This is a genomic window from Pseudomonas rosaeacicularis, assembly GCF_057128745.1.
In genome coordinates this window covers 97,874-328,559 of record NZ_JBSKHT010000003.1, presented here as the reverse complement: position 1 = coordinate 328,559, position 230,686 = coordinate 97,874, and the positions used below count along the sequence as shown (strand labels likewise).

Below are 230,686 nucleotides of genomic sequence, written 5' to 3'. Positions count from 1 at the left end.
TGTTTTATCTAGATTCTAGAACCTCGCTTTGGTTGTCAATAGGCGGTCGAGATTTGCGGTCGAGCGGTTGAAAAGGTCAGAATGGGGGCCCGTTAAACGGTATAACCTCAAGATGGCTCTACTCGACCCAGCAGATAACGCTCCTCAGAGTGTCTTGCAGACCTCAAGCCATACCCGGCTAATCGAGGTGCTAGACGCACTTGTCAGGAGGGTCGATGGAGAGCCTTGGGGAGTACGGGAGCTTGCGGCAGAGCTGTCTGAAAGTCGCTCCACCGTTAATCGCATCCTCGTCGCATTGGTTGAAAGAGGGCTGGCCTTAGAGATAGGCACTGGGAAGTACACTCTCGGGCCGAGGCTGACGGTTCTCGCCAATTCGTCCAGAGCCATGAATGAACTTGATGAGGGAACTCGGTCGCTTCAACAACTCGCTGAGTTAGCGAACGCTACTGCTTTGATCTCCATCTGTTGTCCGTTGAGTGGTGGATACTTTGTCGCGGCATGTGGCCAGGCTATGTCTTCACTCATGTTCAGGCCAGAACTGGGAGTCCTTTACCCGCTCTCGTTCGGTGATATTGGTCGCTGCTTCAGGGAGGTTCTCCCGAAGCAAGATGTTGCTTGCGATCAAGGGGATGTTAACGGCGCAGCGCTTCGAGGCGAGTCCGGTACTTTGTCTGAGTCAGAATTCCCTGCGCCGCTCGCGATTTCTACCAAGAGCCTGGGGAATGGTCTCGTGGTGGCAGTGTCAGTGCATTCGGTAAACGGGCAAGTTTCGGTCAAGAGTGACCAAATCGATAAGGCCGTTTCACGATTCGTTGATGAGATGGCGATAGAAGTCGGTTCGCGCTTGAAGCGAGTCAAGCAGATACGGTCTATCAGCGCTGAGGATGCTAAGTCGACAGTAGTGCGGCTGGAGCGACTCCTGCTCTTGGCATACGCCTCGCCAGAAGGTTGGGATAACACAGCCGCTCTCAACAGTCTTTTGCTGTGCAATGCTGTTACTTGCAAGCGGCTCATCCAGTCTGGAATACAAACCGAAGTTTTGAGTCGGGTAGGCAACAGGCTTTTCCCTGGCCCTCGGCTCTTTCAATGGGCTTCAAAAATTGGGCAGCAGACAAATATTGCAGATTTGAGTCGTCCTACTGTCCAGAGCCTTGTGCAGGAGACTGGTGAAACGATAGCGATCCTGTCCTACGATGAGACCACTCAGCGTGCAACGTTTCTGGACGTCATACAGGGTTGGAGGCCTATTCAATATCAACTGGCAATCAACACCGATGTACCCCTGTATGCGGGGGCTGCGGGAAAGGCAGTTTTGGCCTTTTGTAGTAAGGAAGTAGCTAACTCAATTGAACTGATCCGGATAACCGAAGCCACTATCACCTCCAGGCCAGAACTCGAAACCGAACTGAAGATTATTCAAGACCGTGGATGGGCTACGGGTACTGGCGAACGTGTCCTTGGAGCGTTCGGCTTGGCAGTTCCTTTCTTTGCCGACGGAAAAATTCGCGGTTCGATATCTGCGACCATCCCCCAATATCGAAAGGATGATCGTGATCTACCTAGGTTGACGCAATTGATGCTAGAGGCCAGCGCAAAGATAGGCCGACTACTTTCACTTGGCATTTCACGCTAGGCATTTGAGAACGTTGCCAGAGTGTTCTCCGGCACGGAATAGTCGTTCACACTTTTAGCGCATCACTTTGGCTGAACGTCTGACGGCTGCGGCATAGCTTCGATCAACTGCGGCCCCTGATTGCGCACGTTCCCAACCTCTTTGCCAACCTCGTACCAATGGAATTCTTCGACTGGTCGGCAACACGCCAGGGCCAGGTCTCGCGCGCGCTCAGGTGAAGTCTCCGGATCTATCCACTCCCTAGCATGTTCGGGCGCTAGCACCACTGGCCGACGGTCATGGATATCGACCATGCCCTGATCGCTATCTGCAGTGATGATGACGAAGCCGTCACGCTCGTCGGGTTCAAGTCCAAGGTGTACTTCAGCCAAGCCAGCGAAGAACATTGGCTTTTGATCTTTTGAAGTAATGAAATAGGGTTGCTTCTTTTTGGGCTCAACCGGATCTTTCACCCACTCGTACCAGCCATTTGCAGGCACAACAGCTCGGCCATTCGGCCAGAGCTGCTTGAAGAATTTCCCCATCATAACGGTTTCAACCCTGGCGTTAATTGGGTCGATCTTTTTCCCTTTCGCCCAAAACGGCGACCATCCCCATCTCACCTTGTCGATGCTTAAGCCGCCTTGTACTGGTCGGATGATTTCGACACGAGTCGTCGGTGCGACGTTGTAGCGCTCTATAGGCCAGAGGTCGTAGCCATTGATCACCAACTGCTTTGGCGCAAGCTCCTTGAGGTAGTGATCCATCGATTCGTAGATCGAGTAGCGTCCGCACATAATTCCACCCGTCGAAATTTCCTGGATATGAGATTGACCGCAGCCGCCTGAGAACGTTAACTGTATATACATACAGCTACCCTAGGCAAGGCTTCATCATGAGCGTCACCATCCTTGGCCCGTTGTCGGCCGGCGGCCAAAAGCTGCCGCTTTATTCGTTCCTCGTACCTGCTGGCTTTCCCTCGCCAGCAGCGGATCACATCGAAAAACACATCTCGCTAGATGAGCTTTTTGACATCCGGGCGCCGCATGTGTACCTCGTGAAGATTGAAGGCGACAGCATGCAAGGCGCGGGGATTTATTGCGGGGATCTGGTGATTGTTGATCGCAGCCTGGATGCTGTTCATGGAGATATCGTCATCGCGGCACTCAACACAGAGCCAGTTTGCAAACGCCTTTGCTTGCAGGGCAAGGACGTCATTCTCAAGTCGGAAAATTCTAGATATCCTTCCCGCCACGTGATGGAAGGTGATGAGCTCACGATCTGGGGTGTAGTCAAATATAGCGTTCGCGACCATGACAAAGCCTGAGCCGGTCTTCGCCTTGATCGACTGCAACAGCTTCTATGCGAGCTGTGAAAGGGTGTTCCGGCCTGACCTAGCCAAGACGCCAATCGTGGTGCTTTCAAACAACGATGGTTGCGTGATCGCGCGCAGCTACGACGCCAAAGAGTTCGTGAAGATGGGCGCACCGTACTTCCAGATCAAAGATCACCTGCGCCGCAATGGTGTCGTCGCGTTCAGCAGTAACTACGCGCTCTACGGCGACATGAGCGAACGTGTGATGACGATCATCGAATCCATGGTGCCTGCACTCGAGGTCTATAGCATCGATGAAGCCTTTGCTGATTTGTCGGGCATTCCTGGTGACCTGACAGCATTCGGACGCACCATCCGCGCCGCCATTCACAAGCGCACTGGCATCCCGGTAGGGGTTGGAATCGCCCCTACGAAAACCTTGGCAAAACTGGCAAACCATACGGCCAAACGTTTTATCGACGAGACGGGTGGAGTGGTCGATCTCCGTGATCAGTTCAACCGCAACTGGACGCTTCGCAACACGGATGTTGGTGAAGTCTGGGGTGTCGGTAAGCGCATGAGAGCGCACTTGGAAGTGATGGGGATTAGGAGCGCAATGGACTTAGCCCAAGCTGACGCCAGGATGCTCAGGGACAAGTTTAGCGTGGTGATTGAAAAGACGGCCCGCGAACTCGCTGGCACACCTTGCCTCGAACTGGGCGAGGCCGAGCCGCCGAAGCAGGAAATTTGCTGCAGCCGTATGTTTGGGAATCGACTGACGGATATTGAGCCAATCAAAGAGGCGGTGGCCACATATGTGCAGCGCGCTGCAGAGAAGCTTCGGGCACAAAACTCACTGTGCAAAAAAATCCGAGTAAGCATCCGAACCGGGATGTTCAACCCCGAAGAAGCGAAGTACGCCAACGGTGCATTGGTCGAACTGCCATATCCAACCAACGACGTCCGGCTGATGACTAAGGCGGCGACGGAGGCAGTAAATCGGTTATTCAGGCCAGGGTTCAAATATAGCAAGGCAGAAGTGCTGCTCATGGATCTCCGCCAGCCTGGTGAGTTTACGGATGACTTATTCGCGCATTCGCAGCCTGCGGCTGCTGACAAAGTCATGAGTGTGCTAGACGAAATCAACGGACGATGGGGACGGGGAACGCTTCGTGCGGCCAGCGTCCCAACAGCACCAGCATGGGGGATGCGACGAGATCTTATGAGTAGCAGTTTCACCACGAAGATCGATCAGCTTTGGACGGTCAAAGCGAAATGAGCCAGCCCATACAGGCTACGTTCAATATGAAAATACTCAGACCGCTCGAAGGATTCAGCAGCCCGTTCCACACCGCGCTTTAGGCCATCTAATGCCGCTTGGTCATTAGCTGGCAGCCCGGCATGCACTTTGGCTTTCTACTTCAGAGACTACCTAAAACATGGCACCTGATATGAACACTCAAATCCGTCGTCAGCTGTACGGCATTAGCTCAGACCTGAAGTGGTCGTGCGTGGAACTGCTACGTATAGCGGAACGGCTTGAGGCAGCTGGGAACTCACCTGATTCGCAAGCTATACATCGAATGATCCAGAATTTTCAGCAGGGCGAGTTGCGCCTCAGTGAAATAGCCGACGCGACCAGAGACGATGCCGTTCCTGCCTAAGCATTTGCGGTCATTGGGACATGGATTTCTATGGTTAGAGGAATCGGATCGAACGTATGTGGGTAATTCAGTGGCTGCTCAGCCGGACAATCTTGCCATCGGTTGCTTCCTGCACAATACCTCGAAGAACATCTTCGGCTCCGTTCAGCTCTTGAGCCAAGGCAATAATTTTTAATGCCTCTTCATTGTTTCCGCTTGCGGCCAGTCGAACGGCAATGCTTAAAAGGCTTGTCGAGCAGGAGCTCAATGTTGATGCACTTCCCTTAAGCATCTTGCTGAACTCTTGTGTAGGAAGGTTCGGTTTCATTGGACTCCCATAAGCCGTCTCAGTCTAAAGCCAGGCGTTGACGCCGGATTTAACTACCCATAAATCCATAGCAGAGGAGCTGCAAATTACGCCCGACGGCTAGTCTAAATTTGCTCCGATCTCCGCCGATAGCCTCTATATAACCGAAGAGGCCGCTGTCCATGTTTAGCACCAAACTTAAGAACCAGCTTGCTTCCCAAGCGGCCGAGCTCTTGGAGCTTCGTCAGATACGCGATGGCCTGAGCCGTGAAATGTTAACGCTCAGCATTGATTCGACATTCAAAATCATTGGATGCAACGATAATTTTGCAGAGGCTTTGGGCTACAGCCAGGAGCAGCTGCGTGGTCGTGCCATGGATGAAATCGTACCCCTGTACGTATCCAAATTACCGTGCTTTCGGAATTTCCGGGTAGCAGTAGCCGCAGGAAAATCCATTACCGATGAGTACCGTTATTTACACGCAGATGGCTCCCTAGTGTGGCTGCATGCGCATTGGCAACCTATCGCCGATGCTTCCGGCAATTTAAGCCATGTGACTTGCTACGCAACCAACATCACCTCCCGTTTGGAACAGGCTTCGGAAAACAGCTCCTTCATTGATGCCTTACTCCGTTCGACTGCGGTAATCGAGTTCGACCTCTCCGGTCATGTGCTCAAAGCAAACGATCAGTTCTTGCAAGCTATGGGCTACAACTTGGGCCAAGCGAAAGGCAGTCATCACCGTATCTTCTGCAAGCCGGAAGAAACGTCTGCTCAGAAATACAAAGACTTCTGGTCGACCCTGAACAGGGGAGAATTTGTCGCCGGCCGGTTTGAGCGCGTAGATAGTCGCGGCCACACCGTCTGGCTGGAAGCGACATACAACCCGGTCTATGACACCGAGGGAACCCTTTGCAAAGTCGTCAAATTTGCAACGGTGGTCACAGATCAGGTGGCACGTGAACTGGAGGTCAGCGAAGCAGCACAGACTGCATTTGAGATTTCTCAACAAACTGATGTCACTGCTCAACGCGGAGCAGTCGTAGTCAACGACACAATGCATACCATGCGCAAAATCGCGGTGGATATGCAGGCTGCATCCGGGGGGGTAGAGGCGCTCGGGAAGCAGTCAGTGCTTATCAGCTCTATCATTCAGACAATCAGCAGTATCGCTCAGCAAACAAACTTGTTGGCATTGAATGCGGCAATTGAGGCCGCCCGAGCAGGTGAACAAGGTCGGGGGTTTGCGGTGGTTGCAGATGAGGTTCGACAGTTGGCGGGACGTACCAGCACGGCCACGGAGCAGATTGCCTCTGTCGTCTTGCAGAACCAAAAGCTGGTCGACGAAACCGTGGGTGAGATGGCCAACAGCAAGTACCAAGCGGAGCAGGGGCTGGAACTTGCGACTCAGGCAGGGCACGTTATCGTCGAAATTCAGGATGGTGCCAAGAGGGTGGTCGATGCGGTGGGTAGGTTTGCTACCCAGATGGTTTAACGATTGGTCAGGCGGCTAGGGCCTTGGCGACGTCATGGTGTCTACTATGAAGGCTAAGTGCTCCCTTCAATGTAAGCCCGGGATCGCTAGCTCTACTTAGGTTGGAGTTAGTGCACTGATGTAGGCGTTTCAAGGTCGATGACTCAGTTGTGACAATTCCCAACGGCTGACCTAGTAGGTGTCTTTAGGAGGTCGCTATCCGGGAAAGCACGTCTATCAAGTACCGATCTCGACGGGGAACGCTCCTAGCAACTCGCCCAGCGCAAACCATCCTTGGGTACAAATATCCAGCCTTCTACAGGGTCAATTTCGGGTAGGGGCTGCGCTAATGACTCAGGCTTATACTCGAACAACCAACCTAGCAAGGCACAGGTAAGTGCGTCTTGTAGATCCACGTGCTCCAGGCCGGAAGCAAATTTCCTAGCGACTTGATCATCCACCAACAGTTCTTCATAAAACGGTGTTCTTAGCTCGTCAACGCAATGCGACTGTTTGCAGGCTGATGGATAGGCTTCAATTGCCTGAAGCAGTTTTCCGTCAGTCCATACACCGCAAGTTTTTTGAGTTGGTGCGAACCGTCTTAGGACGTGCATTCCTTTGGTTGCCTGACTCCCGATCATATCTTTAATCGGGGAGAGGGGAGAAAGGCCCATCTTAAAAAGGAAGTGTTCAGTCTGCCGATGCAGGTATGGATTCTCAGACGCCAGCCCGATATTGGGCGCAGTTTTGTCTGAGGTGAGCAAATCAATGAGCGGCTTGGAAAACCCCAATGGGGTGTCAATCGCCAAGGTGGTTTTCAAGGTTTCAGGTTCGAGGTCGTTGACGCGACATAACACTAATAGGTTGCGCACGAATTCTTCGGTATTTGCTGATTCGTTGATCGTCGACCGAAGATTTCCACGCCAAGGTTGGCCGAGAATTTCGCGCCCGGAATCCAGAATCACCAGCGCGTCACGGCTTTTCGGGTTGTAATCGCAATTCCAGCCACCAACGTCCCAACCAATGAATATTTTGCTCTGTAAGGCCATCGGGACGTTCCTCTGGAATTAGAGATGGCTCACCATCGGGGACGTTAAAGCGGCGTATTTACTGCAGACTGATCAGGAGGCCGATTGAGCATCTCGGCGCGAAAGCAGCGCGATCAAGCACTGCATCCTCTAGCCATGCGGCACCTTATCTGCAATTACCCGCTTTTCGATAGCCCGCCGCCGTCGCCTCAGATTCTGACGCAAATGAAATCTGGTTTTTGGACGACACTTTGTCGTAGCTCGGGCAGCCTGTTGGTAGGTGATAAACGTGGCTGTTTTTGTTCCCGATGATGGCTCCAGCGGAAGCTGAGCTGATCACCTGAGGCTCGGCGGGCACAGGCTTCACAGCGCGTAGGGGAAGGGTGCTTACAATACCGTCGCCAGATGGCTTATAACCCGAAGCCCAAGAACGCTCGCCTGTCACGAAGAGGTTGGGGTGGCCCATGATTGCCGTGATGCGCTTGTTCCGTTCCAGCTCCCAGGCCGTCACCGGGAACTGCTTGTCCCATGCCATCAGCAACTGTTGCTGCTGACGCGACATGTTCAAGTTGTATCGATCAAACATGTAGAACGTCGTCCTCGCTACCAAACCCTTCACTTCGTCGCGCGGCTCGGCGGCACGCTGATCGAAATCGACTTTGGTCTTGCATTGGCCGTATTGCGGAGCGATACCAGAGGCCATTCCATAGTTGAAGTTGCTGCGATCGCCATTAACCTCACCTACTGAGGGGTACAGGTTGAAGAGGTCAGCTTCCATCGCACGGAATACCGGATCGTCATCCACGCAATGCTCGCGACCGCCGTTCTGCCAGCATTGGCGCTGATGCCCAAATGTCCAGGCCGGAACGATGTGTTCCCACTCCGTGCGCTCAGATCGATTTTCTTGTTTCCTGGCCTGAAGACCGCAAGATCCAGCGTCGATGCGACCTCCTGATTTTCCTACCCACGTCCACTTGCAGCCGCAGTAAAGCTCACCCATTGAGCTGCTAGCTTGATCCAGATAGACCTTTTGTTTGGCGACGATTTTAGCTTCGGTAAACGTGGCGGGCGGGTTGGCGAAGGCGGGGAGGACTGAAGATAAAGACAACGCTAAAGCAAGCAGTATTTTTTTCATGGTGACGGCAGTGGCAAATTAAGCGGCGCAGTATAAAGGCATCTTCGGCTAAGCGAGTGCATCCGGCAGACGCATAATCGCTGCTCAACTATCGTTGAGTCCTCTTCCAGCAGAAGACGAGACCCAGCCCGCAATGTACATCACCAAACAATTCACTCCGCAGGAGATGTTCCGCCTCGTCTGGGAAACTCCCGTACTCCTCTTGGCACGCCAGATTGGGGTATCTGATGTGGGACTGGCCAAAGCCTGTCGTCGGGCAGGCATAACCCTACCGACCCGGGGCCACTGGGCCAAACCCGAATCCAAGCGGCCAAAGAAACCCAAGCCTCCTGTGTCCACGGACGTCATCGAATTTCGGGTCGTTGATCCAGAGACGTTTTCAAAACTGCCTGCCAAGATGACAGCTATACCGAGTCGTCAAATCGCGATGCCATCTTCGCTTGTTGACCCGCACCCGCTCGTAAAGCGCTGGATCAATGCCGCCCGCAAAGCCAAGGTCGTCAGCGGTTACTCCTCCCTGGAGTCGGGCGACTTCCTTGATGGAAGAGTATCCAAAGCACAGATTGACCGTTGCGCTCTTCTGTACGACACGCTAATAAAGGAGTCCAAGTTGCTAGGTTATGATTGGAGCGTGCAAACGGCGGGAACGCAGATAATCGTTGATGGTGAGAAGCTCCTCATAAATATCCAGGAGCGGATCACTCGGATGGAAATACCCAGACCCCCGCCGCGAGTCTCGAAACCCGGCCAGCCGTGGGCGCCTGACTTTTCAGACGTTGACCCTCGATATTCATGGCATCCGACAGGCGAGTTAAGCCTGCACATCATCGCTAGTACGGAGCTGAGAGAACGCAAAAACTGGAGCGACACTAAGACCGGGCGACTGGAAGAAAAACTGGGCCAGATAATCGATACGCTACCGAGAGTCGCGGCCTCCGTGAAAGTTTACCGAGAGAAACGGGAGGCCCAAGAGCGTGAATGGGCGAAACAGGCGCGCGAAAATGAGGAGGAGGATGAGTTAACGTGCCGGGCCAAAAAGCTCAGGTCGAATTTGGTTGAAAATGCTCTCGACTGGGAAAGAGCAGAGCGGCTTCAGACGTTCATTAGTGCGGTGATCGAGTCTGCGCCTAAAGATGAACAATCACAGCAAGCGTTGGGGCTTTGGGTTACATGGGCGCAGCACCAGGTTGGCATGTTGAATCCGCTCAGTCGAGAGGGACAACCGGTATTCACCATGACGGTTGCTAGTGATTTGAACAGTTACTCAAAGCCATTAACTGGGGTGTCGGATGATTCTAATAACTGGTTGGGAGATGCTTAGTGCGCGGATGGATATCATGACGGCAGACCCTCGCTGTCTGACGGGCCGATCTCCCCGGATGACCTCTGCAACCTCATCTTCTTGGCTTATCCGACTCTCGACGCTGCTGCCGTACCGGCTGGCTCAAACGGCTTAGGCAAGCGAAGCCACACGATATCGCGCGGGCGTCACGATTTGCCGCGCAATTTGTGCCCCGGCAGCTACACCGAGCTTAGTCCTTTAATGCAATGCGCAATCGGTGGTTATTTTCTGGAGTTTGTCACAAGCTCAAGTCGTGGGGCTTCTGGTTCATCCAACCCCCACGGTAGCTCTGTGAGCTCGGCAATTAATTGAAATTCTTTCAGATACTCAGGCTGGTGTCTTGCCAACCACCTCACAACGGAAGCGTTTGCCAAAAGCTTGGCCAAATAGCCCTTTATTACGGTGAGGTGGAGTACGTCGGGGCCGTAGTCATCCTCGACTGTTTTAATCTGCATTTGTAAGGCAGCCAACTCTCGCTCCAAGCGGGCAATCGATTCTGCGGAAACGTTCTGATCGTTGATTTTTTTCGCTTGTGCCGATAATTGATCAGGATGGGTAGCAGCCAGAAGGGCTCGGGCGAACATGACCGACAGATTTCTGTTCCCAAGCATCAGCTCAGCCGCTTCCATTTGTCTTAGGGGCTTCATTTGCCGTAGAAGAATAAAAACAGCGGCTGGGCAATTTGTATCACCGAGAAGTCCTATGACCTCACTACAGATGCCATTCAGAAGCCGGAATCTATGCTTGATCGTTTCTGGTGATAACCCGAGGGCTTTACCCAGTCGCTCAGCAGATACACCGCGCTCCATTGCCCGAACAATCATCCTGTTGCTTTGGACGGCTGAGAGCCTGTTGATACGTTTGTTATAGGAGTAAGTGTCATCCTCGGTCGCCACCAAGCAATCGACCTCCAACTCTCCTAATTCTTTCAGTGCCTCAACGCGTAAATGCCCGTCTAGCAAAAAGTAATGTCCACCTCTACCTGGCGCGAGCGTCACGACTGGAGGCTCAACTAATCCAACATCTTGGATCGACGCTACAATTTGCTGATATTTTTGGCTTTCTTTGACACCTGGTCGCAAGGCTTTCAGGGGCAGAACATCGGCTACCTTGACGCGAATGCATGCATCTAAAAACGCACTTTTAGGCACAGTCGCGGGGCTTGGTTTGCTAGGTGTGAGTGCTTGGTCAGCCATTACTATCCCCTCACTTTGTCAGCCTGAGCTGAATCAATTTCGGCAAAGAATTCAACTGCTCGGAGTAGAGGAGGCTCTCGAAATCCCGCACCGAAAGCAGCTCCTTAAGGGCCTCCATAGCAAAGACAACCCTGTCGTGGGTATAGGATGCTTTTTTGACCATGAGGCGCTGCCGCTCAGCCTCTTTTTCAAAGAGACGTCTCAGTTCCGATGGGGTCATTTTTTTTCGTTTGCTTTGGATGCTGCTTGATGAGTTTCCTCGTACCAGTTTGTCTTTTCTGGCTCGCATTTCCAGGAGATGGCGCAGCTGGGTATTTCGCCTCCCCTTGATACCCCGTTCGTAAGCTTCGGTGAGTATATTTTGAATATTGCTTTCAGAACTCCGTGCAATGTCCGTTGCTATGCTGAGAGGAATTAGCCCTGTCTCTACTGCTGTCAGTAGTTTCTCTTCGCCGCGTTCAAGCAAGCCAACAATCATGCTGACCCATGATGCTGTGGTGCCGATTATCTTTGCGATATCACTGTCAGTTTTACCGCGAGCTTTCAGACTTCCGATCTCGTTCATCAAATCTATAGGGCGATGCTGCCGCCTAGCCACGTTTTCCACCAAGCTCATGACCAGACAGTCTTCTTCAACCGCATCAATGACAAACGCCGGAATTTCCGAAGCTTCCAGAGCGAGGAAAGCCTCCAGACGACCTTGTCCGCAAACAAGGTCGTACTTTAGGTTTCCCTGAGCATCGGGTTTCTTGCTTACAGTGATCGGGCGCTTGAGGCCAACCGTTTTGATATTGTCGATAAGGTCGGCGTGGACTTTCTTGTTCCTCGAACGGGGATTGAGGATTTGGATTTCGTCTATGGAAATGAGCGTCACACGCTCTCGTGCCACCGAGGGGATGTTCATTTACATACCTCCTTCAACAAACAACGAGCTGCTAGCCCGTCAAGTACGTCCAGAGTTTTGAAGCGGTAACTGTCAATCAGTGGACTGTTTTCTTCAGCCATTCTTTGCGGCCATGTGCCCATGTCTATCCAGGGAATTAGGTAGAAGTCCCGTACTTCTGAATTACCTTCCTCCATGCGCACTGCGATGGTGATGTCAGGCTTTAGGCTGACATCGAATCTAAGTTTCCACCGAAGGCTGCCAGCACGGGTAGGATCACACCGGGCAATAACTACCGATGCCGTCCATTCACCATTGACGGTCAGCAGATCATTACCATTGTTCGGCTCTACGTCCGCGCCTACCTGCTCGAAGTGCTCGACTACGTCCTCAAGGACTTTAGGATGCATGGCTCTTAGGGAGCGATTGATCTCTAAGAATTGATAGTCTCGGTCTGGCGTGTAGCCGATTAGCGTGTAGGCACGTAGAAGGCCACCGAAGCGGCTTATGTAGGCAGTGCTAGACGGCATGTCGCACTGCTCATTGATCAGGATGCCGGAGAGCGAGCCCGCGCGTTTCAATAGACTACGGAGCATTTCTAAAAGCTGCGCGTCGTCCAGCCTCCGAGAGCGCTCTAGGATTATTTCTCGTACATCTGCAAAGACCACTAGCGACACGATGCCTTGGAATGCACCGTCGCAACGAACCCATTTGTCCGGCGCGTTACGGACAATACCCTTTCGTAATTTGGAGGAGGTTCGGTTGTAAACGTTGTTGCCAATGTATTTTTCGTTGGTCAAAACCTGATGGACACTTCCTCGGCTCCAGGGGCGATCGAAGTCGGTCATCACGCCGTCAGCGTTTAACGCGTCAGCAATCTGAAGCTCGCTCATGCGCTCATTGCGGAATTGATGATAGATACGTTGCACAACCTCGATTTCAGCTTCTGGGCCTGGAATCAGGATGACTCTGTCAGTCTGGATGCTTTTGTACTCACCCCGTGCAAGCACCCCCTTGAACGCGCTTTGGTCATCTATCAATGCACGCCTCAGTCCATAGCCTGCAGGCCCTCCTTGGTGGAAGCCTTTTTCGACCAGGCGGCATTGCCCGGCGAAGACCTTTTGGGACAATTCGCGGCTGTATTCGCCCGCCATCGACCGTTTGATGCCTTTATAAATAGTTGCGAGTGGTGAACCGTCGTTGTCGAAGGGCTCCGCGCAGTACACAACCTGAACACCGGTTTTGGTGCAAAGGTATTCGTAATGAGCACTTTCATCTGTGTTCTGAAATCGTCCCCAGCGACTTACGTCATAGACAAGGATGACTTGGAATTGGATAGCCCCAGCCTGGACGTCATTGATCAACCTACTCAGCGCGTCCCGACCACCGATATCTAAGCCGCTTTTGCCTTCATCGCGATACGTAGCAACAATCTCCATCCCATGGCTGACTGCGTATGCATGAATGGCCGCTGACTGGTTTTCGGTTGAGTATCGCTGGTGGTCAGTTGACATGCGCACATACTCCGCAGCCGGGACGGGGCTGCCAGAGCAGATTTGAGAATCAGTGGGCGTGATTGGAGAGGGCAAGACGGAATCCTCTAGACTAGAAAAAACTGTCCCAATCCCCCCAGTCTAATGACGTTTTGTGACGTAGCGATGACGTGACACCGCGACGATAAGATCGAATCGGAGCTTATCGTCGCAGTAAAGTTAAGGAAGCACGGCGGGTAGCAGAGGAGAAACAAAGGGCCGATGAGAATGCACGCGTCTCAGATCGGCGTGACTGAAACAACGGGGTTGAGGGCCGCTATGCGTGCACATAGCATCGATACTGAGGAAGATCATCGCGATGACTGCATCAAGATTCGATCACGCGTTAGAACTGATCTCAGTCGGCCATTTTCAATGGCAACTGATGCAGTCGGTTGAGTGATTGACGAAGCGAGCGAGGACTAGCTCGCGCACGATTTGGGAGTGTAGATGTAGCGCGCAGTGCGCGTACGGCTTCGGTGGATGCGTTTTGGCGCCTGAATAATGACCACGCTCTGCGCAGTCGAAGCCGAGCTTAAACCAATGATTGCGTCCGCATGTCTGCGCTCAGAATCTACCCGAGCGTATGAATATCAGTTGTTCGCAGTTAGCGCGGTGTTCACTGACTCAAAGCTTCAACGATTTTGAGGCGCTTAGCGGCGGAATATGGGTGAGGAGGTCAGCTAGCTCATGCCAAGGGTGTTGATTGTCCCTCATCGCCCTGCAACCTGGTTGATGTAGAAAGGGCTCGGTTGCGTCTTTTACCTGTTGCATCGCCAAACATTGGGAGCAAACGACGAAGCTTCCAAGGATTGACCATCGGCCCGTCCAACCTATCACTTGATCGCTGAGTACAGTGCTGCGGCTGAGCGTTTCGCAGTATCTATGGGGATCGAAATTCAGGGGCATGACACATCTCCTTATGGGTCAGGGGTGGAAGACTTTCCATCCGTTGCTGAAGAGTAGGCCACCCCAGCCAAAGCGCTTGGCCGTTCAGCGGACGCAGGTTAGCTGACAGACTAGGACAGGTGAGCTTAGCCGTGCTTTGAGGGTATGCGTCCGGCCAAGTCATCTACTCAGCCCTGCAAAGCCAAGACATGGTGTGCACTTAAATTTAAGTGGGCACCAGTTCTAGCCTTTAAGCGGGGATTTCATGCAGCCATCACGCCGTTCCTATTCCAAGTCCTTCAAAGCCCAGGTCATTCAAGAGTGTGCCCAGCCCGGCGCTTCGATTGCCAGCGTCGCACTCAGCCATAGCCTCAACGCAAATCTCGTCCACAAATGGATTCGGCTGAAAGCGCAGAAAAGCACAGCGCTGCAACCTGCATTTATTCCGTTACCCGTGCCGCTGGCCGGGACAAAGTCCCACTCATCATCATCGAATATCTGCGTTGAAATACTGCACCCGCGTGGCACCGTCACAGTGAACTGGCCCACTGAAAGTGCTGCTGCCTGCGCGACCTTTCTTCGAGACCTTCTGCGTTGATTCGCATCGACTCCATCTGGCTCGCCACTGAGCCGATGGACATGCGGGCAGGCACCGATACGGCGTTAGCCAAGGTGATTGCGGTGTTCGATGCGGCGCAGCCGCACTGTGCTTATCTGTTCGCCAACCGCCGCGCCAATCGCAAGAAAGTGCTGGTGCATGACGGCTTCGGAATATGGCTGGAGGCGCGTCGGCTGAACCAAGGCAAGTTTCACTGGCCTGGCGTTCGCCATGGCTCAGAAATGGAACTGGATACCGAGCAACTTCAGGCATTGGGGCAATCATGAATTTGATCCAGTCGGCGCGGCCCAACAATTATGATCCGTATGTATATCTGAAAGATGTTCTCACGCGCCTGCCGACACAGCGGGCGAGTGATATTGCGGAGCTGCTGCCGCATAAGTGGCAACCGCTTTAGTTACGCAAAAGGGGGATGTCCTGAACCTATACAAAGCTAATCGACAATGAATAACTTCGCACCAGTGCTGGTGAATGATCGGTGTCCTTCAGCATGATTGCCCACCTGATAGCTCATCCCGGCCGTGAGAGTGAACTGGCGACCGTCCTCTAGTTCCGTCTGAAGCTGACCTTCCAGGCATAGCAGGATATGACCTCTCCAGCACCAATGATCGGCGAGGTAGCCTGGGCTGTATTCGACCATCCGTACACGTGTAGAACCAAACTGGAGGGTTCGCCAATGAGCCGTTCCGCTCTCTCCTGAATGCGGAATCGGTTCTATGGCCGACCAGTCGGTGGTGCAAAAGGGTAATGCGGCGAGATCCATTATTGCCTCATCAAATTGCAGTGGATGCCCAACAGTATCAGTCTGGCAGTCGCATCGACAGACACAGATGAGCGACTATTACGGCATACAGTGCTCATCCCTTGATGGGTAATTGAAAAGTTATATTCGGGATGAAAGCATGTCCGTCTTCCGAAATCGCCAGAATAGCCAACGGCCTACACTCAATCCCCAAACCAGCAACGCGATTAAACCAATGCTTAACAGCATCCCATGTATTCCGGTGGAACTGATCAGCTTGCCAGCGATGAATGGGAATCCGAACACACCGATGAAGTACGACAGGCTGAAGAGTAAAAGCGCCTGAGCAGTCAGCCCGGTGGGCGCCTCATTGGCCGCTAGACCATTGATCACTGAGTAGTTCAGCCCGTACCCCACGCCGAGGAGTGCGGCGGTCATTAGATAGCTGGCGCTATCGTGAACCCATTCACTACCCGATCTGCCGTTTTGGCTAGATGAAGATACCTGCGATTATGCTCAGGGCTACCTCTATGGACGCCCCCAATCGGCCGCGAATGCGACTCGCGTACCAAGCTTTTCTATTCCTGCAGGCTGGATAATAGCCTGTATCGATATAGTCTTACTGGGCAGTTCAAGGGTGATGTCGTCTAGTACGAAGGGGCGCAAGAGGGGTTTTTCAAATATGTACATAGACCTGATCAGTTTACTGAGGTGTATCAGTGAAAAATACAGCTTATGTCTTGTATCCACCGTTGAGTGAAAGCTGGTTCAGCTTACGTCTACTGTCAGGATTCCATTCGGTCTTAACCAGGTTTGTACGAATCGGTGGTTTGCTACCACTCCTCTGACAGTATATCGCAAGTAGGCTTCAAGCATTCTTTGGCGATTTCCATTTTGTAGGGAAACATCTAGATCAAACCGCCCAATGCCTTCCGATTCAAAATAGCGTATTGCAGGGGAAGACAGAGTCTTCAAGCACTGCTCGGCCTCTTCGTCCAATCTAGATCTCCTATAAATTATTCTTTCGCAGTCGGAAAATTAAAGCGGTTAAACTTCTTGACACAAGAATTAGCGGGCACTAGCAGATTTGTGCTGTGCCAGTTTTCAAGCGCTGAGATTTTGACGATAGTTAGTGAGGCGACGCTCGTTTTTTTGAGGATGACTGACCTACTGTTTCGCATCAAAGAGGGAAAGTGCAGACCGTCCCTAGAAGTTTGGCGCTGGATAAATGGCGCGCTTATTCTATTCGCCAGTGCGGTGTGTGTATTGACCTTTATCGGTTTTTTTTGACAAAATCCGCCAAGGCATTACTAAAGACGGATTTATTGATTGAACAATGTAGACGTATATGTTTCGGGAACAATGTCTGGCCTCCTTCTCCAGTACCTAGATAAGCGCTCGCTCCAAGCATCTAACCTGCGTCTCGAGCTGGCACAGTTAGCTACTCTTGAATACCTTGCAATCGAGACGTGGTGGCGTCTCCTGGATAAAGTACATGAAGAGGATCCACGCTCTGCACTCGGAATAGAAATCGGCTTTTTGATTCGGCCGCATAACGTCGGCGTGCTGGGATATCTGTCAATGTCATGCCAATCCGTTATGCAAGCACTGATTAGATTTCAACGTTATCAGGTGCTGCTCCATAACCAGACGCCGATGCTGATTGACCAGGAAAAAGGCGGGATTCGTATCAGATGGGATTCTACGTATGGCCTATCAACGCTGACCTCGGACGAGGTCTTGGTAGCCAGTCTTCTGACGCTGACCCGTTCATTGACAGGTCAAGCTGAAGCAACATTCGCCGCCGTCCGATTCACCCATTCGGCCACTCGTTCCTATGCTGAGAATTGCCGGCAGCTATTGGGATGCCCGGTGACTTTCCAAGAGGAGTCGTTGACCGTCGTAATCCCGTTGGCACTCCTCAGTTTGCCCATTAACACGCATGACCCCTATTTGATGAGATTAATGGAGCAGCGGGCTGAAAGCTTGGCACAAGTGCTTCCCCAGCCTGATACGCTTTTGGCAGAGCTCAAGAGAGCGATCGTACTGGCATTGCAAGACGGCGAAGCTGGATTTGAAAGCGTCTGCACGCTAATGGGTGTTACCTCACGATCTCTATATCGACGCTTGCAAGAAAGAGGTGTGACGTTCAAGTCTATACTCACTGAGATCCGTCTGAAGCTGGCAATTAATTATCTCGGCGATACGTCCTTACAGTTCGGCGAGATCGCTCAGCTTCTAGGATATTCAGACTCTAGCGCATTCTCCCGAGCATTCAAAAGCTGGTACAAAGTAACACCTTTACGCTACCGGCAACATGCCGCAAAACATGGACTCAATTAAACATCGAGAACGGGCTGGACGAGCTGAGTCCGTCGGACTATCGTCCGCTCTTTGGCGCAGCAAAGGCCAACGAATGTTTTGCAGTATCTCTGCTTCTGAACCTCTGAGTACCCATCGGGATACGTCATACTTACGATAGGGGGGGTTAGGCTATGAATGGGGATGAAAGCTTCCGCAGCGTGGAAGATTATGTGCAATTGCCTGCTACTCTGGTTGGACTAATCGAGGCTTACCTTGACCGACGTTTAATCGAGGCACTTAAGTTAAGGGCGGATTTAGCCGCTTTTTCCCACCTAGAACGCTTGTCCATGAATACTTGGTGGCGCATCCTTCAATCAACCTACGAACTCGATCCGGTGCCTGCGCTTGGCGTAAAAATTGGTTTGTCAGCCGAGCCCCATCATGCAGGTGTGCTGGGTTATTTGACGATGTCGTGTTCAACGCTGGGGGAGGTGATGGATTACTTCCAACGCTTTCAACCTTTACTTCAGAATTTAACACCACTGACTATCCATCAGAACGCAGAGGGTGTTCTGCTGAGCTGGGACAAGTCCTACGGACGCTCCACGCATTTCTCGACGGGCGTTTTGATAGGTATAACAGTGGCTTTTTCCCGGCTCTATACAGGCCATTCGTCGCTGAACTTCACCTCGATAACCTTCCCTGAAATAGTGCCTGAAGATGTGCATCACGAATACACTGTGCTATTAGGTTGCCCTGTGACCTTTGGCGCAGATTGCTTGAGCGTCAGAATTTCGGCTGAAACCCTTGGTCTGGCAGTCAACTCCCATGATGACTACATGAAAAAACTCATGGAGCTCCAGGCCGAAACTTTGCTCAAGGTCTTGCCGCATCCCGACGCGTTCATGTCCCAAGTCAAACGCGCTATCAGAGATGCATTGCCATGCGGTAATCCCAAAATGGATGATATCTGCGAGCGACTGGGACTTTCGTCAGCTCTAGTGTTCCGCTTCCTTCGGCGACGGAAACTCACATTCAAGACCGTACTGAGCGAGGTTCGTCGTCAGCAGTCATTGGTCTATCTGGCTGATCTCGGATTGCAGCTTTCGGACATCACACAACTGCTGGGATATTCAGAGCAAAGCGCCTTCACGCGGGCGTTCCGGATCTGGTTCAAGATCACGCCATTGCATTATCGTCGAACCGTTCTAGAGTCAGTGTCTCCCCATTTCCAAGGCCACATTGAACATACCTTGTTCACGAGTTCAGAGACTTCTCGCAGTAGTTGAGCATCCGATAACAGTTGACCTGGAATGCTCTCCAAAGGATATCTGCTGGCAGTTTGAGCCCTTGAAACTAGGGCACTAGGTTATTGAGCTAGGTAATCTGCTAACACGATCTCAATTCCAGACTTAGTCAGCCCCATGACGTAATAGGCGCTTCTAGCGCCGGCCTGCCTCCGTGCTAGGTGATCCCATGGGCATGCCGGGGGCTGAAGCACCGGTCAGATCAGGTCGCTTGGTGATCTCGTCGCCTACCGTATTGATGCACTTGATCTATGCTTTGCAGACCTGCTCCCCGAGCTTTGGTCAGGTGGGAAGTCATCCTCTCCATGATCATCAAGCAGGGCGCTGATATGCAACGGAAATTAGCGGCAGAGTTCTTAGGGACGTTCTGGCTCACCTTCGGCGGATGTGGTAGCGCGATTTTCGCAGCTGCATTTCCTGAGCTTGGTATCGGATTTGCCGGAGTATCACTGGCCTTCGGCCTCACCGTCTTAACTATGGCCTACGCTGTCGGCCCTATTTCAGGCGGTCATTTCAACCCGGCCGTGACATTCGGTTTATGGATAGGCAATCGCATCGGTAGCCGCGAGGTTTTACCTTACATCGTGGCGCAAGTGCTTGGCGCGGTTCTGGCAGCATCGGCTTTGTATGCAATAGCTTCAGGGTCACCGGGTTTTGAGGTAGGGAGGTTCGCAGCAAATGGGTACGCAGATTTAAGTCCAGGAAAGTACAGTCTCTCTGCTTGTTTGCTTACAGAAGCACTTCTCACGTTTTTCTTTCTCTTAATCATCATGAAGGTGACCAGCACAAACGCGCCCGCAGGCTTTGCACCTCTCGCGATAGGGCTCGCCCTGACTTTGATTCATCTGATATCTATCCCAATCACGAATACCTCCGTCAATCCTGCGCGTAGCACCGGCCCGGCGCTTTTTGCGGGAGCAGCCTACCTGTCGCAGCTCTGGATGTTCTGGCTCGCGCCGTTGGTGGGCGGTGCGATTGGCGGGCTTGTTGGAAAGGCTTTGGGAGAGAAGAATGACCTGAAAATCCCCGCACATGTCTAGCTCAAGAATTTCAGTTTCAAGGATGTTCGCCTGGTATGGGACGTTTGCCTTGGAGTCAATCAGCTTGAACTTTTCCTTCTCAGATAGAGGGGGCTCAAAGTCTCAAGGGGCTTTGAGTGGGGGCCTAAGCGTCGTTAGAAGGCCAGCCTTTCATCCTGTAAAATTCACTTTAGTTCGTTCCGTCGCACCCATTTATTTCCATTCGGTCTTTCGCATTCGTGGCGTCGGGCTATGGTGAGGTAAACAGGGAGAAAATGGTAATCATGGACATGCAAGCCAGGGAAGCCAGGGAAGCACTCATCGCAGTTCTAAGTACGGCAGCGGCTATGGGCGTTGACATAGATCTTTTGTGTCATCGCTCAGTCGAGCTATTCGGCCAGGACGTTTCGGGCCGGATGCAGCCCTACGCAGCGGGGGCTGTCTATCAGATAGCGGTGTGCATGAATTACGTTGTGGATGCTCCATTGTTTTCCTTGCCCATACGAAGTCACCCAGATGAGGCGAAAGTTATTTTAAAGACACGTTTGAGCGATCAATAAGATGACTAACCTATAGCGATCACATAGCATAATGATTGACCAAATCGTATATTGATCGTAAGGAAGTCCTATGTCCCGCCTAGCTGAATATCGCAAGCTTGAACAACAATTGGCATCACAGCTTGCCGAGCTTGATGCAATGAAAAACGACTCGGGCCTCAAAGTCGAGATGGAATTTGAGACCAAATTACGGGCGCTGCTGGGTGAGTATGGCTATAGCTTGCGCGATGTAATCAGTGTTCTGGATCCGCAGGCTGCCGGACGCAAATCAGCACCAGCTGTTGCGCCAGTTAAAGGCAACCGTAAGCCACGTGATCTGAAAGTTTTTAAAAATCCTCACACGGGTGAAATCGTTGAAACCAAAGGTGGTAACCACAAGCTGCTCAAGGCTTGGAAAGCTGAGCACGGTGCTGCTGAAGTCGACTCGTGGTTGGCAAAGTGATCGAGCGATCGCTGATGATAGATGAGGCCGCCTGAGGGCGGCTTTTTTTGTACCCCGGTTTGATGCAGGCAACGGACGGCGACATATCGCAACTGCTACTCGACGATGACTGAAGAAACCTCAGCTTGAGATCATCTCGGTGCCATGGGGGCTCTCGCGAAGCAATCAGCAGCGGCAGGGTTTCCAGGATGGGCCGTGACTCTGGCGAAAGCGTTTCCCGGCGGAGAATATAGGGTTAGCTCATAGTCGTTACGGGCTTGAATTTCGATCCGTGATCCGTCCTCAAGATAGAATGCTTGCTGAGAATATTTACCAGACATTTGTTGATAGTACGGAGGTGCACTCAAGCAGCTGCGCAGCGCTCCGTCCCCGAGAACCTCTAAAAACAATGTACCGCCTGGCATAGGGCCTCCCCAAGTCGTGACTAAACCTTGCGGTGGCCGTGCAGCCTCGACTGACTGGTAATCTACCAATGACAATCCGGGCTTACTCACGCAACTGGATATGAACAGCCCTGTACCGACTAATCCGATGAGGATTGCAGCTTTGATTACGCAATTGAGCTCTGCCATAAACGTTTTCGTTTCCATGCACCATAAAACGACTGTAGACGACATTCAAACAATGCACCGCGTTGAAAGCTAAAGACAAAAGCAATAGGAGCTACAGCGAAAGATTTAGAGAGTGCTGAGTTACCAGCGGTTACGTTACGGATAAATCGAAGAGAAGACTGCTGTGTATAGCGAAAAGCTTACACACAGTTGGGCATAGTGTGTGTTTACTACCACCAGTCTACCGCTCAAGCTGATGCCATCAACTGTAGTGAAAGGAAGCACATCGGAGGTCACGGATGGTCACCATTGCCTTGGAGGCTGTCGACAGGTATTGGGATGGTTTGATAGCAAAGAGACCCGCCTAGGCGGGTCTTTTAATGCGCGCCTTTTAGCACTGCGTTGGATTTCAAAGGAGTTCGACGTTGAGACTGACTTAGCTTTACGGCGCAGGCGATCTGCGCCGACAACTGCTCAGCCTGTCACATGATAAATGGCGAAGGCGTTGTGAAGCTTTTCCACACGCTGAAGAACTCAGGGTCAGTACTGGCCGAAGACCCGACAACAGTTTTGCGGGTCGTATTGCAGGGTGCACAAGCTGTAGCGACCGATGCAGCTCCGACAGGCCCTTCAATGCCAGCGTTTGGACGGCGACTCGATGACTCTCAGGTTGCGGCCCTGGCAACCTATCTGAGAAACAGTTGGGGCAACGCTGCAAGTGGAGTGACGACAGGACAAGTGAGAAGTCAGCGAGCTGATTTGGCTTCACAACCTTAGTCGCAGAAAATGGTGCGGCTGCGCAGAGGCCATGTGCAGCCGATATTAAGTAGCTTAAATATCCATCCAGAGCAGCGCTATCTTCTCGTCCTCCATTTCATATTTGCGAACAAATTCGAGCTTTCCATCTTCCCTGATTCTGAAAATGGCCAGGTTGGAACGGCTCTTTTGCAATGATTGTCCTTCCTTGACCCAGACCGTTTTTTGGTTTGCTACCACCAGCAGTTTGCCTGATGGATCGACCTTCATGGTTCGTCCTTCGATCCCGTGTCCGTCAATGATTTGGATTAGCTTAGGCTCGCCAGTGCCAGGGTCGATCGAGAAGACTGCAACGTTATTCTCGCCGCCGGCGCTAACTTGTTTCCCGTCCTGTTCAACCGTTGCGTCTGCCCGGTTTGTCACGTAGAGATATTTGCCGTTCGGATTAACCTGGATGACGCCACCTCGCTGACGAGGCGTCTCCAGATCAACCATGTCTTTTAGAGTGTCCTTGCGGAAAGCAGGCTGTGCGGACAATTCGCCATTGCTTTCTAGCGGATACATATAGAGCTTGCTTCCGCGTTCCATCGCGATATATGCCCAAGGCTGGGATGGATGATAGGCAAGGTGTCGAGGGCCGACTCCAGGGTCAATCGATGATGTTTTGAGTTTCGCCAGAACACCCTGCGCGTTGATGCTGAATGTATTGATGCTCCCTGGCTGATCGGGAACGTTGCCGACAGCATCGTTGCCTCGCGCCATCGCCAAAAGCGTGTGGTCACCCGGTGTGAACGTGACTTGGTGAGTAAAGATTCCAGCTTCTGGAACTTGATCCTGAGCGACGGCTGGGCTCACGCTGTCATCTTCCTTGATCGGATGGACACTTAAGGTCGCCGACTGGTTGTAAGCAACTACTGCAAAACGGTTTTGATGATCAAGGCCAAGATTGATTGGCCTTTCTGGCAGAGCAATGGCATCGCCGAATTGTTTGAGCTCGCCCGTCGTCGAATTGATCCTATAGCTGTTCAAGACGTGCGTATCACCCTTGGCCCCAAGAGTGCCATTTCCAGCATTGCTAGAGACGACATATAGAATCGTGCCCGCATTGTTTTTGACAGCAAACTGCACGTTAGCCGGGGCCAGAGTTTCGCTCAGATAAGTAAGTGAAGCGTTGTCAGGGTCTATGCGATAGCCAAGCAGTTTTTCGCCCACGCTGGCGAAAAGCAGCTCGGTGTTTTGCGGGGGCGCAGAGGTTTCTGCTGCCCAGGCGGTGACGGGTAAAACTGCGGCAAGAAACAGAACGCTGAACGTCGTCTTCATGAGGGCTTCTGCGAATGATGAGTATCAGGGGGGGGAGGCTGTCGGCAGGAAGCCAACAGTCCCAAGATTTGACCAATTGTATCTAGTTGTTACGAAATACAATAATGAAACCAGCGGTTACATTGCCAGATATCAAAATTGATAGAGGCGCGCTGGGTTGTCGACGAGAATCTGCTGAATTTCGTACTCGCTGCGAGTCCATACGCTGAGAAGATCCATCATGCCTGCATCATCGGGCATCGGCTGATGTTTGGTCTGCAGGCTAGGGTGGGGCCAGTCTGTTCCCCAAATCACTCGGTTTGGAGCCAGCTCAATCATCGTTTGAGCGAGCGACTTCACGTCTTCGTATGCAGGCCCGCCCAATACCGAATCCTGATAGGCGCCCGATATTTTGACCCACGCGCGGTCATGGCTTACCAGGTCTGCAATCAGCTTGTAGGCCGGATGATCAATACCTGCGGGGTGGGGGATCCGGCCGAAGTGATCAAATACGACTTGTACCGGAAGGTCGGCCAAAGTGTCTTTCATCCCCAGCAGCTCATCTGCCCGCATGTGGATTTCAACATGCCAACCAAGGTCGGCTATACGATGCGCCAGTGGTTTGATCATTTCCGATGTGGTTACGCTGCCGGCGCCCAGATTAAACCGAAGCCCACGAACGCCTGCTGCGTCTAGCCGCTTTAGTTCAGCAACGTCGACCCGGTCATCAACGACGGCGATTGCGCGTGATGTCGATCCCAGCAGGGAAAGCGCGGCAAGCAGGCAACTGTTGTCCGTTCCGTATGAGGAGGGTTGAATCGCGACACTTCGCGTCAGTCCCAAGCGAGAGCGCAACTCCAAGTAGTCAGCGACGCTGGCGGTTGGGAGGTTTCGATCATCCACGTAGGGGAATGCCCTGTCGTAAATGTGATGATGGCAGTCACATGAAAGCGCAGGTACTTTCAGTGATGGAAAGCGACTGCCTGTACTAAATGGATAGCTTGTCTCTGCGTTGGCCATGGCGTCTTGAGCCCCCACGAGACTGACTCCTGCAACGACGGTCATCGCTTTAACAAAGCTGCGCCGGCTCATTTCCATACTGTTCATTTTTTTGTCCTTCTTATCAGTACGTCTACTTCAGGGTCAAAGCGAGCCCATTGCGCCAGGCTCGCTAGCGACCGGTTAACTCTCTGCTTTTTTCCTTTGGCTAATGGTGCGCAGTCGAATGTTCAGCGCTTCCACACCCAGCGAGAACGCCATGGCGAAATAGACGTAGCCCTTAGGGATATGGAAATCCAAAGACTCGCCGATGAGCACCACGCCCACGACAATCAGGAAGGCCAATGCCAGCATTTTCAGGCTAGGGTGCTTGTCGATGAAATCGCTGATAGTGCCCGCCGCGAGCATCATTATCAGAACGGCCACGACAATGGCGGCGACCATGATAGGAACATGAGCGACCATACCCACTGCGGTAATCACCGAGTCCAGCGAGAACACGATATCGATGATTGCGATCTGAATGATCGTACTCAGAAATCCCGCGCCTTTCTTGGTTGGCGCCTCAGGATCATCCTCGGCATCTTCCTCGCTTTGGTAAATTTCCGTACTGCTTTTCCAGATCAGAAAGAGCCCGCCAAAAAACAGGATCAGATCGCGCCCTGAAATGCCTTCACCCATCACGTTGAACAGATCAGCTGTGAGTTTCATGATCCAAGTGATCGACAGCAACAACAGGATCCTGGTGACCATTGCCAAAGCCAGGCCAAAAAATCGGGTTTTGGGCTGCATCGCTTTCGGCATGCGGCTAACCAAAATCGAGATCATGATGATGTTGTCGATACCAAGGACGATCTCAAGGACAGTCAGGGTAAAGAACGCAATCCAGATTTCTGGATTTGTAAGCCATTCCATATACGTACGTCTCTTTGCTGATGCGTTAGAAAAACGAGGGAAAGTCTCGCCGGGTTGTAAGAAAAAAAGGGGCAACTGCATGCGCAGATGCCCAACGCTCTGAGGAGCAAACGACCGTGAAATCAACATCGAAGACAGGGATAAAGACCAATAATATCGCCTGCCTGGCAATGTCCTGATGACGCCAACAGGTCAATCAGTCGATAAGCAGAGATTGGCCCTCCATCTCTGCAGGAACAGGTATGTTCATGAGGTGCAACAGTGTCGGCGCGATGTCGCACAGGCTTCCGTCACGCAGCTGACAGTCTTGCGCGCGATCACTGACATAGATGAGCGGAACGGGGTTGAGCGTGTGTGCGGTATGCGCTTGGCCGGATTCAGGATCGAGCATTTGCTCGACGTTTCCGTGGTCTGCGGTGATTAAACATTCGCCGCCACTTTCAAGGGTTGCCTGCACAATCCGTTGCAAGCATCCGTCCAGCGTCTGCACTGCCAAGACAGCAGCATTGAAGTCGCCGGTGTGACCCACCATGTCGCCGTTCGCGTAATTACAAACGATCAGGTCGAACATGCCGCCTTTAATCGCATCAACCAAGCGATCGGTGAGTTCAACGGCGCTCATTTCTGGTTGTTCGTCATAGGACGCGACATTGGGAGATGGGATCAGAATTCGTTCTTCGCCGGGGAAAGGTTGTTCACGGCCACCGTTAAAGAAGAAGGTGACGTGCGCATATTTTTCGGTTTCAGCTATGCGCAACTGGGTCTTCCCAAGCTTGCCGAGATACTCACCAATGCTGTTGTCGATGGACTCCGGAGCAAACGCACATAGGCTTCCAAGATCTTGGGAGTATCGCGTCAACGTTAGAAACTGATCTTTGGGAACCGTTACAGCGCGAGGGAAATGATCAAAGGAGGTACTGATGAGTGCCTGGCTTAACTCCCTCGCCCTGTCAGGGCGAAAGTTCAGGAACAGCACGCCGTCGGCCGGTTCCATTTGCACTGAATCGCCAATGACAGTCGCTTTGACGAACTCGTCGGACTCGTCACGTTCGTAGGCGGCTTCTAGAGCATGGGCAGCTGAAGGGCTGTAATAATCCGCGACCCCACCGCTGACAAGATTGTAGGCGGTCTCGACTCGCTGCCAACGGTTGTCTCTGTCCATCGCATAGTAGCGGCCAACCAGCGTCGCGATTCTGCCAGCACCCAGCGCTGCTAACTCCCGTTCAAGCGCCTGAATGGATTCCGATGCACTTCGAGGAGGAGTGTCTCGTCCATCCAGAAAGGCGTGGATGAAGAATCGCTCTACGCCTTTTTCGACCAGAATCTTGCACGTTGCGATGATCTGATCGACATGGCTGTGCACACCCCCTGGTGACAGCAGACCCATCAGGTGAACGGCGCCCTGTCGAGCTTGAACGCCCTCCAGCAATACATTGAGCGCTTCGTTGTTCGCGAAGTCGCCGTCAGCTATCGCTTTGTTGATCCTCGTGAAGCTTTGGTACACCACCCGGCCTGCGCCTAGGTTCATGTGCCCGACTTCAGAGTTTCCCATTTGACCCTCGGGCAGGCCTACAGCCATACCGGATGTTGAAATCTTTGCGTTCGGGTACAGCATGAGCAGAGCGTCAAATACAGGAGTCTTGGCTGCCGCGAAAGCGTTGGAGTCCGTCGCGTCACGCAACCCCACCCCATCCAGAATAATCAGTGTGCGAGCACTCATCGGTCAGCCACTCAGAAAATGTAATCGGTGGTCAGAAAGCTCGATTCCCGGTTGCGGATAATCTCGCTGATGAGCGCCTTGTTGCCCTCCTGAAACTTGGTGGCAACCAAGGTGCGAATCGAAAATACGCGCAGTGCGTCGTCGACCGATAGGGTGCCTTCGGCTGAGTTTTTGCGGCCATTGAAGGGGAAGGAGTCTGGCCCGCGTTGGCACTGAGCGTTCAGGTTGATGCGGCCAACCTGATTGGCGAAGGCATCGATCAAACGACCCACTTGGGCGGAGTCAGTGCCGAAAATGCTCAGCTGTTGGCCGAAGTCAGAGTCGAGCACGTAGTCAATCACGGTCTCCAAATCGCGATACGGAACGATAGGTACGACTGGCCCGAATTGCTCCTCTTGGTAAACGCGCATATCTGAAGAGACGGGGTAGAGCACAGCCGGATAGAAGAAGGACTCACGTGTGGTTCCGCCACCTTCATTGACGACCTTGGCGCCTTTAGCAACAGCGTCTGCGACAAGGCCGCTCAGAAAGTCTGTTTTGCCGGGCTCTGGCAGAGGAGTCAGGGATACGCCTGCTTCCCATGGCATTCCTGGCTTGAGCGCAGCCACTTTGCTGTTGAATTTTTCAACGAATGCGTCAACGACATCTTCATGGACGAACAGGATTTTCAGTGCGGTACAACGCTGGCCGTTGAATGACAGGGATCCCGTCACAGCTTCGCTAACTGCGTTATCCAGATCCACCTCCGGCAGCACAATGCCAGGGTTCTTTGCATCCAGGCCCAGTACTGCGCGCAAGCGATGAGGCTTAGGGTGCAGTTTCTTGAGTGCACTGGCGCCTTTGTTGGTGCCAATGAACGCGAAGATATCGACCTTGCCGCTTGCCATTAGCGCGCTGACAGTTTCGCGTCCGCTGCCATAAATGACGTTGATTACACCGGCAGGAAAGCTGTCGCGAAATGCTTCCAGCAGCGGGCGAATGAGCAATACGCCAAACTTGGCAGGCTTGAAGACGACAGTGTTGCCCATGATCAACGCTGGAATCAGCGTAGTGAACGTTTCGTTGAGCGGATAGTTATACGGCCCCATGCAGAGCGTCACGCCCATTGGCACACGACGGATTTGACCGAGTGTGTCCTGCTCAAGCTCGAATCGACTCGAACGTCGATCCAGTTGCTTCAAGGCATTGATGGTGTCGACGATGTAGTCACAGGTGCGGTCGAATTCCTTTTCGGAATCCTTGAGGTTTTTACCGATCTCCCACATCAACAGCTTCACCACTGCCTCGCGCTGAAGACGCATCCGCTGCAGGAAAGCCTCGACGTGTTGAATACGCTCGGCAACGCGCATCAGTGGCCATGCACCGTGCCCGTTGTCGTACGCTTTCACAGCAGCATCTAGGGCAACGAGCGCCGTCTCGGCATCGAGTTGTGGCGTGCTGCCAAGTTCAACAGGCTCGTCGCCGGTAGATGTACTCATGAACACTGGGCTGCGAACGCTGGCCAGCGGCCCATCCCATGTCTGCAGGACGCCATTGACCAAATATTCACGCTGCTCGATTTTTTCGCCGAGCCGGTATTGTTCTGGGATATCGGCGGCAGCCGGGAATAAATTGTCGAGAAGACCTGCGGTGTTCATGCTGTACCTCTTGGAGTTGTTCTAGCTGCATCACAGATGGAGAGGAATGCCGACGCGTCCAGTGACGCGCCTCCTATCAGTCCACCGTCAATGTCTGGCTGTGAGAAAAGGACTTGTGCGTTGTCTGCCTTCACACTGCCGCCGTATAGAATCTGAACGTCGCCCGCCGTCTGCTCGTTGAAAGCGCTGAACACGCCCCGGATATGGCGATGTACGTCCTGGGCTTGTTCCGGCGTAGCAGTTTCTCCGGTGCCGATCGCCCAAACAGGCTCATAGGCAATCACGCCGCGTGTCAGTTTCAAGATGCCCGCATGCTTGATGACAGCGGTTAGTTGGGTGGTCACGACGCTGTTGGTAATTCCCGCACGGCGTTCAGCCAGTGTTTCACCCACGCACAGAACTGGGATCAATCCCTGGTCGATCGCCGCCGCAAACTTCTGAGCAACCACCTCGTCGGTTTCGCCAAACAGGGCTCGACGCTCAGAGTGGCCGACAAGGATATAGCGACAACCGATGTCGCTGAGCATGGAAGCGCTGACCTCTCCCGTGAAGGCGCCGTGAGTAGCCGTGCTGAGGTTCTGAGCGCCAATTGCGATGTTGCTTCCCCGAAGTTGCGCTGCGACTGACGCGAGGTATGGATACGGCGGGCAGATCGCAACCTCAAGGTTTTCATCGGGGTTAACGCCGGCGATGACGTCATTGAGGAGCGCCTCGTTGGCACGCTGGTCGCCATTCATCTTCCAGTTGCCAATAACAAGGTTCGGCTTCATGGGGCTTCCTCTTAGACGTTGCGCTTAAGCAATGGCGCGGCGTTGTAGGGAGCAGCACCTTGAAGGGCTGTTTCAATGCGAAGCAGGCGGTTGTACTTGCCGACTCGGTCAGAGCGGCACAGAGAACCAGTCTTGATTTGGCCCGCGCAGGTTGCAACCGCTAGATCGGCGATGGTTGTGTCTTCAGTTTCACCCGAGCGGTGGGAGATAACTGCGGTATAACCGGCATCCTGCGCCATGCGAATAGCATCCAGGGTTTCACTGAGGCTGCCGATCTGGTTGAACTTGATCAGGATCGAGTTGGCAATCTTGTTATCGATGCCTTCTTTCAAAATTTTGGTGTTGGTGACAAACAGATCGTCACCAACGAGCTGTACCCGTGAACCGAGTTTTTTGGTGAGCGCAGCCCAACCGGCCCAGTCGCCCTCGTCCATACCATCTTCAATCGAGATGATCGGGTATTTGTCACACAGCGATGCGAGGTAATCAGCGAAGCCTAACGAGTCGAAAGACTTGCCCTCGCCGGAGAGCACGTACTTGCCGTCTTTGTAGAACTCAGAGGCTGCGCAATCCAGGGCCATGGTGATGTCTTTGCCCAGTTCGTAACCCGCGCGTTCCACTGCTTCCTTGATGACGACCAGCGCCTCTTCGTTCGAACTCAGTGACGGAGCAAAGCCACCTTCATCACCTACGGCGGTGCTGAGTCCGCGCTCAGTCAATACTTGCTTAAGCGTGTGAAAGACCTCAGCTCCGATCCGCAGAGCCTCTTTAAAGGAGGGCGCGCCTACCGGCTGGATCATGAACTCCTGGATGTCGACATTGTTATCAGCGTGCTCGCCACCGTTGATGATGTTCATCATCGGCACCGGCATGCTGAAACGTCCCGCTTGGCCATACAGTGCTGCGAGGTGCTGGTAGAGAGGAATGGATTTGTAGGCAGCAGCGGCTTTGGCTGTCGCGAGCGATACAGCAAGAACAGCATTTGCACCCAAGTGACTTTTGCTTTCGGTACCGTCGAGTTCGATCATTGCGGCGTCGACTGCGCGCTGATTGAGCGCATCCATGCCGACGACTTCGTCACGTATGGCGGTGTTCACGTTGGCGACTGCTTTAAGAACGCCCTTACCCTTGTAGCGGGATCCACCGTCGCGCAACTCCAACGCCTCGCGCGAACCCGTGGATGCTCCGGAAGGCACACTTGCCGTGGCCTCTATGCCGCCTGCCAAAGTCACTACTGCCTCGACGGTCGGGTTGCCGCGAGAGTCCAGAATTTCATGTGCAACAATATTTACGATCAGGCTTTTGTTAGTCATTTTGGTGATTACCTTGCAATGGGATATCCAGCTTTGCGGCGATATCAACCGTTGGGGAGGAGTCATTGGCCAGCAGCTCTTGTTGCTCGGCATATTGAGCCCGGAAGTCAAAGTCTCGCGGCCAGGCATGCGCTGTGTCTGCGTCACCGTTTCTTTGACTCTGCATTGTCATTCCTCTTAGCGAATCGCTTCGCCGACACGTACAACTCGCAATGAGTTGGTACCGCCTTGAGCGTTGGCGTAATCACCTTTAGTGATCAAGACGTGGTCGCCGTCGGACACGACCCCCCGACGAACCAGCTCATCGACGGCGCGATGATTCACTTCCTCATTGGGATAGTCATCGGAGTCGAAAGGAATCGTGGTTACGCCACGAAACATGGTCACGCGGTTCTGGGTACGGGGATTTCTTGAAAACGCGAAGATCGGGAGGTGCGAGCGAATGCGCGACATTAGTCGAGGTGTGTCGCCGCTCTCAGTCATGCAGATAATCGCCTTGACGCCGTGCAGGTGATTCGCCGCATACATCGCTGACATCGCAACTGACTCGTCGATCTTATGAAAAACTTCATCGACTCGATGCTTGGATCGGTGCGCCAAGGGGTGTTTTTCTGCGCCCATGATGACTCGGTGCATCGCGTCGACAGTCTCGATGGGATAGGCGCCGGCTGCAGTCTCGGCAGACAACATGACCGCGTCAGTGCCGTCGAGCACAGCGTTCGCGACGTCGAAAACTTCGGCGCGAGTCGGCATCGATTGGGTGATCATCGTTTCCATCATCTGGGTCGCGGTGATAACGACACGATTCAACGCGCGGGCACGATCAATAATCAGTTTCTGAACAGCTACGAGCTCGGCATCCCCGATCTCTACGCCCAGGTCGCCACGAGCGACCATCACCGCTTCGGAGGCTTCAATGATGGCGTCCAGAATGCTGACGTCATTTACTGTCTCTGCGCGCTCAATCTTGGCCACCAAACCTGCTTCGCCGCCCGCTTCGTGGAGCAATTGGCGTGCGAGATGAATATCCGCAGCGTCACGAGGGAAAGAAACGGCTAGGTAGTCGACCTTCATCGTGGCGGCAGTCTTGATGTCGACACGATCTTTATCCGTCAGCGCAGATGCGGACAGGCCGCCACCTTTGCGGTTGATGCCTTTGTTGTTGGAAAGAGGGCCGCCCACCATGACTTCGCAGAGGAGCTGAGTCTTGTCGACCGTCAGCACTTTGAGTTCGATCCGGCCATCGTCCAGCAACAGAATGTCGTCGGGACGGCTGTCAGTGATCAGCGCTTCATAGTCGATACCCACTCGATGGTGGTCACCTGCATTTTTGTCCAAGGATGCATCGAGGGTGAAGTGATGACCTTTTTGAATGACCACCTTGCCTTCAGCAAAGCGTGCGATACGAATCTTGGGCCCTTGCAGGTCAGCCAGGACAGCTACGAACCGACCATTTTTTGCAGCCAATTCCCGCACCAGATTAGCTCGAGCGATGTGATCCTCGGCACTCCCGTGAGAAAAGTTCAGACGTACTACGTCAACACCGGCCTTGATCAGCCCTTCGATGGCCTCTCTGGTCTCAGTCGCAGGGCCGAGGGTGGCAACGATCTTGGTTCTTCTCTGCATTACGGGTTCCTTGAGGAATTTTTTTGGTAATGATGGGGAATCAACTTTAACGCACGAATAGCCAAATTAGGCGGATTCGGTAGGCGGTTCAAAATGCACTGTTCGATGCAACAATATTAGGTTGGAGAGGGCTTTTGGCTCAGCATTCAGAAGACTTAATGAGCTAAAGTAACTCGGCTTCTGGCCGAACCAAGGTTGTATCGATTGAAAAAGACTCGCACATTGACGTACCAAAGTGCAATATTATTTTGGTCGGGTGGCGGCGGGTTGTGCTCATAACGGGCTAGAGGGCTGGCAGCTAAGGTTTGAGCCCGAGTAGTCAGAGCCGGAATGGCTGCTGATTAAGCGTGATGTCGGAAGGTTATGGATTCAAAACAAAAAAGCGCGGCGTTTATCGCCATAAGCACCTATCTCCAAACTTGGTAAGTGAACAATGAAAGCTGATCAAAACTGTCTTGGAAAGCGACCAGGCTCAGGGCTTCGGGTGCCGCGCGCTCCCGTCATTTGGTTTTTTTCTTCCCGATCAGATGCGAGATTTTTCTCATGCTAATGCGCCAGATTGGAATTGCACCGCGCGCTTTCATCGGGTTTGCGGCCATCGCTTTGCTGAGTGTGTTTTTAGGTTTGTTCGCACTGAAACAGATCCGAGACGTACAGGCACAGGCGGCGGATATTCAAGATAACTGGATGCAGCGAGTGCGAGCGCTTGGGGCCTCAAACGCGTCGCTCAATCGCTATCGAATGGGATCGATGCAACACATCTTGTCCACGACCGATGATGAGATGCAGTCCTATGAAGACAAGACTGCCGGACGTTTGAAAAGCGTTCGGGAGCAGATGTCGATCTACGCAGGCTTGCTCAATACCGACGATGATAAGCGCCGACTGGAGGCTTTCAATCTCAGCCTTGAGGCTTACGCCAGAAACCATCTGGAGCTGCTCAGGCTTTCACGGCAAGGTGACAAAGCAAGCGCCCGTGCATTTCTCATGACCATTCGCGAATCCTACGATCAGATGACCAAGAATTTTGATGACTTGATCGACCGGGCCAACTCCGGAGCTGAGACTGCCGGCAGTCACTCAGAGAGCGCCTACGCAGAGGCGGTTGAAGGCATTAGCTTAGTGATCCTGCTGGTCGGGGTAGGAACAATTCTGGTGGCATGGCTGCTGACTCGAAGCATAACGTTGCCGATCATGGAGTCCGTCCGGGTAGCTGAGACCATCGCTAAAGGCGATCTCACCCAACCGATCAAGCCTCGAGGTAACGATGAGGCGAGCCGACTGCTGACTGCTCTAGCCGCCATGCAGCAAAGCTTACTCACCACGTTGAAGCAGATCACCGGATCCTCTACACAGCTGGCATCTGCGGCTGAAGAGCTAAATGCCGTTACAGCTGAAGGAAGTCGAGATCTGCAACAACAGCATGGTGAGATCGAGCAAGCCGCCACTGCCGTAACAGAGATGACTACGGCGATTGAGGAGGTGGCTCGGAACGCCTCTTCGACCTCTGACCTGTCTCAAGAGTCCCGAGCAACTGCTATGCGTGGTCAACAGCGAATGATGGAAGCGGTTTCCGCTATCCAGGCGCTCACACGCGGAGTTGAAGTCAGCTCGAAGCAAGTGGGCGGTTTGGCCGATCAGGCTCAAGGAATTGGCAAGGTGCTTGATGTGATCCGTACGATCGCGGAGCAGACCAATCTTTTGGCTCTCAATGCCGCGATTGAGGCTGCACGAGCTGGCGAGGCAGGCAGGGGGTTTGCAGTGGTTGCTGACGAAGTTCGAGCATTGGCCCATCGTACCGCTCAATCCACTCGCGAAATTGAAGAGATGATCGGCAGTATCCAGACGGGTACGGCCGATGCCGTCAGCACTATGCAGAATAGCAGTGACATGACTCATCAGACGCTGGAGCTTGCTGAGCTGGCAAAAACTGCGCTGGCTGAAATCGTAGCGGCCAATGACGAAATCAATGATCGAAATCTGGTGATCACTACTGCAGCCGAGGAACAAGCGCATGTCGCTCGCTCCGTGGATCGGAACCTTCTTAACATTCGTGAGCTATCAATCCAGTCTTCTGAGGGCTCACACCAAACGACTGCTGCATCACAATCATTGGCAAATCTGGCATCAGAGCTCAATACGATGGTCAGGCATTTCCAGATTTGAAAAGGCTCCGGGAATCGTTCGCTGGCCGTATACTTCGGCTGCATTGGCCGAGCTGGCGAACGCTCCCCAATCCAGGTATTTAACAAGTTAGTGAGTCAAGAATGGCTTCAAGCACATTAGTCCAAAGAATCGTTGCAGAGATCCGTCAGAAAATTCAGGTTCGAGAACTTGAAGTGGGCGCGCACATGAGCGCTCAAAAAGTGGCAGATGAATTCAAGGTTTCTCGGTCGCCCGCACGGGAAGCTTTGCTGAGTCTCGCGAATGATGGGTATCTGGAACAGTTCGCTAACCGGGGTTTTTTTGTCCTGGAAAGGGCTCATGAGACCGAAGCACCTAATGACGAAGTGCGGTCACTGGAAGAACCGGAGGAGTATTACCGGCTCTCTGAAGACTGGCTGAACAACCAGATCCCACAAGAAGTCACTGAGCAATTCTTGCGTAACCGCTACAACCTCACCAAAGTCCAGGTGATCGACGTTCTCAACCGTGCTGCCAAGGTCGGTTGGGTCGAACCCAAGCCTGGCTACGGCTGGCGCTTTCTAGATGTCGCGAAGACACCTGAAACGCTGGAGCAGATTTACAAGGTGAGGTCTCTGATTGAGCCTGCTGCGCTTCTTGAACCCACCTATCAGCATGATATGGAGATCCTGCGCCGCTTGAAGAAAGAGCAGCAGGACATGCTGGATGGCGGTATTGAGACATTGCCCGCAGACGTGTTGCTCCGGAACGGCATTCGATTCCATGAGGAGTTTATAAAGCTCTCCGGCAACCCTCTGTATCTGATGATCCTCAAGCAGATGAACAATATGCGACGCCTGCTTGAGTACCGGTCAATGATCGACCGCAAGCGGCTCTTCAAACAGTGCGCCGAGCATATTCAGATGATCGAGCTGGTGGAGCAGGGCAATAACCTTGAGGCAGCGCATTTGATGAAGCGCCACCTGAGCGGTTCGTTTGCTCACAAGTCGCCGATTCTTCGGTTACGTGTCGAAGGTCAGGTTTCGACTGAGAACGCTTAAATGTCCTAAGCTTGGCGACTGCGCCTTAAAGTAGAAAGCTTCACTCTATCTTCGCTTTTTGGCGAGCTGTCTGTCGTTTCACCCAACGATTGTGAATGGGCTCCGCACACAGCATCACCACAACCAACCTCATGATCTGCATCGCGGTGACAAGCCCAACGGCCAGGTGCAGCGCATCTGCCGTGAGGTACATCTCCGTACTGCTGCCGGGCATCATTCCCAGCGCTAAGGTGTAAGTCGGTAGATCAATGACGTGGCTCAACGGCCATGCCACGAGGACTGTGGTGCCAATCATTGATAGCGTAAACGCAGCTACCTTCAGCAGATAGGTCGGGGCTGACCTGAAGAATTGGCGATCAAAGTGCACGCCCAGGGCGCAGCCAATCATCAATTGCCCGTAATGGCTCAGCTCTACCGGCAGTGCCATCTGAAGGTCGAAAAACGCTGTGCAAAACGCACAAAGAGCCATCGGCCCGAACATCCATGGATTCGGCCATCCCACTCGTTTCCATCCCATTGCAACCAACGCGCCTGCGAGCAGCATGGGTGCTAGCCAGCGCCAATCGGCAGGGAGTCTCGCGAACGTGGCATTTGGTGCTACATGGGCCAGGTAGAACATGGTCGGCGGGACGCACAGCACGATGAGCACTAGCCTGACGCTGTGAGCTGCAGCAATCTTGCTCACGTCAGCTTTATGACGAATGCCCAGTTGGATCATTTCTGAAAAGTTGGCCGGCATGAAAGCGAAGTATGCGGTGGTTAGATCCATGCCTCGCCGATGCATAAAGCCAATACCGATTAGCGCGATGCCTAACGTAAGGAACGCCACAAACAACATCATCGGGAATCGCTGGAGGATCTCGTGCAGCACCATCGGGGTGAAATGCAGCCCAATTGATGTGGCGATCATCCATTGGCCGGATATTCGTCCCTTGGGGATCTCGCTGATGCGCCAACCAATGCACCGCACCAGAATGACCCCGAGCATTGAGCCAATAATCCATGGCAAAGGCCAATGCAGCCAAGTGGCTGCCATAGCGCCGGCTATGCCAACGAGGGGAGTGCCCCACCAAGAACGAAGTCCTTGAAAAAAGGCCTTCATACCCGGAATTCGTGTCGGTCAGCGAAAACCATGCACACCGGGCTGCCCACCCTCAAGATTTGATCGGTCTGCGTCAGTCGACCTGTCTGCGAATCAACTATGAAAGTGATCAGCGTGTCGGTGTCTTCATTGGCCGCGTACAAAAACGCACCCGAGGGGCTAAGAGCGAAAAAGCGAGGTGTCCTGCCGCCTGATGGAAACGCCTCGATAAACGTAAGCAGCCCGCTTTGTTGATTAATGGTGAACAGCGCGATGCTGTCGTAGCCGCGATTGGACGCGTAGAGAAACCGTCCTGTTTTGTCCACCTCGATTTCGGCCGCTCGACTGGTACCCACGAAGCACTCGGGCAACGAAGAAACTACCTGCAAAGCACTCAGCTCTCCCGTCATCGTGTTGAAGTCGTAGGTGGTTGCAGTCGAGTCCAGCTCATTGATCGCATACATACGTGATAGCGAAGTGTGGAACGCAACATGCCGGGGGCCGGCGCCCTCTCGCGTGACAACGTGAGGTACGGCAGATGGCTTGAAACCGCCAGTGAACTTATCGAATTCAAAGCTGAAGATCCTGTCCAGCCCCTTGTCAGGAACAATGACGAAGCGGCCGCTCGGATCAAACGGATTGAAGTGCGGTTTCGGCCCATTCTGCTCTACGCGGTGAGGGCCGATTGGGCCTTCCATCATTGAGCATTGCAGCAGATCGCCAAGCGTTCCATCGGACAGGATTTCAACGACTGCAAGCGAGCCGCCTGAATGATTGCTGATGACCAAAAAACGATTGTTGGGGGCAATCGCAAGATGCACTGGATTAAGCCCGCCGGTGGCGACAGTATTCAAGAGGGTCAGCGTACCGTCTTGGTTAACCTCGAATGAGCTGGCCTCCTGACGATCGCCATGGACGCAATAAAGCCTGTCCTGATCCTTATTCAAGGCGAGGAAGGATGGATTGGTGAGGCCTTCCACAAGTTGCACATGAGCCAGTGTGCCTGAAACCGGATCAAGCTTATAAACGGTGATACCGTCACCGCGAGCATTTCTCTCTCGCGTGGTGCGAGACCCTACGTATGCATACATGGCCAGTCCTTAGCTTGCGTTGTAGTTCATGGTTGCGGACTTGTTGCAGTTGCTTTTGTACTGGCGACGACCTTTCTCACGACGTAAGGAAGGATGCCGCCTTGGCGCAGGTAGAGGATTTCCTGTCTGGAATCGATTTTCAGAACCAGCTCGAAAGATCGTTGCTCGCCGTTCCGAGTGATAATCAAGCGGATGATATTGACCCCGACCGTCAACGCGTCCAGCCCTTGAAGATCAAAGTGTTCCGTTCCGTCGAGCTTCAGATCAGAGGCGGTTTGGCCGGTGTGAAATTCGATGGGAAACACGCCCATACCGATCAGGTTGCTACGGTGGATACGCTCGAAGCTGCGGGCGACGACCGCTTTGACACCGAGCGTCGCCTGGGCTTTGGCAGCCCAATCGCGGCTTGAGCCTGCGCCGTAGTTAAAACCGGCGAAGATCAGAAGCGGTATTTTCTTCGCGACGTAGGTGAGCGCTGCATCGTAGACACGCTTAACTTCGCCAGAGGCGCTGGTAGCCCATCCGCCTTCGGCAGGTTGCTCTGAGAGCAGCCGATTTTTCACGGCCCGATTTACGAATGCCCCGCGCATCATCACTTCGTGGTTGCTGCGTCGGGTCGAATACTGGTTCAGGTCATCAATGGCTTCGCCGCGCTCCAGCAGCCACTGGCCGGCCTGGCTTTCGCTGGGGATCGCACTGGCCGGGGAGATATGGTCAGTGGTCACATTATCGCCCAGCACCATCAAGGGCCGAGCACCCTGGATCGACAGGGAGTCAGAGGGGAGGGGAGTGACCCCTTGCAGGTAAACCGGCCTCCGCAAATACGTCGATGCCGGATCCCAAGGAAATTGCACGCTCCCCACCGCCGATAGTTGTTGCCAGTGATGGGTGCCGTCCCACAGCGTTGCGTTGCGTTTGCGAAAGAGTTCCGGCAGTACAGTGCGTGCGACCAAGGCACTGACTTCATCTTCGTGGGGCATTAGCTCGTGCAGGAATACATCGTTGCCTTGCGCGTCCTGCCCCAGCGGCTCGCCCTGGATGTCGGTGTCGATAGTGCCAGCTAGGGCGTAGGCCACGACCAAAGCAGGCGAGGCAAGGTAGCCGATCTGTACCTTCGGATTGACCCGGCCTTCGAAGTTGCGATTGCCGGACAACACGACCACGGTCTTGAGGCCGTTATCGGCGAATGCCTCCATGTGCGGCTCGAGCTTGCCGGAGTTACCGATGCAGGTCATGCAGCCGAAGCCGGCGAGATCGAACCCCAATGCGGAGAAGTCCTCCATCAGGTCTGCTTTCGCCAGGTAATCGGCGACTACCTGCGATCCCGGTGACAGGGAGGTTTTCACCCATGGCTTGCGCTGCAGTCCGCGCGCCCGTGCATTGCGCGCGAACAGCCCCGCCTGAATCATCTGGCTTGGGTTGGCGGTGTTGGTGCAACTCGTGATGGCGGCGATCGAGATCATCCCATGGGTTACCGGCTCCCCGAACGAGGGCTCAAAATAAACGGTGTCATTTTGGGCCGTTGTCGCAATGAGGTTGGCACCTTCGCCCATGATGTCGTGACGAAACGACTGAGCGGCATCGGCCAGCTTGCGCCACTGGTGGGGCTGATGGGGGCCGGCAACGCTCAGCTCGATGGCGTCCAGATCCAGGTCGATCACTTCCGTGAACCGAGGCTCCGGGTCACCGTCATGCCGCCACAACGATTGCACGCCGAGATAGACATCAATTTTTGCCAAAGTGTCATCGTCTCGTCCAGTCAACCGCATGTACTGCATGGTCGTGTCATCGAACGGGAAGAACACCACTGTGGCTCCGTATTCGGGGGCCATGTTCGAAAGCGTACCGCGAGCTGCCCAGCTCAACCCCGAGAGCCCCGGGCCACAGAACTCAATGAATTTACCGACAACGCCACGGGCGCGCAGTATTTGAGTAATACGCAATGCCAAGTCTGTTGCGGTAATTCCAGGCCGCAGCTTGTTCGTTAAGCGGATCCCTATGACTTCCGGAAAACTGATCGGTACCGGTTCGCCGAGCATGGCGGCCTGGCCTTCCAAGCCGCCGACACCCCAACCCAGGATCCCGATGGCATTGATCATCGGCGTATGGCTGTCAGTTGCAACCATGTCGTCGGGGTGCAGCAAGGGTTCGCCATCAGCGGTGCGGCTTTCCCACACCACTTTGCCCAAAGACTCCATGTTGACCTGGTGAATAATGCCGGTACCCGGTGGCACTACTTTGAAATTATCCAGGCTTTCCTGCGCCCACTTGATGAAGCGATAGCGCTCGGAGTTGCGGCGGTAATCAATGTCCAGATTGCGCTCTACCGAGTCTGATTCCGCGTAGCTTTCCACGATGACGGAATGGTCGATAGTCAACACGGCAGGGATCATCGGATTCATCGTCGCCGAATCGCCCCCCATCTCGGTCACCATGTCACGCATTCCGGCGAAGTCAGCAAGTGCCGGCAGGCACGTGGTGTCATGAAACATCAGTCGATTCGGAAAGAACGGCACCTCACAGTCGGCGCGTTGGGTTCCCAGGCATTCCAGAAAGTCCGGCAGCGATTCAGGTGAGCACCGCGCCACATTCTCCAGCAATATCCGCAGGGAGTAGGGCAGGGTTATGAGCGTTTCTGGAGACACAACGCGTTTGAGGTCAACAAAGGCGTATTGGCTCTCACCTACGTTCAGATGGTTGAGAAACCGAGGTTCGATGGCTGAAATCATAGGGCCTGCTGATCCGTTCGTGAGTCAAGGTGGTGTCGGCACCGTTTGATAAGTTGATCGTAACCAACGCATGTCACTGCGAAAATTGATCCTTAACGAAGGTAGCGTTCTTCACTCACGAACATTAAGCCGTCAGATGGCCTACGAAGGCTTTGGCCGTTGGGGCAAGAGCCTCAAAGCTTCGAGAGACTATGTTCAGTTGCCGGTGAGCCCAAGGCTCTTCGAGGGCAATAGCCTGTAGGTGTAACGGCTTCAGATAACGCTTTAGCACTTCACGTGGCAGGATGCAGATCCCGAGGTTGGCTGAAGCCATCTGGCACATACATTCAAAGCTGGTCACGCGAATTCTCTGGCGAACGGACGCGCCGAGTTTCTTGGCTTGCTCGGTCAGAAGATTGTGAACCGAGCTTTCCTGGTGAGGCCCGATGAATTCGTAGGTTAATGCCTGCTCGAAGCGAACGCCCGATGCGGCCGCTAGTGGATGGTGTTCAGAGACCGCGACCACCAACTCATCGGTACGGTAAGGGATCAGCTCCAGGCCCATGGCAGGCGTCTGCTCTGCAATAATGCCTAAATCAGCGCGTCCGTCGGCCACGGCTCTGACGATGGCCGCACCGACTCGCTCTTCGATATCGAATTTGATTTCTGGATAGCTGACCAGAAACCGCCCGACATCTACGGTTAACTGCTGGGCAAGTGCCGAAGTAATCGCATGCAAACGAATATGGCCCTTGGTGCCTGAGCCGTATTCGCCAAGTTCCGAATCCATCCGCTCCAGCGTTTCCATGAGCTGAACGGTGTAATGCCTCAGCGACTGACCTGCCGGTGTCAGCTCCATACCGCGTGGGTATCTAATAAACAAACTTGCGCCCACTTTGACTTCCAGCTCACTGATGCGTTTGCTCACGGCAGAGGTCGCCAAGTGGCAGCGCTGGGCGGCCTTGGTCAGATTCCTCTGCTCGGCGACGGCCATGAAGATTTCAAGGCTCAGCAGGTCGTGGCGCATGTCTTGGCTCGCTTAGCGCTGTGGATACCGCCGGTGCAGATCAGCAATCTGTTCGGGCGTCAGCGTCTTAAATTTGTGTTGAAAAATCAGCAGGAACAGCTGCGCTGTCGCTTCGAGTTCTTCAGTGGCATCCACTGCCGCACTTAAGTCAGAGCCAGCGACGACAGGGCCATGGTGCGCCAACAGCATTGCGTGGTGCTTGCCCGAGAACGAACGTACCGCTTCAGCCAATGCCGGGTCGCCTGGAGCGTAGTACGGAACGAGCGGGAGTTTGCCGACGCGCATCGCATAGTAGGCAGTGATTGCAGGAAGCAAATCATCCGGGTCAAGGCCATCCAGCACAGACACTGCTACCGAATGGGTCGAATGTAGATGCACCACGGCACCACTGGAAGGGCGCTCTTCGTACATCGCCAAGTGCAATAGTGCTTCCTTGGACGGTTTGTCGCCGCTGATGTGACGACCACTCCAGTCCAGCTTTGACAGTCGGGCAGGGTCGAGCCTGCCCAATGAAGATCCTGTCGGTGTCAGAAGCCAGCCATCGTCTACTCGAGCGCTGATGTTTCCGGTACCACCGTGAGTAAGCCCACGGTCGTACATAGACTTGCCGAGCAGCACAATCTCTTCGCGCAGCTTGGTTTCGCTCATTGCACAAGCTCCAGAGCTTTCTCGAAGAAATCGACTGTCCCGAAATTTCCTGACTTTAATGCCAAGGCGATCGGCACATCTCTAAGACCTACAGTCCAAGGGACACCGGGATCGATTGGCGACCCAATACGCAGCGCCTCGACGTCGAGGGCCTTCACGACCGCGCCAGACGTTTCACCGCCTGCGACCACCAGCTTTCTTACCCCAAGGTCTACCAGACCAACTGCAATGCGAGAAAGCGCATCTTCGACAATCTGTCCTGCTGCCTCTACGCCTAGGAGTTCTTGCGCAGCCCTCACTATTTCGGGTTTTGCACTGCCGTAAATCAGAACAGGTTCATTTCCGATGAGCGTCTTCGCCCACGCCAATGCCTGCGTCACTTGATCCTCACCCTTGGATAGCGCGAGCGGATCTAATTGGAAGCTTGGGCGAGTGGACTGCCAGTGCTCGACCTGAGCATTAGTGGCAATCGAGCAACTGCCGGAAAGCACAGCACTCAGACCGCCTACCGGAGGCAATTCGGATGCCGCATCGCTGCCCACAAGCAGGCCTTTGCGACCGAAGTTCTCAGGCAAGCCTAGCGCTATTCCTGAACCACCCGTTACTAGCAGGTGATCCTGGATAACTATAGAAATTGCCCGTAGATCATCGTCAGTCACCGCATCGACGATTGCATATGAGCATCCCGACTCTTGGATTTGAGCCATGGTCTTCTTGAGAAAACCATTGCCTTTGGTCACTGCGCGATGAGGTACCAAGCCAACTTTCTTGGGGGTTTGCTGTTGGAGCACTCGCACTAGATTTGAATCGGTCATTGGGGTGAGCGGATGATTCCGCATGCCCGATTCGCTGAGCAGTATGTCGCCAACGAAGAGATGTCCTTGGTAAACGGTGCGCTTGTTCTCGGGGAAGGCAGGGCAGGCGATAGCGAAATCGACTCCCAGGGACGCCATCATGGCATCGGCTACAGGGCCAATGTTGCCTTTGGGGGTGGAGTCGAACGTCGAGCAGTACTTGAAAAAGTACTGACGGCAGCCGATTTCCTTCAGCCACTCCAGCGCGTTTAGGGATTCCTGAACCGCTTTGTCAGCGGGCAGTGTTCTTGTCTTAAGCGCGACCACGACGGCATCGATGTCATCCGGTATGGGTTCTTTGGGTATCCCGATAACCTGCAGTGTGCGCATTCCACCCTTCACCAATGTGCTGGCGAGATCGGTGCCTCCAGTAAAATCGTCGGCGATGCAGCCCAGTAACAATTGAGTCACTGCTAATCCTCCCCGCTCTAACCATTGCATTCAGTGCTGGCGATGGTTGAACGTTGAATTCTTGTTGGTATGAAAAACTTGATGCAGCAGAAAGGGGCTACGCAGGACGCGTAACCCCTCTAATACTTAGCCCAGGATGACCTTGGCCACTTCTTCACCAAAGGCTTTGGTGCCCAGCTTGCCCCCCAGGTCTGGCGTGCGTTTTTCTGGACTTTCCAATACGACGTCAATCGCGCGATCCATTTCTACAGCAGCGGCTTGCAGATCAGCATTGTTGCGTTGCTCGCCCATCCACTGCAGCAGCATGGCTACGGAAAGGATCATCGACACAGGGTTGGCAATGTCTTTACCCGCGATGTCTGGGGCAGAACCGTGTTGAGCCTGAGCGCAGCAGTGAACGTCGCTGGCCATCATCGAGCCCGCCAGGCCGAGGCTGCCGGACAATTCGCTTGCCAAGTCACTGATGATGTCGCCGTAGAAGTTAGTAGCTACCAGTACGTCGAAGCGTTCTGGGCTGCGTACCAAGTGCGCGGTGGAAGCATCGACCAGCAGATCGTCGAGCTTAACTTCCGGGAAGTCTTTGGCGACATGTCGCACTGCTTCCAAGAACAGGCCGTCGGTCATATGGAAGCTATTGGCTTTGTGGATAGCGGTAACTTTCTTGCCGCGTTTCATTGCCAGCTCGAAGGCGCGACGCGCGATACGTTCGCTGCAATGGCGGGTGATTTTGCGAGTCGACAACGCCATGTCCGGAGTAGGCATGACTTCGCCCCAACCACGGCTCATGTTGCGGTCTGGGTAAAAGCCTTCAGTGGCCTCACGCATGATCACCAGATCCATGGTCTTGCCTTCCTTCATGTTCGAAGTCAGGAAAGGGCGAGTGCGTGCCGGGCGCACGTTTGCATACAGGTCAAGACCGATACGGAAACCTGCAGAGACGTTGCGGCCGCCTTTCTCAGGAACCGGGTAATCAGCGTGAGATTGGGTGCCCAGAATAATGCCGTCGTATGTCTTGGCCTTGTCGAGGATCTCGTCGCGCAGGGTCGTGCCGTACTTTTCGAGGCTCTTGAAGCCGACGTCGTCGTAGTCAAACGTCAGGCCCAGGCTGAACTTTTTGTTTACTGCGTGAAGGACTGACATCGAAGATCCAACGATTTCAGGGCCGATACCGTCGCAGGGAAGAACAAGAATACGCATCACACTCTCCTAACTTTTTTATTCGAAGCTGAGGCAGGCCGTAGGGGTTGCCAGAGAATTTATGTACCTCGTTTGCACGAAATACAATATCGTCAAGACGCTTACCTGGCCATGACCGTCTGGCGACTCGATCGCTTTCTCGGTACCTAGTCGCCAAATTGCCGCCCTGACAGATTGCATTTTATTGCATCAATAGCCAGTTTGTGCAACCTTTGTTTTCATAAATTGCTTTCTACCGGCCCCGGAGTGTTTATGTCCCTTAAAACGACAGACCTGTGTGATGACTACGAAGAGAGGGCGCGAGTGCTTGCGCCGATATTTCAGGATTTTGGCGGGAGGAAGGATTTCACTGGAGAAGCTGTGACCGTCAAATGCTTTGAAGACAACTCTCGCATCAAGGAGCTCAGCGCTGAGCCTGGGCAAGGGAAAATTCTGGTGGTCGACGGTGGCGGTAGCGATCGCTGCGCTTTGTTCGGTGACGTGATCGCGCAGGATCTGGTGAGAAACGGTTGGGCAGGGGTGCTGATTTACGGGTATGTGAGGGATCGTGCGGTGCTTGAAAAATTACCCATCGCGATTAAGGCCCTTGGAGCGTCGCCCCGCAAATCGGTCAAGCGCTCAGAAGGGCAGGTTGGCGAACCACTTATGTTCGCAGGGCAGACCATCGTCCATGGCGATCGGCTTTACGGGGACGACGACGGCGTGGTGATTCTCAACGAACCTTTGTCAGCCGCCTAATCAGCTACCGAGGCCTCTATGATTTTCTGCCGTTCCAACTCATCTTTCGCTTCCTTGTCCGTTTTAAGACGGCCAACGATGTCCAGGTGGTTGCGCAGAAAATCAGCGGCCTCATCGCGGCGCCCAGATTCAATGAGATCGAGCAGATGAATGTGCTCTTTGCACTGATTGATCAGCCGAGGTCTGTCGACGTTGGCTTTGTAAGCCATAAAGCGTCGCAACTGATTCTGACGTTTGATGGCCTCAAGAAAAAAAGCGTTGCCCGAGCAGCGCACGATCAACTCGTGCAACTGAGCGCCGATCTGGAAAAGCTGAGATCGGGAAAGCTTGAAAATATCGCCATCAAGCATCTCTTGTTGGGTTTGGCGTGCTTTAGCAAACGCAGCCTTATCGACTTGGTATCCAGGCTCAAGAATGGCAGCTGGTTCGATTGCCATCCGAAACCGATAGCTCTGGATATGGGCTTTAGAGTCGTGGAGGAAGTTATTGATCTCCCAGCCTTGCCCAGGTTTGCGTTCGATCATGGCTTCATTTGCCAGTCGGTTCAGAACCTTGATGAGCTGACCACGAGGCACCTCGTAACGGCGGATGAGCTCAGCTTCGAAAAAAGTTGTTGGCACGTCGCCGCGCAGCACATCGTCCACCACCCGAAGATAAAAGTCTTCGAAAGGATCAACTTCAAGAGGCAGATTGCCGGTGTCGATTGCCCGAGCATCGCGGGTAAGGAAATAGCCCCGGTTCGGCTCCTTCGTGGCAAGACCCAGCTCTTCAAGCAGAGCAAAGCCGCGACGTACTGGCGATCGGGAGACTCCGAGTTCCTTGGCAAAAGCCTCCTCGCGCAGTGGGTCACCTGCACGCATGGATCGAGCGCGCGCCATATCAATAATCTTGGGCGCCAGTTGCTCGGCAAGATCCTTTTTTATCATAGGCTTCATTTGAGTCATTGCGCCTGAACAGTACGTTTCTGGGTGCAATAGAGATTGCATTCCGTATTACCAAAATACCATACCCATGCTTCTCCGCCTAAGACACCTCATTGCGATGAAGTTGCCCTCACAAGAACGATTAGAGAAATTTACCAATGACCGCCAAACGGATTTTCCTGATCCACGCGACTCCAGTTTCCATCGAGCCCATCAGCCAAGCTTTTGCTCGACTGTGGCCGGAAGCGATATTGGCAAATCTTCTGGAGGATTCATTGTCCAGAGATTTGGCCGCCGCAGGAGCCCTGACGGAAGCTTTGAAACAGAGGTTTCTTGCGTTAGCCCGATATGCCGTCGAGGCGGGGGCAGATGGCATTCTGTTCACCTGTTCGGCCTTTGGCGAGGCAATTGACTTATGCAAGGCAGAGCTTTCAATCCCGGTGCTCAAGCCCAACGAAGCCATGATTGACGAGGCCATCTCCCAAGCCTCACGAATCGCCATTGTGGCTACTTTCCCTCCAGCTATTGACTCGATGGCTGACGAGTTTGAGCAAGCAGCCAGCGAAGCCAATCGTCCACTGCAGCTGACAAGCTTCACATGTCCGAAAGCTTTTGACGTCCTACGGTCAGGTCAGCCAGATCTCCACGACTCAATGATTTGCAACCTTGTGAGCGAAATAACAGATCAGGATCTGGTCTGCTTTGCACAGTTCTCAATGGTCAGCGCCGCTGCCGGGTCGAGGAATGTCACGACATTGAACGTTCTGACTACGCCTGATAGCGCAGTCTTGAAGCTTCGGGCAGCTCTCGACTCCTAAACCTACCGTCAGCCAATTAGAGAATAAGCAGATGCTTAAATTTAACGCCCACCTAGGTTTTCAGTTTACGGAAAAGCCCTTTTTGCAGCGATTTGCAGCTGCTGCCTCTGCTGGGTTTCAGGGTGTTGAGTTCCCCACCCCGTATGACCACAACCCATGGGTCATTTCAGACCTACTGCAGGAGCATCAGCTGGAAATGGTTCAGTTTGCTGCGCCAGTAGGCTTAACCAAAGGGCTGGCCGCCGCGACCTCACGTGACGAAGATTTCCGGGCAGGTCTTGCCACAGCAGTTGAGTACGCGACGCATCTTCGGTGCAAAAGCATTCATCTCATGGCAGGCACAGAAATATCAGGTGGCATGCGAACAGACAATCAAACCTATCTGGGGAACATTCGATACGCCATTGATTACCTGGCAGACAACGGTCTCGTCAGTCTGATCGAGGTCATCAGCCGTGCTGAGGTGGCTGGGTATCACATGTCTGATTTCAGCCTGGCCGAGGCGGTTCTGGATGCCAACCCTCAGCTGGGCCTCATCCTGGATGTCTACCATGCGCAACTGATATCGGGGAACGGATTGGCGACACTTCAGCACTGGGTTGACCGTGTGCGCCATGTGCAGGTCGCGGATTGGCCGGGAAGACATGAGCCAGGAACTGGAGTTATCAGATACAACGACGTGTTCAAGCTCCTAGAAGACTCTGGGTACGATGGGTGGGTTGGCTGTGAGTATCGTCCCCTTATCGCGACCAATGAGGGCTTGGCTTGGTTAGGTAAATGGGGAGTTGCGCCTAAAAGCGGGGTGCGTTCTCCGATAGATAACAGCTTTTAGATGCGCTTAAATGCAAACATGCTGAATTTCGTCGTTTAGAAGCTGTGGAATGCTTAGGTAATGGTTGTTCCATGGATTTGGTTATATCAGTCGCTCATGTCGCTTCATTAGCGTGACTCTCGTCAGAAAAAACGTTGCTGGTTGAAGAATTGTACTGCGTTGCCTTGCAAAACAATTTTGAGTGGCGTTTAGTAGAGCCAGTAGCCCATGGGCTCGCTTGTCGTACTCCCACAAAAATACAATACAGGAGTGTCTTTATGCCTAAGCGCATCGCTTATGTCACAGCTGGTATGGGTGGTCTCGGAACTGCCGTATGTCAGCGTCTCGCCAAAGATGGCTTCACCGTCGTCGTGGGCTGTGGGCCCAACTCTCCTCGCAAAACAGCCTGGCTGGCCGAGCAGAAGAAGCTCGGTTTCAACTTCATTGCATCCGAAGGCAATGTTGCTGACTGGGAGTCTTCCAAGCTCGCTTTTGAAAAGATCACCAAAGACGTAGGCCCGGTCGATGTGCTCGTCAATAACGCCGGTACTGCAGTCAATGTCGTCTTCCGGGACATGCAGCCGGACGATTGGAAAACGGTCATTGATACCAACCTCAATTCGCTTTTCAACGTGACCAAGCAAGTCATCGACGGCATGGTGTCGCGCGGTTGGGGGCGAGTCATCAACATCTCGTCGGTCAACGCTCAGCTTGGGCAAGTCGGGCAGGTGAACTACTCTACGGCTAAATCAGCGATTCGAGGGTTTACCCGCGCGCTGGCCAAGGAAGTTGGATCTCGTGGGGTGACCGTGAACACAGTCTCTCCAGGTTACGTAGGTACATCAAAGCTCAAGTCAATCACGACTGTCGACGCGATGGATCGAATCATCAACGAGATTCCCTCCCGCCGTTTGGGCACTCCCGAGGAAATCGCTTCCATCTGCGCTTGGTTGGCATCTGATGAGTCTGGATACGCCAATGGCGCTGACTTCTCGATCAATGGCGGCTTGCACATGAGCTGACAGCCGTCGTGTCGGTACGAACTACTGAACACTGCTGTAGCCAATGTAATTCTCGAAGGCGCTTAGGCGCTAAATCATAAAAACAATTGTACTTCTAGTCGAGGAGATACAAATGCTGTCTTTACTTGGTTACGGCATGATCGTGACTTTCATGGTTTTGATTATGACCAAACGGCTCTCGCCGCTGGTCGCACTCACAATCACGCCCATAGTATTCGCATTGCTCGGTGGCTTCGGCCCTGAGATGGGCACCATGATGGTCGATGGCCTGAAGAAGGTCGCGCCAACGGCAATCATGGTGATGTTCGCCATCCTCTACTTCGGGATGATGTTCGACACCGGACTTTTTGACCCGGTCATTCGGTCGTTTTTGAAAATCATCAAAGGCGACCCTGTCAAAGCAGTTATTTTTTCTACGTTGCTGGCAGGAATGGTGTCGCTGGACGGTGATGGTTCGACCACTTACATGATCACCATCACAGCAATGTTGCCTCTGTTCAAGCGGCTGCGGCTCAATCCATTGGCGCTGACATGTGTGGTGATTCTAGCCGCTAGTGTGACGAATTTGCTGCCTTGGGGTGGGCCGCTCGCTCGGGCTGCCGCTTCACTCCAAGTTGAAACGTCAGACCTGTTCCAGCCCATAATTCCTTCGCTGGTTATCGGCTTCTTGGGCGTGATGGCGCTCGCTTACTACATTGGCCTTCGCGAACGCAGCCGTTTGGGCAAGCTGGTTCTGCCGCATGACGCTGAAGTAGCTTCGTACGATGACGAAGTGACCGGTTTGCCATCAATGTCTCAAGAAGACGCTGATCTGCGTCGGCCAAAACTGTTCTGGTTGAACGCGCTGCTGACCATCTCGCTGATGGTGGGCCTTGTGATGGAGTGGCTACCGCTGGCCATCCTGTTCATGGTCGCGTTCTCTGTGGGCTTGGTAATCAACTATCCCCATATGGCAGATCAACGTCGTCGCATTGCGGCCCACGCCCCAACTGCACTTAACCAGATTGCTATCTTCCTGGCCGCAGGCATTTTAGCCGGCATCTTGTCTGGTACTGGCATGGTTAACGCGATGTCTGCCAGCTTTCTAGCAATGCTTCCAGAAACCTGGGGGCCTTACATGGCTCCAATCACCGCGCTTGCCAGTATTCCCGGCACCTTCTTTATGTCGAACGATGCGTTTTATTATGGCGTTCTTCCGGTGTTGGCCAAAGCAGCTGAGGTCTACGGAATCAGTCATGCAGAAATTGGACGGGCTTCGCTGATTGGTTCCCCCGTTCACCTCCTTAGCCCGCTGGTGGCTTCCACTTACTTGCTGTGCGGGTTGGCTGGGGTAGAGTTCAGCGACCATCAGAAGTACACGATGAAATGGGCGTTTGCTCTAGCCTTTCTAATCATGGGTGCAATGATTGTGACTGGCGCGTTTTCACTCGTTCCCGGGAAGTAATCTACCTGCCGTATACCAAACCCGCTTCGGCGGGTTTTCTACTGTTATCAGCTTCTGTAGGAGTTAATGATGAGTGATATCTCTCCACTGATTTTGAGTGAGCTCGCCCCAGATGGCCTATTGCGGGCAGCAATTAATTACGGAAACCCGGTACTCGCCCAGCAAGCCGCAGACGGTTCACCCCAAGGGGTGTCCGTGGCATTGGCCAAAGCTTTGGCAGAGGAGCTCGGAGTTGAGCTGGAGATAATTACTTTTGACGCTGCGGGAAAGGTATTCGCAGCTCTTGAGCAAGGGGTTTGGAACATCGCGTTCTTGGCTATTGAGCCGGTGAGGGCAGAGCAAATTGCCTTCAGCGAACCCTATGTGATTATCGAGGGGACTTACCTCGTCGCAACCGACTCGGCCTATACCCATGTCGATGACCTTGATCAGCCTGGGTTGAGATTGGCTGTTGGCAAGGGCGCGGCGTACGATCTGTTCTTAAGGCGAACCCTCAAGCACGCAACGTTGGAGAGAGCAGAAACATCGTCGGGCGCCGTAGATATCTACGTCGCGCAATCACTAGACGCAGCTGCCGGAGTCAGGCAGCCGTTGCAGAAGGTGGCCGACAGCAACCCAAAATATCGAGTGCTGGAAAGTACATTTACTGCTATCCGCCAGGCGATGGCGGTACCTAAACCGCACGAGGCCGGTGCAGCTTATGTAATGGGGTTTGTAGAACGTAAAAAGGCTGAAGGATTTGTAAGTGCAGCATTGGCTGCCAGCGGGCAAAGTGACGTGACAGTGGCTCCTTAGAAAGCCGTTATCACCTAGGAAGAAAGCTATCGCGCGGTCAGAGGTAAAGACCGATGTTATAGGACTCGACTTGATAAGACGCACCGATATCAGCTGCGTCAAACGCAGCGGTACTGGGATGAGTGAAAAAGATAGTTCCGACCTGCAGGACAAACAAAGCTTGAGACCAAACTCCGAGCGCTTTTAGGCGAGTATGGCTACAGCCTTCGTGACGTTATCAGCCTCTTGGATCCACAGGCTGCTGGCCGCAAATCAGCACCTGCTGCAGTTCAAGAGAAAAGCACTCGTAAGCCGCGTCACTTGAAGGGTTTCAAAAACCCTCACACAGGTGAAATTGTTGAGACGAAGGGTGGGAATCACAAATTGCTCAAGGCATGGAAGGCTGAGCATGGTGCCGCTGAGGTTGAGAGCTGGCTGGCTAAGTAATTGGGTGGTGGCTTGTAAATGAGGCCGCCTAAGGGCGGCTTTTTTTATTCGATTTTCTCTCTCTACGCTGCTAACGATTAACGGACACCAGTCCAGACTGCACTGCCATCTGTAGCCCAGCATCAAAAAAGCGTTTTTTCTCTTCGTGTCCCCGAACTGATTCCGGATTAGGAAGCTTAGGAAATAATCTGTAAAGGACGTAATCGGCCGTGAAATCACCCATTTCTGGGACAGTCGAACTCAGGATGTATATCGCGTGGCGCGCTGCTTTTGGCACATCCTCCAAACTGTAGAATTCGTCCTCCCCTTCGGACGAAAAAACTGTGCCGCCCTGGTACTGGATAGAGATGTTGTCGTCCGGTTCATCTTCTTCGACTGTTGAAATTTCGTACCACTCGACCCACTGTTTTCCCGGCTTGAATACGAATCCAATGTAGGCATTTTCCTGACTTATTCGTGCTGCTGTAACTGCATCGTCGAAGGACATCATTCGTACCGTTCCTTGGGTGAGGTAAAACCTGGTTCTGCCTACCGAAATAGGCTTGTGCTGCTTTCTCTTCTGCCGCTCGATGGTAATCAAGGCTTGAGCGAGGCGCCTCGCGTGGGCACCGGTTTCAGAACGACTACGTCATCAACTTTTTCGATAGCGAGCTCGCTGCCAATGCCCAACCCTAGTTGCGTGACGAGCTCAAGCGGCAAGTCGACAATTACGTCTCCGCTACCATCCGCAGTGTCTTGGCATTTTACAATCCACCGTTGAGATTCGGTCATGCGTGGCTCCAATGAATAGTCGGCTGGATGCTTCATTTTAGGCGCAACGCGATAGAGCTGTGGCGTTGTTCAGCGAGTAGGAAATCTACGGCCATGGCAAGCGGAGCGCGCAGACGTGAGGATGTAAGCCCGCAAGGGCCAAGACCTCAGCGGGTACCGCGCGGGCTTGGTTTACGTTAGCCGTCCCCGCAGGGGCACGCAAAGCAGCTTTTCTGAGGCCGGGCCACCAATACGTCTATCCGATACAAAAAAAAAGCCAAGTGGCTTAAGTTTTTGAAAACGGATCCGTTTTGATAGGTATGCACATCAAACTTAAGGCGTATCGATGAATGCTCCACACCGCGTTTCCAAAATAAATCCAACACTGAAGCTTTCTCGTGAATTTGATTGCTGGCGAGGACTGGAATTTGGGGAGCAATATACATGTGTGGTAGAGGTTTTGGCTGACGGGCGGGTAAGGATTGACCTCGACATCATAACGTTCAGCGTGAGTCCTCAGGCTGCGGGAGAGATTGCAAATTGCCTAAACGATGCTTTGGCATACATTCTCTGCCAAGGCGATCAGCAACATTCCGAAGGGCGGGAGCAAAGCTCGCTGACCGCTAGCTACATGACGGGTATGCGAGGCTTGCAGTATGTGGCGACAGGCGAGATTCACGTCAGCGACGCAAGCCCAGATTTTTTTGACGATTCGAATCACGGGCACACCCCAATCTCAATCTGCAGCATCCCCGGTGGGGGCTATGAGCTCGTGTTCGACTTCATGTGCTATTCGTTCTCCGCGCAGGACGCCTTGTGGTTGAGCGCAAGCTTGCTGGAAGCTTGTGAGCAAACTGAAGCTTTGGATGCATGAAATCAGGCACAGCTCGCACTAAGCCGTAAGCGTGCGGCGAACTCAGGTAAGCGCCAGGCTCGCGACAATGAATGATTAAGATCGGTGGTGAATACGTCGGGAAGGTCGTACCGATAATTCACACTCCGCATGAATGAATTCAAGCACCTAATGGGTATGCCTGTGGTGGATATCCGGAAAGTGTGGGTGGCTATGTCGGATCTGGGTGTGCTCATGAACATGGCTATGCGCACCAGTCCCGCTCCACTCAAACGAATGTTCGTGTTGGTGATGCTCATCGTGAACGTGGCGATGCCCATGCGTAAGCGGTACATGCTGGTGCTCGTGCGCATGGCTTTCACTAAGGTGAAGCCATACCCCAATTCCCATCAGCACAGCGGCGGCCCAGAACGACGATGACATAGGCTCGCCCATAACTGCGATTGCGATGGCGGCTCCAAGAAATGGCGCAGTCGAAAAGTACGCACCTGTACGTGCTGAACCGAGGCCACGTAGCGCCAGGACAAAGAGCACCAGACTGACGCCATAGCCCAGAAAACCAAGCCCTAGCGTCGGAGCTAGCACTGAAAACTCAGGAAGCCTAGCTCCTAGAAGCAGGGCCAACGAACAATTGACCAAGCCAGCTATCAAGCCTTTGGAGCCTGCCACAAAAAGCGCGTCTGATGCAGACACCTTTCGCGTCAGGTTGTTATCGATGGCCCAGCACAAACAGGCTAAGGAGACTGCCAACGGCCCAAGCCAGTCATGAGCCTGCATGGCTTCCGAGGGCCAAGCCAAAACCATACCGCCGGCGATGATGGCGATCATTCCCCACACAATGCGCCGATCAGCGTTTTCCTTGAATACGGCCCAAGCCAATAATGCTGTAAGCACAGCTTCGAGGTTAAGCATCAAAGAAGCGGTCGCGCCGGATGTCCTGGTTAATCCGAACATCAGCGCAACGGGCCCGAGCACTCCCCCGAATGCGATTGCGCCGAGGAGCCAAGGCCATTCAGATGACGCGAGGCCGGCCGGTTTCCAGCCATGATCACGTACAAAACGGACGGCTGTCAGACCCACACCGCTGCCCAGATAAAGGAGGCCTGCGAGTAATACAGGGGGGATGTTGAGACCAAGCCACTTGGCGAGCGGCGTGCTGGCACCAAATAACGCGGCAGCGGCCAACGCATACAAAACGCTCAGGTTCATCAACAACCCCGCACCAGAATGTCGAGAGGAGGCATCATACCGCGAAGCGCACGGTTTTCTTCGATTGCTAAGGTGTGATGGCCGGACAGTTGCCTTTGACCCTCGTACTCAATGGTTGGAAAGAGTGCAGCCGGGTAGGCCAAGGGCTGCCAGTTGACCGATTTCGCGCAGTGGGATAGCTTGGGACAACACTAAACATAGCGGGAGAAACACGATGAACATCCAACGCGAAGAAGATTGGATCTAGAACCTTCCGCTCATGTACTTACGGGCGCGTGCAATTTCCCGAAGTACTCCTTCCAGCAACCTGATTCCTTGGGTGCCGCTACACTCGCTCATCTCAGCTCGCTCCTGTTCCCAACGATGGGCTTCGGCAATATGAGGCCATTGAGAACATCCGTGGAGTGGGGCTTGTCGCTTAATCAACTCTCTACCATCTCTACTCAGGCATCACGAACGTGTCCGGAGTTAAACCGATGGAAAGCTGTGATGAAAGGCTTCGTCTTCGAGAGACTGCTCGCCGGAGGACGTTGTGGGCGCTGGACTCCATCCTACCAGGCGACCCCAAAGCGCTGCCGCTGCTCGACATACTTAGAGAAATTGAGCAGAGCGAGCAAGCAGATTTCCCGCTGAGCTCTTCTCTCTTCAGCATGCAGTGGGTACTAGCGCTAGTACCCACAAAGCCTCATCCCATCGGCTTTGACATTGTCCACGAGTCTGATATTCCGCAGCCCTGGCGAGAGCGCTTCATTCGGGCGAGCATCGGATCGACGCGTGTGGACGAAGGCTTCTACGCTCACGACTGGCAGCGCTTCCTAACGGACTGGCGAAGTGAAATGGAGCACGTAGAAATGCATCGGGCAGCCATACGAGGCTGACTGCATTGGTCGCTAGCAAGCTACGCCTCCCGGCACAGAACTCCGCGTCCAGCTTCAAGCAAGCGGAGCGCGCTAGGCATGAGGATGGACGCCCGGAGGGCCGAGATTTAGGCCGCAGGCCGAAGCTCGGTTCACGACAGCCGGCCCTGGCAAGGGCATGCCAAAAAAGGCTTTCCAATACTGATCAATAAGGCCAAGCCCGCTTTGTTCATTCTGAGGAATCTGAGATGGGATCAGGCGACGACGACACTGTTTACTGCAGCATTCAGATGCGTCTTGCAACCGGCAAAGAGCTCCTGAGCGTGATCAGTGAACTGCGAGCGTCAAAAGGGCATCCTGGCTTGGATACCGTCCTCAAGCGAATCGAAGACGAGCTCACCATGTCGATAGATATCGTCGAAAATCCCCCACGCTGGGATGACTGGCTCCCCACAAAGCATTGAAGTGTTACTCAGCTTTATCATCCCGATCAGCACGAATGGCCATAAGTGAATCCCGCTGCTCCCAGGTCAAGGCCGTAGGAGGTACCGCCGTCATGCTCTGCTCAGTGCAGAACTGGTCGATAAACTTTACGTTTCCATCCTGACCGACCTGATGCGCCACTTCCCACCGGCCGTTCCGGAGCTCCAACTCGTAGCTCGCGCAGTTAGGCAAAGGCTCCTTGGTATCGAGCTCACGGAATAGCCTCATATTCTCTGGCGTGCCGGCATCTTTTCCGTGACGGATGAACCAAGCCACTGCGCGTATGAACTGTCCGTGACTAACGACCAATGCATTTCTCGCTTCGGAGGTGGCCAGCCGATCCAGCATAGTTTTTGCTCGGGCCACTAAATCAACAAAGGATTCAGCACCTGGGCCGTCCATATACCTCATATCACCCAGCTGCCAATAGGCGTCGGCCTTTGGTTTACGGTCGGACTGTGTCGTGCCCACCAAACGGTCAGGGCTCAGATATGTGAATTCGTGGACAGGCCAGATCTCAAAGGGCGTACCAGGGAAGAGGTTGGTCGTTGGCAGCGCTGTAGCCTTGGCTCGTTCAAAGGGCGACGACACGATCAGGTCTGGTTCTGAAGTGATAGTGCGCGCCAGTGCATCAGCCTGGAGTAGCCCGATTGGCGTTAACGGGATGGAGTCTGGATCTGTGGTGGGTAGGCCCGCGTTCGCGGCACTCTGTGCATGTCTGATGAACCTGACGACCGTGGTCATATTCTTCTCAAAGCAGGACTTAAATGTCTCTGGGCATAGCATAGTTAACCGGTGAGGCGAGCGGAGCGCGTAGGCGTGCAGGATGTCAGCCCGAAGGGCCAAGCCGTGGCTTGCCACGGCTTGGTTAACGACAGCCCTCCGCCAACGGCGGCACGCCAAAAAGGCTGCCTTGCCTCAAACAGGCACGCCGGCAGATGAGATAGCCAAAAAAATACTACTTGGGCGCATCCATGTCGTAGGGGCAAACTCCCATGAGGGTTACACAATGCGAAGCGCGTAGCCCGGTATGAAGAGAAAGCAAAGCCGCATACTCTCGGCGGTCTTGATGCTTATTTTTTTCGCTGCCCTTGATGTAGTGCCTCGTCATTTGCTGACTGATATGGTTGAAGTAACTTACGAGCTTATGGTCGATGCACTTAAAGGCGGCTGATGCTCGCAGAGTACCTTCACCCGTTTCACACAACGCTTCCTCTTCGTCGCCCAGCGTATTTTCACGTTCACTGTTATCAGCTACGTTCACAGCCATTGGCCGGATGCCCAGAAGATTAAAATCGAGAACTTCCTGAGCTTCCTGCGAATGTACGAAGTCGGATGTGCCAGACAAGATTTCCGATTCGCTATCAAAACTTACAGCCCAACTGCCGCCATGGTCTGACTCAGTAATTGCTGACCAGACGGCCTCAATGGAGGGCACAGTGCCGCTCGCCACGCAGTCATCCAGGATGATGTACAGAGATTTTTCGCTGACCCCGATAGCTTTCACTGGCGCTAGTCCACCCAGATCCAAAGCTCGCACAAGTGTGTTGACCAAGGTCGTTGTGAAAGACCCCTCGTAAATCACAGCAAAGCGATGATGTAGCGGTTGCGGCATCGCATCAAGGTTCTCATCGCAGGTCTGCACCGCGCCGAAGATCTGGTAGCTAAGGGTGTCGTTGAGGCGAATCGGCCCCTCAATCTCGATGAAACCTGTCGGTTGAATTGGGCTCGTAAGCAGATGCTCTAAAGTAGAAGCTGGCATGCCGTCTCTCCTGTTGGTTAGGTATAATTAAGGCCACAGCGTCTCATAGGTCAAGGGTTGTAAAGTCTCTCCCAAAAGTTTTCCGACGAAGTATCAGTATCGTATAAGAATACTTAAGTAGAGGCTGTATGAGTTTTTACCAAGCATAAGTTATTATCTGTATGTCATTTATTGTTAATTGTTTATACGCTTAATTGACAGTGAAAAATATTCAGGAAAAAACTTGCGGCGGGAACGGGGCTTGTCTAGTTTTCTGCGGTCACCAAGCATATTTATTTCCCCCTGATTTGACTATCTTCCGAAAGCTTAACCGGCTGCTGGTAGGACATGGAGATTTCGATGGAAGATCAATCGAAAAATGAAGAGCCGTCTCGAATTGCCCATCATTTCCGAGATATGGACTTGGCTAGCAATTCAAGTCCTGGATTCGTTCCGGAACATTTTTCAGGAACTGCTGGGCAGAAGATGACTGGCCTGGACTTTCCTACTAAGGGTTGCTATCCGTTTTCATCACATTTGGGCGACATTCGGCATCAGGAATGGGCAGGCGACCATTCACGGAACCCAGCCGGTAGTTTGCTTCTCAAAATTTCGGGTAGCGGATTTGATTGTGGCTCGAGACAAGATGCCTGGTACCGACAGAGTTGTCACTCAATACGCAATCACTTTCCCAACCTCCTCAGCGGAGCGCGCGGGTGCAGCCCATGTACTGCAGGGAGTGGATCTGCGAACACTTCTTCAGCAAGGACGGTCTGCAGGAGCCGTGAAACAGGAGGAGGTTTGGCAGAATCAATTTCGACATGTCGATGGCCAGAATGACATGTTTGGCATCCAAGGGCCTTCTGCCGAATGGCGTTGGCGTTACCCTCGAAATTACCGCCGCGCCATCGATAAATTCAGCGGGAAGGGCGGGTTCGGGGAAGGCTGCCGGGGCTAGATCTGACGGGTAAGAAATGGTCAGGCATTGGGGTAATTGCAGCCACCCACACCGATGCATGGAGGGTTCAGTACGATATCTTGACCCTGATCGACCAAGGACTCGTATCGGTGGATCACTTTGACCATCTTCTGGTATGCGAGCGGTTACCGCCTAGCTTGGAGGGGCTTTCCGACGGCGATCTCGATGCTGCGGCAAAGGCCGCCTGCTTTGACTTCAAAGCCTGCCTTGCTGTTTCTGATGAAGCTGCAGCCGTCGCATTGGCAGATTTTTCGGCACGAGTATCTGCACTCGAGGTGTCGACACCGAACAAGGAGACCTACGAACGCGGGGGCTGTTGGGTATATTTGCAGGATAATTCCCATCCCTATGTGCGAGCTCTCTTGAAAGCTGGCCGCGTTGTTGTCAACCAACAAGGTAGGTATCTCGCCACGTTGGATGAGCTAGGTCGTGGACGTGACCTGCGCGAGCGCCAGAATATGGTTAAGGTTCTGTGTCAGCAGCTAGAGCAGGAACATGGTGTGGCCTGCTCCTATTTCAGCGTGCTCAACTCCTGGCAACCCGATGACTCGCCATCCTTTTGCGGTCGTCCTTGGAGCAGGCTCTATCAGATTACGTCTGAGCCAGACGAGGATGAGGATGAGGATGACGAGTAAAGTCACTGTGGTTGACTGGCATATGCTCATATAGGCGAATCATAGCTTGGCCTACAGACTTCCCGGCTGATGTGATCAGACTCTCGCTCGATGCTCGTAAGCCGTCATGGCAAGCGGAGCGCGCAGACCAGGAGGGTCGAAGGGCATGAGGATGGAAGCCCGAAGGGCCAAGACCTGTCCTAGACAGGGCTTGGTTCACGACAGCCGTCCCTCCTAAGGCATGCCACGGCAACCGTAGCGTCGATGGCTAAGGCAAGGTGCGCTGTTCAAATGACCGAGGCACAACGCCTTGGGCGCAAAGGTCATGCGTTTTTCGCAGTGCTATTTCGTCGCCAGAAGACACCTTCGCGTGGGTAAAGATCGTCGACAAGAAACGCTTCCGCTCGCCATTGCCAAGTTCAGACCAGATCCTTGGCTGACCTTCCGCATCTGGCACCGCAAGGTGGTCTAAGAAATACTCCTCCAGACTGTGAAGTCGTTGCTGGCCATCAATGAGAATCTCGCTGTTCTCCGCCAATGCCCTGCCAGTGCTAGTCGGCTCGCACCAGTCGTTTGTAAGGTAGCTTCCCAGGTCTAACCCTGCCCAAACAGCGGTAATGAAACGAGCCTGCTGGCCGACGTTCCACTGCACGCCGCGCGCCCAGGTGGGTACGGGCATGCCCATGACAAATCGTCCAGCCCATGGAAACCTATGGTGAGCGGAGGGGGGGTCGACCAGATACTTTTGCCAGTGTCCTACCAGCACATCGATTGGGTAATGACTGACGGTCGTGGGAAGAAACCGCTGCGGCATTTGGATGTTCAGGTCTGGTTTTTCGTCGTCGGCATAGCGTGGAAAAATAGAGGTCATGGTTCTCACTGGTGGCTACAAATAGGTAGAGGTGCTGGAGTCAACACGGGAGCATCGCCAAGCGTCGACAGTCTCGATGATCAACAAATCTCGTTCGATGGAGATATAGATCTGGTCGCTGTCGACCAAAGCATGTGCGTAGCCCTCTACGTAGGCTGCTGCGTTATCAAATGCAGAAAGAGTTTCGGACGATTTGATGAAGCTAATCAGACGCTGCCAGGCACCGCGCTGGCGGTTGCCCAGGATAGTCTTGGGAAACGAAATGGCGGCACTCAATCGCTGTGAGTAATCATCGGTTGGTGGGATCAAAGCGGTTTGCTCAAAGGGAGTACATACCTATGACAAACGGTTGGTTTTGGAAAACCTTGAACCTTATACGAAAGTTATTGTGGGCGAGGGGCCCATGCCTCAATCGAGACTGCAGCCAAGTGCAATCACTATAGCTCTTCAGCAATTTGTGGAGTGAATCTACTTGTTGAGAAGCATGGGGGTAATTCGGTTGCGGAGTCTTTTTGATTTGGGAAGTAATTCCAACGTGTCAAGGCCTCCAGGAAATGTCTCTCCTCATCGTGAAATACTGCAATATTCGATACCGGGTTGGTGAATTCTTTCACGAAATTTATTACTCCTACGATGCGTGCTCGGCTATCGGTGCGAGAGATATGTCAAGACTTGGTAGTTTTGCTAAACTTTTAGAAACAACTGTGCGCAGGGTTAAGATGGTCGCTCAAGCTTGCCCAATTGTGCTTTGAAAAGCCTTGGTAGCGCTACTTTGGTAGTCTCCCAATGGTTGGGCCGCATCCTACTCAACAGTTGGCGTGATGCGTTGCATCGAGACGCCCGGTACTAAAACGCCGGCTTCTGGCAGGTTATGAGCGAAGGCCCCCACCAAGTCTACACCGTACTCTTCGACAGCCTGAGCAAGTCCCGACATTCCGGCCATGCGGGCAACCACCATAGCGCGCCTTACCCCAGCGTGCAGCGCATCATCAATAGTCATGGCTGCTCCAAGGGCGCATACAGATTCCCTCACCGTCTTCGTGTCGATCCGCCAGTGCCTCCCCTGAGTCTCGACACGCAAGCCACGGTCATCGGTCGAGACCAACTTGGCATAGGTAACCCGTTTGGGGAGCGTCTGTTTAAGGAGCAGTCGATCTCCCTTCGAGTAGGTGTCCCATTGCGTTTCCAAGGCCACAGGCTCACCACGCTTGCGTACTAATTCGTTGATCACCTCACACAGCTCGTAGCTGTCGCATATGGCGACGAGGGTGGGATCAGCCTTCAGTCCAGCGACCGCTCGACCGAGAGACGAATGTTCTGAAGGTGGGCTCGAGATAGCGCTAGAAGGCGGGTCAATGTGGTGACTGGGGAAGTAGTCTTGGAGCTGATTGACGATGTGGCTATTCAAGCTGCCGTCGACTGCAGTTGTTTGGTTGCAAAGAAAGACGACCCTGTCACGGTGGGTGAAGTGGCCTAGAAGCAGGGATACTTCAACCGCGCTGTACCATTGAAAGTCCCAGACAATAAAGGTTCGGTACTCGCCTCGTCCCGCAGGTATGGATTCCCAATGTACCAGATGGGCTTCGGAGCCATACCGCCCAGCTAGACCCTGATGAACAATACCCGATTCAGAGCCTCCTAGAATCTGCAGAATGGAAGAAAACTCGTCACAGAACGACGCAGCCGATTGGTTACCTGAGTAAGTAAATATGGAAAACCGCGAATTGATCGCGTCGCCAACTAGCTGGCCGTGGTCAGAGTCATTGAGGGCACCGTATAAGCTGGAATACCGGACGTAGGCATACTCGATCTCGCGGTCGGAGTATGTAGGAAAAAAGGCATGAGTTAGCTTCTGGAGTTGCGAGCGTATTGAACTCTGGATCAGGTGATGGCCCATGAGTTGAAAATTATCATGGTGTCCAACAACCAGATGCTTGTCCAGGCAATCAGGTAGCGCCGACCTGAGAGAAGCCGGGAGATCTGAGGCATTCAAAACCGTTGCCCCCCGCTTGGCGTCGGTGAGCATCTTGGCGATTAGCTGATAACTGGAAGTGCTCGCGAGCTGGCTGGCGGTCGAGGAGTTATCCTGCAAATGTCTAATACCCAAGAATGGAAACGCTTTGGCGGGCGTCTTAAATAGTGCACGAGTGCCTTCGGCGCCATGGAGGTGGCATATATTAAGCGCCTGATAGTGACAAAAGCCGGATTCAAGCATGAAGGTGGCTGCATCGACGAGGCAAGATTGACGATGGAAATGATAGGCCAGCTGACTTGCATACGGCTCAGAGATGTACATGCACAGAGCTCTGTGATCCTGCTGTTCCAACGCGAATAGTGCGGCTGAAATACCTTGGGTACTCAAAGCCAGGAGCCTAACTTGCTCGCGCCTTGGTAAGTACAGTTCTGGCAAGTAGAAGTTGTGCTTGACCAGCAGGTGCCAATGAGCGGCTGAGGTCGACGTAGGAGTAAAATCTTTCCTTCCTTGAGAACGGCGCACGCTGTATGTTTTGCCTGGTAGGATTGCAGTCGTCGGTGCGCGTTCAAGCCTAAGAACCACGCGCCGTTGATTCCAAGGTAATACACCTTTGACGACTACAGTACCGTCAAGGCGGTGTATCACTTTAACGATCAAATATATCGCCATTAGTTATTCCACTATCAATCGCTGGTTGTAAAGATCCTTCCAGCGCGCTTGGCTTTTTAGTAGTTCCCTCTTGAGTTTTTCATTATCTGATAAAACTTTGTGGAGCGAAACGTTGAGTTTTCCAAGTTTTGGCGGTGTGGAGGATGGCACGCAGTTTGCCAACACCGAAGCATGAGTGTTTAGAAGACTAACAATCGCTCGCATATCATCATGTCCTCGACCTGGATAAAAACATTGGCGCGTACAACCCACCAGCACGGCTAAGGATGAAAGATTGACTTCGCCATTATGCAGCGTCAGGCTCTGGCCGCTGCGTAAAATATCAACTACGGCCTTCTGGAGCTTTAAAGCCTTTGTATTGCGAACTGGCATTTTCAATATGGTTTCGACAAGCGTGTTAACGTCCATTTTTCCACTCCAGGTAGACTTTGCAATTATTGTTAGATGATACTAGCTCATCTTCCTCCGAAAATGTCTCTAAGTTATATAGAGCGCTGTCCTTGAACTGTAGGTTTCTCTGGCATTTCAAGATGTCATCAATAAGCATGCAAAGGCTATCTAGGTCGAAGAGCCTTGGATCGGAATTTCCGATTTTTGGTGCCACCAATGCCAGTTTGTTGTTCGGGCTTTTCAACTCTTTTTCTAGGATGTATACCTTTCGGGTAAGCTCAATATTTCGGATCTTAAGCGCATCGACTGTAGGTTCGTCGGTCTCCTTCGTGGCCCTTGAAACTAGACCCTTGATATATTTGTTTAGTAGCTTTCGATGTTCGCTTGTAGGCTTTCGAAAGATAGAAGGATCAATGTCTAATTGCTTGCCAATCTCTAGCGTGAGCTGATTAATAGAGGGGAACGGCGGCCCCTTTTTAAGAAGTATTAAACAGCTCTCGATGTTTCGGAGAGTGTCGGCAAGCTGTTTTGCCTGGTAGGCGGCGCAGTTTGGTTTCCGCTTCATTGAAGCTGGCTACCGATTGAGAGAGAGTTAGAGTCAATGCGTTCAGCAATGTCAGCCACGGAAAGGTTCATAGTTTTCATGATCGAAAGGACTTGCCCTACATACTTGTCCCGTTCAGGGCCTTGAGCAATGGCCATCTTAAGTAAATCGGGATTCTTTGCGATTTTTTCAATCATGTATGGGTAGTTATGTGAGGCAAATTGAGGGTAGTCCTGACTATCAAGCAGTTGGGCTATCACGCGTTGTGCAGGATTGTTCATGTCAATCTCATAAGATTGGAAGTCTTTCAGGTCTCGCATTCTGGTTATCAGTCGCGGCTCTGCAGCGTCCTTTTCGAGACGATCTTTTAGTGCCCGCCTAACAAGGTGGTAACTACCTAGCTCAAGCTTCGCTACGGTTAGGTCGTGATGGACTGCCTCGATCTCGTGTCTGTTTGCCTTGCTTGCCTTAAGGTTTTTTAGTTTGCTCACAAGACTTTCCGATTCCCCAGTCAGCTTTCTCACCAAGCAGTTTATCGCCGGCAAATGATCGATACCGAAAACGGCAATTGGACAAAGTCCACATACTCTTGATTTGCCCGTGAACGCAATCAGGTTTTTAGGGCAATGCCCGTTTTTAAGGCAAATGCAATTCGAGTAAAAACCTACATCGGGGTCTTTGTCTGAAGCAATGATTTGCATGCCAGTCCTTTCATGCTCAATAACTGCTGAACTCACGCTGATGAAGTTCTGATCTTGGGCGAGTTTGGTTCGGTCGAGGCTCCACCCCGAAATAATCTCATTGGGCGTCATATAGGTGCTGCTGGCGGCAGGATTCATCTGCGACCAAGCGCTACGCATCACAAGTTTGTTGGATTCTGAAATCGCCTTAATCGACTCGGCAATGTCCGGGAGGGTGTAGTAATCGGTGGTGTAAGGGTTTTTATGAGCGACTTGCTGCTGAGCAACTCGAATGTCAAGGTGGCCATAGATCCGAGCGTGGGTGAGCCAGGTAGCCCTCAGCGAGTGCGGTGTATGAACAGACTTCATTTGTCCGTGTTTGTTATAAGTGACGAATTGGTGATGGCGCTCTGCGGGGACTAAAGTGTTATAAACGTCCTGCACACCATAAAGTAATAGCGCCCACTTTTCGGAGTAATTTGAGTCGGAAAAGGGAAGCCCATGACTATTCCAGGGGCTGCGGAATAGGGAGTAAATTTCTCCGTACTCTTTAGGGTCTGTAGGGTCGTTTTCATAGTATGTCGGAGGGGTGTGGCGTTGGAACACCTCGCGCTGAAAATGTCGTTCGGCGATTAAAGAGTCCATAACGTCATCGGGAATTACAACAGGGCGATCTTGGCCATCTTTGTCTGTATTTACATAAAGAATGCAGGAGTTGAGTATTCGATGCTGAGGCTTACCAAGTAGGTTGTCAAATGTATTGATATCGAGCCACTGGCAGTTTTGGAGACGTAAACCGCCATGTAGGGCGACGGAGAGCATCCTCGTAACGCTGATCCAAGGCATATAAACCTCGGTAGTAGCGGCTCCATACAGTCCAGGATACCAAGAGTAGACGTTGATGATGCGCGTGAGTGAAATAACTAGCGCGTCGTCTTCGTCGTCAGGATTACTAACCTGGATGTCGTGACTCAAACCAAGTTCATGTAAGTTGATCCACTCTGCTCGTCGGACTTCATCCAGTTGATTACCTCCGAGTCTGCCTGTGAGGATCTGCTGTTGAAGAGATAGACCGATTTTATCAACGGCTTTGACGTATGCCTTAGCGATTACAGTTGAGTCAAGAGGAAGAACCACCTTGTCGGTACTTCCGCGTGCCCCGCTTCCAGAACGATCAACCTTCAAGCTAACTGGGTTATCAAATCCTGCCTCAACGGCAAGCTCTACTCCGGCCTTTATGAATGCCTTGTCGACAATAATTACTTCGAAAAACTCGTGAATATTGGCTACGAATGCTGCCTTTGTTTTGGCGGAATATGCGGCATCATAATACTGGCTCAGTGTACAAGGGAGGGTGATCCCGTCGAGCGTTTTTCCTACCCCAAAAAGATTGGCTTCTAGATCCTCTTTGGATATCGTGTTATGCCAGAAAATCACCCTTTCAAATTCGGATGGTCGTTCGGGGAAACGAACAATCGAATGATGGTTATCTTCAAACCACATTGGGAGATAACAAAATACATAATCTAAAAGAAAATTAATTGCTTGTATTTTTTTGGAACGGTAGCGGGTCGAGTGACTTTGTCGCTCAAGATATGCAAGGTAATAGTTTGCCGCCGCTAGCCAAAACCTCGAGAGATTGTCGATGTTTTTGTGCTCGCTGCCAGGATAAAAGTTGTTCTTCAGCCATGAAAAATTTTTTGTGTCGCGTTCAGGTTTGGGTGCGAGTATTGAGCGTTGTTCAATGCTTAGCTCTGACTTATTGGCGAGCTGTTTAGTAATCTCGTCATCTCTAGCCCGCTTTTTAAGCGCAGCCTTTTCTCTCGACCAATTAGACTTGTAGTGTCGTCTGGCACGCTCGCGCTGCTTTGGAGTCATCTCCAAGGCGTCCTCAAACGGAACTGCGAAATAGTCCTTGAACTCCTCAATTGTCATCTTAAATTCGTGGGCTGTAGACGACGAAGTGGATTTTGCATGTAGGTACTGGTGGTACTTCTCTAAATGATAGGCGTCTCTAGGGGATATGATATTAGGGTGCCTGGCAGCAAAGGTTTGGATCCATGGTAGATAGCGGAAAACCTTTGGGTCGTGCACCCTATTGTCGCAAACACTTGGTGCCGCTTCCCAAAGCTCTTCAAGGCTTACGTCCTCAGCCTTTAGCCAGCTAGTTCTGTATTGGAAAACTCTTGAAGCTCTGGTGGTCTCTGGAAAGCCTTTTGAGTGCTCATAGATAAAACCTTTGCTTACTGATTCAAGCAGAGGGAATTTCCACCAGACACCTTGGAACTCAAATGTGTGAGGCAAGGTCGCTAGGCCTTTCGACCATAGGATGACAAACATTGCCCGAAACGATACCCGTAACCCCATAGCGTCTTCTAAGAAGACCGGTAGGCGTCCAGTAATCTTCTCATAAAGCGTACTCGCACTGGTATTGTCTTCTGTTTTGAGTAGCGCCAAGTCATACATTAGGTCAAGATGAGTTCTGTTGATTTTTTTGAAGCCAGTTAAGCTTTTGAGGATGAAAAGCGAAAACCTACTCCGATCCTGGCGACTAGAACTGCCCAAGGCTTGGTCAACTTTATGGCCAAACTCCGTCCGCATTTGTTTGCAAAGTGTTTCGAATGCCTCGCGCACTTCTTTCTGGATGTTTACATTCGGTGCGAGGTTAACTTTTTCGGAAGTATTAATCATGCGGCAATTCGCTCCGAAAGGTCATAGGCAAGCTCTGCATATACAGCGGATCTGATCTGGTCAATGTTAGGGTTTCTACCCCACAAAGCTTTGATGCGTTCTGCTGACTCGATTTCGGCGATCACGGTCTCTTCGCTGAGTCGCGCGTATTTCTCCGTTGACCTGATGTCCTTGTGGCCCATCAAAAGCTTTATCTCGGATAAAGTAAGACCCATCTGATTACGACCGGGGATGTAAACAAAGTTTCTTGCCCATACCCCGTAAAAATGTCTCAGGCTGTGAGAGGTATAGGGCGCACCAGTCGCAGGAGACATAGTGCCAAGATCCACCTGCGCCTTCCTTAAGGCTCTATTCAGACTTCTGTTGAGCGAATTCATATTCCTCAAGAAAAGCAGAGGCTCACCGTATGTATGCTTTTCGCTCGAAACGAATAGATAGTCGCTGTCAGTTGTTGGGCGGACATCAAGATAGTCGGCCAGGGCTTCAAAGAACATGTTTTTGAACGGCTCGAACATGACAATGGACGCAAGTGTCCTGCCTTTGAATGGCAGCTTTCGCGCTGCTTTCTCCGCCGCAGGGTTGCGATGGTAGTTGGGGTCTTCAATTTTTATTGTCCTCGCATCAATATCGATGTCTGACCTTCGGATCCCCCAAACTTCGGAGTGGCGCAATCCGCCTCCGGCAATCATGACGGCGGCGCATCGGCTTTCATGATCTTCAATGCCATTGAGTAGTGTCAGAACATGTTCAGTGGGGAAGCTCCGACTTACCTGCGAGCCTTTGACCTTACCGCCAGGAATGCCACCTGGGGCGTAAGCGTGGGCATCCTTAGGGGTATTTCCGAACGTCAACGTATTGTTGTGAATGTTGTCCATTTCGGCTTTTGTACGCCGTCTGTCCTGCGTTTGGGGCAGTGACATGACGTTGGCGAATGCGTCACTCTTGGTCAGGATCCGCATAAGGGATCCCAAGTCATTGAGCTTCATTTGGCTCGTGCGAAGGAAGTCATTGACCCCGGCCAAATATGTCTGGGCACTCCCAGATTTTACTGGCGTCTTTCCCAGGGCTTTAGCAGCTCGGCGTACGATGAAGTCTGTGCTGTTAATTCCTTTGGTCAAAAACTCCCAGTATAGGTTGATGGTTTTTTGGGCAACCTCGGGCGGCATGGGTGTGCCTCCCATCACACCTGTTTCGTAGCAGTAGTCGAAGAAATTCGCTAGGTAACCGCAATACTGGTAGGGCACAGACTCACCAAACGCATGGCCCACTTCTTTCGTCTTGTATCCCGCATACCAGTTGAATGCGTCAATCGGACGCCCTGTGGCGGTCTCGAAGAGGCGAGGTGTATCCATCTGAATGAGGTAAACATGCTTCACAGGCTTTTCCTCCTGGCCTGGGAGCCCCAAGCTGACAGTCGAGTATCTGTCTTTAGGGATAGAGAAGACTGACAATTCTTGGTTAAAACTTTAAACATGTATTGACACTCTTTTCTAAATGATGTACAAAATCGTGCCGGATTTTACACATTTAAACTTTGCGCTGTGTAATTCCATTTTGAAATTAAAAGGCATCCATTGATTGCTTTCAGGAATATGGTGGGTGATTTTCCCTTGTCCTTAGCGTTCAGGGAGGATCCTTATGGACTCTCAGGTTGCTCGGCCATAACTCCCGCACCATTCTTCAAGTCTCTTGTCCGATTTCTTCCCGCGACCAGCCAGGCACCTATCGCACATACTGCAGTGCGAGAGCTGAGTACGGCCTAGGGGCTCCCGGTGCGTCAGCAGGGGCTGTCTTGGTTTGTCGCAGCGGATGTTCTATGCGAGTCGCGACTGAGTGCCTTCCTGCTTGCCTAAGACCTTCTGACTGCGTTTGAAAGTTGATGACCGTTAGGCATTGATGCACGGTTTTCTTTGTTCACAAACTGATGTGAGCGCAGGTCGTCCGTGATTCGCGCGGAGAAAGAGCTGCTTGATCGGAAGCCGGGTATGGATGAGCGAGAGTGCTGATCGGAGAGGGTGGGGGCGGGGAGTACGTGTTTACTGGGGGGGTGAGCAATTTTATGGAGCGGGTAGAGGGAATCGAACCCTCAACTAAAGCTTGGGAAGCTTTCGTTTTGCCACTAAACTATACCCGCGTTTTGCACGTTCCTATGTTCACAAAACGACGTGTCCTATAAGAACCCTCGTTATCAGCTTGGGAAGCTGGAGTAATGCCATTATACGACACCCGCTTGTCACGCTTGGAGCGGCTGACTTTGTACCAGAAGCGGGGCTTTAAATGAAGCGCTAATTTGCGCTGACAGCAAGTTTCACTGGGCAGCCACCAATGGCAGGGACCCACGCGGCGGCCGCTTTCACGCAAACGCACCCGTGTGAATCCCGTCCGCAATAGCCGTCATGCTCAGATTGCAAACGCATGCTGGCCTTGTACCTGTCGGTAGTGGAGTCGGCTCGGTTCCGGCGCTGTTTTCAGGAAGCCCATCAGCGCGTTCTTTGATTCCAGGCAGGCGGCTTTGTTTTCCATGTCCAGAAAATGACCAGCGGACTGAATCGTACTGAAATGGCACTCGCGAACATGGTTGGCGAACAGCTGCGCATCCGGTGCCGCGGTGTATTCGTCCCACTCGCCGTTCATGAACAGCACCGGCACGTTGATCCGTTTCGCCAGTTTGACCTGGCTCAGGGTGTCTGTGTCCAGGACGTGGTTGATGTGGTGGTGCATCTGCGCGTACTCATGCAGATCAAGCGTACTGACGTGTTTGTAGTTGAAACGCTTGAACAGCGAAGGCAGGTGTTTGCCGATAGTGCTGTTGATCAAAGTACCGACTTCATAGCGATCAAACGCGCCCAAATGCTGGCTGCCGCGCTCAAGGTAATCGCGCATGGGGTCGTTGATCACGGGCGAGAACGAACTGATCACGGCTTTTTCAATGCGCTTGGGTCTGTGCGCCAACGCGACAAGTGCTGCTGCGCCACCCCACGAAAACGACATGATGTGCTCGGCGTTGAAGTGGTCGATTAGCTCCAGCAGGATCTGCCCTTCGGTTTCCTTGGTCAGCGGCTTTTCGTGAAGATTGTGAGGCTTGGACTTGCCCGCGTATGGCTGGTCATAAAGCACCACGTTGAACCGCGGATGCAGGTTGCGGACGGTTTGTGCGAACGATGCAGTAGTGGCCAGCGAGCCGTTGACCATGATGATGGTCTTCTCTGCGGCGTCTGCGCGATAGAACTCCGTGTAAACCCGAAACTGGCCCTGTATATCGAGCACAGCGATTTCTGGCCTCATATCTATGTCTCCTGACGTTAAAACAGGTGTGCGCGCAACCACGTTGCACGTGTCTCGTGACAGGTAGGCATTACCTTGCAAGGGGCCCATGTCGATCCGAAACGATCTGTCCGACAGGTATTGTTATTGGCGGGCGATTCGCCGTGAGTTTCGCCCGCAGAGGGGCTTGGGTCGGCGAAAGGGTTTCTTAAAATGAATTTGTGACTCATCAGTCACATGCGGACCGACCATTGGATTCAAGCAGGGAGCAGAGGAAGTCGCAAGTGCCGTTCGTACATTGCCGGGTTCTTCTGCCGGGCGGTCGAAGACAGTTAAATTTGCAAGATTTCGGCCGCACTCAGCGCTCGGTATTGGCCGGGCCCAAGACCGGGGTCCAGAATCAGTGGACCCATACTTTCGCGGTGCAGGCCCAGCACTTTGTTGTCGAAATAACCAAACATGCGTTTGACCTGGTGATAGCGGCCTTCAACGATGCTAAGACGGGCGTGGTGAGTGTCGATCACTGTTAACTGCGCAGGTTGAGTGGTGAGGTCTTCGAACGCGAAGTAAAAACCTTTGGCAAATTTTTGCGCGTAGTGCGCACCGATTTCCTGCTCGGTTTGAACGAGGTAAACCTTGGGCAGCTTCGTCGCCGGCTGAGTAAGGCGCCGTGACCATTGACCGTCATTGGTGATCAGCATCAAGCCGCTGGTGTTGAAATCAAGACGACCTGCAATGTGCAGTTCATGCTTGTCGGGCTCATCGAGCAGGTCTAGCACGGTGGGATGTTGGGGGTCCACCGTTGCGCTGACGCATCCCGGTGGCTTGTGCAGCATGAAATAGCGCGCGGCCTTGGCGGCTTGCAGCACCTGATCATCAACCATCACACAGCTGAATTCGCGCACGTTGTGATGAGGGTCAGAGACGGTTTGGCCATCCACTTTTACACGGCCAGCCGTCAGCGCGAATCGCGCGTCCTTGCGGCTGAAACGGGGGAGATTGCTGAGAAAGCGGTCGAGACGCATGGCGGCAGAGGTATCAGTCTGTAGAGGGAGGTATTACGCGAACGGAAGCTTGAGCCGGCGCCAACGCTGCGCAACGCGGACAAAGGCAGGCTTTGTCGCGCACCTCATCGGGCAGCGCGGCGAGAACAGCGGGATCGATTTCTACGGAAAAGCACCAGCAAGGTTTGTCCGCCGTGCGTGGGTCCGCCAGCGTGCAGCGATTGCTCAACCCGCACATCGGGCAGATATCAAGTTCCAATGATTGACTGGTCATGCTGGCACGGCGGCCTCGGTGCACACGCGGTTGCGTCCGGTTTGCTTGGCGCTGTACAGCGCTCGATCAGCCCGGGCGATCAGGCTTTGCAAGGTGTCATCGTCATTGAGCACGGTCAGGCCAAGACTGACCGTGATCTGCAACGCAGTCCCGGTGAAGACGTAGGTGTGCTGTTCAGCCAGCAAGCGAATTTTCTCTGCGACACGCCGGGCGCCGGTGGTGCTGGTGTCCTTGAGCAAGATGATGAACTCCTCACCGCCCCAACGGCAAATGATGTCGTCCTCGCGCAAACAGCGACGTACATCTTCGGCAAACCCGGTCAGAACTTCATCGCCCGCCAAATGGCCGTGGGTGTCATTGAGCCGTTTGAAATGATCCAGGTCCAGCAGCATTGCGGACAGTGAGGTGTTATCGCGTCGCGCATCTTGAATCGCACGTAAGGCGAGGTCATCAAAACCCCGGCGATTGGGCAGCCCGGTCAGGCTGTCCAGTGTTGCCTGGGCCTCGATCCGCACCTGAAAACGCTTTATCACCGTATGAAGCAGAAACAACACCAGCAGCATGACCGCCAGACAGATACCCAGGTTGAGATACAGCGATTGCCGCACGTCTATCAACGCGCCGTCTTCGCGTTTGTCGACGAACAGATACCAGTTGAGCTCGGGGATATAACGTACGTTCAGAAAGTGGGCATCGCCCAGCAGATCATATTGATAATTGCCGCTTTGTGGCTTGGGCATTTTGCGTTGCAGGTCTTTGAGGTCAGGCAGCTCGCGCAGGGGCTTGCCGATGGTTGCGCCTTGCGGGCCACCTTGCCCCCCGGTCAGCACCAGACGCCCGAATGCATCGACGAAGTAAACGCTGCGTTGATAGCGCTCTTGATATCGGTCAATCAGCTTGATGACAGCGTCTACGGTCAGCCCCACGCCTGTCGCACCGATGAAGTTGTCTTGGTAATCGAAGACTTTGTAGTTGATGAAAAACGTCAGGTTGTCTTTGTTGGCGAGGTCTGGATCGACGTTGATTTCATACGGTTCAGCCATGTCACGGACCCGGTAATACCAGAGATCGCGCGGCTCGTCGGCCCTGATTTTCTTCAGCACGCCTTTGGCCTGGTAGTAGGTCAGGCTGCGGTTGGAGACGAAGAACGAGGTGTAGGCGCTGTTGTGGTCCATGACCTCCTTGAGGTAGCGCGTCATTTGCTGTGGGTCTTTTTCGCCGGCCACCACCCAATCGCGCACGAAGGTGTCGCGCGCCATCATCGAGGAGATCAGTACCGGACGCACTAGATCCTTCTGAATCTCGGAGTACACCGTGTCCGACGTCAGGGGTAATTCAGTGTTGATGATGCTGTCGCGGATCGCATCGCGTGACGCGAAATAGCTGAGCAAGGACGTCGCCAGAAAGCCGCTCCCCAGCAGGATCACCAACGTCAACAGCAAGGAGCGTTGTGAATGGAGCGTTGAACGAAGGGGCATGACCAATCCGGATTCAGGGAAATTCAGGCGATGGCGCATGCTAGCCTGCCGCCACTGCTTGCGCTATGACCCTGGTGCACTTTTGAACGCATTGAATCCACATGATCTTTCACGGACTGATCGGCACGCTGCCGATGGGCGCAGAGAAGGCGGGTGATCGGCCAAGCGCAGAGCTGATCGCCGAGCAGCGGCAATGCAGCAACAGGATGTGGTCGTAGTGAATACCCTGTCCGGCCAGGGTTTCGAACAGATCCTGCAGTGTCGGATTGCGGGTGCCAAAACGATTTCTAACGCTCAGAACGTCCATCGGCGTGGGCATCAGCTGTCCGAAAAAAGGTGACTGGCGTGAGTGGCGTACTACGTTGCTGATGTCCCGATAGCTTTCGTACCGCTCACTCTGAAATTTGCCCAGAGTGTAGTTTTTGATCTTCCCTACCTGCGCAGTCCCTGCCAGCGCCTTGTCGGTCAGTTGCCAGGCAGGCAGTTGACTGAAGGCAGGACCGGGGGTGTTTCCGGCTGCGTTCATCAGAGAATAAGGCTCGATACTTTGGCTCACCACACGATGTAGTCGGGGGTCGATCAGTTCAAATCCATGAGGCACATAAGTACGCAATTCGGTGCCGTGGGGGATAGCAGTGCTTTTGGTCCACGGCAGGTAATAGCCATGGGTGCTGACGACTAACGTCCGGGCCTGCTCGCGCTCGGCGGTCCACAGCAGGAACTTGCGTTCGAGCTTCCATGCCTTGACCGGCAAGGTTGAGAAATGTGAGTAGCCAGGAACGCTCCAGCTCTTCAGCAGGCTGCCGCTACCGAAGAAGCGCTCCAATTGCGTCCTGCGAGCGCTCATGGAGCGTTGCAGCACTGAACTGAAGCCGCGAGTGGTGACCGAGGCTCCCCGCTTCACGAGGTTGTGGGTCGTCGTGAGTGTTCTTGCCGCACGTAAAAGCCCCGGCGTCAGTGCGCCTGTTCCCAGCAATCCCAGTGACAGGGCCGTCAGCAGTAATTGTCTTTTTTCCTTGTCCCTGTTGCCGGGCAGGCTCGCGGATCGAGCTTCCAGATAAAACGTGCCCGCCGCCGTGACTATCGACGCTACGGCCGCTGGGGCCAGCAGCATGGAAAGCGGCGCAAGCAGCAGTTGCAGGCGATTGAGTCGCTGGGTCCAGTTGCGCAATGAAACCTGCGCCGACGTTGTGATGCTGTCCTGCGCGTCACTCAAAGAGTTGTCGCGCATGGCCTGACATATGAACGCGAACGCAGAAAGCGTCGTCGGATGTTCGCAGAAGGCCCGCGCTTTGGCCTTGTGGACGTCCTCGTGATAAATGGCATCGAGCCATGGACGCAGATTGGACATCGGTTCCGGGGCTGCGCGCACCTGGCCCCACAGTGTCAGGATGTATTCGAGGCGCGCGTGTCGGCTCATGGGCACGTAATTGAGCAGTGTCTGGCGCCAGTTCGGGTCGGCGGCAGAGCGCATCAAATGAGCGCCTAGCTCGCGGCGGTCCTGATACTCGAAGAAGGGCTCCTCTTGCCCCGGCTGGTACAAGACATAACCGGGGTTTTCATCGTGGCTGAACACCAGCAGGCTAGCACAACACGGGCAGTGTGTGCCCGGGCCAAGCGGCCGCTCCAGGTGGAACCCCAGCGACGACCACCGCGTTTTGCGTACTTTTGGTTCGTGGACCCACTCTTCAAGTACCTCAACCAATAGATCAAAACCGGCGCGGGACAACTTTCCGCGCTTTAGGCTGACCAGCGCCTGGCCCACGAAGGTCTTGCGCAACGTCGACTCGATGGCGCTGCCTTCTCGATCCCAGAAGCCTTGAAGCTGCCTGGACATGACAGCCAGAAAATCGACGTTTGTGATGTGCTGTTCAATGGCGTCGGCCGATAGCGAGAGTTCATTTTTCGCATCCCATTTGCCTTCTCCGGTCACGTCCAGATACACCGCTGTCCGGCCACCCTGATCAACGTATCCGACCGGATGCTGGACTCTATAGTTGTCCATCAGGGCTTTATCAAGCGCAACGGCTGAAAGATCGGGAATCTGAATCTGCGTAGCCGGCGCGCGTGCATGGCCCAGCGGTGTGAACGAGGTCCCGGGCAGGTAACGGATAAATACGTGTTCAGGCTTGGCGTCCACCGCGTGATCGTGCGTTAGCCATCGGCGCATCAAACGGTTGGCGGTCTTCATGGGGGCGGGAATGCGGGTGCGGACATCAGACTGCTCACCCCAGATGTCCAGCGCGCCGATCAGCTTCAGGCTGCGGTTGACGGGCATGCGCCAACGGTCACTGGCGTCGGCCTCGTCCGGTTCGTTCGCGACGTTTTCCACGGGCAGGGCTTTGGTCGAAAACTGTCGTTGCGCCAGGGTCAACACTGCGAACAGGTCCTCGCTGCATTCCCTCATTACCAGCCTTGATGGTTGGCCAGCGCGCCGAATGCTGTCGAGATGACGTCGGTGCCAGGGCGAACCGTTCAGCGCATTGAGCAATGTCTGTTCGCGCCAAGGCGCATTCGAGCTGATGTATTCGATGCACTGCGCATGCTCCCCCAAAATATGCAGGTAGCAGTGCGACGTATTTTTTGATTTGAGCTGAAAGATGCCCGGCACGACCTGATCGTCAAGCTCCACCACGCTGACGATCGAATGCCGTGCGACAGCTTTGCGTGTCAGGGTGTCGAGGTGAGTGGGAAACGTCTTCTGCCCCAGCGCATCGAGGGCCAGGGCGTAGTTCTCCAGACTGATCTTGCGCTGGCTGCGCAGTTGATAACACCCATCCATGAAAGACAGCTTGGAAAGCAGGCGATACGTGGGTTCGTGCTGTTCCCAAAACCCATCCAGCTGCGCCTGATAGTCTTCCATCCACCTTGCTCGGACGATCAGGCAGGTCAGCTTTTTCAGCGTCAGGGAAGGGACGCTCGGGTGCAGCACGCGATCTGCTTCCATGCTGCGGATCAAACCGAGAAATGCCGCAGGGTCCAGAGACGTTCGCGCCAGATCGACTACGGTCAAAGAGCATTCGTGCCGCTCGATCCCTTCCGGACCTACGTCAGGGTAGATGTCGGTGAGGAAGTTAATACGCAGTTGGGTGGGGCATAGATCGTTGCCGCCCTGCTGCTCGAGTAACGTCTTGCACTCGTGGACAAGGTAATCGTTGAGCGACGGCGGGCTGTCCATGTCGAGCTGATAGGCCCTCAGCGTCCAGGGCGAACCGTTTAGCAAACGGCCGGCCGGGCTGCTCCTCAGGCGCTCAAAGGCTTTGCGGTTGAATGTCTGAAACGATTCGGCTGATTCAGCAGCAGCGACTGGCTCGGTATTGTCCGCAAACGGCGATACGCCATGAGGGTCAGAAGCCCCTGAGGAGTCATTGCTTTGGAGGATTAGTCCATCGAAGGAGGGGTCATTCCATTGATCGTTCATGTGCGGCAAGTGAGGGCGTGATAAGGGTGCTCACTATGTCGCAAAAGATTTTTTATATGAGCTACATATGTACCGCAGATACTCAGGCAAAGCCTGAGTCTGTAGGAGCGAACTTGTTCGCGAGGCGCCATGCCTGACACACCTCGCTGCCGCGCTCGTCAATGAGTTGGCTCCTACGGAACATGGCATCAGCCCTTGAGATAAGCGCGCCATCCGCCGAAATGGCTGATATCGGTCGCGCCATTCAACCCATAGTTTTCACAGATGAAACCGGTCTCCCAGCGACCATCCGCCAGCTGTACTTTGCCCAAACCCAACGGCGCAGGAATACCGGTCAAAAACGAACCCAGTTCCAGACTTGGCAACTCCCACACCTCGATTTCAATCGCTACACCGCCTTCATCCACACGCACCATGCCCGGACGATATGGCGGGCCACCTGCCAGCGCAAACAGCTGATAGTTCGGCGAGCTTTGTGTCGCTTCAATCAGGCGCGCGCCGCGTTGCTTGAGCTGCCAGTTGAGCGCCAGACCGTCCAGGTGCGCGCCGCAGACCACCAGGCGCGCGACGTCATTGCGCGCGGCATTGATCGGCGGGGTATCGGCCAGGGATTGCTCGCCAATGAGTGGCAATTGAGTGTCGACCTGAAACGCCTGGGCCACGCTCAGCAGGTACTGATCAGTGAACGCGCGGCCAAACAGGGTCACGCCCCATGGCATGCCGTTGTCCATGAACGCGCTCGGCACCGCGATGGCGGCGTAGTCCAGCAAGTTGACGAAGTTGGTGTAGTAACCCAGTTCTGAATTGCGCAGCACAGGTTCCGCAGCCAGTTCTGCCAGCGTCACAGGACGGCCGATGGTGGGCGTGACGACGAAATCCAAGCCCGCCATCAACGCGTCGCACTGAGCCTTCAGCACCTGCAAGCGGTATTGCGCGCGAAAAGTCTGCACGCCAGTCACCGAAGGGGCTTTGGCGAGTACGGCGCGAATCACCGGCAATATGGCTTCGGGATTTTGCGCCATCAAGTGCTCGACAACGCTGTAGCGCTCAGCAACCCACGGCCCTTCGTACAGCAATCTGGCGGCTTCCAGAAAAGGCGAGAGGTCCAGCGTCACCTGTTCGCCGCCCATGGCGGTCAGCCGGTCGATGGCATCGCCGAACAGCAGCGGGCCTTGGGCGCAGCCAAAATACTCCAAGTCTTGCGCGCGCGGCACGCCGAAGCGGAAGGGCCGGGGGGTGCCAAACGCAGAGCCGTCGTTCCAGGACGGATTGCTGCGGCTGTATTCATCACGCGGGTCGAGGCGGGCAGTCAGTGCGAGCAACTGGCTGGCTTCGCGGGCAGTGGCAGTAAAGGTTGTTACGCAGTCCAGCGTCCGGCATGCAGGCACCACGCCGCCGGTGGAGATCAAGCCCTTGGTCGCTTTCATGCCCACCAGATTGTTCAGACCGGCCGGCACGCGGCCTGAGCCTGCGGTGTCGGTGCCCAGCGCAAAACTGGACACGCCGAGCGCCACCGCCAACGACGAACCTGCGCTTGAACCGCCTGACGGATAATCCATGTTCACGCTGTTGGGGCAGGCGCCGTAGGGCGATCGGCTACCGTTCAAACCGGTAGCGAACTGGTCAAGATTGGTCTTGCCCAACGGGATCGCCCCCAAGTTGATCAACTGCTCGACGATGGTCGCCGAGCGCTCGGGCGTGTAGGCGAAATCGGGGCAGGCAGCGGTGGTAGGAATGCCAGCCAGATCGATGTTGTCCTTGATCGAGAACGGCACGCCGTAAAGCGGCAGGTCTTTAAGTTCTTGGCTTTCAAGTGCTACCAGATAAGGCTCCAGTTCCTCGACACTGAGCAGATGAATGAACAGGTGATAGTCGGTGTTCAACGCCGCCGCTTTGTCGCGCAAGGACATGATCAACTGGCGCGGTGTCTGGCTGCCGTTTTGGTAAGCGGCGCGCACGCTGTCCAGGCGCAGGTCGAACGAAGAATTGCTCTGAGTCATGGCGAGATTCCGTAGTCGTTAAAAAAGTTGAATCGCTTCATTCGGCGGCCAGCACCACCACCCGTTGCCCGGCCCGCACGGCCGATCCGGGTTGCACGCGTACTTCCTGCACCACGCCTGTGATCGGCGCGAGGACAGGTATTTCCATCTTCATCGATTCCAGGATCACCAGTGTTTCGCCAACTTCCACTCGCTGACCGACGCTGACCTGTACTTGCCACAAGTTGCCCGCGATGTGGCTGTCGACGCTGATCTGGCCTGCTTGCAGCGGCGCTTCATCGGTGGCTTCGGCAACCGCCTCATCGCTCTCGAATGTGGCCTGACCGTTGGCGATCCAGCGTTCGCGTTCGGCCTGAAACGCGCTTTGCTGTTGCTCACGAAACGCGGCTATGCCCTCGGCCTCTTTGGCGAGAAACGCTTGGTAATCCGCCAGGTTCAAGGTGCTGTGTTCGATCTGCAGCGGGTAGCGCCCCAGCGGGAAATCCCGACGAATGCGCAGCAGCTCCTCGGCGCTGACCGGGTAGAAACGGATCTGATCGAAGAAGCGCAGCAGCCAGGGTTTGCCGTCGAACGCTGCAACTTCGCGGTAGCGATTCCACATCTGCAGCGTGCGCCCGACGAACTGATAGCCGCCGGGGCCTTCCATGCCGTAGACGCACATGTACGCGCCGCCGATGCCCACCGAGTTTTCAGCAGTCCAGGTGCGGGCCGGGTTGTATTTCGTGGTCACCAGACGATGACGCGGGTCCAGCGGCGTGGCCACCGGCGCGCCGAGATAGACGTCGCCCAGGCCCATGACCAGATAGCTGGCGTCGAACACTGTGCGCTGCACTTCGTCCAGGTTGGGCAGGTCGTTGATGCGGCGGATGAACTCCAGGTTGCTCGGGCACCAAGGGGCGTCCTTGCGCACCGTCGTCATGTATTTATCGATGGCGAGCTGACAGGCCGGGTCGTCCCAGGACAGTGGCAAGTGGACGATACGCGACGGGACTTCGAGGTTTTTGCTGGCGCAGACCGCATCCCATTCACCGGCGACGATGTTCAGCAGGTCGGTCAGCGGCAGTTGTTCAGGCTGGTAATGCACTTGCAGCGAACGGATGCCCGGCGTCAGGTCGATCACCCCGTGCAAGGATTTGGCTTCCAGTGCCTGCATCAGCGCATGACCGCGGAAACGCAGTACAAGGTCCAGCTCCGGTGCGCCGACTTCCAGCAGCAAGTGCGTATCGCCAGAGAGGCGGGCGACCAGGCGGGTAGTGCCTTCCCCAATGTCCAGCACAACGGGTGACTGTAGGAGCGCGCTTGCCCGCGATGACAGTGTTGTGATCGATGAAGATGTATCGACTGTCCCGGCCTCTTCGCGGACAGGTCCGCTCCCACGGTTTTGCGCGGTGTCATCGATCCCCTGTAGGAGCGAATTTATTCGCGAGGGGGCTTCAGCGGGAACTGAGTTGTATGTCTCGCCAACAAGTTGGCTCCTACAGAAAAGCGCGCGAGCCGCTTCGACGGTGACCGGCGAAAACCGCACCTTATCCCCGGCCTTGAGTTGCCCCAACTGCCACAAGTCGGCCTCGATGATCGTCACCGGGCACACGAACCCGCCCAGGCTCGGGCCGTCGGGGCCGAGGATCACGGGCATGTCCCCGGTGAAATCCACCGCACCGATCGCATACGGATTGTCGTGAATGTTTGAAGGATGCAACCCCGCCTCGCCGCCATCAGCCCGGACCCATTCGGGCTTGGGCCCGATCAGGCGCACGCCGGTGCGGCTGGAGTTGAAATGCACTTCCCAGTCGGTGGCGAAGAATGTCTCGATGTAGTTTTCGGTGAAATATTCCGGAGCGCCGTGGGGGCCGTAAATTACCCGGATATCACGGACCAATGGCAAATCCTGAAGCTGCTCGGAAGACAGTTGTTGTCCACAAGCGCGATCAAGCAGCGGCGACACATGCAGCACATCCCCCGCACGCAACGCCCGGCCGCCGTGCCCGCCAAACTGCCCCAACGTAAACGTGCTCTTGCTGCCCAAATAATCCGGCACGTCCAGCCCGCCGCGCACGCACAAGTAACTGCGCGCACCGGCCCCAAGGATTGTGCCAATCGCCAACGTCGAGCCGGCACTGATCAGCAGTGCGGTGTTCATCGGCTGCGAGACGCCATCCAGCGTCACTGGAATAACCGCACCGGTCACGGTCACCACGGCATCGGTGTTGAAGCGCAGCATCGGCCCGCTCATGGTGATTTCCAGCGCGGCGCAGCCCTCGGCGTTGCCCAGCAACCTATTGCCCAAGCGCAGCGAAAGACTGTCCATCGGCCCCGACGGCGGTACGCCCACCGCCCAATAACCGAGGCGACCGGGATAGTCCTGCACGCTGGTCTGCGTCCCGCCGCTCAACACCTCAAACGTGTCGGCGCGGTAGATCAGATTTTCCAGGCAGCGCGTCCACGGCTGACCGCTGGCGAATGGCGCATCGCTGATGATCTGGCGCAGGTAATCGCGATTGGTTTCCACGCCGTACAAGCGGCTGTCGCTCAGTGCTTGAGCCAGCCCGGCGCTGGCCGCTGTCCTGTCCGGCGCCCAGCTGATGACCTTGGCGATCATCGGATCGAAGAATGGCGGGATCTCGCAACCGGCTTCGACCCACGTATCAATGCGCAGATGTTTGCCATCGGCAGCGGGGAAGTGCACCGCCGTCAACAAGCCCGGGCTCGGCTGAAAGTCCCGGCCTGGATCTTCGGCATACAAGCGCGCCTGAATTGCATGGCCGCTGGCTTTCAACCCCGCTTGCAACTCGGACAACGGTGGCAAATCACCCGCCGCCAGCTGCACCATCCAGCTCACCAGATCGACGTTCCACACCTGCTCGGTCACGCCATGCTCGACCTGCAAACGGGTGTTCACTTCAAGAAAGTAAAAGCGCTGATCATCGCTGTCGAACACGAATTCCACGGTTCCGGCGCTGCGATAATCCACCGCTTTGGCCAGCTTGATCGCCGCCGCGCAAAGCTCCTCAGCCATGCCATCAGGCAAGTTCGGCGCCGGGGTTTCTTCCAGGACTTTCTGATTGCGGCGCTGCACTGAACAGTCACGCACACCCAGAGCAATGACCTCGCCCTGACCGTCCCCGAACACCTGCACTTCCAGATGGCGGGCGCGCTGAATGTACTTCTCGATAAACACCCCTGCATCGCTGAAATTGTTCTGCCCCAGACGCTTGACGGCTTCGAATGATTCACTCAGTTCGCTGGCACTGCGGCACACGCGCATGCCAATACCGCCGCCGCCCGCTGTGCTTTTTAGCATCACCGGGTAGCCGATTATTTCAGCAGCCGACAAGGCAGACTCAACGCTGTCCAGCAGCTCAGTGCCTTCGAGCATAGGCACGCCATGCTGTTTGGCCAGCGCACGGGCTGTGTGCTTGAGGCCGAACACCCGCAGTTGTTGAGCCGTCGGGCCGACAAAAGCGATGCCTGCATCTTCACAGGCCTGAGCGAACGCCGCGTTTTCCGAGAGAAATCCGTAACCGGGGTGAATGGCTTTGGCCCCAGTGGCTTGAGCGATGGCGAGAATCTTGTCCACTGCCAGATAGGTGCCCGCTGCGCCGCCTTCGCCGAGGCTGTGCGCCTCATCGGCTTGAAGAATGTGCAGGCTGGCGGCATCGGCTTCTGAGTAGACCGCAACGCCTTCGACGTTCAGGTCACGCAGTGTGCGCAAGATGCGGCAGGCAATGGCGCCACGGTTGGCGATCAGCAGTTTGTCGAACATGGTGGTGACCCCGGGGATTGAATGTGATCAATCCCAAACTGGGAAGCGGGCCGTCCCGCTGTTAGTCGTTCTGCACGACGGTCGTCCGTCGCAACGCATCCATAAAATCAGCGACCGGGCTTCAATCCCAGACCAGCAACTCGGCCGGTGTCGGGTTGTAGCCGTTGCACGGGTTGTTCAATTGCGGGCAGTTGGAGATCAGCACGATCACGTCCATCTCCGCGCGCAGTTCCACGTACTTGCCGGCACCGGAAATGCCGTCTTCAAACGTCAGGCCGCCGTCCGCTGTCACGGGCACGTTCATGAAGAAGTTGATGTTCGGGCTGATGTCGCGCTTGCCCAGCCGACCGTCATGGATGCAGGCGCGCAGGAAGCTGTCGCGGCAGCTGTGCATGTGGCGTTTGTCCAGCGCGTAGCGCACGGTGTTGCTCTCCTGCGCGCAGGCACCACCGAGGGTGTCGTGACGCCCGCAGGTGTCTTCGACGATGGTCAGCATCGGCCGGCCGAGGTTGGAAAACAGCACGCTGCCTTTGCTCAGGTACACGTTGTTCTGCCGACGCAACGTGCGCTGCACGTCGTAACGTTCGCGCGGGTTGGCGAGGCTGTAAAACAGCGTGTCCACCGCCTGATTGCCTTCCAGGTCCAGCAGGCGCAGCGTTTGTCCGGCCTTGAGTTCGGTCAGTGAAGGTTCGCCTGCCGCGACGTGAGTGATGGAAACGGGTGCTGTGGTGGCTGCAGTATTCATAGGAGCTTCCTCAGGCGAACAGGCGGTCGGTGTTGATGAAGCCGCGTACGTTTTCCGCGCGCGAGGTGCGGCAGTGCTCGGCAACGCTAGCGTCGGCCTTCATCCAGGTCAGCTTGACCGGTTGCGGCGCGTATTCAGGGTTCGGGTCCATCGGGTGTTGCAGCGCGGTCAGCACGACGAGGGTGTCCATCGGCGCGTACAGCTCGATGTAGTCGCCGGCGTTCGAATTGCCCGGGACGAACGCCAGCGCACCGTGATCGTCGACATTGACCCGGCTAAACAGGTTGAGCGTCATCAGCAAATCAGCCAGCCCCAGATCCCACTTACCCAGCTCCACCAACAGGTTGTCGGCGCCATTGCGGAAGAACCCGTTGCGCAGCTCCTGGTAGCGCCCCTGGCCGTACTTTTCGGCGACTTCTTCAGCGCAAAGCACGCCGCCAATGCTGTCGCTCCAGCCGCAAGTGTCAGCAGTGATCGCCGTCAGCACCCGGCCCATGTCCGAATACAGGCAGTGGCCGTCGGTGAGCTTGGCAGTGTGTTGGCATTTGAGGCTGTCGGGCAGGTTCAGGCGCTCGGTTTTTTCGTTGGCGTTGAGCATGGTCAGGCTGACGTTGGCGTTGCCATTTAGGTCAGTCAGGCGCAGCAATTCGCCGCGTTTGAGCACGAACGACAGGTGCCCGCCGCCAGGCAAGACGTCTTCGGCGAACACGGGAAATAGCGTGGTTGAATCAGTCATGTGAAAAGTCCTCTAGACCGTTTGCAGCGATTCAATGGCGGCGCGTGCAGCGCGGCGATCGCTGTTCAGGGGAATGTCGTAAGTGATGCGGGCGCCATAGGCACCGGGGGCGTGGGGGTCGTGGCGGACTTTGTCGAAGACCATCAGCCGCGTGCCGAGATTGAAGCCTTCGGACAGGTCGTGAGTGACCATGAACACCGTTAGTTGCGTCTCGCGCCACAGCTCCAGCAGCAGGGCGTGCATGTCTTTGCGGATGCCCGGATCAAGTGCGCCGAACGGCTCGTCGAGTAGCAACACCCGAGGTTTCATGATCAGCGCCTGAGCGATGGCCAGACGTTGCTGCATGCCGCCCGACAGCTGCGTCGGGTATTTGTCCAGCGAGTGACCGAGGCCGACTTTGTGCAGCAACACCGATGCTTGCTCGCGCGCCTCGCGCTTGGCGTTGCCGAACAAGCGACCGAGCAGGGCAGAGCGCGGCAATTCCAGCCCCAGCGCGACGTTGTCCAGCACGCTCAAATGCGGGAACACCGAGTAGCGCTGAAACACCACGCCACGGCTGGAATCCGGTTCGCTGGCAAGCGGTTTTCCGTCCAGCAGAATCGAGCCTTTGCTCGGCACTTCCTGGCCCAGCAGCAGGCGCAGGAAGGTCGATTTGCCGCAGCCCGACGCCCCGACGAGTGTGCAGAATTCCCCCTCGGCGACGCTCAGGTTCAGCCCTTCGAGCACCACTTGATCGTCGTATTGCTGCCAGACGTTGTTCACCGAAATGAAGCTCATGGCCGCGCTCCTTCGTACCAGGGGAACGCTTTGCGGGTCAGGGCTTTGAGACCCCAATCCATCAGCCAGGCGAGGAGAGTGATCCACACCACGTAGGGCAGGATCACGTCCATCGCCAGGTAACGACGCACCAGGAATATTCGATAACCCAGGCCATCGGTAGACGCGATGGCTTCGGCGGCGATCAAAAACAACCACGCAGAACCCAGCACCAACCGCAATGAAATCAACAAACGCGGCAGCAACTGCGGCAGTACCACGCGCAGAATCAGCGTCCAGGTCGTGGCGCCCAATGTCTGCGCCTTGATCAACAACTCGACCGGGATTTCCCGCGCGCGCTGTTCCAGATCCCGGGCCAGAATCGGCGTGATACCGATCACGATCAGCATCACTTTCGACAGTTCGCCCAAGCCGAAGACGATGAACAAAATCGGCAGGATCGCCAGCGGCGGCACCATCGACAGCACCGTCAGCAAGGGTGACAGCGGCGCGCCGAACATCGGCAAAATCCCTGATGCCGTCCCCAGGCACAGCCCGACGAGGGCGCTGATGCCCAGACCAATCGCCAGCCGTTGCAGACTGGCGGCGCTGTCTTGCCACAGCAGGTACTCGCCGGTGCGGGCGTCCGGGACAATCGCGACACGTTTGATCGCGTCGGTCATTTGCACGGCGCTTGGCAACAGCTTGTCGTTGGGGTTTTCCGTCAGCCGTGTCGCCGAGCCCATGAAATAGGCAAGCAGCAACAGGGCGAACGGCAGGATCACCAGAATCAAACGGCTGGCGCGATCCGGACGGCGGTTAATCAGGCGCATGGCAATGACCCTTGTTTACAACTTGCCGTCGGCAGCCATCTGCACGTAGCTCGGATCAAAGTGCAATTTGAGGTTGCTTTTGTCGCCTTCGGTCACGCCGCCTGCGAAGGTCATGCCCACCGCGCTTGCGTCTTTGGCGCCTTCACCGAGCAGGCCATGCTCGAACGAGAAGTCCGCCACTTTGCGCATGGTGGTCGGCAACGCTTTGCTGTTGGCGAACTCGAGGGTTTCTGTCGGAGTGAAGAACAGCTTGGTGGTCGCCAGTTGCGACTTGAAGCCTTCCAGATCGGTGCCCGACGCTTTTGCCATATGTTCGAGGGCTGCGGTGGAAGCCGCGGTCTTGGCGTTCATGGTGTCCATGACTTCAAACCAGGCGCCAGTCAGGGCTTTGCCCAAAGCAGGGTTGTCTTTGAGGGTCTGGGTGTTGACCACCATCATGTCCATGATCTCGCCGGGGATCTTGCTCGAATCGAACACTTCGGTAACACCGTGCTTGGCCTTGATTTCCGAGAGCATCGGGTTCCAGGTGGTGACGGCTTTGACGTCGCTGGTGTTGAAAGCGGCGGCGATGTCGGCGTCGGAGGTGTTGACGACTTTCAGGTCTTTTTCGGTGAGATCAATGGTGTCCAGCGCGCGGGCCAGCAGGTAGTGGGAAACCGACAGCTCCACCAGGTTGACGTCCATGCCCTTGAGGTCGGCGACTTTTTTGCCTTCGCCCTTGATCACGATGCCGTCATTGCCGTTGGAGAAGTCGCTGACAATCAGCGCGGTACTTTCAACGCCGCCGGCTGCGGGGATGGTCAGTGCGTCCATGTTGGTCATGGTGCAGCCATCAAACTGGCCGGCTGTGTATTGGTTGATCGATTCGACGTAATCGTTGAGCTGGGTGACTTTGATGTTGATGTTGTACTTCTTGGCCCACTTGTCGACGATGCCTTGGGTCCCGGCGTATTCCCACGGCATCCAGCCTGCGTAAATGGTCCAGCAGACGTTGAAGTCTTTCTTGGGGGCGGCGGTGGCCGAGAGGCTGAGGGCTGCGAAGACGCCTGCGGTGAGCAGACTCAATAGACGGGACTTTTGCATTGGGGTATCTCCAGTAGCGAAAAGGGGGCGGTCAGGAGCACGGCGACACCACTGGTGTCCTGTCTCCCGGGCTTTTATCCCGCCGTGTAACCTCTACTGGAGGTCGCCAACTCTCGGACCAGCCACTCGCTTTTGGCGAGCCGGAACCCTAGTCGGCTATTGCAAATTGTGGTGCCGCGAACCTGTGATGACTCCTGCACGATGAATTGTTAAGCGAGAGTTGTGCCAATTCGCTATAAGTCTCTTCCTGCGCGGGGTTCAGCGATGTCTGCGATAACAAGGGGTCAGCAACGTGGTTTTTTCTGCGCATGAATCGCACCGTCTCGGGGCGCCGTCTGGCGGCTGCGATGCGTGTCGGGGCACTCGATCATGGTTTTGCAGTCTGTTTACTTGTCTGCCTGCTGCTTGGCGGATGCCGACCAGCGTCGCTGGTTCGAGCCCTACCGCGGTCCGGGAGGCCGCCATGTATCGACGAATCCTGCTCACTCTTTTCATGACTTCCACGCTTGCAGGTTGTTACGCAGATTCCGGCTACTACCAGGAAGAGGTGTACACGCAGCCGGTCTATGCGCAGCCTGTTTATACCCAACCGGTTTACGGAGGCGGATACGGCAGTACCTATATCTATGACGGCGGTTATCGTTCCTACCGGCGTGATGTTTATGTAGCGCCTCGTTATTACGCGCCACCGCCGCGTTATTACAACGGCTATGGTGGTCGGCCAGGCTACGGCGGACCACGACCCGGTTATGGCAACCCGGGCTGGAACGGACCCCGGCCCGGTTACGGCGGCGGTCGACCTGGCGGCGATCATGGCTGGAATGGCGGACCGCGGCCCGGCTCCGGTTATCAACCAGGTCGGCCACCTGGTGGTGGCGGCGGTGGGGGTGGGCCACGTCCGGGTTGGAATGGTAATCCCGGGGGCGGTGGCGGCGGTGGACATCAACAAGGTCCGGGCCCAAGTCGCCCGAGCGGCGGCAACATGCGCCAGGATGGCAATTTCGGTAACGGCGGCCATGGTGGGCCAGGCGGCGGTAATCGCTAATTGCTGAACCCAAAAAACGGCGCTCTCAGGAGCGCCGTTTTTTATCCAGCCGCCACATACCTTTTCACTACAAAGGTTCTGTTCGCTGCATGTTTGCGAGTTGCCACATTACCCGTGGGAGCGGACCTGTCCGCGAAGGCATTCTGCCAGGTGCTAACTAAGTAGTGGATGCAACGGCCTCTTCGCGGACAGGTCCGCTCCCACGGGTTGTGCATACGGCGCGGAATCTGCAGAGAATCCTACAAAAGCGGTCGCGATCAGCGGCAGTCAATACTCGGATAAATCCGCCAGCGGATGCCTTCCTTCCCACGCCTTTTCAAAATGCGCATCGATCACCGCCAGCGGGATCGTCGCGACGTCCTGCCAATGCCAGTGCGGCGTCTGATCCTTGTCAATCAGTCGAGCGCGCACTCCTTCACTGAACTCCGGATGACGGCAGCAATTGACGCTCATGGCGTATTCCATCCGGAACACCTCAGCCAGCGACATATGCCTGGCCCTCGCGATTTGCTCCCACACCAGGTGCGCCGTCACGGGGCAGCCCTCGGTCATGGTCTTGGCGGCTTTGGCCAGCAGCGCGTCATTGCCACTGAGCTGATGCTTGATGGCATTCCATGCGCAAGGCACGTCGGCAATGTCCAGCAGCTCGTCAATCTTCTCCCGATGCGGCAACCACTGCGCTGGCGGCAATTGCGGCAGGGCTTCTTGCTGCAGCGCTTTGAACAGGCTGTTCAGCTGAACGGCGGTCTGCTCCTGCCAATTGAGTTGCAGCAATCGCTCAATCATTTCTTCTTGCTGATCGTCCAGCAGGAATCGGTCGGCCAGGTCCAGATCCAGTGCGTCATGGCCATTGATGTGGGCGCCGGTCAGGCCCAGAAACAATCCCAACTTGCCGGGCAGTCTCGACAGAAACCAGCTAGCACCCACGTCCGGATACAGACCGATGCTGATCTCCGGCATCGCCAGTCGGCTGCTGGGCGTCACCACCCGGATATTGGCGCCCTGCAACAGGCCCATGCCGCCGCCAAGTACGTAACCGTGCCCCCAGCAAATCAGCGGCTTGGGGTAGGTGTGCAGCGAGTAGTCGAGACGATATTCCGCGGCGAAGAACTGCGCCGCCAGCGGTGGGACTTCGCCCTTGTGGTGGCGGCCTGCTTCTACCAGCGCGCGCACATCGCCGCCGGCACAGAAAGCTTTCGGACCATTGCCGCGCAGCAGCACGCAGACGATTTGCGGGTCGCTGGCCCAGGCGTCGAGGCGATCTTGTAACGCCAGAATCATTGGCAGCGACAGGGCATTCAGTGAAAGTTCGGCATCCAGACTGGCGATCCCGATGCGGGCGCCGTCTGTACCGGTGAGTTCTTCGAATTGCAGATTCATCGTGACCTCTTGTCAGTGGTACGGAGCTTCTAACGAAGTTGTGATTGCTCTTGACGCGCAGAAGTTGCACATCACACCTGAGGGTGAGTGTAGGAAACGCCAGACGCGCTGCGCTGGAAATAATTACTGACAGCCCCTAAAGTCCGCGCATAGTTTTTGCCGGATACAACCATGACAAGCGATGACCGCATCAAACTTGAGCCCAGTTGGAAGCACGCGCTGCGCGAAGAATTCGAAAAGCCCTACATGAGCGTGCTGCGCGAGTTTCTGCGGCAGGAGCACGCAGCCGGCAAGGAGATTTATCCGCCCGGCCCTTTGATTTTCAATGCGCTGAACTCAACGCCACTGGACAACGTGAAAGTGGTGATTCTCGGTCAGGACCCGTATCACGGCCCCAATCAGGCGCACGGCTTGTGCTTCTCGGTGCAGCCAGGCGTGCCTGCGCCGCCCTCGCTGGTCAATATCTATAAAGAACTGAAACGGGATCTGAACATCGACATCCCGAGTCACGGGTATTTGCAGTCCTGGGCCGATCAGGGCGTGTTGATGCTGAACACGACGCTGACTGTCGAGCGCGCCAACGCTGCGTCACATGCGGGCAAAGGCTGGCAGCATTTCACCGACAAAGTGATCGAAGCCGTCAGCGCCCATCAACCGCACTTGGTCTTTTTGCTGTGGGGCGCCCATGCACAGAGCAAACAGAAACTGATCGACGCGACCAAGCATTTGGTGCTGACCTCCGTCCACCCCTCGCCGCTGTCGGCGTACAAAGGGTTTTTGGGCTGCGGGCACTTCAGCAAGGCCAACAAGTTTCTAGAGCAGAACGGCATTGCGCCGATTGAGTGGCGGTTGCCTGCCACGGTTTAGCTCCCCCCTGTAGGAGCGAATTTATTCGCGAGCGGCCGGTACATCTGACAATTTGCGGTCGGTTGATACACCGTCTCGCGAATGAATTCGCTCCTACAGAATTATTTGCGTCAGTCAGACAGTCTGCCGATTCCAATACCGAAACAACGGCTCCGCCAGAAACAACACAAACAGCAACCGCATCACCTGCATTGCCGTCACCAGCGGCACTGACAGCTGCAACACCTCGGCCGTCAAGCTCATTTCGGCGATGCCGCCCGGCATCATGCCCAGCGTCAGCGAACGCAGGTCCAGCAGCGTCAGCGTGCTCAAGACAAAGGCAGCCCCGGCGGCGATGATCATGGTCAATGCCGTGCCAACCAACGTGCGCCCTAAAAAGGAAGGCGCGCGACGAAAAAACGCACGGTTGAAATGGCACCCCAACCCGCTGCCAATCAGCCATTGCCCGATCTGACTGCCGCCATCGGGCAAGCCGATGTGCAGATCAAAACTCACACTGACCACCGCGCTCACCAGCAACGGCCCGAACAGCCACGGATTGGGCTGCCTCAAGCGCTGCCACAAAAACGCCATCGCCGCGCCCGCCGGGAATAAAACTGCCAGCCACATCCAGTCCACCGACACAGGATGCAACGCGGGCGCGCTGGCCCCCAGCAGATATTTGAAAATGGCGGGGACGCACAAAACTACGCACAACACCCGCAGGCTTTGGCCCGCCGCCACGTTGCTGAGGATCGCGCCGTTGCGGGCCCCCAGGTTGACCATTTCTCCCGAGCCGCCAGGCATGCTGGAGAAGAATGCCGTGGCGCGATCTTCGCCGGTGCGCAGCATCAGCCACACGCCGACCACGCTGGAAACGCTGGTTACCAGTGCGCCGATGAAGATCAAACCGAAGTGGGAGAGGACTTGCTCGATGACGACGGGGGTAAAGTGCAGGCCGATCCCGATACCGACCACCCATTGGCCGCACTTGCGGCCTCCGGGGATTTCAGCCAGCTGCCATGGGGTCAGGCAGCGCACGAGGATGATCGCCAGCAACGAGCCGACCATCCACGGTAAGGGCCAGCCGACCAGGCTGGCGAGGTAACCGCCGAGCAGGCCGACCAGAGGCGTGCCCCACCAGGTTTTGAATGGCCTGTCAGACATTCGCCAGTTCGCGACGCTGACGAGCACGCTTGCGCCAGATGCGGATCAACGGGAACACCAGCATGAACGCCGTCACCACCCAGACGCCGAGGGTGATCGGGCTCGACCAGAGGATTTCCAGCGCACCGTTGGAGATCGACAGCGCGCGACGCAGGTTCTGTTCCATCAAGCCCCCGAGGATGAACCCCAGCAAGATCGGCGACAGCGGGAAATCCAGCTTGCGCAGGATGTAGCCGAAGATGCCGATGCCGACCATCAGGAACAGGTCGAAGGTGGTGGCGTGAACCGCGTAGACGCCAATCCCGGTGATGATCGCGATGACCGGCACCAGCGCCCAGTTCGGCACGGCGAGAATGCGGGTGAAGATGCGGATCATCGGGATGTTGAGGATCACCAGCATGATGTTGGCGACGAACAACGATGCAATCAGGCCCCAGACGATGTCCGGCTGTTGTTGAAACAACAGAGGGCCCGGCGTGATGTTGTACAGCGACAGCGCGCCGATCATTACCGCTGTGGTGCCCGAACCCGGAACGCCCAGTGTCAGCATCGGCACCAGAGCACCGCAGGCGGTTGCGCCGATGGCGGTTTCCGGCGCTGCCAGACCGCGCATGTCGCCTTGTCCGAATTTGCCCGTGGTGCCGGCGATGCGTTTCTCGGTCATGTAGGCCACGGCGCTGGCCAGGGTAGCGCCGGCGCCCGGCAGCACGCCCATGATGAAACCCAGCAGACCGCAGCGAATGTTCACCGCGAACACCGCACCGGCTTCCTTGAGGTTGAACATCATGCGGCCGGTGGCTTTCACTGCTTCTTGGCCGCGATGGGTTTTCTCAAGCAGCAACAGGATTTCGCTGACCGAGAACAGGCCCAGCACCAGCACGACGAACTGAATGCCATCAGCCAGGTGGATGTTGTCGCCGGTGAAACGGTACACGCCGCTGTTGGCATCGATACCGATGGTCGACAGAAACAGCCCGATCAGCGCAGCGACAAAGGTCTTCAGCGGTTTGTCACCGGCCATGCCGCCCAGGCAGACGATAGCGAACACCATCAGCACAAAGTATTCCGCCGGACCGAAAGCGATCGCCCATTTCGCCAGCAGCGGGGCGAACATCACCATGCCGCAGGTCGCGATGAACGCACCGATGAACGAACTCCACGCCGACAGAGACAACGCCACACCGGCCATGCCTTGACGCGCCATTGGGTAGCCGTCCAGCGCAGTCATAACAGTGGAAGCTTCACCGGGAATGTTCAGCAAAATGGAGCTGATGCGACCGCCGTATTCGCAGCCCAGGTACACGGCTGCCAGCAGAATCAACGCCGATTCAGGCGGCAAGCCCAGGGCGAAGGCGATGGGGATCAACAGCGCGACACCGTTGATTGGCCCAAGGCCCGGCAGCAGGCCGACGACCGTACCGATCAAGGTGCCGGAGAGGGCGGTGATGAGGTTGTACGGGGTCAGCGCGACGCCGAAGCCCTGGCCCAGATAGCCGAGAGTATCCATATTATTTCTCCAGAACGTCGAGCAGACCGAGGGGCAGAGGCACGTCCATGACTTTGTCGAACAGCACGTACAGGCCAATGCTCATCAACGTAATGATCACGATGCTCGGCACCCAGCGCCCGCCGTACAGGCGCGCCATTGGAATGCCGATCAGGATGCTGCTGAGGATGAAACCCAACGGCTCGAACAGGCCGGCGAAGATCAACAGCAGACCGATGCAGATGGCGATCTTGATCAGCGTCGGGCGGTCGAGTTCGGGTTCGTCCTCGCTATGCACGATGGGCGCGGGGCGGAACACCATGTACAGCAGGGAGATGCCCATCAGCGCCAGCATCAGCAGCGGAAACGCACGCGGGCCAACGGGTTCGTAGGAAAACGGCGCCTTGTAAGGCCACGCCATCAGCGCCAGGCCGATACACACCAGCAGCAGCACAAAGGCGAAAATTCGTTGCAGGACCATGTGAAAACTCCTGGGTTACGCCACCGCGCAGGCGGCGCAACCACTCGTCAGTCAATCGAGTGCAATCACTGAATCAGGCCGAATTCCTTGGCCATGGTTTTGTATTCGGCGACACGCTGCTTGACGTATTTATCGAGTTCGTCACCGGTCATGGCGAACGGGAACAGCTCGCGCTGATCGCGCAATTTAGCGAAGTCTTCGGAGGCCAGCAGCTTGTCAAACGCCGCTTTCCACCAGTTGTATTCTTCGTCAGTTACTTTTGGCCCGAGGTAGAAGCCGCGAACCACGGGCCAGACGATGTCGTAGCCTTGCTCTTTAGCGGTCGGGATGTTCTTCATCTCCGGCTCGTCCAGTCGCTCGTCGGAGAACACTGCCAGCAGGCGCATGTCACCGCTCAAGATGTGCGGCATGGAGTCGGAAATGTCAGTACTGCCCACCTGGATGTGACCGCCGAGCAGGGCAGTCGCGATTTCGCCGCCGCCTTCGAGGGCGACGTAACGCAGGTCGCGCGGGTTGATCCCGGCGGCCTTGGCGATCAACGCGGTTTGCATCCAGTCCTGGCTGCCAACGGTGCCGCCGGAGCCGATGACCACTTTGCTAGGGTCGGCTTTCAGGGCCTTGACCAGGTCATCGAGGTTTTTGTACGGCGAGTCGGCTTTCACCGCAATGGCGCCGTAGCTGGTGCCGACGGCGGCGAGCCAGCGAACCTGGGTTTCGTCGTAACGCCCGAATTTGCCTTGTGCCAGGTTCAACAACGAACCGCTGGACCAAGCCACCAACGTGCCGGCATCGGCAGGGCGTTGCGCGACGACAGCGTTATAGGCCACTGCACCGACGCCGCCGGGCATGTAAGTCACGCGCATCGGCTTGGACAGAATCTTCTCGTTGACCAGTGCGCTCTGCACCAGTTTGCAGGTCAGGTCAAAGCCGCCGCCGGGGGAGGCGGGGGCGATGCATTCAGGGCGATTGGGTTCGGCGGCCCAGAGTTGAGTGGCTACCAGCATGCAGCTGGCGGCGACGCTGAAACGGCGCAATGTCGAGCTCATTGGTCAGTCTCCAGAGGAGTTGTTGTTTTTGAGGTGATAGGGGTAATCAGGCGTTAATTCACAATCGTCAAGCGGGGCAGGGCCACGACGATTGATGAAAAGGCATGACCATACGAGACGTGCAGAGAGCCGCATCGAGAAGATTCTGAACAAGAGCTTGGGGGGAAACACGAAGATCGGGCGCAGGGGCCATGGGCAGGATATGCAGCATCACGGTGACTCCGATATTGTTTTTATTGTTGAAAACGCATCGAGGCGTTTTTCATCGCGACCTGGGTCATGCTCAAACGGTAACAAGTCGTAACGGGATCCTAATCGGCGAAGCTTTCATCAACCTTTCAACTACCTTTCATTAACCTTTCATCGCTGCCGCATCGTCAGAGCGTACCTGCCTGGATGTACGTCAGCGCTTCACAGACCCAATGGCGCCTGTAAACTCCGCCTCCACTCAACGCCTCAATCTGGAGAAGTCGATGCGTGTCTTGCTCGTTGAAGACCATCTGCAACTGGCCGAAAGTGTCGCTCAAGCACTCAAGAGTGGCGGGTTGACCGTGGATGTCCTGCACGATGGCGTGGCCGCCGATCTGGCATTGGGCAGCGAGGAATATGCCGTGGCGATTCTCGACGTGGGACTGCCGCGCATGGATGGTTTCGAGGTGCTGGCGCGCTTGCGAGCACGGGGCAAAAACCTGCCGGTGCTGATGCTTACCGCCCGCAGCGACGTCAAGGATCGGGTCCACGGCCTGAATCTGGGCGCCGACGATTACCTGGCCAAACCGTTCGAACTGTCCGAGCTGGAAGCGCGTGTCAAAGCCCTGCTGCGACGCAGTGTCTTGGGCGGCGAACGTCAGCAGCGCTGCGGCGTGCTGGTTTACGACCTCGACACTCGCCGTTTTACCGTCGGCGACGATCTGCTGACGTTGACCTCCCGCGAGCAGTCGGTCCTCGAAGCGCTGATTGCACGTCCCGGTCGGGTCATGAGCAAGGAGCAACTGGCCGCGCAGGTCTTCGGCCTGGACGAAGAAGCCAGCCCCGACGCCATCGAAATCTACGTGCACCGCTTGCGCAAAAAGCTTGATGGCCAGCCTATCGCCATCGTGACGTTCCGTGGCTTGGGTTATCTGCTGGAAAGCCGCGATGTCTAGCCTGTTTCCTGATCGGGAAAACAGCCTGCGTTGGCGTTTGCTCTGGAATCTCGGGCTGTTGCTGGTGGTATTGATGATCGCCAGCGGCATGAGCGCCTACTGGAACGGACGCGAGGCCGCGGACACCGCGTACGACCGCACGCTGCTGGCGTCGGCCCGAACCATCGCTGCCGGCCTGTCTGAGCGTGACGGCACCTTGAGCGCCGATGTGCCTTACGTCGCCCTCGACACCTTTGCTTACGACAGTGCCGGGCGAATCTACTACCAAGTTAACGACATCGATCAGAAGCTGATTTCCGGTTATGAAAATTTGCCGGGGCCGCCGCCTGGGACGCCGCGCACGGATGCGTATCCGGCGCTGGCCAAGTTTTACAGCGCGCGTTATCAGGGCCAAGACGTGCGGGTGGTGAGCCTGCTTAAAGCAGTCAGTGAGCCAAACATGAACGGCATGGCTGAAATACGCGTCGCCGAGACCGAGGAAGCTCGGGTGACAATGGCCCGCGGCTTGATGGCCGACACCTTGCTGCGGCTGGGTATGCTCGGCGGTGGCGCGTTGTTGCTCGTGTGGTTCACGGTCAGCGCGGCCTTGCGTCCGCTGGATCGTTTGCGCACGGCGGTGGAAGAGCGCCAGCCGGACGATCTGCGCTCTTTGCCTTTGGTCGAAGTGCAGCACGAGTTGCGGCCACTGGTGAGTTCGCTCAACCATTTCACTGAGCGGCTGCGCCTGCAATTCGAACGTCAGGCGCAGTTCATTGCCGACGCCGCTCACGAATTACGAACGCCGCTGGCCGCCCTTAAAGCCCGTGTCGAACTGGGGCTGCGTGACAACGATCCGGCGACGTGGCGCTCGACCCTGGAAACAGCCGCCGTCGGTACCGACAGGCTGACGCATCTGGCCAATCAGCTGTTGTCGCTGGCGCGTATCGAAAACGGCGCTCGGGCTATCTCTGAAGGCGGCGCCGAAGTTCTCGATCTCAGTCAACTCGCCCGGGAGTTGGGTATGGCCATGGCGCCGCTGGCCCACGCCCGAGGTGTCGCACTGGCGCTGGAGGCCGATGCGCCGATCTGGCTGCGCGGCGAGCCGACGCTACTCAATGAGCTGCTGAGCAACCTGATCGACAACGCACTTGCGCATACGCCCCAAGGCGGGAATGTGATCTTGCGCGTCCATGCCCCCTGCGTGCTGGAAGTCGAAGACGACGGGCCGGGCATTCCCTTGCTTGAGCGGGATCGGGTGTTCGAGCGCTTTTATCGACGCAATCAGCTGGGGTCTGGTTTGGGGCTGGCGATTGTCGGCGAGATTTGCCGCGCACATCTGGCGCAGATCAGTTTGCACGACGGAGCAGAGCGGGGATTGAAAGTGCGGGTGAGTTTTGTGGCGCTGGAGCCGGGGTCTGGCTGATTGCTTACTTCTTCGCCGACAAGTTGGCTCCTACAGGGCCGGGTGATCCTCTGTAGGCGCGAACTTGTTCGCGAGGCTTCCTAAAAGATTTAATAAAGCAGCGTCATCGCTTCGTTCATTTCGATGATCAACGCACCTTCGGCCGGGTCCAGCCCTAGCTGGCGAGTAGCCGGCAACACACTCAGATCGGTGTTCGGATACGCCTTGCCCGTCACGTCATGCACATGCACGGTCGCCACTTGCACCAGATCAACGTAATCGGGCCGCAGCGACACACGCTCAAAATCCTGAAACTGGGTAGGAACAATCGACAGCGCCTCGGGGAAATCCCATGAACGCAGGAGCCGCTCGCCAATCACCGGATGAATGCGCTCGATCACATGATTGAGGCTAACGGCGTCGGAAAGCAGTTCGAAGTTGTCTTCGGCGTAGGTCAGAATCGGCAGCACGCCGATCAAGTGGATCAGGCCCGCGAGCGTCGCCTGGTCAGCACGCAAATGATGGGTTCTGCGGCACAAGCTGCTGCTGACACCGGCCACTTGCAGACTCAGCTTCCAGATGGCGCGCATCTTGGCGTCGATCACAGGGGATTTGGCGTGAAACATCTGCTCGACCACCAGACCGATGGCCAGATTGCAGGTGTAGTTGACGCCCAGCCGACGAATCGCCGTCAGGACATCACTCACTTCAAAGTTGGGGCGCAGCAGCGGGCTGTTCACAACTTTGATCAAGCGTGCCGACAAGGCGGTGTCACTGCCGATGACCTTGCTCAGCGCGGCAATGCTGATTTCAGCGTCTTCCGCCGCCAGACGGATTCTTAGCGCTACTTCAGGGAGTGTCGGCAGAAACAGAGCGTCTCTGTCGATCGCCTTGATCAGGTCCCTTTGCACCTCGTCAGCCATGTTGCTCATATCGCATCTCTAAGGTGTTGCACGGATCGCGACCTTTGCCGGGGCGGGCTTGGGACGCGACGAATACGCTGACGATGTGAGGCAGTTGGCACAAGCGCTTAGCGCTGTGTCTCAAGTTTGCTGTCCAGAGTGTAGGGCAGCTCCGACATTTGCAACGCCAAGCCGTCCGACGAACCGAGGTGGATGTTTCCATCTTCTGCAGCGTCGGCCTGCAACACGGCTAGCAACTCGACGCCCTCGTCACTGTTTGCCGCGATCACCACCTCGCCGACGGCACTGCCGTGAACCGGTGAAAACAAAGGCGTTCCCGCTTCAGGCAGTTCGCCACTTGAAAGGTTCAGCCGATAAAGGCGGCGCTTGAGTTTGCCCAGATACTGCATGCGGGCGACGATTTCCTGACCGGTGTAACAGCCCTTCTTAAAGCTGACGCCGCCGACCGCTTGCAGGTTGATCATCTGCGGAATGAAGGTCTCGCGGGTCTGCCCGACCACTTGCCCGATACCGGCGCGAATCTGGCCCAGCAGCCAATCGTTGAGCGAGCCTTGCCAAAGCGAAACGGCAAGCTGGGCCTGGACATCACTGGCTTTGTCGGCGTGAACCCAAAGCTCGGCGCGACCGGGAGATACGCGAATGGCAATGAGGTCGTTACCGCGGGCAACCGAGTCGATCTCATGCGTAAGGTAGACACCCATCGCGGCCAGGGCGCTGTCACCGTCACTGAGGCCAAACCGGGCCCAGGACGCGCTTTCGTCCGTCAGTTTGGACTTGGAAAACACAGCGTATTTCTTGAGGTCCAGCAATTGCGCTTCGATCAGCTCGCTGGCCATCGCCAAGAGATAGCCATCACCTTCTGGCAGGATGCGAAAGCTGGACTGCATGCGGCCTTTTTGCGTGCAGCGCGCGCCGAGACTGGCTTTGGCGTCGCTCAGGTAATCGATGTTGCAGGTCAATTGGCCCTGAAGGAATTTGCCGGCGTCCACGCCTCGAACGGCGAGAACACCTTCGTGAGAGAGGGTGCAGAAGAAAGCTGAGTCGGCCATGGGTCATCGCAGGGTTGAAGTCTGAGGCACCATGATAGTGCCGAGTGGGTTCATTGGGTACAGGTAAACTGCTGAGACGAAGTGCGGGTACGCCCAGCCGCATTGCCCCTGTATACTCGCCGCCAAATTCGAGGAGCCCTCCATGGTCGACGATGTTGAACTCAATCGCCTCTTCTGGCACAGCCGCCGCGGCATGCTGGAGCTGGATGTCCTGCTGGTACCGTTTGTAAAAGAAGTCTACCCAAGCCTCAATCAGGTGGATCGTGATCTCTACGTCCGCTTGCTGACCTGTGAAGATCAGGACATGTTCGGCTGGTTCATGCAGCGCGCAGAATCCGAAGATCCCGAGCTGCAACGCATGGTTCGCATGATTCTGGACCGTGTCCAGCCCAAGTGATCGCTTCGAATGTCGTTGGCACGCCTCGCGCAGGCTGCTGACGGCGTACCTCGCCGCTCAGGCCCTGGCACTGATCGCACTGTTTTTTCTTAACATTCCCGTCTGGGTCAAGCTGATCGGCGTTTTATTGTGCCTGTGGCACGGTATCCGCTATTGGCATCGTTGCATTGCGTTGTCGGATGAACAGGCATTTACCGGTTTGCGTCGCGACGGGGATGGCTGGCAGCTGTGGAGTGACCGCTCAGGCTGGCAACCGGTGCAGTTGCGGCGTGACAGCGTTGCGCTGCCACACATCGTGATTTTGCGTTTCCGCCTGACGGCGGGGCGCTGGATGGATCGCTGGTGGGTCAGCAGCGTCTGCATTCCCAGTGACTCGCTGGCGCCGGACACCCACCGACGCCTGCGTTTGCGCCTGAAGTTCAGCCGGCAAAGGTGGGCGGCACCAGAATAGTGTCGATGGCCTCGGGCAACAGGTCCGGGTAGTCCAGCGTGTAATGCAGCCCTCGGCTTTCCTTTCGCGCCATCGCTGAACTGATCATCAGCTCGGCCACCTGCGCCAGATTGCGCAGCTCGATCAAATCCCGACTGACCTTATAGTTGCTGTAGAACTCGTCTATTTCGTCCAGCAGTAGCCGGACGCGATGCGCCGCGCGCTGCAGGCGCTTGTTGGTGCGCACAATGCCGACGTAATCCCACATGAAACGCCGCAGCTCATCCCAGTTGTGGGCGATGATTACATCTTCGTCAGAATCGGTCACCTGGCTGGCGTCCCAAGCCGGTAACGGGAGCGGATGAGCAACCTGCGGCAACTGGCCGACGATGTGGGCCGCTGCCGAGCGCGCATATACGAAGCACTCGAGCAGCGAATTGCTGGCCATGCGGTTGGCGCCGTGTAACCCGGTAAAACTGGTTTCGCCGATCGCATACAGGCTTGGCACATCGGTACGCCCATGTTGATCGACCACAACGCCGCCACAGGTGTAGTGGGCGGCGGGTACTACCGGGATCGGCTGCCGGGTAATGTCGATGGAAAATTCCAGGCAGCGCTCATAGACAGTCGGGAAATGAGTCTTGATGAAGTCTTCGGGCTTGTGACTGATGTCCAGATAAACGCAGTCAATCCCCAACCGCTTCATTTCATGGTCGATGGCGCGAGCAACGATGTCCCGAGGCGCGAGTTCTGCGCGGGGATCGAAGCGCTGCATGAAGCGTTCCCCGTTGGGCAGCTTCAAATAGGCGCCTTCACCGCGCAGCGCTTCAGTGATCAGAAAGCTTTTGGCCTGGGGGTGGTACAGGCAGGTGGGGTGGAACTGGTTGAATTCCAGATTGCCGACCCGGCAACCCGAGCGCCAGGCCATGGCAATGCCATCGCCACATGCTCCGTCGGGGTTGCTGGTATAGAGATAGACTTTGGCGGCCCCACCTGAGGCCAGAATCGTAAAGCGAGCACTGTGGGTATCCACTTCGCCGGTGGAGCGATCCAGGACATAGGCGCCCAGGCAACGTTGACCGTCGAGGCCAAGACGGCGCTCGGTGATCAGATCGACCGCTACGCGCTGCTCCAGCAACTGTATATTGGGACGCGCCTGGGCTTGAGCCAGCAGCGTGGTAAAGATTGCAGCGCCGGTAGCGTCGGCAGCGTGGATGATGCGGCGATGGCTATGACCGCCTTCGCGGGTGAGGTGAAACTCAAATCCGCCGTCTTCAACAATGTTCCGGTCGTCACGGGTGAACGGCACGCCCATGTCGATCAGCCACTCAATTGCTTCGCGGCTGTGCTCGACAGTGAATCTGACGGCGTCCTCATTACACAGCCCCCCGCCTGCGTTCAGCGTGTCCTCAACGTGCGACTCAACCGTGTCGGTGTTGTCCAGAACTGCCGCAACGCCACCCTGAGCCCAGAAGGTTGAGCCGTTCGCCAGATCCCCCTTGCTCAGGACCGCAATGCTTAAATGCGCAGGCAAGGTCAGCGCAAGGCTCAACCCCGCAGCACCACTGCCAATCACGAGAACATCGTGTTGAAAATGTCGGCTCATCTGAATTTGGCTCTCTTATACGGCCACTAGCTATATGTAGGGGTGTAGCGGCACAATAGCGGCGATTTTATGGCAATCGTGAATCCACAGCGGGCCCGGATTGTGCGCTACTCCGGAGCACCGTGCATACCGTTTGGCAAGTTCGAAACATCGATAGGTAGCTCTCGATTTCTTCCTACAAACGGATTGACGTGCGTCTTACGACCGAAAATGAATGTGGAACTTTTTAATAAGCGCCACGTTCAATAGGAGGTTGCCGATAAAGGGACAGCGTCGGCGCTAGGCGAGGATCAATACATGGCCATTGCCAGCGCGTTCGACGACAAGATTATTCACGCAGCCGACTTGGTTCGAGCTGCGTTTTTCGTGCGGGCCACCATCGCTCGCCGGAAACTTGCTTGAAGGGGGGAGAACTTTTGCCAAAAGCCCGAGTCTATGTTTGCAAGCCTGTGAATGAGCCGTTGCAACGCTCCTTTAAGCTCTATGAGGAGTATGCATGCTAACCCAGGAAGAGGATCAGCAACTGGTCGAACGCGTACAGCGCGGCGACAAGCGAGCCTTTGATCTGCTAGTGGTGAAATATCAACACAAGATTCTTGGATTGATCGTGCGATTCGTCCACGACACCCATGAAGCGCAAGATGTCGCCCAAGAGGCCTTTATCAAGGCTTACCGCGCACTTGGCAACTTTCGCGGCGACAGCGCCTTTTACACATGGCTGTACCGCATCGCCATTAACACGGCGAAAAACTATCTGGTGTCGCGAGGTCGGCGACCACCGGACAGTGATGTCAGATCTGAAGACGCGGAGTTCTACGACGGCGATCATGGCCTAAAGGACATCGAGTCACCGGAAAGAGCATTGTTACGGGATGAGATCGAGGGCACCGTCCATCGAACTATCCAGCTACTTCCGGAAGATTTGCGTACAGCTCTAACTTTACGTGAGTTCGACGGTCTGAGTTACGAAGACATTGCAAGCGTCATGCAGTGTCCGGTTGGTACCGTGCGCTCACGCATCTTCCGCGCTCGGGAAGCCATTGATAAAGCCCTGCAGCCTTTGTTGCAGGAATCCTGAGACAGCGGCGATAGCCAAAAGAGAGGAACCGCCATGAGTCGTGAAGCCCTGCAGGAATCGCTGTCCGCAGTGATGGATAACGAAGCGGACGAACTTGAATTACGTCGAGTGCTTAATGCAATCGACGATGCGGATACACGTGCCACATGGTCGCGTTATCAGATCGCTCGTGCAGCCATGCACAAGGAATTGTTGATCCCGCATCTGGATATCTCGGCATCTGTTGCTGCCGCGATCGCTGATGAGGTCAGTCCGCTCAAAGCCGGTCGTGGTCCATGGCGCACCTTGGGTCGCTTGGCTGTTGCTGCATCGGTCACCGTGGCTGTGTTGGCAGGCGTGCGTCTTTACAATCAGGATGACATCGCTGGTGCCCAATTGGCGCAGCAGTCGGCTCAGCCTGCCAACCTTGCCCCTCAGGTCAAAGGTCCGGCAGTCCTGGCTGGCTATACCGAGAGCGAGCAAGCTCCAGGCCCTATGGCCAGTGGTGTGTTGCAAGGTCAGGCCGGATGGCACGACCAGCGTTTGCCGGGCTATCTGCGTCAACATGCTCAGCAAGCTGCGTTGAAAGGCACTGAAAGCGCATTGCCGTATGCACGCGCTGCCAGCCTGGAAAACCGTTAAGGAGGATCATGCACCCCATCCGTCTATTGCCGCTTCTGCTAGGTGGGTGGCTGGTCCTTCCAGTTCATGCCGATGATGCGCAAGACCAGCTCAAGCGTCTTGCGCAGGCAGAACAAAAGCAAAGCTTTCAAGGCACCTTCGTTTACGAACGTAATGGCAGCTTTTCAACTCACCGGATTTGGCATCGTGTGGTCGATGGCAAAATCCGTGAGCATCTTCTCCAACTCGATGGCTCCGCTCAGGAAGTCTTACGCGTAGACGGCGTCACGCAATGTGTGAGCGGCAATCTCGTTCCTGGCGTGACCAATATCCCTGATTCCCCGGCTCACGCCTTCGACGCAGCCAAACTGTCTGCGTGGTATGACATGGCGGTTGCAGGCAAGTCGCGGGTAGCAGGTCGTCCGGCAGTCATCGTCACTCTGACGCCGAAGGATCAGCACCGTTACGGAATCGAATTGCATCTGGACGCCGAAACCGGTTTGCCGTTGAAGTCGCTGTTGCTGAGCGATAAAGGGCAGCTGCTTGAGCGATTCCAATTCACTGAGCTCAATACCTCCGACGTTCCTACCGATCAGATGCTGGCTGCCAGCGCTGAGTGCAAGCAGGTCGACGTTGCCAAAGCCAAGCCAGATGCGACTAAACCCGCGCCCGTTGCGTGGCATTCGGACTGGTTACCGCCGGGGTTCGAGCTAAGCAGTGCTGCAGCTCGCAAGGATCCGGACTCCAAATCTCTGGTCACAAGCTTGATGTATGACGATGGCCTCGCGCGTTTTTCCGTGTTTATCGAGCCCGTCTCAGGCGCCGCGGTGACAGACATTCGCACGCAGCTAGGTCCCACTGTTGCCGTTTCTCGCCGCCTCAACACGCCCAAGGGTGATGCGATGGTAACGGTGGTTGGGGAAATCCCGATTGGCACCGCTGAACGTATAGCGTTGTCGATGCGCAGTGATTCTGCCACACCTGCCAAGAAGTGACCTGAGCCCTCGAATGTGCCCACTATGAAAAAGGTTTCATTTTGGGCGACTTCCCGCGCCAGCCAGCTTAATGAGGGCGTCGGCCCACATGCTGAAATGTTTGGTGAGCTTTGTGGGTTGCAAATAAGCACTTTTTTTTCTATAGGTCACAGCTTCGCAGCTCTGGCCTTTTTCGTTTCCAGGACCGGAATGCTGCCCGAGAGAGCAGTGCCGCACTATGCTGCATTGCACGCATGCTCTTCGGACCTGCCGGTCCGTATCGCTTACCCATGCTCGTTATGAACGGGAGCCGTATGTCCATACCTCGCTTGAAATCTTATCTTTCCCTGATGGCCGCCGTGCTGATGCTTGGCCAGGTAGTCACTGCCCAGGCAGAGGCGTTGCCAGACTTCACATCATTGGTGGAGCAAGCTTCCCCCGCAGTGGTGAACATCAGTACTCGGCAAAAGCTTCCGGACCGCTCCGTGGCTCAAGGTCAGATGCCTGATCTCGAAGGGCTGCCGCCGATGCTGCGCGAGTTTCTCGAGCGCAGCGTGCCGCCGGGGTCGCGTCCGCCTGGCTCTGGCTCAGGTAAGGGTGATCGTCAGCGCGAAGCGCAGTCGCTGGGATCAGGTTTCATCATCTCCTCTGACGGCTACGTGATGACGAACAATCACGTCATTGACGGCGCGGACGAAATCCTCGTGCGCTTGTCAGACCGCAGCGAGCTGAAAGCCAAGCTGGTGGGGACCGATCCCCGGACTGACGTAGCGCTGTTGAAAATCGACGGCAAAGACTTGCCCACGGTCAAGCTGGGTAATTCCGACAAGCTGAAAGTCGGCGAATGGGTATTGGCCATCGGCTCGCCCTTCGGGTTTGATCACTCGGTGACGAAGGGGATCGTCAGCGCCAAGGGCCGCAGCTTGCCGAACGATACCTATGTGCCGTTCATCCAGACTGACGTCGCGATCAACCCAGGCAACTCGGGTGGCCCGCTGTTCAACATGGCAGGGGAGGTTGTGGGCATCAACTCGCAAATCTTCACGCGCTCCGGTGGTTTCATGGGCCTGTCGTTTGCAATCCCGATTGATGTAGCGCTGGATGTCTCCAATCAGCTGAAAGCCAGCGGCAAGGTCAATCGCGGTTGGTTGGGCGTGGTGATCCAGGAAGTGAACAAAGACCTGGCCGAATCATTCGGGCTCGACAAACCAGCCGGCGCGCTGGTCGCCCAGGTAATCGATGATGGCCCTGCTGCCAAAGGTGGCCTGCAAGTAGGCGATGTGATTCTGAGCGCCAATGGCCAGCCAATCGTCATGTCGGCTGACTTGCCACATCTGATCGGTAATCTGAAAGACGGCAGCAAAGCCGAACTGGAAGTGATCCGTGATGGCAAGCGTCAGAAGCTGACCGTCACCGTAGGCGCCTTACCTGATGAGGGTAAGGAAATGGGCTCTTCTGAAGATGGTGTTGAGCGCAACAGCAATCGTCTGGGTGTTTCGGTTGCAGACCTGACTGCTGAGCAACTCAAAAGCATGGACCTGAAGGGCGGCGTTATCATCAAGGATGTCCAGGACGGTCCTGCTTCGTTGATCGGTCTGCAAACCGGCGACGTCATCACCCACTTGAACAATCAGGCGCTTACCTCGGCCAAGCAGTTCACTGAGGTTGCCAAAGGCCTGCCCAAGAATCGTTCGGTGTCCATGCGTGTGCTGCGTCAAGGGCGTGCAACGTTCATCACCTTCAAACTGGCCGAGTAATCAACCGATGATGAAAAAGGAGCGGTTCTACCGCTCCTTTTTTTGTGCCCGCGAGAACTGGTGCGGTGCGGCGTGGAGTGTGAACGTGACGCCCCAGCCTTCCTTCAGGTACAATTCCCGGCTATTTTTCGGCGGGCAGTCTGCCTGCAACCTTTTGAGTGTTGATCCGTGAGTGATTTGAGTCATATCCGCAATTTCTCCATCATCGCCCACATTGACCATGGCAAGTCGACGCTGGCTGACCGTTTCATTCAAATGTGCGGCGGGTTGTCCGAGCGCGAAATGGAAGCCCAAGTACTTGACTCCATGGACCTTGAGCGCGAGCGCGGGATCACCATCAAGGCCCACAGCGTCACCTTGTATTACACCGCGAAAGACGGCATTACCTACCAACTGAATTTCATCGACACGCCCGGCCACGTTGACTTCACTTACGAAGTCAGCCGTTCGCTGGCGGCGTGTGAAGGCGCGCTGCTGGTGGTCGACGCCGGTCAAGGCGTCGAAGCCCAGTCCGTTGCCAACTGCTATACCGCCATCGAGCAGGGCCTTGAGGTCATGCCGGTGTTGAACAAGATCGACCTGCCTCAGGCTGATCCGGACCGCGTCAAGGAAGAGATCGAAAAGATCATCGGCATTGATGCGACCGACGCCGTGGCCTGCAGCGCCAAAACCGGCCTGGGTGTTGATGAGGTCCTGGAGCGTCTGGTGCAGACCATTCCTGCGCCGACCGGCAATATCGAAGACCCGCTGCAAGCGTTGATCATCGACTCGTGGTTCGACAACTACCTGGGCGTTGTTTCCCTTGTTCGCGTGCGCCATGGCCGTGTGAAGAAGGGCGACAAGATTCTGGTCAAATCCACCGGCAAGCTGCACCTGGTGGATAGCGTGGGCGTTTTCAACCCCAAGCACACTGCAACGGTAGACCTCAAAGCTGGCGAAGTAGGCTTCATCATCGCTGGCATCAAGGACATCCACGGCGCACCAGTGGGTGACACCCTGACCCTGAGCACCACCCCGGATGTCGAGGTATTGCCAGGCTTCAAGCGTATCCAGCCACAGGTTTATGCCGGTCTTTTCCCTGTCAGTTCCGATGACTTCGAAGACTTCCGCGAAGCACTGCAAAAGCTGACGCTTAACGATTCTTCACTGCAATATTCGCCAGAAAGCTCCGACGCGCTGGGCTTTGGCTTCCGTTGCGGCTTCCTCGGCATGCTCCACATGGAGATCATCCAGGAGCGTCTGGAGCGTGAATACGATCTGGACCTGATCACCACCGCGCCAACGGTAATTTTCGAATTGCTGCTTAAAACCGGTGAAACAATTTACGTCGACAACCCCTCCAAGCTTCCTGACCTGTCGAGCATCGAGGACATGCGCGAGCCTATCGTGCGCGCCAACATCCTTGTGCCTCAGGAGCACCTTGGTAACGTCATTACGCTGTGCATCGAAAAGCGTGGCGTTCAGCACGACATGCTGTTCCTCGGTACTCAGGTGCAAGTGACCTACGACCTGCCGATGAACGAAGTGGTCCTGGACTTCTTCGACCGTCTCAAATCGGTCAGCCGTGGTTACGCTTCCCTGGACTATCATTTCGATCGTTACCAGTCTGCAAATCTGGTGAAGCTGGATGTACTGATCAACGGTGAGAAAGTCGATGCGTTGGCGTTGATCGTTCACCGGGACAACGCGAACTACAAAGGACGCGCGTTGACCGAAAAGATGAAAGAACTGATTCCTCGTCAGATGTTCGACGTGGCAATCCAGGCCGCCATCGGCGGGCAGGTTGTGGCGCGTACAACCGTCAAGGCGCTCAGAAAGAACGTACTGGCCAAATGTTACGGCGGCGACGTCAGTCGTAAGCGCAAGCTGCTGGAAAAACAGAAAGCCGGTAAGAAACGCATGAAGCAGGTGGGCAACGTGGAAATTCCACAGGAAGCCTTCCTTGCAGTGCTCAGGTTGGAATAGTCAGGCCCTATGTCACTAAATTTCCCGCTGTTGTTGGTCATCGCCGTCGCTGTTTGCGGTCTGTTGGCCTTGTTCGACCTGATCGTTCTCGCGCCTCGTCGGCGTACCGCGATAGCCACCTATCAGGGCAGCGTCAGCCAGCCTGACGTTGGCGTTGTCGAGCAATTGAACAAAGAGCCCCTGCTGGTTGAATACGGCAAGTCGTTCTTTCCAGTGCTGTTCATTGTGCTGGTGTTGCGTTCGTTTCTGGTTGAGCCTTTCCAGATCCCGTCGGGTTCGATGAAACCGACGCTCGATGTAGGCGATTTCATTCTGGTCAACAAGTTCTCGTATGGCATTCGCCTGCCAGTGCTCGATCAGAAGGTCATCCAGATTGGTGATCCGCAGCGTGGCGATGTGATGGTGTTCCGCTATCCAAGCGACCCGAGCGTCAACTACATCAAGCGTGTAGTCGGTCTGCCGGGCGACAAGATTCGCTACACCAGTGACAAGAAACTGTTCGTCAACGGCGAACTGGTCGCCAAGCAGCTGATTGGTACCGAGCCCGGAACCTTAGGCAGCGCGGAGCTGTATCAGGAAAAGCTTGGCGACGTCGAACACCAGATCCGCCAGGAAATGAGCCGCTACCGCGCGCCACCTGACAGCGAGTGGACGGTTCCTGCAGCGCATTACTTCATGATGGGCGACAACCGGGACAACTCCAACGACAGCCGTTATTGGGATGACCCCAATATTCCCAAGGACGAATTGGGGATGGTCCCGGACAAAAACATCGTGGGCAAAGCGTTTGCGGTGTGGATGAGTTGGCCAGAGCCCAAGCTGAGTCACTTCCCCAACTTCTCGCGAGTCGGGTTGATCAAGTAGCCGATACGGCGCTGTTATTGACAGCGCCGTATGTCATTTCGGCAGGCAACAACCAAGGTGTGGCTCGATTCACCTTGCACACAGATTTGAAGGACTATTCTTGAGGTCGTACATGACAGTCGCCCGTTCGCAAAAAGGCTTGTCGTTCCTGGGATGGCTGGCGCTGTTGGCAGTTCTCGCCTTTCTCGCGAGCACAGGTGCCAAAGTGGTCCCGCACTACCTCGACTACATGTCGATGAAGAAAATCATCGAAGCAGTGGGAACCGACAAGGCAGCGAGTGTGGTGACGGTCGATGATTTTTACGGCTATGTCGCTAAAGGCATGCAGATCAATAACATTCGGGATTTGGATTTGAAGAAGGCGTTAAGCGTGACGACGGAGAACAGCAGGTTCCTCGCCCATTTGAACTACGAGAAACGTGAGCCATTGATCCAGAACATCGATCTGGTGGTTAAGTTCGACCACCAATTCAGCGTGGGTAGACCGTGAGCGTTTCTTTGAGCCGCCTCGAGCGTCAGCTCGGCTACACCTTCAAGGACCAGGAACTGATGATCCTGGCTCTGACACACCGCAGTTTCGCCGGCCGCAACAATGAGCGTCTTGAGTTTCTCGGCGATGCGATCCTCAATTTCGTTGCCGGTGAGGCGCTGTTCGATCGTTTCCCGCAGGCGCGCGAAGGTCAGCTGTCGCGGTTGCGAGCACGGCTTGTAAAAGGCGAGACCCTTGCGTTGCTGGCTCGCGGGTTTGATCTGGGCGAGTACCTGCGCCTGGGTTCGGGTGAGCTGAAAAGCGGCGGCTTTCGTCGTGAGTCGATCCTCGCCGATGCCCTTGAAGCCCTGATCGGCGCGATTTATCTGGACGCTGGTATGGACGTTGCGCGTGATCGCGTGCTTGCCTGGCTGACTACCGAATTCGACAGCCTGACGCTGGTGGACACCAACAAAGACCCTAAGACTCGGCTTCAGGAATTTCTGCAGTCGCGCGCCTGTGATCTGCCGCGCTACGAAGTGGTGGACATCCAGGGCGAACCGCATTGCCGGACGTTTTTCGTCGAATGCGAGATCACTTTACTGAATGAAAAAAGCCGGGGACAGGGTGTTAGCCGTCGCATTGCCGAACAGGTAGCCGCGGCCGCAGCACTCATCGCCCTTGGCGTGGAGAACGGCAATGACTGATTCAACTGCAACACGCTGTGGCTACGTCGCCATTGTTGGCCGGCCCAACGTGGGCAAGTCCACGCTGCTGAACCACATCCTCGGCCAGAAGCTTGCGATCACGTCGCGCAAGCCGCAAACCACCCGTCACAACATGCTCGGCATCAAGACCGAAGGCAGCGTGCAGGCGATCTACGTCGATACGCCCGGCATGCATAAGAATGGCGAGAAAGCCCTCAACCGCTACATGAACAAGACTGCATCGGCTGCGTTGAAAGACGTCGATGTAGTGATTTTCGTGGTTGATCGCACCCGCTGGACCGATGAAGACCAGATGGTGCTCGAGCGCGTGCAGTACGTGCAGGGCCCTGTGATTCTGGCGATCAACAAGACCGACCGCATCGAGGACAAGGCTGAGCTGATGCCGCATCTGGAGTGGCTGCAAGGTCAGTTGCCCAATGCCTCGATCATGCCGATCTCCGCGCAGCACGGTCACAATCTTGAAGCGCTGGAAACCCTGATCGCCACGCACCTGCCAGAGAACGATCACTTCTTCCCGGAAGATCAGATCACTGACCGCAGCAGCCGTTTCCTGGCCGCCGAACTGGTTCGCGAGAAGATCATGCGTCAGCTGGGCGCCGAGGTTCCGTACCAGATCACCGTCGAAATCGAAGAGTTCAAGCAGCAGGGCAAAACCCTGCACATTCATGCGCTGATCCTCGTCGAACGTGATGGCCAGAAGAAGATCATCATTGGCGACAAGGGTGATCGCATCAAACGCATCGGCACTGATGCGCGGCGCGACATGGAGCTGCTGTTCGACTCCAAAGTCATGCTTAACCTTTGGGTCAAGGTCAAAGGAGGTTGGTCCGATGACGAGCGCGCGCTGCGTTCGTTGGGCTACGGCGACCTGTAAGACGTCCAGGTTCAGCGATAGGCCGATTTAAATGTGGGAGGGAGCTTGCTCGCGATGAGGATGTAACACTCAGCATTGATGTTGGCTGTTGCACCGGCATCACGAGCAAGCTCCCTCCCACACTGGTTTTGGGTTGTGTGAAAACCGCGTTCTTTCATTGAGAAGTGCATGTCCTTGATCGCACCCGCCGGCCAACTTGCTTATGTGTTGCATAGTCGCGCCTACCGAGAAACCAGCGCGTTGGTGGATTTCATCACGCCTCAAGGTCGGCTGCGGGCCGTGTTGCGCAGTGCCCGTGGCAAGGCCGGCACGCTCGCCAGACCCTTCGTACCGCTGGACATCGAGTTTCGCGGGCGGGGCGAATTGAAAAACGTTGGCCGCATGGAGGCGTTCGGTGTGTCGTGCTGGCTCGAAGGCGAAGCGCTGTTCAGTGGTCTGTACCTCAACGAACTGCTGATTCGGCTGCTACCCGCCGAAGACCCGCACCCCGGTGTGTTTGATCATTACGCCGCCACTCTTGGCGCATTGGCTGAAGGCCGTCCGCTGGAACCATTATTGCGTTCGTTCGAGTGGCGTCTGCTGGACGACTTGGGTTACGGTTTTGCCCTCGACGTGGACGTCAACGGCGATCCGCTTTCAGCTGACGGCATGTACCGCCTGCAAGTGGACGCAGGCCTTGAGCGCGTTTACCTGTTTCAGCCTGGGCAATTTCAGGGCGCCGAATTGCTGGCTATGGCTGAAGCCGACTGGACTTCACCCGGCGCGCTGTCGGCGGCCAAACGCTTGATGCGCCAGGCGCTTGCGGTTCATTTGGGCGGGCGTCCACTGGTCAGCCGTGAGCTGTTTCGCAAACCCTGACACTTACACCTATCGCATGCATTGCCAGGCGTTGTTGCCTGGTCAGATCAGATTTTCAGGAGAACCCCGTGACTCAAAGCACCCGCATTCTTCTTGGCGTGAACATCGACCACGTCGCCACGCTGCGTCAGGCCCGTGGCACCCGTTATCCCGATCCGGTCAAGGCTGCGCTTGATGCCGAAGAAGCCGGCGCCGATGGCATCACCGTTCACCTGCGTGAAGACCGTCGGCACATTCAGGAGCGCGATGTGCTGCTGCTCAAGGACGTATTGCAGACCCGCATGAATTTCGAAATGGGCGTGACTGACGAGATGATCGCGTTCGCCGAGCGTATTCGTCCGGCGCACATTTGCCTGGTGCCGGAAACACGTCAGGAACTCACCACCGAAGGCGGGCTGGACGTCGCAGGCCAGGAAGCGCGGATCAAGGCTGCTGTGGATCGGTTGTCCGCCATCGGCTGCGAAGTGTCGCTGTTCATCGACGCCGACGAGCGTCAGATCGAAGCGTCAAAGCGCATCGGCGCGCCAGCGATTGAACTGCATACCGGCCGCTACGCCGATGCGCAATCGCCCACCGAAGTGGCTGAAGAGCTCAAGCGTATCGCCGACGGTGTGGCCTTTGGGCTAGGGCAGGGATTGATCGTCAATGCCGGTCACGGGCTGCATTACCACAACGTCGAAGCGGTAGCGGCGATCAAAGGCATCAACGAGTTGAACATCGGTCACGCGTTGGTGGCACACGCCTTGTTCGTTGGTTTCAAGGCAGCAGTTGCCGAGATGAAGGTGTTGATTCTGGCGGCCGCCTACAAAGCCTGATGCGACGCGAACCAACCCTGCAGGAGCGCGCTTGCCCGCGAGTTGCGATGAGTCAGCCAACATCTTTGTGGCTGACCCGCTGCCATTCGCGGGCAAGCGCGCTCCTACAGGCGCGTTTTCCGTAGCTAAGGCTTACGCCCTACAATCACCGCGCGGCGGGGTGCTGGCAGGCCTTCCACGGTTTTGCTGTGGTCCTCGGGGTCGAGGTAGTCACGCAACGACTGAAACCGCATCCACTCAGTACTGCGTTGTTCTTCGACCGTCGTGGTGCTGACATCGACGCAGCGCACATCGACAAAGCCCGCTCGCCTGAGCCACAACTCCAGCGCGGGTACCGAAGGCAAAAACCATACGTTGCGCATCTGCGAGTACCGGTCTTCCGGGACCAGCACTTGCTGCGCGTCGCCTTGCACTACCATTGTCTCCAGCACCAGTTCGCCACCTTTGACCAGGCAATCCTTCAGCGCCAGCAAGTGATCGATCGGCGATTTGCGGTGATACAGCACCCCCATGGAAAATACCGTGTCGAAGCCTTCCAGCTTGGGCGGCAAGTCTTCCAGAGTGAACGGCAAGTGCCACGCCGGCAGATCCGGCAAAAAGCGCTGCATGGCCTGAAACTGGCAGAAGAACAACCAGTTTGGATCGACGCCAATCACGCAATCAGCGCCTGCACCCAGCATGCGCCACTGGTAATAGCCGTTGCCGCAGCCGACATCCAGCACGCGCTTGCCTTTGAGATCCAGATGCGGCGAAACCCGCGACCACTTCCAGTCCGAGCGCCATTCGGTGTCGATGTGCACGCCGAACACGTTGAACGGCCCCTTGCGCCAAGGCGACAGGCCCATCAGCGCTTTGCGCGTCTGTGTCCGGACTTCACCGTTGCAATCGGCTTCAAGGGTAAAGCTGTCTTTCAGATCGATAAGTGTGGGCGTCAGGGCCGGCAACGCATTCAGTGCGCCTTGCCAGCGTTCCAGGTCGCCGTGACCTTTTTCCATCTTGGTGTCGAGTTGCGCCTGCAGCGTTTGCGCCCAGGTATACAGGGGGGTGCCCGCCAGACGGCGGACCAATGGATCAAGATCAATCATGGCAGGGCAATCAAAGAGGCGAAATTAAGGCACTGGAACCACGGCACGACTTTCGAAAACCCCGCAGCCATCAGGCGTTCACGATGTTGCTCAAGGCTGTCGGGTTTCATCACGTTTTCAATGGCGCTGCGTTTTTGCGCGATTTCCAGCTCGCTGTATCCATTGGCGCGCTTGAACGCGATGTGCAGATCGGTGAGCAACGCCTGTTCTTGAGGGTCATCGAAACGCAGCTTTTCCGAAAGAATCAGCGCGCCCCCCGGCAGCAACGACTGGCGAATGCGGCCCAACAATGCCAGGCGCTGGTCTGGTGCGATGAATTGCAAGGTGAAGTTCAGCGCCACCACCGAGGCCGGCTGAAACTCAAGCGCGAGAATGTCACCCTCGATCACTTCAACCGGTAGCAGCTCCTGAAACATCGAGTCCTGAGCGTTGAGGTATTCGCGGCAGCGCTCGACCATCGCGCTGGAGTTATCCACAGCGATGACCCGGCAATCTTCCGTGCGCACGTGGCGGCGCAACGCTTGAGTGACTGCTCCCAATGAACTGCCCAAGTCATACAACACGCTGTGGGGCTGAGCGAACTGCGCGGCCAGCACGCCGAGGTTTTCGACGATCGTCGGATAACCCGGCACCGAGCGCTTGATCATGTCCGGGAACACCCGCACCACGTCCTCATTGAAGGCGAAGTCCGGCACCTGAGGCAGCGGTTGGGCGAAAAGGCGGTCGGGGTCTTGGCTCACGATGATTCCGGTGGGGGCGACGAAAAGTGCGGCATTTTAGCCAATTACCGCACCCGGCCGAAACCTCATCTCATCACTCGGTCATTTACCTTCAATCAATGGCGATCAATGCCGCCAGGAGCCGTGCTCCAGTTCGACATCCCGCTGCGCCGCCGCCAACGCTGCGATCAACCCCGTGCGATCCAGCGCAATGCAATAGGCAGGTTTTGCCCGCTCAAAACGCCAGCTTTCCTCCAGCCCGCCAGCATCTACGCTGTCGAAACCGATGTGGTCCAGCAGGTCGATGACCAATGTTTTGGCGGCGGGATCATCCGAGGCAACGGGCAGCGCGCGCCGATCAGCCGCACCAGCAGGGCGTGCGTCGGTCAGCAAGTCGTTCGCCAAAATCGCATTGAACACCTTGACCACCTTAGAACCCGAAAGATGCTCTGCCAGCAGCTGGCTGGTGGTGGTTTCAAACTGATCGAGCGCGGGTATTCGTCCATCGCGCTCAGGGTAATAGTTGTTGGCATCCAGTACGGTTTTGCCTTCCAGCAGCGAGGCGGGGAGGCTGCGGTAATGCTCCAGCGGGATGGCCACCAGCACTACATCGCCAAAAGCGGCAGCGTCCTCGACGGTGCCTACCTTGGAGCCGGGAATGCCGCTGGCCACGCTGCTCAATGATTTGGGGCCGCGTGAGTTACTCAGCAATGCTTCGTGACCGGCCGCGATCACCAGTTGGGCCACTGCGCGGCCGATAAAGCCTGCTCCGATAATTCCGATTCGCATGTGAGTGCTCCTTTGAGGAAGTGAGCGGCCATGGTGATTGACATCCGGTGAGTGATAAATGACTGTCGGTGACTTGCTCTCTCAACTGTGGGTGTCGAATGATTGACCGACTGAGCAGCATGAATGCGTTCGTGGTGGCGACCGAGGAAGGGTCCTATGCCGCGGCTGCACGGCGTCTGGATATGTCACCGCAAATGATCGCCAAGCATGTGGCCGCCCTGGAACAACGGCTCGGCACGCGCTTGCTGAACCGCACGACCCGTCGACAAAGCCTGACAGAGGTGGGAGCAGCGTACTACGAGCGCTGCAAGCACATTCTGACTGAGGCCGAGGCGGCCGATTCCCTGGCGCAAGTCATGAACGCCACGCCGCGAGGGAAATTGCGGATCAGCGCCCCGGTTACGTTCGGCTCCTGGAGCTTGATGCCGTTCGTGACAGCGTTTTTGCGGCGGTATCCTGAAGTGGAGATTGATCTGCACCTGACCGATCGCTTTGTCGATCTGGTGGAAGAGGGGTATGAGGCGGCGTTCCGTCTGGGGCCGATCGCTAATTCAAGTCTGACGGCCAGACCGCTGGCGCCTTACAGACTCATCGCCTGCGCGGCGCCTGCGTACATAAAGGAGCGCGGTACACCTGCTGTGCCCGCTGACCTCGCTGAACACGAATGTCTCGGTTACGCGTACTGGTCGCGACCAGCCGACAGTGAATGGCAGTTTCATCAGGGGGAGATGGTGCACCGTGTTCAGGTCCGCAGCCGCTTGCGGGTCAACGAGAGCAAGGCGTTGCTGTCTGCGGCGCTTGATGGATTCGGTGTGGTGCTTGGCCCGCTGGACTTTCTCAAGCCAGCCATCGCGACGGGGCAATTGATCCCGCTGCTGACCGATTTCCAGGCGCCTGTGCGCCAGATGCATTTGCTGTATTCAGCCGATCGCCAACGCACGGCCAAGCTCAGAAGCTTCATTGATGCGGCGGTCGAGTATTTCGGGCCGAGTGCTGACCAGCCCTTAGGTGAGAAAAGCGTTACGACCTTCGCCCAGCGCTAACAGCTTCGCGGGCAAGCCTCGCTCCAACAAGATTGATGTGCACCGATCCGCTTCTGCCCGGAGGGCGCATGAGCCTCGGCGTTTGTAAGATCCGCCTCTGCGCGGAGGGCGTAGGAGCCTTGCTTGCAGGCGATGGGGCGCGAAGCGGTCCCGAAACCATCCACCTCGGTCGTACCTGGCCCACCGCGTGCACAGGTTTACTGCCGCTGCGCGGCAGATCGCGAGCAAGCGGCGCTCCTACGGGCTACGCCCAGAATCAAGAGCAGAGACTCGCCGCGATCCGCCTCTGCGCGGAGGGCGTAGGAGCCTTGCTTGCAGGTGATGGGGCGCGAAGCGGCCCCGAAACTAGCCACTTCGGTCGCACCTGACCCACCGCGTGCACAGGTTTACTGCCGCTGCGCGGCAGATCGCGAGCAAGCGGCGCTCCTACGGGCTACGCCCAGAATCAAAACCGAACGTCGCCGCGATCCGCTTCTGCGCGAGGCGGGTAGGAGCCTTGCTTGCAGGCGATGGGGCGCGAAGCGGTCCCGAAACCAAGCGCCTCGTTCGCAACTGGCCCACCGCGTGCATAGGTTTACTGCCGCTGCGCGGCAGATCGCGAGCAAGCTGCGCTCCTACGGCTACGCCCAGAATCAAAACCGAACGTCGCCGCGATCCGCCTCTGCGCGGAGGGCGTAGGAGCCTTGCTTGCAGGCGATGGGGCGCGAAGCGGTCCCGAAACCATCCACCTCGGTCGTACCTGGCCCACCGCGTGCACAGGTTTACTGCCGCTGCGCGGCAGATCGCGAGCAAGCGGCGCTCCTACGGGCTACGCCCAGAATCAAAACCGAACGTCGCCGCAATCCGCCTCTGCGCGGAGGGCGTAGGAGCCTTGCTTGCAGGCGATGGGGCGCGAAGCGGCCCCGAAACCAGCCACTTCGGCCGCACCTGACCCACCGCGTGATTCAACGCGTCTACCCAACCCTCAATACTTCCAGCTCACCGACGCCATGAAGTTACGCGGGTCGCCGTAGTTGCTCTGGTCGAAGCGTAGGCTTTGCAGGTATTTCTCGTTGGTCAGGTTGTTGAGGTTGAGCTGAGTGCTCCAGTGATCATCGATGTCGTATCGCGTCATCAGGCCGATCAGCGCGTAAGCGTCCTGCTTGGCGGCCGTCGTGGTGTCGTTCTGGGTCTTGCTCTGCCAGCTGACGCTGCCGCCGACTTTGACTTTCGGCGCCATGGGCAGGCGGTAGGTCATTGACGATGTCAGCAAGTGACGCGGGATGAATTTGCGTGCGCGATTATCGTCGTCATCGGTGATGTAGACGTAGGTGTAGCCGCCGTTGACCTGCAGCCCAGGCAGCACTTCGCCAGACGCTTCCAGCTCAATGCCGCTGCTGTCGTAGGACATGGCCTCATACACATAGCCGCCCAGAGATGCGTCGTACGTCGAGTTACCGGCGACGTTGTCTTGTTTGGCATGGAACACCGCCGCGCTGACGTTAAGTTTTTTGTCCATCAGCTGGCCTTTGATACCCGCTTCGTAGCTTTTGCCCTCCAGCGGATCAAGCACCTTGCCCTGTGTATCGAGGTAGTACTGCGGGTTGAAAACCTCGGTGTAGCTGGCGTACAGCGCGTATTCAGGCGTCAGGTCATAGACGATGCCCGCGTAGGGCGTGACCTTGCCGTGGATGCGAACTTCCCGTGCTGAGCCATAGTTTTCACCGTTGCTGTCAGCGCTGAGCATACGGGCGCCGGTGATCAGGTGCAGATCGTCGGTCAGGCTGAAACGCGCGCCGGCGTAAAGGCTCTTCTGCCGATCGGTGTAGTTGGAGGTGGCGTCCGGGAGGGCGGCGTTGTACGTCGGTCGCGGCAAGTAGCCATGCAAAGCGTCGCTAAGCGTTACCGGCGAATAATTGAGGGTGTCGCCATACTGCGAAGACTCACGGTTGCGCTGGCGTGCGGCATTGGCGCCAACGGTCAGCTCGTGTTCGCGACCACCGAGGGTGAACGGGCCGCTGAGGGAAAAGTCGCCGCTCAGCTCCAGGTTCTTGTCTTTGTACTTCGAGCCCAGGCCGCTGTACCCAGTGGCCGAGGTTGCGTCGCTGTACATGTAAAACATTTCAGTGTCTTCGCGGTGCTCGGCGCCGGAGACCGTCAGTTTGGACTTCCAGTCATTGGCGAAGGTGTGCTCCCACTCGCCGAAAGCCCGCTGGGTGTGAATGTTCCAGTACACCCACGGTTGGGCGATGTTCGAATGCGTGCTGCTGTAATGAATGGTCTGGCCGTTGCTGTCGACCAATGGCAGCGCGCCCCAGCTGGCGCCGTTGGCATCGGTTTTCTGATCCTCAAAGCCCACCGTCAGCACATCGCTGTCGCTCAGGTCAAAAGCCAGCATGCCGCTGAAAATGTTCTTTTCGCGCGAGTACCGATCCAGGTATGAATTGCCGTTTTCATTGGCGTAAATCATCCGCCCGCGCACATTGCCCGAGTCAGTCAGCGGGCCGGAAACGTCGACGTCCACGCGGCGCTTGTCCCATGAACCTGCCGTCAGATCAATCTTCGCCTGGGGATCGTAAGTCGGTCGCTTGCGCACGAAGTTGACTGTGGCCGACGGATTGCCCGCCCCGGACATCAGGCCATTGGCGCCGTGCAGGATGTCGACCTGCTCGTAAGGTGCCAGATCGATATCACCCACCAGCAGGCCATTGGTCAGCGGCATGGCCGTGCCGTCGTACTGGAAATTGGTGATGTCGAAACCGCGCGCGGTGAAGTAAGTCCGATCGGTTTCGGCTTTCTGCACGTTGACGCCGGGAGTGCTGGTCAGCACATCGCGGATGCTGTTGAGTTTGAAGTCGTCGATCTGCTCGCGCTTGATATTGGTCACGCCTTGGGGCGTTTCCTGCGTCGTCAGATTCAGGCGCGTGGTCGTGCTGCTCGGCTTGCCCTGATAACCCTCGGAGCTGTCGACATCGCTGCTGACTGCGGTGGAGTTGATGTCAGTGCTCGGCAGATTCAATGTGGTATCCGCCGCATACGCGCTGTTGAAAATACCGAGTGCGATGAGCGAAAGGACGTGGGGTGAGACAGGGGACAAGATGCGCATGAAATGCCAAAACTCCAAAACCGAACACACAGATGAGGACTATTCTCAATTATGTGTAAATCTCAAGTGAGAATCAATGTCAGAAAAATCCTCGGTGCATGTAGGAAGTGTTTCGTTTTTGGTACAGATATGGACTTTTCAGGGGATCGATATTCTGGTTTTGTAGGCCTGATAGCGCATTCGTCCCCCACGCTGGACAGGCTTTCCCGGCTCCTGTAAAAAATCAGCGTTCACTAAAAAATCTGCTTCAAAGCCTTTCTCTGCCGCTTTCTGCGGCACTCGTCATCTCAACTAAATGTGCTAGCGGTAGCTATGTCCGGATTTTCCGTCCGGCGTGAGCTCGTGATGTCGCTTGGCTTAGTTTTGTGCGGCCAATGGCGTTGCCATCACCTGTCATCACCCGTTCATTGCCAAGGAAGATCCCGATCATGGGGAACGTTCATAACCCTGCACTCAAGTACCGCCCCGAAGTCGATGGGCTGCGCGCGGTCGCTGTCATTCCCGTCATCCTTTTTCACTCTGGCCTGCATGTATTCTCTGGCGGATTTGTCGGGGTCGATGTGTTCTTCGTGATCTCGGGCTACCTGATCACGTCGATCATCCTGTCCGAGATGCTGGCCGGGAAATTCTCGCTGGTGACGTTTTACGAACGCCGGGCCCGACGCATCCTCCCGTCGCTGTTCGTGATGATGCTGATCTGCCTGCCAGCGGCGTGGCTGATTCTTGATCCGCCGGACTTCAAATACTTCGCCAAGAGCCTGGTGGCGGTGCCGATCTTTTCGTCGAACCTGCTGTTCTGGCTCGAAAGTGGCTATTTCGATGCTTCCGCTGAACTCAAACCGCTGCTGCACACCTGGACGCTGGCGGTGGAAGAGCAGTATTACGTGCTGTTCCCGCTGTTGCTGATGCTGACCTGGAAGTTGGGCCGGACGTGGATCGTGGCGTTGCTGGCAGTCGGCGCGGTTGCCAGCCTGACGATGGCGCAGATCGGCGCGGCGCAAGGATCGAGCACCAGTTTCTACCTGCTGCACGCCCGGGCCTGGGAGTTGCTGGTGGGATCGTTCATCGCGTTTTACTTCTCCTGGCGCCCCCGGGTTGAAAACGCTCACGGCCCCATCAACCAATTCGCAACGCTGCTTGGGCTGGGGCTGATTGCCTACGCGGTGTTTGCCTTCGACAGCAGCACCGAATTCCCAGGCTTGCACGCGCTTGTGCCTACGCTGGGCGCTGCATTGATCATCCTGTTCGCCACGCCTCAAACGTGGGTCGGGCGTTTGTTGAGCAGTCGCGGCTTCGTCTTTATCGGGCTGATCAGCTACAGCGCCTACCTCTGGCACCAACCGGTGTTCGCCTTCGCGCGGCAGAGCACGCTCAAAGAGCCTTCGGTCGCCGTCATGTTGGTCTTGGCTGTGTTTTCATTGGTGCTGGCCTACCTGAGCTGGCGCTTCGTCGAGCAGGCGTTTCGACAAAAAGCCACGTTCAGCCGGCAGCGGATTTTTGCCTTGGGCGCTGTTGGATCGGTGCTGTTCATCGCGTTTGGCCTCACGGGTTACATAAGCAATGGCTTCAACCAGCGCTTCAATATCGACCGGGGGCTGGACAGCGAATTTGCCGAAACCGATGTTCGCAGCCACTGCGCCAGTAATGACGATGGCAAAAGCGGCGTCGTGGATTTCTGCCTGTTCGGCATGGCCAATGCGCAAGCGAGCCCCGACATGGCGGTGTTTGGCGACAGCCATTCGGAGGCGCTGCTACCCGCGTTCGATGCGGCAGCCAAGGGGCGGGGCGAAACCATCGTGCACATCGGGCTCGGAGGCTGCCCTCCGCTGATGGGGCTCGACGTCGCCAATGGCAATTATGCCCCCGGCGTGTGCACCCGATTGGCTGACAGAGAGTTTGAATACGTCAAATCCCACGGCATCAAGCGCCTGGTGCTTGTTTCACGCTGGACGCTGTATACCGACGGTAACTACGACCAGAGCGAACTCAGCCAGTATTTCCTGGTGTCAGAGCAAAGTCGCAGTAAATCGCGGGAAGCGTCGCGCCAGGTATTCGCGGCGGCGCTCGATCGCACGATCGAGGCCTATCGCAGCATCGGCACCCAGGTGTATGTAGTCGCGCAGGTGCCACAGCAGGTAATCAATCCCAAGAATCTGTATTACCGGTTGGCGCGTCTGGGCGAGGAGCCCGAGCAGCAAAAGTTGCAACTGGTGTCGGACGTTTCAGTGCCGATGGCCAAGCATGACGCGTTGCAGCGCTACTCGCGTGATCTGTTCCAAAGCCAAAGCGCCCGCAATCGCATCAAGCTGGTGACGCTGGATAATCTGTTCTGCAAAGACCAGACCTGTCTGATCGGCGACGACAGTTCCTGGTATCAGGATTTCAATCATCTCAACGCACACGGGGCGAGTTTGATCGTCGGCACCATTGATGCCAGCATTTTTCAATAGCTGAATCTGGTTTCAAATCAGGGGTTGATTCTTGGCGAAAGGCTACGGATCAGCCCCTTTTTTTTGTTTTTTTTAAGTCGCTAAGCGTGCCGCTTCGAACTGTAAAAGAGGCAGCCTATCGTTGGCGTTGGTTTCGTCTATTAGAAGTCTCGGCTGATACGACTAGTATTGATCGAGTGTCGGCTGAAACTGGCTGATCCATACCTGTGAGGACAAATAAAAATCATGTCGACCGAATCGAAGTGCCCCTTTAACCATGCTGCAGGTGGCGGGACGACCAACCGCGACTGGTGGCCAAAACAACTCAATCTGAAAATTCTGCACCAGCATTCCCCCTTGTCCGACCCAATGGGTGAGCAATTCGACTACGCCAAAGAATTCAAAAGCCTGGACCTCGCCGCCGTCAAACAAGACCTGCATGCGCTGATGACCGATTCTCAGGATTGGTGGCCAGCGGACTTCGGTCACTACGGCCCGCTGTTTATTCGCATGGCCTGGCACAGCGCGGGCACATACCGCACGGGCGATGGTCGCGGTGGTGCGGGCGCGGGGCAGCAACGTTTCGCACCGCTTAACAGCTGGCCGGATAACGTCAGCCTGGACAAGGCTCGCCGGCTGATATGGCCAGTCAAACAGAAATACGGCCGCAAGATTTCCTGGGCTGACCTGATCGTTCTTACCGGCAACGTCGCGCTGGAGTCCATGGGCTTCAAGACCTTCGGGTTTTCGGGCGGCCGCCCCGACGTCTGGGAGCCGGACGAAGACGTGTATTGGGGCGCTGAAACCACGTGGCTGGGCGGCGAAGACCGTTACGGCGCGCAGAAGGTGATGCAACAGCCTGGCGAAGGCACGTTGGTTGCCGAACCTGAAATGCACGGTCAGGAAGAAAGCCGCACCGATAATGGCGAACGCATCCTCGAAAACCCCCTCGCTGCAGTGCAGATGGGCCTCATCTACGTGAACCCCGAAGGCCCTGAAGGTCGACCAGATCCTGTGGCCTCTGGCGTCGACATCCGCGAAACTTTTGGTCGTATGGCCATGAACGATGAGGAAACCGTCGCCCTGATTGCCGGCGGTCACGCATTCGGTAAGACCCACGGCGCAGGCCCGGCTGACAACGTCGGCGCCGAGCCGGAAGCTGCGGACATCGAGCAACAGGGCTTTGGCTGGAAGAACAGTTTTGGCACCGGTAAAGGCGCTGACACTATTACCAGCGGCCTGGAAGTGATCTGGACCTCGACGCCCACCAAGTGGAGCAACGAGTATCTGGAAAACCTGTTCCGCTTCGATTGGGAACTGACCAAAAGCCCCGCTGGCGCCCATCAGTGGACACCCAAAAATGGCGAGGGCGCAGGCACCATTCCGGACGCTCACGACCCCTCAAAACGCCATGCACCGACCATGCTGACTTCGGACCTGGCGCTGCGGTTTGACCCGATCTACGAGCCGATTGCCCGCAACTTCCGGGACAATCCGGATCAACTGGCCGATGCGTTTTCCCGCGCCTGGTTCAAGCTGACTCACCGCGACATGGGTCCGCTGGCACGCTACCTCGGCCCGGAAATGCCGGCTGAAGAGCTGCTGTGGCAAGACCCGATTCCGGAGCTTGATCACGCGGTGGTCGATGAAAATGACGTGGCTTCCCTCAAGAGCAAAGTCTTGGCTTCTGGCCTGACAGTCTCGCAGTTGGTATCGACTGCATGGGCTGCTGCTTCGACGTTCCGCGGCTCGGACAAACGCGGCGGCGCCAATGGTGGTCGCATTCGTCTTGCACCGCAGAAGGATTGGCCGTCCAACCAGCCGGAGCAATTGGCCAGAGTGCTGCAAACCCTGGAGGGCATCCAGCGCGAGTTCAATGGCGCGCAGTCGGGTGGCAAGAAAATCTCAATGGCCGACCTGATCGTGCTGGCGGGCAGTGCGGGTGTAGAGCAAGCAGCGAAAAACGCCGGTCAGTCGGTGACAGTTCCGTTCACACCGGGCCGTATGGATGCTTCTCAGGAGCAGACGGATGTTGAGTCTTTCGGCTTTCTTGAACCGATCGCCGATGGCTTCCGCAATTATCTGAAGGGCAAATATACGGTTTCGGCCGAAGCGTTGCTGGTCGACAAAGCGCAACTGCTGACGTTGACCGCGCCGGAAATGACCGTGCTGTTGGGCGGGCTGCGGGTGCTCAATGCCAATGTCGGACAGAGCAAACACGGGGCGTTCACCCAGCGTCCAGAAGCGCTGACCAACGACTTCTTCGTTAACCTGCTGGACATGAACACTGAGTGGAACGCCATCGCGCCAGGCAAGGACGAATTTCAGGGTCGCGATCGTAAAACCGGTGCCGTGAAATGGACCGGAACTCGCGTCGATCTGGTGTTTGGCTCACACGCTCAGCTTCGCGCGCTGGCCGAGGTTTACGCCAGTGCGGACGCGCAGGAAGGCTTCGTGCGCGACTTCGTGGCGGCCTGGACCAAGGTGATGAACCTTGACCGGTTTGATCTGAAATAAACACCGGTTCTGTAGGAGCCAACGTGTTGGCGAAGCGGTTATCCCGGTATATCCGGGATGGCGCCTCGCGAACAAGTTCGCTCCTACAGTTGCTCCGTCCTTAGAATTTACTGCCGGTTCCCGGCAGATCGTCAGCGAGCTGCACTCCTACGCCCTTCGGGCAGAAGCGGTGAGATGTCGAACTCTGCACTTTTGATTCTGCCCGAAGGGCGTAGGAGTCCGGCTTGCCGACGATGGGCTGCGCAGCGGCCCCGATCTGACCACCGCTCAAACACTGTCGGATTCCACCCGCCGTAAGCAGGCATTTACATAGCGGCCGTGCCCGGCAGATCGTCAGCACAATCCCACGTTAAAGCTTTCGCCCCAACAGCCGATTCATATCCCCTAGAGCACCACTTTCCATCTTGCCCCAGGGAGCCACGGCATGCAGACGTTAAAGGCCTTGTACGAGTCCATCGAAAGGCAGTTTTTCGACTCGTTGACTAAAAAGTTGTCGAGCCTTTTTCTGCTGGTGGTGGTCAGTGGCTTGCTGTACTGGGTGGCGCTGAGCATTCGTGCCGACATCCTGTTTCAGCTGCGCAACGCGCAACTGGACCCCGGGTTGCTGGCGCAGATCGAGGGCAAACTCGATGGCCTGAGCAACGCGATTCTGTTCAGCACGCTGTTCACGTTGTGCCTGGTGAGTTTCATGGTCTGGTATTTCCGTCATCTCATCGTGCGGCCTGTGACGTACATGACTCATGCGCTGGAAGAAATCGCCAACGGCGAGGGCGATCTGTCCAAGGATCTGCCGCTGCTGACCCACGATGAAATTCGCGTGCTGGCCAGCACCTGCAACCGCTTTCTGGCCAAACAGCGGGAGATCATCAGCAACGTTCAGGCGCTGACCGTGCACATTGCCGTTGAGTCGGCGCGCTCGCTCAAGAACATCAGCGACTCCAGCGACAGCGCCACCCATCAGGCGCGTTTTGCCAAGGAAGTCATGGAGCAGAGCAACACAGCAGTGGGGCGCATCGAAGAGGTGTCGCAGCAGACGCAAGGCATTTCCAGTACCACCGCGCAGAACCTGAGCATGGCGCGTGCCTCCTATTCAGAGCTATTGGAGGTGACCGGCAACATCAGCGAAATCTCCCGCAGCCTCAATGAGTTCGGCACGCTGGTGTCGGCGCTCAATCAACGCTCCTCCAGCATCAAATCCATCGTCGGGCTGATCCAGCAGATTTCCTCCCAGACCAACTTGCTGGCGCTCAACGCGGCCATCGAAGCGGCGCGTGCGGGGGAGAGTGGCCGTGGTTTTGCGGTGGTTGCTGACGAAGTGCGTACGCTGGCGCAGAACGTCAGCCGCGCCACCGATGACATCTCGCAAAACATCGACGCCATGCTGCTGGAAGTCGGTTCGACCCACGAGCAAACCACGCAGATCAGCCACAGCGCCCGTGAAACCCAGAAGGTCGTCGAGCGCGCTTCCGGACATTTCGAAAGCATGATCGGGGACTTTGAGTCCACCAACGGCAAGCTCGCTGACATCGCCGGGCACATCCAGCAGTTTGCCGACAGTAACACCGGGATCAACGAGCGCGTGACGCAAATCCATGCTGACAGCCAGTCCATTGACCAGCGCATGCAGCACTCTGCGACGGCGACCCGCGATCTGTCTGGCGTGGCGGAAAAAGTACAGGCGCTGCTGGGCAAATTCGTACTCGGTCATGGCCCGCTGGACGCCGCAATCACCCGCGCCAGCCAGTGCCGCGACGGGTTGCAGTTACGCTTGGCCGAACTGCAAAAGCAAGGGGTCAACCTGTTCGATCAAAGCTACAAACTGATCCCCAATACCGATCCGAAGCAATACATTACCAGTTACACCGAACGCTTCGCCCAGGTCTGTCAGGAAGCCTGCGATGCGCTGACCAAAGGCACGCGCGGCGGTAAAGTCTCGTTCATCGTCGACGCTAAAGGATATTGCCCGGTGAATAACAGCTGGGTGTCGAAACAGCCTACGGGTAATCGCGACGTTGACCTGCCGGTCTGCCGGAACAAACGCATGTTCTCCGACCCCATCGGCTTACGTGCAGCAGCCAATAAACAGCGCTTCCTGCTGCAGACTTACCTGCGTGACACCGGCGAAATCATGACCGAGATCGACGTGCCGTTCTTCTTCGAAGGACGGCATTGGGGCAATTTGCGTTTGGGTTTCGATGCGGCAGTGTTGCTCGCCGATTGAGGCTATCGGGGCGCATGCAGACTGATGGTCACGCTTGATCACCCAAGCCTGCGCCCAACACCGCACGCAACCACTGGTTCGCACCATCGCGATGTACACGCTCGTGCCACACCATCACCATCTCGAACCCTGGCACTTGGACCGGGGCCTCGACCGCTTGTAGATCACTTCTCCCCATCACCAGTCGTGAAGGCAGCATCGCGACCAGATCGGTGCTTGCCAGCACTGACAACGCAAACAGGAAATGCGGCACTGACAGCGCTACGCGGCGGCTCAGTCCGACCTCTGACAGCGATTGGTCTGTCACGCCAAAGAACCCGCCACTGCCTTCTTTGGAAACCAGAACGTGTTCCAGATTGCAGAAGTCTTGCATCGTCATGCGTTGCTTCAAACGCGGATGGCCGATGCGTCCTACGAGCACGTAGCGCTCCTTGAACAAAGACTGTCGGTGCAGACCGGGCGGTGCATCGTCGGCCGACTGAAGCGCGAGGTCGATGGCGCCTTGCTCGGCGTGTTTGAACACGCGCGAAGGACTCAGGTCCAGGACGGCCAGTTGTGTGAGGGGCGCGTCACTGCGAAGACGTTTCAGGGCTGGCAGGACGATGGTCGATTCGCCGTAGTCCGCTGCCCCGATGCGCCAGGTATTCGTCGCCTCAGTCGGGTTGAAGGGCGCGACAGGCGCAACCGCGCGGCCCAGTCCTTCGAGCGCGCGTCTCAATGGCTCGCGCAGCTCGTCAGCTCGGGCCGTCGGCTGCATGCCCCGTGGGCCGGGCAACAACAGCGGATCTCCGAAGATGTCGCGCAGCTTGGCCAGATGCACGCTGACCGAGGGCTGCGACAGGTGCAAACGCTCGGCGGCGCGGGTGACATTGTGCTCGGTGAGCAGAACGTCGAGGGTGACCAGCAGGTTAAGGTCCAAGCGCTGGAGATTGTTCACGTCTATACCTGGGATGTTGGATATTCATTTCCAATATACCCGCCGTCGTTTCACTGTGCATGCCTCAGTTACCGGAGGTCATGCCATGAATGTTCTGATTGTTTACGCCCATCCCGAACCCAAGTCGCTGAATGGTTCGCTCAAGGATTTCACCATCAAGCGGCTCGAGGCGGCCGGCCATGGGGTGCAGGTCTCGGACTTGTACGCCATGGAATGGAAAGCGACGGTCGATGCCGATGACAGCCAGGACCCGCCTGTGGGCAAGTACTTCAATCCTTCGCTGGACTCAAAGCACGCGTTCGCCAACGGTCGTCAGCGCGAAGACATCAGCCGTGAGCAGGAAAAACTGCGCTGGGCTGATGCCGTGATTTTGCAGTTTCCGCTGTGGTGGTTTTCGATGCCGGCGATTCTCAAGGGTTGGGTCGAGCGGGTGTATGCGTATGGTTTTGCCTATGGCGTCGGCGAGCATTCGGATGCGCGTTGGGGCAGTCGCTATGGGGAGGGCGCCATGGCCGGCAAGCGCGCGATGCTGATGGTGACGATGGGTGGCTGGGATTCCCATTATTCCGAGCGCGGGATCAATGGGCCGATGGAGGATCTGCTGTTTCCGATCCAGCATGGGGTTTTGCATTACCCGGGGTTCGGTGTACTGCCGCCATTCCTGGTCTATCGCACCAGCCGTGTCGATGAGGTCCGGTTTGCCGAAACGTGTGAGGCGCTGGGTCGGCGGCTGGATGATCTGTGGACAACGCCGCCGATTGCATTTCGGCAGCAAAATGCAGGGGATTACGAGATTCCGGCGTTGACCTTGCGGCCGCAGATCGCGCCGGGTGAGAGTGGGTTTGGGGTGCATGTCCGGGCAGTTGAGGTCTGACGGGGCTTCGGTGTTTGGCGGGCCTCTTCGCGGACGGGTCCGCTCCCACGTTTTTTGACTGTCTGATCGGTCCTTTCAGGCGTTGTGATCGCCTGACCGGATAAACGAATACCGATCAATGTCCGTCCTCAAACTCCAGCCCTGGCCGCTCCAGTATTGGGCTGCGGCGGTGTTGGTCTTGATCACGTCGAGGTGGCATTTGACGATGCCTTCCTGTTCCAGCCCTGACAGGCAGCGCTCAACTAACGAGGCTGCCAGACCCTGGCGTCGATATTCCGGTGCCACGACCAGGTGCTGCAAATAGCCACGGCGACCATCGTGTCCGCACATCACGCATCCAGCGAGCGCGCCATCGAGTTCGGCGACGAAGCTCAAGTCGGGATTACGCTGCAGATACCGGGCGGTAGATTCCCGTGAGTCGGCATCCCGGAACGTAACGCCTGGGGTGCGCTTCATCAGATCAATCACCGCGTCGTAATCTTTCAGGGTCATGACGCGCAGGGTGAACACGTCAGTTCACCGTGATCGCGCAGTCGAAAGTGCGCTCGGGCGGGACCTCCGGCGCCCACGGCTGCTGATAAACCATCATCAGGTGTCCGTCACCGACGTTCGCCGCCTGATAGCGCCAGACTGATTGGCCCGCTGTGCCGACGGTGCCGATGTCTTCGGGGTTGTTGTAAACCTCAGGCCCCAGGCTGCGCAAAATCGACGGCGCAGGGTTTTGCATCAACCAGCGGTGGCCGGTGGTGGGATTGCTGGGGAGCATGAGCAGCAGGGTCTGGCCGGTCTTGAGTTTGATCGGGCAGTCGCTTTGGTCATCGAGGGATACGACTTGTTTGGGTTGCTGGGCGCAAGCGGCCAACAGGGCGAGGCTGAGCGGGACGAGCAGGCGGGCAGGGGTCATAAAGGCTCCGGTCGTGGGCAACGTATGCCGAGCATAACCGAAGCGTGCGGCGGTGAAACCCTGTAGGTGATCCTGCACCTGTAGGAGCGAACTTGTTCGCGAGAAGTCTGGCCAGGCTCAACCTGTGAAGCCGCCTCGCCAACAAGTTGGCTCCTACAGGTTGGGTGTGGGTCTGCTTAGTTAGAACAACACCTTCGCCACATCCGCGAATTTCTTCGCGAAATGCACGGTGATGCCTTCTTTCAGGTAGTCCGGCAGCTCTTCGAAATTGCCACGGTTGGGCTCTGGCAGGATCAGTTCAAAGATCTTCTGGCGCCGCGCTGCGATGACTTTTTCGCGCACGCCGCCAATCGGCAGGACATGCCCGGTCAACGTCAGTTCGCCGGTCATGGCCACGCCTTTTTTCGGTGCCTGATTGCGTGCCAGGGACAGCAGCGCACTGGCCATGGTCACGCCCGCGCTCGGGCCGTCTTTCGGGGTCGCGCCTTCGGGTACGTGCAAGTGCACGAACGCTTCATCGAAGAACGTCTTATCGCCGCCAAACTTCGCCAGATTGGAGCTGACGTAGCTGTAGGCGATTTCCGCAGACTCCTTCATCACGTCACCCAGCTGCCCGGTGAGCTTGAAGCCGCGATTGAGCGTGTGAATCCGCGTGGCCTCGATCGGCAACGTGGCACCGCCCATGCTGGTCCATGCAAGGCCCGTAATGACGCCTGTTCCCGACAGCACTTGTTCGCTGCGGAACACCGGCATGCCCAGCGATGCTTCCAGATCCTTCGGCCCGATCTTGACGACCGTGTCCGGATTGTCCAGCAGCTTGACCACGGACTTGCGCACCAGCTTGCCCAGTTGTTTCTCCAACTGCCGTACGCCGGCTTCCCGCGCGTAACCTTCGATCACGGCGCGCAGAGCGGTGTCGCTGATGCTCAGTTTGTCTTTGGCCACACCGGCTTTTTCAAGCTGCTTGGGCCACAGGTGACGCTTGGCGATGGCGAGTTTTTCTTCGGTGATGTAGCCCGACAGGCGAATCACTTCCATCCGGTCCAACAACGGGCCAGGAATCGAATCCAGGGTGTTGGCGGTGCAGATGAACAGCACTTTCGACAAATCCAGACGCAAGTCCAGGTAGTGATCGAGGAATTCGACGTTCTGTTCCGGATCGAGGGTTTCCAGCAGCGCCGAGGCCGGGTCGCCCTGGAAGCTCTGGCCCATCTTGTCGATCTCGTCGAGCATGATCACCGGGTTCATCACTTCCATGTCCTTGAGCGCCTGCACCAGCTTGCCCGGTTGGGCGCCGATGTAAGTGCGACGATGGCCCTTGATTTCTGCTTCGTCGCGCATGCCGCCGACGCTAAAACGATAGAACGGACGCCCCAAGGACTCGGCAATCGAGCGCCCGACACTGGTTTTACCCACGCCAGGCGGCCCGACCAGCAAGACGATGGAGCCGCTGATCTCGCCTTTATAGGCGCCGACCGCGAGGAATTCCAGGATGCGGCTCTTGATGTCATCAAGGCCTGCGTGATGCGCATCCAGGGTTTTGCGTGCGTGCTTGAGGTCGAGCTTGTCCTTGCCGAACACGCCCCACGGCACGTAAGTCGCCCAATCCAGATAATTGCGCGTGACGGCATATTCCGGCGAACCGGTTTCCAGCACCGACAGCTTGTTGATCTCTTCGTCGATACGCTTGCGGGCCTGTGAAGGCAGGGTTTTGCCCACCAGCCGCTCTTCGAACTGCTCGATGTCGGCGCTGCGATCGTCTTTGGTCAGCCCTAACTCTTGCTGGATGACTTTGAGCTGTTCTTTCAGGAAGAACTCGCGCTGATGCTCGCCGATCTTGCGATTCACTTCGGCAGAGATTTCCTTCTGCAGGCGCGCAACTTCCACTTCCTTGCGCAGCATCGGCAAGACTTTTTCCATGCGGCGCAGCACCGGGACGCAATCAAGCACGGCCTGCAGGTCAACGCCGGTGGCGGAGGTCAGGGCAGCAGCAAAGTCGGTGAGCGGCGAAGGGTCGTTGGGGCTGAAGCGGTTGAGGTAGTTTTTCAGCTCTTCGCTGTACAGCGGGTTCAGCGGCAGCAGCTCTTTGATCGCGTTGATCAGCGCCATGCCGTAGGCCTTGACCTCGTCGGTCGGCTCGTTGGGCTGGTGCGGGTACTCGACCTCCACCAGAAACGGCGGGCGATGGTGCTTGAGCCAGTTCTTGATGCGCACGCGGCTCAGGCCTTGGGCGACGAACTGCAATTTGCCATTGTCGCGGCTGGCGTGGTGCACCTTCACCAGCGTGCCGTATTCGGGCAGCGCCTTGGTGTCGAAGTGGCGTGGGTCGTCTGGCGGGGTGTCCATGAAGAACAGCGCCAGCGAGTGATGATCGGACTTGCTGACCAGTTCTAGCGTTTCGGCCCAGGGCTCTTCATTGACGATGACCGGCAAGACCTGCGCCGGAAAGAAAGGGCGGTTGTGAATCGGGATGATGTAGACCTGATCCGGAAGGTTCTGGCCTGGCAGCGCGAGGCTTTTACGGTCGGAGCCAAGGCTGAATTCGGGTTCGTCGTCGAAGTCGTCTGAGGAATTCTGTGAGTCTGCTTGCTGGTCGCTCATGGGGCACCTGCGCAAATGGAGATGTGCCTTAGATGGGGCAGTCGCCCTCAGGTTTCAATAGCTATGGTCGATAGCATTGAAGATGGAATGCGATAGATAGAAATGAGCAGCATATTTTGCCTTTCGTCGGCAGCATTTGCTTGATGGCTATACGCCTTCCTTAATGAAGGAAGGCTAGTTTTCCGTCGGCTGAGTGGGCTGAAACATAAAATCCGCCAGGGCTGGCACTTCCTTTATCAGCGTGACTGCTCTGGACTGTTTGTATGACTCATGCTGTTTCGTTCTATCTGGCCGCTGCTTTTGTGGCCTTCATCAGCAGCGCTGCCAGCGCCGCGACCCTGAATGCCGAGTTTTTCGACGCCCAAGGCAAGCCGGTGAAAGACGCCGTGTTGACGCTCAAAGGACCTGCGGGCCTGGCGAATCCGCCGCTCCAGGCCGACATGGACCAGCGCAATCAAGAATTCGCGCCACATGTGCTGGCAGTGCGTACCGGCACCGAAATCAAATTTCCCAACAGCGATAACATCCGCCATCAGGTCTATTCCTTTTCTGCGCCCAAACGTTTTGAGCTTCGGCTATATGGTGGCACCCCCTCTGCGCCGGTGTTGTTCGACAAGCCTGGGGTTGTAGTGCTTGGCTGCAACGTCCACGACTGGATGTTGGGCTATGTTTACGTGACCGACGATGCCTGGTTTGGTGTGAGCAACGAAAAAGGCTCTCTGACCCTCGATCAGCTGCCGCCGGGCCATTACGTGGCCACGCTTTGGCACCCACAGGTGGCCGACATGCAGCCGCTCGCAGGAGGCGACATCGAAATCCCGGCAGGCGGTCTGCATCAGCGCTTCAGCCTTGCGCTCCAGCCCAAGGGCAATGACATGCCGTCAGCGCCGCCTGCGAGTGCGTTTGGCGATGCTTTCAACAAGGCTGCGCACGATGAAGCTGCGCACTAGTTTTCAGGCCCGTATCGCGGGCGTGCTCATTCTCTTGCTGCTGATTGTGGTGGTGGCTGTGTTTTCGGCGGTCAAGGCCGCGACCCAAGAGGCCGTGCAATCCCAGGCCCAGGCTCAGTTGCAAGTGGGCACGCGGGTGTTCGAGGGTTTGCTGGAAATGCGCGGCAAAAGATTGCGCGACGCCGTGCAATTGCTCTCCAGCGACTTCGGTTTCCGCGATGCCGTGGCCTCAGCCGATTCGTCGACCATTCGTTCAGTCCTGCAGAACCACGGCGCGCGCATCAATGCCAGTGACATGTTCCTGCTGGGCATGGACGGCACCGTCATGGCCAGCACCGTTTCGCAAATCCCCGAAGGTTCGCCGTTTCCCTACATTCAGGCGCTGCGTGATTTGAAAGCGCGCAATCAGTCGATGCTCATCGTGCCGCTGCAAGGCACACCTCATCTGTTGGTGGAGAGCACGGTGCTCGCGCCGCTGCCCATCGCTCGGGTGGTGATGGGATTTGCCATGGACAACGATCTGGCGCAGGAACTGCGTTCGTTGAGCGGTCTGGAGGTGTCGTTCCTGTCGGTGGTGCATCAGGTGCCGGGGCAGATCGTCAGCACTCAGCCTGCCTCGCTGTTCGACAGCTTGCGGGCAGTGATGCTTGATCCGTCCCAAGGCCGGACGCAAATGACCGAGCATCAAAGTCAGCGTTTTCTGAGCAAAACGCTGCTGCTCGACACCACCACCGATGCCACCGACGGCCAGGTCGTCGCCTTGCTGCAAAGCCCGCTCGACCAAGCGATGCTCGCGTTTGCGCCACTGGACGAGAAAATTGTCTGGATCACGATCATTGCCTTGATCGGCTCGCTGATCGGTACGTTATTGCTGGCGCGCAGTGTGTCGCTGCCGGTGCGCGCACTGGCCCGTGCCGCCGAGCGTATTCGTCAGGGCGATTATGGCACCCCGGTGATGCTGGAGCGTAGCGACGAGTTGGGGTTGCTGGCAGGCGCGATCAATTCGATGCAACGCGGCATCGCGGCGCGCGAGCAGCAGTTGGCGCACAACGCCCTGCATGACGCGCTTACCGGCTTGCCGAATCGGGCGCTGGCCATGGAACGTCTCGGCAGCGCGATTGCAGCGCAGCGTCCGGTAGCCCTGTTGCATCTGAGCGTAGATAACATTCACTCGATCAGCGACAGCATCGGTACTGAAAGCGTTGATCAACTGCTGCAGGAAATCGCCCGGATCTTGCAACTGCCGCTCGGGCCCGGCGACACGGCCGCGCGCCTGAGTGCGTCAGAATTTCTGCTGCTGGTTGAGCACGCCGAGGCCGACAGCGCTGTCGCACTGGCTGACCGCCTGCAACGCTTGCTCGCCAAGTTGCAGCGTATCGGCGAGCACGACATCACCCTCGATTGTGCCGTCGGCATCGCGGCCTACCCGGCCAATGGCGACGTGGCGTCGGAGCTGCTCAAGCGCGCCGCGATTGCCCGTCAGGATGCCGCGAGCATACCGGGGCGTCTGCAAGTGTATAAAGACGGCCGTGATCTTGCGCACCAGCGTCAGATCAGCCTGATCCGTGACCTGCGGCATGCCGCCCGCAATGGCGAGCTGAGTTTGAATTACCAGCCCAAACTCGACATCCGCCAAGGCCGCGTGCGCGAGGCCGAAGCCCTGTTGCGCTGGCAGCATCCGCGCTTCGGCAGCGTCTCGCCGGCTGAATTCATCCTTCTGGCCGAACGCACTGGCAGCATCCAGATTCTCACCAATTGGGTCATTGAGGAGGCCATGCGGCAAATGGCCGAATGGCGGCTTCGTGGTCTGTACGTGAAGCTTTCCGTCAACATCTCGGCGGACGATTTGCTCAGCGGCGAACTGGCCGACCGCGTGTCGGCATTGCTCAAGTCCTATCGCGTGCCGGCCGAACAGCTTGTTTTCGAGATCACCGAAAGCGCCGTCATGAAGGAGCCCGAGCATGCGTTGCGGGTCCTCAATCGCCTGCGCGACTGTGGCATCAGTTTGTCGGTGGACGACTTCGGCACCGGCTATTCTTCGTTGGCGCACTTGAAGCGGTTGCCGGTGCAGGAATTGAAGATTGACCAGTCTTTCGTGCGTGATCTGGACGAGACCAGCGAAGACGCCGTTATCGTGCGCTCGACCATCGAGATGAGCCACAACCTGGGCCTCAGAGTGGTGGCCGAAGGCGTCGAATACAGCCACAGCCTGCGCTTGCTGGAGCGTTGGCATTGCGACACCGCCCAAGGCTATCTCATCAGTCGGCCGCTCAATGCGGTGGCGTTCGAGGCATGGATGCTCAAGGCGCACCAGTCGCCGGGCGCGATGATTCATTGATCGGTAGACAATTGAAGATTGGACATGACACGTAGTATTTCAGCAGTTTTAAGCCCTGTGTTATTGAGCATCGTTGGCTGCTGCGCGGCCGCTCTGACTTCAGCGGCGTACGCCGAACAGGGCCGCTTGATTGCCACCGGTGGCGCCAGCAGCATCGAGGGCAGCGCCGGCGGCGGGATCATTCCGTGGGCGGTTCTTGCCGGTTATGGCGAGCAGGGCGAGTGGGGCGCCAATGCGTTCGCGACCCACGTCGACCTGCCGGACTACACGCTGGACGTCGCCGGGATGGCAGCCACCTATGGCAATCGCGTGGAGCTTTCCTACGCTCATCAGCGCTTCGACCTGGGCTCGCTGGTCAATAAATTCAGCCTGCCAGATGACAACCTGACGCAGGATATTTTCGGGATCAAGGTGCGGCTGTTTGGCGATTTGATTTACGACAACCTGCCGCAAGTGTCGCTGGGGCTTGAATACAAGCATCAGAATGACTTCGCGATCCCCAAACTGATTGGCGCCCAACGCGATTCGGACGTGGAGGGCTATCTCACTGCCAGCCGCTTGTTCATGGGCGCTGCGTTTGGCTACAACGTTGTGGTCAACGGCGGCTTGCGCTACAGCCGCGCCAATGAAACCGGCTTGTTGGGTTTCGGCGGCGACCGCCGGGATTCGCGCAGCGTGCTCAAGGAAGGGGGTGTGGCCCTGCTGTTCAACCCTCGCTGGGCGGTGGGCGTGGATTACCGCGAGAAGCCGGACAACCTGTCGTTTGCCGGTGAAAGCAATTGGGTCGATGTGTTTGTCGGGTATTTCCCGAACAAGCATGTGTCGTTCGTTTTGGCCTACGCGCGGCTGGGTGAAATCGCCACGCTCGATAACCAGAACGGCACCTATCTGTCGATTCAGGGGAGTTTCTAGCATGGGCGCTTCGCGCTGGCTGATGATCGCTGTGATGGTCTTGCTGACAGGTTGCGCCCAACAGCCGCCCAAGGACGACAGTCTGTATTACGCGCTTGGCGAGCGGCCGGGCATTCAGAAGATCGTCGAAGGCATGTTGCTGCACATTGCCCGCGACCCGCGCATCGTTGAGTACTTTCGCAAGGTGGACATCGTGCGAGTGCGCGACAAGCTGGTGGAGAAGTTCTGCGTCGAGGCAGGCGGGCCTTGCACCTATACCGGCGATACGCTGGCCGAAGCGCATAAAGGCATGAACCTCAGCCGCAGCGATTTCAATGCGCTGGTGGAGAATCTGATTGATGCGATGGATGACCAACACATCCCCGTCCCCACCCAAAATCGCCTGATCGCAAGATTGGCGCCACAGCGTGGGGAAGTGATTGAGAAGTGACTGATAGCTGATACCAGCACCCTCTGAGCATGTGGGAGCGGACCTGTCCGCGAAGAGGTCAGTGAATCCGCCAGATCCTTATCGCTTGTTGAAATGCCTTCGCGGACAGGTCCGCTCCCACCGGTTATGCGTTCGCCCGCAAAGCAAGGGAGCTGGGACGCCAGGCACAAAAAAGGCGGCCATCGCGAGATGGCCGCCTTTTAGTTACTTCAGCCTGCAAACTTTACAGCTTGCAGCTTGCAACCTTAGTCCGGCAGTTTGAACGCCATCACGTAGTCGCCTTGCTTGGTGCCCAGCGAACCGTGACCGCCTGCAACGACCAGCACGTATTGCTTGCCGTCCTTGCCGGTGTAGGTCATCGGTGTGGTCTGGGCGCCTGCTGGCAGACGGCCTTCCCACAACTGCTTGCCGTTACGAACGTCGTAGGCGCGCAGGTACTGGTCCAGGGTCGCGCTGAGGAACGACACGCCGCTGGCAGTGATAAACGTGCCGCCCAGGCTAGGAACGCCCATGGTCAGCGGGATTGGAACCGGCGAGCTGTCACGCACGGTGCCATTTTTGTGTTTCCAGATGGTCTGGTGGTTGGTCAGATCGACCGCTGCCACGTAGCCCCATGCTGGCGCCTGGCAAGGCAAGCCCATCGGCGACAGCAACGCTTCGAGGATCACGCCGTATGGCGCGCCTTTGTTCGGCTGTACGCCTTCGGTTTCGCTCTTGCGACCCGGGCCGCCTTCAACTTCAGCCGCTGGCACCAGTTTCGAACGGAACGCCATATAGCTTGGGTTGACGAAGGCGATCTGGCGCACTGGATCGACCGAAATGCCGCCCCAGTCGAACACGCCGAAGTTACCTGGATACACCAGCGAACCACCCAGCGACGGCGGGGTGAACGGACCGTCATAACGCAGCGACTTGAAGTCGATCCGGCACAGCATCTGGTCGAACGGGGTCACGCCCCACATGTCGCGCTCTTTCAGCACCGGCGGCATGAAATTCAGATCAGATTTAGGCTGAGTCGGCGAGGTGTGATCCCCAGCGACAGCGCCTTGTGGCACCGGAATTTCGTTGATCGGTACGATCGGTTGACCGGTGCTGCGGTCCAGGACGTAGATACTGCCTTGCTTGGTGGAGGCCAGAACAGCAGGCTTCACGCCATCAGCGGTTTTCATGTCCATGAGGGTCGGTTGACCGCCCACGTCCATGTCCCACAGGTCGTGGTGAGTGAACTGGAAGTTCCACTTCACGTGACCGGTTGCGATGTCCAGTGCGACCAGGCCGGCACTGAATTTCTCCGACGCAGGGGTGCGGTTGCCGCCCCATTGGTCAGGCATCTGATTGCCCATCGGCAGGTAGAGCATGCCCAGCTTTTCATCGACGCTGAACATCGACCACATGTTGGGCGAGTTACGGGTGTAGGTCTTGCCTGAAGCAATCGGCGTGGTGTCGTCCGGATTGCCGCTGTCCCAGTTCCAGACCAGACGGCCGGTGTGCACGTCGAACGCACGGATCACGCCGGAAGGCTCGTCGGTGGAGACGTTGTCAGTGACGTGACCGCCAATAACGACCAGATCCTTGGTGACAGCAGGCGGCGATGTCGAGTAGTAGCCGCCCGGTGCGAAGGTGCCGATGTTGGCGCCCAGATCGATCTGGCCTTTGTCACCGAAGTCTTCACAGACCTTGCCGGTGTCAGCGTTCAGTGCGATCAGACGGGTGTCGGCAGTCGGCAGGAACAGACGACGCGGGCACGAGTTGGCAGTTGCAGAAGCAACGGCCGGTGCAGCCGGGCTCTGCGCAGGTGCGGCAGCGTCAGTCGGCGCGGCAGCAGCGGCGTAGGCAGCATCATCGTGATACGACACGCCACGGCACGTCATGTGCGCCCAACCCTTGAAGTTGGCCGCTTTCTGGGTGCTGATCTTCGGATCAAAGCGCCACAGTTCCTTGCCGGTGTCCGGGTCCAGCGCAATCACTTGGCTGTGCGGGGTACACACGTAGAGCATGCCGTTGACCTTCAGCGGAGTGTTTTCCGCCGTGGTCTCACCCGGATCGTTCGGCCCCGGGATGTCGCCGGTGCGGTAGGTCCACGCGGGAACCAGCTTGTTGACGTTTTCCGGGGTGATCTGCTTGAGCGGCGAGTAGCGATCGCCAAACGCAGTACGACCGTAGGACTGCCAGTCGCCGTCCGGCATGGCCGGTGCAGCGCTGGTGGTGCCAGCAGTTTCACGGTCCAGTTGGCCTTTGATTTCACCTGGGTTGGTGAATTGGCTCGCCAGTGCAGCCAGACCGGCCAGCACCACGGCAACGCCGAGGGCGCCCGTGCCTTTGCCACCAGGCTCGCCGATCAGCAGCGGGCGGCGGAACCATGGCAGCAACATGACGATGCCAAGGGCGAACAACAGTGCCAGACGCGGCACCAGTTGCCACCAATCCAGGCCCACTTCCCACAGAGCCCAGACCGTGCTCGCGAACAGTACCAGCGCGTACAGACCCAGAGCCGCGCGGCGGCCCATGATCAACAGCACGCCGGTGACCGCCATGCCGATACCGGCCAGCAGGTAATACAGCGAGCCGCCCAGTTGCAGCAGCTTTACCCCCCCGGCCAACAAGGCCAGGCCCATGATCAGAATCACCAGTCCGAGCAGGCTCGGCAGCAGGCGGTTCTTACCGAAAGCACCGTCAGTGCTCATAGTGTCGTACTCCGTAACATTAAGTTGATTGACGCGTTCTAGTTCTTGTAGCGGAAAACATGATCCTTTGAAGCCATGCTATTCACGCTAGTTCCTAAATCGACATACAGAAAGGCGAAATAAGCCGATCAGAATGATGATTGAATTTTCAGGCCCGCGACCAAGGCGTCATCGACCTGATTCACGCCGCCGGGATGGCGGATAAACTGCAGGTTCGGGCGCACGGTCAGCCAGTTGGTGACGTGCACGCCGTAATACAGTTCGGCGTTGTATTCAGTGTCCTGCAGCGGTATGAAGGCGGGGTCGTTGTAGTCCGAAACGCCTGCGACCTGGTTCTGCAGATTGACGTTCTTGCGGTACGCCGGATTGACATGGATGCGGCTGACGCCGACACCGATGTCATCTTCAGGACGTGCGTCGAACGGGCCTTTATAGGTAGCGCCCAAGGCAACGTAGTTGTCGATCATGTTGGTTTTCTTGTCGTGCAGCGTGCCGTTGAAGAACAGGCTCAGGCCTCGGCTGTTGTCGCTGGCAACGCTGGTGACTTGCTGACGCAGAGTCAGCCACATGCCGTGTTTGCTGCTCGATGCGCGGTAGTCGTCGCCGGACACAGCGGCGTAACCGCCATTGCTGTCTTTGTATACGTCGGTGCTGTCGGCGGTGCTGTAGTAGTAACCGAGGCGGTATTCGCCCGGTAGGCCGTTGACCTTCGGCGACCAGACCGCTTCCACGGGGATCACCGCGCCCTGAGTGCCGCTGCCGCTGAGTTTGAAAGCGTTGTCGTTTTCCAGGTTCGACGGGTTTTGCTCGAACGCGCCGATTTGCACGAATAGCTCCGGATTGATCTGGTATTTAACCCGCGCTGCCCATTGGCTGACCGGCCAGTTGTACCAGATGCCGCCACCCCAGTTGCCGACCTGCGAGCCGCATAACGCCAGATTCTGGAAGTCGCAGGGGAAGGTGTTGAAGTCCTCGCCCTCGTTGAATCGCCCGACTTTAATGCTCAACGCCTGGTCAAGAAATTTCTGCTGATACCACAGGTCCGTCAGGCGGGTGATGCTGCCTCGGCCCCAGACTTCCTGGGACGACGAGATCGTGCCGACCCGAGGGTCACCCACGCGATCATTGCTGATGTTGTCGCCGTTACGGTTGGTCAGCGTCAGTTGAAACTCAGCATCGTGCCAGCCCAGAATCTTCTGCAGGTCCAGATGCGCGCCCAGTGCGTACTGATCGCTGTAGCGAAATGTCTTGTCGTGGTTGTAGCCGCCATGCAGGTTCGAGCCCATTTCCATGACCGAATCAAGCTTGAAGTCATAACCCTGCTGCGACAATTCGGTACGCTTGCCACCCCAATCGCCGAGCATCCAGGGGGAGTCACTGTCGAACGGGTCAGCGGCATGGGCGCAAGTAGCAAGGCCCAGCAAGGCCACACCAAGCGCGGACGTGTGGCTGAAAGATCGTGCAGTGCGGCACAGCAGGAAATTGGACATGGGCGGCAGATTCTTTTCGAGTTATTGACGAGCTAGCGAAAGCTGGCCGTTACGAGCAGGGGCGCAGCGACGCAGACTTTTTTATAAAAAGAGGGATTAATCGATTCAGCGTTTAGGGCGGCAATGATAGGACGCTAACGAACGTTTAAACAGTAGAAATTTGGACATGGATTGTTGCGATGCAGGTAACAGTCCTAAACTCTGGTGCACAACCCTTCCCGCCATCGACCGCCTCGGCTAAGGTGCGCACCTCGCGAATCCCCCTTTACCAAGCGTAAAAAGGCCTGGCATGACAACACCCAACAACAACCCGCTGCACGGCGTGACGCTTGAGCAGATCCTTCATGCGCTGGTCGAGCACTACGAGTGGTCGGGGCTGGCAGAGCGCATCGACATTCGTTGCTTCAAGAGCGATCCGAGCATCAAGTCCAGCCTGACGTTTCTGCGCAAGACCCCGTGGGCCCGCGAGAAAGTCGAGGGGCTGTACGTGAAGCTGGCGCGCAGCAAAGGCTGGTAAATGCGCGCTGATTTCCTGCAAAACCCGCGCGGCCAAAAAAGGTACGCCACCGTGGCAGCGCTGTTGGGCTGGTTCGGGCTGGCGGTTCAGCTGTACTTGATTCTGTACGCACGCTGGGACATTCAAGCCAGCGTGTTGGGCGGACTGGTGAAGTTTTTCAGCTTCTTCACGATCCTGACCAACATTCTGGTGGCGGTAGCACTGACCTGCGCCATCAGTCCCCGGCAGTCAATGGGGCATCGGTTTTTCCGGTCGCCGGTGGTCTGCGGCGGGATCACGGCCAGCATCGTACTGGTAGGCGTCGCCTATAACCTCCTACTGCGGCATTTGTGGCAACCCGAAGGCTGGCAGCGCGTGGCCGATGAAGTGCTCCACGACGTCATGCCCCTGGGGTTTTTGCTGTACTGGTGGCTGTACGTGCCCAAGGGTTCGCTCCGATTGATCCACGTGTTGGCGTGGATTACGTACCCGGTCGTCTATTTTGCGTATGTGCTGTTGCGCGGTGATCTGATCGGCGATTACGTGTACCCGTTCATCGATGTCGGCACGATTGGGTTCACCCAGGCTTTTATCAATGCGCTGGGCGTGTTGGCGGGGTTTGTGGTGATGGGGTTGGTTTTGTGGGGAGTGGATAAATTCCGATCCCCCCGAGCCCCGCAATCTGTGTAGGAGCTGCCGAAGGCTGCGATCGCGTTACATCTGACACACCGCAATCGCAGCCTCGCGTTGCTCGGCAGCTCCTACAGGGAGCGCGTTTCAATTTGAAATTTCAGGCTTCTTCTGATTCATCGAGCCGCCAATACCCGGCGGCCTTCACGGCTGCTTCATCCAGGCCTAGATCGTCCAGCAACACGCGCCGCACTTTGCGTGACAACGCCGACTCAGTCGCCACCCACGCATACAGATCACCCGTTGGCAGCGTCAATCCTGCGACGACCTGCAACAGATCCTGCTCGCCACGCACCACCCAGATCACTTCGACCTGCGCCTCGCTTTTCAGCACTTGGCGTTCGGCATCGTCCTGGATTTGCACCACCACCAAAGCGCGGCGACCGGCAGGTAGCTCTTCAAGCCGGCGGGCGATAGCGGGCAGGGCGGTTTCATCGCCGATCAACAGATAGCTGTCGAACATGTCCGGCACGATCATCGAACCCCGTGGCCCGGCGATGTACAGCGATTGCCCAGGCTCGACCTGCTCGGCCCACGTCGCGGCCGGGCCATCGCCATGCAGCACGAAATCGATGTCCAGTTCGCCCGACGCAGGATCGTACCGGCGTGGGGTGTAATCGCGCATGACCGGGCGCGGGCCTTCGCTGTTCCCGCCCGGAGTGAAGTTCTCCAGCGCCGCCTGTTCTTCGGGCGTTGTGGCGAACATCAGCTTGACGTGATCGTCCGTGCCAAGGCTGATGAAGCCGCTCAGTTCCGGGCCGTGAAGCGTGATACGCCGCATGCGCGGGGTCAGGTCGGTGACGCGCAACACCACAAGTTTGCGGCGTTTGATTTCGTGACTGACACGGTGAATCGATTGCTGTGAATTCATGCGGACTGCTCCGATGGATTTGTAGGGTGAGTGTTCTGTGGGCCGTCGACTATGGCGCGTGCGGTGTCGTTCAGCAGGTCGCGAACCCGTGCGATTTCTTCGGGGTTCCAGCGGCCATGGTGCAATTGCAGCGCGTGACGCAAGTTGTGGACCGCTTCGTGGATCTCCGGGGGACGATCATGGCCACGCAGCGAACGCTTGCTCACGTCGATGCGCATCTTCACGCCGTCCAATGCCACCGCTTGTTCGGTTAAGGATTGCTGACCGGCTTGGGTGACGGCGTAGCGCTTCTTGCCACCTTCGGCGTCCCCCAGGATCAGTTCGCTTTCTTCCAGAAAGGTCAGCGTCGGGTAGATCACGCCAGGGCTTGGGCTGTAGGCGCCGTCAAACATGCCTTCGATCTGGCGAATCAGGTCATAGCCGTGGCAAGGCTGATCGGCGATCAACGCCAGCAACAGCAACTTCAGGTCGCCGGGCGCGAATACGCGGGGACCGCGACCGCCACGTTCCCGGCCAGGGCGTTTCTCGAATCCGTCACGTCCTTCGCCTTGCTCACCGAAGTGAGGGCGATGGTGGGGGTGGTGGTCGTGCGGGGGTTTATGTGGGTGGTCTCCCATTTCTTTCATCTCCTGTTACACGTTAGATATACCTTAAGATATATCTTAATGTGTCCGCAAGAGGTGTTAAGACGAACGGTTCTCATCTGTGGCTGGGTTTGCACGCTTCTGTAGGAGCTGACGAGCACCGCGAGGCTGCGATGCAGTGCACCTGACACACCGCAATCGCAGCCTCGCGTTGCTCGTCAGCTCCTACAAGGACTGCGGCGCCTGGAAGGTGTCGGCCACCGTTTGCCCCGGCGCCGCGCATTGGGTATGAAGCCCCGGCGCCAGGTACGGATTGAGAATCGGCGCCATGCCTTTAAGCACCTGCACCGGCAGCGCTGAGGTAAAACGGAAGCCTTCCGCCGCGCGCCCCGGCACGAACGCAGTCAGCGTGCCGAAGTGGTTGTCGCCGATGTAAAACACAAACGTGGCGGTTCGGTTGATCGCCCGGGACGCCAGAATCCGCCCGCCCGCACCGATGCTTTCGATGCGGTTGTCGCCGGTCCCGGTTTTGCCGCCCATGGCCAGAACGCTGCCGTCTTCCAGTTTGAAACTACCGGACACCCGACGCGCCGTGCCCGCGTCCACCACCCGTGACAGCGCGTCGCGCATCGCCGCCGCCACTTCGGAGGGCAGCACGCGTTTGCCCAGATCAGGGTTATTCGCCAGTTGCGTTTCATACGGCGTGTCGGCAGCAAAATGCAGGCTGTCGATGCGCAAGGTCGGCAGCCGAATGCCATCGTTTTGAATGATCCCGATCAGCTCCGCGAGCGCTGCAGGACGGTCCCCCGAACTGCCAATGGCGGTCGCCAGCGACGGCACCAGATGATCGAACGGATAGCCCAGCCGCTGCCAGCGCTGGTGAATGTCCAGGAACGCCTCGATCTCAAGCATGGTGCGAATCCGGCTGTCCCGCGCACTTTTGTGCCGACTCTTGAAGAGCCAGTTATAGACTTCCTGACGTTCGAAACGGCTGGCGGCCACAGCGTCCTTGAACTGCGCGTCCGGGTGCTGCATCAGGTAGCCCACCAGCCACAAATCCAGCGGATGGACCCGGGCGATGTAGCCTTGATCCGGCAAGTCATAAGCGCCGGGGCCGTAACTCTGATACATGTCGGCCAGACGTTTTTCGGTCACCGGCGGTTTGGTTTTGTCCTGAACCATGCGCGCCCGCACGAAACTGTTGAAAGCCGCCGGGCTGGCATTGGGCAGCAGGTAGCGATGCACGGCTGCGAGCCGACTTGCCGCCGGATGCACGCCGTCCAGGAAGGTGTCGAGCCGCTCCTGAGTGTTCTTGCCCTTGTAGCGTTTCCAGAACCGCAGCAAAAACACCGTGCCCTCGCGGTCGGCGAAGTTCGCCAGATACTCCTGACGCCGTGGGTCGCTGTCGTCCTTCATCAGTTCGGCGCTGTTGCTCGGACCCTGATACGTGCTGTAACGCACCAGATCACGCATCAGCCGAATGAACGGCAGGTTGATCGACTCCTGCAACGCCTCTCGCAGGGTTGGTACGCGGCCGTTGTCCTCGTTACGAAAGTTGTTGAAATGGTGCATGCCTCCGCCCGTGAAAAAGCTTTCGCCGGGGCTCGCCGAGTACTTGCGATCCAGCGCGGCCGACAGCATTTTCGACAGGTCGCGATCGCTGTTCTGCATGAGGTAATCGATGGCCCAGCGCGTCAGCCGGTCAGGGTCCTCCACCGGCACCTTTTTCAGCTCCGCGTTTTTCAGGGCGCTGTAGCGATCATGTAGCTCTGCGATGATCTGCAGATAGGTCGTCAGCACGCGCATCTTGGCGGTAGAGCCGAGTTCCAGCTTGCTGCCCTCGTTGATGTCGAAGGGCTGGTCGGTGCTGTCAGTCTGCACTCTCACTCTTGAGCCATCAGGGCCGCGCTCCAACAGCGTGAAGCTGTAGCGCACTTGCTGAGTGCTGGCCGGCGTCAGCAAATGCTCGCCCAACACGCCGATCTGATTGGCGAACTCTGGGTTGGCAAGCTCGCGCAGGTACTGACCGACCTTGACCTGCAAGTCGTTCTGCAAGGTACTGGTGGCGGACAGGTCCAGGCGATCCAGATCGTATAGCGGCCGGTTCAGCAGATTGGACAAACGCGTGCGTGCGACGCTGATGCCCTTGTTGGTCTCGATCGGCTGGATCGTCGGCTGCTGCACCCAATCGCGATAGGCCACGGTGGCAGACAGCGCGGCGTCTGCCAGCGTAGGCGCAATCACCTTGTTTTGTGCGAGCAGGCGGATATGGCTGTCAGTCAGATCCGCCAGCTCTGAGCGACCTTTGGCCAGAAAATGCGAAGGACGCCGCTGCGCGATCACCAGCGATAGCACTTCCCGCAGCGCCAGGCCTTGCTCGGCCAGGGTTTTTGAATCGGTGGCGGGGATCGCCAGCAGTTGATTGGTGCGTTCGAAGTCTGCGCCGTACCAGACGCGTAACCCTTCGGCCATGCCATGCACTTCGCCATGACCGGGCACCGCCGACAGCGGCACGCTGTTGAGGTAATCGCGCACCACGTGTTGCCGGGCTTCCAGGGTTTGCGGGCCAGTTTGATAAGCCCGCACACTGGCTGAAATCATCTGCCGAAGCTTTTCACTGCCCGATTGCGTCAGGCCATCGGGCGAGTGCCGATACTTTTCCAGCTGCGTCGCCAGCGTACTGCCCCCTGCCGACTGTCCGGGCAGGCCGACCATCTTCGCCACTTGGGAAATCGCGGCCTTGAAAAAGCGCGGCCAGTCCACTGCGGGGTTGGCCATCGGTTGATTGTCGGCGAGCAGGTCGCGGTTTTCGATGAACAGCAGGCTGTTCACCAATACCGGTGGGATCGAGGCGAAAGTGGAGTAAAGCTGCTGCGGATACGTGAACTGATACAACGGCGCGCCACGGCAGTCGGTGATGGTCAAACCCGACTGAATCTTCTCTTGATACGGCACGAAAAAGCCGCGTTTGGTGTAGGCCAGCAGGTCGGGGGAGAATTGCGCTTGCTGAGTGATCAGGTAGTCGCGCTTGAGCAGTCTGGGCATGAACTCACCCATCGACGAGTAGCCCAAGCGCTTATCGAACGGGCCGTCGCCGGGGTACACAATCGCATCGCTCGGACCTGACTGAAGGGAATAACTCAACTCCCTGGCAAAGCGGCTGAACTCACGCGCTTGCAGTTTTGAGCTGCGGATTTCCGAGACAACGGCAAATCCCAGGATCACCAACGCGATCAGCACCAACAGCCAGAAAACGCGCCACACATAGTGTTTGCGGCGCGGGCTTTTTGGCATCGGAACATCGCTCTGACTGTCAGCTACTATCGCAGTCTTCTTTTCATCTGAATGCCACAAAGCGCCCATATCGGTTGGCCCGGTTAAACCTGTTAATCGCACCTGTCTCAAGCGTAGCCGGTGCTTGAGAGGGGTGAGATTTTTGTAACGGGGTGGTCAGGGATTTCCGATGTGTTGCAGATTGCGCACTGTTCAACTCAGCAAACAGTGGCCGGTGGGAAGGACTTGCTCGCGATTCGATACTTGGCACCCTAGTGATGCCGCGAATGTACTGGCCTCATCGCGAGCAAGCTCCCTCCCACGGTGATGTGCTTAGTGTTATCAAGCCCGCACCACCTGAGCAGGCTTGCCCAGCCGTTTGTTCAGCTCCAGAAAGTTCGACATCAGCAGCATCAACCCCAACCCGAGCTGGCCGGTAACGACGCGCATTTGCCAGATGTCACCCGACAGGGCATTCGCCATGTCGGCCAGTGGTGCGAGCAATACGCCCAGGCAAAACACCTCCAGCGAGTAACGGCCCATGCGGCAAGTTTGCTGCGCAGGCCAATTGTCGAGCCAGGCGTGGGAGGCGGGGAGCAGTTTGGCGACGACGTAAACCAGTGCGATGAAGTGCAGCAGGCGCAGAGGCGAGAGGTCGGTTTTACTGATGGGGTAGATGAGGTTGCTCATTGCTGTGGGTATCAGGGCGTCGTGGACGTCAGGGAATTTCCACAGAAAGGTGATGACGCCGGTCACCAGCAGGTAAATCACGGCTACCAAAAATGTCGGCTGCAACCACAGCGGGCGCAATGCCGCGCGAACAACGGGCTCACGCTTGGAGTACATCGCACAGGCGCCGCCCAGCACGAAGATCAATTGCCACGCCACCGGGTTGAAATACCACACGCCGCCGCCTTCGTAGGCCGACAGGTTCCAGCCCAGCAACGGCACCATCATGTACAGCGCGACAGACAGGCCAACCGCCACTTCGGCTTTGCGCAGCATGATCGGCAGGATCAACGGCAATGCCAGCATCAGCAGAATATAGAGCGGCAGCGGATCGGTGAGGTTGGGTTTGAAGCGCAGCAGCAGTTCATCTGCGAGGGCTTGTTGCGGATTACCCACGAAGTACTCAAGGCCCATCTCCCGGACCATGTCGCGTGTTTCAACGTGATTGTTGGCGACGAAGACGATGCCCATGAGCAACGTCAGCAGGAAGATATGCACGACGTACAGCACCCAGGTTCGACGCAGGATGCGCACGCATGCGACGACAAAACCGTCGCGCTGTGCAATGGCCCCATAGGCCAGTACCGCTGCGTATCCGGCGAGGAAAACGAACACCTCGGCGGCATCACTGAAACCGAAGTTACGCAGGGTCAACTGAGCGAAAGGGTTGTCGGGCACGTGATCCCAAAAAATGAAAATCAGCGCCAAACCTCGAAAGAAGTCGATTCGATGGTCGCGTCCGTTCGTCATGCAGGTGGGCTCTTGAAGTCAGTTTGAAAGAGAGAGGCCAGAGAGCGCCAATGTTCTGCGCCGCCAGCCAGAGCTGATCGGCGGCGCGAAGGGTGGCGGGTTTGCCCTGCTAATGCAAAGGGCGGGTATTACAGGATGTGAACGTATGTTGGGAGCGGGGCGTGCGCGTGAACGAGCCGTTTCTGCCCAGCTGTTGGCGGTCGTTGTTGGAGCCGAGCTTGCTCGCGAAGCTGGCGTCTCGGTTTTACCTGCCGCTGCGCGCTGGTAGCTTTGCGGGCAAGCCTCGCTCCAACAAGATGGGCTGCCGGCTATGTGAGAGCGTTAGGCTCAAAACTGTCGGCCCGCGCCATGCGCCACATCCGTGAATAGAAACTCTCATCCACAACGCCGTTGAGCAATTGACCTGGCTCCAGAAACACATGGGACTGGGAAAACAGTTTGATTTCAGTGGCTGACATGCGCCGCACCAGATGCTTGGCTTCCAGTTGCGAAGGCGCATCCAGTCCGGCCGCTGCCAGCATTTCGGCCAAAGCTTTGAGGGTGTTGCGGTGAAAGTTGAACACGCGCTGGGCCTTGTCCGGCACCACCAGCGCGCGTTGGCGCAAGGCGTCCTGAGTGGCGACCCCGGTTGGGCATTTGTTGGTGTGGCACGACTGCGACTGAATGCAGCCGATGGCGAACATGAAACCGCGCGCCGCATTTGCCCAGTCAGCGCCGATGGACAGCACGCTGGCGATGTCGAACGCGCTGACGATTTTGCCACTGGCGCCGAGCTTGATCTTGTCCCGCAGGTTTACACCCACCAACGTGTTGTGCACGAACAGCAAACCTTCGCGCATCGGTGAGCCCATGTGGTCGGTGAACTCCACAGGCGCGGCACCGGTGCCGCCTTCGGTGCCGTCGACCACGATAAAGTCAGGCAGGATGCCGGTTTCCATCATGGCTTTGCAGATGCCCATGAATTCCCATGGATGGCCCAGACAAAACTTGAAACCCACGGGTTTGCCGCCGGACAGTTCACGCAGTTGCGCGACGAACTGCATCATCTCCAATGGGGTGGAAAACGCACTGTGACGGGACGGCGAAACGCAGTCTTCGCCCATGGGCACCCCACGGGTCTCGGCGATTTCCTTGGTCACTTTGTCCTTGGGCAAGATGCCGCCGTGGCCCGGTTTGGCGCCTTGGCTCATCTTGATTTCGATCATGCGTATCTGCGGGTCTTGCGCCTGCTGGGCGAAGCGCGCGGGGTCGAAACGGCCATCCGCTGCCCGGCAGCCGAAGTAACCGCTGCCCAATTCCCACGTCAGGTCACCGCCGTTCTCACGGTGGTAGGGGCTGATGCTGCCCTCGCCGGTGTCATGGGCGAAGTTGCCGAGCTTCGCACCCCGGTTTAACGCGCGAATCGCGTTGGCGCTCAGTGAGCCGAAACTCATGGCGGAGATGTTGAGGATCGACGCCGAGTACGGCTGCGTGCACTGCGGACCGCCTACCGTGACCCGAAACGAATTCGGATCGGCCAGTGGCGCCGGGCGCATGGAGTGGCTGATGTACTCAAAGCCCGTCTGGTAGACATCGATCAAGGTGCCGAACGGCTTGTCCGCCGATTCATTCTTGGCCCGGGAGTAGACGAGCGAGCGTTGAGCGCGGGAAAAGGGCAGGGCATCGCTGTCGGACTCCAGCAAGTACTGGCGGATCTCCGGGCGGATAGCTTCGACGGCGTATCGGATGTTGCCAAGGATGGGGTAGTTGCGTCGCACCGAATGGGGCGATTGCAGCAGGTCGAAAATGCCGACCAGGCTGAGGATGGCGGTGGTCAGGGTGAAGGGCCAAAGCCATTCGTGGTGCAGAAACGGCAGGCTCAATAGCGTAAAGAGTACGCAGCCAACGAAGACGGCGTAACGACTGAGTAGGGACAGGCTCATACGAAATCCTGGGGTCAATTCACGGTTAATGAAAATCAGCTTTGGCGCTGTGCCGCGCCTTTTTCCTATGACGAGCAGGTAAGACGTTTCATTGCTTCAAGCGCTCTGCGCTTGAAGGAAAATCGAAAACAACTCGGACTGGGATTTGATACCGAGCTTGCTGTAGATGTGCTTCTTGTGAACTCGAACTGTCTCCGCTGAGATTGCCAGTTTTCGGGCGATTTCCTTACTTGAGCAACCGCTGAGCATTAGCCGCCCCACGTCCAGCTCTCGAGCGGTCAACTGCGCGCCGCGACTCAGTTGAACTGAGGCTTCCAACTGAGTGCGCCAGTCGGTGACAGGTTGTTGCACCTGCGCAGGCTCATCGTCTGACACCTGTTCTGCCAGTTCGAACGGCAATCGCTGGCGCAACAACGCCACCACCCACGGCTCGATCAGGGACAACAACGCGATAGTTTCGGGACTGAAACGCTGGGTCGAGCCAAGCGACAGGCAAAGCGTGCGATCGGTATCGAGCTGGCAATTGAACTGGATTTCGTCCGCCACCACGTTGAGCCGAAAGTAGCGCTGGTAATACTCAGTCAATTCAAAATGCTCAGGCGCGACCTCGGCCAGCCGGAACAGTCCGGTCTGCGAGCGTTCGCGGCTGGCGATGAAAAAAGGGTCGAGCAGATACAGGCCCTTAAGGTAATCCTGAAACAGCTGGTCGGGGCTGCCGTCCTCGCAGGGCGATTCGGCAAACACCACCGGACGCTGACTGGTGCTGAATTGCAGCACCACCCAACTATCGAAACTGACGTATTGATTGAGCAGCCGCACCAGTTGTGCCCAGAAATTGGGTTTGTCGAGGGCATCGATCATCTGCGCCACCGAGCGGTGCCACGCAATATCCCCAAGCGCGATTGTCATTGATCTACCCCTATTGGGTTACTACAGCTGCGTAATACCCCGTAACACTGGCTGATGCGCATACTGCCCGCAGAGCCAATGATCAGGCCAGCATTTTGTGCCTGGCCGGCCACGCCACTCAATAAGGAGAACCCATGAAGGTCGAACTCGCCCAGCTGACGGGGCAGGACAATGGCACCGCGCACAACCTGCAACGCGCGTTGGCCGCCATTGCAACTTGCGCCGGCGACACCGCGCTGATCGTGTTTCCGGAAACCCACCTGATGGGGTTTCCGTCGAGCGACACCGTCGCGGGCGTCGCAGAACCGCTGGACGGCCCGACCGTGCAAGCTGTGGTTTGCGCTGCACGGGAGCGCAACGTTTCTGTCGTCATCGGATTTGCGGAAAGCGATGAGGGCCAATTCTTCAATACCACCTTGCTGATCACCCCCGATGGCATTGCGCTTCGCTATCGCAAAACCCATTTGTGGGCGTCGGATCGCGGCGTATTCAGCCCCGGCGACCGTTATACGACCTGCGAGTGGAACGGGCTGCGGGTCGGGATGCTGATCTGCTACGACATCGAATTCCCTGAGTCCGCCCGCGCGCTGGCTCAGTTGGGCGCCGATTTGATCATCGTCACCAACGGCAATATGGACCCCTACGGCCCGACCCATCGCACCGCGATCATGGCCCGCGCCCAGGAAAACCAGGCGTTTGCGCTGATGGTCAACCGCGTCGGCGAAGGCGAGGGCGGCCTGGTGTTCGCCGGTGGCAGTGCGTTGGTGGACCCGTTTGGCACGCTGATCCAGGAAGCCGGTCGCGAAGAATGCCATTTCAGCGTTCAGCTGGACCTTGGCCAACTGGCGGCGGCGCGGCGTGATTATCGCTACCTGGATGACCAACGCCTGCGTCTGCCGGGTGAAGTGATCGAGCACTCTGACGGTCGGCGGGAGTTGTTGATACCGAATAAATAAAACGCTGATCGATTCCGCACTCGGACGCAGAGCGTCCTGGTAGGCGTTACCACGCGGAGCGTGGGAACGATCAAGCAAACGATCCACCATAAGAAATGCCTTTGTTCTGCCGAACTTTTCTCTGCCATAAAACCTATAAATTCGGAGTAGTCGCTCATGGCTCGTTTGCAACGCACCCTTTCATTAGGGTCGGTGGTGCTGTTCGGCATCGCTTACATGACACCCATTATTGTGCTCGGCACGTTCGGTATTCTGGCGCAGTCCACCAACGGCGCGGTGCCCGCGGCTTACCTGGCAGCATTGGTGGCGATGTTTTTCACCGCCATGAGTTACGGGCGTATGGCCTCGGCGTTTCCGGTTGCAGGCTCGGCTTACAGCTACGTGCGAAAAGCCATCAGTCCCAAGCTTGGCTTTATCGCCGGTTGGGCGGTGCTTCTGGATTACCTGTTCCTGCCGATGGCGATCTGGCTGATCGGTGCGGCGTATCTGGGCTCGGCATTCCCGTCTATCCCGCAGCCGATCTGGGTGATGGCGTTTATCGTGATCACCAGCTTGATCAACATCGTCGGGCTCAAACTGGCCAATACTGTGAATGCGCTGCTGATGATCGTGCAGTTCCTGGTGCTGGCAGCATTCGTCGCGCTTTGCATCCACTACATCGGCGGCGATCCGAGCACACCGTTGTGGACCCTGACGCCATTCTTCAATGGCGACATGCAGATGCCGTTGATCATGAGCGGTGCCGCGATTGCCTGTTACTCCTTCCTGGGCTTCGATGCGGTCAGCACGCTGACCGAAGAAACCAAAGACCCACGCCGTACGATTCCCAAAGCCATCATGCTGATCACACTCATCGGCGGTTTGATTTTTGTCGGCGTGTCGTACTTCGTGCAACTGGCGCATCCGTCGTTTCAGTTCGAGAGCGTCGATTCTGCGGCGTATGAAATCGCACGAAACATCGGCGGTGATGTATTCGTGACCTTGTTTCTGGTCGGTCTGATTGTCGGTCAGTTTGCTTCCGGGCTTTCTGCACAGGCCAGCGGCTCGCGTCTTCTGTTCGCGATGGGTCGTGACGGCGTGCTGCCGAAGAGCTTCTTCGGTAGCTTGAGCGAGCGTTATGGCACGCCGGTCAACAGTATCCTGCTGTGCGCGGTTGTTGCTTTGCTGGCGCTGAAGCTTGATGTGACGACCTCGACGTCGTTTATCAATTTCGGCGCGTTTCTGGCATTTAGCCTGGTCAACCTGTCGGTCATTTTCCATTACTGGATTGGCGGCGAGAAACGCGGCCTGCGTGAGGCAGTGCTGTTCTTGGTCTTCCCCTTGATCGGCCTGATTGCGGACCTGTGGCTGATGATCAGTCTCGACAAGCTTGCGATCATGCTCGGCGTAAGCTGGCTTGCCATTGGTTGCATCTATCTGGCCTGGCTGACCGGTGGGTTCCGTCGCCAGCCGCCTGAGATGGATTTTCAGGAATCAGTTTAAACAGAGGGGCTCGCAGCAACTGCGAGCCCCTGACTGCCAAAGAACAGGCCGCTGATGATTCAGATGTCGGTCCTGACAAATGGCTTGGCTTTGGCTGTCTTCTCGGCCATTTCATGGATTTCCTTTGCGCCTTCTGCGCTGCACACACGCACCTTGTGAATCAGCACACGCTCGATAGGCGCCAGTGCTATGAACCCCCATTCGCAAGCCTTGCGCATGAACGCGTCACGGCCATCTACGGCAGTGGCATCCTCAATGACCTTTTCCAGCGCAATGCGAGTGGTATTGGCTTGTTTTTTCAGCGTGTCCGAATCATGGCTGGTGTCGGTCTGTTGAATACAGCGGTCGAGTTCGCGCAGCGAATTCTGGGCGTGGACCAGGCGTTCATGGCCTGCGAGGGAAAGTTCATAACGATCAATCATCAACATGGGAAAAACCTCCGTGGTGAATTCTTCACTCCATTGCCGACAGTGCGTCAGGCGTGAGCGGTTTTGCAGCGGCGCGAACCTTAGCCTCCCGTGCCGGACCAGGAAAAGCCGAAAAATGTAACCGTAACAAAAATGTTTTGAATTGAACTTCTCATATTTGTTACTGTATAACGTATTACATGATCACTAAAATCTGGAGACAGACATGAAGCCCGATATTCATCCCGACTACCGTCAGGTGCTGTTCCATGACACCGCTGCCGATGTGTTTTTCCTGATCGGCTCCACTGTTGATACCGAACGCACGCAGCAACATTTCGACGGCAATACCTACCCCTACGTCGCGCTCGATGTGTCCAGCGCATCGCACCCGATGTACACCGGTCAGCAACGCAAAACCACGACCGAAGGCCGTATCGCTGGCTTCAACAAGCGTTTCGCAACCTTTGGTTCGGGTGGCAAAAAAGATTCATCTGACGCTCAATGACCGCCTCGCTGCCCGCGCTCTGGAAGATCCCAAGGACTCTTTCAAGGCGCGGGTTTTTTGTGCCCGCCAAAAAGTGGGGAGCCTTGCGTCAAACAGCTGATCGCGGGACTGGACGTACGCCGCAAATTGCTTTTAGCTTTGCGGCCTGAAATCCAGGAGTTTGCGTTTTGAAAAAATCAGTCGCCATCGTCTTCGGCGGTCAATCCTCCGAGCATGAAGTGTCGCTGCAATCGGCACGCAACGTGATCAACGCGATTGATCGCAACAGCTACTTCATCACCTTGATCGGCGTCGACAAACAAGGCCGCTGGTTGCGGTTTGACGAGCGCGATTACCTGCAGAACGCGACCGATCCTTCGACCATTAAGCTCAGTGAGTCAGGCCTGGCGCTGTCGCTGCTGCCGGGCAGCCGAGGGGCGCAGTTCGTTGAGGTCGTGAGCGGGCTGGAACTGCCGCGCATTGATGTGGTGTTCCCGTTGATCCACGGCAATCTGGGCGAGGACGGCTCGCTGCAAGGCCTTTTGCGGCTGATGGATATTCCGTGCGTGGGGCCGGATGTGTTGAGTTCGGCGGCGTGCATGGATAAAGACGTGACCAAGCGCTTGCTGCGCGACGCGGGCATTGCAGTGGCGCCCTTTGTGGTGCTTGAGCGTGGCCAGTCCTTGGATTTCGCCAGCGTCTCGGCGCAGTTGGGTTTACCGATGTTCGTCAAGCCCGCATGCCAGGGATCGTCGGTCGGCGTGAGCAAGGTTGTCGACGCCGCAGGTTTTGCCGATGCGCTGAAACTCGCCTTCGATTACGACAGCAAGGTCTTGATCGAGCAGGGCATGGTGGGGCGCGAAGTGGAATGCGCCGTGCTCGGCAACCGGGAACCGCAGGTCAGCGTGTGTGGCGAAGTCATCGCCAATGACGAGTTTTACGCCTACGACACCAAGTACCTGAACGATGGCCAGGCGCGCATCGCAATCCCCGCCGACATGCCCCAGGACCTCAGCGAAGAGGTGCGCGCTGTGGCCCTGCAGGCATATCGAGTGCTGGGTTGCGCAGGATTGGCCCGGGTTGATTTCTTCGTCACCGCCGCCCGCGAAATCATCATCAACGAGATCAACACGCTGCCGGGTTTCACCTCCATCAGCATGTATCCCAAGCTCTGGCAGGCCAGCGGCTTGACCTATCCCGAACTGATTGATCGCCTGATCGTGCTGGCCTTCGAGCGCGCCGCTGAGTTGGGTGCGTTGAAGCATGAGGCGTTTGTTTGATCTCATCTCGCATCTATAGGCGCTGACGAGCAACGCGAGGCTGCGATGCGGTGCACCTGACACACCGCAATCGCGGCCTCGCTCGGGCTCGTCAGCTCCTACAAAAGCGTTCGTTCAGCGCTTTACCTACCGAACCGCACTCACCCCATCCAGCGTCGAGAACGACGTGTCTTTGGCCGTCAGCAGAAAATCCCTCATGTACGGCGCATCCAGCATGTCAGCCCTGATGCCCGCATACAGCGTGGCAAACAGACCTTTCTCGCCCAGACGCTTGGCTTTTACGTAGCCCCGTGAGCTGTATTCATGCAGTGCCCAGTGCGGCATCCCACACACGCCTCGGCCACTGGCGACAAGCTGCATCATCATGACTGTCAGTTCCGAGGTGCGCACCTGCGCCGGTTCCACGTCAGCGGGCTCCAGAAAACGCGTGAAGATGTCCAGCCGATCGCGCTCGACGGGGTAGGTAATCAGTGTTTCCGTCGTCAGATCTTCCGGCACGATGTAGGGCTTGCTCGCCAACGCATGCTGATTGGCGACCGCGAGCATCGCTTCGTAGGTGAACAGCGGGACATAGGTAATGCCGACCAACTCCAGCGGGTCCGATGTGACCACCAGATCAAGATCGCCACGGGCCAGGGCTGGCAGCGGCGCAAAGGCAAAGCCGGACGCCAGGTCCAGCTCCACCTCTGGCCAGGCATCACGGAACTGATCGATGGTTGGCATCAGCCACTGAAAGCAACTGTGGCATTCGATCGCCATGTGCAACCGGCCGGCCACGCCACCGGCCAGGCGTGAGATGTCGCGTTCCGCTGCCCGCAGTTGCGGCAGCATCGAATCCGCCAATTGCAGCAAGCGCAGGCCGGCACTGGTGAAACGTACGGGTTTGGTTTTGCGCACGAACAGTGGCATCCCCATGCGCTCTTCGAGCTCTTTGAATTGATGGGACAGCGCCGACTGCGTCAGATGCAGCCGATCAGCGGCGTCCACCAGACTGTCGGCTTCGCGCAGGGCATGCAGGGTTTTGAGGTGGCGTATTTCCAGCACAACTGTGCTCCATGAGTAAAACTTGTGATCAACACGAATACAATGAGTTTGTCTCATGTTGTGTCCAGTGTCGACAATGGCGCCATCTTTTGCATGGAGGACCTGACATGGCCCTGGCCCACACTCTTGGATTCCCGCGTATCGGCGCGGACCGTGAATTGAAAAAAGCACTGGAAGCGTACTGGAAGGGCGATCTGGATCAGGACGGTTTGCGGCTCATTGGCCAGCAATTGCGCGCCGCTCATTGGCAACTGCAAAAAGATGCCGGCATCGAGCTGCTGCCGGTCGGCGACTTCGCCTGGTACGACCAGGTCCTGACCCATTCCCTGACGTTCGGCGTGATCCCCGAGCGCTTCGCCGACACCAAAGACGCGCGACGCCTGCCGACGCTCAATACCCTGTTTGCCATGGCCCGTGGTGCCACCGACAGCTGCTGCGTTCACGGCGATCATGGCAAGACGCAGTACGCGCAAGAACTGACCAAGTGGTTCGATACCAACTACCACTATCTGGTCCCCGAATTTACCGAAGATCAACGCTTCAAATTGAGCTGGGAGCAGTTGTTCGAAGAAGTCGACGAAGCCATTGCGCTGGGCCACAAGGTCAAACCGGTGCTGATCGGCCCGCTCACTTATCTGTGGCTGGGCAAGACCAAGGGTGATGGGTTCGACAAGCTGGATTTGCTGGACCGGTTGCTGCCGATCTACGGCGAAATCCTCGGTCGGCTGGCGGGGCAGGGCGTTGAATGGGTCCAGATCGATGAACCGATTCTTGCCCTCGACCTGCCCCAGGACTGGAAAAACGCGTTCGAGCGTGCGTATCACAGCCTTCAGTATTCGCCGCTGAAAAAACTCATCGCGACCTACTTCGGCGGTCTGGAAGACAATTTGGGTCTTGCGGTGTCGCTGCCGGTCGATGGCTTGCACGTGGATCTGGTTCGTGCCCCGGATCAGCTCGCGTTGGTGCTGGACCGTCTGCCGACCTACAAGGTCTTGTCCTTGGGCGTGGTCAATGGCCGTAACGTCTGGCGCTGCGATCTCGATAACGCACTGGCGCAGCTCAAAGAAGCCAAACTGCGTTTTGGCGACAACCTGTGGGTCGCCAGTTCCTGTTCGTTGCTGCACAGTCCGGTAGACCTTGCGCGCGAAGACAAGCTCGATGAAGAGCTGAAAAGCTGGCTGGCGTTTGCGGTGCAGAAGTGTGAAGAGATCGCTGTGCTCAGCGCTGCCCTGAATACGCCTGGCGCGCCACACGTGCAGGCTGCTCTGGCGCAAAGCCGAGCGGTACAGCTCAGTCGTCAGCAATCGCCACGCATTCATAAACCCGCCGTTCAGGCACGTCTTGCGGCGATTACCGCTGCGGACAGCCAGCGCCAGTCGCCCTTCGCCCTTCGCTGAGCGTATCGAACTGCAGAACGCCCGACTGAATCTTCCGGCGTTTCCGACAACGACCATCGGCTCTTTCCCACAAACCGCGTCGATTCGCCTGGCGCGTCAGGCGTGGAAGCAGGGCAAGCTTTCGGCCAACGATTACAACGACGCCATGCGCGCGGAAATCCGTCATGCCGTTGAAACCCAGGAGCGTCTAGGGCTGGACGTGCTGGTGCATGGCGAAGCGGAACGCAATGACATGGTCGAATACTTCGCCGAGCAACTGGACGGCTACGCATTCAGTCGTTTTGGCTGGGTGCAAAGCTACGGTTCGCGTTGCGTGAAACCGGCGGTGATCTTTGGCGATCTGAGTCGCCCGGTCGCGATGACTGTGGACTGGATTCGCTACGCGCAAAGCCTCACCGACGAGGTCATGAAGGGCATGCTGACGGGCCCGGTCACGATGCTGATGTGGTCGTTCCCGCGCGAAGATGTGTCGCGCAAGGTGCAGGCGCAGCAACTGGCACTGGCGATTCGCGACGAAGTGGTGGACCTGGAAACGGCCGGCATCAAGATCGTGCAGATCGACGAAGCCGCGTTTCGTGAGGGCTTGCCGCTGCGTCGGGCGCAGTGGCAGGAATATCTGGATTGGGCAGTGGAGGCGTTCCGGCTTTGCGCCTCCGGGGTGCGCGATGAAACGCAGATCCACACCCACATGTGCTACAGCGAATTCAATGACGTGATCGAGTCCATCGCGGCGATGGACGCGGACGTGATCACTATCGAAACCTCGCGTTCGGACATGGAACTGCTTCAAGCGTTCGAGGCGTTCGATTACCCGAACGACATCGGGCCTGGGGTCTACGACATCCACTCGGCACGGATTCCCGACACGGCCGAGATGGTCAAGCTGATGACCAAGGCTGTCAAACACATCCCGGCGCAACGCTTATGGGTCAATCCCGATTGCGGCCTCAAAACCCGTGCTTGGCCGGAAACGGAAGCGGCACTGGTGAACATGGTCGCGGCGGCGCGGCAGTTGCGTAGCGAGTTGGCGTAACTGAGCGCGCTTCTGTAGGAGCCAACTTGTTGGCGAGGCGGCTCACGCGGTGTGTCCGATGAATTGTCTCGCGAACAAGTTCGCTCCTACAGGAACCGGTCGCTCATACCGCTCAGCCCCCTTCATCAAACTGTCACGCAACTGTGGCAGCGCGCGTTGCAAAACTTCATCAGACTCGCGGCCTACTGGGGTTCTGCGTTTCGGTGTTTTTCATGCGGGTTTTACTTTTCTTGGCTGCCTTGTTCTGCGGCCTGCCGTCTTTTGCGGCTTCTCGATGCGATGTCAACGTTCCCACGCAAGTGGCCGAGCTCAACGAAGTGCACCTGGCGTATCAGAGCATCGGTCGCGAGTCCGACCCTGCGTTGCTGTTGGTCATGGGCTTGGGCGGACAGCTGATTCACTGGCCGGACGAAGTCGTTGTTGCGTTGTGTCAGCAGGGCTTTCGAGTCATTCGTTACGACAACCGAGACGTCGGCCTGTCGACATGGGTACAGGCGCCTTCCAGTCCCAACCTGACCTATGAAGTGCTGCGCTACAAGATCGGTCTGCCGGTGTCGGCGCCGTATTCGTTGACCGACATGGCACAGGATGCGCTGGGGCTGATGGACACGTTGCACGTCCAGCAGTTTCACGTCCTGGGCGCCAGCATGGGCGGAATGATTGCCCAGCACCTGGCGGACATGGCCCCCAAACGGGTGGAAAGCCTGACGCTGATCATGACCAGTTCCGGCGCGCCGGGTCTGCCGATGCCGAGCCCGGCGCTGTTGCAATTGCTGGCCAAGCGCGGCGCGCCTGATCGGCAGACCGCTTTAGAGCAGCAGGCGGATTTACTGGCGGCGCTCGGCAGCCCGGAGGTCAAAGATGATCGACAAGCGCTGCTGCAACAGGCTGCTGCCTCCTACGATCGCGCGTTCAATCCTGAAGGGGTGAAACGGCAGATTCTGGCGATTCTGGCCGAACCCAGCCGCGTGGAATTGTTGAATCGCCTGCGTGTGCCGACGCTGGTGGTGCACGGCACGGCAGATCCGTTACTGCCGGTGATGCACGGCATTCACGTCGCGGCGCATATTCAGGGCAGCCAACTGAAGCTGATTCCGGGGTTGGCGCATCGTTTTCAAGAGGCGTTCAAAGCACCGTTGCTCGGGGCGGTGCTTCCGTATTTGCGTGAGCATCGCGAGGATGCTTCTCACGTCGCACAACTCTAGTCACGTTTGTTGGAGCGAGGCTTGCCCGCGAAGCTGACGACAGCGATTCAGTATTTCAACGATCAATCGGGCATCTTCGCGGGCAAGCCTCGCTCCAATGGGCTTCGCCCAGAATCAACATCAGCGTATCGTGCAAAGTTTCCTCCTACCGAGTGAGCCTTTTCATGAGCACTCCGCTGAAAATCGATTTCATTTCCGACGTTTCCTGCCCTTGGTGCGTCATTGGTCTGCGCGCGCTGGATCAGGCGTTGGAGTATCTGGGCGACGACGTTCAGGCACAGATCCACTTCCAACCGTTCGAACTCAACCCGAACATGCCGCCCGAAGGCCAGGATCTCAACGAACACATCTTCCAGAAATACGGCTCGACGCCCGAGCAATCCAAAGCCAACCGCGAGCACATTCGCGAGCGCGGCGCAGAGCTGGGTTTTGTGTTCAAAGAAGGTGAGCGACGCATTTACAACACCTTCGACGCCCACCGACTGCTGCATTGGGCCGAACTGGAAGGCAAGCAGCACGAGCTGAAAAACGCCCTGTTTACCGCCTACTTCAGTCAGCACGCTGATCCCTCAAGCCATCGCGTACTGGCCGACACTGCGCAAAAAGTCGGGCTTGATCGCCTGCGCGCTGAGGCCATTCTTGGCTCGGATGAATACAGCGCCGAGGTCCGAGAACTGGAGCAGCTGTGGGTACAGCGCGGCGTGAGTTCGGTGCCGACCATTGTGTTCAATGATCAATACGCCGTGTCCGGTGGGCAGCCGGTGGACGTGTTTGTCGGTGCCATTCGTCAGGTGATTGATGAGCAGGGCAAGGTCATCTAACCGCTGAATAGTGTGTCGTTCAGGCTGACTTCTTCGCGGACAGGTCCGCTCCCACGGGGTAAACGATGTCTTCGTGAGAGGGAGTTTGTCCGCGAAAGCGGCACGGCCAACGCCACGAAAATCTGATCTGTAACAAAAATCGCTTGCTCACCCCACCCATTTTCCGCTATCAATTTGTACATGATTAGACATGTTCGATTTGATAAGAAAAAACGCGTGGTCGACGAGCTCGCCCGACGCATCGAATCCGGTGAAATGGAGTCCGGTGATCTGCTGCCCGGCGAGCATTTACTGGCGCAGGAATTCGATGTCAGTCGCGGCACGCTGCGTGAGGCCCTTTCCGAACTCAAACGGCGCAATTACATCGCCACCCAATCGGGTGTCGGCTCGATTGTCACCTACGACGGCATCTCCCTGGATCAGCGCAGCGGCTGGGCTCAGGCCCTGGCTGACACCGGAGCGCGGATCGATACCGAGATTCTGCGTCTGGTGGAAGTCGAGCGGCCTGACCTGGAAAGCCGATTCGGCACCCGTCACTTCATCGCGCTGGACCGCCGCCGTACTGCTGCCGATGGCAGTGTCGTGTCGTTGGAGCGCGCACTGATCCCGGCCAGCGATGGTCTGGAAAATGTGCCAAAAACCGGTCTGATCGAAGACTCGCTGACCATCACCCTGGCCGCTCACGGTTTCGTTGGTGATCGCGGCGATCAATGGATTGGCGCCGAACCGCTGACCGCTGACGATGCCGCGTTGGTCATGCGCGAGCCCGGGACCGTCTTTCTCAAGGCCTTGCGCACTACGTACGACCGTCGCGAACGTTTTATGGAGCATGTGGAAAGTCTTCTGGACCCCGTGCATTTTCGTCTGCATCTGGCGTTTGGAACCTCCTCATGACCGGCCTTATCGATACACGCGACCGCGCACTCGGTGCGTTTTACGGCCTGGCACTCGGCGACGCACTGGGCATGCCGACTCAGTCATTGAGTCGCGAGCAGATCAAGCAACGCTTCGACCGCATCACGACGTTGACCGCTGCAGACGCCGACCAGCCGATTGCACCGAACATGGCGGCCGGTTCCATCACCGACGACACCGAGCAGGCCGTCTTGGTGGGCGAGTTGCTGGTGTCCGGTGGTGGAGTGATCGACCCTTCGGATCTGGCGCAGAGCCTGATCGACTGGGAAGCGGTCATGCAGGCCAAAGGCTCGCAGGACTTGCTTGGCCCGTCGACCAAGCGCGCGATTGAAATGATTCTCGCCGGCCACAGCCCGGAAGAGGCGGGCCGCTTCGGCACCACCAACGGCGCGGCCATGCGCATCACGCCAGTGGGTATCGCTGCCGATGTAAGCGATCAGACGCAATTCGTCCAAGCCGTGGTTCAGGCCTGCCAGGTGACCCACAACACGACGCTGGGGATTTCCAGTGCGGCGGCTGTTGCGGCAGTGGTCTCCGCCGGTATCAACGGAAAGTCCCTCAGCGACGCGCTGGACATTGGCGTGACAGTTGCGCAGCAGGCGGAAAAATTTGGCCATTGGGTGGCCGGCGGTCGTATCGCCGCGCGCATCCAGTGGGCGCAAAAGCTCTGCGCCGATTGCGATAACCAGCAACTGCCGACGCTGATCTACGACGTGATAGGCACCTCGGTGGCGTCCCAGGAATCAGTGGTTGCGGCGTTCGCACTGGCCCATCAAGTCGCGGCCGGTCGATTGCCTGCATTTGATTCCGTGTGCATGGCGGCAAGTCTGGGCGGCGACACCGACACCATTGCGGCCATCCTCGGCGCCATGCTTGGTGCGTGCCAAGGCTTGAGCGCGTGGCCAGCGGACATGATCGAGCAGATCAAAGCCGTCAATAATCTGGATCTGTATTCGCTGGTCGAGCATTTGTTGTCCCTGCGCGCGGTCTGACAACCCGCCCGCAGCAACGCAGAACATTTAATAAGACTGACAAGTCGCGGCCGACTGTTCGGCGGCGACCTGGGGCTTTTTGCAGCCAGAAAAGCCTCGCATGACACGGATGTCGTTTGGATTGCGCACTGCCCACAACCAGAATAAACGGCAACAGGAGCAAACCCATGACTTCATCCAACGCCACTCAAGGCGCAGGACAACTTGAAACACGCGGCATCGAGCCGGTCCCGGAAAACGAATGCAACGGCCATCCGTTGCAACTGTTCTGGGTCTGGTTCGCTGCCAACATCAGCATTCTCGGATTGCCGCTGGGCGCGACGCTCATTGCCTTTCGGGGCTTGTCCATCTGGCAGGCGATCATCGTTGCGATTCTCGGTGCAGCGGGTTCGTTCGCGGTGGTCGGCGTCATTTCGATTGCTGGCCGACGCGGTCGAGCGCCAAGTCTGACGCTGTCCCGCGCCATTTTCGGTGTGCGCGGCAATATCGGTCCTACCATCGTCTCGCTGATGTCGCGGCTGGGCTGGGAAACGGTCAACACTACAACGGCAGCTTTCGTACTGTTGTCGCTGTGCGCGATCCTGTTCGGCACCCCTGTCGAAGCCAAAAGTGCACCAGGCCTGACCTTGGTCTTCATCGCCATCTTCGTGCTGATGACGCTGTCGGTTTCGGGTCTGGGCCATGCCACGCTGCTGGTGATCCAGAAATGGGCGACGTACATCTTTGGCGCACTGAACATCGTCGTCGGCGGTTTCCTCATCGCGCACATTGATTGGACGGCGGTGTTCAACGCAACGCCCGCGCCGCTCAGCGCCATGATCATCGGCGTCGGCACCATGGCTGCGGGTACCGGGATTGGCTGGGCCAATGCGGGCGCGGACATGTCGCGCTATCAACATCGCAGCGTCAAAGCGGCGGGGCTTGTAGCGTCCGCAGCGTTTGGCGCGGGCATTCCGCTGGTGCTGTTGATTACCCTCGGCGGGCTGCTGTCGGTGGGCAACGATCATCTGGCATCGGCCACCGACCCGATCATCGCGATTCGTGAATTGCTCCCGACCTGGATGGCCGTTCCTTACCTGATTACTGCATTTGGCGGGCTGTTGCTGTCAAACAACCTGTCGGTGTATTCGGCCGGTTTGACCACACTGACGCTGGGCTTGAAGATCAAGCGGGTACACGCGGTGATCGTCGATATCGTGGCGATCTTCGCAGGCTCGATCTACTTCATGCTGATCGCCGACAGTTTCTACGGGCCGTTCATTACCTTCATTTCAATGCTGGCTGTGCCGATCACCGCGTGGGTCGGGATCTTCATCGTCGACTTGATCCATCGCCATTACTACTCGGCCAAAGACCTGATGGACACCACCCCCGCCAGCGCTTACTGGTATCGCGGTGGAGTGGAGTGGCGTGCGGTCGGTGCCTGGGCGTTGGCGATCATCCTCGGCTTCAGCTTCACTACCGTCGCCACCACCCCGGAAAACGTGCTGTTCAAGGGCTTTTTGTCTGACTCATGGTTCGGTCATAACGGCCTGGGCTGGATCGTGACCTTCGTGGTTGCCGGTGGCCTCTACGCACTTCTCGGCGGGTCTCGCGACCGTCGTCTGGCCACAAACGAGTCTGCTCATGCCCGCTAGACTGCTCTATACCGGCCAGGTCGTTGTCGACCTGGTCATGGCCCTTGACGCGCTGCCCCGTTCGGGCGGCGATGTGCTTGCCAGTTCGGCGAAATTCGAGACAGGCGGGGGCTTCAATGTGATGGCCGCCGCTTGCCGCAATGGTCTGCAAACGGTGTATCTCGGACGGCACGGCAACGGGCGGTTTGGTGAACTGGCGCGTCAGTCCATGGCCGTGGAAGGCATCGAAATCGCGACGCCAGCCTCGGACGATCAGGACACCGGTTTGTCTGTGGCGCTGATCGAGCCATCGGCTGAGCGCTCGTTCATTTCGTACGTGGGTGCCGAAGGGGGATTGTCGGCGCAGGATTTGAACAGCGTTGCGGTGCGGGCCGGGGATTACGTGTTTGTCAGCGGCTACAGCCTGCTGCACAAGAACAAGGTAGCGACGTTGTTGGGCTGGCTGGCCGATTTGCCCAAAGGCGCTGGGGTGGTATTCGATCCGGGCCCGTTGGTGAACTCGCCGGACGGCGCCGAGATGCAGGCCGTGCTGCCGCTGATCACGTTGTGGACGAGCAATTGCGAAGAGGCCTTGCGCTTTACCCAGTGCCAAGAGATTGCCGACGCGCTGGACCAATTGGCGCAGTGGCTGAGCGCTGACACGCTGATCGTCGTGCGCGACGGACCGCAGGGTTGCTGGCTTCGTCAGGGCGCCAAAACGCAGCACGTGCGCAGCTTTCCAGTGACAGCCATCGACACAAACGGTGCGGGCGATGCCCATGCCGGCGTATTGCTGGCCGGACTGGCAGCGGGACTTTCGCCGGAACAGGCAGCGTTGCGCGCCAATGCTGCCGCAGCGATTGCCGTAACGCGTTGGGGTCCTGCGACATCGCCCATCGCGGCGGAAGTTGACGCCTTAATCGCAGCCACCGCCGATCTGTAGGAGCCAACTTGTTGGCGAGGCAATTTCGAGGCGTGGTCATGTAAGCCGCCTCGCGAACAAGTTCGCTCCTACAGAGATCTACTGCATCACCCCAGCCCGTACTTTTTCACTTTGTCGAACAGCGTGGTCTTGGCCATGCCCAGTTCCAGGCTGGCTTGGCTCAGGTTGCCGCCGCTGCGTTGCAACGCCTCGCTCAGCAGGTTCTTCTCGAAGGCTTCGACGGCTTCGGAAAACCCCAGGCTTTGGCTGTCTGCAATGGCACCGCTTTTCTTGAACGCCGGCAGGCCCAATGCATAGCGCTCGGCCACGTTGCGCAACTCGCGCACGTTGCCGGGCCAGTCGTGGCTCATCAACGCCGACATCGTTTGCGGATCGAGCTGCGCAGGCTCACGGTCAAAACGCAGCGATGACAACTGCAGAAAATGTTCGAACAGCTGAAGGATGTCCTCGCGCCGATCACGCAGCGGCGGTATCTCAAGTGTCACCACGTTCAGGCGGTAATAAAGGTCGCTGCGGAACTGGCTGACTTTGCTCAGCTCGGCCAGATCCGATTTGGTGGCCGCGATCACCCGGCAATCCACTGCCACGCTCTGGTTTGAGCCCAGTCGTTCCAGCGTTCGCTCTTGCAACACCCTCAGCAGTTTGATTTGCAGGGGGATGGGCATACTTTCCACTTCATCGAGAAACAGCGTGCCGTTATGCGCGTGTTCGATCTTGCCGATCCGACGCTTGCCCGCGCCGGTGAACGCATTGGCTTCGTGGCCGAAAATCTCGCTTTCGAACAGGTTCTCCGGCAGCCCGCCGCAGTTCAGCGCGACGAACTGCTGGGAATGCCGTCGGCTGAAATCGTGCAGGCAACGGGCAACCAGTTCCTTGCCGGTCCCGGTTTCCCCTTCGATCAAGACATTGGCCGAGGTGTCGGCGACGTTGGCGATCAGTGCCCGCAGCTGCTGCATGGCGGGGGAGCGGCCGATGATTTTGCCTTCCAGGGAATCGCGTTCGGCCAATTGCTTGCGCAACGACCACACTTCCCGCGCCAGCCCGCGTTGCTCCAGCGCGCGTCGTGCGACGTCGACCAGGCGTTCGGGGGAGAAGGGCTTTTCCATGAAGTCGTAGGCGCCGTCGCGCATGGCGTTGACGGCCATGGTCACGTCGCCGTGCCCGGTGATCAGCACCACCGGCAGGCTGCGGTCGCGGGCCTTTAGGCGGGTCAGCAGCTCCAGGCCGTCAATGCCCGGCAGGCGAATGTCACTGACGACGATGCCCGGGAAATTATCGCCCACTCGCTCCAGTGCTTCCTCGGCGCTGGCCACGCCTTCGCTGTGGATGTCTTCCAGCGCCAACGCCTGCTGGCAGCCGAGCAGAACGTGGGGGTCGTCTTCGACGATGAGGACGGTGAGGTCAGTGTTCATATGTGATCCCATGTCGGCAATATTGGCATTTTCGCGAATTACGTCGCTCATCCAGGCGAACCGCGATCCCCTGTAGGAGCGAACTTGTTCGCGAGGCGCACAGGCTGACAGATCGCGTTGCCTGTCTCGCCAACAAGTTGGCTCCTACAGAACTGGCGTGGCTAATGGGTTTTACGTGATCGGCCCCACCATCGGCACACTCAACACAAACACCGTCCCGCCCTCCGGCGGATGCTCGGCATTCAAACTGCCACCCGCCGCCGCAGCGAGGCTGGCGGACAGGGTCAGGCCCAACCCCAGCCCTTGTTCCCCCGGCTTGGTGGTGAAAAACGGCTCGAACAGATGCTTGCGCGCTTCGGCGTCGATGCCATGACCGTTGTCCCGAACCCGCAAACGATAACGTCCTTCAGCCACTTCACCTTCCAGCCACAGCTCGGGCAGCGGCTGAGCCTGCATGGCGTCCAGTGCGTTGCCAATGAGATTGACCAGAATCTGCTCCAGACGCGTTTGATCAATCATCAGCGCGACGTCTTTGAAATCCTGATGCACTTGCAGCGAGCTTTTTTCCAGACGACTGCCGAGCAATTGCAGCGCGGCCTCCACGGCCTTGCCCAGCGATGCCTGCCCCTTGTCTTCACCGCGACGGGCAAACGCGCGCAGGCTGGCAGTGATACGACCCATGCGATCAACAAGATCATTGATTGTGCGCAAGTTGGCGCTTGCCGTGTCCAGCGCGCCGCGTTCGATGAAACGCACCGTGTTGCCCGACAGCGTGCGCAACGCCGCCAGCGGCTGGTTGAGTTCGTGGGCAATGCTGGTAGACATCTGACCGATGGCAGCCAGTTTTCCGGCCTGCACCAGTTCATCCTGTGCCTGTCGCAAGGTGTCTTCGGCTTGCCGCCGTTCACGAATCTGACCCTTGAGCCGTTCGTTGCTGGCGCGCAGGTCAGCGGTGCGTTCGGTGATCCGTCGCTCCAGTTCGTTGTTGGCTTGTTCCAGCGCTTCCCGGGCGGCGAGGCGAGTAGCAATCACCTTGCGCCGCTCGTTCCAGGCAATCAGCAGAAACGCCACCAGCGCGCAGGCCACGGCCACCAGCATCCCCTGATTGGCCGCTTCACGACGCAGATCTTCGAGCGGTGTCAGTAGGGTCAGGTGCCATGGCGTGTCGGCCAAATCCCTGGTTTGCGCCAGATAACTGACCACCGTGTGTTCATGATCGACGCTGCTGTTGGCGGGAAAGGTGAGCTTTTCCACACCTTCGGAAATCGATTCGCGTTCCAGCGGCACCAACTCGTTCAGCGGCCACCAGTAGTACTGCAGGCTGCGCGCCAGACGCTCTTTGACTTCCGGGGTGAGGGCTCGCACCGATTTCAGGCGTCGAGCCGGGTCGCTGGACAAAATGATGATGCCATTCTCGTCGCTGACGAACGCTTCCAGACGTGCCCGTTGCCAGCGCTCTTCCAAGGCCTCAAGCCGGACTTTGATCACCGCCACGCCGATGATCTTGCCTTTCTCCTCCAGGCCATGGGCCAAGTAATAGCCCGGCTCGCCGGTGGTGCTGCCGATGCCGTAAAAGCGACCGGGTAAACCGCGAATCGCGTCCTGGTAATAGGCGCGGAATGACAAGTCTTCGCCCAGATAGCTGTCGGCATCGCGCCAGTTGCTGGTGGCCAGCACGCGACCAGTGGTGTCGAGCACATAGATCGCGCGGCTGCGGCTGCGTCGATTGAGGCCTTCCAGGTAATCGTTGACCTTGCTGCGCAGTTCGGGGGATGGCTCGTTGAGCAAATCCGAAACGTTGGATTCAAGCTCCAGCACGCTGGGCAAATAGTTGTACTTGTTGATCTCGCTTTCGACGGTGCGCGCGTGCAGCTCAAGCTGACGCTCACCGTTTTCGCTGAGTGCCTTGACGCCGTTGGTTTCGCTGAACAGATAGCTGACGTAGCCCAGCCCGATCATCAACAAAATGATCAAAGGCGGTAAAAACATTTGGCGTATCAGACGGGGTTTCACGGCGAGTGATGGCGGCGGATCGCGATAGAGAGGGGGGTCGCATTTCATCACAGTCGTCCTGGACCGACCAGCCGCGCGTTTCCTCGGACATGGGAAAACGAGCGGCCGGCAGGTCTGTGCCTTTGCGGGCGTTTTTAGTGCTGCAGGATTTTGGCGAGGAACTGCTGGGCACGTTCGGAGCGCGCGCTGACATCACCGAAGAACTCTTCCTTAGCGCAGTCTTCGACGATCTGGCCCTGATCCATGAAGATCACACGGTTCGCCACTTTGCGGGCGAAGCCCATTTCGTGGGTCACGCACATCATGGTCATGCCTTCGTGGGCAAGTTGCACCATGACGTCCAGCACTTCATTGACCATTTCCGGGTCCAGCGCGGAGGTCGGTTCGTCGAACAGCATGACCACCGGGTCCATCGCCAACGCGCGGGCAATCGCCACACGTTGCTGCTGACCACCGGACAACTGCCCCGGATGCTTATGTGCATGGGCCGACAGCCCAACGCGCTCGAGCAGGGCCAGGCCTTTTTGGGTGGCTTCTTCCTTGCTGCGGCCCAGGACCTTGATCTGCGCGATGGTCAGGTTTTCGACGATGGTCAGGTGCGGGAACAGCTCAAAATGCTGGAACACCATGCCCACACGCGAGCGCAGTTTCGGCAGGTTGGTTTTCGGGTCGGCGATGGAAGTGCCATCGACCACGATGTCGCCTTTCTGGAACGGTTCCAGCGCGTTGACGCATTTGATCAGGGTCGATTTACCGGAGCCGGACGGACCGCAAACCACCACCACTTCGCCTTTGGCGACGTCAGTGCTGCAATCGGTCAGTACCTGAAAGTCCCCATACCACTTGTTGATATTTTTGATGGAAATCATACGGCAAACCTTTTCTGCAGAAGCTTCACCAGGCGCGAGGCAGCGAAGCTGATGATGAAGTAGACCAGACCGGCGAAGATCAGGAATTCATTGGAACGGCCAATGATGTCGCCGCTGGAGCGCGAGGCGTTGAGGAAGTCCACCAGACCCACGGTGTAAACCAGCGAGGTGTCCTGAAACAGGATGATGCTTTGCTGAAGCAGCAGCGGCGTCATCTTGCGGAATGCCTGCGGCAGGATGATCAGGCGCATCATCTGGCTGTACGTCATGCCCAGCGCTTGAGCGGCGCCCATTTGACCGCGGGAAATCGACTGCACACCGGCGCGGACGATTTCACAGAAGTACGCGGCTTCGAACATCATGAAGGCCACGACGCAGGAGGTGAACGCGCCGATTGGCGTGTCTTCGCCAGTGATCCAGCGCAGCACGAAAGGCACCGCCAGATAAAACCAGGTGATGACCAGCAGCAGCGGGATAGAGCGGAAATAGTTGACGTACGCGCCGGCGACGTTGGACAGCAGCTTGCTCGACGACAGGCGCATCAGTGCCAGCAGCGTGCCGAGAATGATGCCGCCGACGATGCCCATGACCATCAATTGCAGGGTCATGATCATGCCGTTCCACATGCCGGGAATGGCGGGGACGATTCCAGAGAAGTCCATTATTTGCCCCCCACGGAAATCAGGCCGGGCACCGCGACTTTCTTCTCGATCACGCGCATCAACAGCATCAGGCTCATGTTCAGGGTGAAGTAGATCAGCGTGGCCAGGGTGAACGCTTCGAACAGGTTGGCCGAGAATTCAGCGGTCTGTTTGGTCTGTGCCAGCAACTCCATCAAGCCGATCAACGAAGCCACGGACGAGTTCTTGAACACGTTGAGAAATTCGGAGGTAAGCGGCGGGATGATGATCCGGTAGGCCTGTGGCAGCAGCACGTTCCAATAGATTTGCGGCAGCTTGAAACCCATCGCGCGGGCGGCGGATTCCTGGCCGGGCGGCAATGCCTGAATCCCCGTGCGCACTTGCTCGCAGACGCGTGCAGCGGTGAACAGGCCCAGACAAACAACCACGCTCAGAAACGCCGAGGTGGTGGGGTTGAGGTCTTGCTTGTACCACTCCTGCAGGTTTTCAGGCAGCAGGTCGGGCACCAGGAAGTACCAGATGAACAGCTGCACCAGCAGCGGCACATTACGGAAAATTTCCACGTAAACCGTGGCGATGGTCGATACCAGACGGTTTGGCACCGTGCGCATGACCCCGAGCACTGAGCCCAGGATTAACGCGATGATCCAGGCGGCGACGGCAATCGCGATGGTCCAGCCCAGCCCGGTGATGTACCAGTCCAGATAGGTCTCGCTGCCAACGCCCGTGGACTTGAAGAACACGCTCCAGTCCCAGTTGTAATTCATCAGGGTCTCCCCTCTGATCGTTATGCACGCTTTTTTGTTAGCAAATCCTGAGGAAACCGAAGTTTCCCCAGAATCAGGCTTTCACGGTTAAAGCTTGAGCGTGGGGACTCAGGCCTTTTTGTCCGGCGCTGGCTGGTCGTTCGGATTGGCGATCAGAGCCTTGAGCTGTTCGCTCATCGGGAACATCAGGTTCAGGCCTTTTGGTGGAATCGGCTGGGTGAACCACTTGTCGTAGATCTTGTTGATCTCGCCCGATTTGTAGGTGGCGACGATGGCGTCATCAACGGCTTTCTTGAAATCAGCATCGCCCTTGCGAACCATGCAGCCGTAGATTTCGTAGGACTGTGGAGTGCCGGTCACGGCCCAGTCAGTTGGCTTCTTGGCCTTGGCCATTTCGCCGGCGAGCAGTGCGTCGTCCATCATGAAGGCAACAGCGCGGCCCGATTCCAGCATCTGGAAGGATTCGCCGTGGTCTTTGGCGGAGATCACGTTCATGCCCATCTGCTTGTCAGCGTTCATGGACTTGAGAATGCGTTCTGACGTCGTGCCAGCGGTGGTGACGACGTTCTTGCCTTTCAGGTCGTCGAAATCTTTGTAGGACGAATCAGCTTTGGAGAGCAGACGAGTACCGATTTCGAAGATGCCGACCGAAAAGTCGACTTGCTGACCGCGTTCGGCGTTGTTGGTGGTCGAACCGCACTCAACGTCAACGGTGCCGTTCTGTACCAGCGGGATACGGGTCTGGGAGGTAACGAGGTTGTATTTGACCTTCAGGTCCGGCATGTCCAGGTCTTTTTTGATCGCTTCAACGATCTTCAGCTGGATGTCGGCTGAGTAGCCAACCGGAACGCCTGAGGCGTCAGCGATGTAGGAAAACGGAATGGATGAGTCGCGGTGACCGAGGGTGATGGTGCCAGACTCTTTGATTTTCTTCAGAGTGCCGGTGAGTTCGGCGGCGAAAACTGGCGTGGTGATCAGAGCGGCAGTGATAGCTGCGCCCAAGAGATGGGGAACGATGCGCATCAATGAATCCTCGACTTTGTTTTTTTTATGGGACCGATGGTGGACGGCCCGCTTGTTTCAGAACGCTTCAACGGCGGCCCAATCAGGCGCACGCTACGGTCGGAGCAATCGTTGACAAGTGTAGAGCATGACTCATGCCAAGGATGTGGCGCAGGTTAACCCGTTGATCTTTCGAGGTTTTAAATTGGGGAGGGTTGAGCGGGAGAGTGGCGGCGTCCGGGATGCCGAATTACTGAGGAGGATGCGTTCGGAAAACCGAATGGGAATAGATATCTCTAGGAGCCAACTTGTTGGCGAGGCGGTGGCGCGGTAGTTACAGACACACCGCCTCGCGAATAAATTCGCTCCTACAGATGGATCAGGCCGCTGCAGTGGCGCTTTTGCTGCTGGCAACCTTATCGAGATAAACCTGAACGTTGTGCTGTTCTTCGGCAGTAGTGAACAGGCCCAGCTTGGTCCGGCGCCATAGGATGTCCTCTGCTTGCGTCGCCCACTCTTCGCTGCACAGGTAATCGACTTCGCGGGAGTACAAACCGCCGCCCAAATGCTCTCCCATATCCGCCAAACCTTGTACGCCCTCGAGGATGCGCAGGGCGCGGCTGCCGTAGGTGATTGCCCAGCGCCTGGCAGTTTCAGCAGGCAACCAAGGGCAACGTCGTTGCAGATCACCGGCCAATGCATCGGGTGTGGTCATGTTCTCGCCACCAGGCAGGCTGCCTTTGGCGGTCCAGCTTGGCTTCATCTGCGGGAAGAAAGGTGCCAATTGCTGCATGGCCGATTCAGCGAGCTTGCGGTAGGTGGTCAGCTTGCCGCCGAACACCGACAGGATCGGCGCTTCTTCGGCACTGCCCGTTAATGAGAGCGTGTAATCCCGCGTGATTGCCGATGGGTTATCCGACTCGTCGTTGCACAGCGGACGTACACCGGAATAGGTGCGAATGATGTCGTCGCGGCTTAGTTGCGCCTTGAAGTGTTCGTTGACGATTTTGAGCAGGTAATCGGTTTCGCCTTCGGTGATTGCCACTTTGCTCGGATCGCCGGTGTATTCGCGGTCCGTGGTGCCAATGATAGTGAACCGCTCAAGGTACGGGATCGCGAACACGATGCGCTGGTCTTCGTTTTGCAGGATGAACGCGTTTTCGCCTTCGTACAGCTTTGGCACGATCAAGTGGCTGCCCTGAATCAGGCGAATGCCGTATTGCGATTCCAGCTTCAGATCTTCACGAATGAACTTCGCGACCCATGGGCCCGCCGCGTTGACCAGCGCTTTGGCGCGAATCGAAAACAGGCTGCCGTCGGCGCGCTCCATGTTCAGGTGCCACAGGCCTTTGCTGCGGCGTGCGTTCAGGCAGCGGGTCTGGGTGTGAATGTGGGCGCCTTTCTCACGGGCTGCCATGGCGTTGAGCACCACCAGGCGGGCGTCATCGACCCAGCAATCGGAGTACTCGAAGCCGCGTGTGATGGAGGATTTGAGCGGGCTGTCGGCACCAAAACGCAAGCTTTTGGACGCGGCAAGTTTTTCGCGCTTGCCCAGGTGGTCGTACATGAACAGACCCGCGCGGATCATCCACGCCGGGCGAAGGTGTGGACGGTGGGGGAGAACAAAGCGCATGGGTTTGACAATGTGCGGAGCTTTTTCCAGCAGTACTTCGCGTTCAGCCAATGCTTCGCGCACCAGACGGAATTCGTAATGCTCCAGATAACGCAGGCCGCCGTGGATCAGCTTGCTGCTGGCCGATGAGGTATGGCTGGCGAGGTCGTCTTTTTCACACAGAAAAACAGAGAGGCCGCGCCCGGCAGCATCTGCGGCAATGCCAACACCATTGATGCCGCCACCGATGACTGCAATGTCATAGATCTCGGAGAGTGGCGGCGTAGGCAGTGTGGAATGGGGCATCGGAGCCTCCTGTGTGCGTTTTTTCAGAGTTCGAATGAGGATCGTAAAAGGCCAAATTCGAACATTTATGTTCATTTCCGAAAAGAATAGCGCAAACCGGATCGACCAGCCAGCCGGTATTGATTGAAAATACTGATCAAGGGGAGGGGAAAGGAACAAAAACGAACATGCTTTTGATTCTGGCCGCAGGCCGTAGGAGTCCAGCTTGCTGACGATCTGCCGGGAACCGGCAGCAAACACAGCTGGCTCGGTTTCGATCCTGTGTTGCAGTGGCTGATTTACGACCGGTTCCCGGCCGATCGCTGGCAAGCCAAGCTCCTACGCCCTCCGGGCAGAATCAGCCGCAAGGCGCAAATCTGGAGAAACGCGCTAAACCACTTCCAGCCGAATCTTGTTCTGCGTCAGCAATTGCGCCAACGCCGGCACCGGCGCCTGATCGGTCACAAGGCAATCGATCAGCGTGATCGGGCCGAGCCGCACCATCGCGTTACGACCGAATTTGCTCGAGTCGGCGGCCAGAATCACCTGACGCGCATTGGCAATGATCGCCTGGGAAACCCGAACTTCCTGATAGTCGAAGTCCAGCAGGCTGCCGTCTTCGTCGATGCCGCTGATCCCCACAAGGGCGAAATCGACTTTGAACTGAGTTATGAAATCGACGCTCGCCTGACCGACCACCCCGCCATCACGGCGGACATTGCCGCCCGCGAGCAACACCTCAAAATCATCTTTGCCGCTGAGAATGGAAGCGACGTGCAGATTGTTGGTGATGATCTTCAGATGATTGTGATTGAGCAGGGCGCGTGCAATGGATTCAGTGGTGGTGCCGATATTAATGAACAGCGAGGCGTGATCAGGAATTTGCGCGGCAATGGCCTCGGCGATGCGTTGTTTCTCGTCACGCATCTGATCGGCGCGCATGGCGTAAGCGGTGTTCTCGATGCTGGAATCGTAGGCGGCGCCGCCGTGGTAGCGACGCAGCAGGTTCAACTCTGCCAACTGATTGATGTCGCGACGGATGGTTTGCGGGGTGACGACGAACAGCTGGGCCATCTCTTCGATGCTGACGTAGCCGCGTTCACGGACCAGCTCGAGGATCTGCTGTTGACGGGGTGGCAGATTCATTTTTCTTCCTTCGGGCAAGGGCGCCCATCATGCCGCAGGCGCGCATTACCTGTCAGCCGGAAAAATATGAAGGGTGAGGCGATTGTCTGTAGGAGCCAACTTGTTGGCGAGGCGGCTGATGGGATGTTTCAGTCAGAACGCTTCGCGAACAAGTTCGCTCCTAAAGAGAGCGGTTTATCAATCCGCCGTTTCGTGCGGCTCCCAATCGCGCGTGCGGTCCACGGCCTTCTTCCAGCCAGCGTAGAGCTTTTCCTTCTCCTCTTCACCGCACTGAGGTTCGAATCGGCGCTCGATCACGGCTTTGTCTTTCAGCTCGTCCAGGCTGCTCCAGAAGCCGATGGCCAGCCCTGCGAGATACGCGGCGCCGAGCGCTGTGGTTTCGCGCATTTTCGGACGTTCCACTTCGGTGCCGAGAATGTCGGCCTGGAACTGCATCAGGAAGTTGTTCGCCACTGCGCCGCCGTCGACCCGCAATGATTTCAGCCGCTCACCGGCGTCCTGCTGCATGGCGTCCAGCACGTCGCGGGTTTGATAGGCGATGGATTCCAGCGCAGCACGGATGATGTGATCGACCTTCACGCCGCGGGTCAGGCCAAACAGCGCGCCACGGGCATAGGGGTCCCAGTAGGGTGCGCCAAGCCCTGTAAACGCCGGCACCAGGTACACGCCGTTGCTGTTCTTGACCTTGGTAGCGAAGTATTCGGTGTCCATGGAATCATTGACGATCTTCAGCTCGTCACGCAGCCACTGCACGGTGGAGCCGCCGTTGAATACGGCGCCTTCCAGCGCGTACGCCACTTCGCCGCGCGGACCGCAACCGATGGTGGTCAACAGACCATGATTGGATTTCACCGCTTTTTTACCGGTGTTCATCAGCAAGAAGCAGCCGGTGCCATAGGTGTTCTTGGCTTGGCCGGCTTCTACGCACATCTGCCCGAACAGCGCTGACTGCTGGTCTCCGGCGATCCCGGCGATAGGAATGCCGCTCTTGCTGTGGCCGTAGACCTCGGAAGACGACTTGACCTCGGGCAGCATTTCGCGCGGCACATCCAGCACGTCGAGCATGCGCTGGTCCCATTCCAGTTTGTGGATGTTGAACATCATGGTGCGCGAAGCGTTGGTGTAATCGGTGACGTGGGTGGTGCCGCCGGTGAATTTCCAGATCAGCCAGCTATCCACGGTGCCGAACAGCAGTTCGCCACGTCGGGCGCGTTCACGGCTGCCTTCGACGTTATCCAGAATCCACTTGAGTTTGCTGCCGGAAAAATACGGATCGATGACCAGACCGGTAGTTTCCTTGATGTAATCCTCAAACCCATCACGCTTGAGCTGCTGACAGATTTCGGTGCTGCGACGGCACTGCCAGACCACTGCGTTGTAGATCGGGCGCCCCGTGTCCTTTTCCCAGACCACGGTAGTTTCACGCTGGTTGGTGATGCCGATGGCGGCGATCTGATTGTGGTGCAGGTTGGCCTGGGCTAGGACCTTGGTCATGCAGGCAGTCTGGCTGGCGAAGATTTCCATCGGGTCGTGTTCGACCCAGCCCGGTTGCGGGTAATGCTGAACGAATTCACTTTGCGCCGTGCTGACCACATTGGCATCGCGGTCGAAAATGATGGCACGGGAACTGGTCGTACCTTGGTCGAGGGCGATGATGTAGTTTTTATTGTCTGTGTCAGTCATGTCGATTGCCTGGTAGTAAAGCGTGGCGTCAGTTTACGTCCAAAATCCAGCCAGACCCATGAGTGAGGCAGTACAGCTCTGGATATTCGTATTCGAAAAAATATAGACATAAACGAATCATGTCAAAGTCGGAACTGAACAGTCGTGCGGTAATAGCAAGAAAGCGTTTGCCGGTCAGATGGCATAAAGTAGTCGCACCTCCCAATACATGGCCCGGTACGTCTGGAGTGCCTGCATGACCCCCGCATTGGATCTATTGAAAAAAGCCCGAGCCGAGCATCGTGTTCACAGTTATGAGCATGATCCCAAGGCTGCATCTTACGGGCTCGAGGCGGCCGAGAAGCTGAATCTGCCACCCGCCCAAGTGTTCAAGACCTTATTGGCCAGCACCGAAAAGCACGAGCTGCTGGTGGCAGTGGTGCCGGTGGTAGGTACCTTGGATCTCAAGGCGCTCGCCCATGCTGCGGGTGCCAAGAAGGCGGAAATGGCCGACCCGGGAGCGGCCCAGCGTGCAACCGGTTACTTGCTGGGTGGCATTAGTCCGCTGGGTCAAAAGAAGCGGCTTCGCACATTTATCGACGTGTCAGCCCAACCGTTTGCGACGATCTACGTCAGTGCGGGACGACGCGGGCTTGAAGTCGAGTTATCGGCCGCTGTACTCGCTGAGCACACCCGTGCGACATTTGCGCAGATTGGCCGTGAGTGATTCAGGCGCATCGTCAGAGGCCTGCATTGATGGCATGAGTTAACGATGTCCGGCGACCGATGGGCCGCTGTGGTGATCAATCAATGGGGACGCCTTCCATGCAGCTAGAATTTCATCAGGTCGATGCGTTCAGCGATCGACCGTTTGCTGGCAACCCCGCGATGGTCTATCGCCTCGACACCTGGCTCGCCGACGAGCTGATGCAGCGCATTGCCGCCGAGCACAATCTGGCCGAAACCGCTTTTTTTGTGCGTGAAACCCTGGGCTGGCACATTCGCTGGTTCACTCCGACCACTGAAGTACCGTTGTGCGGTCATGCGACGCTTGCGAGTGCGCATGTGCTGTTCGACATCTACGGCGAGACGTCGGATACCATCGAGTTCGTCGGCAAATCCGGGCCGTTGAGCGTCAGTCGCGAAGGCGGGCGCTTGCTTCTGGACTTCCCGGCAATGCCGCCAAGCGAAGTGGGCGTGACGGTCGATATCGAGCGAGCGCTGGGCGTTGAGGTGGTCGACGTGCTGGGCGCCGCTGAATTGCTGGTGGTGCTGGAGTCTGAGCAGGCGGTGCGAGACTGCAAACCTGACATGGCGGCCATCGCGCGCCTGCCGTGGCCGGGCGTGATCATCACCGCCAAAGGCGATCAGCATGACTTCGTCTCCCGCTACTTTGCGCCGGGGCTGGGCATTGCCGAAGACTCGGTTACCGGCTCGACCCATTGTTCGCTGATCCCGTACTGGTCCGGGCGGCTGAACAAACTCAGTTTGAGTGCGTTTCAGTGCTCGGCCCGGGGCGGGGAGCTGTTCTGTCGTCTGGAAGGGGATCGGGTGAAGATTGGCGGTTATGCAACGCTGGTGGCGAGTGGAACGTTGATGGTGGGGTGAATGCAGATTCTGCATTGAACGCCGTTTTTGTAGGAGTGCGCTTGCCCGCGAATGCTGTGTGTCAGCGATAACAATTTGGCTGACAGAATAATGCTATTGCGGGCAAGCGCGCTCCTACAAAGTGCTCAAGAATGCACCGGGACGCTACCCACCGCCGGAAACAGCACCAAATGCTCGGCCGCCACCTGAATACCGACCTGATCCCCTGGGTTCAGATCGGCGTGGCTTGGGAATAATCCTTCCAGTTGCGTGCCGGTCGGTAGCTGCAGGCGATACAGGGTCGCCGCACCCTGAAACGTTTTGCTCGCAACGCGCGCTTTCAGTGTGCTATCTGGCGAATAAATAATGTCGTCGGGCCTGAGCAGCACATCCATCGGCGCGCCGCTTACACCGGCATAAGCACGATTGCCTCGCAGCACGCCCAGTTCGGTTTGCACCGATTCAGCGTCCACCAGTTGCCCACGAATGAAGTAACCCTGGCCGATGAAACTGGCTACAAAGGGCGTGGCCGGTTCGTGATACAGGTTGTAGGGCGTGTCCCACTGTTCCAGCCGACCTTCCTTGAACACGCCAACGTGGTCGCTGACAGCGAACGCTTCTTCCTGATCATGGGTGACCAGGATTGCGCTGGTGCCACGGGCCTTGAGGATGTCGCGCACCTCATGACTCAGACGCCGACGCAACTCCCCATCCAGATTTGAAAACGGCTCATCCAGCAATAACAGCTGCGGCTCGGGCGCCAGCGCTCGGGCCAGTGCCACACGCTGCTGCTGGCCGCCGGACAGTTCGTGGGGGTAGCGTTTACCCAGCGCGCCAAGATTGACCAACTCCAGCATCTCGCGGGTCAGCTGCGCCAGACGTGGATGCTTGCGAATACCGAACGCGATATTTTCAGCGACGGTCAGGTGCGGGAACAGCGCGTAGTCCTGGAACACCATGCCGATGCGGCGCTTCTCCGGGGCCAGCGTATAACCCGCGCGGGAAATGACCTCGCCATCCAGAATGATTTCGCCCTCATGAACCGGCTCGAAACCGGCAATGGCGCGCAGGGTCGTGGTCTTGCCGCAACCTGAGGACCCCAACAGACAACCAATGTCGCCTGCATTGAGGTGCAGGTTCAAATCCTGGACCACGCGCTGGTCGTGATAACCGCAGGCGAGGTTTTTCAGTTTCAGCAGCATGGGTGCACTCATGCAGGCTGCAAGGCTGATGCTACGAGGAATTCCAGCAAGGCCTTTTGAGCATGCAAACGGTTTTCCGCCTGGTCCCACGCCACCGAGCGGGCATCGTCGAGCAAGTCCTGACTGATTTCTTCGCCACGGTGCGCAGGCAGGCAATGCATGAACAGCACGTCATCAGCGGCCAGGTCCAACAATGCGCGGGTGACCTGAAACGGTGTGAACAGGGCAATGCGCTTGGCGGTTTCTTCTTCCTGGCCCATCGAGGTCCAAACGTCGGTACTGACGAGGTGCGCGCCCTTTACTGCTTCTCGAGGATCGCGGGTGAGCGTCACGCGATTTCCGGCGAGCGCCAGGAAACGTTGATCGGGCTCGTAGCCGTCAGGGCAGGCAATACGCAGATTAAAGTCGAACTGGATCGCCGCTTCTATATAGCTGTTGCACATGTTATTGCCGTCACCGATCCAGGCCACTGTCTTGCCCTTGATCGAGCCGCGGTGCTCCAGGAAGGTTTGCATATCGGCCAGCAATTGGCAGGGGTGCAAGTCATCCGACAGGCCATTGATGACCGGGACGCGGGAATTGGCTGCAAATTCGATCAGATTGCTATGGGCGAAAGTGCGGATCATTACCGCATCGACCATGCGCGACATCACCCGCGCGCCGTCGGCGATAGGCTCGCCACGGCCCAATTGGGTGTCGCGGGGGGAAAGAAAAATGGCCTGGCCGCCGAGCTGGATCATCCCCGCCTCAAAGGAAACCCGGGTACGAGTCGACGATTTCTCGAAAATCATGGCCAGTACGCGGCCTCGCAGCGGCTCGAAAAGTACGCCGCGGTGACGCAGGTCTTTTAGCTCTATGCCGCGACGGAGCACACCGAGGAGCTCATCCGGTGTGTAATCCATCATCGAGAGAAAGTGCCTTGCGCTCATCATTAACTACCTTTCTGCAACAGACCGCAGATCCTCAAAGCCGGGTTTTATCGGGAAAACGGGCGAGACCTGCGGCGAAAGCCGCACGGGGCGACGAATAGGGAAGGCGCGAGGGTATAAGAAAATGTCGCTTAATGCCAAGGGCCAGCTTCATCGGGATAATCCCGTCAGACGCTCGGTAGCTGGAAAGTGGCGCTTTCAGGCGCTATGAGTGTTTCCAGATGCTACAGTGGCATAGACATTAAGGCACTTCGCCACCGTCACGCATGTCGAAGCGCTCAGTTGTACACTGCCATTGTCTGCGTTGGCAATTGCTGCCGAATCCGTAACAGTCGAAAAGTCACGAAATGCCTTATGCGACACGCTTCACGCCGCGGAAACCCGGACGTTTCTTAAATATCTGGCGTGGGTTATAAATAGCGCCTATGTACACCTCAGGGGGTGAGGAATGGATTCAAAAGAGAAACAACTAACGGAACTGCTCGGGCTCACTGCTCGCACCCTCACGCACCTCACCGCTTCCATGACGTCCATGTCATTTGAACTGATGCGCAGTGAAGACGAAGTCACACGTTCCGCCGGTCGCCGCATGATCGATCGCATGGCGACCATCAGCGCAGGTCTGGACGATCACTGGCGTCTGATCGGTGAACTGACCGGGATTCAGGTTTCTCAGGAACAGGTCGAAACCGTTCACGAGATCCAGTTGCAGCGCAAAGTGGTAACGCCGATTGGTGGGTCTGGTTCCTGATCCAGGTCACTCACACTGCTTACCAGCAGGCGAACCCTATCGGCTCGCCTGATGCTGCCCGATTCATGTCACGAACCTTTCTGGTGAAGTGACGCATCCCACGCCATAGTTTTGTCTGCGCGATCATCCTGATCGCCCTACAAGAATATGAGACTGGCGATGACCAAGACTCTCCATCACCGAGCCTGTCATTTGTGTGAGGCCATTTGCGGCCTGACCATTGAAATCACCGAAGATAACGCTGCGCCTAGTATCACCTCGATCAAGGGTGATGCGCTGGACACCTTCAGCCGTGGTCACATTTGCCCCAAGGCCGTGGCGCTGCAAGACATCCAGAATGACCCGGATCGCCTGCGACAGCCGATGCGACGAATTGGCAACGATTGGCAGCCCATCGAGTGGCAAGCCGCTTTCGATCTGGTGGCAGAGCGCTTGCTCGATATTCAGAAGCGGCATGGGCAGAACGCGGTGGCGGTGTATCAAGGCAACCCCAGCGTTCACAACTACGGCCTGATGACCCACAGCAATTACTTTCTGGGCCAGTTGAAAACCCGCAATCGTTTCTCGGCGACATCGGTGGACCAACTTCCGCATCACCTCACCAGCTACCTGATGTACGGCCATGGCCTGTTGCTGCCAATTGCCGACATCGACCACACCGATTTCATGCTGATCCTGGGCGGCAACCCGCTGGCGTCCAACGGCAGCATCATGACCGTGCCGGATGTGGAAAAGCGCCTGAAGGCGATCCAGGCACGCGGTGGCAAGGTGGTGGTGATTGACCCTCGACGCAGTGAAACAGCGGCTATTGCCGATCAGCACGTGTTCGTGCGACCGGGAGGCGATGCCGCATTGTTGTTTGGTCTGCTGCACACGCTGTTCGCTGAAAATCTGACTCGAGTAAGCCATCTGCCCATCGACGGTCTGGACGAGGTGCGCCATGCCGTGGCCGATCTGGATGCCGAAAGCATGAGCCTGCGCTGTGGCGTCCCTGCCGAGACTATCCGCCAGCTCGCACGGGATTTCGCGGCGGCTGATAAAGCGGTGTGCTACGGGCGGATGGGAATTTCTACCCAGTCGTTCGGTACGCTTTGCCATTGGCTGGTGCAACTGATCAATCTGGTGACCGGCAATCTTGATCGTGTGGGCGGTGCTCTGTGTACCGAACCGGCGCTGGATCTGGTGCAATCAACTTCGGGCGGCGGGTTCAATCGCTGGCAAAGTCGCGTGTCAGGTCTTCCGGAGTACAGTGGTGAATTGCCCGTGTCGGCGCTGGCCGAAGAGATGCTCACCGAGGGCGAAGGGCAGGTGAGGGCACTTATTACGGTGGCGGGTAATCCGGTGCTTTCGACACCCAATGGCCGGCGTCTTGAGCAGGCGCTCGACGGTCTGGAGTTCATGCTCAGCATCGATCTGTACATCAATGAAACCACGCGTTATGCGGATTTGATTCTACCGTCGACGTCAGCGCTGGAAAATGACCATTACGACACCACGTTCAACATGTTTGCAGTGCGTAACGTCACACGCTTCAACAGGGCAATTCTCGGTAAACCCGAAGGCGCTTTGCATGATTGGGAAATCTTCGTCGGGCTGGCACAGTCGTTTGCTGCCAGGGCCGAGCGCGAGTTGAAACCGACCATTGCGCCTTCCCAGATGGTTGATCGGGGGATTCGTGGCGGGCTCTATGGAGACGCCTCGGCGTGGAAGCTCTCTATCGATGCGCTGGCAGATTACCCCCATGGCCTTGATCTCGGTGCATTGAAGCCCAACCTTGGCAGACGCCTGAAAACTGCGAACCAGCATGTGCAGGCGGCTCCAGCGATCATTGTCGCTGACCTTGTGCGCTTCAAGGCGACGCTTACGCCGCAGGCAGACGAACTGTTGTTGATTGGCCGCCGTCATGTACGCAGCAATAACTCCTGGATGCACAACTATCATCGTCTGGTGAAGGGCAAACCACGGCATCACTTATTGATGCACCCCGATGATCTGCTCAGCCGGGGATTGGTCGACGGACAAACCGTGCGTGTCAGCTCTCGGGTTGGCGCGATTGAGGTGCAAGTGCTGGGAACGACCGACATGATGCGGGGCGTGGTGAGCCTGCCCCATGGCTGGGGGCATGCGCGGCCAGGCGTGCAAATGGACATCGCTCGGGACCAGCCAGGCGTCAGCGCCAATGACCTGACCGACGAGCGGCAACTCGATGTGCTGTCCGGCAATGCCGCGTTGAACGGAGTGCCAGTCCACGTCGGGGCGGTTTGAGGAGGCTGGCGAACGTTCGACTAAAGCCATGTCCGAGCGTTACGCTAGGGATTCCGTTACAATGCGCCACCGTGTCGACTCACAGAGTCGTAAAGTTAAGCCGAGGTGTTCCATGGATATCATCGAAACGATTAAAGAGCAGATCGCCAGCAACACCGTTCTGCTTTACATGAAAGGCGCTCCGAATGCCCCTCAGTGTGGTTTTTCGGCCAAGGCTTCTCAGGCATTGATGGCGTGCGGCGAAAAGTTCGCTTATGTCGATATCCTGCAGAACCCTGAAATCCGCGCCAACTTGCCAAAATATGCAAACTGGCCAACCTTCCCGCAACTGTGGGTTGGCGGTGAGTTGGTAGGCGGTAGCGACATCATCACTGAAATGCAGGCTGATGGTTCGCTGCAGACACTGGTCAAAGAAGCGGTAGCGAAAAACGCGACTGCTTGATCTGAGTGCGCTTCCAAGGCATAAAAAAGCCCCGCTTCTCTTACGAGAGCGGGGCTTTTTGTTGGCGCTGACTTACTCTTCGCCCATCTGCGATTGCAGGTAATTCTCGATGCCGACTTTATCGATCAGACCCAGCTGCGTTTCCAGCCAGTCGATGTGCTCTTCTTCGGACTCAAGAATATCTTCGAGCAATTCACGGCTGCCGAAATCGCCTACTACTTCACAGTGAGCAATGGCGGCTTTCAGGTCCGCATGACCGGTGCGTTCAATACGCAGATCGCACTCAAGCATTTCCTTGGTGTGTTCGCCGATCAGGATTTTGCCCAGGTCTTGCAGGTTTGGCAGCCCTTCGAGAAACAGAATCCGTTTGATCAGCTTGTCCGCGTGCTTCATCTCGTCGATGGACTCGTGGTACTCGTGTTTGCCAAGCTTGTTCAGGCCCCAATCTTCGTACATCCGAGCGTGCAGAAAGTACTGGTTGATCGCGACCAGCTCGTTTCCGAGGATCTTGTTGAGATGCTGGATGACTGTAATGTCGCCTTTCATGATCGGGGTCCTGTCGATGAAGTCACTTATAGAGCGCGAGTTTGAGCCCGGTATAGAGGTCTGTCAAACCTAAGTTATTGAATAATAAGTGAAATTAAATAAGAATAAGAATGTTTGTGTTTGGCATCCGAGCGCTAACCGATTGAATTAAAGACATAAAAAAACCGGACACGAGGTCCGGTTCTTCGAAATGCGTTTAATCAGGCAGCTGAAAATTCTGCGGGATAGGCCATCGCGGCGTGACTCACTTGCAGGTCAGTCAGGGTTTCACGCACCACTTGCTTGGCAAGACAGGCGCATTTTCCACATTTACTGGCCACATTCAGCGTTTCGCGAACCTCGCGATAGCTGCAGCATCCTTCCATGATCGCTTCGCGGATTTGTCCGTCAGTAACACCTTGGCAGAGGCAGACATACATAAATAAAGGACCGTCGCTGAGTGATTTGCTCAATGCGATGGATACTAATGTTAATGAGAATGCTTGTCAAAACTACTTCCCGTTGTATGGATGTAGCCCGATGAGTGGTTGGATGAACATGATATTCCGACAATAAAAAACCGGCCCTGAGGCCGGTTTTTTTCTGGAGCAGAAAGACATCAATCGTGAAAGTCTTCCCAACCGCCCATCTCTTTCCAGCGGTTGACGATGCCGCAGAACAGCTCAGCGGTCTTCTCGGTGTCGTAGCGTGCCGAGTGAGCCTCGCGGCCGTCAAAATCAACGTCGGCGGCCTGGCAGGCCTTTGCGAGAACGGTCTGGCCGTATGCCAGCCCGGCAAGCGTCGCCGTGTCAAAACTCGAGAACGGGTGAAACGGGTTGCGCTTCATGTCTAGCCGCGCGACTGCGGCGTTAAGGAAGCCCAGGTCGAAACTGGCGTTATGACCGACCAGAATGGCGCGTTTGCAGCCATTGGCCTTAAGCGCCTTACGCACACCGCGGAAAATATCTGTCAACGCAGTCTCTTCGCTGACAGCCATTCGCAACGGATGATCGAGCTTGATGCCGGTGAACTCCAGCGCAGCTGCTTCGATGTTCGCGCCTACGAACGGCTCGACCCGAAAGAAGTAAGTGTGTTCAGGGAACACAAAACCTTTCTCGTCCATGCCAATGGTCACGGCGGCGATTTCCAGCAAGGCGTCGGTGGCCGAATTAAAACCACCGGTTTCTACGTCGACAACAACTGGCAGGTAACCGCGAAAGCGGGCCGCCATAGGATGCCTGGAACCTGTGCCACCGCCAGAGCTTTCCTGATCGTCGTCGTATTGGTCTTCACTCACGCGTGTTCCTCCAGCAGGCGCCAGCGCAGTTTTTCACCGGCGCGCAGCGGGATAACAGAAAGCTCGCCAAATGGCAGGCTGGTAGGCGCAGTCCACTCTTCACGAACCAGGGTAATGGTGTCGGTGTTGACCGGCAGACCGTAAAACGCCGGCCCATTGCGGCTGGCAAAGCCTTCCAGTTTGTCCAGCGCATTGCGTTGTTCGAATGCTTCGGCGTACAGCTCGATTGCAGCAAATGCGGTGTAGCAACCGGCGCAGCCGCAGGCGGTTTCTTTGGCGTGCTGCGCGTGGGGGGCAGAATCGGTGCCCAGGAAAAACTTGCTGCTGCCACTGGTTGCGGCGTCGAGCAGGGCGACCTGGTGCGTATTGCGCTTGAGGATCGGCAAGCAATAGAAGTGCGGGCGAATACCGCCAACCAGCATGTGATTGCGGTTGTAGAGCAGGTGGTGGGCCGTAATGGTCGCCCCGACATTAGCCGACGCTTCATTGACGAACTGCACCGCCTCGGCGGTGGTGATGTGTTCAAACACCACTTTCAGCGTCGGCAGCAGTTCGACTACACGGCGCAGATGCTCGTCGATGAAGATTTTTTCGCGGTCGAACACGTCGATATCACCGCGGGTGACCTCGCCATGGACCAGCAGCGGCATACCGACTTCGGCCATGGTCTCCAACGTCGGCAGGATCTTGTCGATACTGGTGACGCCTGAGTCGGAGTTGGTGGTCGCACCTGCCGGGTAAAGCTTGGCGGCGTGAACGAAGCCACTGGCCTTGGCAGCGCGGATGTCCTGCGGGTGGGTCAGGTCGGTCAGATAAAGCACCATCAACGGCTCAAAGCGGCTGCCAGCGGGACGTGCAGCCAGGATGCGCTGACGATAACCGTCGGCCTCCTCGGCATTGCGTACCGGGGGGACCAGGTTCGGCATGATGATGGCGCGGCTAAAAGTGCGAGCAACGTCCGCGACGGTGTGGGGCAAAACAGCGCCATCACGAAGATGGATGTGCCAGTCGTCGGGGCGCAGGAGGGTCAGGCGGTCGGACATTGGGGATTCCAGGCGGGTCAAACTCGCTGGGAATGCTACCGGAAAAGACACTTCCAGGCACTCGCTATCAAGTTTTACAGGAAGGAACCGATAGCCACTCGTAAGTCAAAAATTTTGTAACGCGGAAAAATCTTTGTGGAGCCTCCCGTGCGCCAGCGATATCTAGCCCTGCTCAGCGTGTTTGCCAGCCTGCCGGCCATGGCGATCACTTTCCAGACGCGTCTGGAAAATATTGAGTGGAAGGTAGAAGGCGATCAGTTCGAATGCCGTCTCACCCAGCCGATTACCGACTTCGGTGCCGGTGAGTTCGTGCGGCGTGCCGGCGAGCAGGTGACCTTTCGACTCAGAGCTACCGGTTATTCGCTAGGGGTCGGTTCCGCCACGTTGCTGGCAGCGGCCGCGCCCTGGCAGCCGGGTAGGGGCGATCTTAATCTGGGCGCTGTGAAAGTAAGCAACGGCCAAATTCCCTTCAACACCTCCCAAGCCCAGGCGGGCAGGTTGATCAGCGGGTTGATGGACGGTCGCAGTCCGGTGATCCGCCACGTCGCCAGGGACGGCGGCGGACCAATGGAGGTCCGCTTGTTGCCGGTGAAATTCAGCAAAGCCTTCAGCGACTTTCAGATTTGCACTACAAAGCTTTTGCCGATGAACTACGAGCAGGTCAAACAGGCGGAAATTGGCTTCCCCGGCGGAGGGATAGACCTGGATGCAGCCGGCAAGGCAAAGCTGGACGTAGTGGTGGCATACATGAAAGCCGATTCGACAGTGAATCGTGTCGAACTGGACGGCCATTCGGACAACAGCGGCAATCGCCTGACCAACCGGGATTTGTCACGTCGTCGAGCCCTGGCCGTGATGGATTACCTCAAAGCTCAGGGGATCCCGGAAGAGCAGGTCACTCTGCGGTTTCACGGGGAGCGTTACCCGCTGGTACCCAATACCAACAATGCCAACCGGGCGCGTAATCGTCGCGTGAACCTCCACTTGGAGCGCGTTGTGCCGGACACCAAGCCCGCGCCAGTCGCCGCTGCAAACACCGCTCCATCGACCTCCTGAACGTCTAACTCCACGTCGTAGCCATGACATTATTTGTCGCTTCGTCGTCACAAGCTGTCGCGAGACTGTAAATTCACGGCCCAGGTCGTTAGAATCGACGGTTTTCCGTACAACGCGTTGGAGTGATGGCATGGCGGACGTAAACAAGGTAGTTCTCGCGTATTCCGGGGGCCTGGATACTTCGGTAATCCTCAAGTGGTTGCAGGATACGTACAACTGCGAAGTGGTGACTTTCACAGCCGATCTCGGTCAAGGCGAAGAAGTTGAGCCAGCACGTGCCAAGGCACAAGCCATGGGCGTCAAGGAAATCTACATCGACGACCTGCGTGAAGAATTCGTACGCGACTTCGTGTTTCCGATGTTCCGCGCCAACACTGTCTACGAAGGCGAGTACCTGCTGGGTACCTCCATCGCCCGCCCACTGATCGCCAAGCGTCTGATTGAAATCGCCAACGAAACCGGCGCCGACGCAATCTCTCACGGTGCCACCGGTAAAGGTAACGATCAGGTTCGTTTTGAATTGGGCGCTTACGCCCTCAAGCCAGGCGTGAAAGTTATTGCTCCGTGGCGTGAATGGGATTTGCTGTCCCGCGAAAAACTGATGGATTACGCCGAGAAGCACGCGATCCCGATTGAGCGTCACGGCAAGAAAAAGTCCCCGTACTCGATGGATGCCAACCTGCTGCACATCTCCTATGAAGGCGGCGTGCTGGAAGACACCTGGACCGAGCACGAAGAAGACATGTGGCGTTGGACCAAGTCTCCTGAAGACGCGCCCAACACCCCAACTTATCTTGAACTGACCTACCGCAACGGCGACATCGTTGCGCTGGATGGCGTCGAAATGACCCCTGCAACTGTGCTCGCGACGCTGAACCGCATTGGTGGCGAAAACGGCATCGGTCGTCTCGACATCGTTGAAAACCGTTATGTCGGCATGAAGTCTCGCGGCTGTTATGAAACGCCGGGCGGCACCATCATGCTGCGCGGCCACCGTGCTATCGAATCCATCACGCTTGATCGGGAAGTCGCTCACCTAAAGGACGAGTTGATGCCCAAGTACGCGAGCATGATCTACACCGGTTACTGGTGGAGTCCTGAGCGTCTGATGATGCAGCAGATGATCGATGCTTCGCAGGCCCATGTGAATGGCGTCGTTCGTCTCAAGTTGTATAAAGGTAATGTGATCGTTACAGGCCGCAAGTCTGACGACTCCTTGTTCGACGCTAACATTGCAACTTTCGAAGAGGACGGCGGCGCGTACAACCAGGCCGACGCAGCTGGCTTCATCAAGCTCAACGCATTGCGCATGCGCATTGCCGCGAACAAGAACCGCAAACTGTTTTAAGTTATCGTGTAAAGAAACAAAAGGCAGCCTCACTAGAGGCTGCTTTATTATGCACTTTAGCAATAGTTCCTCCATGGAACATCGAATCTACTGGTTTTTAGCCTCAGGCTTTTTTCCTCGCTGTTTGGTCTTGGTGTCATAGTTGGCCTTGTTTTCGTGAACCGTATCTACGGCGGAGGACAAATGCCATTTCAGTATTGCGATTACATCGTCCGAATCTTTGCCATATCGCTTCATCAGCGCAGTCATTTTTTTTTCAAACTCAAGCTCTGCAATCAGCTCATCTTCATTTCTGAGGATCTCTAGCTGAGCTAGCTGAGTCTTCAACGTGTCTTCCAAGTCATGAAACTCTTTTAATCGAGACATAGTATTTCCAATATTTTTGTAAAGTTGATGATGTCGGTTCGGCTGGTTGACATTCCTGATGCGTAACAGCGGGTTTCAGGTAACTCTAGTCGGTTTTTATGAGGGGCGTTTCATCGCTCGTTCAATAAAAAATTAGCCTCTGATATGTTTCAAGCTGATTTTCCTATGTATAGCAAGGGTTCAGCATAGATCTCCCTCTGCATGAGGAAAAAAGGAATGTACGAAGTCGCCATTTCCCACTTGTCGCATCGTGACTTCCTGTGTTTATCAGTGCGCTGAAGAGCGGTGAAGCGTGCTTTATCCTACTTGTGAGTATCGATCCTACGCAGTCAGGTGCGCTGTATCAGTAATACTTCGAACTGAGTGATTTTATATGCGTCCAGCGGCTGCACGGACATCGCTGGCGTTAGCTGAGCGGCGTCGAATGTCGTGGACAGGAACCCGACATGCAGCACCTTGGAGGTCGGAGCCTGGTTGGACATGCCGTCCGGTATTGTAGGGTGGAGCGGCGTGTTGCTATTGAAATGAAGGGTGAAAAACCACAAGGCTGACAGGGCGCAAGGGAAAATCACAATGAATCCGATAAAAAACTTTCTGGACTCTTCGTCCAGATAGGGGAGGGTTGTTGCCGCAGATGCCTCTGAAAACGCGGCAAACATTGCAAGCATGTTGAGGGGTGTGATTATTCGGTTAAGGCTCTTCATAGCGAATTCCTGATAGGCACAATAGGTGATGGGAGATCAATCCCTGTTCCTTGTTTAATCAGTATGTGATTTGAATTGCAATAAACAGAATGAGTACTGAATAGGAGGCTGGCGGAAAGTATGTGTATTCTGTGGGTGTTGTATCCACTGAGTAAGCGGCATCCGTTGGGGCTAGCGAAGATAACGCCAGCCTTCAGTGGAGCCCAAAAGACCGTCAGGCATTTGCAGTGAAAGCGCAATCGACGCTGACGTCAGGGGGGCGAGCTGCACCCACCTTTTTCCCGTATGGAGGGTTGTTTGAATTCGATGCGATAGGCTTTGCCGATATGCCAGACATCACGGATATTCAAACCCAATAGTTGCGCGATCTCCAGGGCGGTGTAGCCCAGGCTTGAGTAATGCATTGCGTGGCCAGCAACGACGTCATCCACAGCAACCGTTTCCTTTTGCCTGCCAGGTCTATGGCCACGCACAGGTTGGCTGTATCGAATCGTCAGCCCGTTCTCGTTTGCAAGACGCTTGATGTCCTTTCTGTTCATCCGCAGCGAGTACTGCAGGGCTGAGACCCCCGCCCCTTTGGCGATCAGGCCTTTGAGCAGCTCCACTTTTGCTTTCATCAGCACATCGGCGTCAGCTTCTGGCTCTGGTGTTTCCAGGATTGCGGGCCCTGAGACAGATTCTCCCGACTCGCCATTTGGCACGACGTTAATAACACCACCTTCGGCAACAAACAGTTTAATTGCCGTAGAAAGTTCGGTGCTTTCACTGTCATGTGTCGCCGTGGTACGGGTTTTTTTGTTCATGACAAAGTCCTTTTTGGATATGTTGATAACATGCTTCTAGACCCCATACATATCTTCTGTAAGAGCAGTCGCGACCGGGCAGCTATGTTTAATCCGTCAGTACTATCGACGCTCGGCAACATAAATTAACTGGAGAGGTTGTTAGTAGTCGTTCTCTCGCCAGTTGAGAGTTGAATTAGAGCTGAGGTCGGTTATTGACGGTTCACTATCAAAAAAGTAACGACTGGTAATAAAATATGCAAGTAAAAAATCCTCTTTCTCCAAATTGTTTTTTTTCGCAAGTCTATGTCTTACATCAAGTTCGTCCGCGTCTTTTAGTTTTGTAGTACTTTTCCCGTTCGGCATCTTGGGTCTGGATTTATAGAGTGATTTGGTATTACGTGAAGGTCGAACGAACTTTGTTTGTCAATACACCTGGCTTTGCACCGGCCTGGGATATGGGGTTGCAAGTTCAACTTAATGTGTTTTTTGCATCGGCTGCCTTCCTTCCATTCTTATCTGGTGAGGTTTGTGACGGGTGCGTGACGAAAAAGTTGGGAGATTTCTGTAAATCGTGTAGGAAAATTCGTTAGATAAATAAATATAGCAATGTGCCTGCGTGCGCGTGTATTTTTAAACACCCCATGTCGGACAAGCTAATCGGCTTACTCAGAAATATTTTATGATTCTTGTTTTTTTGGCTAGGCGGATGATTAGGCTTACGCTGGCAAGCATGAGGGTTTGCGAAGACGCTCTTCTTCAGGTAAATCGCTGTGATTCGGCGCCTGGATTGATCCACGTAGTTCGTGCCCCAGCACCTTTCCCTGGTCGTCTTCGATTGTTCCTGACAAACGTCTGATACTCACTCCCCAGCCAGCGGTCAGGATTACTGGCCAACGAGGTATTAGTGATGTACGTATCTACTACAATAATGATTGAACGTGGATTGTGGGCAAACGCCGGCAAAATGTGGCTGACCCACCTACGACCCTATCCCATGGAGGGGATGCTGTGACTACATCCAAATTATCGTCGCTTAAGGCAAATCCTGTAGGAATTTTCTGTGGTAGTTGTGAGAACGGTCTCTGCCTGTTGTTCCGCGGGGGGGAGCGCCATGCAAAGTACTAAACGACTAGGCTATTGTGCGGGCTCCAAAAATTCGAACAGCAAAAAATGGACTGCTCATGAATAAAGTGTTGATCGTTGATGATCACCCTGTCATTCGCCTTGCCGTGCGCATGCTAATGGAGCGTCATGGTTATGAGGTCGTCGCAGAGACGGATAATGGAGTGGATGCCCTGCAGCTGGCACGCGAGCATTTGCCCGATATTGTCATCCTGGACATCGGTATTCCCAAGCTCGACGGTCTTGAAGTTATCGCCAGGCTTTCGGCAATGACCCTGCCTTTCAAGGTACTGATCCTGACCTCGCAGGCGCCGGGGCATTTTTCCATGCGCTGCATGCAGGCCGGTGCTGCAGGCTACGTCTGCAAGCAGCAAGATCTCACCGAGTTGCTGAGTGCCATCAAGGCGGTACTGTCGGGCTACAGTTATTTTCCCAATCAGGCCTTGCACACTGTTCGTTCAAGTTTGGGAAATGCCAGCGAGGCAGAAATGGTCGACCGACTGTCCGGTCGAGAAATGATGGTCTTGCAGCAATTGGCTCGCGGCAGAACCAACAAGGAAATTGCCGACGGTATGTTTTTGAGCAACAAAACGGTCAGTACCTACAAGACAAGGCTTCTGCTGAAGCTTAATGCACATTCGCTGGTTGACCTTATCGAACTCGCGCAACGAAACGGGCTTGTTTAGACCTTTACGCTGGTGAGGACTAAGGCGTCGGAGGGCGCATTTATTGAAATTTGACGCAGTCGGTACAAAGCCTCCCGACATTCCCATGGGAGGCTTCGTTGACTATTCGCTTTGGACGGTAGGAGCAGGGTTGAATTCAAAGATCGAAGTCGTAGTCGGCCAGCTGCCTTTGAAGGCGACGCTCTTCAAGGAGATTGTCGATGGTGCGTCGTTTGCTGAGGTTCGTCTTTGCCGTCTCTACAGTTGATTGCGCGCTGTCATCGGTTTCGACGACAACGAAGTCATCATCCGTGTCCAGTTGCTCTTTGTCAGTGCTCATAAGTTGACTCCAGGCTTAGCCGGTCATTGGCGGACCTTATAGCGACAATCTGACATGGGGTAAAAAAGATTTTTTCAATCGATCAGCCTTCAAGATACCTATCGCTCAATCGTCTGAAGTTTTTTCTCGGTATTCACACAGATCTTCGATCCTGCAACTCCCGCAACGCGGCTTCCTAGCTTGGCAGACGTAGCGGCCGTGCAATATCAGCCAATGGTGAGCATCCAGCAAAAAATCTTTTGGGACAAACTTCATCAACTGCTTTTCGACCTCGACGACATTCTTGCCTTTCGCGATGCCGGTGCGATTGCTGACACGGAAAATGTGCGTATCCACCGCCATTGCAATCTGCCGGAATGCTGTATTGAGCACTACGTTCGCAGTTTTGCGGCCGACGCCCGGCAACGCTTCAAGTGCCTCACGAGTCTGTGGTACCTCCCCGCCATGGTGCTCGATCAGTAGACGGCATGTTTCGATCACATTCTTCGCTTTGCTGTTGAAGAGGCCAATGGTTTTGATGTACTGCGATAGCCCTTCAACTCCAAGCCCGTAGATGGCCTGTGGCGTGTTTGCGACCGGGTAGAGGCGGGCAGTCGCCTTATTCACGCTGACGTCTGTTGCCTGCGCCGAGAGGATCACGGAGATCAACAGTTCGAACGGTGTGGTATAGGCCAACTCAGTTTTGGGGTCAGGATTGTCTTCATGCAGTCGACGAAAAATCTCCAGACGTTTTGCTGCATTCATAGCTGCCGTGGTTCCTTGGGTGTTTACCGAGATTCCGGGAAGAGTGCGTCAGGGTTTGGTGCTTTCAGCTTCTTGTCTATCGAGCTGATTCAGTAAGTTTTCTGCCTCTTCGACAGCTACCTTCAACAGTGCAATCTGGTCCGCCGGGGTATCCGAAGCCGTAGCTTTGTTCAACGCGGCCCGACGCATGGCCAACTGAATCTTGGCGCGATTGAATGAGGCCATATCTGGTTTACCAGTAACTAGCGCCGGCTCATCTCGACTTTTCGTTTGTAAGCGTTCTAGCGCGCTTTCGGCGATTTCGAATTCCTTCTGCAATTCAACCAGGCGCAAAGCTTGTGCGGCAATCGGTGGGTGACCGAACGCCTTCAAAGACCGATGAAGTTGGGTTCGAGTCATCGTCACGGCGATACGCGCTTGCTTGAGCGCTGCATCGACGTCGCTCGGCGCGTGCGCCCTGTGGTTCGTAGCCGCTTGCGAGGAATGTTCTGACGGGGCCAGCCGATAATCCCGAGCCTGGCGTTCAATCTGCCTTTGGTTCTCTTCTCTCTTAAGTCGTGCATTACGCGCTTCAAAGCGGTAGCGAGCCTTGTTGCGTTTTGCAGTGCGTGCCAAGTGCTGCGCGGAGGTGAGCGTTGCGGCGCCGACGATCGGCGTAAAAGCACGCATCGGGACGGGGTGCATTTCGATGCAATCCACAGGGCAGGGTGCGACGCATAGGTCGCAGCCCGTACATTCATCGATGATGACCGTGTGCATAAGCTTCGCAGCGCCAAGGATTGCGTCTACGGGACACGCCTGGATGCACTTGGTGCACCCAATACACTCGGCTTCACGAATGAACGCCACTTGGGCCGGGGCCGTTCCGCGCTCGATGTCGAGCTCGACAATGGGCACCTCAAGCAAATGAGCCAATTGGGCGATGGTTTCGTCGCCGCCGGGCGGGCATTTATTGATCGCTTCGCCGCGCGCCAAGCCTTCGGCATAAGGCTTACAGCCTGGATGGCCGCACTTGCCACATTGGGTTTGTGGCAACAGGGCATCAATGCGTTGGATCAGGCTCATGCTGAATCAAGGCCTTGGGTAGTGGGCAGTGTTTCTGACACGCAAAAGGGTTCAGCACAGGCAAAAATCCCGGCAGTCATTCGACCGCCGGATGATTCATTTACTTGATACGCTGGCCTGGCCTGGCGCCGCTGTCAGGGCTCAACAAGTAGATTTCCTCACCGCCGGGGCCTGCCGCCATGACCATGCCTTCAGAGAGGCCAAAGCGCATCTTCCTAGGTTTGAGGTTGGCAACCATCATCGTTAGACGGCCCTCGAGCTCTGAAGGATTCGGGTAAGCACTCTTGATGCCGGAGAAGACATTGCGCTGCTCGTCGCCAATATCCAGCGTCAGACGCAACAGCTTGTCTGCGCCTTCAACGTGCTCGGCCTTCACGATCAAGGCGACACGCAGGTCAACTGCAGCAAAAGTATCGAACTCGATTTCAGCTGACAGCGGGTCCAGGGTCAATTCCCCATTGCCTTCGGGCCCTGTGTCAGTCGCGCTGGCGGCCAGATCTTCTTTGGACGCCGCAGTCATAGCTTCCACTTTTGCTGGGTCGATACGCGTCATCAATGCCTGGAAAGGATTGAGCTGGTGATTGCTCAGCAGGCTGCCGTGATCATCCCACGTCAGTGGCGAAACATTCAGGAAACGTTCAGCGTCGGCGGCGAGAAGCGGCAGAACGGGCTTGAGGAAAATCACCAATTGGCGAAACAGGTTGATACCCAGCGCACACACGGCCTGAACTTCATCCTGCTTGCCTTCCTGCTTGGCCAGCGACCACGGCGCCTTATCGGCGATGTAGGCGTTGGCACGGTCTGCCAGTCCCATGATTTCACGCATGGCACGGGCGAAATCTCGTGCTTCATACGCGTCCGCGATGCTTGGCGCGGCAGCGAGGAAGGCATCGGTCAGTTCCGGGGCAGCGTTCTCGGCCACCATCACGCCGGCATTGCCCCTGTGGATGAAACCAGCGCAGCGACTGGCAATGTTGACCACCTTGCCGATCAGGTCGGAGTTGACCTTCTGCACGAAGTCTTCCAGGTTCAGATCGAGGTCATCCACGCCGCGGCCCAGTTTTGCAGCGTAGTAATAGCGCAGGTATTCGGGTGACAAATGATCAAGGTAAGTGCGCGCCTTGATGAAGGTCCCGCGCGATTTCGACATTTTCTGACCGTTGACTGTCAGGTAGCCGTGCACGTTGATTGCAGTTGGCTTGCGCAAACCCGCGCCGTGCAGCATCGCCGGCCAAAACAATGCGTGGAAGTTCACGATGTCCTTGCCAATGAAATGATACAGCTCGGTGGTCGATTCTTTGTTCCAGAACGCATCGAAGTCCAGTTCAGGACGTCGGGCGCAGAGGTTCTTGAAGCTGGCCATGTAGCCGATTGGCGCATCCAGCCATACGTAGAAGTATTTGCCTGGCTCGTCCGGGATCTCAAAACCGAAATACGGCGCGTCGCGGGAGATGTCCCACTGCTGCAAGCCAGCATCCAGCCACTCTGCGATCTTGTTGGCCACTGCATCTTGCAACGTGCCGCTTCGGGTCCAGCTTTTGAGCATGGCGTCGAATGCAGGCAGATCGAAGAAGAAATGCTTGGAATCCTTCAAGACCGGCGTGGCACCAGAGATCGCCGACTTGGGGTCTTTCAGATCGGTCGGTGCGTAGGTGGCACCGCATTTTTCACAGTTATCACCGTACTGATCTTCGGTGCCGCACTTGGGGCAAGTACCCTTGATGAAGCGGTCGGCCAGGAACATTTTCTTTTCCGGGTCGAAATACTGGGTCACTGAGCGCGTGGCGATGTGACCAGCGTCACGCAGGCGGGTGTAGATCTGGCTCGAGAGCTCACGATTTTCTTCAGAGTGGGTGGAGTGGAAGTTATCGAAATCCACAAGGAACTCGGCAAAGTCCGCGCTGTGTTCAGCCTGGACATTGGCGATCAGTTGCTCTGGAGTGATGCCTTCTTTTTCGGCGCGCAGCATGATAGCCGAGCCGTGAGCGTCGTCCGCGCAGACGTAAATGCACTGATTGCCGCGGTGCTTCTGGAAACGCACCCACATGTCGGTCTGGATGTACTCCAGCATGTGGCCAAGGTGAATTGAACCATTGGCATAGGGCAGGGCGCTGGTAACGAGAATCTTGCGTGGCTCGGACATTGGGCTCGGCTACTTGAAGTGAAACGGAGGTCGGCCACTATAAAGGGCTGAGCATTTTTTTTCACCCCGCAGCGGTGTGGGAAACGTGCCGTAAATGCAGGGAATCGATGTCGCCGCCCGACAGAAGGGGTAGGATGGCCGCCTGTTTTGCTCAGTCTTTATTTCGGGAGTAACCCATGAGCGCTGTTAATCGCGCAACGGTGGAAGCCGTCCTTCGTCAGTACACTGACCCTTATTTGAATCAAGATCCGGTGAGTGCCGGGTGCGTGCGTGGCATCGAGATTCAGGGGGATCGCGTCAGCGTTCAACTTGAGCTGGGTTACGCCGCCGCCTTGTTTATAAAGGGGTGGGCGCATGTCCTGCAAATCGCCATCGAAGGCCTTGAGGGTGTGTCGTCGGCGAAGGTTGAAATCAATACGCTGATCACGCCGCACAAGGCTCAGGGTCAGATTCCTGCCCTGGCTAATGTCAAAAATATCGTGGCCGTCGCCTCCGGCAAGGGTGGCGTGGGCAAATCCACCACTGCTGCCAATCTGGCCCTGGCACTGTCACGAGAGGGTGCCCGAGTAGGTATTCTCGATGCTGATATCTATGGCCCGAGTCAGGGTGTGATGTTTGGTATCCCTGAAGGCACGCGCCCGAAGATCAAGGATCAGAAGTGGTTTGTGCCGATCCAGGCGCATGGCATTGAAGTGATGTCGATGGCTTTTTTGACCGATGACAACACACCTATGGTCTGGCGAGGACCCATGGTATCCGGCGCGCTTTTGCAGCTGATCACCCAGACCGCATGGAATGACCTGGACTATCTCGTGATCGATATGCCTCCGGGCACTGGCGATATTCAGCTGACCCTGGCGCAGAAGGTGCCAGTTGCCGGTGCTGTAATCGTCACGACACCGCAGGATCTGGCGTTGCTCGATGCCAGAAAAGGGGTGGAAATGTTCCGCAAGGTCAGCATTCCGGTTCTCGGCGTCGTTGAGAACATGGCAGTGCATATCTGCTCGAACTGTGGCCATGCCGAGCATTTGTTCGGCGAGGGGGGCGGCGAGAAGCTGGCGACCCAGTACGACGTTGAACTGCTGGCTTCGTTGCCGCTGTCGATGCTGATTCGCGAGCAAGCCGATGGTGGCAAGCCAACAGCCATTGCTGAACCAGAAAGCCAGATTGCGATGGTGTATCAGGAATTGGCGCGACACGTTGGTGCGCGGATTGTATTGCAGGAAGCGGCTTCGCCTGCAATGCCGAATATCACCGTCAGCGACGACTGATACAGCCGAGTTAGGAGCGCGCTTGCCCACGATAGCGTTGTGTCAGTTTCGATCCTTCGACTGACACAACGCTATCGTGGGCAAGCGCGCTCCTGCGAGATCATGCCTTGCCCTAAAAACTACAGGCACAAAAAAACCCCGCTTTTGAGGGCGGGGTCTTTTAAGCGAATCAGTACAAGTTAGATAACTTGAACTTCTTCAGCTTGCATACCTTTCTGACCGCGGGTAGCGATGAAAGAAACCTGTTGGCCTTCTTTCAGGCTTTTGAAGCCGTCGGATTGGATAGCTTTGAAGTGAACGAACAGATCGTCACCCGATTGTGGAGTGATGAAGCCGAAGCCTTTTTCATCGTTGAACCACTTAACGGTACCAGTTTGGCGATTAGACATGGTGTATCTCCTTGGACAAAGTTAACTGCGACTCAGGAAGAACCCTGGCCGAGACTGAGTGCAAAGAGCAGGAAAAATTCTTGGAGATGGTTGGATCGAAATTCAACATCGTGTAGAGATTCTCAGTGACACAAGCAACACAGTGGACCCACCTTAACCGTTTTTTTCTGATGTGCCAATGGTCTGTCGAGGATTTATTTCAAGTCATGCCAAACCGATTCACTCCCGGGGTCGGACAGCCTTTGAACCCGGCGCCTTGGCCCGGTAAGATACCGGACATCTTTTTCACCTCGCTATTCAGGACATCGCCATGAGCATCAAATCGGACAAGTGGATTCGCCGCATGGCGCAGGAACACGGCATGATCGAGCCGTTCGTAGAGCGTCAGGTGCGTGGCGAAGGCGCTAACCGGGTGATCTCATTCGGCGTCTCCAGCTATGGCTATGACGTACGTTGCGCCGATGAATTCAAGGTGTTTACCAACATCAATTCGGCGACCGTTGACCCTAAGAATTTTGACGAAAAAAGTTTTGTCGATGTGAAAAGCGACGTTTGCATCATCCCGCCAAACTCGTTTGCTCTTGCGCGCACCGTCGAATATTTCCGCATCCCCCGTAATGTACTGACTATCTGTCTAGGCAAAAGCACTTACGCGCGCTGCGGAATCATCGTCAACGTCACTCCGCTTGAACCGGAATGGGAAGGCCATGTGACGCTGGAGTTTTCGAACACGACCACATTGCCAGCGAAGATTTACGCGAACGAAGGCGTCGCACAGATGCTGTTCCTGGAATCTGATGAAGAATGTGAAGTCTCGTACAAGGATCGTGGCGGCAAGTATCAAGGACAGCGTGGCGTCACTTTGCCACGTACGTAACCGCTAAACTAAAAATGCCGTTGGTCATTTCGAAAGTGAATTAGTCGTCAAATCGGCACTCTACAGACTGAACCGTTCCCATTCGCCGCATGCGGATGGGGCCAGACGCTCAGGGAGTGCCCTATGAATAGACAACAATCGAACCCCACCAGCAAGGAAGCGGACCCGGGACAAAATCAGGTAGGACTCTTGGCCTGGTCACTGTTAGCGCATCCACAGTTGAACATGGTGGGCGGCGGTATACCCGGCCAGCCAAACCCCGATACCCCGAACGAATATCCTCAGCCTGAAGAGCCTGGTGTGCCGACCATACCTGACGAGCCGCCACCTGCCCCTGTTGCATGATTTCTTCCCTGCCCAAGCGTGTGCCTGGGTGGGGAACTTTCACCACACAATACCCGTTTGAAACGTTCCAGCCCCTTTTAAAACTTCAATGCGCTTCCCAAATCGCCTCGTCTCCTACAACAAATATGCGGCTGTCCTGCGCTCGCTCGATATTCATCCCACCCGTAAATGCGCCGAACGCTGGCAATAGCGTCAGCGACTTCTGCACGTAAAAACACGCCAATCGCAGGCGTTGTCGTCCCTTGCCGTACAAACGGTAAGCGGGATGGACATGCCCGGCCAGTACGTGATGCGTGGGGTGAGGGTCTGGCTCGTGCTGTAACGCAAAGGGCTCCAACAACAATGGCTCCGTCACTACCTCGATGTCCAGGCGCTCCGGCGGGTCTCCCGCGCGCTTGTCATGGTTTCCGCGGATCAGCGTGATGCGGAGCGCGGCATGCTGTGATCGCCACTTGGCCAGCGCCCCCAAGGTGCCCGCCGCGTGAGATTCCGGGGCGTGCAAGAAATCCCCCAGGAAGATCAACCGATCGCAGGGCCATGCGCGCAGCAATGCGTCCAGGCGATGCAGATTGTTTTCCGTAGTGCCATGAGGGACGGGCTGACCCAGCTTGCGATAGGCCGCGGCCTTGCCAAAATGCGCGTCGGCAATCAGCAGGCAGCGTTGGGCCGGGTAATAAATCGCTTTGTCCGCCAGTAAATACAGTTCCGCGCCGGCCAGTTCGATAGGCAACCATGACTTCATGCGCCACCCTCAGGCCCGGCGGCTTTCTCCAGGTCACGGACCATCCGTGCGATTCGGTCAGCCAGTTTTTCGCTACTCAGACTTTCCCGCATACGCTCCACCAATAATGGGAAGGCCAGCGGGGTAGGCCGCTTGATAACGTGCAAGTCCAGCTGACGGCTGTTGATGCGCTGCAACGTGTGTTCAAGGCGGGTGACGTCCAGTTCCTGACGCATGACTTCTTCCTCGGCCTGGGTCAGCAGCAGATTGCCTGCGTCATATTGTTTGAAGACTTCAAAAAACAGTCCGCTAGAGGCCTGAAGCTGTCGATTACTTTTGGGCGCTCCCGGATAACCGGAGAACACCAGCCCGGCAATGCGGGCGATTTCCCGAAAGCGCCGCAATGCCAGTTCGCCCGCATTCAGGCTGGCGATGATGTCAGGCAATAACTCATTCTCGCTAAACAGGTCAGGCTTTAACTGCGCAGCCCAGTCGATTTCTGTCGCGCTGAGCAATTCGAAGCCGTAATCGTTGACCGCGATGGAAAACGTCAGCGGCTGATCCCGGCTCAAGCGCCAGGCCAGCAGGCTGGCAAGCCCCAAATGTACGTGACGGCCTGCGAACGGATAGAGAAAGCAATGCCAGCCTTCACGAGATTTCAGCACCTCGGCCAGCAATGTGCTTTTGCGCGGCAGCGCCGACCACTCCGTCTGCACGTCGAGCAGCGGTCTGACGGCCTGCATCTCCGGACTTGAGAAATCGCCCTGCGCGGCGGCATCGAATTTTTCCACCACAGCGTCAGCCAATTCGCTGGACAGTGGCATCCGCCCACCATTCCAGCGTGGGACAGCAGCCTTTTTTGTTGTAGCGCGCTTAACGTAGGCGCTCATGTTCTCGACCCGTACCAGTTCCAGCAGCCTTCCTCCGAAGAGAAAACCATCGCCTGGCTTGAGGCGCGCGATAAAACCTTCTTCAACGCTGCCCAATGAACCGCCGCCACCGCCCTTGCTCCACCACTTCACGTTGATGCTGGCATCGCTGACGATGGTGCCGACGCTCATCCTGTGGCGCCTGGCCAAACGAGCGTCAGGTACACGCCAGATGCCGTTGTCATCCGGCTCCACGCGCTGGTAATCGGGGTAAGCGGTCAACGAGTGCCCGCCTTGGCGAACGAACAGCAACGCCCACTCCCATTCTTCATCGCCCAAATCCTGATACGCCCAGGCTGTGCGAACCTCGGCCAGCAATTCGTCAGGCTTAAATCCGCCGCCCAGCGCCATACTCACCAAATGCTGTACAAGAACGTCCAGGGACTTGTGGGGCGATTCCCTGGGTTCGATCAGGCGGGCAGCCACTGCGTCGTGAGCAGCGGCCGCTTCCACTAATTCCAGGCTGTGAGTGGGCACCAGCGTGACGCGCGAGGGACGCCCGGGGGCATGGCCTGAGCGCCCTGCGCGCTGCATCAACCGCGCGACGCCTTTGGGCGAGCCGATCTGGAGCACCCGCTCCACCGGCAGAAAGTCCACGCCCAAGTCGAGACTCGACGTACAGACCACTGCTTTAAGGTGGCCTTCCTTCAGTGCGCGCTCGACCCAGTCGCGCACCTCGCGCGCGAGTGATCCGTGATGCAAGGCGATCAGTCCGGCCCAGTCGGGGCGAGCATCCAGCAGCGCCTGATACCAGATTTCCGATTGCGCCCGAGTATTGGTGAACAGCAGGCAACTGGCGCTGCTGTCCACTTCCTTCACCACTTGGGGCAGCATCCGCAGCCCCATGTGGCCAGCCCAGGGAAAACGCTCGATGCTGGCAGGCAGCAAGGTGTCAACAATGAGCTCCTTGACCACTTTGCCCTGAACCGTAACGCCGCCTTCGCCCAACAACACTTGTTGCGCGTGGGCCTGATTGCCAAGCGTTGCAGATAGCCCCCAGACGATCAGGTCTGGATTCCACTTTCGCAGACGCGCCAACGCCAGTTGCAACTGCACGCCGCGCTTGTTGCCGATCAGTTCGTGCCATTCATCGACGACGATCATTTTCAATGGCGAAAGGGCGACGTGGGCATCGGCACGGGTGAGTAGCAATGTCAGGCTTTCTGGCGTAGTGATCAGCGCGGTCGGCAAGCGCCTGCCCTGTTTCGCACGCTCGCTGCTGCTGGTATCGCCCGTGCGCAGGCCGATGGACCACGGAATGTCGAGCTCTTTGAGCGGCGCCTCAAGCGCGCGCGCGGTGTCTGCGGCCAGCGCGCGCATCGGTGTGATCCACAAGACGGTGAGCGGCGGTGCCGGTACTTTGCGTTTGCGCGGCTTGTTGTCGAGAGTGGGCTTTACCGCTTCAGCGAAGCTGTTGAGGGCGCCGAACCAGACCGAGTAGGTTTTGCCCGCACCAGTACTGGCATGCAGCAGGCCCGATTGGCCCTCTTTGACTGCTTTCCAGACTTCTTTCTGGAAAGGGAACGCCTTCCAGCCGCGTGCTGCAAACCATCGCTGGGCGAAATCGGGGGATTTGGGCATGCGTGGGCTGTGAGCTCTGAGCAGGGTTAAGTCAGAGACAGCCGGGGGAGGGGATTAGTTTGAAGTTTGTGCTGACGCCCTCCTGTAAGAGCCAACTTGTTGGCGAGGAAGAATGCGGTGTATCAGGTACGCCGCCTCGCGAACAAGTTCGCTCCTACAGAGGATCGAAGGTTACTTCAGATTCCCGCTCAGGAACTGCTGCAAACGCTCGCTCTTCGGACTGCCCAGCACGTCATCCGGGTGGCCGATCTCTTCGATCTGGCCCTGATGGAGGAACACCACCTGATTGGCTACTTTGCGCGCGAAACCCATTTCGTGAGTCACCAGAATCATCGTCCGACCTTCTTCGGCCAGACCTTGAATCACCTTCAGCACTTCACCCACTAACTCCGGGTCGAGGGCAGAAGTGGGCTCATCAAACAGCATGATCTCCGGTTCCATCGCCAGGGCGCGGGCGATGGCCACACGCTGTTGCTGGCCGCCAGACAGAAACGCCGGGTACTGGTCCGCAACGCGCGCCGGCAAACCGACCTTGTCCAGGTACTTGCGAGCACGCTCTTCGGCTTCGACCCTGGACACGCCCAACACCCGGCGCGGCGCCATGGTGATGTTTTCCAGTACCGTCATGTGGCTCCACAAATTGAAGTGCTGGAACACCATCGCCAGGCGGGTGCGAATACGTTGCAGCTCGGCTGGGTCAGCCACGCGCATGCCGCTGGCGTCAGCGACCATACGGATTTGCTGGCCATCCAGGCTCATGGCGCCGTCGTTTGGTTGCTCGAGAAAGTTGATGCAGCGCAGGAAGGTGCTTTTGCCCGAGCCACTGGCGCCGATCAGGCAGATCACGTCGCCGACGTTGGCCTTGAGCGAAACGCCTTTGAGCACCTGGTGGTCGCCGTAGCTTTTATGCAGGCCGTCGATGGTCAGTTTGTACATGACTGGCAATCCTTAAGGTGAAAGTAGGTAGCCGCTGCGGTAGGCGTCAGCACCGGCGATGTGCGCAACGACCATGCCCGCTGTCGCCATGCGTCGCAAGGAGCGGGCGTACATCAGGCCGGCGTTGAGCGCGTGGATCGGGGTCACCGCATCACTGATCGGGTCAATGACTTCAGCGATCAGTTGCCCTGCCTCGACGTGCTCGCCCGGCAGTGTGCAGAACACCAGCAGACCGCCAACAGGGGTGGCAACCGGTTCAACCCCGGCCAACGGCGTAGCGGGGTAGAGCAATTGAGGTTGATCTTCGGGTTGCCCGGATATTGCACCGTAGTGCATGAGGTAACTGATGATCGCCTGACAGTCGCGGCTGCCAAGGGCGTGACAAACGTCGCCTTGGCCGCGCAATTCCAGAGTCACCGAAAAGCTGCCCAGCGGCAGATCGAACCGGCCGGCAAAACGCTGCTGCAATTGCCACCACACCAGCGTAAAGCACTCGTCGAATGACTGCCCGCCGGAGTCGGTCGCCAGCAGATTTGCCTGGGAGCCGAGGTAACGCGCCAGCGGCTCGACCTGCGGCCAGGCCTCGGGCGTGGTGTACAAATGTTCTACCGCTTCGAAATCGCAGTGCAGGTCGAGCACCATGTCGGCATCGCACGCCAGGCTTTGCAGCACCAGGCGCTGGGACTCAAGCTGCGTGCCGGGTACGCGGGCTTTCAGCGCTGCAAGCAGCGTCGTGCGGATCAGTCGTACGTTGTGATCGGAATCGTCGGTCAGGCCTGATTCGATTTCATCGCCCACCTGTTGGCTCAGGTCAACAAACAGCCGGTTGAAGTTCTGCCCGCTTTCCAGCTCATAACGGCCCAGCGGAATGTCCATCAGCACTTGTTCAAGGCCAATCGGGTTAGCGACCGGCACCACGACGATTTCGCCCAACAGTTGACCGGCGCGTTCCAGCTCGGCCAGCCGTTGCTTGAGGTACCAGGCCACCATCATGCCGGGCAGTTCATCGGCGTGCAGTGACGCCTGAATGTAGATTTTGCAGGCGCCGTTTTCCGGGCCGTAGTGAAAGCTGTGAATCTGCCGCGCCGTGCCGGGCACCGGGGCCAGCAGGTCATGTGTCTGGTGTCGCATTGAGCATTCCTGAATAAACGGGCCTGAGGGTCGCAGCCTGGAAAGTAAGCCTTAGTGAGAGGGTCCGAGGAACGCCAGCCAGCGGCGCTCGGCCAGTCGGAACAGTCCGACCAGAATGAATGTGACCGTCAGGTAAATCAGCGCAGCGATCCCGAACGACTGGAACGTCAGGAAGGTCGCCGAGTTCGCATCGCGCGCCACTTTCAGGATGTCCGGCACCGTGGCCGTGAAGGCCACGGTGGTCGAGTGCAGCATCAGAATCACTTCGTTGCTGTAATAAGGCAGCGAGCGACGCAGGGCCGACGGCATGATCACGTAGGCATACAGCTTCCAGCCTGTCAGACCGTAGGCCTTGGCCGCTTCGACTTCGCCGTGATTCATGCTGCGGATCGCACCCGCGAAAATCTCGGTGGTGTACGCGCAGGTGTTCAGGGCGAAGGCGAGGATCGTGCAGTTCATCGCGTCGCGGAAGAACGCGCCGAGCATCGGTTGCTCACGCACCGCAGCGATGCTGTAGATCCCGGTGTAGCAAATCAGCAGCTGGATATACAGCGGCGTGCCACGAAACAGATAGGTGTAGAACTGCACCGGCCAGCGTACCAGCGGATTGCGGGAGACGCGGGCGATGGACAGCGGAATCGACACGATAAAACCAATGGCGATCGAAGCACTGAGCAGCCACATCGTCATCGCCAGACCGGTGATGTTCTGGCCGTCGGTATAAAGGAAGGCTCGCCAGTATTCCTGAAGCAATTCAATCATCGTTGCGCCTCCCGGCTGCCTGCGGCGTAACGTCTTTCAGCCCAGCGCAATGCAAAGTTTGATGCACTGGTGATCAACAGGTAGATCAGCGCTGCAAGGACCAGAAAGTAGAACAGCTGATAGGTACTTTTGCCGGCGTCCTGCGCGGCTTTAACCAAGTCAGCAAGGCCGATAATTGACACCAGCGCGGTGGCTTTAAGCACCACTTGCCAGTTGTTTCCGATGCCAGGCAACGCGAAACGCATCATCTGCGGGAATACCACGTAACGAAAACGCTGACTGCGGGACAGGCCATACGCAGTGCCGGCTTCGACCTGACCGCGAGGCACGGCGAGGATCGCGCCACGGAAGGTTTCTGTGAAGTAGGCGCCATAGATGAAGCCAAGAGTGATCACGCCTGCGCTGAAAGGATCGATTTCGATGTAGTCCCATTCCATCGCGTCGGTCAGGGTACTCAGCCAGGTTTGCAGGCTGTAGAAGATCAACAGCATCAGCACCAGATCGGGCACGCCACGGATCAAGGTCGTATAGACCTGAGCGGGTACTCGCAGAAGGGCGGATTTCGACAACTTGGCACTGGCGCCGAGCAGGCCGAGCACGATGCTCAGCAGCAGCGACATCAGCGATAATTTGATGGTCATCCAGGTGCCTTCGAGCAGCAATGGGCCGAAGCCTTTCAAGCTGAACGCCGACAGTCCTAGGTTTTGCAGGAGGGTTTCGAACATGTGCAACCTATACAGTCAATAAAACGCCCGTTGTCAGCGGAGGGATTCTCGCTGAAATCAACGGGCGTCTGTTTTCTTATTTACCGCTGTACAGATTCAGATCACCGAAGTGCTTCTTCTGGATCTCGGCGTATTTGCCGTCGTCGTGTAACGCTTTGATACCTTTATCCAAAAGTGCTTTCAGGTCTTTGTTACCTTTCGAGATGCCGACCGCAGTTTTAGCTGGCAGCAATGGGTTGTCGATTGGCTTGCTGACTTCGTAGCCAGCACCTTGTGGCGACTTCAGGAAGCCCAGTTCGGCTTGCAGCATGTCTTGAACGGAGGCGTCGAGACGACCCGATACCAAGTCAGCGTAAACCTGATCCTGGTTGGCGTAGGCCTGGGTTTTTACGCCAGCCTTGTCCAGAACGGCCTTGGCGTAGGCTTCCTGGATGGTGCCTTGCTCGTAGCCAACGGTTTTGCCTTTCAGCGAAGCCGGGTCTTCAGTGAAACCAGCGCCTTTCTTGAACACCAGCGAAGTAGGGCCGGAGAACAGTTCGGACGAGAAGTCGATGACTTTCGAGCGTGCGTCGGTAACGGTCATGGACGAGATGACGCCGTCAAACTTGTTGGCTTTCAGGCCAGGGATCATGCCGTCGAAATCGCTTTCGACCCACTTGCACTTGACCTTCAGTTCCGCGCAGATCGCATTGCCCAGATCGATGTCGAAGCCAACCAGGCTGCCGTCAGCAGCTTTCGATTCGAAGGGTGCGTACGAAGGATCGACGCCAAAACGCAGCTCCTTGTATTCCTTGGCCATTGCATTACCAGCGGCCAGACAGATGGCGAGTGCAGAAAGGGTCAGCCATGCTTTTTTCATCGTTCAGTCCTTAAAACCAAATTGAGCGTTGGGAACACGCGAAGGCTTGCTACCGGCGAGTGCCAGACCGCAAATAGACAGCAATTTCCGAACCAAAGATACGAACGTGCGTTTTAAATGTACGCAGTTGTCGCAATGATGACTTAGCGCCATCTTTCGGGATTTTTACCGATTGCGAGCGGGTGGGAGAGTAGCGGTAATGCGGGATCAGCGCTGCAGCAAATTTGTAGGAACGCGCTTGCCCGCGATTGCGGTCGGCCAGTGTCACTTCTGGTGCCTGACACAATGCTTTCGCAGGCAAGTGCGCTTCTACACTTATCCAAACTGGTGCGCGCGTATATGAGCGCACTAAAACAGTGCTCAGCTCAGCAAGTCCTGCAACGTTGCCAGGCTGTCGGCTTCGGCGACCGGTTTGTCCAGTCGCCATCTGAGCATCCTCGGAAAGCGCACCGCGATCCCGCTCTTGTGACGCTTCGAGAGCGCAATCCCTTCAAAACCCAGCTCGAACACCAGAGTCGGCGTCACGCTGCGCACCGGGCCGAATTTCTCGACCGTGGTTTTGCGGATGATCGCATCGACTTTGCGCATTTCTACGTCGGTCAGCCCGGAATACGCCTTGGCGAAGGGTACCAGCGTGCGTTCGCTGGCGTCTTCCGGCCCGTCCCATACGGCGAATGTGTAGTCGCTGTACAAACTGGCCCGACGACCATGGCCGCGTTGCGCGTAAATCAACACGGCGTCGACGCTGAACGGATCGACTTTCCACTTCCACCAGACGCCCATGTCCTTGGTCCGGCCAACGCCGTACATCGAGTCCCGGGCCTTGAGCATCATGCCCTCGACGCCCAGGCTGCGTGAGGCCTCGCGCTGTTTGCCGAGGTCCAGCCAATCCTTGCCGCTGAGCACCGGAGAGGGCAGCAACACCGGGCTGTCGCACTGCGCAATCAATGTCTCGAGCTGCGAGCGACGTTCGTGCTGAGGGCGACTGCGCCAATCGTGGCCTTCCCATTCGAGCAGATCGTAGGCGAGGATCACCACCGGCACGTCTTCGAGAATCTTCTTGCCCAACGTCTTGCGGCCGATGCGCTGTTGCAGCAAAGCAAAGGGCTGAACCGAGGGCGAGTCAGCGTCTGGTGTGCCGGGAGCAGGCGTGTCCAAGCTAAAGCCCTCGCCGCTTTCGGCCTCGATGACAGGCGCCTTCCACACCACAATTTCACCATCGATCACCGTGCCGTCAGGCAGCGCCTGGGTCAGGCTGTGCAGTTCGGGAAAGCGCTCGGTAACCAACTCTTCGCCTCGGGACCAGATCCACAAACGGCCTTCGCGCTTGACGATCTGCGCGCGGATGCCATCCCACTTCCATTCAACCTGCCAGTTTTCAGCCGGTCCCAAGAGCGTTTCGAACTGATCCACCGGTTGCTGCAGCGCGTGGGCGAGGAAGAACGGATAAGGCTGACCGCCGCGCTGGGCATGTTCGTCTTCGGACTCAGCGGCGATCAGCTTCAAGTAGCCCTCGGCGCTGGGGCGGTGAGACAAATCGGTGTAACCCACCAGGCGTTGTGCCACGCGTTTACTGTCGATTTCGGCCAGCGCGGCGAGGGCGCGGGTGACCAACAGCTTCGACACGCCGACCCGAAAACTGCCGGTGATCAGCTTCAGGCAGACCATCAAGCTCAGGCGATCCAGTTGCGCCCAGAACATCGGCAGGCGCTCCATCAATTCTTCGGGTGGCAGGCCGCGCAGGGGCAGCAACTTGTTTTCCATCCAGGTCGCCAAACCTTCGTCGGAGCTGTGTTCGGCCTGGGGTAGCAGCAATGACAGTGTTTCAGCGATGTCGCCCACGGCTTGATAACTTTCCTCGAACAGCCACTCGGGCAGGCCGGACAGCGTGATTGCCTGCTCTCTCAACAGGCGCGTTGGCACCAGTTGCCGAGGTCGCCCGCCGGATAAAAAGTACACCGCCCACGCCGCATCTTCGGGCGCGGCCGCAGTGAAGTACTGCTGCATGGCGGCCAGTTTGGCGTTGCTCGACGTGGTCGCATCGAGCGCAGAATACAGCTCGGCGAAAGCCTTCATGCAGAGGCCTCGCTGGTAGGTTCTGGCGTCGTTGCCACTTCGTCTTCCTCGGCGCCGTATTCGGTGGTGAAGCCTTGGGCATCGAGGCCCAGTTCACGCAGGTAACGCACCAGGATCGCTACCGAGCCGTGCGTCACCATCACTCGCTCGGCGCCAGTGTTTTCAATCGCCCAGAGCAAGCCCGGCCAGTCTGCGTGGTCGGATAGCACAAAGCCCCGATCAACGCCGCGGCGACGCCTTGGCCCCCGCAGCATCATCCAGCCACTGGCGAACGCATCGCTGAATTCGCCAAAACGGCGCATCCAGGTGCTGCCACCGGCTGATGGCGGCGCGATGATCAAGGCCTGGCGCAGGGCAGGGTCAGTCTTTTTGAAGTCGCCGGCATATTGGGTTTCTGGGATGCGGATGCCTGCGGCCCGGTACACGCGATTCAACGGTTCGACGGCGCCATGGACCAGAATCGGACCGATGCTGGGGTCGACACCGTGCAGAATTCGCTGTGCTTTGCCGAAAGAGTAGGCGAACAAGACGCTGGCCTTGCCCACGGCAGCGTTCTCTCGCCACCAATCGTTGATGCCGCTGAAGATTTCTGATTGCGGCGCCCAGCGATAGATAGGCAGGCCGAAGGTGGATTCGGTGATGAAAGTGTGGCAACGCACCGGTTCAAATGGCGCGCAGGTGCCATCCGGTTCCACTTTGTAGTCGCCGGAGGCAACCCAGACTTCGCCTTCATATTCCAGGCGCACCTGTGCCGAACCCAGTACATGGCCGGCAGGGTGAAGACTTAGCTTTACGCCGTGGTGGGTGATGCTTTCGCCGTATTCCAGGGTTTGCAGGTTGATGTCCTGCCCTAGACGCTGGCGCAGAATGCCTTCGCCAGGGGCGGCGGCCAGATAGTGTTTGTTGCCGGTGTGGGCGTGATCGCCATGGCCGTGGGTGATGACCGCGCGTTCGACCGGACGCCACGGATCGATGTAGAAATCTCCGGGCGGGCAGTACAAACCTTCGGGGCGGGCGATGACAAGATCCATGGGATGACCAGATGGAGGGGCTTGTCAGTTATGAGCGGGATGGGCCGATGATCGTTCCCATTTTCAGCGTCCGAGGCTGCATGCCCATGCGGAGCGTGGGCACCATCAATATGCGAAACCCCTGTAGGAGCTGCCGAAGGCTGCGATTCCGGTCTGCCTGATGCACCGCTATCGCAGCCTTCGGCAGCTTCTACAGGATGGTGGTATTCGTTACTTCCCAGGCGTCAACGTCAGCCGCTGTTTGCCGTAAACCTTCTCGAAATTCTCCGGCTGCATCGGAATCGACAAGTACTGACCTTTCAGCCAAGGCTCGATGCCGTCGGCATAATTGGGGCTGGCAGGGTTACCCGATTGGCCTGCGCCGTTCTGACCCATCATCGGTTCCTGCTGCGAGAAGTCGACGATCATGCGCAAGGTCGAAGCCTGCACGGCGTCGAAATCCTGACCCCAGCGATAGCCTGACGCATTCAGCGTGGTGTGATCGCCGCCTGCCGCCATCGGACCTTTGAACAGGCTCGGCTTGCTGTCGCTCAAAGCCGCCGCGAGCTGCGCGCTTTGGCTGGTCCAGCCGTAGTGATGCAATTTGCCCCACTGCCAGGCCTTGTGATCGCCGCCCAACAGGCTGTCGCCCGACGTGATTGCCGCCGCCAGACTGCGCGCCAGAATCGCCGGTTTGTCTTCCTTCTGCGGGGTTTTCACGTCATCCCAATACGGACTGTCGTCACGCCCCAGCAGGTGATCGGCCTGAGCGGAGTAGGAAAGGTCCGCATCCTGCACCAGCGCTTTCCAGGCCAGGCTGCTTTCTGGCCCCAGCTCATCAAGGAAAATCTGCTTGGCGCTTTCCTGCAAAAACAGCTCATAAATCGCCGCATCGGCGGAAGTCGGCGACAGTTTACCGTCGAACGCCATCAAGCGCGTGTAGGCCTCGCGGGCCTTGTCTCGCTCAGGGGCTGGCAAGGCGTCGATGGCTTTCTTGAGCGGCTGGGACATGCCCGGCGCTTCGAACATTTTCTTCAGTTTGGCGGCGAACGTGGTGGTCTGGTCGTATTGCATCGCGATGGTGCTGCGGCTGTCCTGCTTGCCGCTGTTGGCCAGTTCGGCGATGCGTTCGGCACGTTCCGGATAATCCCAAGAATTGGACAGCTGCATGCCATAACCCTTGGTCATCGTGCGGTTATTGGCATTACCAATCCAGCCGGACTGCGGGTCCTGATCGTAGGGGTGCAGCATCGCGTCGGCGAAACCGTCCCAGTCAAATCGGCTGTCCCAACCCGGCGAAGGAATCAGGCCCAGACCTTCGCGACGATTCGGGTACTTGCCCGTCACCTGCCAGCCGACGTTCGAGGCATCGGCGAACACCATGTTCAGCGTGATCGCGCGGATCTCGCGGGTGGTGTCAAAACCTCTCTCGACGGTCTGCGCTCGGGTCAGGTCGAACAAGGCATCCAGGGTTTTGTCGTCTTTGGCATCGGGGGTCTGCAGGGCAATGCCCAAGCCGGTGTTGAGCTGCGCCGAGCTGCCATTGAGCAAAGCGCCGTGGCGTGTCGCGTAGGCCGCTTCGCGCACCGGGCGCTGACCTTTGACGAAGAAGGTTTCTTCATGGGCAGTGGCCGGCAGCCATTTGCCGTCGGCCATGTACATCAGGCGATTGTTTTCGCGTTTGATCTTTTCCAGGAACAGGTCCTGATTGTCGCCCAGCACCGGGCCCATGCCCCACGCCAGCTTGCCATTGAAGCCCGACAACACCAGCGGCAGACCGGCGACGGTCACGCCTGCGGCCTGATATTTCGGCGCGCGGATCTGCACGAAATTCCACATCGACGGCAGTGTGGTCGGCAACTGACTGTCTGTGGCGAGCAGGCTTTTGCCGGTGCGCGCACGCTGTGGCGCGATGGCCCAGTTATTCGAAGCTGCAACGCCCAGCAGGTTGAGGTCCGACAGTTGCAACGCCGCCTTGTCCAGATCACTTAGCCCTGGCAACTGCGTGCCAAGATTCAGGCCCTTGAGCTTTTCGGCTTCGGCGAAGGGTAATTCTTCATCGGGGTAAGTGGGCAGCAGCCAGGCGAGCTTGTCAGTTCCGACTTTCTGCGCCAGCACCAGCGAGGAAATTTCCTCCTGCAGGTTCACCGACAGACTGAAATTCAGCAGGCTGAAGATCAGCGCTGAGTCTTCCGGTTTCCAGTACTCAGGCTTGTAGCCCGATTCCGCCAAATCGGCCGGGAGTTTATCGCGGTAGCGGAACAGGTAAGCGTTGACTCCGCGCGCATAGACTTCGAAAAAGCGTTTCAGGCGCGGCGACGACGCAGCATAAAGCTCACTGGCGTTTTGCTTGAGGTTGGCGGCGCGCATCATGCGGTCAAGATCCAAAGCGCCAGGGCCTGCGATTTCCGACAGACGCCCCTGGGCCAGCAAGCGCATTTGCACCATTTGACTGATGCGATCGGTCGCGTGCACGTAACCCAAAGTAAACAGCGCGTCGTGAAAGGTGCTGCTCTCAATCAGCGGCATGCCCTGATTGTTGCGGCGTACAGAGACGTTTTGCGCGAGGCCCTTGATGGCGAACACCCCGTTGGCAGGCGGCAGGGTGCTGCTGTCACCTCCATTCAACTGGCAACCCGCAAGGCCCAAAAGCCCCGTCATGGCTGCGGCAACGCCGAACCGGTTTTTTACAAATAAGAGGGCTGGCGAGGCCATGTTGAAGCTCCTGCGGGGGTAGGCGTACGAAAGCCGCTACGTTAGTGAGCGGGCAGGCCGCGCGCAAGCGGGGAGCAGGTGTTTATTTCGGGGCATTTCAAAGTAAGTCGCAGCGATCACATACCTGTAGGAGCTGACGAGCAACGCGAGGCCGCGATGCGGTGTGTCAGGCAAATCGCGATCGCAGCCTCACGCTGCTCGTCAGCTCCTACAAAAAGCCCGATATGCTCAGGGCTTTGGCGGATTGATCTTGTCCACTAACGCATACGCCCGCTTCACCGCATCACGGCTGGCTACGCTGTCGAACCAACGCTTGAGGTGGGGGAAGTCGTCCAGGTTTTGTTCCTGGAACGTGTGCGGCACGATCCACGGATAGATCGCCATGTCGGCGATGCTGTAATCCTCGCCGGCGACATACGCCCGATCCGCCAGACGCTTGTTCAGCACGCCGTACAGACGGGCCGTTTCGTTGACGTAGCGAGTGATCGCGTAAGGAATCTTCTCTTTTGCGAACCGGTTGAAATGGTGGTTTTGCCCGGCCATCGGTCCCAGACCGCCCATTTGCCAAAACAGCCATTGCAGCACTTCTTCGCGGCCGCGCAGATCCTTGGCGATGAACTGGCCAGTCTTCTCGGCCAGATAAAGCAGGATCGCGCCGGATTCGAACAGGCTCAGCGGCTCACCGCCATCGGCCGGGGTGTGGTCGACAATGGCTGGGATGCGATTGTTGGGGGCGATCTTCAAAAAGTCAGGCTCGAACTGATCGTTCTTGCCAATGTTTACCGGGAAGATCTTGTACGGAAGGCCCGCTTCTTCCAGAAAAATGGAAACTTTGTGGCCGTTAGGTGTGGTCCAGTAATGCAGGTCGATCATCGATAGCTCCAAATGAGTCAAGACAACTGCCGTCTCAGGCTGACGCTTGTTTTACTCTTTTGCAGCGCGGCGATACAAATGAAAACGGCCTGATTCACAGGCCGTTGGCAATGCGGGCGGCCATCAGGCGCCGTGGCATTTTTTGAATTTCTTCTCGCTGCCGCATGGGCAAGGGGCGTTGCGGCCTACATCCTTCAATGCATTGCGCACAGGCTCTTGCGGCTCATGGTTGCAGTGCGGGCCGTGGACGTGGCCGTGATCGTGTTGGTGGTCATGCGCGTGATCGTGATCATGGTCGCAATCAGGGCCGTGCACGTGGGCTTGCTGGTTCATCGGGGTTACTCCGGAATTAAATCGCCGGGGATTATCTCGCCGTTACGCCCAAGACGCACGCTATGTCCGAATAAAAGTCCGGTCTTGAGTTTGCCCTCCAGTCGGTAATGAATAGGCTGGTTCGGTTTGCCGAGCATTTTCGAAATGTCCTTGAGGTGCTCCCAGAGATTGGTGCGCACCGGTACGGAGAAATTTCTATGGCTATTGGCCTTGACGAGGAACCAGTCGCTGTACTCTCCTTCACTCAGCAGAATGTCGTTGAGCAGGATCTTGTAACGCAGCCCGCGCACCAGCACGCTTGAGTCGTTGGGGTTGTCAACGCGAAAGCGCAGCTTGAAATCCTGGCGCAGCAATTTGGCCTTGACCACCTCGACCTTCATCAGCCGAACGTCAGGGTCTTCGTAGCTGCCAGTGATCCAGGTCGAACACCCTGACAATCCCAGCAGCAGCAATAGGCCGACCACTTGGAAAACGCGTACATGAGAAAACATTCATTTACTCCCTGTCGGGCTTGAGTCTAGCAATGGACCGATTGAGGGCAACTTGCTGTCTATTAGATATCCGCACAAGGCGTCGAAGGAGTATTGACCCGTGAAGCTATACGAAATTGTATTTTCCGGCCAATTGGTTCCCGGCGCCCAGGCAGAGAAGGTCCAGACCAACCTGGCAAAATTGTTCCAGGCGGACGCCCCACGCATTGCGCTGTTGTTCTCCGGGCGCCGTCTGGTGCTCAAAAACAATCTGGACCAAGCGGGCGCTGAAAAGTACCGTTCCACCCTTGAACGCGCCGGTGCTTTCGTTGAAGTGGTCGCCATGTCTGTGGAGGCCGAGCCTGAACCTGCGGCCGAAGTCGAAGTTGAGGAGGTTGAGCTTGCGCCGCCGCCGGACGAGCCGACCTGGATGCGTAAACCGTCGCTGCCCAAAGCCACCACCACGACCAAAGCAGCCGGCAATCAACAGATAATACCGCGTGACGTGTACATGGCCGCGTTTGTTGATGTTGAGGCGCCAGACTTCTCCATCGCAGACCTGGGCAGCAACGTTCAAGACCCAAAAGCCAGACCGGCGGCGCCGCGTCTTGATTTGTCCGGTCTGAGTCTGGCTCCCGCCGGTAGCGACATTGAGTCACTGAAACGCCCGGCAGCAGGGCCTGCTCCCGATACATCGCACCTGAGCCTGGCAAAATCTTGACCGAACTCACCGTCTGCTCCCTCCCACAGACTGGTGTGGTCTGCGCAGTGGGGGATTATCTGCAGGAACTGCTCAGTTCACGTAAGCAGCGCAGCATTTCTTGAATTTCTGCTCACTCCCGCAAGGGCAGGCATCGTTGCGTCCCGCCTTGAACGGCACGGTCGGGTCGATGAAATACCAGCGGTCCTGATGCTGCACGAACGCTGAACGCTCGCGATGGCTGTGCTCACCGGCGCCGTCGTGCCAGCGCGCGGTGAAGGTCACGAACGCGTGTTCCGGCTTGCCGCCCAATACCTGCGCGCTTTCAACTTCCAGCCCAAGCCAGGTGCTCTGCGCGCTCCATTGACTGATCGCTGCCCGATCAAGCCCGGCTGCTTGCGCGGGCAGCGTGGTCGCCACCAGATAATCGATCAGCCCCAGCACATAAGCGCTGTAGCGCGAACGCATCAAGGCTTCGGCGCAGGGCGCGGGCTGGCCTGCGTGATAACGACCGCAGCAGGCGTTCAGCAGATTGCCACTGCCGCAGGGACAAATTGGACTGCTCATGAGGGATCTCTCACCACCAGTATTTGCCAAAGTTTTCCGGGTTAGCCCAAAACTTGGCGTTGAGCCAGTCAGGGACCTGTTTGTATTCACGCAGATCATAGGTGAACAACGTCAGCACTTGATCATCCCGCGCAAAGCGTTCGCTCAGTTGCAGCGCCAGCGAATAAAAATCGGTGGTCTGCCATTGCGCGGCTTTAAGGTCGGCCAACACGGCAATACGGCTGGCATTGAGATTACGAATGCCGCCCAGCAATTCAAGGCCTTCGCGCTTGGGAATGTGCTCCAGACAATCGACGACCAGCGCCAGATCAAACCGCTGAGCAGCCAGTTCTGGCGGCAGGCGGCCGGGCGCTGCGAACGCCACTTCTGTGTTCGGATGCGCTTGCTGAAAGGCCTGCAGCGCTGGAAACGCCTGCGCGCCAATTAACAGAAGCCGCTTGGGCGCTTGCAGATCCAGCAACGCCGCGAGGGCTTGCTGCGGTGTGCGAGTGGAGAAACTGTCGGTCATCTAAATCCCCTGATCAAGCCTGCAAGACTAGCCTGCCGAGCCGAGATGGCCTAGCGCTTGAACTTTTTACTGCACTCGCATGACCAAACGTACGGAGTGAAGGCATTTGGCTACCCCAAAAGAAGATCCTTTCCAGTTTCAGCGTTTCGCAATCGTGCAGAACAAATCGATCGATGATTGAGTGCAACTGACCCGGTCAGTGAGCACTGGTCACCGAAATCGACGTCGTATTGCCCTGCATGACGTAGCGGAGTGGAAAACTGGTATAGGGCCGTCTTTACTCCACCCCAGTCGGTTTTAGCCGATACCAAAGGAGAAGAACTGTATGAGCATGATTCGGACAGCGTTACCTCTGATTTTGGTTACCAGTGTATTGACAGGTTGTGCGGGCCTGCAAAAGACCGACTGGCCACTGTGCGCAGCGGGCGGTGTGTTAAGCGGCGCTGCGATTGGCGCCTTCCAGACGGCTTCCGTGGCAGCGGGCCTCGGTGCCGCCACCGGTGTGATGGCCGGCGCTTATTGCTGGGTTCACGGCGATGGTGACGATGATGGCGATGGCGTGCTGAACAGCGTCGACAAGTGCCCGGATACACCTAAAGGCACGCCAGTCGATGCGACCGGTTGCCCGATCGTACCGGCCGCCCCGGCCCCGGTCGTAGAGCCCGTGGTTCAGCCAAAAGAAGAAATCATCACCATTCGTGATGTGCATTTTGAGTTCAACAAAGCTGTCCTGACATCTGCAGATAAAGCGCAACTCGATACCGTCGCTACTCGCCTGAAAACCGAAGCTGCGAACGTGCAACTACACGTCAGCGGACATACCGACAGCGTGGGCAGTGACACCTACAACCAGAAACTCTCCGAGAAACGTGCGAACTCTGTGACTGACTATCTGGTCGGTGCCGGTATCTCGCGCAGTGCTTTCGTGTCAGTGGAAGGTGATGGCGAAGCTCGTCCGGTTGCCGATAACAAAACGGCTGAAGGTCGTGCGCTCAACCGCCGTGTAGAGATCAAGATCAATCGTTGATCGCTGAAGTCTCATCACGGTAAACCAAAAGAACCCGACCCAGCGTCGGGTTTTTTTTTCGCAGGATTTGTTCCCCCGGGCGCCCGGGATCAACTATTTTCATGGGCTTCTGGCATAGTCGTGGCCGTCACCGTACTGTGCGCCACACATTCTCGTTTCAGCGTTGCGCAACGGGTTTAAGAAGCACGACGGACTTAAAAGAAAGAAAACAGCAGGGGCGTGTCATGAGGGTGTTTTGGGGGTTAGGGAAGATTTTGACGTTGGGGTTTTGGGTAGTGGTACTGATCAATCAGGCCGTGATGCTGCCAAACCCCTTCGATGTGCTGGTCAGGCTGGCGGGCAGTCTGTTGTTGCTGACCCACGTGCTGGAGTTATTTCTGTTTAACGGCAGTCTTCGTGGGCGTACGCAACCGTGGCGCGACCGGGTACTGATTCTGTTATTTGGTATTTTTCATCTGCAATCTTTCGGTCGTCGTTCTGCGGAGGTTCAACATGCGTAATGGGTTGCTGATGACCGCTGGCATGTTGTCGGCGTTGAGCAGTTCCTGGGCCGTGGCACAGACTATTTCGGTTGAGACACACTCACTGATGCGTCTGCCCACCAATTCCAGCGTGTTACAGCTTGAACGTCTGGAAGTCGCCGATTACGGCACGTTGCTGATCCCTGCCGGCTTGACCGAGGTGAAGGTGGACCAATTGGTGCTGGGCCACGAAGCGCGTATTGCGATCGTGCCGAGCCAGCAACCGTTCAGTTTCCAGATCAAGCGCGGCGAGCTGGGAAGCGGTAGTCAGATTACTGCGCGGGGCGCGCCAGGTACGTTCACCAAAGCTCCGTTGCCGGGTCGTAATCTGACACTGCGGGTTGAGCAGCTCAACGCCGAAGTGTTGTCGATTGACGCACGAGGCGGTTCGGGCGTGCCGGGTTTTGTCGGGCTCGATGGCGGCAACGGCGAAGAGCCGGGCTGCACCTTTGGCTCAGCCAGTCGCGGCACCGATGGCGACAATGGCGGTATCGGTCACGAAGGTGCGGCAGGGGCGTTGGTCCGGCTGGAACTGCCGAGCGACTTTCCAGAAGATCGCGTGAAGGTCAATGTCGCAGGCGGCGCCGGTGGCCAAGGCGGCGCGGGCGGGAAGGGCGGTAAAGGCGGCGCCTCTAAGGGCTGCATCGTTTACCGCGCCGATGGCGCCAAGTCCGGCAAGACCGGCGAGAAAGGCCAGGATGGCGCTGCAGGTCCAGCGGGTGCGGTGTATTTGAAGCAGCTTTAATCGCTTATCTCCTGTAGGAGCGCGCTTGCCCGCGATTGCAGTATTCCTGTGACGTGGATTTCGTCTGGAACAACGCTTTCGCGGGCAAGCGCGCTCCTACAGGCCCGGTATCAAAACATCGGGCGGGCCGCTGCGATAGACACCACGGCAATCCCCACCAACAGATTGACGCCCACCAGCCGACGAATCTTGCCCAGCGCCGCGGCGCCCCCGGGCCATTGCTCTGCTGCCACGGCCCGTCGCAATTCGGGCAGTTGTACCGACTGAATCTTGATGAACAGCGCCACCATCACCACATACAACCCGATCATCACCTGCACGTAACGCGGCGCCGTTTCGAACCCCGAGAAATTCACCTGAATCATGCCAATGCCCGTGACAGGCAACATGATCACCGCCATCCAGACCCACACGAAAAAGCGCGAAAACACCTGGAGCCACAGCTTCAATCGCATCGGCCCTTCAAGCGCAGCCACCGCCGCCGGTCGCAAGATCATCCAGGCGAAAAACATTCCGCCAACCCACAGGATCGCGGCCAATAAGTGCAAGGTGTAGACAAGGGCTGTCGGTGACATGCGGAACTCCGTTCTGCGCGCAAAGATTAAGCGCGGTATGATAGCCGCCCGCTGGAACTACTGAAGATATATCCAGCAGTTTTTTAGCGTGATGTGCCACATGACGCCTGTTTAGCACCTGTTTAAGCGCCCGAGCGAAGACCGTAGCCCGATGATCAGCACCGAACTCAAATCCCAGATTCAGGGCGCCTACTCGCGTTTCCTGGAAGCCAAGAGCCTGAAACCGCGCTACGGCCAGCGTTTGATGATCGCCGAGGTGGCCAAAGTGCTGGGCGATATCGACACCGACGAAGAAGGCCGCCGTTCGGGCGATCCCGCCGTGGTTGCCGTAGAAGCGGGCACCGGCACCGGCAAGACCGTCGCTTACGCCATCGCGGCGATTCCCACGGCCAAGGCTGCCGGCAAACGCTTGGTCATCGCCACCGCGACCGTCGCGTTGCAAGAACAGATCGTCTACAAAGACCTCCCCGACCTCATGCGCAACAGCGGCCTGAACTTCACGTTCTCGCTGGCCAAGGGGCGCGGTCGTTACATGTGCCTGTCCAAGCTGGACGTGCTGCTGCAGGAAGGGGACGCTCAGAGTGCCACCGCGCAGCTTTTCGAAGAAGAAGGCTTCAAGATCGAGGTCGATGAGGCCAGCCAGAAGCTTTTCACCACCATGATCGAAAAGCTTGCCGGCAATAAATGGGACGGCGACCGAGACAGCTGGCCCCAAGAGCTGGCTGACCAGGATTGGGCGCGCCTGACCACTGATCACAGTCAGTGCACGAACCGCCATTGTCCGAACTTTCAACAATGCGCCTTCTACAAGGCGCGCGAAGGCATGGGAAAAGTCGACGTGATCGTGACGAATCACGACATGGTGTTGGCGGACCTTGCCTTGGGCGGCGGTGCGGTATTACCCGACCCGCGCGACACGCTTTACGTGTTTGACGAAGGCCACCACCTGCCGGACAAGGCCATCGGCCACTTCGCCCATTATTCACGCCTGCGCTCCACCTCCGACTGGTTGGAAACCACCGCCAAGAATCTCACCAAACTGCTCGCCCAGCACCCGCTTCCGGGCGATCTCGGCAAGCTGATCGAGCAGGTGCCGGAGCTGGCGCGGGAGATCAAGGCCCAGCAGCAATTCATGTTCACTGCTTGCGAGCAACTGGCTGATTTCAAGGCCGGCGAAGACATGGAAGGCCGCGAGCGTCCCCGCCATCGTTTCGTCGGCGGCGTGGTGCCTGAGCACATGCGCGAGATGGGTATCGAGTTGAAGAAAGGCTTTGCGCGTCTGGACGATCTGTTCACGCGCCTGACCGAACTGCTCAAGGAGGGCATGGACGGCGAGGTCAACATCGGTATCGCCAGCCATCAGGCCGAAGAGTGGTATCCGCTGTTTGGCAGTCTGCTCGCCCGTGCCCACGGCAGTTGGGAGCTGTGGACCGCTTTCACCGCCGAAGATCCTGAAAACAGCCCGCCGATGGCGCGCTGGCTGACACTGGCGGACAGTGGTTCGCTGTTCGACATCGAGGTCAATGCCAGCCCGATCCTGGCGGCCGAGATGCTGCGTCGCAATCTGTGGAACGTGGCCTACGGCGCGCTGGTGACCTCGGCCACGCTGACTGCGCTGGGCAAATTCGACCGCTTTCGCATGCGTGCTGGTTTGCCAAAAGGTGCCGTGACGGCCGTGGTTCCCAGTCCCTTCCATCACGCCGACGCCGGTGTGCTGCGGGTACCAGACCTCAAGGCCGATCCGCGTAATGCCGCCGAGCACACTGCTGCGATCATTCGCGATTTGCCGGACCTGGTCGAAGGCTCCAAAGGCACGCTGGTGTTGTTCTCCTCGCGCAAACAAATGCAGGACGTGTTCGACGGCCTTGAACGTGACTGGCGCAAGCGCGTGTTCATTCAGGGCAACCTGTCCAAACAGGAAACTTTGAACAAGCACAAGGCCCGGGTCGATGGCGGCGATGCCAGTGTGCTGTTCGGTCTGGCGAGCTTCGCCGAGGGCGTCGATTTGCCGGGCGCTTACTGCGAACACGTGGTCATCGCCAAGATTCCGTTCGCCGTGCCGGACGATCCTGTTGAAGCCGCGCTGGCGGAATGGATCGAGGCTCGTGGTGGCAACCCCTTCATGGAAATCGCTGTGCCGGACGCCTCGTTGCGCCTGATTCAGGCCTGCGGGCGTTTGCTGCGTACCGAAGCGGATCGCGGGACTATCACGCTGCTGGACCGTCGCGTGGTCACTCAACGGTATGGCAAAGCGATCCTCAACGCCCTCCCTCCGTTCCGCCGCGAAATTTCCTGATATTGATCGGGATTAATCGCGGAGGATCGTGTCTCAAATCGATCTGCCAAGCGTCATGCACCATCACTGTGGGAGCGGACCTGTCCGAATTCGGTGTTTCAGACGACGAATGTGTTGAATGATCCGCCGCCTTCGCGGACAGGTCCGCTCCCACAATGTCTGTATCGAGCCTTGAGATCTCAACAGGAGCACCCGACTACATGATTCACCGTTCACTGTCTGCCTTGCTCGCGTTACTTTGCGCCGGACCTGCTATTGCAGCGCCCAACGGTCTGCAGACGCTGTTCAATTTCGTGCGTCCTGCCGACGTCGTGCAGGTCACGACCCAGGATGCCAGCCTGCCGCAATCCAACGCCGAGCAGACTGCCGAGGGCGAGGTGCTGCGCCGCGTGACGTTCAATCCTGTGGCCAAACCAAGCTTGCGTCTGGCGCCGCAAACCGGCGTCTGGGACTGGTCGGCCGACAGCGCCATGACGTTGCGTATTCAGAGCGCCATGGACTGGGCGCTGACGCTTTACGTACAAATCCAGAGCAGCGACGGCAAGATCCTCAACAGCCGCATTGACTTGCCCGCAGGCCCTGCGCAGACGTTGTATGTCCCGCTGCATGCGAGTTCGGCCTTGAGCCAGGGCATGCGTGCCGGCCCGCCGATGCCGTGGACCTTCGATGGCCAGCGCGTGTTGCTGGCTAGCAGCGAGGGTGAGCTGAACCTGAGTCAGGTGGCTTCGGTGACCGTTTCCATGTCCCAGCCCGATATCGCGCAGAGCGTGCTGATCGAGCGCTTCGGCGTGCAGGAAAGCGACGCGATGCAGAAGGCCGTCTACAGCAATCTGGTCGATGGCTACGGTCAGTACGCCCGTGGCAAATGGCCCGAAAAAATCACCAGCGACGATCAACTCAAAGCCTCCGCGAATAGAGAGCAGCAGCAGCTCAAGACCTGGATGGCCGAGCGTCCGGCTCACGACAAATACGGCGGTATGCTCAAAGGCCCGACGTTTGAAGCCAGGGGCTTTTTCCGGACCGAGAAGCACGATGATCGCTGGTATCTGGTGACCCCTGAAGGCCACCCGTTTTATTCGCTGGGCGTCAACGCGATCACACCTGATGACAGCCAGACGTACATCGAAGGCCGCGAGTCGATGTTTGCAAGCCTGCCGCAAGCCGACGAGCCGTTGGCGGCGTTCTACGGCAAGAGTGATGACAACCGCAACACGGGCGCCAACCGCAATCGCCAGTTCGATCAGGGTCGTTGGTTCGACTTTTACGGCGCCAATCTGCAGCGCAGTTACGGCGTGCCGACCTGCGCCGCCGATACCGCACCGCAAACCGCTGTGGAGAAGCCCGACTGCAAGCCTGCGAAGGTCGACGCCGAGCGCTGGATCGATCACACCCTCACTCGTCTGCAAGCGTGGGGTTTCAACACCATCGGTAACTGGAGCGATCCAGGCCTTGGGCTCAAGAATCGCGTGCCCTATACCTTGCCGCTTTCGATCGTCGGCGATTACGTCAGCATCAGCACGGGTCAGGACTGGTGGGGCGGTATGCCCGACCCGTTCGATCCGCGCTTTGCCATGGCCACCGAACGCGCGGTTGCTATTGCCGCACGGGATCATCGGGATGATCCGTGGCTGATCGGTTATTACGCTGACAACGAACTGGCGTGGGCCGCGCCGGGAGATGATCCGAAAGCCCGCTACGCCCTGGCCTACAGCACGCTCAAGCAGACCACTGATGTGCCAGCCAAGCGCGCATTCCTCAAGCAGCTGCGCGACAAATACCGCAATCAGGAAGGGCTGTCCAAGGCCTGGGGTATTGATTTGCCGGCGTGGGAATTGATGGAAGATCCGGGTTTCGAGCCGCCGTTGCCAAGTCCTGAGCATCCGGAAATCGAAAACGACTTCAAGTATTTCCTGCGGGTATTTGCCGAGACGTATTTCAAGACCATCGCCGACTCACTTAAATGGCATGCCCCTAATCATCTGCTGCTGGGCGGCCGTTATGGGGTTACTACGCCGGAAGCGGTCGAGGCCTGCGCTAAATTCTGTGACGTGCTGAGTTTTAACTTCTATACGCCCAAGCCGCAGGACGGTTTTGACTTCGCCAAATTGCGCGTGCTGGACAAGCCTGTGCTGGTAACCGAGTTTCACTTTGGCTCCCGTGATCGTGGACCGTTCTGGGGTGGCGCGATGGAAGTCGCCAAAGAAGAGGATCGCGGGCCGGCCTACGCTAACTTCCTGAAGAACGCCTTGGCCGAGCCCTCGATCGTCGGCGTGCATTGGTTCCAATATCTGGATCAACCGGTGTCCGGACGCAGACTCGATGGCGAGAACGGCCACCTGGGGCTGGTGGGCATCACCGACGTCCCGTATCAGGGGTTTGTCGATGCAGTGCGCAAAGCCAATAATCAGGCCGTCGATATGTTGGGTAAGGCCTCACCAAAAGCTCCCTGATGACCACATTCCCTTGTAGGAGCTGCCGAAGGCTGCGATGCAATATGCCTCACACACCGCTATCGCAGCCTTCGGCGGCTCTTCAGCCCCGACAAGGACCGGGTGGAACGCAAGAGATTTGTAAGAGCGCGCTTGCCCGCGAAAGCGCTGTGTCAGTCACCATTATTGGCACTGACAGTCCTCATTCGCGGGCAAGCGCGCTCCTGCAAAATGTGTCGGTTCCCAAACCCCGCAATCGCTGGAACAATGCACGCCATTTCAGCCAGCGATGAATCGGGAGCAGGCACGTGCAGATTCAGGGTCATTTCGAGCTTCAATTCGAGCCAGTGCGCGAAGCGTTCGCGGCGCTGTTCGACGATTCGCAGGAGCGTGGCGCGGCGCTGTGCATTCAGCTCGGCGGTCAGAGCGTTGTCGACTTGTGGGCGGGTACGGCTGACAAGGACGGCGCCGAAGCCTGGCACACCGACACCATCGCCAACCTGTTCTCCTGCACCAAGACCTTCACCGCCGTCGCCGCCTTGCAGCTGGTCGACGAAGGCAAGCTGCACCTGGACAAGCCGGTTGCCGATCTATGGCCCGAGTTCGCCGCAGCGGGCAAGGGCAACATCACTTTGCGCCAGATGCTCTGCCATCAGGCAGCTTTGCCTGCGATCAGGCATTTGCTGCCTGCCGAAGCGCTTTACGACTGGCAAGCGATGACGAGCGCACTGGCTGCCGAAGAACCGTGGTGGACGCCTGGTCAAGGCCACGGCTATGCCGCAATCACCTATGGCTGGCTGGTGGGGGAGATGATCCGCCGCGCAGACGGGCGCGGGCCGGGCGAATCCATTGCCGCGCGCATTTCCCGACCTCTCGGACTGGATTTTCATGTGGGTCTGGCCGATGAAGAATTTCATCGGGTCGCCCACATCGCTCGGGGCAAGGGCAACAGTGGCGACGAAGCCGCCCAACGCCTGGTGCAGACGACGATGCGCGAGCCGACCTCAATGACTGCCCGCGCCTTCACCAATCCGCCGTCGGTCATGACCAGCACCAACAAACCGGAGTGGCGCCGCATGCAACAACCTGCCGCCAATGGTCACGGCAATGCCCGCAGTCTGGCCGGGTTCTACAGCGCATTGCTGGACGGTAGCCTGCTGGAGGCCGACTTGCTCAATGAACTCACTCGCGAGCACAGCCTGGGGCAGGACAAGACACTGTTGACCCAGACCCGCTTCGGGCTGGGCTGCATGCTCGATCAACCCAGTGTGCTCAACGCGACCTTTGGCCTGGGCGCCAAAGCATTCGGCCATCCCGGCGCAGGCGGCTCGGTGGGCTTTGCCGACCCTGAGCGTGATGTCGCTTTCGGCTTCGTCACCAATACCCTCGGCCCTTACGTGTTGATGGACCCTCGCGCTCAAAAACTGGTGCGCGTTCTTGGTGAGTGTTTGCAATAGATATCGCTGATAAGTGCTTGTTTATAACCGACTGTCAGGTAAATGGCTGATATGGGAACCGCAGAGCGGTTTCTTTTTCCAACTCACCGTTTATGCGTGTTATATGGGCGCTGCTTCGTTCATTTTCTGATCAATTATTTTTCGGGTCATCCATGTCTACCAATAAAAGCCTCGTTCTCGCCGTTTGCCTTGCTGTCACTGGCTGCGCTCAAACGCCTCAAAACCAATCCGCAGATACCGCCCCTTGGTGGTCGTTCGGCGCTGGCAAAACCGCCGACACCGCACCCGCCAAGCCAGAAGTGAAACCCGCAGTCGCCGAAATGAAGAAGGCTGACTCCGAAGCGGGCACCCATTGGTACTGGCCATTCGGCTCCGACCACGGCACCACCGAAAGCAAGCCTGAACTGGCCGCGACTCAGCCGGCAGCCAAGGCGGCCCCCGCCGTTGCCAGCGCGAACGACGGCAACAAGTGGTGGTGGCCTTTCCCGGCCGCCGATAAAAAAGACGCTGCCCCGGCAGTGCCAAAAGTTGACCCGAAAGTCACCCAGGCCTGGCTAGACCTGAATGAACCCCGTATGCGCGAAGCCATCAAGGGCAGCAAATTCGAACTTGAGCGCCGTGAAGACGTCCTGGTGATCACCGCGCCGGTGGACAGCACCTTCAACCCTGATCGCCCTGCGATGCTGCTGCCGACCAACCTTGGGCCGATCACCAATCTGGCCAAGATGCTCGAGAGCGATCCAAAGACCGCCGTTCTGGTCTTGGGCCACTCGGACCTCGCCGGCGATGCACCGCTCAAGATCAGCCAGGAACGTGCTCAGTCGGTCGCCGCAATCTTTCGCCTTAGCGGTCTGCAACGTAACCGCCTGAACCTGCGCGGCATGGGTGATCTGCAACCACGTGCTGCCAGCGACAGCGCGCCAGGCCGTGAACTGAACCGCCGCGTTGAAATGATCATGACCCCGCAGGAAACCATGGTCGCGCTGCTGGCCAAGTACAACATGCCCGCTCCGGCGCCTGTCATGGTCGCCGTCCAGAACACCAAGCCAGTGATTGCCGCGCCGGTGGTTGCACCGACTCCAGCAACCAAAGCCGCGCCTGCCAAGAAAGCCGCTGCCCCTGCTAAGAAGACCACCACCGCCAAAGCGCCAGTGAAGAAGGCTGCCGCGAAGAAAGCCACTCCGGCTAAAGCGGCGCCAGCCAAGGCCCCAGTGAAAAAAGCGACCAATACTCAAGCCAACGCGAACTGAAGTACCATCGGCATCCCGACAACGGATGCCGATAAAGGAAGCACGTGATGACTGAGCGCCTGGCTGACATGCGCCGCAACTACGCCCGCGACGGTTTGACCGAAGCGCAGGCAACCACCGAGCCATTTGCCCTGTTTCATCAGTGGTTCGATGAAGCCGTGAAGACCGAGCAGGCGCCGATCGAACCCAACGCCATGACGTTGGCGACGGTCGACGCTGACGGTCGTCCCCACAGCCGGGTGTTATTGCTCAAAGGCCTGGACGCTCAGGGTTTCACGTTCTTCACCAACTATGACAGCGCCAAAGGCCAGCAACTGGCTGCACATCCGTTCGGCGCAATGACTTTCTTCTGGCCCACGCTTGAGCGTCAGGTTCGCATCGAAGGTCGCGTGGCCAAGGTCACGGCAGAGGAGTCCGACGCCTATTTCCAGGTTCGTCCGCTGGGCAGTCGCTTGGGCGCCTGGGCGTCGCCGCAAAGCCGGGTGATCGCCGACCGCGCGGAGCTGGAAAATTTGCTCAGCGCCACCGAGCAGCGTTTCAGCGATACCGCACCGACCTGCCCGGAGCACTGGGGCGGTTATCGTCTGGTGCCCGACCGCATCGAGTTCTGGCAAGGGCGCCCGAGCCGTCTTCACGACCGACTCAATTATCGAATGGTGCAAGACGCGTGGGTGCGCGAGCGTCTGGCCCCCTGACAGTCTGGCGGATAGCGAATTTCGTTGAATCAAATCGGTGCGCGGTCGTCCATAAAGGTAGACGCTGGCGTATCTGTATCACGCCTGAATAAAGGTAAATTATCGGTACAGGGCCGTGACATCGATTGGCGTCGCGGAGTTTAATGGCCCCCTGTTCCTCTGGAGATACTGTTATGCGCAAGTCCGTTCTGTTAGCTGCTTCGTTCACCGCCATGGCGCTGACACTGGGCGGCTGTACTTCAAGTCTGACCGGCGATTCCTACTCACGCGATGAAGCCCGGACAGTTCAAACCGTTCGTTTGGGTACCGTCGAGTCGTTGCGTCCTGTGAAGATTGAAGGCACCAAGACCCCAATCGGTGCGGGCGCCGGTGCAATCGTTGGTGGCGTAGGCGGCAGCGCAATCGGCGGCGGTCGCGGCAGTATCGTGACTGCAGTGATCGGCGCAGTCGCCGGCGGCCTGTTGGGTTCGATGACCGAAGAAGGTCTGACCCGCACCCAAGGCGTGGAAATCACCGTGCGTGAAGACGACGGCACCATGCGCGCGTACGTTCAGCAGGTTCAGGAAAACGAGATTTTCCGGGTCGGCGACCGTGTTCGCATCATGAGCGTCAATGGCACCAGCCGCGTCACGCGCTGAGTCTGACCAAGCGTTTTAACGCTGAAGTAAGAAGTTGTTACACAAAAACGCCCCGATATGTCGGGGCGTTTTTGTTTGTGCGATCTTAGATCGCGAGACTTAGCATGCTTTTCGCCAGCGCCTCGGCAATCCGAATCCCGTCCACGCCCGCCGACAGAATCCCGCCCGCATAACCTGCGCCTTCACCGGCCGGGAACAGGCCCTTGACGTTCAGGCTCTGCATATCGTCGCCGCGGGTAATGCGCAACGGGGACGAGGTGCGGGTTTCGATGCCGGTCAGCACCGCATCATGCTGGGCAAAGCCTTTGATCTGCTTATCGAACGCCGGCAGCGCTTCGCGGATCGCTTCAATGGCGTAGGCGGGCAGGGCGTCAGCCAGGTCCACCAGCTTGACGCCGGGTTTGTAGGACGGTTCGACGCTGCCCAGTTCGCTGGACACCTTGCCTGCGATGAAGTCACCCACCAACTGCGCAGGCGCTTCGTAAGTCCCGCCGCCCAGCACGTAAGCGTGGGATTCGAGGCGTTCCTGAAGCTCGATCCCGGCCAGCGGGCTGCCTGGGTAATCCTCGTCCGGCGTGATACCGACCACGATGCCGGAGTTGGCGTTGCGCTCGTTACGCGAGTACTGGCTCATGCCGTTGGTGACCACACGATTGGGCTCGGACGTCGCCGCAACCACCGTGCCGCCAGGGCACATGCAGAAACTGTAGACCGATCGGCCATTCTTGGCGTGGTGCACCAGTTTGTAATCGGCGGCGCCAAGTTTCGGGTGGCCGGCGTATTTGCCCAGCCGCGCGCGGTCGATCAAGCCCTGAGGGTGTTCGATGCGGAAACCTACCGAGAACGGCTTGGCTTCCATGTACACGCCACGGCCGTGGAGCATGCGGAAGGTGTCCCGCGCGCTGTGGCCGAGAGCGAGGATCACATGGCGCGACTCGATACGTTCGCCGCCGTCCAGTTCGACACCGTGCAACTGACCGTCTTCGATCAGCACGTCGGTCACGCGCTGCTGAAAACGCACTTCGCCGCCCAGCGTGATGATCTGCTGGCGCATGTTCTCGACCACGCCGGTCAGGCGGAAAGTGCCGATATGCGGTTTGCTGACGTAGAGAATCTCGTCCGGCGCGCCGGCTTTGACGAACTCGTGCAGGACTTTGCGGCCGTGAAATTTCGGGTCTTTGATCTGACTGTAGAGCTTGCCGTCGGAGAACGTGCCGGCGCCGCCTTCGCCAAATTGCACGTTGGACTCGGGCTTGAGCACGTTCTTGCGCCACAGCCCCCAGGTGTCTTTGGTGCGCTGACGCACTTCAGTGCCGCGTTCGAGGATGATTGGCTTGAAGCCCATTTGCGCGAGCAACAGGCCGGCAAAGATACCGCACGGGCCGAAGCCGACGACGATGGGGCGTTCAGTGAGGTTGGCGGGCGCATGGCCGACGATTTTGTAGCTGACGTCCGGTGCCGGGGTGAGATGGCGATCGTTGGACAAGCGCGCCAGCAGCGCGGCTTCGTCACGGACTTCGAAGTCGATGGTGTAGATAAATTGCAGTTCGGAGGATTTCTTGCGCGCGTCGTAGCTGCGCTTGAACAGCGTGAAGTTGATCAGTTCATCGCTGTCGATCCCCAGGCGTTGCAGGAGCGCAGGGCGCAGCGCCTCTTCCGCATGGTCCAGGGAAAGTTTGAGTTCGGTGATTCGTAACATTGAAAGGTCCAGTTCCGGGCCAGGTTCTGCCCGGCAGCGCTTCAAGAACCGGCGATTATAAGCCCAATTGAGGTTGGCAGCGGTTGTGTAGGAGCGAATTCATTCGCGAGCCGTCTGCACAGACGATAGAAATCTAGCGTCTGATTTACTCATTCGCGAATGAATTCGCTCCTACAGATTTGTGGTTATCAATCGTTCCGGCCACCGCCGTAATAAGCACACCCCTGTCGCACCTGGCCATTGACGCGCAACTGCGCGGTCAGGTGCTGCACCGAACCGTTGACGGGATCGACGCAGCGTTGCGGCGCGACCCAAAGCTCAACGTGCTGATCGTTGGCGTCAGTGACCAGATTGAAGCGCCCCTCTGGCAATTGCTCTTCCATGTAAGGCACGGCAAACGGCGGCTTGCCTTCGCGCTCAAGCACCATGCCCTTTCCGCTGGCGTTGAGGTTCCACTTCGGGCCATTTCCGCTGGCGTGGATGGTAAGGCGCTTGAAGTTGGGGTCCATGCAGGCATCGGTGGGGCGCTCGACGCGGTAAAACTGGTACAAACTCAGCTCGCCGGTGCTGCCCGCCGCCTTGCTCGCGACGAAGTTGCCACGCAAGTCGGCAAAGGCCTTGCCGTTCTTGTCCACCACCGACGCCGCTTCCTGAAGAATGCCGGTGTTGCCTTTGTCCTGCACCACGTACAGGCGTTGCTCGTCGCACGGCTGAAACATCAGCTTGCCGTTCTGGCCGGTCAGTTCGCCCTGCATGCGGATCATCCCCGCCGTGGAGACCTTGGCGTCATCAGACTTGGGCGCCAGCATCTGGCATCCGGCAAACAGGGGCAGCAGG

General features: G+C 56.9%; 195 protein-coding genes, 1 tRNA gene, 8 pseudogenes and 1 riboswitch (1 of these 205 only partly in view). Of the genes and pseudogenes, 89 read left to right on the top strand and 115 right to left on the bottom strand.

Going from position 1 to position 230,686, the window contains the following annotated elements; all coding sequences use genetic code 11:
• Positions 1-112: 112 nt before the first annotated feature.
• Together ACWKWM_RS06075 and ACWKWM_RS06070 are read left to right on the top strand one after the other, a co-directional pair.
• Positions 113-301, top strand: a pseudogene (locus tag ACWKWM_RS06075) (helix-turn-helix domain-containing protein); the annotation flags it as partial.
• Positions 302-385: 84 nt separating this feature from the next.
• The gene (locus ACWKWM_RS06070; RefSeq protein ID WP_483845374.1) at positions 386-1,633 is read left to right on the top strand and encodes an IclR family transcriptional regulator; all 1,248 of its coding nucleotides are present in this window, start codon (positions 386-388) and stop codon (positions 1,631-1,633) included.
• Positions 1,634-1,695: 62 nt separating this feature from the next.
• On the opposite strand, the gene ACWKWM_RS06065 is transcribed toward ACWKWM_RS06070, so the two are convergent.
• Positions 1,696-2,409 carry an SOS response-associated peptidase gene (locus tag ACWKWM_RS06065; protein ID WP_483845373.1) on the bottom strand — a complete coding sequence of 238 codons (714 nt, stop codon included), beginning with the start codon at positions 2,407-2,409 and terminating at the stop codon, positions 1,696-1,698.
• A 98-nt stretch (positions 2,410-2,507) separates the two neighbouring features.
• On the opposite strand from ACWKWM_RS06065, the gene ACWKWM_RS06060 reads away from it, so the two are divergent.
• Both ACWKWM_RS06060 and ACWKWM_RS06055 read left to right on the top strand, forming a co-directional pair.
• Positions 2,508-2,939, top strand: coding sequence for a LexA family protein (locus ACWKWM_RS06060; protein WP_483845252.1), 432 nt, complete (start codon positions 2,508-2,510; stop codon positions 2,937-2,939).
• Complete coding sequence (locus ACWKWM_RS06055; protein ID WP_483845251.1) at positions 2,926-4,206, top strand: Y-family DNA polymerase; 1,281 nt, start codon at positions 2,926-2,928, stop codon at positions 4,204-4,206. The genes ACWKWM_RS06060 and ACWKWM_RS06055 overlap by 14 nt, the downstream gene beginning before the upstream one ends.
• Positions 4,207-4,658: 452 nt before the next feature.
• Here ACWKWM_RS06055 and ACWKWM_RS06050 read toward each other — a convergent pair whose 3' ends face one another.
• Entirely contained in the window at positions 4,659-4,898 is a 240-nt protein-coding gene (locus ACWKWM_RS06050) for a hypothetical protein (protein ID WP_483838665.1), read from the bottom strand.
• A 161-nt stretch (positions 4,899-5,059) separates the two neighbouring features.
• Here ACWKWM_RS06050 and ACWKWM_RS06045 point away from each other — a divergent pair.
• Together ACWKWM_RS06045 and ACWKWM_RS06040 are read left to right on the top strand one after the other, a co-directional pair.
• Positions 5,060-5,824: pseudogene (locus ACWKWM_RS06045) on the top strand (PAS domain-containing protein); the annotation flags it as partial.
• A 111-nt stretch (positions 5,825-5,935) separates the two neighbouring features.
• The gene (locus ACWKWM_RS06040) at positions 5,936-6,373 is read left to right on the top strand and encodes a methyl-accepting chemotaxis protein (protein WP_483845372.1); all 438 of its coding nucleotides are present in this window, start codon (positions 5,936-5,938) and stop codon (positions 6,371-6,373) included.
• 245 nt (positions 6,374-6,618) lie between these two features.
• Here ACWKWM_RS06040 and ACWKWM_RS06035 read toward each other — a convergent pair whose 3' ends face one another.
• Together ACWKWM_RS06035 and ACWKWM_RS06030 are read right to left on the bottom strand one after the other, a co-directional pair.
• Positions 6,619-7,401 (bottom strand): hypothetical protein, encoded by a 783-nt coding sequence (locus ACWKWM_RS06035; protein WP_483845250.1) that lies wholly within the window; start codon positions 7,399-7,401, stop codon positions 6,619-6,621.
• A 145-nt stretch (positions 7,402-7,546) separates the two neighbouring features.
• Positions 7,547-8,515: an endonuclease gene (locus ACWKWM_RS06030; RefSeq protein WP_483845249.1), complete on the bottom strand. Its 969-nt coding sequence runs from the start codon at positions 8,513-8,515 to the stop codon at positions 7,547-7,549.
• A gap of 133 nt (positions 8,516-8,648) precedes the next feature.
• Between ACWKWM_RS06030 and ACWKWM_RS06025 the strand changes: the two genes are divergently transcribed.
• Positions 8,649-9,836 (top strand): hypothetical protein, encoded by a 1,188-nt coding sequence (locus ACWKWM_RS06025; RefSeq protein ID WP_483845248.1) that lies wholly within the window; start codon positions 8,649-8,651, stop codon positions 9,834-9,836.
• 242 nt (positions 9,837-10,078) lie between these two features.
• Here ACWKWM_RS06025 and ACWKWM_RS06020 read toward each other — a convergent pair whose 3' ends face one another.
• From ACWKWM_RS06020 to ACWKWM_RS06010, 3 genes are read right to left on the bottom strand one after another with little or no spacing between them, the layout of a single operon-like run.
• The gene (locus tag ACWKWM_RS06020) at positions 10,079-11,053 is read right to left on the bottom strand and encodes a plasmid partitioning protein RepB C-terminal domain-containing protein (protein ID WP_483845247.1); all 975 of its coding nucleotides are present in this window, start codon (positions 11,051-11,053) and stop codon (positions 10,079-10,081) included.
• Positions 11,054-11,063: 10 nt separating this feature from the next.
• Positions 11,064-11,957: a plasmid partitioning protein RepB C-terminal domain-containing protein gene (locus tag ACWKWM_RS06015; protein ID WP_483845246.1), complete on the bottom strand. Its 894-nt coding sequence runs from the start codon at positions 11,955-11,957 to the stop codon at positions 11,064-11,066.
• Positions 11,954-13,525, bottom strand: coding sequence for a recombinase family protein (locus ACWKWM_RS06010; RefSeq protein WP_483845245.1), 1,572 nt, complete (start codon positions 13,523-13,525; stop codon positions 11,954-11,956). Before ACWKWM_RS06010 ends, ACWKWM_RS06015 begins: the two co-directional genes overlap by 4 nt.
• Positions 13,526-14,621: 1,096 nt before the next feature.
• Between ACWKWM_RS06010 and tnpA the strand changes: the two genes are divergently transcribed.
• From tnpA to ACWKWM_RS05995, 3 genes and pseudogenes are all read left to right on the top strand, one after another.
• Entirely contained in the window at positions 14,622-14,954 is a 333-nt protein-coding gene (gene tnpA, locus ACWKWM_RS06005) for an IS66-like element accessory protein TnpA (RefSeq protein ID WP_483845244.1), read from the top strand.
• 35 nt (positions 14,955-14,989) lie between these two features.
• Positions 14,990-15,241, top strand: coding sequence for an IS66 family insertion sequence element accessory protein TnpB (gene tnpB / locus ACWKWM_RS06000; protein ID WP_483845371.1), 252 nt, complete (start codon positions 14,990-14,992; stop codon positions 15,239-15,241).
• Positions 15,178-15,372 (top strand): annotated as a pseudogene (locus ACWKWM_RS05995) (transposase domain-containing protein); the annotation flags it as partial. The gene tnpB and the pseudogene ACWKWM_RS05995, both read left to right, overlap by 64 nt.
• A 36-nt stretch (positions 15,373-15,408) precedes the next feature.
• Here ACWKWM_RS05995 and ACWKWM_RS05990 read toward each other — a convergent pair.
• Positions 15,409-15,738: a DHCW motif cupin fold protein gene (locus ACWKWM_RS05990; RefSeq protein WP_483845243.1), complete on the bottom strand. Its 330-nt coding sequence runs from the start codon at positions 15,736-15,738 to the stop codon at positions 15,409-15,411.
• Positions 15,739-15,858: 120 nt separating this feature from the next.
• Positions 15,859-16,182: pseudogene (locus ACWKWM_RS05985) on the bottom strand (MFS transporter); the annotation flags it as partial.
• A gap of 864 nt (positions 16,183-17,046) precedes the next feature.
• On the opposite strand from ACWKWM_RS05985, the gene ACWKWM_RS05980 reads away from it, so the two are divergent.
• The 5 genes from ACWKWM_RS05980 (at position 17,047) to ACWKWM_RS05960 (ending at position 22,677) form a co-directional block, all read left to right on the top strand.
• Entirely contained in the window at positions 17,047-18,060 is a 1,014-nt protein-coding gene (locus ACWKWM_RS05980) for an AraC family transcriptional regulator (protein WP_483845242.1), read from the top strand.
• Positions 18,061-18,212: 152 nt separating this feature from the next.
• Complete coding sequence (locus tag ACWKWM_RS05975; protein WP_483845241.1) at positions 18,213-19,310, top strand: AraC family transcriptional regulator; 1,098 nt, start codon at positions 18,213-18,215, stop codon at positions 19,308-19,310.
• 347 nt (positions 19,311-19,657) lie between these two features.
• Positions 19,658-20,368, top strand: a complete 711-nt coding sequence (gene aqpZ / locus ACWKWM_RS05970) for an aquaporin Z (RefSeq protein ID WP_483845370.1) — start codon at positions 19,658-19,660, stop codon at positions 20,366-20,368.
• Positions 20,369-20,977: 609 nt separating this feature from the next.
• Positions 20,978-21,349 (top strand): histone-like nucleoid-structuring protein, MvaT/MvaU family, encoded by a 372-nt coding sequence (locus ACWKWM_RS05965; RefSeq protein WP_483845240.1) that lies wholly within the window; start codon positions 20,978-20,980, stop codon positions 21,347-21,349.
• Positions 21,350-22,356: 1,007 nt separating this feature from the next.
• A complete protein-coding gene (locus ACWKWM_RS05960) occupies positions 22,357-22,677 on the top strand; it encodes a c-type cytochrome (protein WP_483845369.1) in 321 nt (106 codons plus the stop codon).
• A gap of 54 nt (positions 22,678-22,731) precedes the next feature.
• On the opposite strand, the gene ACWKWM_RS05955 is transcribed toward ACWKWM_RS05960, so the two are convergent.
• The 9 genes from ACWKWM_RS05955 to pyk all read right to left on the bottom strand — a co-directional run bounded on the left by ACWKWM_RS05955 (position 22,732) and on the right by pyk (position 32,935).
• On the bottom strand, positions 22,732-23,976 hold the full coding sequence (locus ACWKWM_RS05955; RefSeq protein ID WP_483845239.1) for a lactonase family protein: 1,245 nt from the start codon (positions 23,974-23,976) through the stop codon (positions 22,732-22,734).
• A 132-nt stretch (positions 23,977-24,108) separates the two neighbouring features.
• A complete protein-coding gene (locus ACWKWM_RS05950) occupies positions 24,109-25,062 on the bottom strand; it encodes an amidohydrolase family protein (RefSeq protein WP_483845238.1) in 954 nt (317 codons plus the stop codon).
• Between the two features lie 75 nt (positions 25,063-25,137).
• Positions 25,138-25,869 carry a TerC family protein gene (locus tag ACWKWM_RS05945; RefSeq protein ID WP_483845237.1) on the bottom strand — a complete coding sequence of 244 codons (732 nt, stop codon included), beginning with the start codon at positions 25,867-25,869 and terminating at the stop codon, positions 25,138-25,140.
• 196 nt (positions 25,870-26,065) lie between these two features.
• Positions 26,066-27,589 carry a 2,3-bisphosphoglycerate-independent phosphoglycerate mutase gene (gene gpmI, locus ACWKWM_RS05940; protein WP_483845236.1) on the bottom strand — a complete coding sequence of 508 codons (1,524 nt, stop codon included), beginning with the start codon at positions 27,587-27,589 and terminating at the stop codon, positions 26,066-26,068.
• An 11-nt stretch (positions 27,590-27,600) separates the two neighbouring features.
• Positions 27,601-29,226: an NADP-dependent glyceraldehyde-3-phosphate dehydrogenase gene (locus tag ACWKWM_RS05935; RefSeq protein ID WP_483845235.1), complete on the bottom strand. Its 1,626-nt coding sequence runs from the start codon at positions 29,224-29,226 to the stop codon at positions 27,601-27,603.
• A complete protein-coding gene (gene tpiA, locus ACWKWM_RS05930) occupies positions 29,223-29,996 on the bottom strand; it encodes a triose-phosphate isomerase (protein ID WP_483845234.1) in 774 nt (257 codons plus the stop codon). The genes ACWKWM_RS05935 and tpiA overlap by 4 nt, the downstream gene beginning before the upstream one ends.
• Before the next feature lie 11 nt (positions 29,997-30,007).
• Positions 30,008-31,309 (bottom strand): phosphopyruvate hydratase, encoded by a 1,302-nt coding sequence (gene eno, locus ACWKWM_RS05925; RefSeq protein WP_483845233.1) that lies wholly within the window; start codon positions 31,307-31,309, stop codon positions 30,008-30,010.
• Positions 31,302-31,475, bottom strand: a complete 174-nt coding sequence (locus ACWKWM_RS05920; RefSeq protein ID WP_483845232.1) for a hypothetical protein — start codon at positions 31,473-31,475, stop codon at positions 31,302-31,304. The genes eno and ACWKWM_RS05920 overlap by 8 nt, the downstream gene beginning before the upstream one ends.
• Positions 31,476-31,486: 11 nt before the next feature.
• Positions 31,487-32,935, bottom strand: a complete 1,449-nt coding sequence (gene pyk, locus ACWKWM_RS05915) for a pyruvate kinase (RefSeq protein WP_483845231.1) — start codon at positions 32,933-32,935, stop codon at positions 31,487-31,489.
• A 543-nt stretch (positions 32,936-33,478) separates the two neighbouring features.
• On the opposite strand from pyk, the pseudogene ACWKWM_RS05910 reads away from it, so the two are divergent.
• The 3 genes and pseudogenes from ACWKWM_RS05910 to ACWKWM_RS05900 all read left to right on the top strand — a co-directional run.
• Positions 33,479-34,243: pseudogene (locus ACWKWM_RS05910) on the top strand (MCP four helix bundle domain-containing protein); the annotation flags it as partial.
• Positions 34,238-35,101, top strand: a complete 864-nt coding sequence (locus ACWKWM_RS05905) for a methyl-accepting chemotaxis protein (RefSeq protein ID WP_483845368.1) — start codon at positions 34,238-34,240, stop codon at positions 35,099-35,101. The pseudogene ACWKWM_RS05910 and the gene ACWKWM_RS05905, both read left to right, overlap by 6 nt.
• Before the next feature lie 101 nt (positions 35,102-35,202).
• Positions 35,203-36,120, top strand: a complete 918-nt coding sequence (locus ACWKWM_RS05900) for a GntR family transcriptional regulator (protein ID WP_483845230.1) — start codon at positions 35,203-35,205, stop codon at positions 36,118-36,120.
• Positions 36,121-36,160: 40 nt separating this feature from the next.
• Here the strand turns inward: ACWKWM_RS05900 and ACWKWM_RS05895 are convergent, their stop codons facing one another.
• The 7 genes from ACWKWM_RS05895 to ACWKWM_RS05865 form a co-directional block, all read right to left on the bottom strand.
• Entirely contained in the window at positions 36,161-37,222 is a 1,062-nt protein-coding gene (locus ACWKWM_RS05895; RefSeq protein ID WP_483845229.1) for an AbrB family transcriptional regulator, read from the bottom strand.
• The gene (locus tag ACWKWM_RS05890; protein ID WP_483845228.1) at positions 37,219-38,292 is read right to left on the bottom strand and encodes a lactonase family protein; all 1,074 of its coding nucleotides are present in this window, start codon (positions 38,290-38,292) and stop codon (positions 37,219-37,221) included. Before ACWKWM_RS05890 ends, ACWKWM_RS05895 begins: the two co-directional genes overlap by 4 nt.
• A 26-nt stretch (positions 38,293-38,318) precedes the next feature.
• A complete protein-coding gene (acnA, locus tag ACWKWM_RS05885) occupies positions 38,319-41,021 on the bottom strand; it encodes an aconitate hydratase AcnA (protein ID WP_483845227.1) in 2,703 nt (900 codons plus the stop codon).
• 124 nt (positions 41,022-41,145) lie between these two features.
• Positions 41,146-42,027 (bottom strand): LysR family transcriptional regulator, encoded by an 882-nt coding sequence (locus tag ACWKWM_RS05880; RefSeq protein WP_483845226.1) that lies wholly within the window; start codon positions 42,025-42,027, stop codon positions 41,146-41,148.
• Positions 42,028-42,039: 12 nt separating this feature from the next.
• A complete protein-coding gene (gene otnC / locus ACWKWM_RS05875; RefSeq protein ID WP_483845225.1) occupies positions 42,040-42,675 on the bottom strand; it encodes a 3-oxo-tetronate 4-phosphate decarboxylase in 636 nt (211 codons plus the stop codon).
• Positions 42,672-43,970 carry a 3-oxo-tetronate kinase gene (gene otnK, locus ACWKWM_RS05870; RefSeq protein ID WP_483845224.1) on the bottom strand — a complete coding sequence of 433 codons (1,299 nt, stop codon included), beginning with the start codon at positions 43,968-43,970 and terminating at the stop codon, positions 42,672-42,674. Before otnK ends, otnC begins: the two co-directional genes overlap by 4 nt.
• 96 nt (positions 43,971-44,066) lie before the next feature.
• The gene (locus tag ACWKWM_RS05865) at positions 44,067-45,137 is read right to left on the bottom strand and encodes an isocitrate/isopropylmalate dehydrogenase family protein (RefSeq protein ID WP_483845223.1); all 1,071 of its coding nucleotides are present in this window, start codon (positions 45,135-45,137) and stop codon (positions 44,067-44,069) included.
• Between the two features lie 252 nt (positions 45,138-45,389).
• Between ACWKWM_RS05865 and rraA the strand changes: the two genes are divergently transcribed.
• The gene (rraA, locus tag ACWKWM_RS05860) at positions 45,390-45,875 is read left to right on the top strand and encodes a ribonuclease E activity regulator RraA (protein ID WP_483845222.1); all 486 of its coding nucleotides are present in this window, start codon (positions 45,390-45,392) and stop codon (positions 45,873-45,875) included.
• Here the strand turns inward: rraA and ACWKWM_RS05855 are convergent.
• On the bottom strand, positions 45,872-46,801 hold the full coding sequence (locus tag ACWKWM_RS05855) for a GntR family transcriptional regulator (protein ID WP_483845367.1): 930 nt from the start codon (positions 46,799-46,801) through the stop codon (positions 45,872-45,874). The two genes, rraA and ACWKWM_RS05855, sit on opposite strands and share 4 nt — an antisense overlap.
• A gap of 155 nt (positions 46,802-46,956) precedes the next feature.
• Between ACWKWM_RS05855 and ACWKWM_RS05850 the strand changes: the two genes are divergently transcribed.
• From ACWKWM_RS05850 to ACWKWM_RS05825, 6 genes and pseudogenes are all read left to right on the top strand, one after another.
• Positions 46,957-47,616 (top strand): aspartate/glutamate racemase family protein, encoded by a 660-nt coding sequence (locus tag ACWKWM_RS05850; protein WP_483845221.1) that lies wholly within the window; start codon positions 46,957-46,959, stop codon positions 47,614-47,616.
• Between the two features lie 31 nt (positions 47,617-47,647).
• Positions 47,648-48,448, top strand: coding sequence for a hydroxypyruvate isomerase family protein (locus tag ACWKWM_RS05845; protein ID WP_483845220.1), 801 nt, complete (start codon positions 47,648-47,650; stop codon positions 48,446-48,448).
• 257 nt (positions 48,449-48,705) lie between these two features.
• The gene (gene phbB, locus ACWKWM_RS05840; protein ID WP_483845219.1) at positions 48,706-49,449 is read left to right on the top strand and encodes an acetoacetyl-CoA reductase; all 744 of its coding nucleotides are present in this window, start codon (positions 48,706-48,708) and stop codon (positions 49,447-49,449) included.
• A 112-nt stretch (positions 49,450-49,561) separates the two neighbouring features.
• A complete protein-coding gene (locus ACWKWM_RS05835; protein ID WP_483845218.1) occupies positions 49,562-50,893 on the top strand; it encodes a CitMHS family transporter in 1,332 nt (443 codons plus the stop codon).
• Between the two features lie 69 nt (positions 50,894-50,962).
• Entirely contained in the window at positions 50,963-51,688 is a 726-nt protein-coding gene (locus ACWKWM_RS05830) for a transporter substrate-binding domain-containing protein (protein WP_483845217.1), read from the top strand.
• A 150-nt stretch (positions 51,689-51,838) separates the two neighbouring features.
• Positions 51,839-52,114, top strand: a pseudogene (locus ACWKWM_RS05825) (histone-like nucleoid-structuring protein, MvaT/MvaU family); the annotation flags it as partial.
• A gap of 70 nt (positions 52,115-52,184) precedes the next feature.
• On the opposite strand, the gene ACWKWM_RS05820 reads toward ACWKWM_RS05825, so the two are convergent.
• On the bottom strand, positions 52,185-52,604 hold the full coding sequence (locus ACWKWM_RS05820) for a hypothetical protein (protein ID WP_483845216.1): 420 nt from the start codon (positions 52,602-52,604) through the stop codon (positions 52,185-52,187).
• Positions 52,605-53,210: 606 nt separating this feature from the next.
• On the opposite strand from ACWKWM_RS05820, the gene ACWKWM_RS05815 reads away from it, so the two are divergent.
• Positions 53,211-53,738 (top strand): hypothetical protein, encoded by a 528-nt coding sequence (locus ACWKWM_RS05815; protein WP_483845215.1) that lies wholly within the window; start codon positions 53,211-53,213, stop codon positions 53,736-53,738.
• A gap of 147 nt (positions 53,739-53,885) precedes the next feature.
• On the opposite strand, the gene ACWKWM_RS05810 is transcribed toward ACWKWM_RS05815, so the two are convergent.
• Positions 53,886-54,926: a DMT family transporter gene (locus ACWKWM_RS05810; RefSeq protein ID WP_483845214.1), complete on the bottom strand. Its 1,041-nt coding sequence runs from the start codon at positions 54,924-54,926 to the stop codon at positions 53,886-53,888.
• Positions 54,927-56,031: 1,105 nt separating this feature from the next.
• Here ACWKWM_RS05810 and ACWKWM_RS05805 point away from each other — a divergent pair.
• A complete protein-coding gene (locus ACWKWM_RS05805) occupies positions 56,032-56,247 on the top strand; it encodes a hypothetical protein (RefSeq protein WP_483845213.1) in 216 nt (71 codons plus the stop codon).
• Positions 56,248-56,251: 4 nt separating this feature from the next.
• Here the strand turns inward: ACWKWM_RS05805 and ACWKWM_RS05800 are convergent, their stop codons facing one another.
• Complete coding sequence (locus ACWKWM_RS05800; RefSeq protein ID WP_483845212.1) at positions 56,252-57,010, bottom strand: histidine phosphatase family protein; 759 nt, start codon at positions 57,008-57,010, stop codon at positions 56,252-56,254.
• Between the two features lie 214 nt (positions 57,011-57,224).
• Positions 57,225-58,028, bottom strand: coding sequence for a hypothetical protein (locus ACWKWM_RS05795; RefSeq protein WP_483845211.1), 804 nt, complete (start codon positions 58,026-58,028; stop codon positions 57,225-57,227).
• Between the two features lie 1,017 nt (positions 58,029-59,045).
• Between ACWKWM_RS05795 and ACWKWM_RS05790 the strand changes: the two genes are divergently transcribed.
• Complete coding sequence (locus ACWKWM_RS05790) at positions 59,046-59,621, top strand: DUF4427 domain-containing protein (protein ID WP_483845210.1); 576 nt, start codon at positions 59,046-59,048, stop codon at positions 59,619-59,621.
• A 247-nt stretch (positions 59,622-59,868) separates the two neighbouring features.
• On the opposite strand, the gene ACWKWM_RS05785 is transcribed toward ACWKWM_RS05790, so the two are convergent.
• Positions 59,869-60,285, bottom strand: a complete 417-nt coding sequence (locus tag ACWKWM_RS05785) for a DUF262 domain-containing protein (RefSeq protein WP_483845209.1) — start codon at positions 60,283-60,285, stop codon at positions 59,869-59,871.
• Between the two features lie 93 nt (positions 60,286-60,378).
• Here ACWKWM_RS05785 and ACWKWM_RS05780 point away from each other — a divergent pair, with 93 nt between their 5' ends.
• Positions 60,379-60,756, top strand: a complete 378-nt coding sequence (locus ACWKWM_RS05780; RefSeq protein WP_483845208.1) for a hypothetical protein — start codon at positions 60,379-60,381, stop codon at positions 60,754-60,756.
• Between the two features lie 517 nt (positions 60,757-61,273).
• Here ACWKWM_RS05780 and ACWKWM_RS05775 read toward each other — a convergent pair.
• The 17 genes from ACWKWM_RS05775 to ACWKWM_RS05695 all read right to left on the bottom strand — a co-directional run bounded on the left by ACWKWM_RS05775 (position 61,274) and on the right by ACWKWM_RS05695 (position 86,777).
• Positions 61,274-63,115, bottom strand: coding sequence for a hypothetical protein (locus tag ACWKWM_RS05775; protein WP_483845207.1), 1,842 nt, complete (start codon positions 63,113-63,115; stop codon positions 61,274-61,276).
• Positions 63,116-63,118: 3 nt separating this feature from the next.
• The gene (locus tag ACWKWM_RS05770; RefSeq protein WP_483845206.1) at positions 63,119-63,523 is read right to left on the bottom strand and encodes a hypothetical protein; all 405 of its coding nucleotides are present in this window, start codon (positions 63,521-63,523) and stop codon (positions 63,119-63,121) included.
• Positions 63,524-64,066: 543 nt separating this feature from the next.
• Positions 64,067-67,420 (bottom strand): hypothetical protein, encoded by a 3,354-nt coding sequence (locus ACWKWM_RS05765; protein ID WP_483845205.1) that lies wholly within the window; start codon positions 67,418-67,420, stop codon positions 64,067-64,069.
• Entirely contained in the window at positions 67,417-68,796 is a 1,380-nt protein-coding gene (locus ACWKWM_RS05760) for a tyrosine-type recombinase/integrase (protein WP_483845204.1), read from the bottom strand. The genes ACWKWM_RS05765 and ACWKWM_RS05760 overlap by 4 nt, the downstream gene beginning before the upstream one ends.
• A 684-nt stretch (positions 68,797-69,480) precedes the next feature.
• A tRNA-Gly gene (locus tag ACWKWM_RS05755) sits at positions 69,481-69,554 on the bottom strand.
• A gap of 266 nt (positions 69,555-69,820) precedes the next feature.
• A complete protein-coding gene (locus ACWKWM_RS05750) occupies positions 69,821-70,705 on the bottom strand; it encodes an alpha/beta fold hydrolase (RefSeq protein WP_483845203.1) in 885 nt (294 codons plus the stop codon).
• 311 nt (positions 70,706-71,016) lie between these two features.
• Positions 71,017-71,709 carry a pseudouridine synthase gene (locus ACWKWM_RS05745; RefSeq protein WP_483845202.1) on the bottom strand — a complete coding sequence of 231 codons (693 nt, stop codon included), beginning with the start codon at positions 71,707-71,709 and terminating at the stop codon, positions 71,017-71,019.
• A gap of 13 nt (positions 71,710-71,722) precedes the next feature.
• Positions 71,723-71,962 (bottom strand): cysteine-rich CWC family protein, encoded by a 240-nt coding sequence (locus tag ACWKWM_RS05740; protein WP_483845201.1) that lies wholly within the window; start codon positions 71,960-71,962, stop codon positions 71,723-71,725.
• On the bottom strand, positions 71,959-73,440 hold the full coding sequence (locus ACWKWM_RS05735; RefSeq protein WP_483845200.1) for a sensor domain-containing diguanylate cyclase: 1,482 nt from the start codon (positions 73,438-73,440) through the stop codon (positions 71,959-71,961). Before ACWKWM_RS05735 ends, ACWKWM_RS05740 begins: the two co-directional genes overlap by 4 nt.
• Positions 73,441-73,549: 109 nt before the next feature.
• The gene (locus ACWKWM_RS05730; protein ID WP_483845199.1) at positions 73,550-76,861 is read right to left on the bottom strand and encodes a dermonecrotic toxin domain-containing protein; all 3,312 of its coding nucleotides are present in this window, start codon (positions 76,859-76,861) and stop codon (positions 73,550-73,552) included.
• Positions 76,862-77,049: 188 nt separating this feature from the next.
• On the bottom strand, positions 77,050-78,861 hold the full coding sequence (gene atzF / locus ACWKWM_RS05725; protein ID WP_483845198.1) for an allophanate hydrolase: 1,812 nt from the start codon (positions 78,859-78,861) through the stop codon (positions 77,050-77,052).
• A 37-nt stretch (positions 78,862-78,898) separates the two neighbouring features.
• Positions 78,899-82,624: an urea carboxylase gene (uca, locus tag ACWKWM_RS05720; protein ID WP_483845197.1), complete on the bottom strand. Its 3,726-nt coding sequence runs from the start codon at positions 82,622-82,624 to the stop codon at positions 78,899-78,901.
• A gap of 121 nt (positions 82,625-82,745) precedes the next feature.
• Positions 82,746-83,369, bottom strand: coding sequence for an urea amidolyase associated protein UAAP2 (locus tag ACWKWM_RS05715; protein WP_483845196.1), 624 nt, complete (start codon positions 83,367-83,369; stop codon positions 82,746-82,748).
• A gap of 10 nt (positions 83,370-83,379) precedes the next feature.
• A complete protein-coding gene (locus ACWKWM_RS05710) occupies positions 83,380-84,105 on the bottom strand; it encodes an urea amidolyase associated protein UAAP1 (RefSeq protein ID WP_483845195.1) in 726 nt (241 codons plus the stop codon).
• Positions 84,106-84,117: 12 nt separating this feature from the next.
• A complete protein-coding gene (locus ACWKWM_RS05705) occupies positions 84,118-84,882 on the bottom strand; it encodes an ABC transporter ATP-binding protein (protein WP_483845194.1) in 765 nt (254 codons plus the stop codon).
• Entirely contained in the window at positions 84,879-85,694 is an 816-nt protein-coding gene (locus ACWKWM_RS05700; RefSeq protein WP_483845193.1) for an ABC transporter permease, read from the bottom strand. The genes ACWKWM_RS05705 and ACWKWM_RS05700 overlap by 4 nt, the downstream gene beginning before the upstream one ends.
• A 15-nt stretch (positions 85,695-85,709) precedes the next feature.
• Positions 85,710-86,777 carry a putative urea ABC transporter substrate-binding protein gene (locus tag ACWKWM_RS05695; protein ID WP_483845192.1) on the bottom strand — a complete coding sequence of 356 codons (1,068 nt, stop codon included), beginning with the start codon at positions 86,775-86,777 and terminating at the stop codon, positions 85,710-85,712.
• A gap of 61 nt (positions 86,778-86,838) precedes the next feature.
• Positions 86,839-86,940, bottom strand: a riboswitch (guanidine-I (ykkC/yxkD leader).
• A gap of 300 nt (positions 86,941-87,240) precedes the next feature.
• Here ACWKWM_RS05695 and ACWKWM_RS05690 point away from each other — a divergent pair.
• Positions 87,241-87,822: a hypothetical protein gene (locus ACWKWM_RS05690; RefSeq protein WP_483845191.1), complete on the top strand. Its 582-nt coding sequence runs from the start codon at positions 87,241-87,243 to the stop codon at positions 87,820-87,822.
• A 267-nt stretch (positions 87,823-88,089) separates the two neighbouring features.
• Here the strand turns inward: ACWKWM_RS05690 and ACWKWM_RS05685 are convergent, their stop codons facing one another.
• Positions 88,090-89,202 carry an enoyl-CoA hydratase/isomerase family protein gene (locus ACWKWM_RS05685; protein ID WP_483845190.1) on the bottom strand — a complete coding sequence of 371 codons (1,113 nt, stop codon included), beginning with the start codon at positions 89,200-89,202 and terminating at the stop codon, positions 88,090-88,092.
• A 171-nt stretch (positions 89,203-89,373) separates the two neighbouring features.
• Between ACWKWM_RS05685 and ung the strand changes: the two genes are divergently transcribed.
• Positions 89,374-90,069, top strand: a complete 696-nt coding sequence (gene ung / locus ACWKWM_RS05680; RefSeq protein ID WP_483845189.1) for a uracil-DNA glycosylase — start codon at positions 89,374-89,376, stop codon at positions 90,067-90,069.
• 114 nt (positions 90,070-90,183) lie between these two features.
• Here the strand turns inward: ung and ACWKWM_RS05675 are convergent, their stop codons facing one another.
• From ACWKWM_RS05675 to ACWKWM_RS05660, 4 genes are all read right to left on the bottom strand, one after another.
• Positions 90,184-91,215 (bottom strand): AbrB family transcriptional regulator, encoded by a 1,032-nt coding sequence (locus ACWKWM_RS05675; protein WP_483845188.1) that lies wholly within the window; start codon positions 91,213-91,215, stop codon positions 90,184-90,186.
• A complete protein-coding gene (locus ACWKWM_RS05670; RefSeq protein ID WP_483845187.1) occupies positions 91,208-92,722 on the bottom strand; it encodes a tripartite tricarboxylate transporter permease in 1,515 nt (504 codons plus the stop codon). Before ACWKWM_RS05670 ends, ACWKWM_RS05675 begins: the two co-directional genes overlap by 8 nt.
• 1 nt (position 92,723) lies before the next feature.
• Positions 92,724-93,182, bottom strand: a complete 459-nt coding sequence (locus ACWKWM_RS05665; protein ID WP_483845186.1) for a tripartite tricarboxylate transporter TctB family protein — start codon at positions 93,180-93,182, stop codon at positions 92,724-92,726.
• 65 nt (positions 93,183-93,247) lie between these two features.
• Positions 93,248-94,186, bottom strand: coding sequence for a Bug family tripartite tricarboxylate transporter substrate binding protein (locus ACWKWM_RS05660; RefSeq protein WP_483834716.1), 939 nt, complete (start codon positions 94,184-94,186; stop codon positions 93,248-93,250).
• Positions 94,187-94,701: 515 nt separating this feature from the next.
• Between ACWKWM_RS05660 and ACWKWM_RS05655 the strand changes: the two genes are divergently transcribed.
• Both ACWKWM_RS05655 and ACWKWM_RS05650 read left to right on the top strand, forming a co-directional pair.
• A complete protein-coding gene (locus ACWKWM_RS05655; RefSeq protein ID WP_483845185.1) occupies positions 94,702-95,373 on the top strand; it encodes a response regulator in 672 nt (223 codons plus the stop codon).
• Positions 95,366-96,775 carry a sensor histidine kinase gene (locus tag ACWKWM_RS05650; protein WP_483845184.1) on the top strand — a complete coding sequence of 470 codons (1,410 nt, stop codon included), beginning with the start codon at positions 95,366-95,368 and terminating at the stop codon, positions 96,773-96,775. Before ACWKWM_RS05655 ends, ACWKWM_RS05650 begins: the two co-directional genes overlap by 8 nt.
• Positions 96,776-96,864: 89 nt before the next feature.
• Here the strand turns inward: ACWKWM_RS05650 and ACWKWM_RS05645 are convergent, their stop codons facing one another.
• Complete coding sequence (locus ACWKWM_RS05645; protein ID WP_483845183.1) at positions 96,865-97,686, bottom strand: HDOD domain-containing protein; 822 nt, start codon at positions 97,684-97,686, stop codon at positions 96,865-96,867.
• 98 nt (positions 97,687-97,784) lie between these two features.
• Positions 97,785-98,726, bottom strand: coding sequence for a CAF17-like 4Fe-4S cluster assembly/insertion protein YgfZ (ygfZ, locus tag ACWKWM_RS05640; RefSeq protein ID WP_483845182.1), 942 nt, complete (start codon positions 98,724-98,726; stop codon positions 97,785-97,787).
• Between the two features lie 142 nt (positions 98,727-98,868).
• On the opposite strand from ygfZ, the gene ACWKWM_RS05635 reads away from it, so the two are divergent.
• Both ACWKWM_RS05635 and ACWKWM_RS05630 read left to right on the top strand, forming a co-directional pair.
• The gene (locus tag ACWKWM_RS05635) at positions 98,869-99,123 is read left to right on the top strand and encodes an FAD assembly factor SdhE (RefSeq protein WP_483845181.1); all 255 of its coding nucleotides are present in this window, start codon (positions 98,869-98,871) and stop codon (positions 99,121-99,123) included.
• A complete protein-coding gene (locus ACWKWM_RS05630; RefSeq protein ID WP_483845180.1) occupies positions 99,107-99,574 on the top strand; it encodes a protein YgfX in 468 nt (155 codons plus the stop codon). The genes ACWKWM_RS05635 and ACWKWM_RS05630 overlap by 17 nt, the downstream gene beginning before the upstream one ends.
• Here ACWKWM_RS05630 and nadB read toward each other — a convergent pair.
• Positions 99,543-101,159, bottom strand: coding sequence for an L-aspartate oxidase (nadB, locus tag ACWKWM_RS05625; RefSeq protein WP_483845179.1), 1,617 nt, complete (start codon positions 101,157-101,159; stop codon positions 99,543-99,545). The two genes, ACWKWM_RS05630 and nadB, sit on opposite strands and share 32 nt — an antisense overlap.
• Before the next feature lie 496 nt (positions 101,160-101,655).
• On the opposite strand from nadB, the gene rpoE reads away from it, so the two are divergent.
• The 11 genes from rpoE (at position 101,656) to pdxJ (ending at position 112,141) form a co-directional block, all read left to right on the top strand.
• Entirely contained in the window at positions 101,656-102,237 is a 582-nt protein-coding gene (gene rpoE / locus ACWKWM_RS05620) for an RNA polymerase sigma factor RpoE/AlgU (RefSeq protein WP_268797658.1), read from the top strand.
• A gap of 33 nt (positions 102,238-102,270) precedes the next feature.
• On the top strand, positions 102,271-102,858 hold the full coding sequence (locus tag ACWKWM_RS05615; protein ID WP_483845178.1) for an RseA family anti-sigma factor: 588 nt from the start codon (positions 102,271-102,273) through the stop codon (positions 102,856-102,858).
• Positions 102,859-102,866: 8 nt separating this feature from the next.
• Positions 102,867-103,832 (top strand): MucB/RseB C-terminal domain-containing protein, encoded by a 966-nt coding sequence (locus ACWKWM_RS05610; protein ID WP_483845177.1) that lies wholly within the window; start codon positions 102,867-102,869, stop codon positions 103,830-103,832.
• A gap of 299 nt (positions 103,833-104,131) precedes the next feature.
• Positions 104,132-105,568 (top strand): DegQ family serine endoprotease, encoded by a 1,437-nt coding sequence (locus ACWKWM_RS05605; RefSeq protein ID WP_483845366.1) that lies wholly within the window; start codon positions 104,132-104,134, stop codon positions 105,566-105,568.
• 168 nt (positions 105,569-105,736) lie between these two features.
• Entirely contained in the window at positions 105,737-107,533 is a 1,797-nt protein-coding gene (gene lepA, locus ACWKWM_RS05600) for a translation elongation factor 4 (protein ID WP_483845176.1), read from the top strand.
• 9 nt (positions 107,534-107,542) lie between these two features.
• The gene (gene lepB, locus ACWKWM_RS05595) at positions 107,543-108,397 is read left to right on the top strand and encodes a signal peptidase I (protein WP_483845175.1); all 855 of its coding nucleotides are present in this window, start codon (positions 107,543-107,545) and stop codon (positions 108,395-108,397) included.
• A gap of 112 nt (positions 108,398-108,509) precedes the next feature.
• Complete coding sequence (locus tag ACWKWM_RS05590; protein ID WP_483845174.1) at positions 108,510-108,887, top strand: DUF4845 domain-containing protein; 378 nt, start codon at positions 108,510-108,512, stop codon at positions 108,885-108,887.
• On the top strand, positions 108,884-109,573 hold the full coding sequence (gene rnc / locus ACWKWM_RS05585; RefSeq protein WP_268797652.1) for a ribonuclease III: 690 nt from the start codon (positions 108,884-108,886) through the stop codon (positions 109,571-109,573). Before ACWKWM_RS05590 ends, rnc begins: the two co-directional genes overlap by 4 nt.
• Positions 109,566-110,468, top strand: coding sequence for a GTPase Era (era, locus tag ACWKWM_RS05580; protein WP_483845173.1), 903 nt, complete (start codon positions 109,566-109,568; stop codon positions 110,466-110,468). The genes rnc and era overlap by 8 nt, the downstream gene beginning before the upstream one ends.
• Positions 110,469-110,642: 174 nt before the next feature.
• Entirely contained in the window at positions 110,643-111,326 is a 684-nt protein-coding gene (gene recO, locus ACWKWM_RS05575) for a DNA repair protein RecO (RefSeq protein WP_483845365.1), read from the top strand.
• A 68-nt stretch (positions 111,327-111,394) separates the two neighbouring features.
• The gene (pdxJ, locus tag ACWKWM_RS05570) at positions 111,395-112,141 is read left to right on the top strand and encodes a pyridoxine 5'-phosphate synthase (RefSeq protein ID WP_483845172.1); all 747 of its coding nucleotides are present in this window, start codon (positions 111,395-111,397) and stop codon (positions 112,139-112,141) included.
• A gap of 125 nt (positions 112,142-112,266) precedes the next feature.
• Here the strand turns inward: pdxJ and cmoB are convergent, their stop codons facing one another.
• The 3 genes from cmoB to ACWKWM_RS05555 all read right to left on the bottom strand — a co-directional run bounded on the left by cmoB (position 112,267) and on the right by ACWKWM_RS05555 (position 114,734).
• Entirely contained in the window at positions 112,267-113,226 is a 960-nt protein-coding gene (gene cmoB / locus ACWKWM_RS05565; RefSeq protein WP_483845171.1) for a tRNA 5-methoxyuridine(34)/uridine 5-oxyacetic acid(34) synthase CmoB, read from the bottom strand.
• The gene (cmoA, locus tag ACWKWM_RS05560) at positions 113,223-113,966 is read right to left on the bottom strand and encodes a carboxy-S-adenosyl-L-methionine synthase CmoA (protein ID WP_483845170.1); all 744 of its coding nucleotides are present in this window, start codon (positions 113,964-113,966) and stop codon (positions 113,223-113,225) included. The genes cmoB and cmoA overlap by 4 nt, the downstream gene beginning before the upstream one ends.
• A gap of 105 nt (positions 113,967-114,071) precedes the next feature.
• Complete coding sequence (locus ACWKWM_RS05555; RefSeq protein WP_483845169.1) at positions 114,072-114,734, bottom strand: NADPH-dependent F420 reductase; 663 nt, start codon at positions 114,732-114,734, stop codon at positions 114,072-114,074.
• Between the two features lie 98 nt (positions 114,735-114,832).
• Here ACWKWM_RS05555 and ACWKWM_RS05550 point away from each other — a divergent pair, with 98 nt between their 5' ends.
• Positions 114,833-115,777, top strand: coding sequence for a LysR family transcriptional regulator (locus tag ACWKWM_RS05550; RefSeq protein ID WP_483845168.1), 945 nt, complete (start codon positions 114,833-114,835; stop codon positions 115,775-115,777).
• A gap of 964 nt (positions 115,778-116,741) precedes the next feature.
• Here the strand turns inward: ACWKWM_RS05550 and ACWKWM_RS05545 are convergent.
• Complete coding sequence (locus ACWKWM_RS05545; protein WP_483845167.1) at positions 116,742-118,862, bottom strand: TonB-dependent siderophore receptor; 2,121 nt, start codon at positions 118,860-118,862, stop codon at positions 116,742-116,744.
• A 428-nt stretch (positions 118,863-119,290) separates the two neighbouring features.
• Here ACWKWM_RS05545 and ACWKWM_RS05540 point away from each other — a divergent pair, with 428 nt between their 5' ends.
• From ACWKWM_RS05540 to ACWKWM_RS05530, 3 genes are all read left to right on the top strand, one after another.
• A complete protein-coding gene (locus ACWKWM_RS05540; protein ID WP_483845166.1) occupies positions 119,291-121,312 on the top strand; it encodes an acyltransferase family protein in 2,022 nt (673 codons plus the stop codon).
• Between the two features lie 225 nt (positions 121,313-121,537).
• Positions 121,538-123,808, top strand: coding sequence for a catalase/peroxidase HPI (gene katG / locus ACWKWM_RS05535; RefSeq protein WP_483845165.1), 2,271 nt, complete (start codon positions 121,538-121,540; stop codon positions 123,806-123,808).
• Positions 123,809-124,232: 424 nt separating this feature from the next.
• The gene (locus tag ACWKWM_RS05530; protein ID WP_483845164.1) at positions 124,233-126,029 is read left to right on the top strand and encodes a methyl-accepting chemotaxis protein; all 1,797 of its coding nucleotides are present in this window, start codon (positions 124,233-124,235) and stop codon (positions 126,027-126,029) included.
• A 28-nt stretch (positions 126,030-126,057) separates the two neighbouring features.
• Here ACWKWM_RS05530 and ACWKWM_RS05525 read toward each other — a convergent pair whose 3' ends face one another.
• Entirely contained in the window at positions 126,058-126,966 is a 909-nt protein-coding gene (locus tag ACWKWM_RS05525; protein ID WP_483845163.1) for a LysR substrate-binding domain-containing protein, read from the bottom strand.
• An 85-nt stretch (positions 126,967-127,051) separates the two neighbouring features.
• Between ACWKWM_RS05525 and ACWKWM_RS05520 the strand changes: the two genes are divergently transcribed.
• Positions 127,052-127,840 (top strand): NAD(P)H-dependent oxidoreductase, encoded by a 789-nt coding sequence (locus ACWKWM_RS05520; RefSeq protein ID WP_483845162.1) that lies wholly within the window; start codon positions 127,052-127,054, stop codon positions 127,838-127,840.
• Between the two features lie 75 nt (positions 127,841-127,915).
• On the opposite strand, the gene ACWKWM_RS05515 is transcribed toward ACWKWM_RS05520, so the two are convergent.
• From ACWKWM_RS05515 to lon, 3 genes are all read right to left on the bottom strand, one after another.
• Positions 127,916-128,350 carry a GNAT family N-acetyltransferase gene (locus tag ACWKWM_RS05515; RefSeq protein WP_483845161.1) on the bottom strand — a complete coding sequence of 145 codons (435 nt, stop codon included), beginning with the start codon at positions 128,348-128,350 and terminating at the stop codon, positions 127,916-127,918.
• A 1-nt stretch (position 128,351) separates the two neighbouring features.
• Entirely contained in the window at positions 128,352-128,744 is a 393-nt protein-coding gene (locus ACWKWM_RS05510) for a protease inhibitor I42 family protein (protein WP_483845160.1), read from the bottom strand.
• 180 nt (positions 128,745-128,924) lie between these two features.
• Entirely contained in the window at positions 128,925-131,345 is a 2,421-nt protein-coding gene (lon, locus tag ACWKWM_RS05505) for an endopeptidase La (protein ID WP_483845159.1), read from the bottom strand.
• A 263-nt stretch (positions 131,346-131,608) separates the two neighbouring features.
• Between lon and ACWKWM_RS05500 the strand changes: the two genes are divergently transcribed.
• From ACWKWM_RS05500 to ACWKWM_RS05485, 4 genes are read left to right on the top strand one after another with little or no spacing between them, the layout of a single operon-like run.
• Positions 131,609-132,295, top strand: a complete 687-nt coding sequence (locus tag ACWKWM_RS05500; protein ID WP_483845158.1) for a methylamine utilization protein — start codon at positions 131,609-131,611, stop codon at positions 132,293-132,295.
• The gene (locus tag ACWKWM_RS05495) at positions 132,279-134,633 is read left to right on the top strand and encodes a putative bifunctional diguanylate cyclase/phosphodiesterase (RefSeq protein ID WP_483845157.1); all 2,355 of its coding nucleotides are present in this window, start codon (positions 132,279-132,281) and stop codon (positions 134,631-134,633) included. The genes ACWKWM_RS05500 and ACWKWM_RS05495 overlap by 17 nt, the downstream gene beginning before the upstream one ends.
• Before the next feature lie 24 nt (positions 134,634-134,657).
• Positions 134,658-135,545, top strand: a complete 888-nt coding sequence (locus ACWKWM_RS05490) for a DUF3034 family protein (protein ID WP_483845156.1) — start codon at positions 134,658-134,660, stop codon at positions 135,543-135,545.
• A gap of 1 nt (position 135,546) precedes the next feature.
• The gene (locus tag ACWKWM_RS05485; RefSeq protein WP_483845155.1) at positions 135,547-135,975 is read left to right on the top strand and encodes a group I truncated hemoglobin; all 429 of its coding nucleotides are present in this window, start codon (positions 135,547-135,549) and stop codon (positions 135,973-135,975) included.
• 245 nt (positions 135,976-136,220) lie between these two features.
• On the opposite strand, the gene ACWKWM_RS05480 is transcribed toward ACWKWM_RS05485, so the two are convergent.
• Together ACWKWM_RS05480 and ACWKWM_RS05475 are read right to left on the bottom strand one after the other, a co-directional pair.
• The gene (locus ACWKWM_RS05480; protein ID WP_483845154.1) at positions 136,221-138,659 is read right to left on the bottom strand and encodes a glucose/quinate/shikimate family membrane-bound PQQ-dependent dehydrogenase; all 2,439 of its coding nucleotides are present in this window, start codon (positions 138,657-138,659) and stop codon (positions 136,221-136,223) included.
• 128 nt (positions 138,660-138,787) lie between these two features.
• The gene (locus ACWKWM_RS05475) at positions 138,788-140,149 is read right to left on the bottom strand and encodes a carbohydrate porin (protein WP_483845153.1); all 1,362 of its coding nucleotides are present in this window, start codon (positions 140,147-140,149) and stop codon (positions 138,788-138,790) included.
• A gap of 289 nt (positions 140,150-140,438) precedes the next feature.
• Between ACWKWM_RS05475 and ACWKWM_RS05470 the strand changes: the two genes are divergently transcribed.
• Positions 140,439-140,666 carry a VF530 family protein gene (locus tag ACWKWM_RS05470; RefSeq protein ID WP_483845152.1) on the top strand — a complete coding sequence of 76 codons (228 nt, stop codon included), beginning with the start codon at positions 140,439-140,441 and terminating at the stop codon, positions 140,664-140,666.
• Entirely contained in the window at positions 140,667-141,335 is a 669-nt protein-coding gene (locus tag ACWKWM_RS05465) for a Pr6Pr family membrane protein (protein WP_483845151.1), read from the top strand.
• A gap of 100 nt (positions 141,336-141,435) precedes the next feature.
• On the opposite strand, the gene ACWKWM_RS05460 is transcribed toward ACWKWM_RS05465, so the two are convergent.
• The 6 genes from ACWKWM_RS05460 to ACWKWM_RS05435 form a co-directional block, all read right to left on the bottom strand.
• A complete protein-coding gene (locus ACWKWM_RS05460) occupies positions 141,436-142,206 on the bottom strand; it encodes a siderophore-interacting protein (protein ID WP_483845150.1) in 771 nt (256 codons plus the stop codon).
• The gene (locus ACWKWM_RS05455) at positions 142,203-142,823 is read right to left on the bottom strand and encodes a PadR family transcriptional regulator (RefSeq protein WP_483845149.1); all 621 of its coding nucleotides are present in this window, start codon (positions 142,821-142,823) and stop codon (positions 142,203-142,205) included. The genes ACWKWM_RS05460 and ACWKWM_RS05455 overlap by 4 nt, the downstream gene beginning before the upstream one ends.
• 192 nt (positions 142,824-143,015) lie before the next feature.
• The gene (locus ACWKWM_RS05450) at positions 143,016-146,153 is read right to left on the bottom strand and encodes a transglycosylase domain-containing protein (protein WP_483845148.1); all 3,138 of its coding nucleotides are present in this window, start codon (positions 146,151-146,153) and stop codon (positions 143,016-143,018) included.
• Positions 146,154-146,405: 252 nt separating this feature from the next.
• Positions 146,406-147,542 carry an OpgC domain-containing protein gene (locus ACWKWM_RS05445; RefSeq protein ID WP_483845147.1) on the bottom strand — a complete coding sequence of 379 codons (1,137 nt, stop codon included), beginning with the start codon at positions 147,540-147,542 and terminating at the stop codon, positions 146,406-146,408.
• Positions 147,543-147,850: 308 nt separating this feature from the next.
• Entirely contained in the window at positions 147,851-149,464 is a 1,614-nt protein-coding gene (locus ACWKWM_RS05440; RefSeq protein WP_483845146.1) for an FMN-binding glutamate synthase family protein, read from the bottom strand.
• Between the two features lie 96 nt (positions 149,465-149,560).
• The gene (locus ACWKWM_RS05435) at positions 149,561-150,373 is read right to left on the bottom strand and encodes a response regulator transcription factor (protein WP_483845145.1); all 813 of its coding nucleotides are present in this window, start codon (positions 150,371-150,373) and stop codon (positions 149,561-149,563) included.
• Positions 150,374-150,507: 134 nt separating this feature from the next.
• Between ACWKWM_RS05435 and ACWKWM_RS05430 the strand changes: the two genes are divergently transcribed.
• Entirely contained in the window at positions 150,508-151,329 is an 822-nt protein-coding gene (locus tag ACWKWM_RS05430) for a carbon-nitrogen hydrolase family protein (RefSeq protein WP_483845144.1), read from the top strand.
• A gap of 156 nt (positions 151,330-151,485) precedes the next feature.
• The gene (locus ACWKWM_RS05425) at positions 151,486-152,811 is read left to right on the top strand and encodes an APC family permease (protein WP_483845143.1); all 1,326 of its coding nucleotides are present in this window, start codon (positions 151,486-151,488) and stop codon (positions 152,809-152,811) included.
• Positions 152,812-152,870: 59 nt separating this feature from the next.
• Here the strand turns inward: ACWKWM_RS05425 and ACWKWM_RS05420 are convergent, their stop codons facing one another.
• On the bottom strand, positions 152,871-153,239 hold the full coding sequence (locus tag ACWKWM_RS05420; protein ID WP_483845142.1) for a hypothetical protein: 369 nt from the start codon (positions 153,237-153,239) through the stop codon (positions 152,871-152,873).
• 205 nt (positions 153,240-153,444) lie between these two features.
• Between ACWKWM_RS05420 and ACWKWM_RS05415 the strand changes: the two genes are divergently transcribed.
• Positions 153,445-153,726, top strand: a complete 282-nt coding sequence (locus tag ACWKWM_RS05415) for a type B 50S ribosomal protein L31 (protein WP_483845141.1) — start codon at positions 153,445-153,447, stop codon at positions 153,724-153,726.
• A gap of 167 nt (positions 153,727-153,893) precedes the next feature.
• On the top strand, positions 153,894-154,985 hold the full coding sequence (gene ddlA, locus ACWKWM_RS05410) for a D-alanine--D-alanine ligase (RefSeq protein WP_483845140.1): 1,092 nt from the start codon (positions 153,894-153,896) through the stop codon (positions 154,983-154,985).
• Positions 154,986-155,111: 126 nt separating this feature from the next.
• On the opposite strand, the gene metR is transcribed toward ddlA, so the two are convergent.
• Positions 155,112-156,029 (bottom strand): transcriptional regulator MetR, encoded by a 918-nt coding sequence (metR, locus tag ACWKWM_RS05405; RefSeq protein ID WP_483845139.1) that lies wholly within the window; start codon positions 156,027-156,029, stop codon positions 155,112-155,114.
• A 107-nt stretch (positions 156,030-156,136) separates the two neighbouring features.
• Here metR and metE point away from each other — a divergent pair.
• The 7 genes and pseudogenes from metE (at position 156,137) to ACWKWM_RS05370 (ending at position 164,951) form a co-directional block, all read left to right on the top strand.
• Positions 156,137-158,459, top strand: a pseudogene (gene metE, locus ACWKWM_RS05400) (5-methyltetrahydropteroyltriglutamate--homocysteine S-methyltransferase).
• A 212-nt stretch (positions 158,460-158,671) separates the two neighbouring features.
• Positions 158,672-159,664, top strand: a complete 993-nt coding sequence (locus tag ACWKWM_RS05395; RefSeq protein WP_483845138.1) for an alpha/beta fold hydrolase — start codon at positions 158,672-158,674, stop codon at positions 159,662-159,664.
• A 164-nt stretch (positions 159,665-159,828) separates the two neighbouring features.
• Positions 159,829-160,485 (top strand): DsbA family oxidoreductase, encoded by a 657-nt coding sequence (locus tag ACWKWM_RS05390; protein ID WP_483845137.1) that lies wholly within the window; start codon positions 159,829-159,831, stop codon positions 160,483-160,485.
• 180 nt (positions 160,486-160,665) lie between these two features.
• The gene (locus ACWKWM_RS05385; protein ID WP_483845136.1) at positions 160,666-161,379 is read left to right on the top strand and encodes a GntR family transcriptional regulator; all 714 of its coding nucleotides are present in this window, start codon (positions 160,666-160,668) and stop codon (positions 161,377-161,379) included.
• A complete protein-coding gene (locus tag ACWKWM_RS05380) occupies positions 161,376-162,392 on the top strand; it encodes an ADP-ribosylglycohydrolase family protein (RefSeq protein WP_483845135.1) in 1,017 nt (338 codons plus the stop codon). The genes ACWKWM_RS05385 and ACWKWM_RS05380 overlap by 4 nt, the downstream gene beginning before the upstream one ends.
• 167 nt (positions 162,393-162,559) lie before the next feature.
• Positions 162,560-164,029 carry a purine-cytosine permease family protein gene (locus ACWKWM_RS05375; protein ID WP_483845134.1) on the top strand — a complete coding sequence of 490 codons (1,470 nt, stop codon included), beginning with the start codon at positions 162,560-162,562 and terminating at the stop codon, positions 164,027-164,029.
• The gene (locus ACWKWM_RS05370; RefSeq protein ID WP_483845133.1) at positions 164,019-164,951 is read left to right on the top strand and encodes a PfkB family carbohydrate kinase; all 933 of its coding nucleotides are present in this window, start codon (positions 164,019-164,021) and stop codon (positions 164,949-164,951) included. The genes ACWKWM_RS05375 and ACWKWM_RS05370 overlap by 11 nt, the downstream gene beginning before the upstream one ends.
• 86 nt (positions 164,952-165,037) lie before the next feature.
• Here the strand turns inward: ACWKWM_RS05370 and aauR are convergent, their stop codons facing one another.
• The 9 genes from aauR to glpK all read right to left on the bottom strand — a co-directional run bounded on the left by aauR (position 165,038) and on the right by glpK (position 176,381).
• Positions 165,038-166,363 carry a two-component response regulator AauR gene (gene aauR / locus ACWKWM_RS05365; RefSeq protein ID WP_483845132.1) on the bottom strand — a complete coding sequence of 442 codons (1,326 nt, stop codon included), beginning with the start codon at positions 166,361-166,363 and terminating at the stop codon, positions 165,038-165,040.
• A gap of 171 nt (positions 166,364-166,534) precedes the next feature.
• Positions 166,535-168,424 (bottom strand): two-component sensor histidine kinase AauS, encoded by a 1,890-nt coding sequence (aauS, locus tag ACWKWM_RS05360; RefSeq protein ID WP_483845131.1) that lies wholly within the window; start codon positions 168,422-168,424, stop codon positions 166,535-166,537.
• A gap of 86 nt (positions 168,425-168,510) precedes the next feature.
• Complete coding sequence (locus ACWKWM_RS05355; RefSeq protein WP_483845130.1) at positions 168,511-169,245, bottom strand: amino acid ABC transporter ATP-binding protein; 735 nt, start codon at positions 169,243-169,245, stop codon at positions 168,511-168,513.
• Entirely contained in the window at positions 169,242-169,910 is a 669-nt protein-coding gene (locus ACWKWM_RS05350; protein WP_483845364.1) for an amino acid ABC transporter permease, read from the bottom strand. The genes ACWKWM_RS05355 and ACWKWM_RS05350 overlap by 4 nt, the downstream gene beginning before the upstream one ends.
• The gene (locus ACWKWM_RS05345; protein ID WP_483845129.1) at positions 169,907-170,653 is read right to left on the bottom strand and encodes an amino acid ABC transporter permease; all 747 of its coding nucleotides are present in this window, start codon (positions 170,651-170,653) and stop codon (positions 169,907-169,909) included. The genes ACWKWM_RS05350 and ACWKWM_RS05345 overlap by 4 nt, the downstream gene beginning before the upstream one ends.
• Before the next feature lie 108 nt (positions 170,654-170,761).
• On the bottom strand, positions 170,762-171,676 hold the full coding sequence (locus ACWKWM_RS05340; RefSeq protein ID WP_483845128.1) for a glutamate/aspartate ABC transporter substrate-binding protein: 915 nt from the start codon (positions 171,674-171,676) through the stop codon (positions 170,762-170,764).
• A 358-nt stretch (positions 171,677-172,034) separates the two neighbouring features.
• Entirely contained in the window at positions 172,035-173,573 is a 1,539-nt protein-coding gene (gene glpD / locus ACWKWM_RS05335; RefSeq protein WP_483845127.1) for a glycerol-3-phosphate dehydrogenase, read from the bottom strand.
• Positions 173,574-173,942: 369 nt separating this feature from the next.
• Positions 173,943-174,698: a DeoR/GlpR family transcriptional regulator gene (locus tag ACWKWM_RS05330; protein ID WP_483845126.1), complete on the bottom strand. Its 756-nt coding sequence runs from the start codon at positions 174,696-174,698 to the stop codon at positions 173,943-173,945.
• A gap of 177 nt (positions 174,699-174,875) precedes the next feature.
• The gene (gene glpK, locus ACWKWM_RS05325) at positions 174,876-176,381 is read right to left on the bottom strand and encodes a glycerol kinase GlpK (protein ID WP_483845125.1); all 1,506 of its coding nucleotides are present in this window, start codon (positions 176,379-176,381) and stop codon (positions 174,876-174,878) included.
• A 235-nt stretch (positions 176,382-176,616) separates the two neighbouring features.
• Between glpK and ybaK the strand changes: the two genes are divergently transcribed.
• Together ybaK and ACWKWM_RS05315 are read left to right on the top strand one after the other, a co-directional pair.
• Positions 176,617-177,087 (top strand): Cys-tRNA(Pro) deacylase, encoded by a 471-nt coding sequence (gene ybaK / locus ACWKWM_RS05320; RefSeq protein ID WP_483845124.1) that lies wholly within the window; start codon positions 176,617-176,619, stop codon positions 177,085-177,087.
• Between the two features lie 98 nt (positions 177,088-177,185).
• Positions 177,186-177,968, top strand: coding sequence for a PhzF family phenazine biosynthesis protein (locus tag ACWKWM_RS05315; protein WP_483845123.1), 783 nt, complete (start codon positions 177,186-177,188; stop codon positions 177,966-177,968).
• A 125-nt stretch (positions 177,969-178,093) separates the two neighbouring features.
• On the opposite strand, the gene ACWKWM_RS05310 is transcribed toward ACWKWM_RS05315, so the two are convergent.
• Both ACWKWM_RS05310 and argF read right to left on the bottom strand, forming a co-directional pair.
• Positions 178,094-179,161 (bottom strand): ABC transporter ATP-binding protein, encoded by a 1,068-nt coding sequence (locus ACWKWM_RS05310; RefSeq protein ID WP_483845122.1) that lies wholly within the window; start codon positions 179,159-179,161, stop codon positions 178,094-178,096.
• Complete coding sequence (gene argF / locus ACWKWM_RS05305) at positions 179,158-180,078, bottom strand: ornithine carbamoyltransferase (RefSeq protein ID WP_483845121.1); 921 nt, start codon at positions 180,076-180,078, stop codon at positions 179,158-179,160. The genes ACWKWM_RS05310 and argF overlap by 4 nt, the downstream gene beginning before the upstream one ends.
• A 448-nt stretch (positions 180,079-180,526) precedes the next feature.
• On the opposite strand from argF, the gene ACWKWM_RS05300 reads away from it, so the two are divergent.
• The 3 genes from ACWKWM_RS05300 (at position 180,527) to grxD (ending at position 183,536) form a co-directional block, all read left to right on the top strand.
• A complete protein-coding gene (locus tag ACWKWM_RS05300) occupies positions 180,527-180,829 on the top strand; it encodes a hypothetical protein (protein ID WP_483845120.1) in 303 nt (100 codons plus the stop codon).
• A 159-nt stretch (positions 180,830-180,988) separates the two neighbouring features.
• A complete protein-coding gene (locus tag ACWKWM_RS05295) occupies positions 180,989-183,094 on the top strand; it encodes a molybdopterin oxidoreductase family protein (protein ID WP_483845119.1) in 2,106 nt (701 codons plus the stop codon).
• Positions 183,095-183,206: 112 nt separating this feature from the next.
• Positions 183,207-183,536: a Grx4 family monothiol glutaredoxin gene (grxD, locus tag ACWKWM_RS05290; protein ID WP_483845118.1), complete on the top strand. Its 330-nt coding sequence runs from the start codon at positions 183,207-183,209 to the stop codon at positions 183,534-183,536.
• 72 nt (positions 183,537-183,608) lie between these two features.
• Here the strand turns inward: grxD and bfr are convergent, their stop codons facing one another.
• The 4 genes from bfr to pyrC all read right to left on the bottom strand — a co-directional run bounded on the left by bfr (position 183,609) and on the right by pyrC (position 186,401).
• Positions 183,609-184,082, bottom strand: coding sequence for a bacterioferritin (gene bfr, locus ACWKWM_RS05285; RefSeq protein ID WP_483834365.1), 474 nt, complete (start codon positions 184,080-184,082; stop codon positions 183,609-183,611).
• 200 nt (positions 184,083-184,282) lie between these two features.
• A complete protein-coding gene (locus tag ACWKWM_RS05280) occupies positions 184,283-184,501 on the bottom strand; it encodes a bacterioferritin-associated ferredoxin (RefSeq protein WP_483845363.1) in 219 nt (72 codons plus the stop codon).
• Between the two features lie 179 nt (positions 184,502-184,680).
• Positions 184,681-185,358 (bottom strand): ribonuclease T, encoded by a 678-nt coding sequence (gene rnt, locus ACWKWM_RS05275; protein WP_483845117.1) that lies wholly within the window; start codon positions 185,356-185,358, stop codon positions 184,681-184,683.
• A complete protein-coding gene (gene pyrC / locus ACWKWM_RS05270; RefSeq protein WP_483845116.1) occupies positions 185,355-186,401 on the bottom strand; it encodes a dihydroorotase in 1,047 nt (348 codons plus the stop codon). Before pyrC ends, rnt begins: the two co-directional genes overlap by 4 nt.
• Positions 186,402-186,548: 147 nt before the next feature.
• Here pyrC and ACWKWM_RS05265 point away from each other — a divergent pair, with 147 nt between their 5' ends.
• Together ACWKWM_RS05265 and ACWKWM_RS05260 are read left to right on the top strand one after the other, a co-directional pair.
• The gene (locus ACWKWM_RS05265) at positions 186,549-187,457 is read left to right on the top strand and encodes a flagellar protein MotY (RefSeq protein WP_483845115.1); all 909 of its coding nucleotides are present in this window, start codon (positions 186,549-186,551) and stop codon (positions 187,455-187,457) included.
• 130 nt (positions 187,458-187,587) lie between these two features.
• The gene (locus ACWKWM_RS05260) at positions 187,588-188,805 is read left to right on the top strand and encodes an argininosuccinate synthase (protein ID WP_268797582.1); all 1,218 of its coding nucleotides are present in this window, start codon (positions 187,588-187,590) and stop codon (positions 188,803-188,805) included.
• Positions 188,806-188,892: 87 nt separating this feature from the next.
• Here the strand turns inward: ACWKWM_RS05260 and ACWKWM_RS05255 are convergent, their stop codons facing one another.
• The 3 genes from ACWKWM_RS05255 to ACWKWM_RS05245 form a co-directional block, all read right to left on the bottom strand.
• Entirely contained in the window at positions 188,893-189,171 is a 279-nt protein-coding gene (locus ACWKWM_RS05255) for a transcriptional regulator (RefSeq protein WP_483845114.1), read from the bottom strand.
• A gap of 329 nt (positions 189,172-189,500) precedes the next feature.
• On the bottom strand, positions 189,501-189,875 hold the full coding sequence (locus ACWKWM_RS05250; protein WP_483845113.1) for a hypothetical protein: 375 nt from the start codon (positions 189,873-189,875) through the stop codon (positions 189,501-189,503).
• 251 nt (positions 189,876-190,126) lie between these two features.
• Complete coding sequence (locus tag ACWKWM_RS05245; protein ID WP_483845112.1) at positions 190,127-190,678, bottom strand: hypothetical protein; 552 nt, start codon at positions 190,676-190,678, stop codon at positions 190,127-190,129.
• Between the two features lie 1,163 nt (positions 190,679-191,841).
• Between ACWKWM_RS05245 and ACWKWM_RS05240 the strand changes: the two genes are divergently transcribed.
• Positions 191,842-192,468 carry a response regulator gene (locus ACWKWM_RS05240; RefSeq protein ID WP_483834373.1) on the top strand — a complete coding sequence of 209 codons (627 nt, stop codon included), beginning with the start codon at positions 191,842-191,844 and terminating at the stop codon, positions 192,466-192,468.
• Between the two features lie 136 nt (positions 192,469-192,604).
• Here ACWKWM_RS05240 and ACWKWM_RS05235 read toward each other — a convergent pair whose 3' ends face one another.
• From ACWKWM_RS05235 to metG, 4 genes and pseudogenes are all read right to left on the bottom strand, one after another.
• Positions 192,605-192,787 (bottom strand): PA3496 family putative envelope integrity protein, encoded by a 183-nt coding sequence (locus tag ACWKWM_RS05235; protein WP_483845111.1) that lies wholly within the window; start codon positions 192,785-192,787, stop codon positions 192,605-192,607.
• Positions 192,788-192,892: 105 nt separating this feature from the next.
• The gene (gene nth / locus ACWKWM_RS05230) at positions 192,893-193,531 is read right to left on the bottom strand and encodes an endonuclease III (RefSeq protein WP_483845110.1); all 639 of its coding nucleotides are present in this window, start codon (positions 193,529-193,531) and stop codon (positions 192,893-192,895) included.
• Between the two features lie 51 nt (positions 193,532-193,582).
• A pseudogene (gene rsxB, locus ACWKWM_RS05225) lies at positions 193,583-194,596 on the bottom strand (electron transport complex subunit RsxB); the annotation flags it as partial.
• Positions 194,597-194,696: 100 nt separating this feature from the next.
• Positions 194,697-196,739: a methionine--tRNA ligase gene (metG, locus tag ACWKWM_RS05220; protein WP_483845109.1), complete on the bottom strand. Its 2,043-nt coding sequence runs from the start codon at positions 196,737-196,739 to the stop codon at positions 194,697-194,699.
• Positions 196,740-196,915: 176 nt separating this feature from the next.
• Between metG and apbC the strand changes: the two genes are divergently transcribed.
• Positions 196,916-198,010, top strand: a complete 1,095-nt coding sequence (gene apbC / locus ACWKWM_RS05215; protein WP_483845108.1) for an iron-sulfur cluster carrier protein ApbC — start codon at positions 196,916-196,918, stop codon at positions 198,008-198,010.
• Positions 198,011-198,189: 179 nt separating this feature from the next.
• On the opposite strand, the gene ACWKWM_RS05210 is transcribed toward apbC, so the two are convergent.
• Positions 198,190-198,399 carry a cold-shock protein gene (locus tag ACWKWM_RS05210; RefSeq protein ID WP_002554837.1) on the bottom strand — a complete coding sequence of 70 codons (210 nt, stop codon included), beginning with the start codon at positions 198,397-198,399 and terminating at the stop codon, positions 198,190-198,192.
• Positions 198,400-198,709: 310 nt separating this feature from the next.
• Between ACWKWM_RS05210 and dcd the strand changes: the two genes are divergently transcribed.
• Positions 198,710-199,276 (top strand): dCTP deaminase, encoded by a 567-nt coding sequence (gene dcd / locus ACWKWM_RS05205; protein WP_483845107.1) that lies wholly within the window; start codon positions 198,710-198,712, stop codon positions 199,274-199,276.
• A 123-nt stretch (positions 199,277-199,399) separates the two neighbouring features.
• On the top strand, positions 199,400-199,621 hold the full coding sequence (locus tag ACWKWM_RS05200; protein WP_483845106.1) for a hypothetical protein: 222 nt from the start codon (positions 199,400-199,402) through the stop codon (positions 199,619-199,621).
• A gap of 85 nt (positions 199,622-199,706) precedes the next feature.
• Here ACWKWM_RS05200 and pdeM read toward each other — a convergent pair whose 3' ends face one another.
• From pdeM to ACWKWM_RS05135, 13 genes are all read right to left on the bottom strand, one after another.
• Entirely contained in the window at positions 199,707-200,363 is a 657-nt protein-coding gene (pdeM, locus tag ACWKWM_RS05195; RefSeq protein WP_483845105.1) for a ligase-associated DNA damage response endonuclease PdeM, read from the bottom strand.
• Entirely contained in the window at positions 200,360-202,852 is a 2,493-nt protein-coding gene (locus ACWKWM_RS05190; RefSeq protein WP_483845104.1) for a ligase-associated DNA damage response DEXH box helicase, read from the bottom strand. Before ACWKWM_RS05190 ends, pdeM begins: the two co-directional genes overlap by 4 nt.
• A gap of 171 nt (positions 202,853-203,023) precedes the next feature.
• Positions 203,024-203,788: an ABC transporter ATP-binding protein gene (locus ACWKWM_RS05185; RefSeq protein ID WP_483845103.1), complete on the bottom strand. Its 765-nt coding sequence runs from the start codon at positions 203,786-203,788 to the stop codon at positions 203,024-203,026.
• Positions 203,789-203,800: 12 nt separating this feature from the next.
• Positions 203,801-204,919, bottom strand: a complete 1,119-nt coding sequence (locus ACWKWM_RS05180; RefSeq protein WP_483845102.1) for a succinylglutamate desuccinylase/aspartoacylase family protein — start codon at positions 204,917-204,919, stop codon at positions 203,801-203,803.
• Positions 204,920-204,970: 51 nt separating this feature from the next.
• Complete coding sequence (locus ACWKWM_RS05175; protein ID WP_483834384.1) at positions 204,971-205,681, bottom strand: ABC transporter permease; 711 nt, start codon at positions 205,679-205,681, stop codon at positions 204,971-204,973.
• A complete protein-coding gene (locus ACWKWM_RS05170; RefSeq protein WP_483834385.1) occupies positions 205,678-206,406 on the bottom strand; it encodes an ABC transporter permease in 729 nt (242 codons plus the stop codon). Before ACWKWM_RS05170 ends, ACWKWM_RS05175 begins: the two co-directional genes overlap by 4 nt.
• A gap of 76 nt (positions 206,407-206,482) precedes the next feature.
• A complete protein-coding gene (locus tag ACWKWM_RS05165; RefSeq protein ID WP_483834386.1) occupies positions 206,483-207,265 on the bottom strand; it encodes a transporter substrate-binding domain-containing protein in 783 nt (260 codons plus the stop codon).
• A 360-nt stretch (positions 207,266-207,625) separates the two neighbouring features.
• On the bottom strand, positions 207,626-209,341 hold the full coding sequence (locus tag ACWKWM_RS05160; protein WP_483845101.1) for an ATP-dependent DNA ligase: 1,716 nt from the start codon (positions 209,339-209,341) through the stop codon (positions 207,626-207,628).
• Complete coding sequence (locus ACWKWM_RS05155) at positions 209,338-210,372, bottom strand: ligase-associated DNA damage response exonuclease (RefSeq protein ID WP_483845100.1); 1,035 nt, start codon at positions 210,370-210,372, stop codon at positions 209,338-209,340. The genes ACWKWM_RS05160 and ACWKWM_RS05155 overlap by 4 nt, the downstream gene beginning before the upstream one ends.
• A gap of 210 nt (positions 210,373-210,582) precedes the next feature.
• Complete coding sequence (locus tag ACWKWM_RS05150; protein WP_483845099.1) at positions 210,583-213,066, bottom strand: penicillin acylase family protein; 2,484 nt, start codon at positions 213,064-213,066, stop codon at positions 210,583-210,585.
• A gap of 228 nt (positions 213,067-213,294) precedes the next feature.
• Positions 213,295-213,939, bottom strand: a complete 645-nt coding sequence (locus ACWKWM_RS05145; RefSeq protein ID WP_483845098.1) for a glutathione binding-like protein — start codon at positions 213,937-213,939, stop codon at positions 213,295-213,297.
• 123 nt (positions 213,940-214,062) lie between these two features.
• The gene (locus ACWKWM_RS05140) at positions 214,063-214,272 is read right to left on the bottom strand and encodes an SEC-C metal-binding domain-containing protein (protein WP_483845097.1); all 210 of its coding nucleotides are present in this window, start codon (positions 214,270-214,272) and stop codon (positions 214,063-214,065) included.
• 5 nt (positions 214,273-214,277) lie between these two features.
• Positions 214,278-214,763, bottom strand: a complete 486-nt coding sequence (locus ACWKWM_RS05135) for an LEA/WHy family protein (protein ID WP_483845096.1) — start codon at positions 214,761-214,763, stop codon at positions 214,278-214,280.
• A 100-nt stretch (positions 214,764-214,863) separates the two neighbouring features.
• On the opposite strand from ACWKWM_RS05135, the gene ACWKWM_RS05130 reads away from it, so the two are divergent.
• A complete protein-coding gene (locus ACWKWM_RS05130) occupies positions 214,864-215,463 on the top strand; it encodes a hypothetical protein (protein ID WP_483845095.1) in 600 nt (199 codons plus the stop codon).
• 72 nt (positions 215,464-215,535) lie between these two features.
• On the opposite strand, the gene ACWKWM_RS05125 is transcribed toward ACWKWM_RS05130, so the two are convergent.
• Together ACWKWM_RS05125 and ACWKWM_RS05120 are read right to left on the bottom strand one after the other, a co-directional pair.
• Positions 215,536-216,009 carry a YchJ family protein gene (locus tag ACWKWM_RS05125; protein ID WP_483845094.1) on the bottom strand — a complete coding sequence of 158 codons (474 nt, stop codon included), beginning with the start codon at positions 216,007-216,009 and terminating at the stop codon, positions 215,536-215,538.
• 10 nt (positions 216,010-216,019) lie between these two features.
• The gene (locus ACWKWM_RS05120) at positions 216,020-216,517 is read right to left on the bottom strand and encodes a DUF6231 family protein (protein ID WP_483845093.1); all 498 of its coding nucleotides are present in this window, start codon (positions 216,515-216,517) and stop codon (positions 216,020-216,022) included.
• A 325-nt stretch (positions 216,518-216,842) separates the two neighbouring features.
• On the opposite strand from ACWKWM_RS05120, the gene ACWKWM_RS05115 reads away from it, so the two are divergent.
• The 3 genes from ACWKWM_RS05115 to ACWKWM_RS05105 all read left to right on the top strand — a co-directional run bounded on the left by ACWKWM_RS05115 (position 216,843) and on the right by ACWKWM_RS05105 (position 218,810).
• Positions 216,843-217,544, top strand: a complete 702-nt coding sequence (locus ACWKWM_RS05115) for a PA1041 family peptidoglycan-binding anchor lipoprotein (RefSeq protein WP_483845092.1) — start codon at positions 216,843-216,845, stop codon at positions 217,542-217,544.
• Positions 217,545-217,768: 224 nt separating this feature from the next.
• Positions 217,769-218,044 carry a DUF1145 domain-containing protein gene (locus tag ACWKWM_RS05110; protein ID WP_483845091.1) on the top strand — a complete coding sequence of 92 codons (276 nt, stop codon included), beginning with the start codon at positions 217,769-217,771 and terminating at the stop codon, positions 218,042-218,044.
• The gene (locus ACWKWM_RS05105; protein WP_483845090.1) at positions 218,037-218,810 is read left to right on the top strand and encodes a collagen-like protein; all 774 of its coding nucleotides are present in this window, start codon (positions 218,037-218,039) and stop codon (positions 218,808-218,810) included. The genes ACWKWM_RS05110 and ACWKWM_RS05105 overlap by 8 nt, the downstream gene beginning before the upstream one ends.
• A gap of 110 nt (positions 218,811-218,920) precedes the next feature.
• Here the strand turns inward: ACWKWM_RS05105 and ACWKWM_RS05100 are convergent, their stop codons facing one another.
• Positions 218,921-219,385 carry a CopD family protein gene (locus ACWKWM_RS05100; protein WP_483845089.1) on the bottom strand — a complete coding sequence of 155 codons (465 nt, stop codon included), beginning with the start codon at positions 219,383-219,385 and terminating at the stop codon, positions 218,921-218,923.
• Positions 219,386-219,536: 151 nt separating this feature from the next.
• On the opposite strand from ACWKWM_RS05100, the gene dinG reads away from it, so the two are divergent.
• The 6 genes from dinG (at position 219,537) to ACWKWM_RS05070 (ending at position 228,150) form a co-directional block, all read left to right on the top strand.
• Complete coding sequence (gene dinG, locus ACWKWM_RS05095; RefSeq protein WP_483845088.1) at positions 219,537-221,681, top strand: ATP-dependent DNA helicase DinG; 2,145 nt, start codon at positions 219,537-219,539, stop codon at positions 221,679-221,681.
• A 200-nt stretch (positions 221,682-221,881) separates the two neighbouring features.
• Positions 221,882-224,131, top strand: coding sequence for a beta-agarase (locus tag ACWKWM_RS05090; protein WP_483845087.1), 2,250 nt, complete (start codon positions 221,882-221,884; stop codon positions 224,129-224,131).
• 287 nt (positions 224,132-224,418) lie between these two features.
• Positions 224,419-225,567 carry a serine hydrolase domain-containing protein gene (locus tag ACWKWM_RS05085; protein WP_483845086.1) on the top strand — a complete coding sequence of 383 codons (1,149 nt, stop codon included), beginning with the start codon at positions 224,419-224,421 and terminating at the stop codon, positions 225,565-225,567.
• A 152-nt stretch (positions 225,568-225,719) separates the two neighbouring features.
• Positions 225,720-226,817, top strand: coding sequence for an OmpA family protein (locus ACWKWM_RS05080; RefSeq protein ID WP_483845085.1), 1,098 nt, complete (start codon positions 225,720-225,722; stop codon positions 226,815-226,817).
• A 47-nt stretch (positions 226,818-226,864) separates the two neighbouring features.
• Positions 226,865-227,512, top strand: a complete 648-nt coding sequence (pdxH, locus tag ACWKWM_RS05075; RefSeq protein ID WP_483845084.1) for a pyridoxamine 5'-phosphate oxidase — start codon at positions 226,865-226,867, stop codon at positions 227,510-227,512.
• 173 nt (positions 227,513-227,685) lie between these two features.
• On the top strand, positions 227,686-228,150 hold the full coding sequence (locus ACWKWM_RS05070; RefSeq protein ID WP_483845083.1) for an outer membrane lipoprotein: 465 nt from the start codon (positions 227,686-227,688) through the stop codon (positions 228,148-228,150).
• An 85-nt stretch (positions 228,151-228,235) separates the two neighbouring features.
• Here the strand turns inward: ACWKWM_RS05070 and ACWKWM_RS05065 are convergent, their stop codons facing one another.
• Both ACWKWM_RS05065 and ACWKWM_RS05060 read right to left on the bottom strand, forming a co-directional pair.
• Positions 228,236-229,849, bottom strand: coding sequence for an NAD(P)/FAD-dependent oxidoreductase (locus ACWKWM_RS05065; RefSeq protein WP_483845082.1), 1,614 nt, complete (start codon positions 229,847-229,849; stop codon positions 228,236-228,238).
• Between the two features lie 188 nt (positions 229,850-230,037).
• Positions 230,038-230,686, bottom strand: the 3' portion of a protein-coding gene (locus tag ACWKWM_RS05060; RefSeq protein WP_483845081.1) for a COG3650 family protein. Its footprint extends 32 nt past the window's final position; the window shows 649 of its 681 coding nt (coding positions 33-681); the start codon falls outside the window, past its right edge; its stop codon occupies positions 230,038-230,040.

Bases quoted from the DNA above. Each gene is read 5' to 3' on its own strand.
- ACWKWM_RS05775 (WP_483845207.1), bottom strand. From the start codon at position 63,115: ATGGCGATATATTTGATCGTTAAAGTGATACACCGCCTTGACGGTACT.
- ACWKWM_RS06025 (WP_483845248.1), top strand. From the start codon at position 8,649: ATGTACATCACCAAACAATTCACTCCGCAGGAGATGTTCCGCCTCGTC.
- ACWKWM_RS05830 (WP_483845217.1), top strand. From the start codon at position 50,963: ATGAGTGATATCTCTCCACTGATTTTGAGTGAGCTCGCCCCAGATGGC.
- ACWKWM_RS05435 (WP_483845145.1), bottom strand. From the start codon at position 150,373: ATGACAATCGCGCTTGGGGATATTGCGTGGCACCGCTCGGTGGCGCAG.
- lepB (WP_483845175.1), top strand. From the start codon at position 107,543: ATGTCACTAAATTTCCCGCTGTTGTTGGTCATCGCCGTCGCTGTTTGC.
- ACWKWM_RS05965 (WP_483845240.1), top strand. From the start codon at position 20,978: ATGTCCCGCCTAGCTGAATATCGCAAGCTTGAACAACAATTGGCATCA.
- argF (WP_483845121.1), bottom strand. From the start codon at position 180,078: ATGAGCGCAAGGCACTTTCTCTCGATGATGGATTACACACCGGATGAG.
- metG (WP_483845109.1), bottom strand. From the start codon at position 196,739: ATGTCCGAGCCACGCAAGATTCTCGTTACCAGCGCCCTGCCCTATGCC.
- ACWKWM_RS05705 (WP_483845194.1), bottom strand. From the start codon at position 84,882: ATGAGCTTCATTTCGGTGAACAACGTCTGGCAGCAATACGACGATCAA.
- ACWKWM_RS05425 (WP_483845143.1), top strand. From the start codon at position 151,486: ATGGCTCGTTTGCAACGCACCCTTTCATTAGGGTCGGTGGTGCTGTTC.
- ung (WP_483845189.1), top strand. From the start codon at position 89,374: ATGACAAGCGATGACCGCATCAAACTTGAGCCCAGTTGGAAGCACGCG.
- ACWKWM_RS05295 (WP_483845119.1), top strand. From the start codon at position 180,989: ATGACCAAGACTCTCCATCACCGAGCCTGTCATTTGTGTGAGGCCATT.
- ACWKWM_RS05690 (WP_483845191.1), top strand. From the start codon at position 87,241: ATGTATCGACGAATCCTGCTCACTCTTTTCATGACTTCCACGCTTGCA.
- ACWKWM_RS06035 (WP_483845250.1), bottom strand. From the start codon at position 7,401: ATGGCCTTACAGAGCAAAATATTCATTGGTTGGGACGTTGGTGGCTGG.
- dcd (WP_483845107.1), top strand. From the start codon at position 198,710: ATGAGCATCAAATCGGACAAGTGGATTCGCCGCATGGCGCAGGAACAC.
- ACWKWM_RS05865 (WP_483845223.1), bottom strand. From the start codon at position 45,137: ATGCGTATTCTTGTTCTTCCCTGCGACGGTATCGGCCCTGAAATCGTT.
- ACWKWM_RS05260 (WP_268797582.1), top strand. From the start codon at position 187,588: ATGGCGGACGTAAACAAGGTAGTTCTCGCGTATTCCGGGGGCCTGGAT.
- ACWKWM_RS05990 (WP_483845243.1), bottom strand. From the start codon at position 15,738: ATGGATCTCGCCGCATTACCCTTTTGCACCACCGACTGGTCGGCCATA.
- ACWKWM_RS05880 (WP_483845226.1), bottom strand. From the start codon at position 42,027: ATGCGCCACGACCTGCTGAGCCTTGAAATCTTCATGGCCGTCGCCGAG.
- ACWKWM_RS05070 (WP_483845083.1), top strand. From the start codon at position 227,686: ATGCGCAAGTCCGTTCTGTTAGCTGCTTCGTTCACCGCCATGGCGCTG.
- apbC (WP_483845108.1), top strand. From the start codon at position 196,916: ATGAGCGCTGTTAATCGCGCAACGGTGGAAGCCGTCCTTCGTCAGTAC.
- ACWKWM_RS05155 (WP_483845100.1), bottom strand. From the start codon at position 210,372: ATGGATCTTGTCATCGCCCGCCCCGAAGGTTTGTACTGCCCGCCCGGA.
- ACWKWM_RS05250 (WP_483845113.1), bottom strand. From the start codon at position 189,875: ATGAAGAGCCTTAACCGAATAATCACACCCCTCAACATGCTTGCAATG.
- ACWKWM_RS05240 (WP_483834373.1), top strand. From the start codon at position 191,842: ATGAATAAAGTGTTGATCGTTGATGATCACCCTGTCATTCGCCTTGCC.
- ACWKWM_RS05905 (WP_483845368.1), top strand. From the start codon at position 34,238: ATGCAGCAAAGCTTACTCACCACGTTGAAGCAGATCACCGGATCCTCT.
- ACWKWM_RS05385 (WP_483845136.1), top strand. From the start codon at position 160,666: ATGATTAGACATGTTCGATTTGATAAGAAAAAACGCGTGGTCGACGAG.
- ACWKWM_RS05700 (WP_483845193.1), bottom strand. From the start codon at position 85,694: ATGCGCCTGATTAACCGCCGTCCGGATCGCGCCAGCCGTTTGATTCTG.
- ACWKWM_RS05315 (WP_483845123.1), top strand. From the start codon at position 177,186: ATGCAGCTAGAATTTCATCAGGTCGATGCGTTCAGCGATCGACCGTTT.
- dinG (WP_483845088.1), top strand. From the start codon at position 219,537: ATGATCAGCACCGAACTCAAATCCCAGATTCAGGGCGCCTACTCGCGT.
- ACWKWM_RS05370 (WP_483845133.1), top strand. From the start codon at position 164,019: ATGCCCGCTAGACTGCTCTATACCGGCCAGGTCGTTGTCGACCTGGTC.
- ACWKWM_RS06065 (WP_483845373.1), bottom strand. From the start codon at position 2,409: ATGTGCGGACGCTACTCGATCTACGAATCGATGGATCACTACCTCAAG.
- ACWKWM_RS05465 (WP_483845151.1), top strand. From the start codon at position 140,667: ATGCGCGCTGATTTCCTGCAAAACCCGCGCGGCCAAAAAAGGTACGCC.
- ACWKWM_RS05745 (WP_483845202.1), bottom strand. From the start codon at position 71,709: ATGCGTCTCGACCGCTTTCTCAGCAATCTCCCCCGTTTCAGCCGCAAG.
- ACWKWM_RS06055 (WP_483845251.1), top strand. From the start codon at position 2,926: ATGACAAAGCCTGAGCCGGTCTTCGCCTTGATCGACTGCAACAGCTTC.
- ACWKWM_RS05695 (WP_483845192.1), bottom strand. From the start codon at position 86,777: ATGCAAAAGTCCCGTCTATTGAGTCTGCTCACCGCAGGCGTCTTCGCA.
- ACWKWM_RS05100 (WP_483845089.1), bottom strand. From the start codon at position 219,385: ATGTCACCGACAGCCCTTGTCTACACCTTGCACTTATTGGCCGCGATC.
- ACWKWM_RS05835 (WP_483845218.1), top strand. From the start codon at position 49,562: ATGCTGTCTTTACTTGGTTACGGCATGATCGTGACTTTCATGGTTTTG.
- ACWKWM_RS05670 (WP_483845187.1), bottom strand. From the start codon at position 92,722: ATGGATACTCTCGGCTATCTGGGCCAGGGCTTCGGCGTCGCGCTGACC.
- ACWKWM_RS05675 (WP_483845188.1), bottom strand. From the start codon at position 91,215: ATGTCTGACAGGCCATTCAAAACCTGGTGGGGCACGCCTCTGGTCGGC.
- acnA (WP_483845227.1), bottom strand. From the start codon at position 41,021: ATGATTTCAGCCATCGAACCTCGGTTTCTCAACCATCTGAACGTAGGT.
- ACWKWM_RS05550 (WP_483845168.1), top strand. From the start codon at position 114,833: ATGATTGACCGACTGAGCAGCATGAATGCGTTCGTGGTGGCGACCGAG.
- ACWKWM_RS05785 (WP_483845209.1), bottom strand. From the start codon at position 60,285: ATGGGCATGCCCGTACCCACCTGGGCGCGCGGCGTGCAGTGGAACGTC.
- ACWKWM_RS05805 (WP_483845213.1), top strand. From the start codon at position 56,032: ATGGGATCAGGCGACGACGACACTGTTTACTGCAGCATTCAGATGCGT.
- ACWKWM_RS06020 (WP_483845247.1), bottom strand. From the start codon at position 11,053: ATGGCTGACCAAGCACTCACACCTAGCAAACCAAGCCCCGCGACTGTG.
- ACWKWM_RS05660 (WP_483834716.1), bottom strand. From the start codon at position 94,186: ATGCTGGTAGCCACTCAACTCTGGGCCGCCGAACCCAATCGCCCTGAA.
- ACWKWM_RS05780 (WP_483845208.1), top strand. From the start codon at position 60,379: ATGACTGACGGTCGTGGGAAGAAACCGCTGCGGCATTTGGATGTTCAG.
- ACWKWM_RS05080 (WP_483845085.1), top strand. From the start codon at position 225,720: ATGTCTACCAATAAAAGCCTCGTTCTCGCCGTTTGCCTTGCTGTCACT.
- ACWKWM_RS05380 (WP_483845135.1), top strand. From the start codon at position 161,376: ATGACCGGCCTTATCGATACACGCGACCGCGCACTCGGTGCGTTTTAC.
- ACWKWM_RS05615 (WP_483845178.1), top strand. From the start codon at position 102,271: ATGAGTCGTGAAGCCCTGCAGGAATCGCTGTCCGCAGTGATGGATAAC.
- ACWKWM_RS05340 (WP_483845128.1), bottom strand. From the start codon at position 171,676: ATGCGCATCGTTCCCCATCTCTTGGGCGCAGCTATCACTGCCGCTCTG.
- ACWKWM_RS05490 (WP_483845156.1), top strand. From the start codon at position 134,658: ATGACACGTAGTATTTCAGCAGTTTTAAGCCCTGTGTTATTGAGCATC.
- ACWKWM_RS05135 (WP_483845096.1), bottom strand. From the start codon at position 214,763: ATGTTTTCTCATGTACGCGTTTTCCAAGTGGTCGGCCTATTGCTGCTG.
- katG (WP_483845165.1), top strand. From the start codon at position 121,538: ATGTCGACCGAATCGAAGTGCCCCTTTAACCATGCTGCAGGTGGCGGG.
- ACWKWM_RS05935 (WP_483845235.1), bottom strand. From the start codon at position 29,226: ATGAACACCGCAGGTCTTCTCGACAATTTATTCCCGGCTGCCGCCGAT.
- ACWKWM_RS05850 (WP_483845221.1), top strand. From the start codon at position 46,957: ATGACCGCCAAACGGATTTTCCTGATCCACGCGACTCCAGTTTCCATC.
- ACWKWM_RS05180 (WP_483845102.1), bottom strand. From the start codon at position 204,919: ATGCGACACCAGACACATGACCTGCTGGCCCCGGTGCCCGGCACGGCG.
- nth (WP_483845110.1), bottom strand. From the start codon at position 193,531: ATGAATGCAGCAAAACGTCTGGAGATTTTTCGTCGACTGCATGAAGAC.
- ACWKWM_RS06040 (WP_483845372.1), top strand. From the start codon at position 5,936: ATGCATACCATGCGCAAAATCGCGGTGGATATGCAGGCTGCATCCGGG.
- ACWKWM_RS05175 (WP_483834384.1), bottom strand. From the start codon at position 205,681: ATGATTGAATTGCTTCAGGAATACTGGCGAGCCTTCCTTTATACCGAC.
- glpK (WP_483845125.1), bottom strand. From the start codon at position 176,381: ATGACTGACACAGACAATAAAAACTACATCATCGCCCTCGACCAAGGT.
- ACWKWM_RS05145 (WP_483845098.1), bottom strand. From the start codon at position 213,939: ATGATCGACCTGCATTACTGGACCACACCTAACGGCCACAAAGTTTCC.
- uca (WP_483845197.1), bottom strand. From the start codon at position 82,624: ATGTTCGACAAACTGCTGATCGCCAACCGTGGCGCCATTGCCTGCCGC.
- ACWKWM_RS05170 (WP_483834385.1), bottom strand. From the start codon at position 206,406: ATGTTCGAAACCCTCCTGCAAAACCTAGGACTGTCGGCGTTCAGCTTG.
- ACWKWM_RS05710 (WP_483845195.1), bottom strand. From the start codon at position 84,105: ATGACTGATTCAACCACGCTATTTCCCGTGTTCGCCGAAGACGTCTTG.
- ACWKWM_RS05415 (WP_483845141.1), top strand. From the start codon at position 153,445: ATGAAGCCCGATATTCATCCCGACTACCGTCAGGTGCTGTTCCATGAC.
- ACWKWM_RS05645 (WP_483845183.1), bottom strand. From the start codon at position 97,686: ATGAGCAACATGGCTGACGAGGTGCAAAGGGACCTGATCAAGGCGATC.
- ACWKWM_RS05445 (WP_483845147.1), bottom strand. From the start codon at position 147,542: ATGACGAACGGACGCGACCATCGAATCGACTTCTTTCGAGGTTTGGCG.
- ACWKWM_RS05300 (WP_483845120.1), top strand. From the start codon at position 180,527: ATGGATTCAAAAGAGAAACAACTAACGGAACTGCTCGGGCTCACTGCT.
- ACWKWM_RS05165 (WP_483834386.1), bottom strand. From the start codon at position 207,265: ATGAAAAAAGCATGGCTGACCCTTTCTGCACTCGCCATCTGTCTGGCC.
- ACWKWM_RS05920 (WP_483845232.1), bottom strand. From the start codon at position 31,475: ATGCAGAGTCAAAGAAACGGTGACGCAGACACAGCGCATGCCTGGCCG.
- ACWKWM_RS05810 (WP_483845214.1), bottom strand. From the start codon at position 54,926: ATGAACCTGAGCGTTTTGTATGCGTTGGCCGCTGCCGCGTTATTTGGT.
- ACWKWM_RS05065 (WP_483845082.1), bottom strand. From the start codon at position 229,849: ATGTTACGAATCACCGAACTCAAACTTTCCCTGGACCATGCGGAAGAG.
- ACWKWM_RS05500 (WP_483845158.1), top strand. From the start codon at position 131,609: ATGACTCATGCTGTTTCGTTCTATCTGGCCGCTGCTTTTGTGGCCTTC.
- ACWKWM_RS05665 (WP_483845186.1), bottom strand. From the start codon at position 93,182: ATGGTCCTGCAACGAATTTTCGCCTTTGTGCTGCTGCTGGTGTGTATC.
- glpD (WP_483845127.1), bottom strand. From the start codon at position 173,573: ATGCCCCATTCCACACTGCCTACGCCGCCACTCTCCGAGATCTATGAC.
- era (WP_483845173.1), top strand. From the start codon at position 109,566: ATGACTGATTCAACTGCAACACGCTGTGGCTACGTCGCCATTGTTGGC.
- ACWKWM_RS05310 (WP_483845122.1), bottom strand. From the start codon at position 179,161: ATGAGTGCACCCATGCTGCTGAAACTGAAAAACCTCGCCTGCGGTTAT.
- ACWKWM_RS05945 (WP_483845237.1), bottom strand. From the start codon at position 25,869: ATGGAATGGCTTACAAATCCAGAAATCTGGATTGCGTTCTTTACCCTG.
- ACWKWM_RS05190 (WP_483845104.1), bottom strand. From the start codon at position 202,852: ATGCCCAAATCCCCCGATTTCGCCCAGCGATGGTTTGCAGCACGCGGC.
- ACWKWM_RS05280 (WP_483845363.1), bottom strand. From the start codon at position 184,501: ATGTATGTCTGCCTCTGCCAAGGTGTTACTGACGGACAAATCCGCGAA.
- ACWKWM_RS05185 (WP_483845103.1), bottom strand. From the start codon at position 203,788: ATGTACAAACTGACCATCGACGGCCTGCATAAAAGCTACGGCGACCAC.
- ACWKWM_RS05395 (WP_483845138.1), top strand. From the start codon at position 158,672: ATGCGGGTTTTACTTTTCTTGGCTGCCTTGTTCTGCGGCCTGCCGTCT.
- ACWKWM_RS05470 (WP_483845152.1), top strand. From the start codon at position 140,439: ATGACAACACCCAACAACAACCCGCTGCACGGCGTGACGCTTGAGCAG.
- ACWKWM_RS06050 (WP_483838665.1), bottom strand. From the start codon at position 4,898: ATGAAACCGAACCTTCCTACACAAGAGTTCAGCAAGATGCTTAAGGGA.
- ACWKWM_RS05540 (WP_483845166.1), top strand. From the start codon at position 119,291: ATGGGGAACGTTCATAACCCTGCACTCAAGTACCGCCCCGAAGTCGAT.
- ACWKWM_RS05730 (WP_483845199.1), bottom strand. From the start codon at position 76,861: ATGAACGATCAATGGAATGACCCCTCCTTCGATGGACTAATCCTCCAA.
- ACWKWM_RS05345 (WP_483845129.1), bottom strand. From the start codon at position 170,653: ATGAATTACAACTGGGACTGGAGCGTGTTCTTCAAGTCCACGGGCGTT.
- pdeM (WP_483845105.1), bottom strand. From the start codon at position 200,363: ATGAAGTCATGGTTGCCTATCGAACTGGCCGGCGCGGAACTGTATTTA.
- ACWKWM_RS05530 (WP_483845164.1), top strand. From the start codon at position 124,233: ATGCAGACGTTAAAGGCCTTGTACGAGTCCATCGAAAGGCAGTTTTTC.
- ACWKWM_RS05795 (WP_483845211.1), bottom strand. From the start codon at position 58,028: ATGCCAGCTTCTACTTTAGAGCATCTGCTTACGAGCCCAATTCAACCG.
- rraA (WP_483845222.1), top strand. From the start codon at position 45,390: ATGTCCCTTAAAACGACAGACCTGTGTGATGACTACGAAGAGAGGGCG.
- ACWKWM_RS05750 (WP_483845203.1), bottom strand. From the start codon at position 70,705: ATGAGGCCAGAAATCGCTGTGCTCGATATACAGGGCCAGTTTCGGGTT.
- pyrC (WP_483845116.1), bottom strand. From the start codon at position 186,401: ATGTCCGACCGCCTGACCCTCCTGCGCCCCGACGACTGGCACATCCAT.
- ACWKWM_RS05635 (WP_483845181.1), top strand. From the start codon at position 98,869: ATGGTCGACGATGTTGAACTCAATCGCCTCTTCTGGCACAGCCGCCGC.
- ACWKWM_RS05715 (WP_483845196.1), bottom strand. From the start codon at position 83,369: ATGAATACTGCAGCCACCACAGCACCCGTTTCCATCACTCACGTCGCG.
- rpoE (WP_268797658.1), top strand. From the start codon at position 101,656: ATGCTAACCCAGGAAGAGGATCAGCAACTGGTCGAACGCGTACAGCGC.
- ACWKWM_RS05955 (WP_483845239.1), bottom strand. From the start codon at position 23,976: ATGAAGACGACGTTCAGCGTTCTGTTTCTTGCCGCAGTTTTACCCGTC.
- ACWKWM_RS05440 (WP_483845146.1), bottom strand. From the start codon at position 149,464: ATGAGCCTGTCCCTACTCAGTCGTTACGCCGTCTTCGTTGGCTGCGTA.
- lon (WP_483845159.1), bottom strand. From the start codon at position 131,345: ATGAGCGACCAGCAAGCAGACTCACAGAATTCCTCAGACGACTTCGAC.
- ybaK (WP_483845124.1), top strand. From the start codon at position 176,617: ATGACCCCCGCATTGGATCTATTGAAAAAAGCCCGAGCCGAGCATCGT.
- ACWKWM_RS05890 (WP_483845228.1), bottom strand. From the start codon at position 38,292: ATGTATGCATACGTAGGGTCTCGCACCACGCGAGAGAGAAATGCTCGC.
- ACWKWM_RS05770 (WP_483845206.1), bottom strand. From the start codon at position 63,523: ATGGACGTTAACACGCTTGTCGAAACCATATTGAAAATGCCAGTTCGC.
- ACWKWM_RS05590 (WP_483845174.1), top strand. From the start codon at position 108,510: ATGACAGTCGCCCGTTCGCAAAAAGGCTTGTCGTTCCTGGGATGGCTG.
- tpiA (WP_483845234.1), bottom strand. From the start codon at position 29,996: ATGAAGCCGAACCTTGTTATTGGCAACTGGAAGATGAATGGCGACCAG.
- ygfZ (WP_483845182.1), bottom strand. From the start codon at position 98,726: ATGGCCGACTCAGCTTTCTTCTGCACCCTCTCTCACGAAGGTGTTCTC.
- ACWKWM_RS05555 (WP_483845169.1), bottom strand. From the start codon at position 114,734: ATGCGAATCGGAATTATCGGAGCAGGCTTTATCGGCCGCGCAGTGGCC.
- ACWKWM_RS05820 (WP_483845216.1), bottom strand. From the start codon at position 52,604: ATGATGTCCTTCGACGATGCAGTTACAGCAGCACGAATAAGTCAGGAA.
- ACWKWM_RS05740 (WP_483845201.1), bottom strand. From the start codon at position 71,962: ATGACCAGTCAATCATTGGAACTTGATATCTGCCCGATGTGCGGGTTG.
- ACWKWM_RS05330 (WP_483845126.1), bottom strand. From the start codon at position 174,698: ATGAATCTGCCACCCCGTCAACAGCAGATCCTCGAGCTGGTCCGTGAA.
- ACWKWM_RS05845 (WP_483845220.1), top strand. From the start codon at position 47,648: ATGCTTAAATTTAACGCCCACCTAGGTTTTCAGTTTACGGAAAAGCCC.
- ACWKWM_RS05950 (WP_483845238.1), bottom strand. From the start codon at position 25,062: ATGAACAGTATGGAAATGAGCCGGCGCAGCTTTGTTAAAGCGATGACC.
- ACWKWM_RS05125 (WP_483845094.1), bottom strand. From the start codon at position 216,009: ATGAGCAGTCCAATTTGTCCCTGCGGCAGTGGCAATCTGCTGAACGCC.
- ACWKWM_RS05115 (WP_483845092.1), top strand. From the start codon at position 216,843: ATGAGCATGATTCGGACAGCGTTACCTCTGATTTTGGTTACCAGTGTA.
- ACWKWM_RS05210 (WP_002554837.1), bottom strand. From the start codon at position 198,399: ATGTCTAATCGCCAAACTGGTACCGTTAAGTGGTTCAACGATGAAAAA.
- ACWKWM_RS05245 (WP_483845112.1), bottom strand. From the start codon at position 190,678: ATGAACAAAAAAACCCGTACCACGGCGACACATGACAGTGAAAGCACC.
- ACWKWM_RS05815 (WP_483845215.1), top strand. From the start codon at position 53,211: ATGAATGCTCCACACCGCGTTTCCAAAATAAATCCAACACTGAAGCTT.
- pyk (WP_483845231.1), bottom strand. From the start codon at position 32,935: ATGCAGAGAAGAACCAAGATCGTTGCCACCCTCGGCCCTGCGACTGAG.
- ACWKWM_RS05460 (WP_483845150.1), bottom strand. From the start codon at position 142,206: ATGAATTCACAGCAATCGATTCACCGTGTCAGTCACGAAATCAAACGC.
- ACWKWM_RS05685 (WP_483845190.1), bottom strand. From the start codon at position 89,202: ATGAATCTGCAATTCGAAGAACTCACCGGTACAGACGGCGCCCGCATC.
- ACWKWM_RS05140 (WP_483845097.1), bottom strand. From the start codon at position 214,272: ATGAACCAGCAAGCCCACGTGCACGGCCCTGATTGCGACCATGATCAC.
- pdxH (WP_483845084.1), top strand. From the start codon at position 226,865: ATGACTGAGCGCCTGGCTGACATGCGCCGCAACTACGCCCGCGACGGT.
- ACWKWM_RS05545 (WP_483845167.1), bottom strand. From the start codon at position 118,862: ATGCGCATCTTGTCCCCTGTCTCACCCCACGTCCTTTCGCTCATCGCA.
- ACWKWM_RS05390 (WP_483845137.1), top strand. From the start codon at position 159,829: ATGAGCACTCCGCTGAAAATCGATTTCATTTCCGACGTTTCCTGCCCT.
- ACWKWM_RS06060 (WP_483845252.1), top strand. From the start codon at position 2,508: ATGAGCGTCACCATCCTTGGCCCGTTGTCGGCCGGCGGCCAAAAGCTG.
- nadB (WP_483845179.1), bottom strand. From the start codon at position 101,159: ATGAGCCGACATTTTCAACACGATGTTCTCGTGATTGGCAGTGGTGCT.
- ACWKWM_RS05355 (WP_483845130.1), bottom strand. From the start codon at position 169,245: ATGATTTCCATCAAAAATATCAACAAGTGGTATGGGGACTTTCAGGTA.
- otnK (WP_483845224.1), bottom strand. From the start codon at position 43,970: ATGCAATGGTTAGAGCGGGGAGGATTAGCAGTGACTCAATTGTTACTG.
- ACWKWM_RS05510 (WP_483845160.1), bottom strand. From the start codon at position 128,744: ATGACCCCTGCCCGCCTGCTCGTCCCGCTCAGCCTCGCCCTGTTGGCC.
- ACWKWM_RS05235 (WP_483845111.1), bottom strand. From the start codon at position 192,787: ATGAGCACTGACAAAGAGCAACTGGACACGGATGATGACTTCGTTGTC.
- ACWKWM_RS05475 (WP_483845153.1), bottom strand. From the start codon at position 140,149: ATGTCCAATTTCCTGCTGTGCCGCACTGCACGATCTTTCAGCCACACG.
- eno (WP_483845233.1), bottom strand. From the start codon at position 31,309: ATGACTAACAAAAGCCTGATCGTAAATATTGTTGCACATGAAATTCTG.
- ACWKWM_RS05430 (WP_483845144.1), top strand. From the start codon at position 150,508: ATGAAGGTCGAACTCGCCCAGCTGACGGGGCAGGACAATGGCACCGCG.
- otnC (WP_483845225.1), bottom strand. From the start codon at position 42,675: ATGAGCGAAACCAAGCTGCGCGAAGAGATTGTGCTGCTCGGCAAGTCT.
- ACWKWM_RS06015 (WP_483845246.1), bottom strand. From the start codon at position 11,957: ATGAACATCCCCTCGGTGGCACGAGAGCGTGTGACGCTCATTTCCATA.
- ACWKWM_RS05495 (WP_483845157.1), top strand. From the start codon at position 132,279: ATGAAGCTGCGCACTAGTTTTCAGGCCCGTATCGCGGGCGTGCTCATT.
- ACWKWM_RS05420 (WP_483845142.1), bottom strand. From the start codon at position 153,239: ATGTTGATGATTGATCGTTATGAACTTTCCCTCGCAGGCCATGAACGC.
- ACWKWM_RS05900 (WP_483845230.1), top strand. From the start codon at position 35,203: ATGGCTTCAAGCACATTAGTCCAAAGAATCGTTGCAGAGATCCGTCAG.
- ACWKWM_RS05160 (WP_483845101.1), bottom strand. From the start codon at position 209,341: ATGAAGGCTTTCGCCGAGCTGTATTCTGCGCTCGATGCGACCACGTCG.
- ACWKWM_RS05655 (WP_483845185.1), top strand. From the start codon at position 94,702: ATGCGTGTCTTGCTCGTTGAAGACCATCTGCAACTGGCCGAAAGTGTC.
- aauR (WP_483845132.1), bottom strand. From the start codon at position 166,363: ATGAACACTGACCTCACCGTCCTCATCGTCGAAGACGACCCCCACGTT.
- ACWKWM_RS05255 (WP_483845114.1), bottom strand. From the start codon at position 189,171: ATGTCTCGATTAAAAGAGTTTCATGACTTGGAAGACACGTTGAAGACT.
- aauS (WP_483845131.1), bottom strand. From the start codon at position 168,424: ATGAAATGCGACCCCCCTCTCTATCGCGATCCGCCGCCATCACTCGCC.
- ACWKWM_RS05735 (WP_483845200.1), bottom strand. From the start codon at position 73,440: ATGCCCCTTCGTTCAACGCTCCATTCACAACGCTCCTTGCTGTTGACG.
- ACWKWM_RS05375 (WP_483845134.1), top strand. From the start codon at position 162,560: ATGACTTCATCCAACGCCACTCAAGGCGCAGGACAACTTGAAACACGC.
- ACWKWM_RS05485 (WP_483845155.1), top strand. From the start codon at position 135,547: ATGGGCGCTTCGCGCTGGCTGATGATCGCTGTGATGGTCTTGCTGACA.
- ACWKWM_RS05120 (WP_483845093.1), bottom strand. From the start codon at position 216,517: ATGACCGACAGTTTCTCCACTCGCACACCGCAGCAAGCCCTCGCGGCG.
- ACWKWM_RS05110 (WP_483845091.1), top strand. From the start codon at position 217,769: ATGAGGGTGTTTTGGGGGTTAGGGAAGATTTTGACGTTGGGGTTTTGG.
- aqpZ (WP_483845370.1), top strand. From the start codon at position 19,658: ATGCAACGGAAATTAGCGGCAGAGTTCTTAGGGACGTTCTGGCTCACC.
- cmoB (WP_483845171.1), bottom strand. From the start codon at position 113,226: ATGATTGATCTTGATCCATTGGTCCGCCGTCTGGCGGGCACCCCCCTG.
- ACWKWM_RS05800 (WP_483845212.1), bottom strand. From the start codon at position 57,010: ATGACCACGGTCGTCAGGTTCATCAGACATGCACAGAGTGCCGCGAAC.
- tnpB (WP_483845371.1), top strand. From the start codon at position 14,990: ATGGACATGCGGGCAGGCACCGATACGGCGTTAGCCAAGGTGATTGCG.
- ACWKWM_RS05090 (WP_483845087.1), top strand. From the start codon at position 221,882: ATGATTCACCGTTCACTGTCTGCCTTGCTCGCGTTACTTTGCGCCGGA.
- ACWKWM_RS05520 (WP_483845162.1), top strand. From the start codon at position 127,052: ATGAATGTTCTGATTGTTTACGCCCATCCCGAACCCAAGTCGCTGAAT.
- tnpA (WP_483845244.1), top strand. From the start codon at position 14,622: ATGCAGCCATCACGCCGTTCCTATTCCAAGTCCTTCAAAGCCCAGGTC.
- ACWKWM_RS05455 (WP_483845149.1), bottom strand. From the start codon at position 142,823: ATGGGAGACCACCCACATAAACCCCCGCACGACCACCACCCCCACCAT.
- ACWKWM_RS06030 (WP_483845249.1), bottom strand. From the start codon at position 8,515: ATGAAAAAAATACTGCTTGCTTTAGCGTTGTCTTTATCTTCAGTCCTC.
- ACWKWM_RS05610 (WP_483845177.1), top strand. From the start codon at position 102,867: ATGCACCCCATCCGTCTATTGCCGCTTCTGCTAGGTGGGTGGCTGGTC.
- ACWKWM_RS05200 (WP_483845106.1), top strand. From the start codon at position 199,400: ATGAATAGACAACAATCGAACCCCACCAGCAAGGAAGCGGACCCGGGA.
- ACWKWM_RS05150 (WP_483845099.1), bottom strand. From the start codon at position 213,066: ATGGCCTCGCCAGCCCTCTTATTTGTAAAAAACCGGTTCGGCGTTGCC.
- phbB (WP_483845219.1), top strand. From the start codon at position 48,706: ATGCCTAAGCGCATCGCTTATGTCACAGCTGGTATGGGTGGTCTCGGA.
- atzF (WP_483845198.1), bottom strand. From the start codon at position 78,861: ATGACTCAGAGCAATTCTTCGTTCGACCTGCGCCTGGACAGCGTGCGC.
- gpmI (WP_483845236.1), bottom strand. From the start codon at position 27,589: ATGAGTGCTCGCACACTGATTATTCTGGATGGGGTGGGGTTGCGTGAC.
- bfr (WP_483834365.1), bottom strand. From the start codon at position 184,082: ATGAAAGGCGACATTACAGTCATCCAGCATCTCAACAAGATCCTCGGA.
- grxD (WP_483845118.1), top strand. From the start codon at position 183,207: ATGGATATCATCGAAACGATTAAAGAGCAGATCGCCAGCAACACCGTT.
- ACWKWM_RS05895 (WP_483845229.1), bottom strand. From the start codon at position 37,222: ATGAAGGCCTTTTTTCAAGGACTTCGTTCTTGGTGGGGCACTCCCCTC.
- ACWKWM_RS05650 (WP_483845184.1), top strand. From the start codon at position 95,366: ATGTCTAGCCTGTTTCCTGATCGGGAAAACAGCCTGCGTTGGCGTTTG.
- ACWKWM_RS05105 (WP_483845090.1), top strand. From the start codon at position 218,037: ATGCGTAATGGGTTGCTGATGACCGCTGGCATGTTGTCGGCGTTGAGC.
- ACWKWM_RS05855 (WP_483845367.1), bottom strand. From the start codon at position 46,801: ATGATAAAAAAGGATCTTGCCGAGCAACTGGCGCCCAAGATTATTGAT.
- ACWKWM_RS05975 (WP_483845241.1), top strand. From the start codon at position 18,213: ATGAATGGGGATGAAAGCTTCCGCAGCGTGGAAGATTATGTGCAATTG.
- ACWKWM_RS05765 (WP_483845205.1), bottom strand. From the start codon at position 67,420: ATGATTAATACTTCCGAAAAAGTTAACCTCGCACCGAATGTAAACATC.
- ACWKWM_RS05480 (WP_483845154.1), bottom strand. From the start codon at position 138,659: ATGAGCACTGACGGTGCTTTCGGTAAGAACCGCCTGCTGCCGAGCCTG.
- ACWKWM_RS06070 (WP_483845374.1), top strand. From the start codon at position 386: ATGAATGAACTTGATGAGGGAACTCGGTCGCTTCAACAACTCGCTGAG.
- ACWKWM_RS05450 (WP_483845148.1), bottom strand. From the start codon at position 146,153: ATGGGCGCTTTGTGGCATTCAGATGAAAAGAAGACTGCGATAGTAGCT.